Raw genomic sequence first — 229,973 nt, forward strand, 5'->3', positions numbered from 1 at the left:
AGCACAGCCACAGGCAGCCGGACGTGAGCACGAACCACAGAAATATCCAGCCGTAGATGAACGGCACGCCGAGGATGTAGCGCTCGACGGACGCCGCCCAGGGCAGCAGTCCGACGACGCCGAGATACGGCACCCCAAGGCCAATCAACAATCTGAGCATGTCCTGTCTCCGTTTCGCGAGTCGTGGTTCGACGTGCGGGGGTGCACGGCGCCAGTGCCCGCGAGACCCATCGGCGTGACGCACGTGCGGGGTCGGTTGTCTGGCCCAGTATCCCCGGCCAAAAATCGTGCCGTTTAGAGCCACATGGCAGAAAACTTTGGTGCCAGCAATGAGGACGCCCCCTGCGCAAAGGCCACTGCGGGGCCGTCTCCTGCTGGCACCATCACAAAGCGGCGGTGGTACTAATCCCCGGAAAATGTTCTTGGCAGTATTGGCTCATTTCCGTCAGGGAGCTTACCGTGGGTACGATTGAATCCTTCACGCTGGATCGTCGCGCCGAAGCCGCGCCATACGATCCGCTTTACGATCCGCTTGTCTCGTCCGGTCCCGGTCTCGGGATGGACTATGCGCCCACCTACTGGGTCGCTACCGCCGGGGAACCGCCGGAAGACGACGGTCCGCTCGTCGGCGACGCCGATGTCGACGTGGTCATCGTCGGCGCCGGTTTCACCGGATTGTCCACCGCACTCTTCCTTGCCCGGGAGCACGGCATTCGCGCCACCGTGCTCGAGGCCAACCGCACCTGCTGGGGATGTACCAGCCGCAACGGCGGTCAGGGGCAGAACGCGAGCGGGCGCCTGTATCGCTCGCAATGGATCGCGCGCTGGGGCAAGGAAACCGCGCTTCGCCTGGACGCCGAGATCCGCGAGGGCTTCAACACGTTCAAGTCGCTCATCGCGGAAGTCCCCGAGTGCGAACCGCAGCCGGGCGGCCACCTGTACATCGCGCATCGCGAACGCAAGATGGAGTTCCTGCGCAACGAAGCCAAGGTCATGCGCGACGTGTTCGGCTACGACGCTCGCATCCTCTCGCGCGCCGACGTGAGCGAACAGTACGTCGACGATCAGGAGAACTGCGGCGCGCTGCACGAGCCCGATGGCATCGGCGTGCATCCGCTCAAGCTCGCGTTCGGCTACCTGCGCATGGCGCGCGCGCTCGGTGCCCGCGTGCATCCGTCCACGCCGGTCCTGAGCGTCGAGACGATCAATGGCGTGCATCACGTGCGCACGCCGCGCGGCGTGGTGCGCGCCAAGGCGGTCGCGTTCGCCACGGGCGGGTATACGCGCAACGATGTCACCAAAGCCCTGCGCGCCAAGATCATGCCGATCCTGTCGAACTCGCTCGTCACGCGCGTGCTCACCCCCGACGAGATCGCCGCGACGAACTTCCGCACCCACGAAGTCATTACGGATACGCGCACGTTGCGCTACTACTACCGGCTGCTGCCCGATAACCGCCTGCAGATCGGCAGCCGCAGCTCGATCACGGGCGCCGATGCGCAAAATCCGAAACACATGGCCGTGCTCGTCGAAGGGCTGCATCGCAAATTCCCCGCCCTCAAGGGCATTCGCATCGACTACTCGTGGTGGGGATGGGTCGACGTGAGCCACGACATGATGCCGCGCGTGACGCAACCCGATCCGCGCCAGAACCTGTTCTATGCGGTGGGCTACGGCGGCAACGGCGTGTCGTTTTCCGCGCACGCCGGGCGCCGCCTCGCCCAGCGCATCGCCGGTCAACGCGATCCGTCGTGGAACTTGCCGATCTACGACTCGGCACTCCAATACCCGAACGTGTTCGGCGCCGTGCAGTGGCAGGGCTTCGCCCCGTTCCGCCGCATCGGCCAACGCTTCCTCTACCAGCGGTACCACGCGCAGGACGAAGCGCGTTGAGCCCTATTTCTCCCTTGCCTTATCCGGAAACTGCAATGACGACTCAGAACGAATCCGCCGATCTCCAGTTGCTCAAGACCTTCAACGACGCCTGGAATCGTCACGACATCGACGCCCTCATGGCCTGCATGACCGACACCTGCGTGTTCCATGCGGTGGCCGGGCCCGACATGCTCGGGCGCACCTTCGAAGGCCGCGACGCCGTACGCGCGGCCTTCCAGTCGGCCTGGGAGAACTTCCCCGACGCCTCGTGGACGGAGGGCGTGCATTTCGTCACCGGCGATCGCGGCGTCTCCGAGTCGACCTTCCGGGGCACCAAGGCAGACGGCTCGCGCGTGGAAGCCCGCATGGTGGATGTCTTCACCCTGCGCGACGGCAAGATCGAAGTGAAGAACGCGTTCCGGAAGGACCGTCCGGCGTTCTGATATCCCCTCGGCACATCGTGGAAGTCCGCCACGGCGACGGTCAATCTCATTTTTTAATACAAAACGTACCAAATAATAAAAATACTGATTGACCATAACACTCAGATCGCCTAGATTTCCACCTAAGCAACTAAATCGGAATAATTTGTTCCGTTTAATTTTTACTGGAGACACCCATGAACGCCAAAGATCCGGCTACGGCCACCCAGCAAATGACCGCGTCCGACGCCGGTCCGCAAACGATGACGCCCTCGGAGGCATTCGTTGAAACGATGGTCGCCAACGGCGTGAGCGAAATGTTCGGGATCATGGGCTCGGCCTTCATGGATGCAATGGACATCTTCGCACCGGCCGGCATTCGTCTGATTCCGGTGGTCCACGAGCAAGGTGCGGGTCACATGGCCGACGGCTATGCCCGCGTGTCGGGCCGCCACGGTGTCGTGATCGGCCAGAACGGTCCCGGCATCAGCAACTGCGTGACGGCCATTGCCGCCGCGTACTGGGCGCACAGCCCGGTCGTGATCGTGACGCCCGAAGCCGGCACGATGGGCATCGGTCTGGGCGGCTTCCAGGAAGCCAAGCAGCTGCCGATGTTCCAGGAATTCACGAAGTATCAGGGCCATGTGACTCACCCGGCCCGCATGGCCGAATTCACGGGCCGTTGCTTCGACCGCGCCATGGCCGAAATGGGCCCGACGCAACTCAACATTCCGCGCGATTACTTCTACGGCCAGATCAAGGCCGAGATTCCGCGTCCGCAGCGCCTGGATCGCGGCGCGGGCGGTGAAGAGCGCCTGAACGAAGCCGCGGAGCTGCTCGCCAACGCCAAGTTCCCGGTCATCATCTCTGGCGGCGGCGTGGTCATGGCCGACGCCGTCGAGGAATGCAAGGCCCTCGCCGAACGCCTGGGCGCACCGGTCGTCAACAGCTACCTGCACAACGACTCGTTCCCCGCCAATCATCCGCTGTGGTGCGGCCCGCTCGGCTATCAAGGCTCGAAGGCCGCCATGAAGCTGCTGTCGCAGGCCGATGTGGTCGTCGCGCTCGGCTCGCGTCTCGGACCGTTCGGCACGCTGCCGCAGCATGGGATGGACTACTGGCCGAAGCAAGCCAAGATCATCCAGATCGACGCCGATCACAAGATGCTCGGCCTCGTGAAGAAGATCTCGGTGGGCATCTGCGGCGACGCGAAGGCTGCCGCCATCGCGCTGTCGCAACGCCTGGCCGAACGCACCCTCGCCTGCGACGCCACGCGCGCCGCGCGTGCCGACCAGATCGCCTCGGAAAAGGCCGCCTGGGAGAAGGAACTCGACGAGTGGACCCACGAGCGCGACCCGTACAGCCTCGACATGATCGAGGAGCAGAAGCACGAGAAGACCTTCAACGGGGGTGAGTACCTGCACCCGCGTCAAGTGCTGCGCGAGCTGGAAAAAGCGATGCCGGAGGACGTCATGGTCTCCACCGACATCGGCAACATCAACTCGGTCGCCAACAGCTACCTGCGCTTCAACAAGCCGCGCAGCTTCTTCGCGGCAATGAGCTGGGGCAACTGTGGCTACGCCTTCCCGACGATCATCGGCGCCAAGGTGGCCGCACCGCACCGTCCGGCCATCTCGTACGCCGGCGACGGCGCCTGGGGCATGAGCCTGATGGAAACGCTGACCTGCGTGCGTCACAACATTCCGGTCACGGCCGTGGTGTTCCACAACCGTCAATGGGGCGCCGAGAAGAAGAACCAGGTGGACTTCTACAACCGTCGCTTCGTCGCCGGCGAACTCGACAGCCCGAGCTTCGCCAACATCGCCCGCGCGATGGGCGCCGAGGGCATCGTGGTCGATCGTCTGGAAGACGTCGGTCCCGCGCTCAAGAAGGCCATCGACCTGCAGATGAACCACGGCAAGACGACCATCATCGAGATCATGTGCACCCGCGAACTGGGCGATCCGTTCCGCCGCGACGCACTCTCCAAGCCGGTGCGCATGCTCGACAAGTACAAGGATTACGTCTGAGCGCCTGACGTCAGTCGTGTGACAGCGCTCCCGGCTCTGTGGGTGCCGGGGGCGCTTTTTTCTTTTTCGACATCATGAAAGCCATCAATCGCATCATCGATACCGCGCGCCGCGCACCGATGCGCATCGTGCTGTGCGAGTCCGAAGACGAGCGGGTGCTGCACGCAGCCGCTCGCGCGACGCGCGACGGCATCGCGCGCATCGTGCTCGTGGGCGATATCGGCAAGACGCAACGCGCCGCCGACGCGGCCAGCGTCGACCTGACCGGCATGGAACTGGTCGACCCCGCCACCTCGGACATGACCGACGCCTTCGCGGAAATGTGGTATTCGATGCGCGCCAGGAAAGGCATGACACGTGCCCAGGCAGGCGAGGAAATGCGCATGCCACTGGGCTTCGCCAACATGATGGTGCGGCTCGGGCACGCGGACGGCTCGGTCGCCGGCGCGGTCAACACCACGGCCGACGTGGTGCGCATGGCCATCCAGATCATCGGCATCGAACCGTCGTTCCAGCTCGTGTCGAGCTTCTTCCTGATGATGCTCTGCGAACCGTTCCATACGATGAAGGGCGGCCTGATCTTCTCCGACTGCGCCCTCGTCGTCGATCCCGACGCCGCCCAACTGGCGCAGATTGCACTGGCCGCGGCCGACAGCGCCGCCGCGCTGCTCATGGAGCCGCCGCGCGTGGCCATGCTGTCGTTCTCGACGAGCGGCAGCGCGAAACACGCCGCCGTCGACAAGGTCGTGGAAGCGACCCGGCTCGTCAAGGAGGCGCGTCCGCAACTCGCCATTGACGGCGACGTGCAACTCGACGCCGCCATCGTCTCCGAGATCGCACAGCGCAAGGTCGTGCATTCGCAGGTCGAAGGACACGCCAACACGCTGATATTTCCGAGCCTCGACGCCGGCAACATCGGCTACAAGCTCGCCGAGCGCATCGGTGGGGCCAAGGCCATCGGGCCCCTTCTGCAAGGACTGAATCGCCCTGCCAATGACCTGTCGCGCGGTTGCAGTGCCGACGACATCTACTACGTGATCGGCGTGACCTGTGTTCAGGCACAGGCCGCACGCGCGAAGCTCACCGGAACCCCGCCGCCGGCCATGCGGCCATGACCCTGCAGGTGGTTCAGGGCTATCTGCCGTTGATGCTGCTGCTCGGCTTCGCCACGTATTTTCAGACGGTGACGGGATTCGGGCTCGGCATGATCGTTCTGGGCGGGGCCAGCGGGTTCGGTCTCGCCCCCGTGGCGAGCGTGGCCATTCTCGTCAGCCTGGTCACGCTCGTGAACAGCGCGCTCGCACTACCGGGCACGCTCGACCAGATCGACTGGCGCGCCGTGCGCGCGGCGACGCTCGGCATCGTGCCGTCCGTGGTCGTTGGCGTACTGCTGTTCGATTATCTGAACGGTACCGCGTCGAATGTGCTCCATCTGCTGCTTGGCGCCGTGGTGCTGTACGGCGGCATCGGCTCGGCCCTGCGCCCGGCGCCCAAGGCCGAGCGATCGGGCGACACGGGATTTTTCCTCAGCGGGATCTTCGGCGGACTGCTCAGTGGGATGTTCGGCATCTCGGGCCCGCCGCTGATCTTCTATTTCTATCGGCAACCGCTCACGATGGCGCAGATTCGCTGCGCGCTGATCCTGCTGTTCGCCGTCACGGCATCGATCCGCACGGCGTACAGCGCATTCGCCGGCCAGTTGCCGGCGGCGATGTGGTGGCAGGCGGCGGTCGCGCTTCCGGTCGTGACGTTCGCAACGCTCTTCGCACGTCGCCACCCGCCGCCGCTCTCCGGTGTGACCACGCGGCGCCTGGCCTTCGTGACCCTCATGCTGCTCGGCGCCCACCTGATCGTGAACGCGCTGCTGGAAATGCTGTGACACCGCGCGGGTGTCAGCGCCCGCGACGCCCGCCACTGCCGATCCAGTCGACCAGCCGCGAAAACAAGGTCATGTCGGGCGGCGACGTCAGGTCCAGCGCGAGCGAGTTGCGATAGTACGGGCTCAGATCGAGTCCCACGCCGAGCCCCAGCACCTCCACGTCGCCCACCGCCTGCTGCTGTGCCACGACCTCACGCAAATGATGATCCAGGTAATGTGCATCGTTGACCTGGTTGGTGGCGGCGTCCATGGGACTGCCGTCGGAAATCACGATCAGCAAACGGCGGTTGGCCGTGCGCGAACGCAGGCGATCGCACGCCCACACCACCGCCTCGCCGTCCACGCCTTCACGGAACAGGTCGGCCTTGAACAGCGACGCGATATCGGTTCGCGCAAGACGCCAACTGGTCACGGCGTCCTTGAAAACGAGGTGCGTGACTTCGTTCAGACGACCGGGGTATGGCGGCCTGCCGCGCGCAAGCCAGTCGGTGCGGGCACGCCCGCCGTTCCAGGCCCCCGTGGTGAAGCCGAGGATCTCGTTGGTCACGCCGGCCGCATCGAGCGCCCGGGACAACACATCGACCATCATTGCCACGGCTTCGATCTGCGCCTTCATCGAACCGGAGCAGTCGATCAGGAACGTGACCATGGACTCGGCGATCAGCGTGTGCTTCTCGAGCCGGAACAGGCGCCGCTCCGCGGGCGAACTGACCAGTTGGGCCAGCCGGCGGCCGTCGATACGTCCGTGCTCCTCGCCGAACGACCATCCGTCTCGCTGCGGCACGGCCAGTGCGGCCTTGAGCGCACGCGCCAGCCTCGGCACGTTGATCGCCTGCGCGACGATGCGCTCGTCGAGCCGTTCGCGGAACTCGGTCAGCAGCGCGCGCCGCACGAGCGTGCCCGCATACAACTCGCGGTCGTAGCGAGTCGTGAAAACGCGATATCCCTGGGCCGAAGCTTTCAGCACTCGGCTGTCGCCGGAGTGGGCAAGCGTGATGCCGTCGTCTTCCTGCTCGTCGAAGTCGAGGAACAACGAAAAGGCGTTGCGCACGGCCTTCTCGTCTTCCTCGTCCCGAGACGCCTCGTGTGCCTGTTCACCGCCCGCCGCACGAATCAGCCCCGCGATGTCGGCGGCCAGCTCGCGCGCGTGGACTGCATAAGCGGCCTGGTCGGCGCGCGTGCGGCGCATGCCCGCCAGCGCGCTGCCGATGCGCGGGGCGATCGCCATGCGGGTCGCCTCGATGAGCCCTTCCGTGTCCTCGACCACCGGATGGCCCGTGAGCCGCGACCAACTCATCTGCGCGACGGTGTAGAGCAACAGCCCCACATGGCTGTCGGCCACGCCCGTGACATGCATCGCGCGCGACCACGCCTCGAAGCGCTCGCGCAGATTGCGCGCAACGCCCGGCATGCCGGGCGGAATGAACGTCTCGCATCGCAACTGCTCGAGCCACTCGAAAAGCAACCGCTCCAGCGGCGCCTCCGGCTGCAGGCGGCGATGCAGTCCGGCGTCGCTGTGGCGCAATCGGAGCGCCGCACCGTCGGCGGCACCGCGCAGCGTCGCCAACGGATCGGATGGTCCGGGCAATGTTTGCAAATGCGGGGCATGCAACGGCAGCGGACGCATGTTCCGGCACAGGCGCGCGCCGCTGTAATGCAGCGCGGCGTCGCCCGTCAGCGCGCGCACGGTCGCGGCGCACAGCGCCTCGCCACGTGCGGCGCGCCGGGCCGCCTCGCGCTCGGAGATCGTCATGACGCATCGGCCAGCAGCGAGCGCCCGCCCTCGCTCGCCGGCAGCTCGTGGCCGAACGCCCGCTGGTAGTACTCCGCCACCACCGCGCGCTCCGCTTCGTCGCATTTGTTCAGGAAGGTGAGACGGAAGGCGAGTCCGGCATCTCGGAAGATGCCCACGTTCTCCGCCCAGTTGATGACCGTGCGCGGCGACATGAGCGTGGACAGATCGCCCGTGGCGAAGCCCTTGCGCGTGAGTTCCGCCACGCTCACCATCGAATCGATCAGTGTGCGACCCGCCTCGTCGTCGAGCGCAGGCACGCGTGCCAATACGATCCCGGCCTCGTCCTCGCGCGAGAGATAGTTGAGGGTAGCCACCACGTTCCAGCGGTCGATCTGCGCATGGTTGAGCACCTGGGTGCCGTGGTACAGGCCGTTGAGATTGCCCAGGCCCACCGTGTTCGTCGTGGCAAACATGCGGAATCCGGGGTGCGGATGTATCACGCGATTCTGGTCGAGGAGCGTGAACTTGCCGTCGCGCTCCAGAATGCGCTGAATCACAAACATCACGTCGGGACGCCCCGCGTCGTACTCGTCGAAGATCAGCGCCACCGGGCGCTGCAACGCCCACGGCACGATCCCTTCCTGGAATTCGGTGACCTGATGACCATCGCGCACGACGATCGCGTCCTTGCCCACCAGATCGAGCCGGCTGATATGGCCATCGAGATTCACGCGCACGCACGGCCAGTTCAGCCGTGCGGCGACCTGTTCGATGTGCGTGGATTTTCCCGTGCCGTGCATGCCCTGCACCATCACGCGCCGGTTGTTCATGAAGCCGGCTAGAATCGCCAGCGTCACATCGGGGTTGAAGCGGTAGGCCGTGTCGATCTCGGGCACGTGATCGTCGCGCTCGCTGAACGCCGGGACCTGCAGGTCGGTATCGATGCCGAATACGGCGCGGGCGTCGACCGTGCGATCCGGTTGTTGGGTGGCGGTCTCCATCACGTCCCTCTCCTGGTTCAAATGCGGTTTCAAGGCATCATAACGTTAACCATTTTTAGAAACAATTCGTTCCGAATAATTAAAACACTGATTGACGATGCCGGGACGCTCGTCTACATTCAGGCGAACTGAAACGCATTGGAACCTTGCCCATGCCGTTCGAGAACCCGTTTGGGTACAATACCGCTGATCCATTTTCCGGAACGGCGCATATGAACGACGCAGCGACTCAGCACGACAACCCGGCCGACAACAAGGCGGACACCCCGACCCTGCGGGCCTTCGCGCTGCTCGAATATCTCGTCGCCGCCGACGCTCCCGTCTCGCTCGCGGACATGGCCCACGACATTCAGATGCCGAAGGCATCGCTGCATCGCATGCTTGGCTCGCTCGAAGCCGGCGGGCTGGTGATTCGCGAGCCCGGCCAGAAGAATGCCTATGTGATCGGTCCGCGCCTGGCGCAGTTGAGCCTGGGCGTGATGATGCAGGCAGGCGCACGCCGCATGCGACATGCGATTCTCGGACGCCTCGTGGCCGATCTCGGCGAGACCTGCAATCTCACGATGCTTCACGAAACCGAGGTGCTTTACCTCGACCGCATGGAAGCGCCGTGGCCGTTGCGTCTCGATCTGAAGCCCGGTTCCCACGTACCGGCGCACAGCAGCGCGAGCGGCAAGCTGTTGCTCGCGATGATGCCGCGCGAGCAGCGCGGCGCCCTGTTGCGCGCCATGAAGCTGCAGCGCTTCACGCCGAACACGCTGACCGATCCGGAACTGCTGGAGAGCGAACTCGATCGCATTGCGCATAAGGGCATTGCGGTCGACAACGAGGAGTTCGTGCTGGGCATCGCCTGCGTGGCAGCGCCCGTCCTCAAGGAAGACGGCACCTGCATTGCCGCCGTGGCCGTGCATGCGCCGGTCTCGCGCACCTCGTTGTCCAAGGCGATGGAATTCGTGCCGCGCCTGCAGGAAGCCGCGAAGGAACTGGCCGGAACGTTCTGACGCGTCAGGCCTTCTCTTTCTCCCGCTCCGCTTCCGCCTTCTTCGCCAGCGCCTCGATCTTGCTTGCCCGCTGCCAGTCGAGCAGCGGTGCGAGCGCCGTTGCGGTCTCGCGCAACGTCGGCACCATACCCAGCAGTTGCTCCAGCGTGACGCGCGCCGTCGGCCCATGCACGGCGAGCACCGCGCGAATGTGGCCGTCTTCCGGCGCCCGCACGGGAACGCCCACGGCCACCATGCCGCGCACGAACTCCTCGTTGTCGATGCCGATGCCTCGCGCCGCCAGCCGATCCAGCTCGGCTTCGAGCAAGCTCACGTCGGTGATCGTGCGCGGCGTCATGCGCTTGAGCGTCAGTCGCGAGAGCACCGCGCGTCGCTCGGCCGCCGGCATTTGCGAGAGGAACAGTTTGCCGCTCGCCGTGCAGTGCAACGGCACGCGCATGCCCGGGTGCATCTGCATGCGCAGCGGTTCGTTGGTCTCCACACGCTCGATGTAGAGAATTTCGTCGCCGTCGAGGGCCGTCAGATTGACGGTCTCTCCCACCCGGTCAACCAGTGCGCGCAACAGTGAGCGCGCGGCACGGGTGAAATTGTTGTTGGCGAGCGTGACGAGCGCCAGCCGCGCGGCGCGCGGCCCGAGCGACAGACCGCGTTCGGAGCCACGCGAATCCGGCACGTGCGAAACGTAACCGCAAACTTCGAGCGCCTCGATCAGACGCATGAGCGTGGCCTTCGGAATCGACAAGCGAGTGGCGAGTTGCGACAGGGTGTACGGTTGCCCGGCCATCGCCAATCGCTCGATGACGGCGAGCGCGCGCAAATTGCGCGCCTCCTCGCTCGCCCGCAAATCCCCGTCGTCCAGCGTCACCGTCTCGCGCATAGCGCCTCCCAGGCCCGTCGCCCAAACACCGTCGCACGCAATAAAAGAAACAAAATATACCAATTTTTTAACAATCATCAGCCTCGGGATAACCCGCGACGAGCGCGGACAGCGCGCGTCCGACGCCCGCTACGAGGGTTGTCGCATCGGCTTCGCCACCCTAGTAAAACCCCGCAGATGCGGCGCAGCAATTGCCTTTTTCTGAGACAGCAAGCGCGAAATCCGTTTCAATTCGCCCGCGCTCGCCGAATTTTCCTTGGCATTTTTGCGGTGCTCGTCGACATTGGATCGAAACAATCCGAAACGAATCGTTTCATCCATTCGACGAAGTACGAGGCAGGAGGCAGGCGGTATGGAACATGAGGTCGACTATCTGATCGTCGGTGCGGGCTCGGCAGGCTGTGTGCTTGCCAACCGCCTGAGCGCGGATCCCGCGAACCGGGTGCTGCTGCTCGAAGCCGGCGGCGCCGATAGCAATCCATGGATTCACGTTCCGGTCGGCTATTTCAAGACGATGCACGACCCGGCGCTGGACTGGTGCTATCGCACCGAAGCGGACGCGAACGTCGCGGGCCGCCGTATCGACTGGCCGCGCGGCAAGGTGCTCGGCGGTTCCAGTTCGCTCAACGGCCTGCTGTATGTGCGCGGCCAACGCGAGGACTACGATCACTGGGCCGCGCTCGGCAACCACGGCTGGCGCTACGCCGACGTGCTGCCGTACTTCCGCAAGTCGGAGGATCAGGAGCACGGCGAGAGCGAATACCACGGGGTCGGCGGCCCGCTCAAGGTCTCCGACCTGCGGCTGCGCCGTCCCATCGCGGAGCATTTCATTGCCGCCGCGAAGGACATCGGCATTCCCTTCAACCCGGACTACAACGGCGCGACGCAGGAAGGCGTGGGCTACTTCCAGCAAACGGCCTTCAGGGGCTTTCGCTGGAGCACCGCCAAAGGCTTCCTGAAGCCCGTGCGCGATCGCCGCAACCTGATTGTCGAGACCCGCGCGCAGACCTGCCGCGTGTTGTTCGAGGGCAGGCGCGCCGTGGGTATCGAGTATCTGCAGAACGGTCAGCGCAAGAAGGCCCGCGCCCGCGTCGAAGTGATTCTCGCGGCAGGCGCCATCGGGTCGCCGCAGTTGTTGCAGAACTCCGGCGTGGGCCCGACCACCGTGCTGGCCAAGGCTGGCGTGGCGCTGCGTCACGCGCTGCCCGGCGTCGGGATGAACCTGCAGGACCACCTGCAAGTGCGCCTGGTGTTCAAGACGCGTGAGCGCACGCTCAACGACGAGGTCAACAATCCGCTGCGCAAAGCGCTCATCGGACTGCAATACGCGCTGTTCCGCACCGGCCCGCTCACGCTGGCCGCGAGCCAGGTGACGATCTTCACGCGTTCGCGCCCCGGTCTGACGCGCCCAGACATCCAGTTCCACATGCAGCCGCTCTCGGCCGACAAGCCGGGCCAGGGCGCGCATCGCTTCTCGGCATTCACGTCGTCCGTGTGTCAGTTGCGCCCTTTCAGCCGTGGCAGCGTGGAAATCGTCTCGAACGATCCGCTGCAATACCCGGCGATTCACGCCAACTATCTGTCCGACGAACGCGACCACCGCGTGGTGATCGACGGCATCAAGGTCGCGCGCCGCATCGCTGCCGCGCCGTCGCTGGCGCCCCATATCACGAGCGAGTTCATCCCTGGCGCGCAGTACCAGAGCGACGACGAACTGCTTGCGGCGGCGCGGCAGTTCAGCCAGTCGATCTACCACCCGGCGGGCACCTGCAAGATGGGGCATGACGCCATGGCGGTGGTGGACGACCGCCTGCGCGTTCACGGTCTCGCGGGGCTGCGCGTCGTGGACGCATCGATCATGCCCGAGCTGGTGTCGGGCAACACCAATGCACCGACCATCATGATTGCCGAGAAAGCGGCCGACATGATTCTCGAAGACAGAAAACAGGCGTCGGGCATGCAGGAAATCCGCGGCAGCGAGGAGGCGCCGGCGGAGGTGGCAAACGTTGCGGTAACGGTTTAGCCAGGAATGTTCGCGTCAGCCCAACACCATTACAAGATCCGGAGACTTCCATGAATGCATCGACCCAGACCGACGCGCGGCAGATGCGCCGTGTCGTCGTCGCCAGCCTCATCGGCGCCACCATCGAGTGGTACGACTTTTTCCTCTACGGCGTTGTCGCCGGCATCGTCTTCAACAAGCTGTACTTCCCGTCGGGCGACCCGCTCATCTCGACGATGCTCGCCTACGGCACGTTCGCCGTGGGCTTTCTTAGCCGGCCGCTGGGCGGCGTGATATTCGGGCACTTCGGCGACAAGCTCGGACGCAAGAGCATGCTCGTGATGACACTCACCATCATGGGGATCGCCACGATGCTCATTGGCCTGGTGCCCACCTACGCGCAGATCGGCATCTGGGCGCCGGTGCTGCTGCTCCTGCTTCGCGTGCTGCAGGGCATCGGGCTCGGCGGGGAATGGGGCGGCGCCGTGCTCATGGCGTTCGAATTCGCGCCGAAGGAAAAGCGCGGCTACTACGCGAGCATCCCGCAAGTCGGCCTCGCCCTCGGCCTGTGTCTCGCCTCGGGCGTCGTCGCGGTGCTCTCTTACACCCTGACCAATGCGCAATTCCTGGCGTGGGGCTGGCGTGCGGCGTTCTTCCTGTCGGTCGCGCTCGTGGCCATCGGCATGTACATCCGCCTGAACGTGATGGAGACGCCTGAATTCTCGAAGATCAAGAAGGCCGGCGCCGAAATCAAGATGCCGATCGCGGAGGTGCTCACGCGCAACACGGGCAACGTGCTCGCCGGCATGGGCGCGCGCTTCATCGACGGCGTGTTCTTCAACATCTTCGGCGTGTTCTCGATCGCGTATCTCACCCAGACGCTCAATCTCTCGCGAACGGAAGCGCTCACCGGCGTGATGGCCGCCGCGTTCGTGATGATCTTCACGATCCCCTTCTTCGGCAAGCTCTCGGATCGCATCGGACGCACGCGCATCTACTTCTGGGGCTCGCTCGCGACCGGTCTGTCGTCGTTCGCCGGGTTCTGGCTGATGAAGGCGAGCGGGGGCAGCGTGATGCTCGTCTGGCTGTCCATCGTGATTCCGCTGGGCGTCATCTACGCGTCGATCTATGGCCCGGAAGCGGCGCTCTTCGCCGAGCTGTTCGACGCCAAGGTGCGCTACACCGGCATCTCGTTCGTCTACCAGTTCTCGGGCATCTTCGCGAGCGGCCTCACGCCGGTGATCGCCACCTATTTGCTGCAGAAGAACGGCGGCGACCCCTGGATGATCTGCATCTACGTGCTCTGCTCGGGTCTTGTCAGCGCGCTATCCGCCGCGTGGATCGGCAGCCGCAAGCGCCGGCAGCAGGTGTGGCATGGCGCCGGCGCGACGGAGCACTCGTGAGCCGTCGATGAGCGCCCGTGAGATGTGAGGCATCGGCGCGAAGCACGAAGCACGAAAGCCACCAACGCGTAAAGGGCGTGTCCTGTAACGGGACACGCCCTTTGTCATTGGTCCTTTGCCGTGCCCATGGCCGATCTCGTGCGAAGATACGGGGTATCGCTCACGTGTGCCGCGAGCGCGGTTGCTTTGCAGTGCATAGCATTGCGGCACCTGTGGCACGTGTGGCACGTGTGAACGCCATTGCCCCCCACTCTCCGGCCCGCAGGACAGCATGCAGCGAGATCCGTCGCCCGACGACATTTTGGAAACGTTGGCCGCCCCGGCCACGACGATCGGCCCGGCCGAGGACGAACCCGACCGTCCCGGCCCACTCTCCGAGGCGTCGCTGCTGGGCGCACCGCCCACGCCGCCCGGTCCGGCGCCCGCCGATGCCGTGCCGCTGCCCATCAGCATCTACCCGGCGCTCCTGGGGATTCTGCTGGCCTATGGCGTACTCGTGGTCGGCAACGGCCTGTTCGTCACCGCCGTGCCCTTCCATGCACTGAAGTTCGGCGCATCGACACTGTCCATCGGCGTGATCCAGTCATGCTACTACGGCGGCTTCCTGCTCGGCGCGTTCTACAACCGTACGCTCATCGAGCGCATCGGCCAGCATCGGGCCTTCGTGGCGTTCACCGCCCTCGCGGCGCTGTTCGTGATGGGATTCGCAGTGAGCGAATCAGTGCCGATGCTGTGTCTGCTTCGGCTGGGCACCGGCTTTGCCCTCATGGGCATGTACACCACGGTCGAGAGCTGGCTCAACGGCTCGGTGCCCAATACCATGCGCGGGCGCGTGTTCGGCTCCTACCTGACGATCAACTACCTCGCCGTGAGCGCCGGTCAGTTTCTGCTCAACGTGGGCGAGGCGGGCAGCGAGGGCCAGCTCCTGCTCGTTGCGGGTCTGTTCGTCGCGGCCATTCTGCCCATCACGCTCATGCAAGGCTGGCCCACGCGCGTGGCCGACGAACGGCTCGTCAAGCAGCCCGCCGTCAGCCTGTTCGACAGCGTTGCGGAGATGGCGCGTGCCACGCCGATCGCCATCCCAGGCTGCATTCTGGCGGGGTTCCTGTACAGCGCCTTCTACGCGATCATGCCGATCTACCTCACCCGCATCGGCTTTTCCATCGGCAGCCTGTCGACGCTGATGGGCGTCGCCCTGTTCGGCGCGCTGCTCATGCAATGGCCAGTGGGACGCCTGTCGGATCGCATGGACCGGCGCACCCTGTCGCGCCGGCTGGCGCTCGCGGCCGCGGCGTTCTGCGTGCCGTTGATCGTCATTCAGGCGCATTGGCTCGTGTTCGTGCTCATGTTTCTCTTCTCCGCCGCCAACTTCACACAGTACGGGTTGATCGTCTCGCACGTGAACGACCGGACCGAGCCTGAACGGCGCGTGGCGGTCAGCGCCACGCTGCTCATCCTGTTCTCGGTCGGCGGCATCCTCGGGCCGATGATCGCGTCGGTATTCGTGACCCTGCTCGGCCCCGGCGGGCTGCACGTCTTCAATGTCGCCTGCGCGCTCGCGCTGGCTCGCGTGGCACGACGCGCACAGATGCTCGCACCCTGATCGGACGCCCGGCGATGATGGGCGCCCACGGGCGCCCACGAGCGATGCGGACGGTGCCACGCAAGCCGCGGTACTACGCCCCACGGGCATGAAGGCGCGGAGGGCGGCGCCAGGCCCCACCTTGGTGCGCTCGCGCCGCGGTGTGGTGCGATGCGTCACAACACCGGCGAAAAATCGCGGACAATAGCGCGGGCGTCGCCGGACGCCTTTGAGCACGGTTCTTGCTCACCTATTCTGTACATAACACTGACGCCCCCGCGCCCGCTTCCACCATGCACATGACAGATCTCGACGCCCCTGGCCTGCTGCCCCCCCGCATGACGGCGGCCGACGACGGCCGGCGCATCGTCATCTACGGCGACTTCACGATTTGCAGCGTCTTTCAGCCCGTATTCTCGGTGTCGCACCGGCGCGCCATCGGCTATCACGCCTCGCTGCGCGCGCACGACGCCGAGGGCCGACACGTGCCGTCTCACGAAGTGTTCACGCTGGCGGCGCGTCACGGCGACATGCTGGAGCTGGGCCGGCTCGCCGAATCGCTGCATCTGGGCAACTTCCACGAATTCGACAGCCGCGACGCGTGGCTCTTCCTGAACCTGCATCCGGCCGCGCTGATGGATACCGTCTACGGCGACGCGCTCATCGCCACGCTCAAGGCCACGGGTCTGTCGCCGCAGCGCGTGGTGCTCGAAGTGCCGGAGCAGGCCGGTGGCGACACACCGCGCTTCGGCGCCATCGTGGGCAGTCTGCGCAAGGCGGGATTCCTGATCGCGCTGGGCGGTTTCGGGGCGAAGCATTCCAACATCGACCGGGTGTGGGATCTGCGTCCGGATATCGTGGTGCTCGACCGGGGCATTCTCGCCCAGGCCGCGGAGCAGACACATCTGGCGCGGGTACTGCCCGGGCTCGTGTCGCTGCTGCACGAATCGGGGCAACTCGTGATGATGGGCGGCCTCACGTCCGATCGCGAAGCGCTGATCGCGCTGGAGTGCAACGTCGACTTCGTGCAGGGGCAATATTTCGCGGCGCCTGACGTCGACCCGGTGCCGCCCAAGGTCGCCGCCGAGCGCATGGACGCCCTCTCGTCGTCGCTGCGCACGCAGCTGGTCGAGCGCGAGCGCGCCGAGCATGCGCGCCTGGCGCCGTACGTGGCCGGCATCGAGGCCGCCGCCGCCCGTATGGCACAGGGCCAGGATCTGCGCACCGCCACGCACGAGCTGCTGGCACTGCCCGACGCGGCACGGTGCTTCCTGCTCGACGCCGCCGGACGGCAGATCGGCGACAACGTGCTGCCACACAGCCATTCGTCGCAGCGTGCCAAGCGCTTTCGCCCGCTGCTGCATTCGGAAGGCGCGAACTGGGCGCGACGGCCGTACTTCATCGAGGCCATGCGCGCGCCCGGCGAAGTGCATTTCACCCCGCCCTATCTCTCCATCAACGAAGCGCACCTGTGCGTGACGGCGTCGATTGCGTCGCCTGCGAAGCAAGGGCTGCACGTGCTCTGCGTCGACATCAACTGGTAGCGCGCGAAATGCTGCCGCCTGAGAGCGGCAGCACGACGCGCGTTGCCGCCGCTCAGGCGGCGCGCTGCACCTGGTAACGTTCGAGCCAGTGCGCGTATGGCGCCGGCAGCACCCACGACGGACGCGCCACATCGAGTTCGCGCGCGGCGTGATACGGCCAGTGCGGATTGGCGAGCAGCGCACGTCCGACCATTACGAGGTCCATCTGGCCGTCCGCCACCACGCGCTCGGCCGCGTGCGGATCGTCGATCCCCCACGACGACGCCACGGCAATGCCGGCCTCGCGCTTCACACGCTCGGCGATCGGCGCGAGAAACGCGGAGCCCCAGGGAATCTTGGCGTCAGGCGTCGAAAAGCCCACGCTCACGTTGAGCAGATCGAGGCCTCCCTCGCGCATCTGACGCGTCAGCGCAATCGACTCGGCGAGAGTCTGCTCGTCACGGCCGTCGTACTCGATTACACCGAAACGCGCGGTCAGCGGCAGATGCTCGGGCCACACTTCGCGTACCGCCGCGAGCGTCTCGAGCAGGAAGCGGCCACGACCTGCGGCGTCCCCGCCGTAGGCGTCCTCGCGGTGATTCGCATGCACCGAGAAGAAGCTCTGCGCCAGATAGCCGTGGGCGAAGTGCAACTCCAGCCACTCGAAACCGGCGGCCAGCGCACGACGCGCCGCCGCCACGAAGTCGGCCTTCACGCGAGCGATGTCGTCGAGCGTCATGGCCCTGGGCATCTTGCCCAGGTGTTTGCCGAACGCCACGGCCGACGGCGAAATCGTCGGCCAACCGCGCGGATCGTCCTCGGCGATATGGTCGTCGCCCTCCCACGGACGGTTGGCGCTCGCCTTGCGTCCCGCATGGGCGATCTGAATGCCGGGCACGGCGCCATGCGCCTTGATGGCCGATGCGATGCGCGCCATGCCGGCCGCCTGCACGTCGTTCCACAGACCGGTGCATCCCGGCGAAATGCGCCCCTCCGGCGAGACGGCGGTCGCCTCGACGATGACCAGCCCGGCGCCACCGCGCGCGAGCCCGCTGTAGTGGGCGAGATGCCAGTCGTTGGTCACGCCGTCGACGGCGCTGTACTGGCACATGGGGGGAATCGCCACGCGGTTGCGCAGCTTGACGCGTTTCAGTTCAAAGGGGGAAAACAAGGCGGACATGAAGAAATCTCGGTGGTGTCAGTGAATGCGGCGCTCGCCGCGGCAAGCCCTCGGCTCCGGCGGCGCCTCGACCGGACAGGGTCGACGCAAGCCATGGTAGCCGCATATCGCTATAATAAAAACCACCTGCACATTATCAATTTGATAACACTTCGTTATGGTCAATCCTCAGTGGCTCAAATCGTTCGCCACGCTCGCGGAGCTCGGCAACTTCACCCGTACGGCCGATCGCCTGGGCCTCACGCAGGCTGCCGTGAGTCAGCACGTCAAGCATCTGGAGGAGGAGTTCGGTCCGTTGCTGGTGCGTCGGCCGCGCGCCATCGAGCTCACTCCCGGGGGGCAGGCGCTGCTCACGTACTGCCGAGAAGTGGAGTGTGCGGCACGGCATCTGCGCTCGCGACTGGACGATGCCGACGACGAGTGCGGCGAGGTGACGCTCATCACGCCCGGCAGCATCGGCCTGTACCTGTGCCCCATTCTGCTCGACATGCAGCAGGCCAATCCGGCCATGGTCGTGAAGCATCGCTTCGCGCCCGATCGCGAGGTGCTCGAAGGCGTGTTGCAGAATCACTTCGAGCTTGGCCTCGTGACATTGCGCCCTGAAGACGCGCGGCTGAGCGCCAGCCCGTTCACGCAGGAGCCGCTCGAACTTGTGGTGCCGGCAGGCGAAGACGTGCACAGGTGGGAGGACCTGAAGCGCATCGGGTTCATCGACCATCCCGACGGCGAAGCAATGTCGACGCGGCTGCTGAGCCGCCGGTTTCCCGGCAATCCGGGCGTGCGCAGTCTCCCGGGCAAGGGGTGTACGAATCAGATCAGTCTGGTGCTCGAATACGTCGCACGCGGGCTCGGATTCACCATCATTCCGCAATACGCGCGACAGGCCTTTGCGTCGCAGGATGCGATTCGCGTGGTCGACTGCGGCCCGCCGGTGGTCGATACGCTGTGGTTGATTCACCGCGCGGAATGGCCGCTCTCGGCTCGGGCGCAGCGTGCCGTTGCGCTGCTGCGCGAGCGTGTGGACGCGCCGCGCCCGCGAGCGTTCGGCGGCGAGCGCGTGCTGCAACGCGCCCGCGCCTGAGGCGCGCCTCCCCCTGCGTCGCCTCGCTCGCCTCGATCGCGCTCAGTTGCCGGCAACCACGGCGGCGATCGCCTGACCCACTTCGGTCGTGTTCGCGCGCCCGCCCATGTCGCCGGTGCGCGGACCGTCCTTGATCACCTGCGTGATCGCCGCGAGGATCGCGTCATGCGCTTCGCGGACACGCCCCTCCCCCTTGCCGAGGAAGTCGAGCATCATCGCGGCGGTCCAGATCATGCCGATCGGATTGGCGATGTTCTTGCCCGCGATGTCCGGTGCCGAGCCGTGCACCGGCTCGAACAATGAAGGAAACCGTCCTTCCGGATTGAGGTTGCCCGACGGCGCGATACCAATGGTGCCCGTGCACGCGGGGCCGAGGTCCGACAGGATGTCGCCGAACAGATTCGACGCGACCACCACGTCGAAACGATCCGGATTGAGCACGAATCGCGCGCACAGAATGTCGATGTGCTGCTTGTCCCAGGTGATGTCCGGGTACTTCGCCGCCGTCTCGGCGGCGCGCTTGTCCCACCACGGCATCGAGATCGAAATGCCGTTGCTCTTCGTGGCCACCGTCACGTGCTTGCGCGCGCGCTGCTGCGCCAGGTCGAAGGCGAATTTCAGCACGCGCTCGGTCCCGTGACGCGTGAAAATCGACTCCTGCACGACGAACTCGCGCTCCGTGCCCTCGAACATCACCCCGCCGACCGACGAGTATTCGCCTTCCGTGTTCTCGCGCACGATCAGGAAATCGATGTCGCCCGCCGCGCGGCCCGCCAGCGGCGACGGCACGCCGTCGAACAGGCGCGCCGGACGCAGATTGATGTACTGGTCGAACTCACGACGGAATTTCAGCAACGAGCCCCACAGCGAAATATGATCGGGCACCGTCTCGGGCCAACCCACGGCACCGAACAGAATCGCGTCCACGCCGTCGAGCTGCTGCTTCCAGTCATCCGGCATCATCTGGCCGTGCTTGGCGTAGTAGTCGCAGCTCGCCCATTCGATGTGACGGTACTCGAGGGGAATGCCGAAGCGCTTGCCGGCCGCGTCGAGCACCCGCAGGCCTTCGGGCATCACCTCCTTGCCAATGCCGTCGCCGGGAATCACGGCGATCTTGAACGGACGCTGAGGGCGCTGGGACGTGTCGGTCATGGTGAGTCTCTCCTGGTTTGGGGGCATTGCCAATCGTGCCCCTAGGTTATTCCATTCCATCACGGATAAAATCCCCTATTTGGTTAATCGACTATCCACGAATCGTGAACAAACCCCTGCCCGTCAATCCGAATCTCGACGACCTGCGCGTGTTTTGCCAGGTGGCGCGCCGCGCCAGCTTTTCGGCGGCGGCCGAGGCACTGGGGGTCTCGCCCGCGTATGTGAGCAAGCGCGTCGGCATGCTCGAGGCCGATCTCGGCACGCGGCTGCTGCATCGCTCGACCCGCCGCGTGGCCATCACCGACGCGGGGGAGCGCGTCTACGCCTGGGCGGAGAAAATCCTCGACGACGTGAACCATCTGATCGAAGACGTCTCCAGTACGCGGCAGTTGCCGCGCGGCACGTTGCGCGTGTCGAGCAGCTTCGGATTCGGGCGGCACGTGGTGGCGCCGGCCATGTCGCGCCTGCGCGCGCTGCATCCGCAGCTCAACGTGCGGCTCGATCTGTTCGACCGGATCGTCGACGTGGTGGCCGAGGGCTACGACCTCGACGTGCGCATCGGCGACGACATCGCGCCGCATCTGATTGCACGCAAGCTTGCCGACAACCATCGCGTACTCTGCGCGTCGGCGGCGTATCTCGACGCGCACGGCACGCCGCGTCAGTTGAGCGATCTCGCGGGGCATGCGTGCATCGTCATCAAGGAACGCGATCACCCGTTCGGCATGTGGCGCCTGCAACAGCGCGGCGAGGCCGTCTCGCTCAAGGTGACGGGGCCGCTGTCGACCAATCACGGGGAAGTGGCCGTGCAGTGGGCGCTCGACGGGCAGGGCATCGTGTTGCGCTCGATGTGGGATGTGGGCGCGCTGATCGCGCGCGGAGACCTGATACAGGTGTTGCCCGACGTCACCCAGCCGGCCAACGTCTGGGCGGTGTACCCGTCTCGCGTGGCGGCATCGGCGAAGGTGCGCGCCTGCGTGGAATTCCTCGCGGGGGAATTCCGAACGCAGGCGTGACGCGGCCGATGGCACAGGGGCGCGCCATGCTCGATTTCGCCGCGAGCGCCGTGGGGATCGCGGCGAAAACGCTTGCCGCTTACTTCAGCGTGAACGTCGCCTGGCCGACGTTCTGCGAGTCGAGTCCGATCTGCACGTTGAAATCGCCGGGTTCGGCCACGTATTGCAGCTTGGCGTTGTAGAACTTCAGCAGGCCCTCGTCGATGGTGAAGTGCACGGTGCGCGACTCGCCCGGTTTGAGCGCAATCTTCCGGAAACCCTTGAGTTCCTTGACCGGCCGAACGATCGAGGCCGCCACGTCCTGCAAATACAACTGCACCACGGTTTCCCCCTCGCGCTTGCCGGTGTTGCGCACGATCACGCTCGCATCGAGCTTGCCGCCGCGTGCGAGCGTGCCGGCCGACAGGTTGACCTTCGAGACGTCGAATGTGGTGTAGCTCAGGCCGTAACCGAACGCATACAACGGGCCGGAGTCCTCTTCGAAATATTGCGAGGTGTAGTTCGGCGGTTTGCCCGGCGTGAACGGACGGCCGATGCGCAACTGGTTGTAGTACGTGGGAATCTGGCCGATGGAGCGCGGAAACGAGATCGGCAACTTGCCCGACGGGTTGTAGTCGCCAAACAGCACGTCCGCGATCGCATGGCCGCCTTCCGTGCCGGTGTACCAGGTCTCGAGCATGGCGTCGGCGTTGGCCTTGGGCCAGTTCAGATCGAGCGGGCGACCGTTCATGAGCACCACGACCAGCGGCTTGCCGGTGGCCTTGAGCGCCTGCAGCAGCGCCAGTTGGCTGCCCGGCAGCGACAGGCTCGTGCGGCTCGACGCCTCGTGCGACATGCCGCGCGACTCGCCCACGGCAACCACGAGCGTGTCGGCGCCCCTGGCGACCTGCACCGCCTCGTCGATCATCTGCTGCGGGGTGCGCTTGTCCTGCACGACCTCCGGATTGTCCCAGTCGAGGAAGTTGAGGTACTCGACCACGCGCGGGTCGTCGGTAATGTTCGCGCCGCGCGCGTACGTGACCTGAGCATTCGCGCCGAGCGCGTCGCGCACGCCTTGCAGCAGGGTGACCGCCTGCCCCGCCACGCCCGCGGCCGACCAGCTGCCCATGATGTCGATCTTCGCGTCCGCCAGCGGACCGATCACGGCGACCTTGCCCGTCTTCGCGAGCGGCAGCGTGTCGTGCCGGTTTTCGAGCAGCACGATGGACTTGCGCGCGGCGTCGCGCGCGGCATCGCGATGCAGACGACTCTCGGCATTCACATCCTTCGGGTCTTGCGCGGCGGCGCCGATGCGGCGATACGGGTCGGCGAACAGCCCCATGTCGTACTTCGCACCGAGCACCTCCCGCACGGCGCCGTCGATGTCGCGCATCGGCACCTCGCCCGACTTCACGAGATCCGGCAACTGCTTGAGGTACTGCACGTCGGCCATGCTCATGTCCACGCCCGCCTCGATGGCCAGCTTCGCCGCCTCGCGACCGTCCCTGGCCACGCCATGACGCATCAGTTCCTCGATCGCGCCGTGGTCGCTCACCGTCACGCCCTTGAATCCCCATTCGCCGCGCAGCAGATCGCGCAGCAACCATTTGTTGGACGTGGCCGGCGTGCCGTTGATCGAATTGAGCGCGATCATCACGCCCCCCGCACCGGCGTCGATCCCGGCGCGATACGGTGGCAGGTAGTCCTGGTACATGCGCATCGGACTCATGTCGACCACGTTGTAATCGCGCCCGCCCTCCACGGCGCCGTATAGCGCAAAGTGCTTCACGAACGCCATCAGGCTGTCGGGGTTGGCCGGCGACGAGCCCTGAAATCCCTGCACGCTGGCGCGAGCGCTCTGCGAAACCAGATAGGGGTCCTCACCAAACCCCTCCGACGTACGCCCCCAGCGCGGATCGCGCGAGATGTCCACCATCGGTGCGAACGTGGCGTCCAGGCCGTCGGCGCTGGCTTCCTCGGCGGCCACTCGGGCGGCCTGTTTCACGACCGACATGTCCCAGCTCGACGCCAGGCCCAGGCTGATCGGGAACACGGTGCGGTGACCGTGCACGATGTCGTAGGCGAAGAAGATCGGAATCTTCAGGCGGCTGCGCTTGACGGCAGCGTCCTGCAGCGGACGGTTGTCGGCCCGCGTGACCGAGTTGAAGGTTCCCCCCACACGGCCCGCGGCGATCTCCTCCATGAGCTTCGGCGCCGGCATGTCGGCCCCGATGCTGATCAATCGCAGTTGCCCGATCTTCTCGTCGAGCGTCATGCGCCGGATGAGGTTGTCGATGAAGGCCTGCTTGGCGGATGCGGAGGGCATGGCCACGGCCGGTTTGCCGTTGCCCGCGCCATCGGTGGCGGCGAAGGCCGAAGCGGCGCTCAGACAGGCGAGGCTGGCGGCGACGGCCAGTGCAGAGAACATTCTCATGGGATAGCGATCCAATGTGGCGCGACGACGGGCATGGAAAATACGGCTTGTTTCGACCGGCCTGCCCCGCCGTCATGTCGATTGGTGCCGAGCACGCGGGCATTCGCCAGGTGAACGACGCGAAATGCGATACTTTGCCACAATGCGTCGGGGGCGCTTGCGGAATTCGCGCGCCAAAAGTGCAACAAACCGTATCTCACACCTGCTGCGTCCCCTCATTTTTGGAGAGATTTGTGGTTTCGCTTTCAGTTGCTCCTCTCGCTGCATCGTGGCATCGACGCGTGCGCGCCCTGGCCCCCGCACTCGTGGCGGGCGTCGCCCTGCTGGGCGCCGCGCATGCCAACGCCTTTTCCCTGGACGACGTCACCGCTCGCGCCAGGGCGCTCGCCGACAAACCCTACGCCGCGCCGGTGAGCAACCTCACCCCCGCCTTCGCGAAGATGCAGTTTGGGGATTACATCAAGATCCAGCCGCGGCGCGACGCGTTCGAATGGAACGATCAGCCCACGGCGTTCAAGCTCGGCTTCTATCATCAGGGCATGCAGTTCAGCACGCCCGTGAAGATCAACGAAATCGTCGGCAGCGGCGGCAACGCGAAAATCGACGAAATCAAGTACGACAGTCATCGCTTCGACTTCGGCGACCTCAAGCTCGACCGCAGTGCCACGCAGAATCTCGGCTATGCCGGCTTTCGCGTGCTGTATCCGATCAACGAACCCGGCAAGCTCGACGAAATCATGAGTGTGCTTGGCGCGAGCTACTTCCGCGTGATCGGCAAGGGCCAGGTCTACGGTCTGTCGGCGCGCGGCCTGGCGATCGACACGGGCCTGCCGATCGCGGAGGAATTCCCGGCGTTTCGCGAGTTCTGGATCGAACGCCCGAACGCGGGCGACAAACACCTGGTCTTCTACGCCCTGCTCGACTCGAAGCGCGCCACGGGCGCCTATCGCTTCGATCTCACGCCCGGCGAGGACTCGGTGCTGCAAGTGCAGGCGCGCGTGTTCATGCGCGACAAGGTGACCAAGCTGGGCATCGCACCGCTCACCAGCATGTTCCTCTTCGGACCGAACCAGCAGCGCGATCCTTACAACTTCCGTCCGGCGCTGCACGACTCGAACGGCCTGGCGATTCACGCGGGCAACGGCGAATGGATCTGGCGCCCGCTGAACAATCCGCGCAATCTCGCCATCAGCCAGTTCCAGGTGACGAATCCGCGCGGCTTCGGCCTGCTCCAGCGCGGACGCGACTTCTCTAAATTCGAAGACCTGAAGGACCGCTACGACCTGCGCCCGAGCGCGTGGATCGAGCCGCAAGGCGACTGGGGCAAGGGGCACGTCGAACTCGTGGAGATTCCGTCGCCCGACGAAACCAACGACAACATCGCCGCGTTCTGGACGCCCGATCAGTTGCCGCCCAAGGGCACGCCGCTCAAGGCCGACTATTCGATTCGCTGGACCATGAACGAGCGCGGCATCATCGACCGACAACTGGCATGGGTGAAGCAGACGCTGCGCACCGCCGGCGAGATTACGCAAGCCAATCTCATCCGACACTTTGACGGCAGCACCGGCCTCATCGTGGACTTCGACGGCGGTCCGCTGGCGTCGCTGCCGGCCGGATCGGTCACCCCCCAGGTGAGCGTGAGCGACAACGCCACGATCCTCGAGCAGACGCTGCAGCCCAACCCCGTGACACACGGCCTGCGCCTGAACCTGCGCGTGATGGTCAAGGATCCGGCCAAGGTCACCGAGTTGCGTGCCGCACTGATCTCCGGCGGCAAGGCCGTCAGCGAGACATGGAGTTATCAACTCCCGCCCTATTCGGTTGCCAAGCAATAAGTTGCACCCCTGCCTGAAGCGTGCGGCGGCGTTCGGTCGCCGCACACCCTCTTCCTCACGCCGGAATCCCCCCAATTAAACAGTCACTTACGTGACGTGTTTTCTCATGTAAAACCCTAGCACCCGCAATTTGCGCTTGCAGTCGACGATCATTTCGCGTTTACTGCATGCACAATATTGCATAAATAACCCCCTTCCAACCGGAAAGCGGAGGTGGGTTTCATGGGACGCGGCCGCAGAGCCCGCCCGTGAGGCTCGGCCAAGTGCCGCCGGTGTCGGTCAAGACATCCCAAGACTCTCCGCGTTTCGACGGAGGGCGGATACGTTATGGAGACTCCGCATGCGACACATCGACGTACATCATCTGGCCGACGAAGCGCGCTTCAACGGCTATCACGGCCGCATTCTGCTCTGGTGCGCGCTCATCATCATCTTTGACGGCTATGACCTCGCGGTCGCTGGCATTGCCTTGCCGTCGATCATGAAGGCGATGAACGTCGACGCCACGAGTGCCGGCTTCATGGTCAGCTCGGCGCTGTTCGGCATGATGTTCGGTGCCATCGTCATGGGCATGGTCGCGGACAGCATCGGGCGACGCAAAGCCATTGCGATCTGCGTGCTGATGTTCTCGCTCTTCACTGCGGCGGCCGGCCTCACACACGAGCCAATCAGCTTCTCCGTCACCCGTTTTTTCGCCGGTGTCGGCATCGGCGGCGTGATGCCGATCGTGGTCGCCCAGATGACGGAGTACTCGCCGCGCAAGCTGCGCGGCACGCTCGTCACGCTGATGTTCTCGGGCTATTCGGTCGGCGGCATGCTCGCCGCACTGCTGGGCAAGGGATTGATCGAGTCGTACGGATGGCAATCCGTCTTCTTCGCGGCCGCATTGCCGGCACTGCTCGTGCCGTTTGCGATGAAGGCGTTACCGGAGTCGATGCCGTTCCTGATTCGCACCGGTCGCCACGACGCCCTTAAGCAGGTGCTCGCCCGACTCGCACCCACCTACGCCGCGCAGCCCGGCGACCAGTTCGCCCTGCCCGCAACGGATCGCAAACAGGCCGCGCCGCTTTCACGCCTGTTCCAGGACGGCCGCGGCTTCAGCACGGTCATGCTGTGGGTGGCCTTCTTCATGTGCCTGTTCATGGTGTATGCGCTCAGTTCGTGGCTCACCAAGCTCATGGCGAGCGCGGGCTACAGTCTCGGCTCCGCACTCACCTTCGTGCTGGTACTGAACTTCGGCGCGATGCTCGGTGCCATTGGCGGTGGGTGGCTCGCCGACCGCTTCAACATCAAATACGTGCTCGTCGGCATGTACGCCCTCGCTGCCGTGTCGATCACCCTGCTTGGGGTGAAGGTGCCCACACCGGTGCTGTTCGTGCTGGTCGGGCTGGCCGGGGCATCGACCATCGGCACGCAGATCGTCACCTATGCCTACGCCGGTCAGTTCTATCCGATGGCCGCGCGCGGCACCGGCATCGGCTGGGCCTCGGGCGTGGGACGCAGCGGCGCCATTCTTGCGCCCATCGTGATCGGTGTGCTGGTGAGCATGTCGCTGCCGTTGCAGCAAAACTTTATGGCGATCGCCATTCCGGCGGTCGTCGCCGTGATCGCCGTGTTGCTCATCGACCACAAGAAGTCGGCCACGGTACAGCAGCAGGCAGCGGCGCAATCACGCGACACCCCGGCGCAATTCGCCAATGGCGCGGGAGAACCGGCGTGATCTCGCGCGTCAAGACCGTCTGAATCCGTAAGCGCAGTAGCGATCGCACGGCGGCGCAAAGGGGGCGCCGCCGTGAGAGAATTCGCGCCGCGGCCGTCATGGGAAAGACGGCGGCTTTCGGTGAAGCGATGCGTCGGGGCGGGGGCAGACCGACATCGCCTGATGCGTGCGCGACACACGAAAAATCATTCAACCCGAGCGCCTCAGGCGCCGTTAACCAGATATCCGTCCCAACGGACCGTCTGGAGATCCTCCCCTATGCCGCGCATTGCTCTGCTGAGTTCTCTCGTGCTGGCTGCCGTCAGCGCATCGGCCTTCGCCGGCCAACCGAATGACGCCACCGTCGTTCGACTCTCCACCCGTCAAGTCGCGACCAGCACCGCCGTGTTCGGCGGCGCGCCCGTCGCCACCCTCGGCAACGACGCCTTGCGCAATGCCCACGGCAACTTCGGTGCGAACGTGGCCGCCGGTGCGCTCAATATGCAGTCGAACCAGCTCGTGCTGGCAACCGCATCGCATGTGAGCGTCGACACCCGTCAGACGATTCGCAACGCGGCGAGCGTGACGGGCGCGACCAGCGCATCGCTCGGCGAGCGCGCGTTGATGGGCGCATCGGGCAATATCGGGGTGAACGTGGTGGCAGGCGTCGCCAACGCTCAGGCCAACGCACTGGCGATTCACTGAGCGCCACCCCGCGCCAGGTCGATTCCGAGATCGGCCGGGAAGCGGTTCTGCAAGTTGGAGAGCCAGCGCGCGACGATTTTCAATTCGGCTTCGGTGAAGTCGTCGTGCAGCAACGCGTTGAGCTCGGCGAGAATGTCGCGGGCGCGGGCCACCGCCTTGTGCCCCGCTGCCGTGATCCGCAATCGGGTGGCACGCCCGTCCTCCGCGTCGGCGCGTCGCGCCAGCAGCCCGGCGCCGACCATGCGATTGGCCAGCCCCGTCATCGACGACGGCGACAGTTGCAATGCCGCCCCCACTTCCCCCACCAGGGCATCTTCGTGACGCAGCAGGTAGAACAGCACGCCTGCCTGCGCGGCGCTCACGCTGGCTGAGTCGCCTGCGCGGGCATCGATCCACCGTTGCACGCGGCGCTGACCAACGGTGAGCAGGAAGTACAGCCGGCGATCGGCAGCCTCCTCACTGACTTTGCCCTTGCCGGGATCTCCGGCGCTCACGGCGCTCACGGCGCTCACGGCGCTCACGGCGCTCACGGCGCTCATGGCGCTCATGGCGCGCTCAGCAGGGGCGGCGGAAGGTTGGCGTTTTGGCATTCGGTCTGGTCGGATCGTGGTGATTTCATTGTGGCGGCAGGTCGCATCGCCGCAGCCGGGTCGGCCGACGTGGGTGACCACGAAGTCCCCGGCATGCCGGCGTGGGGTGGGCTCACCCGGGTTTGCGCCGACCCCGCCGACAACAACCAGTCGATGGTTTCGGGCCAAAGGAACCCGCCGGAATGTTGCCTGAAGTATCCCATATGCCCGATCGATCCGGAATCCGAACGAACCGCCGAGATTTCGCGGCGCGTCACGGGCGCATTCCGGAACCGCGACACCAGCAGTTCGATGCCCATCGGCGTGGCCCAGAGATCGTCGTCGAAACCGAGCGACAGGATCGGCGTGCGCACGCGAGCAAAGCGCGCATCCGCGTCTAACGTCGGGTCGTCGAAAAAATAGTTCGGCAGGCGGGTCCAGCGACTCCACTCGAGCAGAACCCCTGCGGGCAGGTCCTCACCGATACCCAACTTGCTGCCCGGCATGTACCCGGCAAGGCGTGCGAGCAGTGGCGCGATCCAGTGCATCAGGAGCGTGATGCGTCGTCGCTCGGGGCGATGACTCACCACGCGCATCGCCCCGACATGCGACGCGACCTGTACCGCGGCGACCAGCCGGTTCGAACTCTCGCACAACCCGATCGCGTGGCCGCCGAAACTATGGCCGACCGCGTAGCAAGGCAACGACGGATAGGCCGATGTCGCCCAGCGTGTCACGCCTTCCACGTCCAGATCGGCCCAATCGCGCATACGCGCCCGAAAGCCGCGCAGTCTGGGCGGTCGCGATCCGTCGACGCCACGATAACTGTAAGTGACGGCGATCAGGCCCCGCCGCGCGATGTGTTGCGCGAACGCGAAGTAGAGGCGCTCGGGAACGGCGGTAGCCGGATGCACGAGCACGACGCCAAGGGCTGGTAACGATTCGGGATACCAGACGTGGCCCCCCCAGCGGATACCCGTCGACCGCTGGAATTTCGACGGCAAACGACGACATGACACAACTCCCCGGCGCTCGCCCTCCCAAAGGAAGATGCACGGCACCTGTCGGTTAGACAGTTTCGGAATTTATTTCGTACGCGAAGTATATTCGCAAATTTATTTCGCGCACGAAATAAATTAGAGGCGCGCTACGAGCGCGGGGAAGCGAGGGTGGATGGCGTGGCGCTCAGGGCGGGTCGACCCGTCCCGGCGCGCCACGCATGGGTTCGCGTTCGAGGCCTGATGCCTATCGAACACCGTCCAGACACGCCGGCAAGAGGGCCGCCCGCGCGCGCCGCGCGAAAGCAGGCCAGCGGCAGGCTTTGGCATCCGGACCGTCAGTGCATTCGGGAACGGAAAGCGTCACGCGCCGGGCGGGCTCGTCGAGCGAGAGCGTGGTGAGATGGCGCATCTGATGCATCGACTGGTAGACGAACTCGACCCGCACGAACGGCTCGCCCGCCGGGCTACGCCACAGACTGAAGACGAGCGCGCCGTCGGGCGGCGTGTTGTCGGGCTGATCGGGCAACTGCCAGTCGAGCTTGAGCATGCCAGCCAGATTGGCGACGTTCGTGTCATGACCGGTGAGCACGTAGACGCGATTGCCCACCGGCAACACCGGTCCACGGACCGGCGCGGGCGGCGGCGCCCCCGTTTGCTGCTCGGCGCGCGTCAGGGCGTCGAGTACCACGGCAAGCAACGGCGTGCCGTTGGTGGCCGCGAGATAAGGCGTGCGATTGAGCAGGTCCCGTCGTGCATTGCGGGCTTCGAACAGGAGCGCCCAGTCCTTTTCGTCGCGAATCCGTCCCCACGCCACGTCGTTGTCGGGCAAGCCCTCCGCATATTGCAGCAGGAAGACTTCCGCAGCCGTCGCGGCACTGCCCAGCGCGCCGCGCAGCGTCACGCCGCTGCCGTCGCCCTCCACGCGCAGCCGGGTCGGCTCGTCTTCGAGCTTGCATCCGCTTTGCGCACCGCACGCCGGACTCCGTCCGTAGTCGAGCACTTCGCTCATGCGGGCGAGCGTCGCGGCATAGCGCTTGTTGAGCCCGGAAACGCCGTCGGGTGCGAGCCGCGCCTCGATCGCGCCGCGCGCCGCCCCCGGATCCAGCGGGCAATCGCCCGCGGCCATCGGCGAGAAGACCGCGTCGTAGGTCGTGAGATCCGCCTGGTGCGCCGTACGCATCTCGCATCCCGGCGCCATGCCCTGCAGCAGCGCGTTGCCCGTCTCGCGCGTGCGCTGGTCGATGTCCGCCCATCCGTACACCGTGCCCGGTGCGGGGCAAGCGTTGTCGGGCAACACACGACGTGCGCGCAACCAGTCGCCGTAGTACCGGCCCATGCGCTCGGCCAGCGAGCCGCCGCGCGCCGTCAGGTAGCCGGCAGGCACGGGCCAGCCCGGCCAGGCATCAGGCGTCAGTTTGTCCAGCGGAGGATGCGCGTGCGTTGGCGAGCGCACGCCGTGCCGGCTCACGATCACCGTCGAAACCAGGGTCCAGTCGGCGGGCATGCCGTCGATGCGCGCGGCCGACTCCGGCGGCTTCGCCGCCCCCGGCGCGGGCGGCGTGGCCGTCGTGCAAGCACTCAGTACGCCGGCCACGGCAAGCGTCGCCGCGCAAGCCCGCCATCGCATGCCGCGTCGCCCAGGTCGAACGTGTTGCGCGGGCAACAGAGGCGTCAGGCACGCTCGCATGGCGAGCGCGGCGATGCGGGAGCGAACGGTTCTACAGGTCATCACGCGGAGCATGGCAAATGTCATGGGCAGGTCGGGGTGACAGAGACGGCGGGAGACGGCGGGAGACGCCGGGAGACGCCGGGATACGGCATCGACATCCATCTTACCGTGCGCGTCCGACATCCCCAAGACGAGGCGCCGCCGGGGCGCTAACGCATCGCGCGGCGCGCACCGGCGAGTCCATGCGTGCACGGCGCCGGATACGCCCGTAATCGCGCAGCTCATGCAGCTTATGCGGCTTGCGAGGTAGCCGCCGGTGCGCGACCGATCGCGCCGAAGCGCCACGACAATCGGTGTGCCGCGGCCACGAGCGCCTGCGCGGGCGCGGCGTCGGACGCCGTGTCAAAGCTGCCCGCCGACCCCATGAGCGCCAGCACCAGCGTGACTTCCCCCGTATGGTCGAACACCGGCACGGCCACCGTATCGATACCGGGCACGGGATTGCTCAGCGCCGTGTCGAACTGCTGCTCGCGAATCGTTCGAAGGCGGGCGGCATAGTCCGAAGGCGGCGTCGATGCGCGCCCTTCCGCCCCCATGCCAGCCATTCGCACGGGTTCCTGCGCGAGCATGCCGTCCAGCACCGCCTCGGGCAGGAAAGCGGCGAACGTGCGTCCAATCGCGGTGTTCACCAGCGAAAGCACCGTGCCGATGCGCAAACTCACGTGCTGCGGTCGCATCGCCTCCTCCAGGCGGACCACGGTCGGTCCCACGGGGCCGAGTACCGACATCGCCGCCGAGAGGCCGGTCGCCTGCGCGAGCGCGAGGATTTCCGGCTCCGCCTCTCCCGTCGGGGAAAGCCGTTGCAGCGCCATCAGCCCAAGCTCCAGGCCGAGGACACCCGCCTCGAAATTGCCGTTCGCGTCGCGCGCGAGCAGGCCCGCGCGCTGGAGACTCACAAGGTGGGGATGGGCCTTTGCCGGCGCCATGCCCGCTTCGCGCGCAAGTGCGTTCAATGGCAGCGAGCGCCCCGCGCTCACCAGCGCCTCGAGCAATGCGCCGGTACTCTCGAGCGCCTGTATGCCGCGCTGCGGCCTGGCCGTGGTGCCCGCGTCGTCCGGCATCATCCCGGCTGCCGTCGCGTCTTCGGTGCGATGTCGCGTCGCGCTCATGCGTGCTCTCCTTCCCTGCCGCGGCCTTCGTCCGCATTCACCTGCGCGGCGATGCCGCTCGCCGTCGCTCGCAACGCGGTAGCGGCCTCGCCCTCCCAAGCCACGTCGAGCGCCGCCGTCGGGCCGATGGCGGTGAGCCCAAGGCGCAGGCGCCCGCTCGCATCGAACACCGGCGCGCACAGACTGCTCACCGACGGGCTCGGCGTGTTCACGCTGCGCGCCATCCCGTGCCTGCGCGTTTCATCGAGCAACGCGTCGAATCGCGCACGCTCGTCGGCAACGGCCGGCATCTGTTCGCGCCAGGCCCGCGGCCATTGCGCGTCGGGGGTGAAGGCACAGAACGCGCGCCCGGTCGACGTGGTCGTGAGCGACATCACCGACCCCACATGCAGGTTCACATGCAACGGGAATGCCGCCCGCTCGAAATGAACCACGAGCGGGCCTTGCGGCGCCGGCGCGCAGATCGCCACGCAGAAGCCGGTCTCGCGCGCCAGCGCGACGACGCGCGGCACTGCCGCCCGATATGCCGGATCGTTTTCGAGATGCAGCAGTGCAAGACGCAACGTCATGGGGCCCGGCGCGTAGTCCCCCGACATCGGGTCGCGCTTGAGCAGGCCCAGCCGCGTCAGACTCACCAGATACGGATGCGCCTGGGCGGGTGGCAGTCCCGCGAGCGCGGCCAGGTCCCCCGGCCCAAGCGGCCGGCGCGCCTGCGCCATCGCCTGGAGCACACGCGCGGCGACATCCACGCTCTGCACGCCGCGCGAGGCCCGGCCCGGTTGGCCACCCACGTCGGCAGCGCCGTCCTTCGGAATTCGGTTCATGCGATTTCGGGAGACAGGCTCCCCAATGAAAATGGCCTAGATTCTAAACATGTCGGCGTCGCGCCGGTTGCGCCAACCCGGTATTGCCGCAGGGTAAACCCGGCACCTCGACCCGCACAAAACACGCGTCGATCAATCCCGTCGCAACATTAGCAAATAACAATAAGATTTGTCATTGACAAATAATTAAGGCGTTTCGTAAGATGCCTTCATCCGCAGCATCCTTCCCCGCAGACGAGATAAAGAGAGAGACAAGCATGGCCAAAGCATTCGCCTCGCAAGCCGACCTGGAAGCCAAGAAGGTCACGTTCACCCAATTGTCGGAAAACGCCTGGGCCTACACCGCCGAGGGCGATCCGAACTCCGGCGTCATCATCGGCGACGACGGTGTGATGATCGTCGACACCACGGCTACGCCGGCCATGGCGCAAGACCTGATCGCGAAGATCCGCACGATTACCGACAAGCCGATCAAGTATGTGGTGCTCTCGCACTACCACGCCGTGCGCGTGCTGGGTGCGTCCGCCTACTTCGCCGAAGGCGCCCAGCAGATCATCGCGAGCCGCGGCACCTACGAGATGATCGTCGAGCGCGGCGAGGCCGACATGAAGTCGGAGATCGAGCGCTTCCCGCGTCTGTTCGCCGGCGTGGAAACGGTGCCCGGCCTCACGTGGCCGACGCTCGTCTTCGACAAGGAAATCACGCTGTTCCTCGGCAAGCTCGAAGTGAAGATCGCGCACCTCGGCTCGGGTCACACGAAGGGCGATACCGTGGTGTGGCTGCCGTCGCAGAAAGTGCTGTTCTCGGGCGACCTCGTCGAGTACGACGCCGCCTGCTACACCGGCGACGCGCAGCTCGCCGAATGGCCTGCCACGCTCGATGCGCTCGCGGCCCTGGGCGCGGAGAAGCTCGTGCCCGGACGCGGCCCCGCCCTGACCACGCCGGACGAAGTCGCCAAGGGCCTCGCCTACACCAAGGACTTCGTGACGACGCTGTTCGAAGCGGGCAAACAGGCCGTCGAACAGAAGCTCGACCTGAAGGGCGCCATGGCACTCACGCGCAGCCAGATGGATCCGAAGTTTGGCCACGTGTTCATTTACGAACACTGCCTGCCGTTCGACGTGACGCGCGCGTTCGACGAGGCCAGCGGCATTACGCACCCGCGCATCTGGACGGCGCAGCGCGACAAGGAAATGTGGGCCGCGCTGCAGGACTGAGCGCGACACGTCGTTCCCGGGTGCGGCAGTCATTGCGGCACCCGTTGCAAATCGCAATAACAATAAACGGAACCCGCCGGCGCCCGAGCGCCGGCGCGGTGTCGACGATGGAGACATTGCATGAGCAGCATCGATTACCAGCGCCTGACGTTCGACTATCGCCCGTGCGCGGACCAGAGCAATAGCGGCGCGCAGGTCACGCATCCGGTCATCGTGGTCGGCGCAGGCCCGATCGGGCTGGCCACCGCCATCGACCTCGCGCAGCAGGGCGTGTCCGTGGTCGTCCTCGACGACGACTGCACGCTGTCCACCGGCTCGCGCGCCATCTGTTTCGCCAAGCGCACGCTCGACATCTTCGATCGTCTGGGCTGCGGCGAGCGCATGGTGCAAAAGGGCGTGCGCTGGAACGTCGGTCGTGTGTTCCTGCGCGATCAGGAGGTCTACAACTTCGATCTGCTGCCCGAGGCCGGCCACCATCGTCCCGCCTTCATCAACCTTCAGCAGTATTACGTGGAGGGTTACCTGTTCGATCGCGCGCGCGAGTTGCCCAACATCGAGATTCGCTGGAAGAACAAGGTCGTCGGTCTCGAGCAGCAAGGCACGCCGGGCACGCCTGACGCGCGCGTGACGCTCACGGTCGAGACGCCCGACGGCGAATACCGGACGACGGCGCGCTACGTGGTCGCCGCCGACGGCTCGCGCAGTCCCGTGCGCAAGCTCATCGGCGTGGACAGCCACGGCCGCACGTTCAAGGACCGCTTCCTCATCGCCGACGTGAAGATGACGGCCGACTTCCCGACCGAGCGCTGGTTCTGGTTCGATCCGCCGTTCCATCCGAATCAATCGGTGTTGCTGCATCGCCAGCCGGACGACGTCTGGCGCATCGACTTCCAACTGGGTTGGGACGCCGATCCCGTCGCGGAAAAGGCCCCCGAGCGGGTGATCCCGCGCGTGCAGGCGCTGCTCGGCCCGAACGCCAAGTTCACGCTCGAGTGGGTCAGCGTGTACACGTTCTCGTGCCTGCGCATGGACGACTTCCGTCACGGCCATGTGCTGTTTGCCGGCGACTCGGCGCACGGGGTGTCGCCGTTCGGTGCGCGCGGCGCGAACAGCGGTGTGCAGGATGCCGAGAATCTCGCATGGAAGCTCGCCCTGGTGCTCGCCGGCCACGCGCCCGATGCCCTGCTCGACACTTACGCGCGCGAGCGGGAATACGCGGCCGACGAGAACATTCGCAATTCGACGCGCTCCACCGATTTCATCACACCGAAGAGTCCCGTGTCCCGGGTATTCCGCGACGCCGTGCTCACGCTCGCTCGCGATCACGCCTTCGCGCGCCAGTTGGTCAACAGCGGTCGCCTGTCGGTGCCCGCCGTGTTGCACGACTCCACGCTCAACACCGCCGAATGCGATGCGTTCGCCGCACGCATGGTGCCGGGCACGGCCTGCGTCGATGCACCGCTCTCGCGTCAGGGGCGGGACGGCTGGCTGCTGCCGCGCCTGGGCGGGCGCTTCGTCGCGCTCGTGTTCGGTGCGCCGTCATCGCTCGACGCGTCCGCCCTCGCCGCGTTGGACGCGCTCGCCCGCGACAGCGTGCCGGTCGTGCCGGTATTCGTCACGCCCGACGCCGAAGCCGCCGAGGACACGCACGACGAATACAGTGTCTGGCACGACGCCCAGGGGCTGGCCGCCCAGCGCTACGATGCGGCGCCCGGTACGGTCTACCTGATTCGCCCGGACCAGCATGTGTGCGCCCGTTGGCGCAATGTCGACGCCGCAGCGATCGCCGCCGCGCGCGAACGCGCCATCGGCCGTACGGCCCCGGAGCTCGCGCCAATGCAATGCGCGGCCTGATGCCGCGCCTTCGGTCAGCGCTTGCCATCGTTCAGATCACACCGTATTCGCAGCAAGGAGAGATTCATGGCCCTCGATACCCAACCGCGCCTCACGCATCCCGACGACTTCTATGAAGCCCTGATCGACATGCATCGCGATCTCGACGACGCGCAGAGCCAGGCCGCCAACGCGCAACTGATTCTGCTGCTCGCCAACCAGATCGGCGACCAGGAGACGCTGATCTCCGCCATCCGACTGGCACGTGCGGGCGCGCTGGGCAGCGCCGCCAATCCAGCCGCCTGACGACGCCGCGCACGCGGCGCGAGCGCCATCGCACCCGCGCATGTCAAACGGGGCGCCCCGACATCGGGCGCCCCGTTGTTTTTCCTGCCTCGGCGCGACGCGCGAGCGCAGGAAAATGCGTTACACGACCACCATCTGCGAGATCTTTTGCGCGGCCTGCTGCAACGGCGCGAGAAACTTCTTCTCCATCTCCGCCGCCGACGTCCGGTTGGCCTGACCGCTCACATTCATCGCCGCAATCACCTGACCCGCCCGGTTGCGAATCGGTGCGGCAATCGAGATCAACCCCTCCTCCAGTTCCTGGTCGACCAACGCCCACCCTTGCGCACGCACGGCGAGAATCCGTTCACGCAATGCATCGATGTCCGTCACCGTGCGGCGCGTGTGCGCACGAATGTCGGCACGCCGCAAGGCGGCCTCGAGTTCGTCGTCCGGCAACGCCGAGAGCATGACGCGTCCCATCGACGTGCACCAGGCCGGCAGACGGCTGCCGATCGACAGGTTGATCGACATCACCTTGCGCACCGGCACGCGAAGCACGTAGACGATGTCGTCGCCGTCGAGCACCGAGGCCGAGCTGCTCTCCTGCACCTGCTGGACAAGCGCCTCCATGAACGGCTCGGCCAGATTCCACAGCGGCATCGACGTCAGATAGGAGAACCCCAGGTCGAGAATCCGCGGCGTAAGGCGGAACAGACGACCCTCGCTTCGCACGTAGCCGAGCGCTTCGAGCGTGAGCAGAATGCGGCGCGCGCCCGCGCGCGTGAGCCCCGACGCCTGCGCGACTTCCGAGAGCGTTTGCGCCGGGCGCGCGGCATTGAACGCCTTGACCACCGCCAGCCCGCGCGCGAACGACTGCACGTAGGAGTCGCCGGGCTTCTTGTCGGTCGGTTCGGGAGCGTCGTTCGGCACAAAGGTCATGGGAGATGCTGGAGTCCGTTTGGAAAGGCTGGCGGGCGGTGAACGGCAAGCGTAATGGATTTGCGCCGCCGGTTCTACCGTACAGCACACGCCCTCGGGTCGGCCCGCCGGGCATCCCCTCGCTTGACGCCCGACAATGGAAGGCTTACGCTGTTCTTATAGCGAATATTTGTTCGCTATAAGAACATTGTGACCCAGACGATGCCGCCTGACAAGACGTTCGTGTCGGGCGACACCCCACCGGGGCCGGGGCGAAAGAGGCACATCGCGAACGACGCGAAAGATGCGCGCATCACGCGTATCGCGAACCTCACCCGCCGGGCCATGGAACTGCCCAGGAGGCACGTGTGATCAACAAGATTTACGACTCGCTCGCCAGCGCGGTTGCCGACGTCCACGACGGCGCCACAATCATGATTGGCGGCTTCGGCAATGCCGGCATGCCCTCGGCGCTCATCGACGCGCTGATCGAACAGGGCGCTCGCGACCTGACCATCGTCAACAACAACGCTGGCAACGGCGAGACCGGTCTTGCCGCGCTGCTCAAGGCCGGACGCGTACGCAAGATCATCTGCTCGTTTCCGCGCCAGACCGATTCGCAGGTCTTCGACGCGCTGTATCGCGCAGGCAAGATCGAGCTCGAGCTGGTGCCGCAAGGCAATCTGGCCGAGCGCATTCGCGCGGCGGGCGCCGGCATCGGCGGCTTCTTCACGCCAACCGGCTACGGCACGCTGCTCGCCGAAGGCAAGGAAACGCGCGTGATCGACGGCAAGCCGTATGTTTTCGAGCTGCCGATTCACGCCGACTTCGCGTTGATCAAGGCACTCAAGGGCGACCGCTGGGGCAACCTCGTGTATCGCAAGACCGCCCGCAATTTCGGCCCGATCATGGCCACGGCGGCCAAATGCGCCATCGTTCAGGTGAGCGAAGTCGTCGAGCTCGGCGAGCTCGATCCGGAGGCCGTGGTGACGCCCGGCATCTTCGTGCAGCGCGTGGTGGCGGTGCCGCCGGCCGCGCGCGCCTGATCCCCATCTGAACCGGAGCAAGACATGAACCGACTGACCCGCGACCAGATGGCCGCCCGCGTCGCCCAGGACATCCCCGACGGCGCCTACGTGAACCTCGGCATCGGCTTGCCGACGGCCGTCGCCAACCACCTGCCCGCTGAGAAGGAGATCATTCTCCAGAGCGAGAACGGCGTGATCGGCATGGGCCCCGCCCCGGCCAAGGGCGAAGAGGACGAGGACCTCATCAACGCCGGCAAGCAACCCGTCACGCTCAAGCCGGGCGGCGCGTTCTTCCACCACGCGGACTCGTTCGCGATGATGCGAGGCGGACACCTCGACTTCTGCGTGCTGGGTGCGTTCCAGGTCTCGAAGACCGGCGATCTCGCCAACTGGCATACGGGCGCGCCCGATGCGATACCCGCCGTGGGCGGTGCGATGGATCTCGCAAGCGGCGCCAAACAGGTGTTCGTGATGATGGAGCACCAGACGAAGCAGGGCGAGAGCAAGATCGTCGAGCAGTGCACGTATCCGCTCACGGGGGTGGGCTGCGTCACGCGCATCTATACCGATCTCGCCGTGATCGACGTGACACCCGAAGGCCTGCGCGTCATCGACATGGTCGAGGGCCTCTCCTTCGACGAGCTGCAGCGAATCACCGGTGTGACGCTGCTGCCCTCGCCGGCCGTTGCCTGACACTTCGCACGACACCCTCGCCGGGCCATCCTTTCGATGCGACCCGGCGATTTTCCATCCGATGAGGTTCCAGCATGAGTGAAGTCTTTATCTGCGACGCGATTCGCACCCCGATCGGCCGCTACGGCGGCGCGCTGTCTTCCGTACGTGCCGACGACCTCGGCGCCATTCCCCTGAAGGCGCTCATGGCGCGCAATGCGAACGTGGACTGGACGCGGATCGACGACGTGATCTTCGGCTGCGCCAATCAGGCCGGCGAAGACAACCGCAACGTGGCGCGCATGTCGTCGCTGCTCGCGGGACTGCCGCAGGACGTGCCCGGCGCCACCCTCAACCGCCTCTGCGGCTCGGGCATGGATGCCATCGGCACCGCGGCGCGCGCCATCAAGGCGGGCGAAGCCGGACTGATGATCGCCGGCGGCGTGGAGAGCATGAGCCGTGCCCCGTTCGTGATGGGCAAGGCGGCAAGCGCGTTTTCGCGCCAGGCGGAAATCTACGACACGACCATCGGGTGGCGTTTCGTCAATTCGCTCATGAAGGCGCAGTACGGCGTGGATTCGATGCCCGAGACGGGCGAGAACGTGGCGACCGAGTTCGGCATCAGTCGCGAGGATCAGGACCGCTTCGCCGTGCGCTCGCAGGAAAAGGCGGCGCGCGCGCAAGCGAACGGCACGCTGGCCGAGGAAATCACGCCGGTGTCCATCGCCCAGAAAAAGGGCGAGGCGATCATCGTTGATCGCGACGAACACCCGCGCGCCACGAGCATGGAAGCGCTTGCCAGACTCAAGGGCGTGGTACGCCCTGATGGGACCGTGACCGCCGGCAACGCTTCTGGCGTCAACGACGGCGCCTGCGCACTGCTGTTGGCAGACGAGGCGAGCGCGGCGCGCTTCGGCCTGACGCCGCGCGCCCGGATCCTGGGCATGGCGACGGCAGGCGTGGCACCGCGCATCATGGGCATCGGTCCGGCTCCCGCAACACAAAAACTGCTCGCGCGGCTCGGTATGTCGCTCGATCAGTTCGACGTCATCGAACTCAACGAGGCATTCGCGAGCCAGGGCCTTGCCGTGCTGCGACAGCTCGGCGTGGCCGACGACGACCTGCGCGTCAATCCGAACGGCGGCGCCATTGCGCTGGGCCATCCGCTCGGCATGAGCGGCGCACGTCTGGTCACGACGGCGATGTATCAGCTCAAGCGTTCCGGTGGCCGCTTCGCGCTGTGTACGATGTGCATTGGGGTCGGCCAAGGCATCGCTATCGCCATCGAAGCGGTGTAACGCGCGTACGTTCGTACGCCCCGTACGCCCGTATTCCCCGCCGATGTCTTCGGGCCGGGCGCGCATGTGGAACCGGATAAGTCCCACCCTGCCGCACCCGAGGTCCCGCCCGCACGATCGGTGCGGCGCGGGACTCGTCTGCCCAATGTCTCCTGCACTCTCCTGCTCTGAAGCTTCCGGCGCTCAGACCGCCTTGGCGACGTCGCGCATCACACCACCGAAGAATCCGGCCTGCGCCTGCGCATCGCTGCGGGCATAGGCGCGGTTGATGCCGCTGATGACCGCGCGGATCGACGCCGTGGTCAGGTTCGCGTCGATCCCGACACCGAACGCACTGCCCACAATCGCCTCGCCCGCCATTTCGGCGATGGCGATGGCGCGCGCATCCGCGCCTTGGGTGAGCGCGCGCTCTTCGTAGTGCTGCACGCGCACCGGCGTGCGCATCGCATTCATCAGCGCGTCGAGCGGACCGTTGCCCGCACCCGACACCGTCGTGCGCTGGCCATGGATGTCGACCGTCACGGCGATATGCTGGCGCCCATCGCGCTCCGAGAGGGTGTGACCGATGTAGGCGACCGGCTCGGCCGCGCTCACGTATTCCTTCTGGAACAGTTGCCAGATCTGCGAAGCGGTGACTTCGGCGCCGGTCTCGTCGGTGTAGCGCTGTACGGCCGAGCTGAAGTCGACTTGCAGACGGCGCGGCATTTGCACGCCGTAGGCCTGCTCGAGCAGGTACGCAATGCCGCCCTTGCCCGACTGGCTGTTCACGCGAATGATCGAGTCGTAGGTGCGGCCGAGATCGCTCGGGTCGATCGGCAGATACGGCACTTCCCAGATCGCGTCGGCCTTTTGCGCGGCAAGGCCCTTCTTGATGGCATCCTGGTGCGAGCCGGAGAACGCGGTGAACACCAGGTCGCCGACGTACGGATGCCGCGGATGCACCGGCAACTGCGTGCATTCTTCCGACGTGCGGGCAATGTCGTTGATGTTCGAGAAGTCCAGGCCCGGGTCCACGCCTTGTGTATAGAGGTTCAGCGCCAGGGTGACGAGATCGACGTTACCGGTACGCTCGCCGTTACCGAAGAGGCAGCCTTCGATACGATCTGCGCCTGCCATCACGGCGAGTTCGGCGGCCGCCACCGCCGTGCCGCGATCGTTGTGCGGGTGCACGGACAGAATCAGCGAATCGCGACGTGCGAGGTTGCGGTGCATCCACTCGATCTGGTCGGCGTAATAGTTCGGCGTGCCGATCTCCACCGTGGCGGGCAGGTTCACGATGCACTTGCGCTCGGGGGTCGGCTGCCAGACGTCGAACACGGCGTCGCAAACGTCCTTCGCAAACTCGAGTTCCGTGCCGGTAAATGTCTCCGGACTGTACTGCAGCGTCCACTGCGTTTCGGGCGCGGCGTCGGCGCAGCGCTTGATCGTCCTGGCGGCGGACACGGCGAGTGCCTTCACGCCCGGCTGGTCGAGATTGAAGACGATGCGACGGAATTCCGGCGCCGTGGCGTTGTAGAGGTGAACGATGGCGCGCGGGGCGCCCTTGAGGGCAGCGAACGTACGTTCGATGAGATCGTCGCGCGCCTGGGTGAGCACTTCGATGGTGACGTCGTCGGGAATATGACCGCCTTCGATCAGTTCGCGCACGAAATTGAAATCGGTATCCGACGCCGAGGGGAATGCGACTTCGATTTCCTTGAAACCGATGGCCACGAGCGTCTTGAACATGCGCATCTTGCGCTGGGCGTCCATCGGCTCGAACAAGGCCTGGTTGCCGTCGCGCAGGTCGGTGCTCATCCAGATCGGCGCTCGCGTGATGGTGCGGCTCGGCCACTGTCGATCCGGCATGTTGACCGGAGTGAAGGGACGGTACTTCGTGGCGGGATTCTTCAGCATGGCGTTGTCTCGATGGTCGGCAAAAAGTGACAACCGGACGACGCATGCAGGCGCAGATAAGCTACGACCTCCGGTTGAATGAACCGGGGCTCAGGTCGGCGTAACTGGGGAAAATCAGCGGTGCTTCAGTGAGGAATTCAGACGATGCACGCGCGCAGCAACGGACCAAGCCCGGTGGAGCGGGCTAGTAGTCGTAGCGAGAGGGTGAATTGCGCGGTGATCATGTTTTACATGAGAGCACAGATTTTCCGACACTGTCAACCATGAAGTGTCATCCCGCGATATTTGTGGCGCCGGTCGAAGTGGTTCCCAACATGGCAGCGCCACCAGGGGGCGAACGGCGCGCCATCAGCCCGTCAGGGGCACCGCGGATGTGCATTTGATCTCGTCGAGGCAGACGCTCGACTTGACGGCGCTCACACCGGGAATGCGCATGAGCGTGTCGAGCAGAAATTCGGAAAGCGCCTTCAGATCGCGTGCGACGACCTTGAGCACGTAATCGATATCGCCCGTCACGGAGAAACACTCCTGAATCTGTGCGAGTTCGGCAACCAGCCCCTTGAAGTTCGACAGATCACGGATGTGCCCCCGCTCCATCGTCACGTGGACGAACGCCACCACGCTGAATCCCAGGCGCTGGGCGTCCAGTCGCGTGTCGTAGCCCTTGATCACGCCCATCTCTTCGAGCCGGCGATGGCGCCGCAGTGTCTGCGCCGGGGAGAGCTTGATCGCCTCGGCCAGTTCCAGATTCGAAATTCGGCCATTGGACTGCAAAATCCCCAACAAGCGTACGTCAATCCGATCAATCTCGATGTTGTGCACTTTAATTTCCAAAAGAATCTGCGTGACGAAATTTTAATTCACAAATTAGGGTTTCCCTACCGTTGTTACGAAATCCTATTTTGCGTCGCCGCACTTACACTGACCGCCGGAAAGTATCGTAAATGCACGCGAAATGCTTGTCATTGCAAGGATTCCGGCGGAAGGAACCGGCAGTGGTCGATTTCCCGACCCAACGGTCAGCAAACCACAATTTTGTTGCATTCCCAAAAGCGCCAGCGTCTCCGATGCGTGACAACCACCTTCCAGTGCAGGCGTCCAACGGATGCGCCGGATTGACCTGCTGTACCGGATTCGCCGGATTCGTCGAGTCCGCCACCTCACAAATCACCTCACCTCGCCGAGACGAACATGGCCGACCTCTTTGACAACCCGATGCAACTGATGGGCTTCGAATTCGTGGAATTCGCCTCGCCCACGCCGAATGTTCTCGAACCGATTTTCGAGCAGATGGGCTTCACGCTGGTGGCGCGCCATCGCTCGAAAGATGTCGTGCTGTACCGTCAGGGCGACATCAACTTCATCGTGAACCGCGAGCCGAAGAGCGAAGCGGCCTACTTCGCCGCCGAGCATGGCCCGAGCGCCTGCGGCATGGCCTTTCGCGTGAAGGATTCGCACAAGGCCTACGCCCGCGCGCTGGCGCTCGGCGCCCAGCCGGTCGAGATCGAGACCGGGCCGATGGAGTTGCGCCTGCCGGCCATCAAGGGCATCGGCGGCGCGCCGCTGTACCTGATCGACCGCTTCGAGGAAGGCAAGTCGATCTATGACATCGACTTCGAATTCATCGAAGGCGTCGATCGCCATCCGGTCGGCCACGGCCTGAAGCTGATCGACCATCTGACGCACAACGTCTACCGCGGCCGCATGGCCTACTGGGCCAACTTCTACGAGAGGCTGTTCAACTTCCGCGAGATTCGCTATTTCGACATCTCGGGCGAATACACGGGCCTCACGTCCAAGGCGATGACTGCGCCCGATGGTAAAATCCGCATTCCCCTGAACGAGGAATCGGCCAAGGGCAGCGGCCAGATCGAAGAATTCCTGATGGCCTTCAATGGCGAGGGCATTCAGCACATCGCCTTCCTCACGGACAACCTGATCCAGGTCATCGACAACCTGCAAATGGCGGGTGTCGATCTCATGACGGCCCCGAACGACTTCTACTACGATGCGCTCGAGACCCGCCTGCCGGGCCACGGGCAGCCCGTGGGCGAACTGAAGTCGCGCGGCATCCTGCTCGACGGCACGACCGAAGGCGGCAAGCCACGCCTGCTGCTGCAGATCTTCTCGAAGACGCTGCTCGGCCCCGTATTCTTCGAGTTCATCCAGCGCGAAGGCGACGACGGCTTCGGCGAAGGCAACTTCAAGGCCCTGTTCGAATCGCTCGAACGCGACCAGATCGAGCGGGGCACGCTCAAGGTCTGAGTCCAGGGGAGACACTCGGCGGCCCGCGGGCTGCCGGGCGCATGACCCTCTCTCGCAGAAGGGTCCCAAAGGACACGGCATCGGCGTCACGAGCGCCGTACCGTGGCGGCTCAACGGTCCCGGTTCGTGCCGAAAGCACGAGAGCAGAGGACCGCGTCGCAAGGTATCGAAGTCAGGGTAAGGAACAGACATGTCCGCCAACGCAGCACACGAAGGCTCGCTTCATCGCGGCCTGAAGAATCGTCACATCCAGTTGATCGCGCTGGGTGGCGCGATCGGCACAGGCCTCTTTCTCGGCATCGCCCAAACCATCAAGACCGCCGGCCCCTCAGTTCTGCTGGGCTATGCCATTGCCGGCGTCGTCGCCTTCTTCATCATGCGACAGCTCGGTGAAATGGTCGTCGACGAGCCCGTCGCCGGCTCCTTCAGTTACTTCGCCAACAAGTATTGCGGGCAATTCGCAGGCTTCGTGTCGGGCTGGAACTACTGGGTGCTGTATGTGCTCGTGTCGATGGCCGAGCTCTCGGCGGTCGGCATCTACGTCCAGTACTGGTGGCCCGCCATTCCCACCTGGGTCTCGGCACTCGTGTGCTTCGGCATCATCAACGCCATCAACCTCACCAGCGTGAAGTCGTATGGCGAGATGGAGTTCTGGTTCGCCATCATCAAGGTCGCGGCCATCGTCGGCATGATCGGTTTCGGCGGCTACCTGCTCTTCTCCGGCAACGCCGGTCCCGAGGCGAGCGTGGCCAACCTGTGGCAACACGGCGGCTTCTTCCCGAACGGCGTGTCGGGCCTCGTCATGGCGATGGCCGTCATCATGTTCTCCTTCGGCGGACTCGAACTCGTCGGCATCACGGCCGCGGAAGCCGACGATCCGTCGCGCACCATTCCGCGCGCGACCAACCAGGTGATCTATCGCATTCTGATTTTCTACGTGGGCGCGCTCGGCGTGCTGCTCTCGCTCTACCCGTGGGAGAAGGTGGTGACCGGCGGCAGCCCGTTCGTGCTGATCTTCCATGAACTCAACAGCAACTTCGTGGCCAACGTGCTCAACGCCGTGGTGCTCACCGCCGCGCTGTCCGTGTACAACAGCGGCGTGTACTGCAACAGCCGCATGCTCTACGGCCTGGCCGGCCAGGGCAATGCACCGCGCGCGCTGCTCAAGGTCAACGCCCGTGGCATTCCGCTCGCAGCCCTCGGCGTGTCGGCCGCTGCCACCGCCGTTTGCGTGGTCATCAACTATTTCATGCCGGGCAAGGCGTTCGAACTGTTGATGGGTCTGGTCGTTTCGGCGCTGATCATCAACTGGGCGATGATCAGCGTGATCCACCTGGCGTTCCGCCGCGCCAAGGCGCGTGCCGGTGAAACGACGTCGTTCAAGAGCCTCGGGTATCCGCTCACGAACTACGTGTGCCTGGCGTTCCTCGGCGGCATCCTGGTGGTGATGTACCTGATCCCGGATCTGCGCATCTCGGTCTACCTGATTCCCGTGTGGCTGGTCGTGCTGGGCGTCGGCTATCGTCTGCGCCAGAAGCGCGGCGCGGCGCCGGTGGCCGTAAGCGCGACGCGCTGACGCGGGCCGCGGAGCGGCGGCCGTCGTGCGTCGAACGACGCGGGCGGCCGCCGCCCCTCCGCCCCCCGCCGACTGCCGCGTCACTCGTCATCTCGGCAATTCCGGCCATTCCGGCAATCCCCGGGGATACCTCACTAGCGGTATCATCAAGCGTTTGCCACCGGGTGCGCCCGGCGGCGTGGCTCTGATCCGGGCCTGCGTCAGCGACATCGTCACGAATCTCTATCGTTTTTTCAGGAACTGCCATGTTCGAACATATCGATGCCTATCCCGGCGACCCGATCCTCTCGCTCAACGAGAATTTCGCCAAGGATCCGCGTACCAACAAGGTCAACCTGAGCATCGGCATTTATTACGACGAAGCTGGCCGTCTCCCGGTCATGCAGGCCGTGCGCGAAGCCGAAGCCCTGCTGCTGGCCGAAGTCGGGCCGAAGCCGTACCTGCCGATGGCGGGCTTCGCCAACTACCGCGACGCCGTGCAGGGACTGGTCTTCGGTGAGGACTCGCCTGCCCGCGCCAACGGCAGCATCGCCACCGTGCAAACGCTCGGCGGCTCCGGGGCGCTCAAGGTCGGCGCCGACTTCATCAAGCGTTACTTCCCGAACTCGCAGGTGTGGGTAAGCGACCCGACGTGGGACAACCATCGCTTCATTTTCGAGCGTGCCGGGTTCACCGTGAATACGTATCCGTATTACGACGAAGCCACCGGCGGTCTGCAGTTCGAAGCAATGGTCGACGCCATCGACAAGCTCCCGGCCCGCAGCGTGGTACTGCTGCACGCGTGCTGCCACAACCCGACCGGTGTCGATCTGAACGACGCTCAATGGGTGCAACTGATCGACGTACTCAAAAAGCGCGAACTGCTGCCGTTCGTCGACATGGCCTATCAGGGCTTCGGTTCGGGCATCGACGCCGATGCGTTCGTGATTCGCGAACTCGCGCGCCAGGGCGTGCCGGCGTTCGTCGCCAATTCGTTCTCGAAGAACTTCTCGCTGTATGGAGAGCGTTGCGGCGGCCTGTCGGTGATCTGCGAGTCGTCGGAAGCGGCCGATCGCGTGCTGGGTCAGTTGACGAGCGCCGTTCGTTCGAACTACAGCAATCCGCCCACGCACGGCGCCAAGATCGTGGCCAAGGTGCTGAGCACGCCGGAACTGCGCAAGGCGTGGGAAGCCGAACTCTCGGAAATGTGCCAGCGCATCACGCGCATGCGCGGTGCGATTCATGAAGGGCTGCGCGCTCACGTGCCGGCGAACATGCTTTCGCGCTATCTGGAGCAGCGTGGCATGTTTACGTACACGGGTCTTTCGGCGGCGCAGGTCGACGTGCTGCGCGAGCAGTACGGGGTCTACCTGATCCGCTCGGGCCGCATGTGCGTGGCAGGGCTCAACGAGAAGAACGTTGCCGTGGTGGCGGACAGCATCGCCAAGGTGCTCAAGAACGGCTAAGCGCTACCGCTTGACCGACGCCATGAAAAAGGGACGGCATGCCGTCCCTTTTTTCTTGTCTCGCGCCGCTTAGGACGCCGTGCGCAGGAATGCCAGCAGATCGGCGTTCACCTTGTCGGCCTCGATCGTGCACATGCCGTGCGCGCCACCGGGGTAGACCTTGAGCGTGGCGTTCTTGACGATCTGTGCGGTCAGCTTGCCCGAATCGTCGATCGGCACGATCTGGTCGTCGTCGCCGTGCAACACGAGGGTCGGCACATCGATCTTCTTGAGGTCCTCGGTGTAATCGACCTCGGAGAACTCCTTCACGCACAGGTATTGCCCGAGGTGCGATCCCCACATGCCCTGAAGCCAGAAGGCATCGATCACGCCTTGCGACGATTTGACGTTCGGCCGGTTGTAACCGTAGAACGGCACGGCGAGGTCACGATAGAACTGGGAACGATTGCCGGCGACGTTGGCGCGAATTTCGTCGAACACGCCGATGGGCAGCCCGTTCGGATTCTTGTCGGACTTCACCATGACCGGCGGCACGGCACCGATCAGCACGGCCTGCGCCGCGCGCTTCGTACCGTGGCGTCCGAGGTAGTGCGCCACCTCGCCGCCGCCGGTCGAATGGCCCACGAAGGTGGCGTTGTGCAAATCGAGATGCTCGACCAGTGCCGCGAGATCGTCGGCATAGGTATCCATGTCGTTGCCCTGCCCCGGCTGGTCCGAGCGGCCGTGCCCGCGACGGTCGTGCGCGATCGCGCGATAGCCGTGCTGCACGAGGAACAGCATCTGGGCGTCCCAGGCGTCGGCGCTGAGCGGCCAGCCGTGCGAGAACACCACGGGGCGGCCAGAGCCCCAGTCCTTGTAATAAATCGACGTGCCGTCTTTCGTCTTGAACGTGCTCATGGTTCGATCCTTGCGCAATGCGCGATAAGAACTAAGAACGAGGAGGAGGGGGGAACGAGACGCAACGCCGTCATGGCGGGGGGAAGCCGCGTCTCGACAGGAACGCGGCGCTGCGCAGGGCGCCCGCCGCAGCGACAGCACTTCGTGCGACGGCAATGACGCGCGCCACGCGAAGGAACTCTATTTAATGCCGCGATGAACGCGCGTTCAAGTGGAGTTTGCTTGATGCGCGCATGAGCCGGATTCACACGACACGCCGCAAGGCTGACATGAAAGCCGCAGCGGCACCTCGACGCACGATCGCGGTGCATGCATGAGTGGCGACGGTGCGTGCGTCAGCGCGCCAGTGCACTTGGCGTTATATTGGCTGTCCCGCGGTGCGTTTGGCCGCTCATTCCGATTGCATCGATCCCCATGTCCGATCAGTCCCACGATTTGTCCTCGTTTCCGATCACGCACAAGTGGCCGGCCACACATCCCGAACGTTTGCAGCTGTACTCGCTGCCCACCCCCAACGGCGTGAAGGTATCGATCATGCTGGAGGAAATCGGGCTGCCTTATGAAGTGCACCTGGTCAGCTTCCAGACCGACGATCAGCTCTCGCCGGAATTCCTGTCGCTCAATCCGAACAACAAGATCCCGGCGATCCTCGACCCCAACGGCCCCGGCGGCAAGCCGCTGCCGCTGTTCGAATCGGGTGCCATCCTCTGGTACCTGGCGGAGAAGACCGGGAAACTGCTGCCCGCCGACCCGGCGGCGCGCTATGAAACGCTGCAATGGGTGATGTTCCAGATGGGCGGCGTGGGACCGATGTTCGGTCAGCTCGGATTCTTCCATAAGTTCGCCGGCAAGGAGTACGAGGACAAGCGTCCTCGCGATCGTTACGTCAATGAGTCCAAACGCCTGCTTGCGGTGCTCGACAAGCATCTGGCAACGCGCGAGTGGATCATGGGCGACGAGTACACCATTGCCGACATCGCCACCTTCCCGTGGATTCGCAACCTCGTCGGCTTCTACGAAGCGGGCGAGCTCGTGGGCTTCGAGCAGTTCCGCAACGTGCAACGCGCGCTCAATGCCTTCGTCGCGCGCCCTGCCGTGATTCGCGGCCTCGACATTCCCAAGCGTCCCGCCTGAGGAAAAAATGGCCGGTGCATCGATGAGATGCCCGGCCGTTGAACGCGAAGCCACGCGAGGCGGAAGTTTCGAAGCCCTATGCCGACTTACTGAAGCGCGCCGCCTCTTCGGAGCCGCTCGTTGCATTGCCCGCGCTGTACGAATGCGCCCCCACGCCCGCGAGTCGGCCCCCCTGCACGATCAGGTACTCGTCGCGGATCGGACGATTCTCGAAATAGCACTCCAGAATTTCGCGCGTGCCCGCCGCATAGCGCGTCTGCGCCGAGAGGCTCGTGCCCGAGATGTGCGGTGTCATGCCGTGGTGCGGCATGTGGCGCCACGGATGATCGGCCGGTGCCGGCTGCGGAAACCACACGTCGCCACCGTAGCCCGCGAGCTGGCCGCTCTCCAGCGCGGCGGCCACCGCGTCGCGATCGCACAATTTGCCGCGAGCGGTATTGATCAGATAGGCACCACGCCTGAAGTGCTTCAGGCTCTGCGCATTGATCATGTGCTCCGTCTCCGGATGCAGCGGGCAGTTCAGCGTGACCACGTCGCACGCCTTCGCCAGGCTCTCGAGACTGGTGTGGTACGTGAGATTCAGTTCCTGCTCGACAGACGCCGGCAGCCGATGACGATCGAGATAATGCAGATGCGTGCCGAACGGCTTCATCAGCCGCAACACGCGCAAGCCGATACGCCCGGCCGCGACCGTTCCCACGTGCATGCCTTCGAGGTCATACGAACGCGACACGCAGTCGGCAATGTTCCAACCGCCCTTGAGCACCCACTGATATGACGGGAGATAGTTCCGCACCAGCGCGAGCGTGGTCATCATGACGTGCTCGGCCACGCTGTTACTGTTGCAGTAGGTCACTTCCGCAACGGTGATGCCGTGCTCCATGGCGGCTTGCAGATCGGTGTGATCCGATCCAATACCGGCGGTCACGATCATCTTGAGCCGCTTCGCACGCGCGATACGTTCGGCCGTCATATAGGCTGGCCAGAACGGTTGCGAAATGACGATCTCGGCGTCGACCAGTTCGCGATCGAGCACGCTGTTCTCGCCGTCCTTGCTCGACGTCACCACGAGCTGATGGCCATTCGATTCCAGATAGTTGCGCAAGCCCAGCTCCCCGGACACGCTGCCGAGCAGCGCGCCCGGCGCGAAGTCGATGCCCCTGGGCGTGGGCAGTGTCTGCCCGTCGGGATAGCACTCGATTTTCGGCAGGTCGTCACGGGCATAGGTTTTCGGGTATCCGGCAACGGGGTCGTCGTACAGCACACACACAATCTTGGCCATGATGTCTCGCTCCTGAAGGGTTGACTGCAAGATATCTGCATCGGCGACGCCTCGTGGCGCCCCGGCATTGAGGCCAATGATCGTTGCGGCGGGCGGGAAGGGAAAATCGTTCCGGTCGATCGGATGATCGGCGGGATCTATCACCTCGGGCGCGCTCGGCAGCGCGACAGGCTCCCGTGTGGCGAATTCGTCATCCTGGTTCGACGCGACACCAGGCCGAGGCGCGCGCCGAGAAATGCCGACACGGCGCCGCCGCGTTACGGCGTCAGCAGCGCATCGAGCCGCGTCTGAAGATCCACGCTGCGAAAGGCGGCAATGGCCGCATCGAGCAAGGGCGGGCGCGGCTGGCGCTCCCGAAGGATCAAGCCGATTTCGCGATGCAGCGCGGGCTGCAACGGCACGGCGTGCAATTCGTCGCGCATCTCTGCCAGGCACAGCACGCTGTGCGGCACGATGCTGCACAGGCCCGCGCATCGCACGTGGGCATACAGCGCCATGAGCGAGTCCGTCTCCACGCGCGGCGACGCCGACGTTCCGGCACGGGAAAACGCCGCATCGATCCCCTGGCGACACTGCATGTTTCCCGTGAGCAGGCACAGGGGCAGTCGGGCCGCCTCATGCCATGACAGCGACGCGCGCCCCCCGAGCACCGACGCGTCGCGAACGATGAGCACGTAGCGTTCACGAAACAGGGAGACGGTTTCGAACGCGCGCAGACGCGGATCGTCGAGATAGCTGAGTCCAACGTCCAGATCGAGTTCGGACAATTGACGCAGCGCCTGTGTGGCGGAGAGCGTGAAGACCTCGTGGCGCATGCCGGAAAACGCCGTCAGACAGGCGTCGGTGAGCAATGGCACGAGCGGCAACGCGGTCGGAATCGCGCCAATGCGCAGGCAGCCGTTGACCTCGCGTCGCCCCGCGCTCGCCTCCTGCCGCAACCCCTCGCAATCGGCGAGCACCTGCCGCGCCCAGGCCAGCACACGCTCGCCCTCGGGCGTGAAGCCTTCGAAGCGGCGTCCGCGTCGCACGATCGACAAGCCGAATTCCTCCTCGATGCTGCGAATCGCGCCCGAGAGCGTCGGCTGCGAGACATTGCACAGCTCAGCCGCCCGGCGGAAATGCCGCGCCTGTGCAAGCGCTACCAGATAGTTCAACTGACGGATGAACATGCCCTGCGCCTCCCCGGTTCCGAATGCCACGGTCGTCATGGCATGCGCGTTCGCTATATACATTCAAATATAGCGCAAGCCATCGTGGGTCAGTCATGAGAAAGCCGCATATCTGTCATGGTCGCGCCGGGCGGCCGATCGCATCGAGAATGCGCGCCCGCGGCGCGATCATTGCCCCGACGCGGAAGTGGGCGACGAGGATGGCGTCGAACCGGAAGCGCCGGGCAATGAGAAGATCGGTGTGCCGGCACTTCCCGGGCTTGCCGCGCCCGCGCGGCCCGACGACGTCGGACTGCCGTTCGGCGCGGGCCCCGCCCCGCCCGGCCCGTTCCACTCACCGGGCACGCCGGGAATCGTGTTGCCGTGCGGCGCGCCGGGTGTCGTCTGCGAGGGCGTGGAAGATGGGACGCCAGTTGACACCCCCGAGGCCGGCGGTACGCTCGCAGGCGACGCATATTCCGGCTGCGCCAGCACCGCGGACGCCACGGGCACCGGCAACGGTCCGCCGTCGCTCGCCGCCTCCGGCCGGGGCACCGACGCGGTGGACGGCGCGGATGCGGCGGGCCGCTTCACGGGCGCCTTGCGCCTGGACTCCGGTTCAGGGGACTTCGCGAAAAGCGACGTCACCCATTCCGACGCCCTCGTCCACCAATCGCTGTACCAATGATGGTTGTCGGGCGCCTCGAATTTTGCGTTCGGATCGATCACCCTGGCGCGCAGCGCCCGCGAGAACACATCGCCGACGATCGGCAACGCGCTGTGCGCGCCCTGCCCCCAATAGTCGCTGCGCAGTGTGATGCGACTGTCGTTGAAGCCGACCCAGGCGCCCGCCACGAGTTGCGGCTGCATCAGGATGAACCACCCGTCGGCATTGTCTTGCGTCGTGCCCGTCTTGCCCGCCACGTCGGCGCGAATGCCGAAGCGCGTACGGATCGCACTCCCGGTGCCCCGGTTGACGACACCGCGCATCGTGTCGAGCAACGTATAGTCGTCGGTCCGCGAGAGCGCGCGCTCGGGGCGAGCCGGCGAAAACGTGGCGAGCACATCGCCGTCGCCGTTCGTAATCTCGGTGACCATGGTCGGCTCGCGATACTCGCCGCCGTCGGCAATCGTGCCGTAGGCGGCCACCATCTCCTTGAGCGAGACAGGGCTCGTGCCCAATGCCAGCGACGGCACCGGATCGAGCTTGCTCTCGCGCACCCCCATCGCTCGCGCCAATCCGACCACGCGCGAAGGTCCGACGTCCTGCATGAGTTGCGCCGTCACGGTGTTGCGCGATTGCGCGAGCGCATCGCGCAGCGTCATGGGCTTGTTGGTCGGCGCGGAATCGTCGCTGGGGCGCCAGATCTCGCCGCCCGCCAGGGGAATGTCGACGACCTGGTCGACGATGGTGTCCTCCGGCTTGTGTCCCTTGACGAAGGCCGCGCCGTAGACGAACGGCTTGAACGTCGAACCGGGCTGGCGCCGGGCCTGCTGCACATGATCGAAGGGATCGATCGTGAAATCGCGACTACCGACCCAGGCGCGAATTTCGCCGGTGCGCGGATCGATGGCGAGAAAGCCCGCCTGCACACGCGTTTTCGTGGTGCGCAAATTCTGCATGAAGGACCTGTCGGCCAGCAGCCGCTTCATTGTCGCCTCCGGTGCTTCGCCAGCCGCCACCGCATTGCGGTACTCCGCCGACTCACGCACGAACGACTGCACGAGCGCCGTGCTGTCGCGCCAGCCGCCGCGCGCCGACCAGTTCGCGTCCGCGATGCCCTGCAACTGGTTCGCCTGACGCGTGAGCGCCTGCGTGGCGATGGCCTGCAGACGCGAGTCGATGGTGGTGTGCACCACGAGGCCGTCGGAGTAGATGTTGTAGTCGTTGCGATCCGCCCAGCCGATCAGCCACTTGCGCAACTGCTGCGCGAAGTGCGGCGCGGGGCCCGGCGCTTCGGTCTGGCGCTCGAAGTCGATGCGCAGCGGGCGCTTTTGCAGCGCGGCGAGCTTCGACGCGTCGAGATCGCCGAATTTCACCATCTGCGCAAGCACCGTGTTGCGCCGTTGCAGCGCGCGCTCCGGATTGATCACCGGATTGTAGTAGCTGTTGCCCTTGAGCATGCCCACGAGCGTGGCGGCCTCGACCACGTCCAGTTGGTCGGCCGACTTGTCGAAGTACGTGCGCGCGGCCATCTCGATGCCGTAGGCGTTGTACAGGAACGGCACGGTGTTCAGATAGGTCTCGAGAATCTCGGGCTTCGTGTACACGGCCTCGATCTTGAGCGCGGTGATCGCCTCCTTGAGCTTGCGCGTGAGCGTGGGTGCACGGCCGATTTCGTCGGGATAAAGGTTACGGGCGAGCTGCTGGGTGAGCGTCGAGCCGCCCTGCCGATCGCCGGAGAACGTGCGCAGCGCCGCCCCGGCCGTACGCTTCAGATCGATGCCATGGTGTTCGTAGAAGCGGTGATCTTCGGTGGCGATGAGCGCCTTGACCACATTCGGCGACACGTCCTTGAGCGCCACCCACTCGCGATTCGACGGGCGAAACTCGGCGAGCAGCTTGCCGTCGGCCGACAAGACCTGCGCGGGCCGGTCGATCATCGCGCGACGAATGTCGCGAATGCCCGGCGTGAACGGAATCAGGATCAACGTGTAGGCGATGAGCAGGCCCGGCGGCACCGCAATGGCGATCAGCACACCGCGACGCGTGGGGTGGCGCACGTGATGCCATGCACGCGCGGCATACGGTTGCAGGCGTTGCCAGAGGCGCCGGCCAAACCGCCCCGCCAGGGCGACGACATGCTGGAACAGCAAGAACAACGACGAAATCAGGCGCTTCACGATGGGGGACCGCGTGGCAAAGTCCGCATCCTACCAAAACCAGCGGGGGCGGCGGGTGCTGCGCGGGCGGCGTACAGGCGTACGAGGTTAACCGCGAGTGGCGTCAGGGCACGATCGGCACCGGGGATTCGGGCTCCAGCTTGCGCCACACGAAGCCGATGTGCTCGCGCATGATGCGCCGCGCTTCGTCCGGCTGACGCGTGCGAATCGCCTCCCAGAGCGCGAGGTGCTGCGCGAGAATCGTCTCCGAGGCCTGTTCGCGCAACTCGGTCAGTCCGGCGTTATTGAGCGAGATGTGCTCGTAGAGCATCTTGACCACACTGCCCTGCAAGTGACGCAGCATCGCATTGTGCGACGCGTTCGCAAGCGCCGTATGGAAGTCGCCGTCCAGGCGCGATTCGAGCACGGTGTCGCCGTGTGCGTGCGCAGCGACCAGTCCGTCGACCAGTTCGCCGATGCGTGCGAGGTCCTCGTCGGTGGCCCGCACCGCTGCCAGGTAGGCCGTGGTGCCTTCGAGCATCAGCCGGAATTCCAGCATGTCGGGGCGCAGTTCCGGGTGATCGCCTACGAGTTGCCGCCACGGCGAAATCAACCCCGTCTGCAACCGATCCGAGACATAGACGCCCGACGCGGCGCGTGTCTTGAGCAACCCGCGCGCAATCAGTCGCTGAAGCGCCGCGCGCACCGTCGAGCGGGCCACGCCAAGCGATGTCGCGAGTGCGCGTTCGCTGGGAATGCGCTCGCCCGGCGACCAGACACCTTCGATCAATCGGGTTTCGAGCTCGCGCGTGATGCGCTCGGTCAGATTGGGACCGCTCACGATGACGTCTCCTGCGACGTTGCCAATGCGGTGGATATCGGCCATGCGCGGATCGGACCGCGAGGCGAACGCATGTCGCCTCCCCCGCATACGCCGTCGGCGCATGTTCCGGGCATGCCGTGATTTTGCTCCATCGGTCGTCACCCGCGACAACTGGTACGACCAGTTTGCCCGAACGTTTCCCGGGTGTCGATCATCGCGGCAGCCGGACATCACGTCCGAGCCGACCGTCGTGCCCCTGCCGCCATCAGCGCGTGCACGCGCGCACGGCATACAGCCCGAACGGGCATCAAAGCATCGATCACCAAATCGAGGAGACGTAAGTGGAAGTGTGGGTTCAGAACTACGTGCCGGGTGGCACGCTATGGATTGCGGCACTCATGGCCGCGTTACCGATTATCGTTTTCTTCGTTGGGCTGGCAGGGCTGCGCATGAAGGCGCATGTCGCGGGTGCGGTGACCGTTGCGCTCGCGCTGCTCATCGCCGTGGCGTATTTCGGCATGCCGGCGCGCATGGCCGCGATGTCGGCCGTGTACGGCTTCGCATATGGCCTGTGGCCTATCGCATGGATCATCGTGACGGCGGTGTTCCTTTACCGGGTCGTGGTCAAGACCGGGCAATTCGACATCATTCGTAGCTCGGTGGTCTCGCTGACCGACGACCAGCGACTGCAAATGCTGCTGATCGGCTTTTCGTTCGGCGCATTCCTCGAAGGCGCGGCCGGGTTCGGCGCCCCGGTGGCGATCACCGCCGCGCTGCTTGTCGGGCTGGGTTTCCAGCCGCTGTACGCGGCCGGTCTTTGCCTGATCGCCAATACCGCGCCGGTGGCGTTCGGTGCGATGGGCATTCCGATCATCGTGGCCGGCCAGGTGAGCGGCATCGACCCGTTCCACATCGGCGCCATGGCCGGGCGTCAGTTGCCCCTGCTCTCGGCCTTCGTGCCGTTCTGGCTGGTCTTCATCATGGACGGCAAGCGTGGCGTGAAGGAGACGTGGCCCGCCGCGCTCGTGGCCGGCGGCAGCTTCGCCGTGGCGCAGTACTTCTCGTCGAATCACATCGGACCGGAACTGCCGGACATCATCTCGTCGCTGTTCTCGCTCGTGTGTCTGGCCAGCTTCCTGAAGGTCTGGCAACCGAAGACGTCGGCCGCGCGCGGCGGCGCGACCGTCACGACCTCGGGCGGCGCCGCCGCGCTGGGTGGCTTCGGCGGCGGCGCGCCGCGAAGCCGTCAAGCCTCGCCTTACACCGGCGCCCAGATTCTGCGCGCATGGTCGCCGTTCCTGATTCTCACCGGCATGGTCACGATCTGGAGCCTGCCCGCGTTCAAGGCACTCTTCGCCAAGGGTGCCGTGCTCGCCTGGACGGTACCGGCCCTGCACGTGCCCGGTCTCGATCGCCTGGTTGCCAAGGCGGCGCCGATCGTCGCCAACCCCACGCCGATGGACGCCATCTTCAAGTGGGACGCGCTCTCGGCCACCGGCACCGCCATCTTCATCGCGGCGCTGCTGTCCATGGCCCTGCTCCGCATGAAGCCCGCCGATGGCGTGAAAAGCTTCTTCGAAACCGTCGCCGAGCTGAAAAAGCCCGTGCTGGCCATCGGTCTGGTACTCGCGTTCGCGTTCGTCATGAACTACTCGGGCATGTCGACGACGCTGGCGTTGCTGCTCGCCCATACCGGCGCGGCGTTTCCGTTCTTCTCCCCGCTGCTCGGCTGGCTGGGGGTGTTCCTGACGGGATCGGACACCTCGTCCAACGCGCTCTTCTCCGGCCTGCAAAGCACCACCGCGCAGCAGATCGGCGTGTCCAACACGTTGCTCGTCGCCGCCAACACCACTGGCGGTGTGACCGGCAAGATGATTTCCCCGCAGTCGATCGCCGTGGCGTGCGCGGCAACCGGGCTGATCGGCAAGGAAGCCGATCTGTTCCGCTTCACGGTCTGGCACAGCCTCATGTTCGTGGTGCTCGCCGGCCTGATCACGCTCGTGCAGGCTTACTGGCTCACGGGGATGCTGGTGCACTGAAGCCGTTTCCCGTAGCAGCGTCCGTCGCCGGCCACACGGCGGCGGACGTGTCGTCCCCCGTAGGAGACCCCCATGAAAGTGGCCCTGTTCGTTCCCTGTTTCATCGATGCGCTGTTCCCCGAAGTGGGCATCGCCACCCTGGAACTGCTCGAGAAACTCGGTGTGACAGTGGATTACCCGCGTCGTCAGACCTGCTGCGGGCAACCGCTCGCCAACAATGGCTGCGAAGCCGACGCAGCCGGGACCGAAGCGCTCTTCGTCGAGAACTTCGCCGGCTACGAGTGCATCGTGTCGCCCTCTTCGAGCTGCGTGCATCACGTGCGCAAGCACCTGAGCGCGGCCGGCGAGTCGGAGCGCGTTGCGACGGTTCGCGCCAACACGTACGAGCTCACGGAATTCCTGCACGACATTCTGCAGGTTCGCGACTTCCCGTGGGCCAACTTCCCTCACACGGTGGGGCTGCACAACAGCTGCAGCGCCATCCGTCACCTGCATGCGGCGTCGGCGAGCGAGATTCCCGGCGAGCCGTGGTCGAAGGCGCGCACGCTGCTCGAAGGCGTGCCGGGCATCCGCTTCGCCGCCCCGCGCCGCCCGGACGAGTGCTGCGGCTTCGGCGGCACGTTCTCCGTGTCGGAGCAGGCCGTCTCCGTCAAGATGGGGCAGGACAAGGTTCGCGATCATTTCGACGCGGGCGCGCAGTTCATCGTCTCGGCCGACATGTCGTGCCTCATGCATCAGAAGGGCTGCGCGGCCCGCACCCGAACCCCCATGCGCTTCCTGCATATCGCGCAGATTCTCAATGGGGTGGACGGCGGCGCGCGCGAGGAGGTCCCGGCATGAGCCGCACGACACGCGTCGATCACGCGAAAAACGCGGAGGCGTTTCTCGCCAAGACGGAACATGTGGCGTTCCACGACAAGCGACTCTGGGACCTGCGCATGAAGCGCGACGCGCAAGCGGCATCCATCGACGAATGGGAGACGCTGCGCACACTCGCCTCGCAGATCAAGGAACACACACTCTCCCGGCTGGGGGATTATCTCGAACAGTTCGCCGCGCGGGCCGAAGCCAACGGCGTGAAAGTGCATTGGGCGCTCGATGCCGCCGCGCACAACGCCATCGTGCACGGCATTCTGGCGGCGCACGACGTCAGAACACTCGTCAAGAGCAAGTCCATGCTGACCGACGAGTGCGAGCTTCGCGAATACCTGGAACCGCGCGGCATCCAGGTGATGGAAACCGATCTCGGTGAGCGCATCCAGCAACTCGACAGGCAGCCGCCGTCGCACGTGGTCGTGCCGGCCGTGCACAAGTTGCGCGGCGACGTGGCGCAGTTGTTCGGCCGCACCCTCGGCACCGACCCGAACAACGACGATGTGCACTACCTGGCGGAAAGCCAGCGCCGCACGACACGCCCCGCCTTTCTCGAGGCGGGCGCCGGGATGACCGGCTGCAACTTCGCCGTTGCCGAGACCGGCACCGTCGTGGTCTGCACCAATGAAGGCAACGCCGATCTGTCGGCGAACGTGCCGCCAGTGCACATCGTGTCGCTCGGCATCGAAAAGCTGATCCCGCGCATGGCCGATCTCGGCGTGTTCGTGCGCCTGCTCTCGCGCAGCGCGCTGGGCTCGCCCATCACGCAGTACACCTCGCATTTCCGCGCGCCTCGTCCCGGCACCGAAATGCACTTCGTCATCGTCGACAACGGCCGCACCGCACGCCTGGCGATGGACGACTTCTGGTACTCGCTCAAGTGCATCCGCTGCGGCGCATGCATGAACACGTGCCCCGTCTATCGTCGCAGCAGCGGGCTGTCGTACGGCAGTACCTACGCCGGGCCGATCGGCGCCATCCTCAACCCCGCATACGATCTCAAACGCTACAGCGCGCTGCCGTTCGCATCCACGATGAACGGGAGCTGCTCGAACGTCTGCCCGGTGCGCATCAACATTCACGAGCAGTTGTACAAGTGGCGCCAGATCGTGGCCGAGGAAGGCGAGTTGCCGTCCGTCAAACGCGGCCTGATCAAGGTCGCTGGCAAGCTGCTCGCCAATCCGGTGCTGTACCGGGCGTCGGTGAAATCGATGAACGCCGCATTGCACCGGTTGCCTAACCTGCTGCTCTATAACCCGCTCAATACGTGGGGCAAGGGCCGCGACCTTCCCGATGCGCCGTCGCAGACGTTTCGTGACTGGTACGACGCCAACCGACGCACGCTCGACGCGACACCGGACGCGTCGGCGAGCGACCTCGATCAATCGTCCACCCGGGAGACCCTGTGAACATGTCCCGCGAAGCCTTCCTCGTTCGCGTGCGCGCGGCGCAACGCGTGGCACTGCGCGACGACGACCACCCGGCCGACGGCACCCGCGAGCCCTTCCCTCTGCCAGCCCTCCCTGTCTTCGAGACGCCCGCCGGAGACCGACACAAACGCTTCGGCCAGCAACTCGTCGCCATGGGCGGCAAGCTTGTGACACTGGACGACGCGCCGGCATTGACCCGGTGGCTTGCCGAACGCTTTCCCGGCGTCGCGCCGGTCACCGCGACGCCGCAGGCCCGAAGCGCCGTGCCGCTCGACGCTGGGCGGCCGCCGGCGTCGTTGCACGACGTTGACGTCGGTGTGGTGCGCGCCCGCTTCGGTGTGGCCGAAACCGGCTCGGTCTGGCTCTCCGAGCAGGAGTACGGCGTGAATGCGCTCGGCTATCTCGTGCAACACCTCGTCGTGCTGCTCGATCCGCGCGACATTGTCGACGGCCTGCAGGACATCTACCGGCTGCCCGATTTCGCATCGGCGCGGTATGCGGTGCTGGTGACGGGGCCCTCGGCCACCGCCGATATCGAAGGGGTGCTCATTCAGGGCGCGCAAGGCGTGCGCTCGCTCACCGTCGTGTTGCTGTCGCGAGACTGAATGCATCGGAATGCCACGCGAGCGCGCGACAGTTTGTCGCATGACGCGCTCGTGTTTCCCCGCGCTTGACGCGCATCAAGTACGCAAGCGCCCCCCGCTTCTACCATCGTCCGTGCTCACTCACGACTTTGGACAACATCATGAAGCACTCTCTCGGCGCCACGGCCATCGCCGCCGCGCTGCTCATCGGCGGCGCCATTTCCAGCACTTGCGCCAACGCGCAATCGTCGCAATCGTCACAAGGGGCGCCCGAAGCGCAGAAGACCTTCGGCTTCATCAAGGACAGCTCACAGGGCATCTACGCCGGCGACATCCTTGCGCGCGTGCGCGCCATCGGCATCATGCCGGACTCGCACGCGAGCGGCAGCGTGCTGCCGACGCTGGGCGTGACCGTCAACAATGCCATCGTGCCCGAACTCGACTTCACGTACATGATTCTCGACAACGTGGGTGTGGAGCTCATTCTCGGCATGTCGCGTCATCAGCTCACGTCGAGCCTCGGACATCTCGGGGGCGTGAACGTGCTGCCGCCCACGCTGCTGCTGCAATACCACTTCAACCACGCAGGCAAGATTCGGCCCTACGTCGGCGCGGGCGTCAACTACACCCGCTTCTGGAACAGTAGCCTGAATGCGGGCGGCACACCGATCTCGATCAAGAATCACAGCGTCGGTCCGGCACTGCAAGCCGGTGTGGACATCCAGATGACGAAGAACCTGTTCTTCAACGTCGACATCAAGAAGGTCTGGATGAAGACCGACACCTCGCTTGCCGGCGCCGATCTCGGCACCCTTCACATCGACCCGCTCATCGTGGGCGTTGGCATCGGCATGAAGTTCTGATTCCGGTGTGGAGCGCCACAGGTGCCTGGCGGACGGTGGCGCTCCTTTTTTTCGCGTGTGGCCGGGCTGCCGCGAGTCCGCGTCGGCGACGCCGTGGGCGACGCCGGGCGATGCGTCAAATTGTCGCGTCCTCCCTACATGAGAACGCAAAGCATTTACGTTGGCCGAAGACCCCGCCTACAATGCCTGGTTCCGTGAATCTCACGTCGTCACTCCCCCGGCCCAGGCATGCGCAAGCTCCGTCAGCATCGCGTCGCAATCGGGATCGCCTTGCTGGCGATCCTGCTGGCGGCGCTCATGCCTGCGATCGCGCAGTGGCGGGCGGCCATGCAGCAGGACCCGTTCGCGATCTACTGCACGGCGACAGGCACGCAGGCCTCGCTCGGAACGAACACCACAGCGCGCGCCAATGCGCAGCGAGAGCCCGCTCACGACGGCCACTCCGGACACGACGACGCACAAGCGCCGCCCACGCCGTCGCAAGCCGCTGAGCAACACAGCCTTCACGACGGCGCCGATCATTCGCTCGCGTCGGCCGACCACTGGGAGAAGTGCGGCTACTGCACGCTCTGGGCGCACCAGCCGCTCGTCACGACCGACGTTCTTACCCTCCCGCGCGCCGCTCAGGCCAGCATCGACCCCGCCCCCGGGTACGGGTACCGTACCACCCGCGCCCCCGCTTCCGCGCCGCCCTCGCGCGCGCACCGCCGCCCGGCGTCGCCTGATCCTTCCCGTGCCGGTCCCGACCGGTAACACTTGCCGAACGCGCCATGCCTGGCCGGTTCGTGCGTCTGCTCGCGCGCTGCGCGACGGCGCACGCCGTCGCCCGTCGCCGTGCATCTCTCACGATGCAACGAACGCCGTGCGTCCCCCGCACCCGGCACTGCACAAGACTTCGCACAATGCGCGTGCGGCCGTACACGTACATCAGGCGACCGCCCGGTGCGGTCGCGAGAGAGAGAATTCCATGTCGCGTTCCCTGACGCAGAAGCCGTTGCAAACGGCCATCGCACTCGCCCTTGCCTCGCTGGGCGGTGCAGCACACGCACTGACGACCGGCCCCGAGGCCACATTACCCGTGACGGTGGTGACCGCCCCGCCCGAATCGCTCACTTCGCCGAGCGTGGACTTGCAAAAAGCCGAACTGTTCCAGACCGTCGGCGCCGTCGGTTTCGTCGACGCCGACTCGTACCAGAACACCTACGCCTTCAATCTGCGCGACATTCTCAAGGACAGCCCGGGCGTCTATGTGCAGAATCGATACGGGCAGGAGATACGCGTCTCGATTCGCGGCTCGGGGATCGCCCGCGGCTATCATGCTCGCGGACTCGAGATCCTGCAGGACGGTATTCCGACGAACGCCGCGGACGGCAGCGGCGACTACTACCAGATCGATCCGCTGGGCCTGCGCTCGACCGAGGTCTACAAGGGCGGCAACGGTCTGACCTACGGTGCGACCACGCTGGGCGGCGCACTCAACTTCGTCACGCCCACCGCCTACACGGCGGATGCGCCCAACCAGTTGCGCATCGATGGCGGCAGCTTCGGCACCATACGTGCGAGTGCGCAGATGTCACGCATCTTCGGCCCCCTCGATGCGCTCGCTACCGTGACCGTCAATCGCGCCGACGGCTATCGCGATCATGACAGGGGCAACTACGCCCAGATCAACGCCAACGTCGGATACAAGTTCTCGCCGCGCGTCGAGACCCGCTTCTTCTTCGGCGCCTACCTCGTCGACCAGAAGCTGCCGGGCACGCTGTCGCTGTTCGATGCCCTGAACCATCCGACAAAGGCGGCCGCATCGGCCGTCTCCGGCGATCAGGCACGCAACATTCGCACCGAACGCCTGGGCAACCTGACGACGGTTCGCTTTGCGACTGGCCAACTCGACGTCGCTTCGTGGGTGATCCACAAGAGCCTCTATCACCCGATCTTCCAGGTCATCGATCAGGACGGCTGGACGTATGGCGTGGCGCCTCGCTACACCGCCAACCTCACGCTCGCGGGCATGCGTAACGACCTGATCGTGGGCGCGCGCTTCTTCGGCGGTAACACCAGCGCCAACCAATACACGAACGTGAACGGCAATCGGGGCGCCCAGACGCTCGACGCCCGTCAGAGCGCGTACAACTACGAGGCCTACTTCGAGAACCGGTGGTTCTTCCTGCCGACGCTGGGCCTGATGGTAGGCGCCAAGGCCTTTCGGGACGTACGACAATACATCGACTACGGCGGTCTGGCCGGCGACCCCAACTACCGGTCGACGAGCGCCGCCTATTCGGGAGTGAATCCGAAGATCGGCCTGCTTTGGGAGCCCAGCAAGGACGTACAGGCATTCGTCGACGTCACCCGCAGTGCCGACGTCCCCGACTTCACCGACCTGTCGCAGACGTTCGGCGCCACGTCGCGCTTCGTACCGCTCGCCTCGCAGCATGCCTGGACGATCGAGGCCGGCACCCGCGGCAAGCTCGATCGCGTGGCATGGGATGTCACCGCCTATCGATCCCTGGTGCGCGATCAGTTGCTTCAGTACACCACGTCCGCCGACATTCCCGCGTCGACCTTCAACGCCAACAAGACCGTGCTCCAGGGTCTGGAGATCGGCGCGTCGGTCGACCTGTTCAGGAACCTCGCCGCCACCGGAGACCGCATCACGCTGTCACAACTCTGGAACTACAGCGACTTCCGCTTCCGGGACGATCCGCAATACGGCAACAATCGCATTGCCGGTGTTCCCACCCATGTGTTGCGCACGACACTCGGCTATGCCCTGTCGAACCGCTTCCAGGTCGCCGCATCGCTCGATTGGGTGCCGACCGGTGCATGGGTGGATTACGCCAACACCCTGCGCGTGCCTGGTTACTCGCTGATCGGCTTGCAGGCATCGTATCTGGTGCAGCGCGGGGTCACCCTCTATGTCGACGCGCGCAACCTGACCGACAAACGCTACGTCACCGACTTCAGCACGGTGACCGACGCGCGCACCGCCAACACCGCCGTCTTCTATCCGGGAGACGGTCGCAGCGTATTCGCGGGCGTTCGGTTCGCGTTCTGACCGCAATCGACGGGCAGGTATCTCGCCCGTTTTGATGCGAGGCGCATCAGTCACGCGCCGCGCTGGTTCATGCCGGACCTGGCGCCTTCGCTGCGGCGCCAGGTGCGGGCGGCCGACGGCGCACTCGGGTCGTCGCGCCCCCGGGCCCTCGATTCGAGCGCTCAGAGCATGCGGCGCAACGTATCGTCCCGGCGGAGGTAGTGATGCCACAGCGCAGCCGCCGCGTGCAGCCCGATCACCCAATAGAACGCACTGCCGATCGTCTCGTGAATCTCCTTGATCGAGCGGCGCAGCGCGTCGTCCTGCCCGACAAATTGAGGCAACGCAATATCCAGTCCGGGAATCGTGAGCACGTCGCCTCCCGCGTTGAGCGCCAGATAGCCAAGCACCGGCTGCGCGAACATGAATAGATACAGCAGCAGATGCACGAGCGAGGACGACGCGCGAACCACCCATGCCTGCCCCGGCAACGCACCCGGCGATCCTTTGATCAGCCGCCACAGAAGGCGCGGCACCGCCAGCGTGAGCGCCGCCAGGCCGGCCCATTCGTGGATCGTCATCGACAGCGCGCGCGGTGCGCTGCCCTTGGGCAAATACCCCTTTGTGATGACAGCTGCGTAGGCCACTACGATCAGCAGTGCCACCGCCCAGTGAAAGAAGATCGCCGGCGGCGCGTAGCGTCCCGAAGGCGACATCGAAGGTCCGGGGGAACGAAACTTGATCGCGTTATCCATTGACAGCTTCCTGTTTTGTGATGGGGCGCCTCATTATCCCTCGCGTTCTGTTACGCGAAAAGGTCGCAAACTGTCACATTTGTTACTCCAAGTTTCCATTCGATATTCGGACTCCTCCTTCCCCACCGCCTTTGTCCCGTATCGACAATACGGTGCACGCCCGCTCCCCGTCCCTCAAGCCGCCTTCGCCAAACCTCCTTGGCCGATGCACGCCGGGTCGGCCTTGAAGCCCCGCTCGGGGCTTCTTTTTTGTCCACGACGCAATCGATGGCACACCAGCCGTCGTCGCCGGGCCGATGCACACGGCATGCGCCGTCACTGAGCCGTCTCGCTGCAGAGCAACATTCGCCATGCGCATCGGTCGATCCAGCTTAACGCGAGGGCATTCGCAAAGGCCTGTGAACTATCCGAGAGAATCGCCGTACGAACGCAATAGCGGGCCTGTCCGATCCATGACCAGGACGAATCTGTCCCGAAAGGTAGGCGCATGCCGCGAAGTGTTGCGCGAAGCCCTCACTTCGCTGGTCATCGCTCGACTCGGGGGCCGATAATGGAAGCAAAAATCCAGGAGGACACATCATGCGAAGCATCTCTTTTCCCCAAGGCGACACCGTGCCGGTGCTCGGTCAGGGCACGTGGATGATGGGCGAGAAAGCGGAGCGGCGTCGCGAGGAAATCGCGGCGTTGCGTCTTGGCGTATCGCTCGGCATGACGCTCGTCGATACCGCAGAAATGTATGGCGAGGGTGCGACGGAAACGCTTGTCGGCGAGGCGCTCGACGGCCTTCGCGATCAGGTCTTCCTGGTGAGCAAGGTGTATCCCCACAATGCATCGCGACGCGGCGTGGTCGCTGCGTGCGAACGCAGCCTGAAGCGCCTTCGCACCGATCGGCTCGACCTTTATCTGCTGCATTGGCGCGGCGGCGAACCGTTCGAGGAAACCATCGCCGGCTTCGAGGCACTGCGCGAGGCCGGCAAGATCCGCCACTGGGGCGTAAGCAATCTCGACACCGACGACATGGACGAACTGTTCGCCACGCCCGGTGGCAATGCATGCGCCACCGATCAGGTGCTCTACAACCTGTCTCGACGCGGCCCCGAATACGATCTTGCGCCGTGGCTCGCGGAGCACGGTTTGCCGATGATGGCCTACTCTCCCATCGAGCAGGGACGATTGCCGACCAAAGGCGTGCTCGGCGACATCGCCAGAGCCCGTCACGTCGAACCGCTGCAGATCGCGTTGGCCTGGGTGCTGAGCCGCCCAGGCGTCATCGCCATTCCGAAGGCGGGCACGGAGGCGCACGTGCGGGCCAATCGCGCCGCTCACGATATTGTGCTCACCGAACAGGAGCTGGCGTTGCTCGACCATCATTTCGAGGCGCCCTCACGCAAGCGTCCGCTGGAGATGATCTGAGGCCATCCGGGAATTTTGAAGGCGCTCGGTCACACGCGCGCAACACAGTACACTAGGCGCTTTCGAATTCCGCAGGACGGCTTCATGAACGATTCACGTCCCGTCGTCGTCATCGGGGGCGGTCTGGTCGGCGTATGTACCGCCGCCTATCTACAACGCGCCGGGCATGCCGTGGTGATCGTCGATCGCCAGTCCGCACGCCAGGCGGCCTCGTTGGGCAACGCTGGCTGCATCAATGGGTCCTCGGTCGTGCCGATTGCCATGCCAGGCGTGCTTTGGCAGGTGCCGGGGTGGCTGATGCAACCGGACGGCCCGCTCGTGTTGCGTTGGTCCTACCTGCCTCGCATGGTCCCCTGGCTGATGCGCTTCGTGGCGGCGAGTCAGCCTGCCCGCGTCGCGGCGCAGGCCCGCGCACTTCGGGCACTGCTTGGCCCGGCGCTCGACGCCTACCAGCCGCTGCTCGACGATGCACAGGCCAACGATCTCGTCACGCGGCGCGGCTATCTGATCGCCTATTCGAGCGAGCGCGGCATGCGCGGCGACGAGGGGGGCATGGCCCTGCGCCGCGAGAACGGCGTGCACATTGAAACCCTCGATGCCGCGGCGCTGCGCGAGTTCGAGCCAACGCTTTCGCATGAATTCGTCGGTGCCCGATATATCGGCGAGACCGGACATACGCTGGACCCCGGTGCCTTGCTGGCGCGGTTGACCGCGCAGGTGATCGCGCGCGGGGGACGCGTCGTCGACGCCAGCGCGACGGCGATCGAGACTAACGGCGCACACGCCGTTGCCGTGCATTCGGACGCGGGGCGCGAGGCGGCAGGCGCGGTCGTCGTGGCCGCGGGCGCATGGTCCGCGCCGTTCGCACGGCAGTTGGGGGACAGCATCGTCTTCGACACGGAGCGCGGCTACCACGTGGAGATCGCGTCGCCGCAGACGATGCCCTCGCGCCCGGTCATGTGGGCCGAGGGAAAGTTGTTCGCCACGCCGATGAACGGGCGGCTTCGCGGCGCAGGAACGGTCGAATTAGCGGGACTGCAGGCGCCGCCGAACTGGCGACGCGCCGACCTGCTGCTCGATCAGTTGCACAAGATGTTCCCCGGCGCCGTGGCGGGCGCCAAGCCTTCGCAATCGGTCGACGGGGCGCGTTGGCAGGGATTCCGGCCGAGCACGCCCGACTCGCTGCCGGTCGTCGGCGCCGCATCGAAAGTGCCGAACGCATTCTATGCCTTCGGACACGGGCATGTGGGTCTGACCGCGGCGGCATCGACGGGTCGCACGATCGCCGCCCTGGTGTCGGGCGAACGTCCTGACATCGACCTTTCTCCGTTCTCCATCGGTCGCTTCCGCTAGTCGGCAACGACCGGAGCCCCGGTCCCCGGGACTCGCGCGTTGTCAGTCCTTGCAGACGGCGGCCACGATATCGCACGAACGCAGCCGCAGTGCGGGGTCGTAGATGTCGGTCACGAGCATCAGCTCGTCGGCCTGCGTGCGCTCGACGAGATCCGACAACCCCGCCTTCACGCGCTCGGGCCCGCCAACCACCGCCACCCCAAGGAAGGCTTCCACCGAATGCTGCTCGGCCGGGTCCCAGCGCTCGTCCATGTCGGTCACCGGCGGCTGGAGCTTCAGGCTCTGACCGCGCATCAGCGCAAGAATCTTCTGCTGCGACGACGTGGCGAGGAACCTCGCTTCCTCGTCGGTCGGCGCGGCCACGACCGGCACGCCGACCATCACGTACGGCTTGTCGAGGACGGCCGACGGCCGGAAAAGCTCGCGGTAAAGACGTATCGCATCGAACAGGAACCGCGGCGCGAAATGCGACGCAAAGGCGTAGGGCAGGCCCAGATGGGCGGCAAGCTGGGCTGAAAACAGCGACGAGCCCAGCAGCCAGACCGGAATATCGCTGCCCGCGCCCGGCGTCGCCACCAGCCGCTGACCGGGTTGGGCCGGCGCCAGCAACGCGCGCAGCTCGGCAACCTGTTCAGGGAAGTCGTCGCCATTGGACAGCCGGTCTCGGCGCAATGCACGCATCGTCGCCTGATCCGCGCCAGGAGCGCGCCCCAATCCCAGATCGATACGCCCGGGATACAACGCGGCCAGCGTGCCGAAATTCTCTGCCACGACGAGCGGCGGGTGATTCGGCAGCATCACCCCTCCCGACCCGACACGAATGCGCGACGTCTTGTCCGCTATGTGCCCGATCAGCAGCGCGGTCGCGGAACTCGCAATACCGTCCATGTTGTGGTGCTCGGCCAGCCAGAAGCGCGTGAAGCCGAGACGCTCGACGTGCTGCGCGAGCTCCGTGGATTGCTTCAGGGCCTCGGCCACCGTGCCACCGGCACGCACCGGCACCAGATCCAGCATCGAGATGGCCGTCTTCGACAAACTGCTCATGGGGTTCTCCATTGGTCTGCGCGTCATGTCCGGGGCGATCCTCCGGCAGTCCGTCGGGCGGCCGGAACGACACTCCCGGGTGACGCGCACTGTCGCCACAAAGTATAGTGACGAAGGGTCGAAACCCCCAGTAGGCACCTTTTCGTTAGATAGTCACCATTTGGTTACCATGAACAAACCCGAGCCGTTCGTCTTCGAAGAAACCTGCGTGCCGCGCCGCGTGCTGGAACTCTTCAGCGTGAAGTGGACGAGCATGGTCCTCTACGCGTTGCAGTGCGGCACCACCCGCACCGGCGAATTGCAGCGTCGGTTGCCCGGCATTTCCAAGAAGATGCTCACACAGACGCTGCGCGAACTCGAGCGCGACGGGCTGATTCACCGCGAGGTCTACGCCGTGGTGCCCCCCAAGGTCGAGTATTCGCTCACGCCGCTAGGAGAGTTGTTCATCGAACCGATCGAAATGCTTTACCGCTGGGGCAACAAGCACGCCGACGTGCTCGCGCAACTGAGCCTGCGACGTGGCAAGCCATCACAGACCGCCGATCAGGAGAATCGCGGCGATCGCTCGGCACGGTTGCCGATTTCTTCCTAATCTGAGACAGTGGTTATGTTGCAGCGCAACCTGCGTACCGCCTGCAACCTTACTCTCGTAACGCCCCCCGCGGCCGGCCCCTGCCGGTGCCGCGTCGCATCGCCGAGGGATCATGCCACGCACTCAACGCAATCCACGCCGGCCACGTGCCAGTGCTGCCAGTCGTACGGCTGGCGACGCCCCTGCCACCGCCAGTCGGGCCGCGCCCGGCACCCTGCCCGTCGATCTTGCGCTGCAAGGGGGCGGCGCCCATGGCGCTTTCACATGGGGCGTACTGGACCGGCTGCTCGAAGCCATGGCCAGCGGCGGCCCGTTTCACATCGAGGGCATCTCTGGCACATCCGCGGGTGCCATGAACGCGGCGGTGCTCGCTACCGGTTACGCGCATGGCGGCCCGGAGGGCGCACGTCGCGCGCTCGAGCAATTCTGGCGTGACGTCGCGCATGCGGGGCGATTCAGTCCCTTGCGCCGCACGCCGCTCGACATCGTGCTCGGGCGGTGGTCGCTCGATAACTCCCCGTTCTTCATGTTCTTCGATCTGGCCGCACGGGTCGTCTCGCCGTACGACCTCGCCCCGCTCGAATTCAACCCGCTGCGGCGCCTGCTCGCCGATCACATCGACTTCGACGGCATCGCTGCCTGCCCGATCCAATTGTTCATCACCGCGACCAATGTGAGAACCGGGCGCGGTCGTGTCTTCCGAAATGCCGAGATGACGGCGGACGTGTTGCTGGCATCGGCTTGCCTGCCCATGCTGTACCGCGCCATCGAGATCGACGGCGAACCCTATTGGGACGGTGGTTACGCGGGCAATCCGACGATCACGCCGCTGGTTCGGGAAACGTCGTCGTGCGACACGATACTTGTGCAGGTCAACCCGGTGGAACGCGCGGAAGTTCCCCGTTCGGCGCGCGAAATCCTCAACCGCGTCAACGAAGTCTCGTTCAACGCCACGCTCCTCAAGGAGTTGCGCATGATCTCGGTGCTGCGCCAGGTCGTGGACGCGGGCAGCAGCGAAGGCCGGCGCTGGGCGCAGATGCGCATGCACCGCATCGCCAGCGACATGATGACCACGCTGGGCTACTCATCGAAGCTCTCGGCCGAATGGGATTTCCTCGCGATGCTGCGCGACGAGGGCCGACGCTGCGCCGAGCACTTCCTGCGAACGCATGGTGCCGATCTCGGTCGGCGCGCGTCGTTCGATCTCGACCCGCTTCAGGAGACGATCTGAATGGAGCTTGCCGGCATCCTGATCGGTCTTGGGCTGCTCGTCTGGCTGGCATACCGCGGCTGGAGCGTGCTGTTGCTCGCCCCCGCGGCCGCCATGCTCGCCGCCGCGCTTTCCGGCGAGCCGATGCTTGCGCACTGGACACACACCTTCATGCAGAACGCCGCGCGTTTCGTCGCGCAGTTCTTCCCGCTGTTCCTGCTCGGCGCGCTGTTCGGCAAGCTGATGGAAGACAGCGGATCGGTGCGTGCGATCGCCGCGTTTCTCACCGACAAACTCGGCGCACGCCGGGCGATGTTCGCGGTGGTGCTTGGCGGCGCGCTCGTCACCTACGGCGGCGTCAGCCTGTTCGTGGCGTTTTTCGTGCTCGCACCGATGGCGCACGCACTGTTTCGCGAAGCGGACATCCCCGTGCGCCTGATGCCGGCCGCGATCGCGCTGGGGACTTCAACCTTCACGATGTCCGCCCTGCCCGGCACGCCGTCCATCCAGAACGCCATTCCCATGCCCTTTTTCGGCACCACGCCGTTCGCCGCCCCGGGCCTCGGGCTGATGGCCTCCGCCATCATGCTCGGGGCGGGACTGTGGTGGCTGTCGTGGCGCGAGGCGCAGGCGCGCCGCGCCGGACATGGTTACGCGGAGCACGAAGTCTGGGACAAGGCCGCCGACCCGACAGTCGTTCGCGAGCGCGCCAGCGTCGCGCGGGAATTCGATCCGGCGGAAATCGAACAAGGTCATCGCAGCAGTGAGTTGCCGGGCATTCTCACGGCCGCGTTGCCGCTGCTCGTCGTGATCGGTGGCAACTTCGTGATGAACGTGATCGTCTTCCCCCGGCTCGACGCGAGTTTTCTTGCCGAACCGAGATGGGGCGGCATGACGCTGCAAAGCGTGGCGGGCGTGTGGGGCGTATGCATCGCGCTGGCCAGCGCGATCGTCGTGCTCATCGCGCTGCAATGGCGGCGCCTGCCCGCCCTGCGCAAGACCATGGACGCCGGCGCCAACGCGTCGGTTCTGCCGATCATGTGTACGGCCAGTCTCGTGGGTTATGGCGGTGTGATCGCGGCCCTGCCGGGCTTCGAAGTCGTGCGTGACTGGGTGTTGTCGATCGACGGCGGACCGCTCGTCTCGCTGGCCCTGTCCGCGAATCTGCTCGCGGCCATCACCGGCTCGGCCTCGGGCGGCCTGACCATCGCGCTCGACGCACTCGGCCCCGCCTACGTGAGCCTCGCCGCGCAGCACGGCATCGATCCGGCACTGATGCACCGTGTGGCGGTGATCGCATCGGGCACGCTCGATAGCCTGCCGCACAACGGCGCCGTCGTGACCCTGCTCGCCGTGTGCGGCAGCACGCATCGGGAGAGCTATCTCGACATCGTCATGGCGAGTATCGTCAGCGCGCTGATTGCGCTCGTGGCCGTCATCGTCGTCGGCTCGTTGGTCGGCACCTTCTAGCACGCGGCGCCCGTGCGCTCGTGCCTGTTGCCGCCGACCGCGTCGGCGGCAACGCCCCGCGTCGATCAACGATCGAGCAGGCGACCCAGGCGCATCATCGTGACATTCACGCCTAGGTGGCGCATCGACGGCTGCACGATAACGCAGTTGTCGTAAGGCGTGACGATGACCTCGTCGCCGTCGCGGGCGATCTCGGTGCCCGCCTTCTCGATGACTTCCAGTCCCGTGAACGGTTGCGAGAAGCGGAAATCCATCGAACGGGCCACGACCGGCTGCGTAATCTCGACGAACTTCTGCCGGGCGGGCGGCGTCTGCGTCAGGAACCGGGCGACGTCGGCCTGCGCGACCACGCCCGCATGCAGCAGGAAGCGCGCGGCGCTGTCGAGCGCCACGTCGCGCGCGCTTGCGGCGAAATGCTGTCCCGTCTCGATGAGCAGGGCGTTCTTCGGGCTGGCCGCGTCGCCGAAGCCGCCGTAGTCGCGCATGCGCGTACCGTTCGCGTGGCCCTTGTCGATGATGACGTGTTCGGGCGTGCCGAGTTCGGCCGCGAGTGCAACGGCCTTTTCCAGCGGACCGGTCATCATCAGCGGCGCCGACGCTTCGTGCATCGAGTGGATGTCGAGCAGCAGATCGACCGTGTCGATGAACGGACGCATCGCGCGCGCGCGCGTCAGCTCGCGGCTCTGGCGCTCGCCGTCGAGCGTCGAGGGCGTCCATACGCGATTCATGTCCTCGTCGAGAAAGCGCGTGGCATCGGCATTCTCCGCACTGAACTGCTCATAGGCGCCGACGTTGCCGAAGCCCAGCGACAGGCGGCCCGAGGTGGGACGCAGTCCGGCCGCGAGCAGCGTGTCGACAGCGATGGCGCCGCTCACTTCGTTGCCATGCGTGAGGGCGAGAATCATCACGTGCTTGCCGGGCTTGCCGCTGTCGAACGTGTGCAGGTAGTCGACGCCGGTGTTGCCTTCGCGCCAGCGGGCGATATCCGGGAACGGGACTTCGATGGGGTACGCCGGCAGGGCGGCGCGAATCGCTTCTAGCGTGGTCATGAGTAGTGCTCCGCAAGGGTGCCGAAAAAGACGACGACGTTACCGCGCGAGCGGCGCACGTCGTCTTTGCGGCGGGAAACAGAACCGCGGTGAAATCCTGGTGCCTGGACTGGCCTCGTGCAGGATCGTCCGCGGGCGATCAGGCTTTCGAGGCGCGCGCGCCGCCGTGCGTGACGCCCGCGATCTTGCCCGCCCGAACGCGGCGACCCAGCGAGATCACGGCGGCGATGCTCAGTACGGCAGTGGCCATCACGTAGAAGCTCGGCGCGAGCTTGTTGTGGGTGGCGTCGATCAGCCAGGTCACGATGAGCGGCGCGAAGCCACCGAAGAGCGTCACCGAGAAGTTGTACGACAGGGCGAGGCCGGTGCCGCGCGTACTCGTCGGGAAGATGTCGGCGAGCAGTGCCGGCAGCGGCGCGAGACTCACGGCGATGAGCAGACCGACCAGCGCCTGCACCATGAGCAGCGTCTGGAACGTGGGGTACTTGTTGAGCAACACGAATAACGGGTAGGTCGTCGCGCCCACGAGGATCAGCGCCCAGAGCATTACGCGAATGCGGCCGAAGCGATCCGAGAGGTGTCCGACCACGGGCGCGGCGATCATCAGCATCACGCCGGTGACCACGGCGCCGATGAACGACGACGTGGCCGGAATGTGCAGTTGCTTGACCGCGTACGTCGGCATGTAAAGCTTGTGAACGTAGTTGAACGCCGTGGCGGCGGCCACGACGCCGGCGCCGAGCAGCATGTTCGCGCGGTCGCGGCCGAAGACCTCGCGCAGCGGCGACGTCTCGCGTTGTTTCTCGCCCAGTTTCTTGAAGTCGGCGGTCTCGTCGATGTTGCGGCGGATGTAGAGACCGACCGGACCGATGAGCAGACCGACGGCAAACGCGACGCGCCAGCCCCACGCGCTCAATTGGTCGGCGCTCAACAGCAGGCTCAGCAGCGCGGAGACACCGGCGGCGAGCACCGTGGCGAGACCCTGGGTGGACATCTGCCAGCTCGCGAAAAAGCCGCGCCGCTTGGCGTCGGCGTGCTCGACCATGAAAGCTGTGGCGGCGCCGAACTCACCGCCCGTGGAAAAGCCCTGCAGCATGCGCGCGACGATGATCATGAGCGGCGAGGCGATGCCGATCTGCTCATAGGTCGGTGCGAACGCGATCATGGCCGTGCCGAGCATCATCAGGCCGATGGACACGGTGAGCGACGCCTTGCGGCCGGCGCGGTCGGCGTAGCTGCCGAGAATGATCGAGCCGAGCGGGCGGGTGACGAACGAGATACCGAAGGTGCCGACGGCCAGCAGCAGCGACGTCGTGGCATCGTGCGCCGGGAAGAACAACTGACCGATCACGATGGCGAAGTAGCCGTAGATCAGCAGATCGTAGAACTCGAGTGCGTTGCCGATGCTCGCGGCGCAGATCTCGCGCCACGGGTTGTGGGGTTGGGTGTTGCCTGTCATGCCCTGCTCCTCTGGATTACTGCTGGCGTTGGAAATGTCTGGCGGTCGCGCGGCACGCACTCGATGCGCGCCCCGGACCCCCTGCCAGTCTCAGGAAGCGGAGTGTAGGCGGCAGAAATTCTGGCTCCGTGCCGTTTCGGCACGCAGAAGTGCTGATTGGAGCGATGGGGCCGCGCCTCGAACCGAAGCCCATCGGTAGAATGAATGCACGTTCACTCCGGCCATTTTCCCGACACTTATGCGCCACGCCCTCGCCGCCGCCCTGTTGTGCCTGCCGTTGCTCGCCCATGCCGATTGCAAGGATCGCCTGACCGGTTGGGCGAAGACGCTCCAGCCCGGCCGCACGCTCGACACCGACTTCGCCACCTGCAAGGTCTGGCCCGCGAACCCCGCCTGGACGCTCGCCGTGCTCCCCTTGCCGCAACCCGGCGGCACCGACGAGGACCGGGTCTATGACGTGGAAGTGCTCGTCGCCGATAGCCAGAGCGGCAAGATCGTCGCGCATCGTTTCGAGAAGGCCGCCATCACGTCGGATGCCATCGTGCTGCGCGGACTCGCGCTCGATACGGCAGCGTGGCGCCTGACACCTCAAGTCACTGCGTTTGGCACACGCACGACGCTTGAAGGATCGTCGCGCGTGAATCCCTTCTCGCAAACGACGCTCAGCCTGTATGTCGTCGACGGCGCCACGCTGCGCAAGGTCGTCGACGGGCTGGCCACGCAGTCGAGCGGCGGCGAATGGGACGGCAACTGCGCGGGAAGCTTCACCGACACCTCGCGCATCGTTTCCGTCGGCGCGCCGGGAAAGGATGGCTACGCCAGCCTCGTCGTCAGCGAAAAGACCACCACCACCACGAACAAGCCGACTCGCAACGACTGCGCGAGCAAGGAGCGCACCTCGAGAGGCGCAAACGTCACCCTTGAATACGACGGCGCCCGCTACGCATTACCGAAGGCGCTGGCAGGGCAATGATGCGCCAGGGCGGGTTCGGGTGCGGCATATGGCCGCAGGCGAAGGCGATGTCACGCCCCCTACCGCCCCGAACGCCCCGACCGCATTGAGGTCCGGTGCGCCGCGCATGAATATGCTCGCCGCCCATCCCCTATCCCGCCCTTCGGAATTCCACCGACCCTGCTTATACTGCGAATAATTATCGTTCGCGTTATATCCGTATCATGCAGTTGTCGGCGTTGAAGAAGGGCAGTACCGCGACCGTGGATTCGGTCGTCGATCAGATGCAACCCGATGCCATCGCGCATCGCTTGCGCGAGTTGGGTTTCGTGGCCGGCGAACCGGTGCGCGTGGTTGCGCTGGCGCCTTGGGGCGGCAACCCGATGGTCGTGCAGGTCGGCGCGACGCGCTTCGCACTGCGCCGCGACGAAGCGGCGCGCGTTCAGGTCCGGCTGGGGTGAACCGCATGCCATCGACCACGCTCAGCATCGCCCTCGTCGGCAACCCCAACTGCGGCAAGACCGCACTCTTCAATCGCCTGACCGGCGCGCGCCAGAAGGTCGCCAACTATGCCGGCGTCACCGTCGAGCGCAAGGAAGGCGCGTTCGTCTCGCCCGCGGGCACAACGGTCCGCGTGCTCGACCTGCCCGGCACCTACAGCCTCTCGGCCACCAGTCTCGACGAGAAGGTCACGCACGACGTCCTGCACGGCGCCTATCCGGGCGAAGCGGTTCCCGAGCTGATCGTGTGCGTGGTCGACGCCACGAACCTGCGCCTGCATTTGCGCTTCGTGCTCGAAGTGCTGGCGCTGGGTCGCCCCACCGTACTGGCCCTGAACATGATGGACGCCGCCCGTCGACGCGGCATCGAAATCGATGTGGCCGCGCTCTCGGGCGAGTTGGGCATTCCCGTCGTGGAAACGGTGGCGATTGTCCGCACCGGCGTAGGCGCGCTGATCGAGGCGCTCGACGACTTCACCCGAGATGGCGGTACGGGCGACGCAAGCGCAAGCCGCGTTGCAACGACCGATCTCGCGGGCCGCGATCTTCACGCCGAAGTCCGTCGGATCATGGCGTCGTCGGTGAGTGCGCCCGCGATGACCGATAGCGTCGACGAACGCCTGGACCGCATCGCGCTGCATCCGGTGTTCGGCATGATCGTGCTCACTGCCGTGATGTTCCTGATATTCCAGGCGGTGTACTTCATCGGCAAACCCATGACGGATGCCATCGGCGACGGCTTCGGCTGGCTGGGCGAGCGGGTCGGCGCCGGGCTGTCCGACGGTCCGCTGCGAAGTCTGGTCGTCGACGGCCTCTTCGGTGGCCTGGGCACGGTACTCGGCTTCCTGCCCGAGATTCTGGTGCTGTTCTTCTTCATCCTCGTGCTGGAGGAATCGGGCTATCTGCCACGCGCAGCCTTCCTGCTCGATCGGATGATGGTCAAGGTCGGCCTGACCGGCCGCTCCTTCATTCCCCTGCTGTCGAGTTTCGCGTGCGCGATTCCCGGCATCATGGGCACGCGCAGCATCGCCGATCCTCGTCAACGAATCACCACGATCCTTGTCGCGCCACTGATGACATGTTCGGCGCGTCTGCCGGTATACGCGCTGCTCATTGGCGCGTTCATTCCCGACCGGCCCGTGCTGGGCGTCTTCAAGCTGCCGGGGCTGGTGCTCTTCGCGATGTACGCCGCGGGCATCCTCGGGGCGATGGCCGTGGGATGGATTGCCCGACGCTTGCGCGGTGCACGCTCGCAGCCGGCACTGCTCATGGAACTGCCGTCGTATCGCATGCCGAAGGTCCGCAATCTGGCACTGGGTCTCTGGGAGCGCGGCTGGATCTTCGTGCGGCGCCTGACCGGGGTGATCCTCGCGCTCACGGTCCTCATGTGGTTCCTCTCGACGTTCCCGTCGCCGCCAGCGGGCGCCACCGGGCCTGCCATCGACTACTCGTTCGCGGGATACATCGGCCGGGCGCTTCAGGTCATCTTCGCGCCGCTGGGCTTCAACTGGCAGATCAGCCTCTCCCTCGTTCCCGCCTTCGCGGCCCGCGAGACGGCGGTGACCGCGCTCGCGACGGTCTACGCGGTCGCCGGCGGCGCCGAGGACGCGGCCGGACTGGCGAGCGCGCTGTCGTCCAACGTTTCGGTGGCCACGGCACTGTCGCTGCTCGCATGGTTCGCCTTCGCGCCACAGTGCATGTCGACGCTCGCGATGATCCGCCGGGAAACGCAGTCCTGGCGCTACGTGATGATTTCGTTCGGCTACATGTTCGGCCTGGCCTATATCGTGTCGTTCGCCACGTATCGCCTGGCGCTTTGGCTGATCTGAGACAAGGAGCCGCCACCATGTCCCCTGCCGTTCAATATGTCGTGGTCGCCGTGATTGTCGTGGCCAGTGCGTTGTCGGTGCTGCGGCATCTGTTGCCGCGTCAGACCCGGGCGGTCGGCCGCCGACTTTTCGACGCCCTGGCACGACGAGGCGTGCCCGTGCCGCGCAAGTGGCGACAGGCCCCCGCGCCCGCCTCCGGATGCGCTAGCGGTTGCGGCGGTTGCTCCACGTCGCAATGCGCCACGCCGGAACGGACGTCCACGGTCACGGTGCATCGCGACGTGGCAGGACGGGCGAAGACCGAGCGAACCGTGGATTCGGCGCGCCATCGGCCGCCCTCAGGATAAACCCGAGAGCGCGCGCCATGGAACGTCCGCCGGGCCCGGTCCGGCGGGCCTGTGCGCGAGCGCGCATTTGCGCCCGATCACACTCGGTGCAAATAAGGGTGGCGGGACGCAAATGTCTGACTACACTTCCTAAATGCATACGGCGCGCAAACACCGCACAAGACGGTGCAGGGATTTCAGAAAGTTTGTAATGCGAAGCGCGTCATGCGCAGTCAAAGTGGGGCCAGCGACTTAGCGTTGCCATTCCTTTATGGGAGGCATGTCCATGACGTGCCTGAACAAATGGATGATAGGCGCTTGCGTTGCCACGCTGAGCAGCGTGGCGATCGCTGATGGCGCCACCCCGGGGTCATCCGAACAGATGATGCTGGCCAATCTTGGCCCGGCGCCCCTGCCGATCCACGTCCCCGCCCCACCCGCGCCGGTCTCCGTCGCCGTGGTGCCGCCCGTGCCCGTCACGGTCTATCCGTTCGGGCGCGCCGGCGAAGACATCGCCGCCCGTGGCGAGCGTGTCGACGCGACCCGCTTCGCCGACGACAGCGCGCTGCTCTACACGCGCATCGAAGCGGTCAACGGTGTCATCGCGGCCCACGACAACCACCTCGCCGACTGGATCGGCTCGCCGAACGAAACCACGGCCACGCAAACGGCGCAGCATTATCTTTTCATCGGCCCATCCTCGGCGCCAACGCTGTCGTTCGTGCAATGGAACAACGCCGACGACAAGCTGGGGTCCGACCCGAAGCGGGGCCTGGCACTCAAAACCGACGCCTGGACTGTCTCCGCGACCGCGCGCATACCGCTGCTCGGCCAACGCGCCATCGGCGCCACCGTGTACGTCAAACGACGGTTCTGAACACCGGCCCGCGCGCAGCGTGTGACACACAACGCATTACGCATTACGCACCATGTATTACGACCGGGCTCAGGCCGTCGGCTTCACAGCCGTCACATCGATCTCGACGAGCCATTCCGGCCGCGCCAGGGCCTGCACGACGATGCCCGTCGACACCGGGAAAACGCCCTTGAGCCAGCGCCCCATGACGTTGTAGACCGCCTCGCGATAGCGCGGGTCCACGATATAGACCGTGACCTTGCAGATGTCGGCGAGCCGGCTGCCGCACTCGTCGAGCAGCATGGCGACGTTCGCCATTGCCTTTTCCGTTTGCGCGGTGACATCGCCGATGCCGACCGACTCGCGGGTATCGAGGTCCTGGCCGATCTGTCCGCGCAGATAGATCGTGTTGCCGGCGATGACGGCCTGGCAAAGGTCGTTGTCGAGGTTTTGCTCGGGATAGGTGTCACGGGTATTGAACTTGCGAATTCGGGTGTGCGTCATGGTGTCTCGTCAGGTTATCGGTTGAACGTCATATGTCGCGCGCTGCGGTTCAGTGCGCGAGAATCCTGGAAAGGAAACGTTTGGCGGCGGGACTCGCCGCGTCGTTGAAGAAGCTGTCGGTCGGACTGTCTTCGACGATGGCGCCGTCCTCCATGAACACGACCCGATTCGCCACGCGGCGGGCAAAGCCCATCTCGTGCGTGACGACCATCATCGTCATGCCCTCGCGGGCGAGCTCCACCATCACGTCCAGCACTTCGTTGACCATCTCCGGGTCGAGCGCCGAGGTCGGTTCGTCGAAGAGCATCGCCATCGGGTCCATCGACAACGCCCGCGCAATCGCCACGCGTTGCTGCTGGCCACCCGAGAGCTGCCCCGGGTACTTGTGGGCATGTGCCGACAGGCCAACGCGGTCGAGCAGCGCGCGCGCCTTGTCGCGGGCGGTAGCGGCCTCCCGGCCGAGCACGATCTGCTGGGCCAGCGTGAGATTGCGCGTGATGTCCAGGTGCGGGAACAGCTCGAAATGCTGAAAGACCATGCCCACCTTGCTGCGCAGCTTCGGCAGATTCGTGGACGCTGCCATGAGCGACGTGCCCGCCACGACGATGTCGCCCTTCTGGATCGGCTCCAGCGCATTGACGGTCTTGATCAGCGTCGACTTGCCCGACCCGGACGGCCCGCACACCACGACGATCTCGCCTTTCGCGACCTGCGTGGAACACTGCTTGAGCACGTGATGCGAGCCGTACCACTTGTCGACGTCGCGTATCTCGATGATGGGTTGCGCGGTACTCATTTGTCGAAGTGTCCCGCGCGAATCGATGCACCGATGAGATTGAGAATCAATCGACCGGCGGTGATGCAGGAGATCTGGTTCGCATCGTCCTTGGCAGGCTGAATCTCCACGATATCCATCCCCACGACCCGCCCCTTGCGCACGAGCCCGTGAATCAGCTTGCGCGCCTGCACGAACGTCACGCCGCCCGGCGCGGGGCCGGCCACGGCGGGCATGGTCGACGGATCGAGACCGTCGGCGTCGATGGTGAGGTAGTAATTGCCGCCGTCGGGAATGCGCGCCAGCACGGCGTCCATGCCAATGTCGTGCAACTCGTACGCGGTTACGATCTGCGCACCGTAAGCGCGCGCCGCCACCAGCTCCTCTGGACGCCCGCTGCCCTGGGCGCGCAGACCGATCTGCACGATACCTTCGACGTGCGCCATCTCCGAGGCGCGCCGGATCGGGCTCGACAATCCCTCCCGCACACCATTGACTTCGTCGCGCCAGTCCAGGTGCGCGTCGATGTGCACGAGCGTGATCGGTCCCTTCTGATCGAGCCCTCGCAGCACGGGCGTGGTGATGCCGTGATCGCCGCCCAGCACGATCGGCATGGCGCCGCCGGCCGCGATCCGGCGCACCGCCGCCTCGGCGCGCGCGTAGTGCTCGCCCGGCTGCGTCAGATCGGGAATGATGTCACCGCAGTCCACGAACCGGATGTCGGTGCGCCCCTGCAGCAGCGGGCCGTCGATGTCGAAGTCGTAGTGCCCCGGCCGACGCACCACGCGATCGGTCGCCTGGCGGATGGCCGACGGCGCGTTGGTCTGATCGTTGCTGAAGTCCGACGCGGCGTAGGGCGCGCCGTAAGGCATGCCCAGCACGGCGATGTCGGCCCTGAGGTTGTCGATGTCCAGATCGAGCTCCGAGTACAGCAGCGTCGGATGGCCGGTTCGGGGTGCCACGGTATAAGTCGTCATGTCAGTGTCCTTTGGTGAAATTCCGGGCAGGCGTCATACGTGCCGGGTACGTCGCCCGACCACGTTCTCGAGACGCCGCCCCACGCCGGCCAGCAAGACACTGCTGGCCCAGTAGATCAACGCCGTCGTGCCGAGCACTTCGACGTAGGCGAACGTGTTTGCGGTAAGCAGATTGCTCTGGTAGGTCATCTCCGGCAGGCTCATCACCGAGAAGATCGCCGAGTCCTTGAACATCATGATCACCAGGCTGGTCGTCGGCGGAATGAGAAAGCCGAACAACTGCGGCGCGACGATATGCCGCTGCGTCTGCCAATAGGTCATGCCGAGCGAGAGCGCCGCGTGCGTCTGTCCTCGCGCGACGCTTCTCAACGCGGCCCGGAGGATTTCGCAGAAATATCCGCCGGTGTAGAAGGCCGTGCAGCCCACCGCCACGGCCATGGCCGACGCGCTCACGCCCAGTTTCGGCAGACCGAAGAACGACAGGTAGACGAGGATCAGGTACGGGATATTGCGCACGAGTTCGACGTAGCCCAGCGCGATGGGACGCAGGATCGTGCGCGACTGCGCCGAATACGCGGCAACGATGCCGATCAGGATCCCCAGCGGAATGCCGATGACGCTCACGAGCGCCGTCACGCGCAGTCCTTCGAGCAGCACCGGGACCGCTTCCCTCACGATGGAAAAATCAATGGCCATGGGGCAGCATCCTCGAGACTCGGCGCTCGCATGCGCGCGAGGCGGCCGATATGCAGAACAGCGCAATGAAATACACCGCGGCGGTAATCGCGAACACCTGTAGCGGCATGTCGGTCTGCAAGGTGGCGTTGCGGGCCACGGTTGCCAGCTCGGGCACGGCGATGATCGACATCAGCGACGACGCCTTGAGCAGGATCGTGAACTCGCTGGTGAGCGGCGGAATGGCACGGTAGATGACCTGCGGCAGCAGCACGTGGCGCCAGACCTGCGTGGCGCGCATGCCCATCGCGTACGCCGCCGCACGCTGCCCGTGCGAGAGCGTGCCGAGCGCGCCGCGCAGGATCTCGACGATGTATGCGCTCGTGTTGCACGCGAGCGCCGCAATGCCGGCCGTGATCGGCGAGATCGAGATATCGAACAGCGCCGGCACCATGTAGTAGGCGATCAGCATGTGAATCAGCGCCGGCGTGCCGCGGATCAGACTCACCCACAGCACCACCACGGCACGCAGCGCCGCGATGGACGAGATGCGCATGAGCAGCAGCACGATCCCGAGCGCCAGGCCGATCGCGAATGCCGCGGCTGACGCCGCGAGCGTGATCGCCGTGCCCGATACGACGCCTTCCAGGAACGGCGCCATCACGCCTGCCATGCTGCCCATGCCGAGCCCCTCGAGCAGCGCCGCCGCTGTCAAATCGCCCCCTGCGGCAGATAGTTGTCGTGCGGCGTCTCCATCGGTGCACCGAACCACTTCGTCTGCAGTGCAGCGAGTTTGCCGCTCGCACGGAATTCGTCGAGCGAATCGTTGATGAACTTGCGGATCTCGAGATCGTTCGGATTGGCGACCCACGCAAGCAGCTTGGGCTGCCCGATCGTTCCCGCGATGCGAAAGACTTTGGGCTGCCGACGCATCTGGACGGCCGCGATGTTCGAGGGCATGAGCGCGACATCGATGGTCTTGTTCGCCAACGCGTTCGACACGTCCGGATAGGCCTGGAACAGGCGCGTACCAGCATAGCCCTTGCCCGTCTTCGCCTTGAGTTCCTTCTCGAATTCATCGGCCACCGGCTGCGACGACGAGCCCATCTGCGTGCCGATGGTCTTGCCCGCGATGTCCATGTCCTGCTTGATGGCCGCGTCGTCCGCCCGCACCATCAGCACCGAGCGCACCACGCCGACCGGCTGGCTGAACGCAAAACGCTTGGCGCGCTCGGGGGTGATACCCACACTCGTGGCCACGAAGTCGAACTTGTGGGACATGAGGCCCGGCAGCAACCCCTGGAACGGGAGGTTCATCTGTTCGAGCCGAACGCCGAGTTTGGCGGCCATCAGCTCGAGCACGTCATGTCCGTAACCCACCACCTGCCCGTTTTCCACGAATTCGAACGGCTCGTAGGCCGCCTCGGTTCCCACGACGAGCTTGCCGCGCTTCTTGATGTCGGCGAGCGTGCCGCCTTCGGCGAACGCCAGCGAGGAAACGGCCGGGAGGGCCAGTGCGGCGCCCGATACGAGCGTCGCCTTTACAAAGGATCGTCTGGAGCAGGTCTTCATCGCTTGCCTCGCGTGGAGTGGGTTTCGAGTCGTTCGGGCGCATCGGCGCGATGGGCCTCGTGAACCCAATGTATGCGGGCAAAAAGAGCATGAAAAATGATTTTTTTATTGGTATGGTTTCAAAAAACGAAACCTTTTGCGCATGCGCCGTCCGGCCGGTCCCCGGCGCCTGCCGGCCGGAGAGCGGATCGTGGCGAATCGGGAATTCAGTGAGCGCGACCTGCGCTCGTTGCGCATCTTCTGCGCCGTGGCGCAAGCGAGCGGATTCGCCGCGGCGGAAAAGCAGCTGAACATGTCCAAGGCGTCGATCAGTCGTCACATCCGGGACGTCGAGGAGACCCTGGGCGCACGTTTGTGCGAGCGAGGGCCCTCGGGATTCGTGCTCACGCATGCGGGCAAGGTCGCGCTGGAACTGGCACGCGACGCACTGAAGTCGCTGGAGCGGATTCGGCCCGAGATCGACGCCGTGCGCGGCGTGCTCTCAGGCACGCTGTCCATCGGCATGGTCGAGCACATCGTGTCGGATGTCGGCTGCCACATCCCGGAAGCGCTCGCGGAACTCAAGGCGCAGGCGCCGGACGTGAAAGTGGAACTGACCGTCATGACGTTCAACGAACTGGATCTCGCGCTGCGCGAGCGCCGCGTGCAGATCGCCATTCGCGGCATGTACCGGCGCGAGGCCGGATTTCGTTACCAGCCGCTGTTCATCGAACGTCACCAGTTGTATGTAGCGCGGCACCGCCTGAAGGAGGCCGCCCGGCTGCCGCTCGTTTATCGAACGCAGCCGTTCGTGCACGAAGCGCTCAACTCGCTCGGCCTCGCACGCGGCCCCACGGCCTCGGGACTCGAAGCGGTGGCGATGCTGGTGCTGTCCGGCCATTACGTCGGTCTGTTGCCGCAGTACTACGCCGCGTCGTTCGCAAAGCGCCATGCGCTCATGCGCGTGCCCGGAGGACTGGAGTACGAAAACGCCATCAGCGCGATCACCGAAGCGTCGCGCCCGAGAACGCGAGCGCTGGATCTCTTTCTCGAGCTTCTGGCCCAGTGCCATCGACCGGTATAAATCGGCACCCCTTGTCGTGCACCCTCAGGCTCTTAGAATGGTGCATCGTCCTATCGCCCCCCCGGGAGTCGTCATGCCTTACCGTATTGCCTGCCTCGTTTCGTTCTCGCCGCTTCGCATGGGAGGCCGGGCATGACCCGGCTCCCCGCGCCCGTGCTCGATCATGTCGTCGTCAACGTCAAGGGCGACCTGGACGGCGCGCTCGACCTCTACCGCCGCCTGGGTTTCTCGCTCACCCCCCGAGGACACCACTCGCTGGGCAGCAGCAACCACCTCGCCGTTTTCGGCGAGAACTACCTCGAACTGCTCGGTTACGAAGCCGGCAAGTCGACGGCCCGCCCCGATGTGATGCAGGCACCGCTCGGCCTCACAGGGCTGTGCTTCAAGACGGACGACGTACAGCGAGTGTTCGAAACGTTACAGGCACGCGGCGTGGCCATGGAGCGGCCGTTGACGTTCTTTCGTCCCGTTGCGTTGCCCGACGGCACGACCGACGATGCCCGTTTTCGCACCGTGCGCCTGGGCATCGATCTCGTGCGCAACGGACGCGCGTTCTTCTGCCATCACCTCACGCCGGAACATGTCTGGCACGACGCGTGGCGCGAGCATCCGAATGGCGTCACCGACATCGCCGGGTACGTGTTCACGTCGCCGAATCCCGCCGTCACGGCCGCGCTTTACGATCGCGTCTTCGGTCCCGGCGTACTCGAAGCCGCCGGCACGCTCGGCTATTCGATGCGAGCCGGCCGTGCCCGCGTGCACTTCTACACCCCGGCCGAAGCCGCCGAGCGCTTCGGGAAGCTCGAGGTCACGGACGACGGCAGCGAGCGCGGTGTCGCACTGATCCTTCGCACGCGCTCTCTGGCACGCACCCGGACGACGCTGAGCGAGCGTGGCGTGCCCCACACCACACGCGATGACGGCTCGGTACTGGTGGCCGCCGCCGACGGCTTTCATGTCGCGCTTCAGTTCGTGGAGGAACAACACGGCAGCTGAATCGGCAGGCACATGCGGTCAAAAATATTTTTGTGTTTTCCGCTTTCCGGTCGCGCTCACCGAAACAGACGCCGTGCTCGGGCGAACGCCCGCCCGGCGGGCGTCATCACCATGCTGCAACGCAACAATCCAGACGATTGTTTCTATATTCACAATAATCGACACACGTTGCGGGCATTGTCTGCCCCCGTTCCGAACCGCTATAGTGGCCCCGCCCCCGCGACGCGTCGGCGCCTGCCTCCTTCATATATGAAATGTATATATGGGCTGGATGCGGCGAACCGCCGGTGCGTCATGTTGCAAACGCAGTAATTAACGCGATGCCCCATCGCCGGTAGAAATGAGAGACACAGCGACAACCCCCGCCGGAATCGACACGCCGCCCACTCCCGAAGAAGTTCGCAAGCGCGTTTTCGCGATCGTTGCGGCATCGTCCGGGAACCTGGTCGAGTGGTTCGACTTTTACATCTATGCGTTCTGCGCGATCTACTTCGCCCCCGCATTCTTCCCGAGCGCCGATCCCACGGCGCAATTGCTCAACACCGCCGGGGTGTTCGCCGCCGGCTTCCTGATGCGCCCCATCGGCGGCTGGCTCTTCGGCCGTATCGCGGATCGCAACGGCCGCAAGAACTCGATGGTCATCTCCGTGATGATGATGTGCTTCGGCTCGCTGCTGATCGCGGCATTGCCGACGTACGCCAGCATCGGCACCTGGGCGCCCGCGCTGCTGCTGCTCGCACGCTTGCTGCAAGGCTTGTCGGTGGGCGGCGAGTACGGCACCACGGCCACGTACATGAGCGAAGTGGCGCTCAAGGGACGCCGCGGCTTCTTCTCCTCGTTCCAGTACGTGACGCTCATCGGCGGACAGTTGCTCGCCGTGCTCGTGGTCGTGATTCTTCAGCAATTGCTGTCCGACGCCGAACTCAGGGCCTGGGGCTGGCGCATTCCGTTCGTGGTCGGCGCGGTCACGGCCGTCGTGGCGCTGATGCTGCGTCGCACGCTGCATGAGACGTCGACGAATGCGAGCCGCAGCAACAGCGAGGCGGGCACGCTCGCGGGTCTGTTCCGTCATCACAAGGCGGCGTTCTTCACGGTGCTCGGCTACACTGCGGGCGGCTCGCTGATCTTCTACACGTTCACGACCTACATGCAGAAGTATCTGGTGAACACGGCCGGCATGCCGATCAAGACGGCCAGCTACGTGATGACCGGCTGCCTGTTCGTCTACATGTGCATGCAGCCGATTTTCGGCATGCTCTCGGACAGGATCGGTCGCCGCAACAACATGCTGTTGTTCGGCGCGCTCGGCGCCATCGCCACGGTACCGATCCTGACCGCGCTCAAGACCGTGCAAAGCCCGACCGCCGCATTCCTGTTGATCTGCCTGGCGCTGGCGATCGTGAGTTTCTACACGTCGATCAGCGGTATCGTGAAGGCCGAGATGTTCCCGATCGAAGTGCGCGCGCTCGGTGTGGGCCTGGCCTACGCGGTCGCCAATGCCATCTTCGGCGGCTCGGCGGAATACGTGGCCCTCGGCCTCAAGAAGGCCGGGATGGAGCCGACGTTCTACTGGTACGTCACCGGCATGATGATCGTGGCGTTCCTCGTGAGCCTGCGCCTGCCGCGTCAGGCGAAGTACCTTCATCACGAGCACTGATCGTATCGGCCGGTGCGAGCACTCGCCGCACCGGCCTTGCGCTCGCAGGCTCGCTGGTCGTGTCAGGCATCGTCGCCTGACGCCTGTCGCGCGCTCTGCCAGATGGCGTCGAGCACGTTGTGCGGCTGGTGAGCGCGGCGGTAAAGCGCGATGTCGAACCCGATCTGCCAATCCTTGCCGCCGACGATGGCCAGTGTGCCACGTGCGACATCGTCGGCCACCAGACGCTGAGGCAACCACGCAATGCCGGTGCCCCGACGTGCCATTGCCAGAATCGCCTCGTAGGAATCCGCCTGGTACACGGGCTTGAGCATCGGGCGGTTCGGCATCTCCGCGAGGTGGCGGGCCAGTACGGCGCGCAGCGTGAGCGTGCGCGTGAACGCCAGCCACGGAATCGGCGCCGGGCCACCCGTCAGACGGTATCTGGCGCGCCCTTTGGCGTCCAGGGCGCTGACCGGCACCAGCACTTCACGCGCCACGCTGAGCCAGTCGAACCGCTCCTGATCGATGAGCAGTCGCGTGTGCGCACTCGAATACACGATCAGCAGATCCACTTCTCCCGCCGCCAGTCGAAGAATCGCCTCTTCCGCCCCGCTCGTGGACAGCGTGGCGCTGAAGAAGCCGACGCGCGCGACCATCTGGTCGTACCAATCGGGGAAGAATGTCGCGGCGAGCGTGCGCCCGGTGGCGATTTTCAGGTTGTTTTCCAGCGTGGGCGCGGCGTCCTGCAACTGGGTGCGAGCGCTGTGAAGAATATCGAGCGCGTTGGTCGCGGCGTCGAGAAATACGGTGCCCGCCGCCGTGAGTTCCAGCGGCTTGCTGCGCTCGACCAGCCGGGTGCCCACCCATTCTTCCAGCGCGCGGATGCGACGCCCGAAAGCCGGATGCGTGACGAAGCGGTTCTCCGCCGCACGCGTGAAGCTGCGCGTGCGCGCGAGTTCGACGAAGTCTTCCAGCCATCGCAGTTGCATGCCGTGTCCTCACGCGATCGTCATGGCGTCGTCTTTCCCTCGCCCCGACCGAGCCTCATGCCTTGGAGAGCGACTTGAGTGCGTGCTTGATGCCCTCCGACACGCCCGTGCCTTCAGGCACGGACTTGACGGCGGCAAGCGCTTCCTTGTCGGAATAGCCCAGTGCGAGCAACGCGTTGACGACATCGCTCTTGTGATCGTGCGGCGTTGCGACGCCGGCCACGGTGCCCAACTGCGCCCCGAGCTTTCCCTTGAGTTCGAGAAGCAGCCGTTCGGCCGTTTTCTTGCCGATGCCGGGGATCTTGGTCAAACGCCCCGACTCCTGCAGCGTCACGGCCTGTGCGATGTCCGCAACGCTCATGCCCGAGAGGATCGCCAGCGCGGTGCGCGCGCCGACGCCCGAGATCTTGAGCAGCTCGCGAAACGTGTTGCGCTCGTCGGGCGAGCCGAAGCCGAACAGCAGTTGGGCGTCCTCGCGCACGATGAACTGGGTGAGCAGCGTGACGCGCTCGCCAACGTTCGGCAAATTGAAGAAGGTGCTCATCGGCACCGATATTTCGTAGCCCACGCCCTGGCAATCGACCAGGATGTGCGGCGGATTCTTTTCCAGCAGCGTGCCGGAGATGCGGCCAATCATTGACGCCCCGAGAGAGTGACTTCGACAGGCGGCAAGTGTAGCAAACGGCCGCCCCCGAACCCACGCGAACGCGGGACTACCTCGGCTCCGTGACGCCGATCACCGCGTCGCCGGTCGAACGCGTGGCGGCACTGCGCAAACACTCGAGGGCGGCCGCCACGGCCGCGCGGTTGGCGCCGTCGTCGCGCCAGTACATCGAGATCGCCCCGAATCCCGCCAGTCGCAGCGGCACGATCCGCAGCGCGCCGAGCGCCTGCAAGCGGCTGGCCGTGCGGTGCGACGCCAGCCCGATCATGTCGCTGTTATTAAGCAGCGTCAGGTTGAGAATCGTGGAGTTCGACTCCACCGTGTCGTTCGGCAGCGGATACCCGGCTTCGGCGAGCGCCGCCTCGAGCGCATTGCGTATCGGCGTGCCGCGAGGCCATACGACCCAGCGGTAGCGCTGAATGTCCTCCCATTGGACCTGCGCGAGCGAAAAAACCGGATGCCGGGCTCGGGCGACGAAGTGCAGCGGCTCCAGATAGAGCGCTTCGGCGCGCACGTTGCGGTCCTGCAATTCGGGGGCCGAGCGCCCGACCACGATATCGATCTCGCTGTGCGCGAGCTGATTCATCAACCGGTCCATCGTGTTCTCGATCACGCGCGCCTGCACACGCGGCATGCGCTGCAGAAGCAGCAGCACGGCGAGCGGCACCGTGTCGGCCGACGACGCGCCCGATGTGCCGATCGCCACCAGACCGCTGCCGCCCTCGCGCATGGCGTCGAGATCGTCGCGCGCGGTATCGAGTTGCGCCTCGATGCGGCGCGCATGTTCGATCAGGGATTCCCCGTACACCGTCGGGCGCAATCCCCGCGCCTGACGCTCGAACAATGGCAGCCCGATATCGTCCTCGAGATCCTTGAGCCACTTCGACAATCCGGGCTGCGTCGTGTTGAGCAGCGTGGCGGACTGGCTCATGTTGCCGGTCTCCGCGAGGGTCAGGAGCATCTGCAGGTTGCGCAGACGCAGGCGATGGGTCCAATCCATGCGCAGTCTCCGGGCACCCCCGGGGGCGCCCCAAAATCGTCTCGACCCATACGATTTTTCGTATGGATCCGATGATTATTTCATTTCAAAGAATATGTCTCGCCGAGTATAACGCTATCCATAGACCCGAAAGCCCGCCGCGCGCGCCCTGCACGACACCGAGAGGACGCGAATGCGGCGCCCGCCGACCGGGCCCCCTGCCAACCCGGAGACAAGCATGTCCGAACGCGCACCCAGCGCCGCGCGCGCCGCCTATTACGAGCACATCGGCCGCAATCACATGGCCCCGCTGTGGGAATCGCTGCACAGCCTCGTGCCCCCGCAACCGCGCCCGCGCGTGGTGCCCGCCATCTGGAAATACAACGAAGTGCGTCCGCTGGTAATGGAAGCCGGGCGTGTCATCAGCGCCGAGGAAGCGGTGCGGCGCGTGCTGATTCTGCAGAACCCGGGCACCCCGGGCTCGTCGAGCATTACCGGCTCGCTCTACGCCGGGCTGCAACTGATTCTGCCGGGCGAGATCGCGCCGAGTCATCGTCATACGCAGTCGGCGCTGCGCTTCATCGTCGAAGGTCGCGGGGCCTGGACCGCCGTGAACGGCGAGCGCACCACCATGCACCCGGGCGACTTCATCATCACGCCGTCGTGGACGTGGCACGACCACGGCAACCCCGCGGACGGCGAACCGGTGGTGTGGCTCGACGGTCTCGACATTCCGCTCGTGCAGTATTTCGATGCCGGCTTCGCGGAGAACTACCCCGAATCGCAGCAGCCCGTGCAGCGGCCCGAGGGCGACAGCTTTGCGCGATACGGGTTCAACATGTTGCCGGTGCACCACAAGGTGAGCGATCCCACCTCGCCGATCTTCAGCTATCCGTACGAGCGCTCGCGCGAGGCGCTCGACACGCTGTACCGCAACGGCGAGCTCGATGCGTGGGACGGCATCAAGCTACGCTACGTGAATCCGGCCACCGGCGGCTGGCCGATGCCGACGATGGCGACCTTCATGCAGTACCTCCCGGCAGGCTTCCAGGGCAAGACCTATCGCAGCACCGACGCCACCGTCTTCTCGGTCGTGGAAGGTCGCGGTACGGTGCGCATCGGCGACGAGACGTTCCAGTTCGAGCCGCGCGACCACTTCGTCGTACCGTCGTGGGCCCCGGTGCAACTCGCCGCGCTCGAAGACGCCGTGCTGTTCAGCTACTCCGACCGCCCGGTACTCGCCGCGCTGAATCTGCTGCGCGAGTCGCGCACCTGAGTCAGCGCGCACACACGACACATCGGCCCCGCGGACATCGCACACGAAACACGCGCAACGCGGCGCCCCGCTTTCCTCTTTATTCGTCGAGTCAAAACCTATGTCCTTCGTCTTCGCTCCGCCCGCCACCGTCGCCATTCCCGTTGTTGGCAGCAACGATCAGTTCGCCGTGCGCCGCGTGTACTGCGTTGGCCGCAACTATGCCGCGCACGCCCGCGAAATGGGCTTCGATCCGGACCGTGAACCGCCGTTCTTTTTCTGCAAGCCGGCCGACGCCGTGATTCCGGTGGCCTACGGCGAGACGCTCGAACTGAAGTACCCGGCGCAAACGAGCAACTATCACTACGAAGCCGAGCTGGTTGCCGTGATCGGCAAGGCCGGTTCGGACATCCCCCTCGAGCAGGCGCTCGAGCATGTGTGGGGCTACGCCGTGGGTCTGGACATGACGCGTCGCGACCTGCAAATGAAAATGCGCGAGATGGGCCGTCCGTGGGAAATCGGCAAAGCCTTCGACGCCTCGGCGCCGATCGGCCCGATCCACCCCGCCTCGAGCGTCGGCCATATCGAAAAGGCCGCGATTTCGCTGACGGTCGACGGGGTGCAGAAGCAGAAGAGCGACATCACGCACCTGATCTGGTCGGTGGCCGAAACGGTCTCGTATCTTTCGCAGTTCTTCCGCCTGGAACCGGGCGACCTGATCTACACCGGCACGCCGGAAGGCGTGGGTCCGGTCAAGGCGGGCGAGACCATGGTCACGGCCGTCGAAGGCCTCGGCGAGATCACCGTGCGCGTGGTCTGAGGCAAGGTCATGCAGCTCTACAGCTTCTTCAACAGCTCGACGTCGTATCGCGTGCGCATCGCGCTCGCGCTCAAGGGGCTGTCGTTCGACACCGTGCCGGTGAATATCCGCGTGGGTGAGCATCGCGCCGAAGCCTACGTGGACGAGGTCAATCCGTCGGCGACGGTGCCGGCGCTGGTCGACGGCGATCTGTCGCTCGGCCAGTCGCTCGCGATTCTCGACTACCTCGACGCCAAGTATCCGGGCACGCCGCTGATCCCGAGCGACATCGAGACCCGCGCACGCGTGCTGGAACTCTCGATGCTCATCAGCTGCGACATCCATCCGGTGAACAACCTGCGCATCCTGAAGTACCTGCAGGGCCCGATGGGTCTGTCGGTGCAGCAGAAGGACACGTGGTACGCCCATTGGATCGCCGAAGGCATGGCGGGCGTGGAGCGGTTGCTGGCCAGGCACGGCCACGGCAAGTGGTGTTTCGGCGACGCGCCGACACTCGCCGACGTGTGCCTGGTGCCGCAGATCGCCAACGCACAGCGCATGGGCTGCGATATGTCGGCGTATCCGCGCGCGATGGCGGTATACGCCGTGGCCCAAACGCACCCGGCGTTCCTCGCAGCCGCCCCCAACCGCCAGCCGGATTATTCGGCCTGATCGACGTCCGCAACGGCTGGAAGGGCCGCAGGAGACAATCATGAATCAAACCCATCAACCCAAGGCCCTCGTCGTTGGCGGGGGGATCGGTGGCCTGGCCGCCGCCCTCGCGCTCGCCAATCAGGGCGTGCGCATCGAACTGCTGGAGCAGGCCGAGACCATTGGCGAGATCGGCGCGGGCATTCAGCTCGCGGCCAATGCGTTCGCCGCGCTCGACGCCCTCGGCGTCGGCGAAGCCGCACGCGGGCGGTCGGTCTTCACCGATCACATCACGCTGCGCGACGCCATCGATCGCAGCGTGATCGCGCAGGTCGACGTCGGCGCGCCGTACCGCGAACGGTTCGGTAACCCGTATGCCGTGATTCACCGGGCCGACATCCATCTGTCGATTCTCGAAGCGGTGCAACGCAACCCGCTGATCCAGTTCCGCACGGCCACGCGCGTGGTCACGCTGGAACAGGATGCGCACGGCGTGACGGTGATCGACCAGCATGGCGAGCGCCACACGGCCGACGCCGTGATCGGCTGCGACGGGGTGAAGTCCGCCGTGCGCGCCGTGCTGATCGGCGACGAGCCGCGCGTGACCGGTCACGTGGTGTATCGCGCCGTCGTCGACGTCGAGAACATGCCGAAGGACCTGCAGGTCAATGCGCCGGTCGTGTGGGCCGGACCGAACTGCCACCTGGTGCACTACCCGCTGCGCGGCGGCAAGCAATACAACCTGGTGGTCACGTTCCACAGCCGCGAGCAGGAAGTCTGGGGCGTGCGCGACGGCAGCAAGGAAGAAGTGCTGTCGTACTTCCAGGGAATCGATCCCCTGCCGCACCAGATGCTCGACCGCCCGACGTCGTGGCGACGCTGGGCCACCGCCGATCGCGATCCGGTGGAGCAGTGGAGCTTCGGGCGCGCCACGATGCTTGGCGACGCCGCGCATCCGATGACGCAATACATCGCACAAGGCGCCTGCCAGGCGCTGGAAGACGCGGTCACGCTGGGCGCGGCGTATGCGGCCGCGAACGGCGATTTCGTCGACGCGTTCCGCCGCTACGAACATGCGCGCATTCCGCGCACGGCTCGCGTGCTTTACGGCGCGCGCGACATGGGCCGCGTGTACCACGCGAAGGGCGTCGATCGCTGGGTGCGCAACTCGCTGTGGAAAGGTCGTACGCAAACGCAGTATTACGACGCGCTGCAGTGGCTGCACGGCTGGCGCGCCGAGAACTGCCTGTCGCAAACGCCCTGGCTCAATGACGCCTGAGACGCACGGCGCGGGCTGAATCACCCAAATCACCCTGTAGTCACGTAGTGCCCTGGCGCGACGTCCCCAACGACGTCGCGCCAACGTCCGCCGCGCCGCAGCCCGCGACGCGTTGGCATGCCGTACCCATAACAACAAACACTGCAATGCATTCGGCAATGTCGGCCTGTCGGCCGACAACGCCTCTGGCACCTTCGAGGAGACAACCATGCCAGCCACCCCCATCAACGTGACGGCATTCATCGACCGGCATCGCATTTCGCCGTTCCAGATGATGATCGTCGTTCTGTGCTTCCTGATCGTGGCCATCGACGGCTTCGACACGGCAGCCATCGGCTTCATCGCCCCCGCCATTCGTGCGGAGTGGTCGCTCTCGCCCGCCCTGCTCGCCCCGCTCTTCGGCGCCGGGCTGGCCGGCCTGATGGCGGGCGCGTTCATCTTCGGACCGCTCGCCGACAAGTTCGGCCGCAAGACCATCCTGATCTTTTCCGTGATGTTCTTCGGCGTGGCCAGCCTCGCGTCGGCCTGGTCGACGGACCTGTGGCACCTCGTGGCCCTGCGCTTTCTTACGGGGCTGGGCCTCGGCGGCGCCATGCCCAACGCAATCACGCTCACCTCGGAATACTGTCCCGATTCGCGCCGCTCGTTCCTTGTGACGACGATGTTCTGTGGCTTCACGCTCGGCTCGGCGCTGGGCGGCCTGGCGTCGGCCGGTCTGATCGAGACGTTCGGCTGGCGCTCGGTACTCATCGCCGGCGGCGTCATGCCGATCGTGCTCGGCGTGGTGCTGATGCGCGCGCTTCCCGAATCGGTACGCTTTCTGGTCATGGCCGGCAAGTCTCCCGAGCGCGTGGCGGCCTCGCTCCAGCGCATCGCCCCGCAGGAAGACCTGCGTGGCGCGACGTTCAACCTCGCAACCCGGCCATCGACCACTTCGCCGGTGGGACACCTGTTCAAGCCCGAACTGCTGCGCGGCACGCTGCTCTTCTGGGCCACGTTCTTCATGAGCCTGCTCGTGATCTACCTGCTGTCGAGCTGGTTGCCAACGCTGCTGCGCACGAACGGCCTGACGCTTCGCAACGCGGCCATCGTGACTGCCATGTTCCAGGTGGGCGGCACGCTCGGCGCCATCGTGCTCGGCTGGCTGATGGACCGCATCAATCCGCACTATGTGCTGGCAACGGCTTACGTGCTGGCGGGTGTCTGCATCGCGGCAGTCGGACCGCTGGCCGGTTCGCCGCTGCTCGCGTCGGTCGCAGTGTTCTGGGCCGGGTTCTGCGTATCGGGCGGCCAGGTCGGCGCCAACGCACTGTCCGCTGGCTTCTATCCGACGGACTGCCGCGCCACGGGCGTAAGCTGGGCCAACGGCGTCGGCCGCCTGGGGTCGGTGGTGGGCTCGGTGGGTGGTGCCTCGATGCTGGCCATGGGCTGGTCGATGCCGGCGCTGTTCGCGGCCATCGGCGTGCCCGCCGTGCTCGCCGGTCTGACGATGCTCACGCTCGGTCGCCTGCGCCACCGTCAGGCCACGCTTGCCGTGGGCGCCACGGTCTGACGAGGCGACCGCTTAACCGTCCGCACGCGCCCCGGTCAGCGTAGAGCGCGTCTAGTCGTTTCGCCACACGCAACCACGACGCTTTCTCCCCGGCGGACGCCAGTCGCCATCCGCGCTGGCGCCCGCCTGTTTTTTATGGCGTTGTCGGCGTCGGCCCCGCGAGCGGGGCGCGTGGCGACGTGCCGCGCAAATCGTTCGGGATCCGGCTAGAGTGGTGAATGACGGCGCCGTAGCGATGTCGCGACAGACGACATCGCGCGCCGCGCAACCCCATGCCCTCTGACGGAGATTGAAGGTGTCGCTGCCCCCCTTGCTGGTCGTCATCCCGATGCACCCCGAGCAGTTGTCCGAACTGCAGACCCATTTCGATGTGATCTACCGCCCGAGCCACCATCCCGAGCCGCAAGGCTGGGGAGCGGAAGGCGCGCGCGCCCGCTTCGTACTCACCAACGGCGCACGTGGCCTGAGCGCGGCCGAGCTGGCGCATTTGCCAAAGGTCGAATTCGTGAGCGCACTGGGTGCCGGATACGAGAACCTGGACGTGGCCGCCATGCACGCGCGCCGGATCACGGCGGTCAACGGTGCCGGGGCCAACGCCCCCACCGTTGCCGACCAGGGCTTTGCGCTGCTGCTCGCCGCCGTGCGCCGCATTCCGGAATACGACGCCGCCTGCCGCAAGGGCGTGTGGCGCGACGCGCTGCCGATGCAGCCCGGCGTGTCGGGCAAGAAGCTGGGAATCGTGGGTCTTGGCGCCGTCGGACGCCAGTTCGCCCGGCGCGGCGAAGGCTTCGACATGCAGATCGGCTATCGCAATCGCAACCCTCGCGACGGCGTGCCGGCCCATTACCGATACTTCGACAGCGTGCTGGCGCTGGCCGAATGGGCGGACTATCTCGTCGTGACCGCGCCCGGCGGCGCGCAGTCGCACCACCTCGTGAACGCGCAAGTCCTGAAGGCCCTGGGCAAAGACGGCTTTCTGGTCAATCTGGGGCGCGGCAGCATCGTCGACACTGCCGCGCTGGCCGAGGCGTTGCGCAACGGCACCATCGCCGGCGCCGGACTCGACGTCTATGAGGGCGAGCCCTCCCCTCCGGCGGCGCTCATCGATTTGCGGAACGTGGTGCTCAGCCCGCACGTGGCCGGGCGCTCACCGGAAGCCGAGGCGGCCACGCTCGCGATGTTCCTCGAAAACGCGCGACGCTACCTTGCCGGTGAGCCGGTGATGACGCCGCTGTAAGTGCGCGCGCGTCAGTGATTGTCCAACCCGTCGATGCTGCGCTCCGGCGACGCGGAAAGCGTGACGCCGTCATTGACGGGTTCGAACTCGATGCTGCTCCGGGCGCTGCCCGTCGTGAAGACCGTTTCGCACGTCGGGCATTTCACTTCGGCATCCGAATGAAGATAATCGCTCAGCGCCTTGACGGTGGGCTCGCTCGCCGCCACGGGAAAACGGGCCTTGCAGGTCGGGCAGACAACGAAACCGGTGTGGATCGATCGCATGGCGGTTCTCCTGTCGACGACGTGATCGATTCTACAACCAGTCCGTGCGGCGGGGGCGGCCGTGGCCAGGATCGGAAGCTTCCGGATCGTCGGGCTGGCCGGGCCGGTCTGGCAGTTCGGGCCGTCGATCCCGCGTCGCCCCACCAGTCTCGCCATGGGGCGACGCAGGCGCCTTCGTCGGCAAATCATTCGCCGCCGCGCCGACGGTCGGCTCGGCATGGCCCTCCGGCGCCGGGGCGCGATGCACGCGCTCGCGCGGATCGAAGTCTCGCCACTCGCCGTTCTCCCAAACGCCGTCGGCCTGTTCGATCTCGGCCGCCCCGGCATCTCGCAGCACGGCAATCGCGGTGTCGGCCGTGGTTTCGCTGACGTGCGTGGCAAGCATCACGCCGGCGTCGCGCAACCCCGCCTGACTGGCCGACACGCGCTCGCGGCCACGCATGCGCCGCAACGCGCCAAAAAACGCGCCGAGGTAGGCGCCGCCCATCATGCCGACGACCGGCACCAACCAGAAACGCCAGACCAACGCAAAGAGCAGCGCCCCCACGGCCAATCCGAATGCGCCGCCCGCGATCACGCCCTGGGCCGCGCCGCGGCCCGCGGGACGCGCGGCGGCATCCGCATCGACATCGCCGCCGATGGGAAACCGGGCGTGCTGTCCCGTGGGATTGAGAAAGAAGACCGAGACATCGGCCGGCCGGAACGCCCGGTCGTACAGCCGACTTGCCACCAGATTCGCCTGATCGAACGTCGTGAACCGTCCTGCCACGATCATCGCCATCGTCAACCTCCCTTGTCTGATTTGCCTACTGTCCCAGTGGTCGCAGTGGTCTTTGTGGGATAGACGTCCATCGGCTTTGTTTCATCAAGGAATCCTTATGGCCGGCGACGACGCATTGAGAAAATCAATACCCGGGAACCCGCGGGACGGCGCGTCGATCGCACCTTCATGCCTCCTATACTGGCAAGGTAATGGCAAGGTAACGCCCGCGGGCACCTGTCAATCCAGTCATGTGAATTCCGCCGATTGGATGATTCACCCGCGCCAACCCTCGGAACGCCGCTTTGGGAGCACATATGGCTCGCGCAATCTGGAAGGGTGCTATCAGCTTCGGACTCGTCAACGTGCCGGTCACGTTGTTTCCCGCCTCCACCACGCACACGCTCGATCTCGACTGGCTCGACAAGCGCACCATGTCGCCGGTCGGCTACAAGCGCGTCAACAAGGAGAACGGCAAGGAGGTGCCGCGCGACCAGATCGTGCACGGCTACGAGTTCGAAAAGGGTAACTATGTCGTGCTCAGCGACGATGAGATCCGCGCCGCGAACCCGGCAGCCACGCAAACCGTCGACATATTGGCGTTCGTCGACGCCAGCGACGTCTCGTTCATGTACCTGGACACGCCGTACTATCTCGTGCCCGAACGCGGCGGCGCCAAGGCGTACGCCCTGTTGCACGCGGCGCTTGTCAAGGCCGGCAAGCTGGGTATCGCCCGCGTGGTGATGCACACGCGCGCACACCTGGCGGTGCTCGCGCCGGCGGGCGATGCGCTGGTGCTCGACACCCTGCGCTGGCAGGACGAAATGCGCGACCCGGCCGAGGTCGGCCTGACCCGCGAGAAGCTCGGCAAACTCGCCGCGCCGGGCGAGCGCGAACTGGACATGGCCGTACGGCTGATCGACGAGATGTCCGGGCCGTGGCGCCCACAGGACTTTCGCGACACGTTCCAGGACGACCTGAAGGCGCTCATCGACCGCAAGATCGCTTCGGGCCAGACACGCGAGGTCGCCCAGATCGAAGCCAGCGCGCCGAAGCTGCCAGGCGCGGGCGGTACTGCCGACCTCATGGCCCTGCTCAGGCAGAGTCTCGGCACTCGCGGCAAGCGCGAGGCGGCAGCCGTGCAGGATGTCGAACCGAAGACCGCGGCCGCGGACAAGGCTGCCAAAGCTGCCAAAGCTGCCAAGGCGTCCACGCGCCAACCGCGGAAGCCCGCTGCGACGAAGGCGACGAAGGCGACGAAAGCGGGGAAAACCACGAAGGCGGCGAAGGTGTCAAAGCAGCCCACGGCAAAACGTACGAAAGCCGACTGAGGTCACGCATGACAAGACGCGACGCGAGTCCGAAACGTCCAAAGCGCCCGAAGCACCCGAAGCGCTCGCAGCGCCCTTCGTCGTCGCGCGACGCGCCCGATGCTTTGGCCGCCTACGATGCCAGGCGCAATTTCGCGGCGACGCCAGAACCGCGCGGCGAGCGCGCCGCGCAAGGACGCGCGATGCGGTATGTCATCCAGCGCCATGACGCCAGTCATCTGCACTACGACTTCCGGCTCGAACTCGACGGCACGCTGAAGTCGTGGGCGCTGCCGAAACAGCCCAGCCCCGAAGTCAGCCGCCCGCGACTGGCCGTTCAGGTGGAGGATCATCCGTTGGCATACGCGGATTTTTCAGGCGACATTCCACCGGGAAACTACGGTGCCGGGCACGTCGACATCTGGGACAGCGGCACGTGGGAGCCGCACGGCGACGCGCGGCGCGACTATGAGGACGGCAAGCTGTCGTTCACCTTGCATGGCGAGCGTCTCGACGGAGACTGGACGCTCGTTCGCACCACGAAGCCGGCGCGTCAACCGCAATGGCTGCTGATCCACCGGCGCGATGGCACACGCCACGCCACCACGCTTCAGGCGTCGACACCCGCCGCCACGCAAACGCGGTCCGCTGTTGCGAGAACCGAAGCAAACACCACAACCCGAACGCGAACGCGCAAGACGTCTCGTCAATCGCCCCAAAGCCCGCCGACGACACTCAGCCCGATGCTCGCCACCCTCGTCGACGCAGCGCCGCCGTCCGCGGGCTGGCATGCCGAGATCAAGCTCGACGGTTACCGCGTACTGATCCGCATCGACGGCGACGACGTGCGCGTATTCACGCGCTCGGGGCAGGACTGGACGCATCGTTTTCGTCCCGCGTGCGACGCGCTGCGCAAATGCGCCCTGCCCAACGCGTGGCTCGATGGCGAAGCCGTGGTCGTCGGCGCGCACGGTCTACCCGATTTCCAGGCGTTGCAACGCGCCTTCGATGCGAACGCGCAGGACGCCATCCTGATCTACGTCTTCGATATGCCGTGGTGCAATGGCGACGACATGCGCGACATGCCGTTGCGCGAACGACAGGCCGCGCTCGCGGCGCTATTCGAAGGTGGGGAAACCGACGCCGTGCGCGTGCTGCAACCGGTGAGCGGCGAACTCGAATCGCTGTGGCATAGCGCGTGCGAGGCCGGACTGGAAGGCATCATGGTCAAGCGCGACGATTCGCCTTACGTCGCGGGACGCAGCGATGCGTGGCGCAAGCTCAAGTGCTCGCAGCGTCAGGAGTTCGTCGTGCTCGGTTTCACCGAACCGTCCGGCACGCGGCAAGGATTCGGTGCGTTGTTGCTGGGGTATTACGATGACGACGGCAAGACGCTGCGCTACGCGGGCAAGGTCGGCACGGGCTTCGACACCGATGCCGTGCTGCGCCTGCGCAAGCGATTCGATGCCGTGCGATCGCCGCGCGCGCCGTTGTCGCCCGCGCCGAAGCCTGCCGGCGCCGCACGCGTGCGCTGGCTCGAACCCACGCTCGTGGCCGAGGTGCGCTTCGCCGAGTGGACCCGCGACGGCAACGTGCGCCAGGCGTCGTTCGTGGCGATGCGCGACGACAAGCCCGCGAAGGACATTCGCCGCGAGGCGCGCATGCGTGGAACCGTCAGCGCGCTCGCGCCATCCCGCCAACGTGGTCGCCCCGACAAGGAGACATCGCCAATGCCGCGCAGTGCGAAATCGAACGCAGAACCCCCTTCGTTGCCCGTGAAGATCACCCACGGCGATCGGGTGATGGATACCCACTCCGAGGTCACCAAGGCGGAACTTGCCGCGTACTACCACGCCGTGGCCCCCTGGATGCTTGCGCATCTGGCCGGGCGCCCGGTGGCGGTACTGCGTGCGCCGGAGGGTATCGGCGGCGAGATGTTCTTCCAGAAGCACGCGGCAAAGACGATGCCCGGCGTGCACACGCTCGATCCCTCGCTCGATCCCGATCATGCGGCGCTCATGCAGATCGACGACGTGCGGGGCCTTGTCGGCGCGGTGCAGATGGGCGCCGTCGAGTTTCACACATGGAATGCACGCAGCGATCTGATCGAGCGTCCCGATCGCGTCATCTTCGACCTGGACCCCGGCAAAGGCCTGGATTTCGCGGCCGTCGTCGAAGGCGCACGGCTGATTCGCGGATTGCTCGACGAGTTGGGCCTGACCGCCTTCGTGAAAACCAGCGGGGGACGCGGTCTTCACATCGTGACACCGCTGGCACGCCGTCATGAGTGGGACGTCGCCAAGGCCTTCGCGGAGGCAGTGGCCCGGCACATGGCGCGCATATTTCCGGATCGCTTCACGGCAACGATGGGGCCGAAGCATCGCGTGGGGAAATGCTTCATCGACTATCTGCGCAATTACCGCGGCGCGACGACCGTGTGCGCCTATTCGTCGCGGGCGCGCGAAGGCATGGCGGTATCGATGCCGGTTCGCTGGGAGGATCTGACCGCATTGCCCGGCGCCGATGCATGGAATGTGCGCAACGCCGTGGAACACGTCTCCTCCCTGAGGCAAGACCCCTGGGAGGGCTATGACAAGGCCGCGCAGCAGCGGTTGACCAAGGAAATATTGACCCGGCTGACGCGGGCGACGGCGCGCTAGTACAGTCATACCAACGCAGCACCGCATAATTCATCCCATCCCGTGCACACCCTCTCCCCCAACGATTCGTGCAATGGGCAGCCAATTCAACGGAGCGACGCAATGCGACAACGCAAACTCGGCAACACCGGCCTTTTCGTCTCGGAACTGTGCCTCGGCACGATGACCTTCGGCGGGCAGGGCGAACTCTGGAGCAAGATCGGGCACCTGCAGCAAAACGACGTCGACGCGCTCGTGGGTCGCGCGCTCGATGCGGGTATCAACTTCATCGACACCGCCGACGTGTATTCGGAAGGCCAGTCGGAGGTGCTCACCGGCCAGGCGCTGCGCAACCTCAAGGTGCCGCGTGACAGCGTCGTGGTCGCCACCAAGGTCTTCGGCGCGACGGGAGCGCAAGGCCCCAACTCGAGAGGCCTGTCGCGCTACCACATCATGGATGGCATCAAGGCCAGCCTCAAGCGCATGCAGCTCGATCACATCGACCTGTACCAGGTGCACGGATTCGATCCGGCCACGCCGATCGAGGAGACACTCGGTGCGCTGGACACCCTGGTACGCCACGGGCACGTCCGCTACATCGGGGTGTCCAACTGGGCCGCCTGGCAAATCGCGAAGGCGTTGGGCATCTCCGCTCGCCTGAACCTCGCGAGCTTTGCATCGCTGCAGGCGTACTACACGGTCGCCGGGCGCGACCTCGAGCGCGAAATCGTGCCGATGCTGCGCAGCGAGAACGTTGGCCTGATGGTGTGGAGTCCGCTCGCGGGCGGCCTGCTCTCCGGCAAGTACACGCGTGACGGCCAGAGCGAGTCCGGCAGCCGCCGTCAGGCCTTCGACTTCCCCCCGGTCGACGTGGAACGCGCCTACGACGTGATCGACGCCATGCGCGGCATCGCCGCCGAGAAGGGCGTCTCGGTCGCGCGGATCGCGCTTGCCTGGCTGCTCGCCCAGCCGGTGGTCTCCTCCGTCATCATCGGCGCGAAGCGCGTCGATCAGCTCGACGACAATATCGCGGCCACACGGGTGACCCTGAACGAGCGCGAGTTGTCCGCCATCGACGCGGCCAGCGCGCTGCCGAGCGAGTACCCGGGCTGGATGCTCTCGCGCCAGGGCGATCCGCGTCGCGCCCAGCTGGCGGAAGCCGGTCTGCTGTAACGCGAGCGTGGCGCACGGCGCCTCGGCGCGAAACGCCCCACGGCGCACCGTGCAAACGGTGCGCCGTGGCCTTTTGCGTCACGGCATCAGAACGTGTGACGCATGCCGATGTTCACGCCCAGTTGATTGCTGCCCGCCACCGGTGCGCCGCCCGGCCCGCCCGAGCTGACCGAGTAGGCGGCATGCTCGCTGTTGCCCAGCCAGGCGACCTGCGTGTAGAGCGCGGTACGCTTCGAGAGGAAGTAAGTGCCGCGCAGCGTGGCCATCGTGGCGCGCGTGTTCTGACGCGAGTTGAGCATGCGGAACACTTCGCCGTCCACCGCGAACGCCGGGGTGAACTGATACAGCGCACCGACGTAGAACATGTCGGAATTCACATCGGCGACCGCCGCCGACGCCGTTTGCACGCGACGCCCCAGCCACCCCGCACCCGCCTTCCAGTTGCCGCCCTTCACATAGCCGTTCAATTGCCAGCGCGTGTCCTTGTCGGACGAGCTGGTGAGCGGCACGGCGGCCGCGCCGTTGAAGAAGCTCGCCGCCGCGCCGGCGCCGCCACGCTGCTCGTCCCACGCACCGGCCACGCCGAACCACGAGGTGTCGTACTTGAGCATCGCCGACACCTGACGGCACGCGGTCATCTGGCCGGGGACCTGCGCACACGTGCCCTGTCCCGGCGAGTTGCCCGTACCGCCGCTGTCGCGACCGAACGAGTAGGTGGCTCCGAGCGTCAGGCCGTGGAAAACGCCCTTGTAAGCGATCGTGTTGTCGCTGCGCGCATTCGGGATGTAACTGTCGAGCGAGCCGCTGCCGTAGAGGTCGGGGCCGAGAATGTCGGCGTCGCCCATGACCCAGAACGTCATCGAATACTGACGGCCGAAAGACAGCGTGCCGTAAGGATTCGACAATCCCACCCACGCCTGGCGGCCGAACATCCGGCCGCCCTGGTTCAGGTCGCCTGCGCGAACGTTGAAGCCGCTCTCGAGCGCGAATACGGTGTGCAGGCCACCACCGAGATCCTCATCGCCGCGCAGGCCCCAGCGCGATGGCAGCGAGCCGGTGTTCGAAGGCATGCGCACGAGCGAGCTGTTGTTCGTGCCGGCATGCGAGAGGTACTCGACGCCGGTGTCCAGAATGCCGTACAGCGTCACGGTTTGCGCCGAGGCGGATGTGCCGGCCAGCGCCAGACCGGCGGCCAGCGCGAGCGCGGGCAGTCCCTTGTGGGTCACGGTGTGTCTCCATTGAATCATGTGGTGGTCCGGCCTGTGTCGGCCGGTGAACGACGAGAAGCGCCGCCGCGCCGCCCGTCGGGGGACGATGGCGTGGCGGATGCTGCGAGGGCGAACGCGTTGCATTCGCCCCGTAACCGACGAAAGGGTTCAGACGGCGCCTGCCGCGGACTTGGCCGCCGGCGTCCGCGCGCTCGCCCAGCTCACGCGACGACGCATCACCAGCATGAGTGCCGCCGCGAGGAACGCCGGGATGGCGACGATCTGGAACGCCTGCGCGATGCTCGACGACGATGCGATCAGCACGCCGCCCAGGCTCGACCCGAGAATCGAGCCGAGACGTCCCACGCCAAGCGCCCATGCGACGCCGGTCGCGCGCGACGCCGTAGGGTAATACGCCGCCGTCAACGCGTTGGCACCGGTTTGCGAGCCGGCCACGCCGAAGCCGGCGAGGAACACCACGAGCATGAGCCACCCTGCCTGATGCGTCACCGTGCCAAGCACGCACAGCGCCACGCCGGCCATCACGTACGATGCCGCCAGCACGCGGTACGGGCTCGTACGATCCATGGCGAAGCCGATCAGCACCGCACCGACCGTGCCGCCGAGCGGCAGCATTGCGCCGATGCGCGCCGCCTCGGCGAGCGAATAGCCCGAATCCTTGACGACGAGCGGCAACCAGCTCGTCAACAGGTAGAACGCGCAGAGCGTGCAGAAGTACGTCGCCCAGAGCAGCATCGTGCCGACCACATAACGACGGGCGAACAGTCCGCCCACCGCCGAATCCGAAGCCCCGGCCGGGGCGACCTCCGGGTCGATGCGCGTGACCTGCGGGTCGATTTGACGCGCGATGGCCAGCAACTGCTCGGCGCGATCGCCGCGCGCGGCGAGGTAACGCATCGACTCCGGCAACCAGCGCATGAGCACCGGCACGACCGCGAGCGGCACCACGCCGCCGGCGATCAGCACGCCGCGCCAACCAATGTGCGGCAGCGTCTGCGCGACGATCTCGCCACCGATGGCAAAGCCCAGCGTGAAGCCGCAGAACGTGGCCGTCACCAGCAGCGAGCGCATGCGCTCGGCACAGTACTCCGAGCTCAGCGTGATGGCGTTGGGCATGGCGCCGCCCAACCCGATGCCGGTCAGGAAGCGCATGACGGCGAGCTCGCTGGGACTATGGACGAAGGCCGAGGCGATGCTGCCCACCGAGAACAGGATCACGGAGAGAATCAGCACACGCTTTCGGCCGATACGGTCGGCCAACGGACCGAAGATGAAGCAGCCGAGCATCAGGCCGCCCAGACCTGCGCCGAACACGGTGCCAAGGCTCGTTGTCGCCATCGCCCATTCCGTGCGAATGGCCGGCGCGAGATAGCCGATGGCGGCCGTGTCGAAGCCGTCGAGCGTGACGATCAGAAAGCACAGGGCGATCACGCGCCATTGAAACGGCGTGATGCCCCTGCGATTCATCAAAGCGGATATTTCCATGTCTGTCTCCTGTGCGGTCGTGACCGCGGGCAAGGCGGCGGGCGGTGGCGTCTGTTGTCGACGCTCTGTGAATGCCGCGCCGCCGGTTGGGGGCGATTACCTGAAACAACTGCGCATGACGCGATTTCGCAGCGTGTTACGCCGCGCGCCGCGGCGTCACCGGATAGGGGGCAATTCGGGGTCGCCCGCCGAAAGGTATTCCCACATGCGCTCGATGATGCGGCCCGAGCGTGTGGCGCGAGCGCTGCACGCCTCCGCGTCGAGCACCGCGGCGGAAAACGACGCGGGCTGCGCGGCTTCGAGTGCAAGCACCTCCAGGTCGACGCGTGCGGCGTCTTCGAGATACCAGGTGAGTGCGACCATCGCCTCGAGCGTGTCCGCCGCGACGACCGCGCCGTTGCCGCGCATGACGACGGCGGCGTTGCCGCCCATCGTCGCGATGACCGCTTCAGCCTGCGCATCGGTGCGAATCAGTTGCGGGTCGTCCCAGAGCGGCACGCCGGGCGCGAAGTAGGTGCCGGGCCCGTGCAACGCGCGTGGGGTGCGACGCAGCGTCGAGAGCGACATCGTCCGGGGCGGCATGGTGCGGGCGACTGCGCCGATGTCGGGCCGCGTGCGATAGATCTGCTGATGCAGACGGACCTCGCCGAGCACGCCGTCCGGCAGCGGTCCGTCGACGGGCACGACAGTGCCCGCCTCGCCCACGCCGATCAGCCCCATCGGGCGGGCAGCGCAAACGACGAAGGATTCGGCGTCCAGACGCGCGCTGCAATGGCCATAGGCGTGAGCCAGACCAGCGCGGGCGAGCGTGCGGGCCGCCACGCGCACGGCGCGATCGAGGTCGGCGACGCCGTCGAGTGTGTGTGGTGTCATGGGCAAACGCGGCGCTTGTCGTCGCCGGAGAAATCGACGCGATGCGTCAGGCCGAAAACTCGGGAATCTCGGGCTTGGCGCCCCACATGCAAAAGCCGGTCGGATCGAACGGGAACTGGCGTGGCACGTACGTCGCTTCGTCTTCCGGGGAAATCGTTCGCACCCCGGTGGAGTATTCGTAGACCATGCCGTCGGGGCCCGCGAAGTACAGGAACATGGCGTGCGACGTCGGATGGCGGCCGGGGCCGAAGCGGATCGGCACGCCTTGCTCGCGCAGGAAATACCAGGAGCGCATGAGGTCGTCGATACCGTTGACCTGGAAGTTCACGTGCTGGATGCCCGCGCGGCTCGCAGGGAACAACGCGATCTTGTGATGCACCTCGTCGATGCGCAGCAGCGGGGCTTCGCCGATGCGATCCGACACCCGCGCGTTGCACACGCTGGTCCAGAACGCTTCGTCGCGTCGTGCGTCGGTCGTGCACAACCCGACGTGACTGAACGAGTCGATGCCCGCGTCGCGCTCGCCGTGATAACCGCGTCCGGTCTGCGCCGCGCGCAGCACCAGCTCGATCTGGTTACCCGTGGGATCTCGGAAGGAGAGAAAGTCCGCCACGCGGCGCAGGTGCGCCTCGTCGCGCGTGCCCCGGCGAAAATCGATGCGCATCGCCTCGAGCTGGGCCGCGGCCGCGTCGAAGTGAGCGTCGCTCGCGATGTCGAACGCGACCGTATGGTCGGTCGGATCCCCCTCGAAATAGCACACGGAATGGTCGCGGCTGTCGCTGCGAAGGAATACGCAACCGGCCTCGCGGCGCACTTCCTGCAAACCGAGAATGGTGCGCGCGTAGCGCGTAGCCCCTTCGAGGTCGCGCGTGCCCAGCCGCACGTAACGGATGTCGTGCAGATTGATCACCGCCTGTCTCCTGCGGATAAAGTTTGTGTCCCGGACTGGCGCCCGGTTTATGTCGTGAGGGATACGATAAGGAGCGGCGCCGCATGACGCCAACAAATTGCGTAAATGCGCGGTATTTACGTCGTGAATTAGGGGTGCAGCATGGACGCGGCGCGGCCTTGGGCGATGGCGGACGCGCGCCGGACTCGCTTGAACGGTGGGAGGAGGGAGAGGAGGAAGCGGAGGAAGCGGAGGAAGCGGCCGACCGGGATCAGTCTTCGCCGTGGAAAAGCCGGAAGATGGTGCTGCGCAACCAGCGATGGCCGGCGTCCGCATGAAAGCGTTCGTGCCAGAGTTGCGAGATGTCGAACTCGGGACCGTTGAACGGCAATGCGTGCGTGCGCAGATCGGCGGCGGCCTGGAGCGCGCGTCCGAGCCGCGTAGGCACGCACACCACGAGGTCGCTCGCGGCAATCAGCGCCGAGAGGCCCATCGAATGCGCCATGCGCAACGCCACGTGCCGCTGGCGCCCCGACTGTGCGAACCACTGCTCGACGGCCGTCTCGAAGAGGTCGTGATTACCGGCAGTGGGACGATAAACCGCGTGCGCGGCGCCGAGGAACGCCTCCCCCGTAAGCCGCTCCCGAATCGTGGGATGTCCCTCGCGCACCAGGGCGACATAGTGCTCGCGAAACAGGCGTTGCTGATGGAATCCCGACGAAAATCGGGTGAACAGACCCAGCGTGAGGTCGATCTCACCCATCGCCATGGCGTTCTGCGCCTCGCGCGGCGTGGTGTCGACGGTCACGATGCGCACGCCGGGGGCCTCGGTCGCGAGCGTGGCCATGAGCTTCGGCATGAAGATCAGCTGACCGATGTCGCTCAGGTACAGGCGGAAGGTGCGTTGTGCGTTGGCGGGCTCGAAGTCCTGCGGCGCCTCGAGCGCGCTGCGGATGAGGGCAAGGCCTTCGGTGACGGGCGGCGCGAGCGAGTTGGCGAGATCGGTCGGCAGCATGCCCTGTGGCGTCTTCACGAAGAGCGGATCGCCGAACGCGAGGCGCAGACGCTTGAGGGCGTTGCTCACGGCCGATTGCGTGAGGTTCAGTTCCTCGGCCGTCACCGTCGTGCTGCGCGTGCGCAGCAGCGACTCGAACACGAGCAACAAATTCAGATCGAGCGAGCGTAAGTTCATCCCCAGCCGTACCGTCCTGCAAGAAGCTGCCGCATTTTAGGCAACGTTCGGGCGCGTGCGCAGTGCGGTAAACCCCGCCCGCGCGCACGGCGACGTTCGTGGTATCACGTGCGCGCGCCCGCTCGCACCGCCGCGTGCAAACGCGCGATGACTTCCAGCACCTCGGGGCGCTTCTCACGTTTGGCGGTCACGATGTGGTACTGCAACGGACACTCGACCTCCACATCGGACACGCGCACGAGCCGGCTGCGCGCGAGCCAGCCGTCGGCCAGCGGCGCTCGGGCGAGCGCAATGCCCAAACCGGCTTCGGCGGCCGCCAGCACCACGGTGTAATCCTCGAAGCGACGATCGCGCGCTCGCGGGCGCAGGCTCGCGCCCTGCGCGCCGCACCACGCGCGCCAGCCGGTGAGATCGGAGTCGTGCAGCAGCGGCATGGCCAGCATTTGCGCCACATCCGCGCCCGCGAGGCGCGCCGCGACCTCCGGCGAGGCGACCGGATACAACGTTTCGGACATCAAGGGTTCCGCGTCGATGCTTGTCCAGCCGCCACGGCCGTAGCGCAGCGCGATGTCAACCTCGCCCGCACCGACATCGGCATTGCGGTGTTCCGTCGTCACCTGAATGTCGATGAACGGCTCGCCGGCTTCGAGCGATCTCAGGCGTTCGAGCAGCCAGAGCTTGGCGAACGACGGCACCACGCTCAGGCGCACGGCCGGTGTCTTGCGTGCCTGATGCCACTGGTCGGCGGCCGCGTCGATGACGTCGAACGCGTGCTCGACGCGGCCGAGGAAACGTTGGCCGTCGCACGTCAGGCTCACGCCGCGCCCGTGCCGCTCGAACAGCGGACACCCGAGCCAGTTCTCCACGGCGCCGACACGGCGGCTGATCGCCCCGTGCGTCAGGCCGCTCGCCTCGGCCGCGGCGGTGAACGAACCGTGACGCGCCACGAGGCAGACGGTTTCCAGATTGGCCAGCGGCGGGCGCGAGCGACGTTGTGAATTCATGGGGCGGAGGCCGGAATACCCGAGAGGAGCTAAAGGGCTCAATAGGGCTAAATGGGGCTAAATGGGGCTAAATAGGGCGCGATGGAGCGCAACGTGGCGCTTGCCGACGACCCAATTGGCTGTGAATGTTTCTCACAGCTGATCGGCGATTTGTGTCGTAGCTTATCACCGCGGCAGTACGGCAAGATAGGCCTGTGCGGGCGAGGAAATCGGGCGCCGAGGTCCGGCAGCCATGCCGAGCGTCGCGCGTCGCCCGCCATTCACTTTTTCAGGAGCCCAACGTGCCTGCCGCAGCCCCCGCCCCGTTCACGCTATTCGTGGACGCGCAATTCACCAGCCCCTATGCCCTCTCCGTTTTCGTCACGCTGCGCGAGAAAGGGCTGCCCTTCGAGCTGCGCACCGTCGATCTGCTGCAAGGCGCGCATTGCGAGTCGCGCTTCGCGGACATGTCGCTTACGCGCCGCGTGCCGACGCTCGTGCACGGCGATTTCACGTTGTCGGAATCGTCGGCGATCAGCGAATACATCGAGACGATCGCGCCGGAGGTGCCGGTCTATCCCGCGCAGGCGCGCGAGCGTGCCCGCGCACGTCAGGTGCAGGCATGGCTGCGCAGCGATCTGGGGGCGTTGCGGGCCGAGCGCTCGACGGAAGTGATTTTCTACGCGCCAACGGCCGCCCCGTTGTCCGACGCCGGCTACACGGCCGCGAGCAAGCTGATCGCCGTCGCGCAAAGCCTGCTGCCCGACGGCCGTGAGTCGCTGTTCGATGCGTGGTGCATCGCCGACGTCGATCTCGCATTGATGCTCAATCGTCTGATCTATAACGACGACGTGGTTCCGGCGCCGCTCGTCGCGTATGCACGCCGTCAGTTCGCCCGACCGGCCGTGCAGGAGTGGATGGCCATGGCGCGCCCGCCGCGTCCGGGAGACGCCGTCGGCCACGAGCCAGGAAAAGCGGTCGCGTAAGCGCCTGCCGCGGCGGACTGGCAGGCTCGATGGGATCGACAGGCTCCGACCGGCTCAGACGGCCGCCGCAGCCAGCGGTTGACGGTGAACGAAGATGTGAAACAGGACGAGCCAGCGATGAGGGCAGTCGTCGCGCAATGCGACCTTTCGCCCCTCGCCGTCCACGCTGGCGTGGCGGCTCGAGAGCGCCGCCTGATAGGCTGCACCGGCCAGCGAGCGGGCTGCGAGCATGAGCAGCAGCAGCGAGCCCGCCATCGCGATACGAAAATCCGCCGAGGTGAAGACGGACTCCGGCACGTCGAACACCAGCATGGCGATCACCACGCAGGCGTCGATACACACGGCCCCGAGCGAAGCCACGAGCAGATAGGCACGCAACATCCGAATCGTCGTCGATTTCATTCGGCTTCTCCCCCCTTTCCCTTTGCCGCCCGCCTGGCGAAACGCCTGCGGCGTCCACCCTATCACTCAGGGCACCGTATCCGCTGGCGTTGCCGCCATCATCCGCCTCCGATCTTAAATGTCCAGCGCGCACGCCTCGTGACCGGAAATGTTTTTTTACACACTGTTACCCCCGCTCGCCCCGTTCCTGGCCAGCACCCGCCACCTATCGGCGAAATTTTCGCGATATTCCTGCAAAAAACGGCCAAATTCCGAGATTTTCCGGCGTTCCGGGCCCGCGTGCCCCGACGTGACGGGATTCGCGGTGAATTCAGTCGACAGCCGGGCCCCGAAAGGAGGAAAATATTGGCACCTTGCCGTTTACGTTAACGGCACTGACGACTCAAGCCACCTCTGCCGAGACATTGAAGAAACATGAGCGCTGATAATCCTTTGCGTTTTGTCGTGGAGCCGCACGCCAACCCCACCCCCGCCGACCAGATCGCCGCCAAGCTGGCCAACCCGGTGTTCGGCCGCGTATTCACCGATCACATGGTCACGATCCGCTGGACCGAGGGCACCGGCTGGCACGACGCGAAGGTGGAAGCGCGCCGCCCGTTCCAGATCGACCCGGCATGCGCCGTGCTGCATTACGCGCAGGAAATCTTCGAGGGCATGAAGGCCTACCGCGGCGAAGACGGCAAGATCTCCCTGTTCCGCCCGCAAGCGAACGCCAGGCGCTTTCGCGAATCGGCCCAGCGCATGTCGATGGCCGATCTGCCGGAAGCCGTGTTCCTCGAAGCCGTGGAAAAGCTGGTCGACATCGATCGGGCATGGATCCCGAGCGCGGAAGGCAGCAGCCTGTACATCCGCCCGTTCATGTTCGCCTCGGAAAGCTTCCTCGGCGTGCGTGCGGCGCATGAGTACATCTTCTGCGTGATCGCCTGCCCGGTCGGCCCCTACTTCAAGCCCGGCAAGTCGGCCGTGACCGTGTGGGTCTCGGACCAGTACACGCGTGCGGCGCCCGGCGGCACTGGCGCGGCGAAGTGCGGCGGCAATTACGCGGCCAGCCTGATCGCGCAGACCGAAGCGAGCGCCAAGGGCTGTGATCAGGTCGTGTTTCTCGACGCCGCACAGCACCGCTGGATCGAAGAACTCGGCGGCATGAACGTCTTCTTCGTCATGGACGATGGTTCGCTCCAGACGCCCCCGCTGTCGGGCACGATCCTGCCGGGCATCACGCGCGCATCGATCATCGAATTCGCCAAGCGCGAAGGCCTGACGGTCAATGAAACGCCGTACGAATTCGCGCAATGGCAGGCAGATGCCGCCAGCGGCCGCGTGAAGGAAACGTTTGCCTGCGGCACGGCGGCAGTGGTGACGGCGATCGGCCAGGTGCGCCACGCGAACGGCGAATTCGCCATCGGCGACGGCGGCGAAGGCCCGGTCACCAAGCGCATTCGCGACCAACTCACCGGCATTCAACGTGGCAAGGTCGCCGATCCGTTCGGCTGGGTCCACCACGTGGCGTAATTTCGCGCAATCGCCTGCCGTATCGCCATAACAAGCTGTGAAGCTGCGCGTCGCCCGAGACAGCGACGCGGGAAATCTTGGACGGCGCGTCACGACATAAGGAGAGTCGGGCGCGCCGTCTCGTTGTACTTGACTTGCAGATCATGAAACACGATTCGGGCGCCGCATCCGGCGTCATTGCGGCAGCCGACACAATCGGCGTTCCGCACTCCGTGTTCGAAGACATCTATGCGATGGTCATCGGCATGGCATTTGTGGTGGTCGGTCTGGTGCTGCTCAAGGCTGCCGGGTTGGTCACCGGCGGCGTGGCCGGCATTGCGCTGCTCGCTTCCTACGTCTTTCCCCTACCGGTGGGCACCATCTTCACGTTGGTGAACATTCCGTTCTTCCTGTTCGCCTACTTCACGATGGGCCCGCGTTTCGCGCTCAAGTCCACCGTCGCGAGCTTCGGCATCACCTTCGCACTGGCGGCCATGCCGAAGACGTTCAACGTCGCCTTCGTCAATCCGCTGTTCGCGGCATTCGTCGGCGGCACGCTGTGCGGCATGGGTATCCTGGCGCTCGCCCGTCACGGTGCCGGCGTGGGCGGAACCGGCATCGTTACCCTGTGGCTCCAACGCAAGCGCGGCATCAATGCGGGCATCTCGCAGGTCTGCATTGACAGCACGATCCTGCTCGCCTCGCTCGCCACGATCCCGGCGGGACGCGTCGCCTGGTCGGCACTGTCGGCCGTCGCCATGAGCGGCATGGTGGTGGCGTGGCACCGACCGGGACGCTACACCGGTTGCTGAACCGACGCCGCTCGTCGGAATTCTTGCTTCCAGCGGTTCCAGCGCTTACCGTGCGTCCTGCCGGCCCGACGGCCGGTAGGCGCTCGCCTGCCCAAGCAGCCACTCGCGAAACACACTGAGCGGCTGCCCGTGCGTGAGCTCGGTCGGATAGACGAGGTAATAGGCCGACCCCGCCACGCTCTTCACGTCGAACGGAATCGTGAGGCCAAGCGTGCGCAATTGCCCCTCGACGAAGAACTTCGGCACGAGCGCTATTCCCAATCCCGCCGCGGCCCCCGCGATCAGCATCGTATGCAACTCGTAGCGCACGCCCTGCAACGTACGGTTGTCCTCGATGCGTTGCTCGGCGAACCATTGCGTCCACGCGCTCGGCCGTGTCGTCGAGTGCAGCAACGGGTAGTCCAGCAGATCGGCCGCCGTACGCACCGGCCCTCGCAGCAACGACGCCCGACATACCGGTACCACCTCCTCGCCGAACAGATAATCCGACGACGTCCCCGGCCACGTGGGTTGACCGAAGTGAATGGCCGCCTCGAAGTGCGTCTCGTCGAACGTGAAGAGGTCGGTGTGCACGCCCATGTTCACGCGCACGTCCGGATGCCGGTCGTCGAAGTCCTTCATTCTGGGAATCAACCACTCCGACGCGAAAGTCGGCAGCACCGCAAGCTCCAGGTAGCCGCCGCCACTGCCGTGCGCCATGATCGAGAGGGTGTCGCGATCGAGTTGCTCGAGCGTGCGCCGCACCTGGGTACTGTATAGACGTCCGGCCCGCGTGAGCACCACGCGCTGCTTGGCGCGCACGAACAGGCGTACGCCCAGTTGTGCCTCGAGGGTGGCGATCTGACGCGACACGGCGCTCTCCGTCAGAAACAGTTCGCGCGCCGCATGGGTAAAGCTCTCGTGCCGGGCCGCCGCCTCGAAGGCGAGTAGCGCCGCGGTGCCGGGCGTCTTGAATTTGCGCATGTTGATTCCCAAAAGGCATCAAGTGGCAATTTTATCTCGCTTTACGGGCGTCGCGTCCGTTCCAATAATGCTGTCACTGCAAGAAGGTATGGGGAAATGCATCCCATGCCCGCCCCGACCCCCTGCGACGCCGCCCGAGACGGCGTCTTCCCTGCGAGACATCACGATGCGCAATGCGAATGTGCAATCCTTGCTGGTTTCCCTGATCGGGCAGGCGCGTACCGACGCGCTGTTCGCCACGCTCAATTCGCCGTCGATTCTGTCGGACGGCGAGCCCGGCCTCGTGACCCGCGCCGAACTGGCGCAGGCGATGAACATGGCGCTGTTCGAAGACTTGCTGGCACGCTCGCCGAACGGTCGCACCTACACCGAGGAAGCGATTGCCGCAGGCGGCAGCGTCTATCTCGACCACGGCGCGCTACGCACCGTGCGCTGGGCCGACAATGGCGCCCTGCCACCGGGCGAGGCGGCCTTCACGCGCATTCTGCGCCCGCTGGGCTTTCGCCCGAATGGTCGCTATCCGCTCGATCGTCTGGGCATGACCGGGCGCGCCTACGCTCACGAAGACGCCCCGGAAGAGATCTCCCAGTTCTTCGTGAGCGAGCTGCATCCGGAGCGCTTCTCCGAGACCTTCCAGCAAGCCGTGTCGCGCGTGGTGGGAACTTCGAAGGACCCGCTCACGCCGGCAGCCGTCGCGCAGCTTTGGGAACTGGAGCGCGACGGTACGCTGCCGCTCGATATCGCTCAGGCGCTCCTGCCGGTGATCGTGGGTGCGTTCGCGCGTCAGCACGACGTGCCGAGCGAGGCCGATTACGAACTGCTGCTGGCCGAATCCGCCGAGATGGCCTGGATCGCGACCGAAGGCAACGCGTTCAACCATGCGACCGATCGCGTGGACGACGTCTTCGCCCTGTCGGACGCCGAGAAGGCCAAGGGTCGCCCGATGAAGCCCGAGGTCGAGCGCTCGCGCTCGGGCCGCGTATTCCAGACGGCTTATCGCGCCGACACGGTGCGTCGCGAATTCCGTGGCAAGGATGGCGAAATCGTGGCGCGCGAAGTGCCCGGCTCCTTCTACGAGTTCATCACGCGCCATCGCGAGTACGACACCGTCAACCGTCGCTGGAAGATCGATCTTCGCTTCGATGCCGGCAACGCGCAGGGCATCTTCAAGATGACGGCCAACGCCAAGTAGCCCAGTCAAGCGAGGCATGGCGGCCTCGGCGCACAATACCCATGTGCCCGTGCCGCCACCTCACCTGCCGACACCGGTGAGCGGCACCGGCGGCCAACACTGAATTCCATAGGGGTATCCACGTGAACGCAACTTCCATCCTCAACGAACTGGGCATTGCCAAGCTGGCCGAAGCGGGCGACATCGCCGTGCATTCGCCGATCAACGGCGAACTGATCGGACGCGTGGCCAGCGCTTCTGTCGCCGACGCCCAGGCCGCCCTTGCGCGCGCGCAAACCGCATTCACCGCCTGGCGCAACGTGCCCGCGCCGCGCCGCGGCGAACTGGTGCGTCTGCTCGGCGAAAAGCTGCGCGAGCGCAAGCAGGCGCTCGGTGCGCTCGTCACGCTCGAAGCAGGCAAGATCCTTCAGGAAGGCCTGGGCGAAGTCCAGGAAATGATCGACATCTGCGACTTCGCCGTGGGCCTGTCGCGCCAGCTCTACGGCCTGACGATCGCTTCGGAGCGTCCCGGCCACCGCATGGCGGAAACGTGGCATCCGATGGGTGTTTGCACGGTGATCTCCGCCTTCAACTTCCCGGTGGCCGTCTGGTCGTGGAACGCCGCGCTCGCACTCGTGTGCGGCAATGCCGTGGTGTGGAAGCCGTCGGAGAAGACGCCGCTCACCGCCCTGGCAGTGAACAAGCTGATGGAAGAGGTGATTGCCGAATTCGGCGATGCCCCCGAGGGCCTGACCGCCCTCGTCATCGGCGGTCGCGACGTGGGCGAGGCGCTCGTCGCCGATCCGCGCTCGGCAATCGTGAGCGCGACCGGCAGCACCGAAATGGGCCGCAAGGTCGGCGTGGAAGTCGCACGCCGCTTCGGCCGTTCGATTCTCGAACTCGGCGGCAACAACGCCGGCATCGTGACCGACAGCGCCAACATGGAACTTGCGCTGCGCGGCATCCTGTTCTCGGCCGTGGGCACCGCCGGTCAGCGTTGCACCACGCTGCGCCGCCTGTTCGTGCACGAGAGCGTGTACGAACAAACCGTCGAACGCCTGAAGACGCTGTACGGCAAAGTCGCCATCGGCAATCCGCTGGAGCGTGGCACGCTCATGGGCCCGCTGATCGACGAAGGCGCCTTCGCGCGCATGCAGGCCGCACTCGATCAGGCACGCGCGCAGGGGGGCAAGGTCACCGGCGGCGAACGCCACGCCGTGGCAGGCCTGGAGAATGGCTTCTACGTGAAGCCGGCCATCGTCGAGATGCCGTCGCAGACGGAAGTCGTGCTCACGGAAACGTTCGCGCCGATTCTCTACGTGCTCAAGTACCGCGACTTCTCCGAAGCCATCGACGCCAACAACGCGTCGTCGCACGGCCTGTCGTCGTGCGTGTTCACCAACGACCTGCGCGAAGCCGAGCGCTTCACCTCGTCGGCCGGCAGCGACTGCGGTATCGCCAACGTCAACATCGGACCGAGCGGCGCCGAGATCGGTGGGGCGTTTGGTGGCGAGAAGGAAACCGGCGGTGGCCGCGAGTCGGGCTCCGACGCGTGGAAGGGCTACATGCGCCGCGCCACGAACACCGTCAACTACTCTTCCGCCCTGCCGCTCGCGCAAGGCATCGACTTCTCGATCGAGTGAAGTCGCAATAGCGGACGCGCGGGACGACGTGCGCCATGCACGACGTCCCGCTGCTCGTCGCTGCTCGTCGCCGCTCGTCGTCGAAGTTGTTTGGGGCGCCGGCGCCCCGGCTTGCCGCCCCCCCTTCGGAACCACGCCCCGATTCGTCACGCTTTCGCCAGCGAGGCCCACATGTACGCCTTCACCTCCCCGTTTGCCAACCCGACCGGTTCGCCGATTCGCGAATTGTTCAAGTACCTGTCCGAGCCGGGCATGATCTCGTTCGCGGGCGGGTATCCGGCGAGCGAGCTTTTCGACGTCGAAGGTCTTGCCGCCGCGCAGGCGCGCGCCTTCGCGCAACCGACGCGTTGCCTGCAATACGGGCCGACCGACGGGCTCGCCGAACTCAAGACCCAGCTCATGACGCTCATGGCGTCGCGCGGCGCGCCGTGCGCCCCCGAATCGCTCGTCGTGACGACCGGCTCTCAGCAAGGGCTCGATCTGCTGCTGCGCGTGATGGTCACCCCGGGCGATGTCGTCGTGACCGAGCAGCCGGCGTATCCCGCGACACTGCAGGCCTTGCGCCTTGCACAGGCGACGATCGTGACGATGCCCGTCGACGCCGATGGCCTGAATGTCGAGCATCTGGATGCCTGGCTGCGCGAGGACAGGATGCCCGTGCCGAAGTTGCTCTATACGGTACCGACGTTTGCCAATCCGACCGGTGCCACGCTTTCGCGCGAGCGGCGCCTCGCGCTGCTGAGGCTCGCCGTGCAGTACCGCTTCGTGATCGTCGAGGACGATCCGTACGGGGATCTGCGATTCGCGGGGGAGACGGTGCCGACGATGCTCGCGCTCACCGCCGAGGTCCCCGGCTCGCGTGACTGGGTGGTGCACTTCTCGAGCCTGTCGAAGATCGCGGCGCCGGGGCTGCGCGTGGGCTGGACCGTCGCGCCGCCCGAGATCGCGCGGCGTTGCGTGGTCGCCAAGCAAACCGTCGATCTGTGCAGCGTGCCGTGGACGCAGGCAATTGCCGCCGAGTACCTGGCGGATGGCGCGCTCGCTCGACACTTGCCGACGATCACCGAGGCTTATCGGCGCAAGTGCGACGCGATGTGCGGCGCGCTGCGCACGCGACTGGGCGACGCGATCCAGTTCCACGCGCCGCAGGGCGGCATGTTCGTGTGGGCGCGCCTCTCGTCGGTGCAAACCAGTGCACTGCTGCCGCATGCCATCGCCGAGAAGGTGTTGTTCGTGCCCGGCACCGCGTTCTTCGCCGAGACACCTGACGAGGCATCGCTGCGGCTGTCGTTCGCCGCGCCCGACGTGCCGGCCATCGAGGAAGGTGTAGCGCGCCTGGCGCGGGCGATTCAGGCTACGAACCCGTAAAGCGGCAACGCGCCGATCGACATCCGGATCGACACACCGATCCGGCGGCAAGGGCCTCGCCAGCCGTCCCCGAGGGGGCGGTGAGCGAGGCCCTTGTGTCGACCCGCCCGCGAATCAGCCCGGGGCGGGCGCCAGCGTCGTAGCGGATTCGTGTCGAATCACAGCTTGATGCAGACGTTGCGCAATTCCGTATAGAACTCGAGCGAGTGAACGCCGCCTTCACGGCCGATGCCCGATTGCTTGGCGCCGCCGAACGCGGTTCTCAGGTCGCGCAGGAACCAGGCGTTGATCCAGCACACGCCCACTTCGAGCGCGGCGCCCATGCGATGTGCCCGGCCGACATCGCTGGTCCACACCGTGGCGGCCAAACCGTACGGCGTCGCGTTCGCCATGGCGATGACTTCCTCCTCGGTGTCGAACGGCGCGATGTGACAGCACGGCCCGAAGATTTCCTCGCGGATGACCGAAGCCGTCTCCGGCAGGCCGGTCCAGATCGTCGGCTGCACCCAGGCGCCATCCTTCATCGATGCCGGCATGTCCGGCACGCCGCCACCGGTCACGACCGTCGCCCCTTCTTCACGCGCCTTGGCGTAATACGAAAGCACCTTCTCGCGATGCACCTGCGAGACGAGCGGACCGAAGTTGGTGCCCTCGGCGTACGGGTCGCCAAGCCTGAGCGACTCCGCGCGTTCCTTGAGCGCGGCGACGAAGCGCTCGAAGATCGGCCGCTGCACGTAGACACGCTCCGTGCCCAGGCACACCTGACCGCTGTTGTCGAACGCCGAGCGCATGATGCCCGCTACCGCCTTGTCGAAATCCGCATCGGCAAACACGATGCCCGGATTCTTGCCGCCGAGCTCAAACGACACCGGACGCACGCCGTTGGCCGCGGCCTTCATGATCGCTTCCCCCGTGCGGGTCTCACCGGTAAACGTGATGCCGTTCACGCCGGGATGCTCCGTCAGGAATGCGCCCGCCGACTCTGGGCCGAAACCGTGCACCACGTTGTAGACGCCCGCCGGCACGCCGACTTCGTTCATCACTTCGCCCAGCAACGTGGCGGTGGCCGGCGTTTCCTCCGACGGCTTCACCACGACCGTGTTGCCGAACGCGAGCGCCGGGCCGACCTTCCACGTCATCAGCAACAGGGGCAGGTTCCACGGACACACGACAGCGATCACGCCGCGGGGCGTGCGAACGCCGTAGTTCACCGCGTTGCCGCCGTCGGGCGTGGTCATCGCAAAGGACTCGGTGGGCACGTTCTTGATCATGTCCGCGAACACCTTGAAATTCGCGGCGCCGCGCGGAATGTCCAGATGGCTCGCGAGACTGTGCGGCTTGCCCGTGTCGGCAATCTCGGCGGCCAGGAAGTCGTCGAAGCGTGAATGGATGCCGTCGGCGACCGCGTGCAGCAGGTCGACGCGCGCGGCCACCGTCATCGTGCCCCACGGCCCGGCCAGCGCGGCGCGCGCGGCACGCACGGCGGCGTCCACCTCAGCGCGCCCGGCTTCGTGCACGTGTCCGATCAGGCTGTTGTCGACCGGGTTGCGGTTCTCGAAGGTGCGTGCGCTAGACACCCACTCACCGTTGATGAAGTTGCGGAAATCCTTCATGGCTCACTCTCGTTCTGTTGGTTGGTTCGCGACGGCCTGCCATGCCCGGGTACGTCAGGCGTCCCGATGGCGGCATGAGGCAAACGATACGGCGCTGCCGCGGGTCTCGTCAATATTTTCTCGAGAATTTTTATTTATCTCGATTTTATGATGATTTTGCGACAATCGAGCGGAAGCTGCTTATAATCTCGTCACGCCACCCTTGCGGCGGTCGTCCCTACGCTTCCGACTCCCATTCGCATGCACAGCCCAACTCCGTCGTCGGCCCCGAGCGCCGATGCCACGCTCGCGCAAAGCGCCTACCTGCGGCTTCGCAGCGACATCGTCGAGGGGCATCTCGCGCCCGGGGAGAAGTTGCGCGTGGAGCATCTGAAGGATCGATACGACGTTGGCGCGGGTACGCTGCGCGAAGCACTGGCGTTGCTGGTGGCCGACGCGCTCGTCGTCCAGCATGGGCACAGGGGATTTCGCGTCACGCCGATCTCGCTGGCCGATTTCATCGACATCACCGAAACGCGCGTGCAGTTGGAGACCGAGGCATTGCGCCAGTCCATCGCGCTGGGGGACGACGTCTGGGAAGCCGACCTGACGAGCGCGTTTCACCTGCTCTCGCTCGCCGAGGAGCGGTTGGGCGACGGCATGGGGGACAACGGCGGTCAGTTCGCCCAATGGGAGACGCGCAATCGCGCCTTTCACGAGGTGCTGATTAGGGCGTGTCCGTCGCGCTGGCTGCACCACTTCCTCGCGATCCTCTATCGCCAGTCGGAGCGCTACCGGCGCTTGTCGATCACCCATCGGCCGGTGCCGCGCGACGTTCACGAAGAACATCAGGCAATCTTCGATGCCTGCCTCGCGCGCGACGCCGACAAGGCGACGGCACTGCTCGCGACCCACATCCGCAAGACGCTCGAAGCGGTCCGGGAGTTGCCCGACGCCGTCATCAACGCCGGCACGGTGCCGCTCGCGCCGGTGCGCTGAGCGGTTTTCGCCGCATCGCGTGCCGCGCTCGGCACCTGGCGTTTAGCTTTAGCGCGGCAGGCTGTCGCGCACGATCCGGGCGAAGTAGCGCGCACCGAGCGGCAGAATCGCGTCGTTGAAGTCGTAGCAGGCGTTATGCAGGGGAATCGCCCCCGGCGCGTCGCCGCTGCCGTTGCCGATGAACATGAAGTTGCCCGGCACATGTTGCAGGAACACACCGAAGTCCTCCGACGCCATCATGGGCGCGACGTCCGCATCGACCGTTGCGGGTTCCGTCACCGACCGCGCTGCCTTCACCGCGAGCGCCGTGTTTTCGGCCCAGTTCACCGTCGGCGCGAACTCGTGCGTGTACTCGAACTCGCAGTGCGCGCCGTGCATCGCGCAGATGCCGATGCAGATCTCGCGCATGCGCGATTCGAGCAATTGCTGCACGTCGGGTGTGTAGCTGCGCGTGTCGCCCTTGATCACGACATGCGTCGGAATGGCGTTGCGAATGCCGTCGGTGACGAACTCCGTGCAGGACACGACCGCTGACTGGCCCGGATCGACGTTGCGCGACACCACGGTCTGAAGCGCGAGGACGATCTGCGCGCCAATGACCAGCGGATCGATCCCCATGTGCGGGCGCGCGGCATGCGTGCCTTTGCCCCGAATGCGAATGACGAAGTTGTCTTCGCTCGCCATGATGCCGCCAGCGCGGGTCGCGAAATGCCCTGCGGGAATGCCCGGCATGTTGTGCACGCCGTAGATCGCATCGATGGGAAAGCGATCGAGCAGGCCGTCCGCGATCATGGCTTTCGCGCCTCGGCCGTGTTCCTCGGCCGGCTGGAAGATGAAACGCACCGTGCCGTTGAAGTCGCGCGACCCGGCGAGCAGTTTCGCGGCGCCGAGCACCATCGACATGTGCCCGTCGTGGCCGCACGCGTGCATCTTGCCGGGCACCTGCGACGCGTATGCGCGCCCCGGCGCCTGCTCGGCGATCATGAGCGCGTCCATGTCGGCGCGGATGCCGATCGCGCCGCCCCCCTCCCCAACCCGCAGGTTCGCCACGATGCCCGTACCGCCGATGCCGCGATGCACCTCGAGCCCCAGGCTCTCCAGGATCGTGGCCACGCGCTGCGACGTGCCGACCTCCTCGAAGCCGGTCTCCGGCTCGCGGTGGAACGCATGGCGCCAGCTTTTGAGCGCGTCGGCAAAGTAGGTGTCCTGAGTCATGCGAGCGTCTCCCTGAGTCGATGTCCGATGGCGCCGTTCAGCGCGCCATCCATGCCTGCTGACGTCCGGCGACCGACGCGGCCGTCTCGCCGACGAGTTCCGCGTAGACGGACGGCGCCGTCGCACCCTCGGTGCTGATGAGCAACACGCGCGATTGCGCCGTCAGGCCGATCGCGGACGCGATGGCAGGGACTGCCGCCGCCCGGATCAGTCCGGCCGGCCCCGCCGCACCCGACTCGCCTGCCACGAAAGGCACGTCGTGCTCGCTGCCGCGGGCCAGACGCCGCATGGCCTCGACCGCCTGCGCATCGGTCACGGTCATGAAGGCATCGACCGACGGCTGGAGGAATCGCCACGCAAGCGGCGACGTCTCACCGCAAGCCAATCCCGCCATGACCGAGTCGACCGAACCCGACGCAGACGCCGCGCGTCCCGAGATGGCACTCTGATACAGGCAGTCGGCCTGCTCGGGTTCCACCACCACGAAGGTCGGGCGCCATGCGCCCCAACGCTCCCAAAGATAACTCACGATGCCGGCCGCCAGTCCGCCTACGCCACCCTGCAGAAAGACGTGCGTGACCGGGCAGGCATCGTCCGCCGGCAAAGCCGTCGCGGTCAACGCCTCGACGACTTCCGCCACCACCGTTGCGTAGCCTTGCATGACATCGCGCGGGATCGCCTCGTAGCCCTCGTATGACGTATCCGATACGACATGCCAGCCGTGACGCGCGGCGAGCGCCGCCGCCGTCTCCACCGACGCATCGTAATTCCCGGCAATGCGCACGATCTCGGCGCCATGGGCGGCAATGGCCTGCTCGCGCTCGTCGCTCACGTGCGCATGCAGCACGATCACGCAACGGCAGCCGATGCTCTGCGCCGCCGCGGCCAGCGCGCGGCCGTGATTGCCATCCGTTGCGCTGACGACGGTGACGCCGGCGAGCGCCGCGCGGTGCTCGCCGGCGAGCAGGGAGCGTGCGGTGAAGTGGCTCCCGGCGAACTCGCGCAGCAACAGGCGCACGAGGGCAATCGGCGCACCGAGCGCCTTGAAGCTGCCCAGCGGCGAGCGCAGCGCTTCGTCCTTCACGAGCACGCTGCGCACGCCGAGCGAGGCCGCGAGATCGGGCAGTGCACGCAGCGGCGTGCTTCCGGGCGCGAGGCCCTGCCAGTGCGCAAGCCATTCGCGGCTTTGCTGCGCACGCGCGATGCTCATGATTTCCTGAAGATCCGCGGGATATGGCGCACGCGTGGCATGCGGGTTGACGTAGAACATGGGGGGCTCCGGAAAATTCGGTGTAGCGGCGCGGGCTTGGGTGGGCGGCGGATTACGTCGTCGCGCCCAGACGTTGTGCGACGACGTCGAGCAGGATTTGCGCGCCGCGCACGAGCTGATCGTCGTCGGTATGCTCGCGCGGGTTGTGGCTGATGCCGCCGCGGCTCGGCACGAAAATCATCGCCGCCGGTGCGATCCTCGCCATCATTTGCGCGTCGTGCCCCGCGCCCGAGGTCATGCGCCGATACGACAAGCCGCGACGCTTCGTGCACGTCTCGATGACGTCCGTCAGCCCGGCGTCGAAAACGACGGGCGAGAAGCGTGCGAGACGCTCCGTCGAAATGCGCACGCCCTCCTGCTCGGCGATCGTCGCGAGATACGCAGCGAAGCGGGCCTCGCCCGCAGCCAGGCGTTGCTCGTCCGGATCGCGCATGTCGACGGTGAAGACCGCCTTGCGCGGAATCACATTGACGACGCCCGGCTCCACCCTGAACGTGCCGACGGTAGCGAGCGTCGTGCCGGCGTCGATGGCGATGCGTCGCAGCTCGGCCACGGCGGCGGCGGCGACGTAACCTGCATCGTGGCGCAGGTGCGTCGGCGTCGTCCCCGCGTGATTCGCATTGCCGTGGACCGTCACCTGCTGCCATGAAATGCCCTGCAGGTTCTCCACCACGCCGATTTCCAACCCCTCCGCTTCGAGGATCGGGCCCTGCTCGATGTGCAGTTCGAGATACTCGTGCGGCACCAGCGTGCCCGGCGCCATTTCGCCCGCGTAGCCGATGCGCACGAGTTCGTCGCCCAGACGCGCGCCGTCGGTGCCGATGGCGTCGAGCGCTTCATCGAGAGGCAAGCCGCCCGCATGCACCAGCGACCCCATCATGTCGGGATGAAAGCGGGCACCCTCCTCGTTCGTGAATGCCGCCACCGTGATCGGACGCGACGGCACGATGCCGGCATCGCGAAACGCGCGCGCGACCGCGAGGCCACCCAGTACTCCGTAGCAGCCGTCGAGCGCACCGGCGTTGACCACGGTGTCGATGTGCGACCCCATCATGAGCGGGCGCACTGTCGGATTCGACGACGCCAGCGTGCCGAAGATGTTGCCGATACGGTCAATTTGCACGTCGAGATCAAGTTCGCGCATCCAGGCGACGACCTGATCGCGGCCCGCTTTTTCGTCGTCGGTCAGCGCCACGCGAGTGCGCCCGCCCGCCACGGGATCGGCGCCGATCTCCCCGAGCTCGCGAAGTTGCTGCAACAGGCGCGCGCCATTGAGTTCGAGCGTGTCGGAAGAATTCGTCTGGGGCATGGGAAAGTCTCGGGTGTCGCGCTCGTCGATGGGAGTGTCGACGCTGGCGGAGTATCATCGTCAAGCCTGAATAATATTCCGCGGCATGCGTACGATTTGCGCGTTTTGTCGCCTGTAATCGAATTTTTATTGCGCACCATGAGCCTCGACAGTTACGACATCGCCCTGCTCGCGGCGATTCAGCAGGACGCCACGACACCGCAGCACGCGCTCGGCGCGCGGGTGAACCTGTCGTCCGCGGCCGTCAACCGACGCCTGAAGAAACTCGCCGACGAAGGTGTGACGTGCGGCACCGTCTCGCGCATCGATCCGGCGAGCGTCGGCTATCCGCTCACCATCATCACCGAGGTGGAAGTCGAGAACGAGCGGCTCGACCTGCTCGATGCGATGAAGCGCAGTTTCCTCGCGTGCCCGCAGGTCCAGCAGTGCTACTACGTCGCGGGCGAGTGCGACTTCGTGGTGATCATGGTGGTCCGGAACATGGCGCAGTACACCGAACTCACCCGCTCGCTCTTTTTCGAGAGCAACAACGTCAAGCGTTTCAAGACGCTCGTCTCGATGAGCAACGTGAAGGTTGGCCTGGAAGTGCCGCTGGACGCGGTTGACGGGAAGTAGCCGCTTAGGCGGTGCTCATGCCTGCGGCGCAATTTCCTCGCGCAGCGCGTCGATGAAGGCGCGCATGGTGGCGACGCGTCGTTCGGCAATGGCCCGCGCGGCCGGTGTCACGAGGCCGTCGGCCAGTTGGAAGAGTTTCGTCTCGAAGTGATCGAGCGCATAGCGACGGTCGGCGAGCGGGCGTTGCGCGGCGAACGGGTCCAGGGGTGCGTACAGGCGCGAGCCCATGCGTCCGGCCACGTAGAACGTGCGCGCAATCCCGATGGCGCCGATCGCATCGAGCCGGTCGGCGTCGCGCAGCACCTGGGCTTCGAACGAGCGAGGCGTGATCCCGGCCGAAAAGCTGTGCGCCTCGATCACATGCGCCGTCGCGTCGATGCGCGCCGCCTCCCAACCCATCGCGTGCAGGATCGCGCTTGCCTTGTCGGCGGACAACCGCGACGCTAACGCGCGACGCGGATCGTGCTTCTCCACCGGCACGCAATCGTGCAAGAGCGTAGCCACGGCAAGCATCTCGAGATCGGCGGCCTGGGCGTTCGCCGCAATCTCCTTCACGAGCTTCCAGACGCGAATCAGGTGCGAGGCATCGTGGGAGCCATCACGCGTGCCATCGGGCGTGCCATCGGGCGAACCGTCGGCATGCGCATCCTGCGGGTTGATGCCCAGCGCGTCGAGGACGGCGGCAATGGTTGTCTCGAACGGGGCAAAGGCGTGCGCAAGCATGGCGGTGAAACGGCTGACGAGGGAATGCCCTCGATTCTACCGGTCATCGACTTCGCCATGCCGGCGGACACTGCGCGTCTTCGCGGTTCGAATATCAAGACACCACAAAGACGCGGACGACACCGTCGCAAGGCAGACGAACCGACCTTCGATGCGATCGCCAGGAACCAGGGGCGCAACTTCGCGCGTCAGTACCCGGACCCGGACGGTTGTTTTGACGTTTTGCTTGCGCCGGCTGTGTTCGCATGGGCTTCGGCAACCGACGCAATGATGTCGATGGCTTCTCGAATCTGCTTTCGCGAGATATTCAGGTAAGGAATGACACGGACGCCGTCGGTACCGGACGGAAGGACATGAAGTCCGCGTTCGTAGAGCTTTTCGACGAACTCTCCCGCCGGGAGACTGTTGATGCCGAAGCGAACAATGTTCGTCTCCACGGTGGCGACATCCAATTCTATGCCCGGCAAATCCGCGATTCCATGAGCCAGCAGCTGCGCATGTTCGTGATCTTCCAGAAGGCGCTCCCGATGGTGCCGCAGCGCGAACAGCGCGCCGGCGGCAATGATTCCCGCCTGTCGAAACCCACCTCCGATCTGCTGCTTGAAGCGGCGCGCTCGGTCGATGAATTCCTTCGAGCCGGCGAGGGCGGAACCCACCGGGGCGCCCAGACCTTTGGAAAAGCAAACGCTCACGGAGTCAAAGTGTTTCGCGTACTCCGCCTCGGCGATGCCCGTCGACGCCGTTGCATGCCACAGGCGTGCACCGTCGAGATGCAGCGAGAGACCCCGTGATCTGGCCAGGTCGCAAACATCCTTCAACTGGGCGAGCGGCCAAACCTTGCCACCACCGATGTTATGCGTGTTTTCCAGGCACAGCAGCTTCACCGGCGCCGGGATGGTGGTCGGAAAGAATCGATGCGCTTCCCCCAACGCAGCGGATACGTTCTCCGGTGAGAATACGCCGCGATTACCGGGCAGGAGGCGGGGCAGAACGCCCGATAACGCAGCGGGAGCGCCTCCCTCCAGGAGATATACGTGAGCATTCTGGTCAAAGAGCACGGCATCCCCCGGCTCCGTGTGAGCCCGGATACCCACTTGATTGGTCATCGTCCCGGTGACCATGTAGACGGCGTCTTCCTTGCCCAACAAGGCTGCAACCTCTCGCTCGAGTTCCTTTACGGTCGGGTCGTCACCGTAAACATCATCGCCAACGATCGCGGAAGCCATGGCACTTCGCATTGCATGGGTGGGTTGACTGCAGGTGTCGCTGCGCAAATCGATCATTTCATGACTCCCCAAGGGAACATATGGCCCCACAGTGTGGGATGAAATGAAATGCGTCTTTTGGATAATCTTGCGGATATTATTGGCGCGCCGTCCCGGGTGGAACCCCGTAGAACTTGCAAAACTCCCGGCTCAGGTGGCTCTGATCGCAATATCCCACCTCGATAGCGACCTGGCGCAGCGGCATGCCTCTCAATAGAAGCCCTTTTGCCAACGCAACGCGCCGCTGAATGAGATAGGCATGAGGCGCAATGCCGATCACGCGCTTAAACTCGCGCAGTAGATGAAATGCGCTGATGCCGGCCACTTCCGTAAGCTGGTCAAGCGACGGGTTCGCTGTCACATGCGCGTCGATATAGTCACGCGCGCGCCGTACGGCGATCGGTATGGCCAGCGGATGTCGAACACCTTTTGCACCGACACAATGCCGGTCAATCAATTGAAAGACTGCAACGGTCAGCCGTGAGCTCTTCTCCAACTGGCTTGCGTCGGTCGACTGCGAGCATCGGTGAGCCGCGAGAAGCAACCGCATTGTCTCGACGTCGTCGATGACGACATCGGGAAAATGCAGCTCTCCCTTGAGGCCGGGATCATGCGCCCCGACCAGACGAACGAAATCCCTGGTGGGAATGTATGCCATACGATAGTCCCACCCGCCGTCGATCGCCGGTCTCCCCTCGTGAATGCTTCCCGGATTGATGACACAGATCGTGCCTTGCGGCATGATCGCGCGCCGCCCTCGACCGTCGAGATACGCCTGCGCGCCTCGCTCGATGACGCCGATCGCATATTCGTCATGCGCGTGCGGCGGAAATCGATGTGTCCGGTAACTCGCGACCATCAGTTCGGCGTTCGCGAAATCCGGCTCACGCCATAGTTTCACTCGATTGAGCGGCACAGTGCCGATCGTAGCCATATCAAGCTCCCGATCCACGTAGGATTCGTGCATGTCGCAACAAGCGGTCCCCAGCGGACGGCACGGCTTACGGACCGATTTTTTCCGCCAAGGCACTGGACAGATCCTACACCTCGACAGCAATCGCGGTAGCCTCGCCTCCGCCAATGCACAACGCTGCGACACCGCGTCGAAGACGCCGGCGACGCAGTGCGTGCAGCAGTGTGACAACCATACGTGCGCCTGTCGCACCGATCGGATGCCCCAAGGCGCATGCGCCCCCGTTGACATTCAACCGATCACGAGGAATCGCCAACTCCTTTGCCGCCGCCATGGCAACTACGGCGAAGGCTTCGTTGATCTCGAACAAGTCCACATCGCCGATGTCCCACGCGGCCTTGTCGAGCAACTTCCGAATTGCGGGGATTGGCGCCGTCGTGTACCAGGCAGGATCATGGCTGAACGTCGCGTGCGCGCGGATTGTCGCAAGAACGGGCAGTCCCTCCCGCTCGGCGATCGAGCGTCGCGACAGGACCAGCGCCGCTGCGCCATCGCTATTGGAGGAAGCGCTCGCCGCGGTAATCGTGCCGTTCGGACGAAAGGCTGGCGGCAACGACCGGATTTTATCGGGCGACACCTTCAGGGGGTGTTCGTCGTGGGCAATCAGTCGCGGCACCCCCTTGTCGAGGACCGTGACCGGTGCGATTTCATCGGAAAATGCACCACTTTCGATGGCATTGCGAGCTCGCATCAATGTCTCCAAGGCGTACTCGTCCTGTTGCAAGCGATCGAACCCAAACCGCTCCGCCGCGGCCTCCCCGAAATCGCCCATCGATCGCCCTTTTTCGTAGGCGTCTTCCAGGCCATCCAGAAGCATGTGATCGACCACCTGGTTGTGCCCCATGCGATATCCGCCCCGCGCGCCCGGCAGCAAATACGGCGCGCTCGACATCGACTCCATCCCGCCGCTCAACACAAAGTTCGCCGAGCCGGCGAGCAGCAGGTCGTGTCCAATCATGATGGCCTTCATACCCGAGCCACAGACCTTGTTCACCGTGGTCGCCCCGGTCGCGTCCGATAGCCCCGCCGCGCGCAATGCCTGGCGAGCCGGGGCTTGTCCAATGCCGGCCGCGAGAACACATCCCATGAAACTCTCATCGATCTTCTCGCGATCGAGACCTGCGCGTTCCACGGCGGCGCGAATGGCGTGTGCGCCCAACTCGGGAGCACTGACCGCCGAGAAATTCCCCCCGAATCTCCCCAACGGAGTGCGCACTGCGGAAATAATGACAACCGGATCCAGTTGGTCCATGGAACTCTCCACTTTTCAATGACGAGGCGTGTTTCGTGAATTGAATCTATTTCTCAGCCGGTTCGAGCTGCGCGAGCGGCTTGAGTCGCTTCAAGGTCGATGCCGAAGGAAAGCGACCGGGAACAAACGCGTGCGCCTCCCGGCTGATGACCTTGCCCGTGTTGCGATCGATCATCACGGGATCGACGGCCTTTCCCGTCGAGCGATCGACAAAGTCGATGCCCCAGTTGTGACCTTTCACATGCTTGCGCCCCCACGCGAAAAGTGCGATCAGAACAGGCGACAGATCCCGCGCGCGCTCCGTAACGCGATATTCGTCCCGACCCGATGCGACAGACGCGCGATGCTTTTCCAGCAACCCGGAAGCGACCAGATCGGTCAAACGACGAGTCAGAATCGTGGGTGAAATGCCAAGGCTTTCGCGAAACTGCTCGAATCTGGTCGAACCCTGGAGTGCGTCCCGCAGAATCAGCAGGCTCCACCACTCCCCAACGTTTTCCAACGCCAACGCCACGGGACAATCCATGGAGGTAAAGTCTTTTCGTTTCACGCTCGATACCGTCTAAAGATGAAATTGGGGCCAAAGCCGTCGTGCGATGAAGTTTGAATATCGGGAGAGCCCATCGATATGTCCGCTAGCGCCGTCCAAGCAGAAGAAGACCTACGATCGCAGACGCTCCGGCGATCCAGAAGGCCTCGGCAAAAGCGCCGCCTTGCGACCCCAGGGTCATGACCAAAAGGCTTGTGCCGACGGTGGTGCCAAACTGACGGCTCATGTTGATGACTCCGCTGCCCGTCGACGCCAGCTCTGGTCCGAGTTTGACGACGCCGATGGCAAACAGATTGGGAAAGACGAGACCTACGCCCACTCCGGTGAGGGTCCAGGCAACGACAAACCAAGCAGGTCCCGCATCGCGGCCGACAATCAGGGCGAGCGCAAAGGACGAGCAAGCCAGTACCATCGAGCCCACCTTGACGCGTCGATACAATCCGCCCAATTCGGTGCGTTTCGTCAAGAAGGAAATCAGGCCGACAACACACGGTCCAGGCGCAATCATCATGCCAACGACCATCAAATCCTTGCTCACGACATCGTGCAAGTAAAGGGATGCGCCGAGCAGCAGTGCGCCGAATGATAGCGACATCACGAAGATTGCCGCCAGTGCAGACCTCATGTGCGGCTCGCTCAGCAATGCACGTGGCACGACGGGAGCGGGATGTCTCGCGACTCTGCGCCAAAGCAGCGACACCGCGAGCGTCGCTACCAGCCACGTAGTCAACGATGGTGCCGTCAGCCCCCAATGGCCGGCGTTGACCAACGCCAGGGCGATTGCACCGGACGCAAGGATCAGCAGCAAACTACCCAACAAGTCGAATCGCGCGTCGGACACCACTTTGGGTTGCGCGGGAATGATGTACGCGCCCAGGAGTATCGCGATCAGGCAAACCGGCACATTGATCAGAAATATCCATGGCCAGCCATACGCCGCAAGAATACCTCCGACGACCGGGCCGGCGGCTCCGGCCAGAGCACCGCTCGCGGCCCAGACACGAATCGCTCGAGGCCTGACCTCAGCGGGGAACGCGGCGACCAGAAGCCCCATGCTCGCCGGCGTCAGCAGCGCGGCCCCGGCCGCCTGGATGCACCGGAAGACGACGAGCATCCCGACGCCGCCGCTTGCCGCACACCCGACACTCGCCACCATGAAGAGGGTCAGTCCTGCGATAAATGCCTCTTTCTTCCCAATCACGTCCGCCAATCCACCTGCTGGAACGAGCAACGCTCCGTAGAAGATCGTGTAGCCGTTCAGAACCCAGGCCAGGTCGCTTAGCGGTGCGGACATATCACGTCCAATCGCCCCCAGAGCAACGTTGACGACAAACATGTCCAGCGACGCGATGAAGACCGCGAGACTCAGTACGAATATCATCCAACGCTCTCTCGAGTACAGGTATGACGCGCTCAGTGGTTCGGTAGGCATGGTTTGTGGTGATCTGGCGACTTCGATTCAATCCGGCTTGCAAAGTACTTCCGCACCAAATACTATCATCATAGTAGTATTATCCGCGAGGGTAATTTTCACAGGGTTGCGTCGCTTTCATCGAGCATCCGAGTGTTGGCTGATGAATCGAGGCAAGACACGCACGGAATACCGATTCCGTGTGAAGGGCTGTCAAGTCCACTCATCAAGACGGAGAGTTGTATGAAAGTGCTAATACTTGGCGCCGGCGCCATTGGCGGGTATTACGGTGCCAGGCTCCTACAGGCCGGTACCGACGTAACGTTTCTGGTGCGGCCGAATCGCGCGACGGCGCTGCAGCGCGAGGGGCTGCGCGTGAAAAGTCCGCAGGCGAATTTCCACGGCCGCGTCCGCGCGATCGTCGCGGGTGATTCAGAGGAAGTGTTCGACGTCGTCGTTGTTGCGTGCAAGGCCTACGATCTGCGCGCAGCGATGGATGCAATCACGCCTCATGTCGGGGCTCATACGGTGATCGTCCCCCTCCTGAACGGACTCAAGCCCTACGATCAGCTCGACGCGCGATTTGGACGCGAGCGAATTGCGGGTGGCGTTGCGTACATCGCAACGATGCTCGACGAGTCCGGTGACATCGTTCATCTGAACGCCGCTGACAAACTGATCGTTGGCGCCCGGCACGCAAGCCAGCGCCATGCGATCGAAAGCCTTTACGCCGCGTTATCTCAAGGAGAAGGGCTGCGAGAGATATCCGACGATATCGAGCAGGAGCTCTGGGAGAAATGGGTCATGCTCGCGACGGGCGCCACCGCGACGTGCCTGATGCAGGCCTCCATTGGCGAGATTGTCGCGACGCGCGATGGCACGAGTCTTGTCCGGCAGATTCTCGAGGACTGCGTCGCCACTGCGGCCGCCCAGGGGAAAGCGCCGCGTGAGAATGCGCGTGCCTCCATCGAGCGTCTGCTGCTCGATCCGGCATCCGCCTGGAAGGCCTCCATGCGGCGGGATATCGAGCGCGGCGCCAGGCGAATCGAGGCTGACGCCATCGTGGGAGATATGTTGACACGCGCTCGGCAGGCCGGCGTGACGTCCCCATTGCTCACCGCCGCTTACTGCCTGTTGCAGACATACGAGGCTCATGCGGGAAGCGGTACGTCCCAGTGAAGTCCTGACCGGCAGCCTCACGCGGAATTGCATGCAAGCTGGCGAAGGCGCCCGATGGCGCCAAGTTAACGGACGCCTGACGCCCACATTACATTTCTGAAAGGTTCGTGCGGTGGACTCGCCAGGCGTCACACAACTGTCCAGGCAGCGCATACAATCCAGGCAGGCGGAAAAGGGGGGCGACGACAATGCGCGTACTCGTAATCGATGACGAACGCAAAACCGGTGCGTACGTCAAGAAGGGGCTGGAAGAGTCCGGCTTCGTCGTCGACGTTGCCAACGACGGTGCCGAAGGCCTGATTCTCGCCAGTGAAGCGACGTACGATGTGATCGTGCTCGACGTCATGCTGCCCCAGATGGACGGCTGGTCCGTCCTGAAAACCTTGCGAAAATCCCAAAGCACGCCGGTATTGTTCCTGACGGCTCGCGACGATATCAGCGATCGGGTCAAAGGGCTGGAGCTGGGCGGCGACGACTATCTGGTCAAGCCGTTCGCCTTTGTCGAATTGCTCGCGCGAGTGCGTACGCTGGCGCGTCGCGGCCCGCCTCGCGATAGCGACATTCTTACCCTCGGTGATCTTGAGATCGACGTGACACGCCGGCGCGTTCGTCGCGGCACGATGCGTATCGATCTGACACCGCGCGAGTTCTCCCTGCTGCAAATCCTCGTGCGTCGCCAGGGGAAGTGCTCACCCGAACGCAAATCGCCTCCTACGTGTGGGACATGAACTTCGACAGCGACACGAACGTCGTGGAAGTCGCCATCCGACGTCTGCGAGCGAAAGTGGACGACGACTTCCCCGTCAAGATCATTCACACCGTGCGTGGCGTGGGCTATGTCGCCGAGATCAAATCGGTGGATTGATGGCTGCCCGACCGCTCTCCACAACCCTGGCAATCTCCTTCGCAGCCACAACGCTGGTCGTGTTCGCCCTGGTGGGCACGACGCTCTACGTTACGCTCGGACGTGAGATCCGTCAGCAGGACGATCTCGACATCGTGCTGAACGCCCGCCACACACGCCGCCTCGCCGAAGAACTGCGCAACAGCGACGACCTTCGCGAGCATGCCTTGCGCCTCACGAGTCAGGTGCTCGGAAATCCATCGTTCGCGATGGAAATACTTGGGCAAGGTGGGGTCAAGCTGATCGAACACAATTCGAATCGGGTCATGGGCACGTCGCTTGCGCCCGTGACAACCGCATCAAGGCTCGATGCATCGCAACGCATCACGGAAGCCGACGTGTCGGAGTGGCGCGGCCCCAAGGGCTTACCTGTGCGCGGTCTGGCCACTGACGCCCGACTGGGTGACGGTTCACGGGTCACGGTCGTGATTGCCAGGGACATGACCGACCGGTGGCGCGTGCTCGATCATTATCGCGAACGGCTCTACGGGTATGGGCTTGCCGGCGTGCTGCTCGCTTTCCTGATCAGCTGGCTGCTGGCGCGTGCCGCACTGCAGCCTTTGCGCGATCTGGATTCGCAGGTTGGCGCTGTCACTATCGACAAACTCGATACGCGAATCGAGATCGAGGGCGCATCGAGCGAGGTCGAAATCGTCGCGAGGTCATTGAATTCGATGATACGGCGTCTGCACGATGGCTTCGAGCGCATATCGCAGTACACGGCCGACCTCGCTCACGACATGCGGACGCCGCTTGGCAATCTGCGCGGCGCCACCGAGGTCGCCCTGGCGCGACCACGAAGTGTTCCCGAGTACGAGGCGCTGCTCGAATCAAATCTGGAGGAATGTGCCCGCCTCTCGAAGATGATCGAAAACGTCATCTTTCTCTCGCGTGCGGAGCATCCGCAGTTCATGACGGCAATGGAGGAGTTCGATGTTGTCATCGCCCTCACCCAGATCGCCGATTACTTCGAAGGGCTGTCGGAGGAGGCTGGCGTCAACCTTCGCGTGACAGGCGAGGGTCGTGTACGTGCCGACAAGGAGTTGTTCCGTCGCGCAGTCAGCAACCTGCTCGCAAACGCGCTGCGCTATACGCCGCCAGGCGGTGAAATCACGCTGCGCGCCGAACCCACCGCAACCGCGGTCGCCATCAGCGTGCACAACCCCGGACCCCAAATCGACGCGGCTCTGCTCGAGCGGATTTTCGATCGGTTCTATCGTGCGGACGCCTCTCGCCACATTACGGCCCAGGCCAGCGGATCCGCCGGACTGGGACTCGCGATCGTGCGCACCATCATGACCCTGCACGGTGGAACGGCGCATGCCGAAAGCGATGCCACCGGCACGCGATTCGTCCTTTCCTTCCCGCGTCATTGAGTCGCAGCCCCCTCACCGGCGGGCGACACACCGTCCTGCAATGCATCGCGGTCCCAGCCGCCGCCGAGCGCCTGAAGCAATCGGACGCTCGCGTCGAGTTGCCGCTGTCCGATCTGCTCGAGGGTGCGCTCGCTCTGCAAGGCGATGGATTGGGCTGCGACGACATCGAGGTAGCTCACCGCGCCCGCCTCATAGCGATGGTTCGTGAGCGAAAGCGCCAGTTCGGCAGCGGCCACCGCACGTTGCTGACTTCGCGCCTGCTCGGCCAGCGACCCCAGCTCGCTCAAGTCGTCTTCCGTCTGCTGGAAAGCCTCGAGCACAGTCTGACGATAGGCGGCGACTACCTCGTCGTACCGCGCGCTGGCCCCCTTTAAGGTTGCGTCTCGACGGCCGCCATCGAACACCACGCCCGCAATTTGTGCGCCAAGAGACCAGAAGAGACTCGGCGCCGACAACCACGGGGAGAAAAACGTGCTCTCCAGTCCAGTCGATGCCGAGAGGACAAGCGAAGGATAGTATGCAGCGCGCGCCTGCCCGATTTCAGCGTTGGCCGCGGCAACGCGTCGCTCTGCGGCCGCAATGTCCGGACGACGTTCAAGCAGCGCGGAAGGGACGCCTGCGGGGATCGACGGCAACACGGCCGCGGACCCCTCTCGCGGCAGGGAAAACGACGATGCCGGCGTGCCGATGAGGGTTGCGATGGCATGCAGGAGTTTCGCGCGCTGTGCCATGATTTCCTGCTTCGCCGTTTGCGCGCTCTCGAGCTGCGTTCGCGCCTCGGAGAGCACCGAGGCGTCGATCGCGCCATCGGCGAGCTGTTGCTCCTCGATGCGCAGGCCGGCCTCGCGGGTCGTTACCGTGCGCTCGAGAAGCTGCCGCTGACGATCCAGCGAGCGCAGACCCAAATATGCGGACGCGAGTTGACTGGTGACCGAGAGGCGCACTGACTCCAGGTCCGCCTGACTGACCTGGACGTTATCACGCGCCGCCGTAGCGGCGCTCCTCACTCTCCCGAACAGATCCGGCTCCCAACTCGCTCCGGCACCGACCGAGTAGTCCGGGATGGTCTTCCCGGCAAGCGCGCGATCCACGAGACTCCGGGACGTTCGAAAGCGCTGTGCCCCATCGCCAGCGCTAACGATCGGCGCCGACGCGCTTTGTTGATACGCGAGCGCGGCACGTGCCGCTTCCAGCCGCGCGACGGCCTGGCTCACCGTCTGATTGGAGACGTCGACGCGGGCCTCCAGGCGATTTAACGTTTCGTCATGGAAAACGCTCCACCACGGCCCTCTGGATTTGCCGTCCGCGGGTGCGGCGGCGGCCCAACCGGCGCCGGGATACGTGGCGCTTGCGTACTGGGCAGGCGCAGCAATATCGGGTACACGATAGGGAGGCACTGTCGAGCAGGCGCTCAACGTCGTAACTACGCAAACGAGCGCCCCGGTGCCCGCCTGGATGGATTTCATGGAGATCATGGCGAGCCTCCTCACGCCTTGCCGGAAGTCGCGGCAGGCCTGGATGGCATCGGTATGGCCTGACCGGACTCCACGGACTTCGTGCCGGCTTCATGGCTCGCGCCGGCCCGGCTCCCGGCATTCCACGAGGCGGGACTCGACCGTACGCGCTGGCCGTCGGAAATGGCGTCGCCGGGATTGGCAATCACGCGATCGCCTGGCGAGAGGCCCGAGGCAATCTCCACGTAGGCGCCGAAGTCCCGCCCGATGCTGACACGCCTGAGCGCCACCTTCTCGTTCGCGTCCACCGTCGCGATGCTCACGCCGTCGGGACGAAACAGCAGCGCGCTCGCGGGAAGTTCAAGGCCGGGCGCATTGGATTTCAGCGCCAGGTGCACCTGCGTGTAAGCGCCAGGCAACAAGGCGCCGTCACGGTTATCGACATCGATCTCCACGCGTAACGTGCGACTTACGGGGTCGAGCGCGTTGGCATCGCGGGCGATGGTGCCGGGGAAACGCCGGCCGGGGTATTGCTCCGTCGCGATCCACACTTGTGTGTCGCGCGTCACGCCATTGGCTTCGTCTTGAGGAACATCGACGTAGACGCGCAGACGATCGGTCTGCTCCAGGTGAAAGAGTTCGCCGGAGGCCGCCGGTAGGCCCGGTGCCCCACCCGCCGTGACCAGCGCGCCCACTTGTACGTTGCGTGCGCTCACCACCCCATCGAACGGGGCGGTCACACTTTGATACGACACCAGTTCGGAGAGTCGCGACACGTTGGCCTGTGCTGCCTGCAACGCGGCTAGCTTGGCTGCGGCGTCGCTGGCCTTGGCATCGGCATCCTGCTGGGAAACGGATCGGGTTTGCAGCATGGTCCGCCACCGTTGCGCCGTGCTGTTGGCGAAGCGGTAATTGGCCTGTGCCGTGGCCTCGTCAGCCCGGGCCTGGCGCAATTGCGCATCGAGCTCCGGGGTATCGAGCCGAGCCAGCACCTGAGCTGCCCTGACGTGCGAGCCAATGTCGGCGAACCACTGTTTGACATAGCCGCTGGTGCGCGCGTAGATCGCCACGTCGGCCCACGGCGCGACGGCGCCGGGAAGCATGAGATCCTGGATCGCCGGGGCAGGTGTCGGCGCAATCGTCGAGACTCGCAGCTCGCGCTGCGCCTCGACTTGCGCGGCCTGCGCCTGTCTCGCCACGACCCGCGGCACAATGCCCGCACACAGCAGCGTCAGCGCCAAGGCACCAAGGCCGAGCCCCCACAAGCGTCGCGCCCCTGAAGAACGCCGCATCGCGGCGGGTGTGGCCTGAGGTGGCAACGGGGCGAACTCCGGCTTTTCCGTGGCCGCGGAAGTCTCGACGCGGCCGTCGGGCGGGTTATGCATGCTCATTGGGAATCCTTGTTGACGTTGGAGGACGTGGCCGCTCGCGTATCGTTCGAGCGCCCCGGACGGCGAGTCGCGAGCCAGCCGTGTACCGAGGCAAACACGACCGGAACGAACACAAGCGTCGATATCGTGCCAAGCGCGAGTCCACCGATGACGGCCCGCCCGAGCGGCGCGTTTTGCTCTCCGCCATCACCGAGCCCGAGCGCCATCGGCAACATGCCGATCAGCATTGCGAGTGCGGTCATCACGACCGGGCGAAAGCGGTCGAAGCCGGCACCGAGCGCAGCGTCGATCGGCGCCACGCCGGCCGCGAGCGACTCGCGCGCTGCATTGATGACGAGGATGCTATTGGCGGTGGCAATGCCGATGCACAGGATCGTGCCGGTCAGCGCGGGCACGGACAGCGTTGTTTGCGTGACAAACAGCATCCACGCAATACCCGCCATCGACGCGGGAATACCGCAAATGATGACGAGCGGGTCGACCCACGATTGGAAATTCACGACCATCAGCAGGTAAACCAGCACAATCGCGAGGACAACGCCGAGTGCCAACCCGCTGAATGAGGCGTTCATCGATTGCACCTGCCCCCGGATGACAATCGACGATCCGGATGGCAAATGGGCGCGGGTCGCATCGACCAGACGGGCAACGTCCGATGCAACCCCGCCGAGATCGCGGCCTTGCGTAGACGCGAAGATGTCGAGCACAGGTTGCACGTTGTAGTGGGAGACGACAGCCTGTTGTTCGCTGCGCGTGAGCGTGCCCAGGGAACCGATCTGATTTTGCGGCGCAATGAAGGACGCAGGCGTCGTTACCGGCACGTTGGCGAGCTTCTGCAGAGAGTCGATGTTGTACTGCGGCACCATGGTGGTAAGCGGGTAGCTCACACCGTTTCTTGGGGCGAGCCAGAAGTTCGGCGTGGTCTGGGAGCTGCCGGATAGCGCAATGAGCAAGTTCTGGGCGATATCGCGCTGCGTGATGCCCGCCTGAATGGCTTTGGTGCGATCAACGTTCACGTTTATCGTGGGTGCGTCGCCGGGTTGCTGGATATGGGCGTCGACAAGCCCCCGAACGCCGCGCAACTGGTCGAGCAGTTGATTGGCGAGCGCCCGATTCTGTGCCAACTTGTTTCCCACGATCTGAATGTCGATGGGTGCCGGCAGGCCGAAATTGAGGATCTGGCTGACGATGTCGGCCGGGAGCATCGAGAATGTGACGCCGGGGAACGAGGCGTTGAGCACATCGCGCAGTTTCGCGACGTATTCGGCGGTGGGTTGGTGATCGGGCTTGAGCGTGACGAGCACATCGGCGTCCTCTGGTCCGATCGGGTCTGACGATTCGTAGGTGAGGTTGATGCCACTGACCGGCAAGCCGATGTTGTCGAGCACGAGGCTCACTTGCGCCGGAGGAATGACCGTCTTTATCTTCGCTTCCACTTCGTCTGTGATGCGGGCGGTCTCTTCGATGCGCGTGCCGGTCGGCGCACGCAAATGCAGGCGTATTTCACCGGCATCCACGGACGGAAAGAAATCTCGTCCGATAAACGGCACCAAGGCAAGGGAGCCAAGGCAGATCGCGAGCCAGACTGCCACGAACCGCGACCGCTGGCCGACAGCGGCCCGGAGCGCTGAAGCGTAGCAGCGGCGCAGCGATTCGAAGCCCGTCTCGAAACGCGACTGAAAGCACGAGAGCCGCGCGGACCATCCGCCGGCAGGCCGCGCATTCGCGGATTTGGCGCGCAGCAAATACATCGCGAGCGTAGGGATCAGCGTGCGCGAGAACAGGTATGAAGCGCACATCGCGAATATGACCGCTTCGGCCATCGGCACGAACAGGTACCGTGCGACGCCGGAGAGCAGGAACATCGGCACGAACACGATGCAGATGGAAAGGGTCGAGACAAAGGTAGGTACCGCAATCTCGCCAGCGCCATCGAGGATGGCGTCGTGCAACGGCGCCCCTCGCTCCAGATGATGCGTAATGTTTTCGATCGCGACGGTCGCATCGTCCACGAGTATGCCTACCGCCAGTGCCAGCCCGCCGAGCGTCATGATATTGACGGTCTGCCCCAGCGCCGACAGCGCGATCAGCGAGGTGAGCGCGGAAAGCGGAATCGTGATGGCGATAATGAGCGTGGCACGCCAACTGCCGAGAAATAGCAGGATCATCACCGCGGTGAGACATGCGGCAATCAGCGCTTCGCGCACGACACCGGAGATTGCCGACTTGACGAATAGCGACTGGTCCGCAAGCGGCGTGACCTTGAGTGCGCCAGGCAGACCGGCCGTGATCCTCGGCAACAGTTGCTTGACCTGATCGATGATCGTGAGGGTGGATGCGCTACCGGTCTTCTCCACGGTCAGCAATGCTCCGCGCTGGCCGTCCGCGCGCACGATGTTGGTTTGTGGTGCGTAACCGTCGATCACATGGGCGACATCGCGCAGATACACGACCGCTCCCTTTTCGGTCTTGACAGGCAGATCGTTAAGCGCGTCAACGCTCTGCGTGCTTCCATCGATCCGGACGTTGTATTCGCGCGCGCCGATCTTGGCCGTGCCTCCGGGCAGGATCAGATTCTGAGCGTTGACTGCGTTGACCACGTCGATCGGCGCGAGCCCCTTGGCCTGAAGCGCACGGGTGTTGAGCTGCACCATGATCTGACGGACTTTTCCGCCATAGGGGAGCGGCACCGCAGCGCCCTGCACCGTGGCCAGTTGCGTCCGGATAAAGCTGTTGCCGAGGTCATAAAGGGACTGCTCCGGCAGCGTCTTGCTCGAAAGCCCGAGTTGCAACACCGGCACCGTGGATGCGTTGTAGGTAATGATGTTCGGCGGGAGCGTGCCGGGTGGCATGACACGCAGAATGGACGCGGAGTTCGCCGCAGCTTCGGCGATCGCCCGATTGATGTCGGCGCCCGGATGGAAGAAGACTTTGACCACCGACACGCCGTTGAGCGATTGGGATTCGATGTGATCGATGTCGTCGACGTCGGTCGTCAATGCGCGCTCGTAGTTCGAGGTGATCCGATGCGCCATGTCCTCGGCCGAGAAGCCGTTGTAGGACCAAACGATGCTGATGACGGGAATGTCGATGTTCGGAAAAATATCCGTCGGCGTACGCATGATGGCAAGGGGGCCGAGGATGAAGATCAGCAATGCGAGCACGACGAACGTGTAGGGGCGCCTGAGCGCCAATCTGACGATCCACATGACAATGTCCGGGGGTGAGGTGACTACGGCAGCGAAGGACCCGCTGCGCCCGGAAAGTGGAATTCCGACGAACGCGGGCGTTCGAGATGGAGGCAAGTATGTGGATGGGCCGCTTACCTCGCGCTGACCGTCAAATTACGGATTTGTCATCTGCGCGGATAACAAAATCGTAATCGGGGAGTCACCTTCAGGTCAGCCGCGAACGACCAGAATGCATTCAACCTTCGCGACATTGTCGAAGGCTGGCTGAACTGCCCCAGTTCCGGGCGCAGAGGCCACTTTTGCAAAGGTGAATATCATGAAAGCCATCGTCTCCGCCCTTCTCGTTTCCTGCGCCCTGGCCGCCCCCTTCTCCGCATTCGCCCAGTCGGGCGGCAACGACGGTGCGGCACTCTCGCGTACGCAGGTCCGGGCCGATCTCGTCCGTGTCGAACAAGCGGGCTACCAACCGTCCGGCTCGCAGGCCAACTACCCGGCCAACATCGAACGCGCCGAGGCCATTGTCGCCAAACAGGACGCCCGTGCGAGCATGACCAACACCTCCGGCACTGTCACGGCGACGGGGGTAAGCACGGGCAACCAGCCGGTAAGCCACGCCGGAAGCGAATCGATTTATTTTGGCGATTGATTCCCGCGATTGCGCCGCCCAGTCGCACCAAGGCAATACTGGCATCGGGAATGGGCGAGAGAGCCACTTGCCGGGCTTGCTCGGATGGCTCTCCGCCCGTGATGGCGCAGCGGGCGCTCGCAGGCACTGCAAGCTCGTTCGCGGGTTTGGGCGACGCCGCCCGAGTTTGTTGGAACCGGGCATGTCGTCGTCGACGCTTTCTGCTGCATCGTCAGCGCGATTGACGACGCCGAAGATGGCGTCAAAAAAACCCGCCTCCGAAAGGGAGAGCGGGCTTTTTTTTAGCCACCAGAAAGGCGCCTGGCGTGGATCAGAACGGAATATCGTCGTCCATGTCGTCGAAGCCGCCGGACGGCTTGGCCGGCGCCTGCTGACGGCCACCGCCGCCACCACCACCGCCACGCGAATAGCCACCGCCGCCCTCGTCGCCACCACCACGCGAGTAGCCGCCACCGCCGCCACCTTCACCGCCGCCGCTGCGGCCACCGAGCATCTGCATCTGGTCCGCCACGATTTCCGTGCTGTAACGGTCCGTGCCGTCCTGCGCCTGGTACTTGCGCGTGCGGATACGGCCTTCGATATACACCGACGAGCCCTTCTTCAGGTACTCATTGACGATTTCCGCGAGCCGGCCGAAGAACGACACGCGGTGCCATTCCGTCATTTCCTTGAACTCGCCGGACTGCTTGTCCTTGTAACGGTCGGTCGTGGCCAGGCGGATGTTCGCGACCGCATCGCCGCTCGGCATGTAGCGGACTTCGGGGTCGGCGCCAAGGTTGCCGACCAGGATCACTTTGTTGACTGATGCCATAAATCTTTCTCCGGTATTGCTGAAATCCGTTCAGGATTGACGAGGCGCTGGCGTCCTCATCGGTGCGGCGATTATAAGCCACACCAAAACCCCAGCTGCACAGGTCATAAAGATTGCGTTTTGTCCGAAGTGGGTCATCAGATACCCCCCAAGCGCGCCACCGGTGAACAATCCGAGTGCCTGGGTCGTATTGTAGACGCCCACCGCCGCGCCCTTGCGCTGTCCCGGCGCCAGCTTCGACACCAGCGACGGCTGCGACGCCTCGAGCACATTGAAGCCCAGAAAGTACACGAACAGCACCCCGGCGATCACGCCCACCGTCGGCGGCAACTCACCCAACGCCACCTGCGCCACCGCCACCAGCGCGATCGCCGAGAGCAGCACCGCCTTCATCTTGCCGCGCTTTTCCGCCGCAATGATCGCCGGCACCATCGCCACGAACGACAGCCCCATGACCGGCAAATAGACCTCCCAGTGCTGCGCCACCGGCAAGCCCGCCGCGACGAGCATGCGCGGCATCGCCACGAACAGCGCGGTCTGCGTGGCGTGCAGGATGAACACACCGAAGTTCAGGCGCAACAGCTCGGGGTTGTGGAGCACCTCCGAGAACGGCGCCGGTCCCGCCTTCGGATGGGCCGGCGGCGTGGGCACGACCCACAGCACCACGAAGATCGCCAGCACCGCCAGAATGCCAATGGCCGAAAACAGCCCGCTCATGCCCAGCCAGTGATACAGGAACGGCGCGCAGACAATCGCCACGGCGAACGAGATACCGATGCTGCCGCCGATCATCGCCATCGCCTTGGTGCGGTTGGCCTCGCTCGTGAGGTCCGCCACGCAGGCCATGACCGCCGAGGAAATCGCCCCCGCCCCCTGAATCGCCCGGCCAACGATGATCCACGTCAGATCGTGCGCCATCGCCGCCACCAGCGAGCCGATGGCAAACACGATCAGGCCGAAGACAATGACGGGCTTGCGCCCCAGTCGGTCGGACGCCCAGCCGTACGGAATGTACAGCAGCGACTGCGTCAGACCGTAGATGCCGATGGCCAGCCCCACGAGAAACGTGTTGTTGCCGCCCGGCAGGGTCTGCGCGAACACGGAGAACACCGGCATGATCAGGAACAGGCCGAGCATGCGCAGCGCGAAGATCCCCGCGAGCGACGCACTCGCGCGCACTTCTAGCGGGGTCATGCGGCCCCCTCGGCCGCGTGTCGAGGCAGGAGAAGCGGAAGTCACGGAATCGGTAGACATTACGTCCTGAGAGATGGAAAAAGCGCTCGCCGGTAGGGTTTCGCTATCAGTTTGGCTGTCGAGCCGCCTCGGCACCGTCCGATGCTCGCGGCCCCGGGCGCCATGTCGGCCGTCCGTGCGACCCAAGCATCGCACTCAGGCCCGCGGTCGCGGCGGCGCCTCTGGATTTCGGGCGGTTCGTCCCCATCTGAGTCGCTGGCCGTTGTGCCGTGCGAGACAGCCCGTCAGCCGGTTCAGCCCTGGCAATCAAACTTAGGTATATTAGCAGGTTTAGCCGCCCGGATTTCCCCCCAGCGGCCCGCCCGACCGCTCCCGCCGCCTGCCGCGTCGACGCCTGGCCAATGCCGCGTCGACACGGCGCGACGTCCCGGGAAATTCGGACTCTTGGGGGCCGGAAACCGCCCCGCGACAATTCGCCGCGCGGATTCCTCGGCGACGACCCGGAACCGTCAATGGAAACCATTCGTATTCGTGGGGCACGCACCCACAACCTCAAGAACGTCAACCTCGACCTGCCGCGCCACCAGCTGGTCGTGATTACCGGCCTGTCCGGCTCCGGCAAGTCGTCGCTCGCCTTCGACACGCTCTACGCGGAAGGTCAGCGCCGCTATGTCGAGAGCCTGTCGGCGTACGCCCGTCAGTTCCTGCAACTGATGGAAAAGCCGGACGTCGACCTCATCGAAGGCCTGTCGCCCGCGATTTCCATCGAACAGAAGGCCACGTCGCACAACCCCCGCTCGACGGTCGGCACCGTCACGGAAATCCACGATTACCTGCGCCTGCTCTACGCCCGCGTGGGCACGCCCTACTGCCCCGATCACGGCCTGCCGCTCGAATCGCAAAGCGTCTCGCAGATGGTCGATGCCGTGCTCGCGCTGCCCGAAGACACCAAGCTCATGATCCTCGCGCCGATCGTCGTCGATCGCAAAGGGGAACATGCGGACCTGTTCGATTCGATGCAGGCGCAAGGCTTCGTGCGCTTTCGCATTCGTTCCGGTGGCGGCGCGGCGAATGAAGGCACCGCACGCGTCTACGACATCGACGCGCTGCCCAAGCTCAAGAAGACGGAAAAGCACTCGATCGACGTGGTGATCGACCGCGTGAAGGTGCGCGCCGATCTCAAGCAACGTCTGGCGGAGTCGTTCGAGACGGCACTGCGTCTGGCCGACGGACGCGCCGTCGCGCTCGAGATGGACACCGACAAGGAGCACGTCTTCAGCTCCAAGTTCGCCTGCCCGGTGTGCTCGTATTCGCTCCAGGAGCTCGAGCCACGCCTGTTCTCGTTTAACAACCCGATGGGCGCCTGCCCGACCTGCGACGGTCTGGGACAGATGACGTTCTTCGACCCGAAGCGTGTCGTGGCCTTCCCCGCGCTCTCACTCGCTTCCGGCGCGATCAAGGGCTGGGATCGTCGCAATCAGTTCTACTTCCAGATGCTGCAAAGCCTGGCGGCGTTCTACGACTTCGACGTCGACACGCCGTTCGAGGACTTGCCCGAGGCCACGCAGAAGATCGTGCTGTACGGCTCCGGCGAGCAGGAGATCCCGTTCACCTACGTGAACGAGAAGGGCCGCACGTCGGTGCGCTCGCATGCGTTCGAAGGCATCATCCCGAACCTGGAGCGCCGCTATCGCGAGACCGACTCGGTCGCCGTGCGCGAGGAGCTCGCCAAGTACCAGAACAACCGGGCCTGCCCCGATTGCGAGGGCAGTCGCCTGCGCCGCGAGGCGCGCTTCGTCAAGGTCGGCGAAGACAAGCAGGCCCGCGCCATCTACGAGATCGGCAACCTGCCGCTGCGCGACGCGCTGGGCTATTTCCACGAACTGGTGCTGCATGGGGCCAAGCGCGAGATCGCCGACAAGATCGTGAAGGAAATCGTGGCGCGGCTCTCGTTCCTGAACAACGTCGGCCTGGACTACCTGTCGCTCGAGCGCAGCGCCGACACGCTCTCGGGCGGCGAAGCGCAGCGCATTCGTCTCGCGTCGCAGATCGGGTCCGGTCTCACGGGCGTGATGTACGTGCTCGACGAACCCTCGATCGGGCTGCACCAGCGCGACAACGATCGCCTCATCGGCACGCTCAAGCACCTGCGCGACCTCGGCAACTCGGTCATCGTGGTGGAGCACGACGAGGACATGATCCTCGCGAGCGACTATGTCGTCGACATGGGACTCGGCGCCGGCATTCACGGCGGGAAAGTGATCGCGCAAGGCAGCCCCGCGCAGATCGAAAGCGCGCCGGAATCGCTCACCGGGCAGTACCTGTCGGGCGCGCGCCGCATCGAAGTGCCGGCCGAGCGTCATGCCCCCGGCGAGGACCACCTGCGCATCGTCGACGCCACGGGGAACAACCTCAAGCACGTCAACCTCGATCTGCCGGTTGGCCTGCTCACCTGCGTGACGGGCGTTTCCGGATCGGGCAAGTCGACGCTGATCAACGATACGCTGTACCACGCCGTCGCGCGCCATCTCTACGGGTCGTCGGCCGAGCCGGCACCGTACGAACAGATCGACGGACTCGAGCACTTCGACAAGGTCATCAACGTCGACCAGTCCCCGATCGGCCGCACGCCGCGCTCGAACCCGGCCACGTACACCGGCGTTTTCACGCCGATTCGCGAGCTCTTCGCGGGCGTGCCCGCCGCCAAGGAACGCGGTTACGATCCCGGCCGCTTCTCGTTCAACGTGAAGGGCGGGCGCTGCGAGGCCTGTCAGGGCGACGGCGTCATCAAGGTCGAGATGCACTTCCTGCCGGATGTGTACGTGCCCTGCGACGTCTGCCACGGCAAGCGCTACAACCGCGAAACGCTCGAAGTGCAGTACAAGGGCCGCAACATCTCGGAAGTGCTCGACATGACGGTCGAGCAGGCACACGAGTTCTTCAAGCCGGTGCCGGTCGTGGCGCGCAAGCTCAGGACGCTGCTCGACGTGGGCCTGGGCTACATCCGCCTGGGCCAGTCGGCCACCACGCTCTCGGGCGGCGAAGCGCAGCGCGTGAAGCTCTCGCTCGAACTCTCCAAGCGCGATACGGGCCGCACGCTGTATATCCTTGACGAACCGACCACCGGGCTGCATTTTCACGATATCGAACTGCTCCTCACCGTGATTCATCGGCTGCGCGACCAGGGCAATACGGTCGTCATCATCGAGCACAATCTCGATGTGATCAAAACGGCGGACTGGGTGATCGATCTCGGACCGGAAGGCGGTGCGGGCGGCGGGCAGATCATCGCGCAGGGCACGCCCGAACAAGTGGCGGCCAACAAGGCCAGTTTCACCGGAAAGTACCTTGCCCCGCTGCTTGCGCGCGCGAAGTAAGCCGCGCCATCACGGCGAGGCAATTATCAAGGACGTCACTGCATGGAACCACGCTCTGGCTGGAATCCGGACCGGAATTTCTGGATCGAACTGGCGAGCTACGTGTTCGCCGCCGTGGGCCTGTGGCTCATTCTCGGCATCCATCTGCTCTCGGTAGTGCTCGCGGGCATGGTGGTCTATCAGCTCGTGCACGTGCTCAGCCCGCGCCTGCAACTGCGCATCTCGAGCGATTGGGCGCGGCTCGCCGCCGTGGCGCTGCTCTCGGCCATCATCGTGGCGCTGATGACCGCACTCATCTTCGGCATCATTGCCTTTTTCCGCAACGACGCCGGGCATCTGGAGCACATCAACGGCCGCATGATGGACGCGCTCGAACAGGCGCGCAGCCAACTGCCCGCGTGGGTGACGGCACGGCTTCCCGCCGATACCGACGACATCCACCAGGCCATCACGGGGTATCTCAAGGATCACACCCAGGAGATGTCGCTGGTTGGCAAGGAAGCGCTCAACGCGATGGTGCACATCATCGTCGGGCTGGTGCTCGGCGCCCTCGTGGCACTCTCGTCGGTGCGCCCCGTCCAGCACATGCGCCCCCTGGCCGCCGCGCTCACGCGCCGCGTCACGCTGTTCGGCGACGCCTTTCGCCGCATCGTGTTCGCACAGGTGAAGATCTCGGCCATCAATACGCTCTTTACCGCCATCTTCCTGCTCGCGGTACTGCCGATGTTCGGCGTTCACCTGCCGCTGCGCAAGACGATGATCATCGTGACCTTCGTGGTCGGTCTGTTGCCGGTCATCGGCAACCTCATCTCGAATACATTCATCGTGGTGCTGGGGCTGTCGATGTCGCTTTACGTGGCGATCGGAGCGCTCGTGTTCCTGATCGTCATCCACAAGCTCGAGTACTTCCTGAACGCGCGCATCGTTGGCACCCAGATTCAGTCGCGCGCATGGGAGTTGCTGCTCGCAATGATCGTGATGGAGGCAGCGTTCGGTCTGCCGGGACTCATCGCCGCGCCCATCTATTACGGCTACCTCAAGAGCGAGCTCGCCGACAAACAACTCGTCTGAGACGAACGCCCGTGCGTCGCCCCACCCCTTAGTGCTTACGCAATCTCGCGATTGCGCCAGACAGCGGGTCAGGACGGTCCACGGGCGTTTTTCCGACCGGAATTTGACATTTCGTCACTCAGTGACATAATGTCAAATCATGAAATCCACCAAATCCGCCGTCAGCACGGGCAAGCTCGACGAAAACGCGCTGCTGCTGCGCGAGGGACGCAAGATCGTCGAGGCGCTCGGGCAGACGTTCGCGCCGCTCGTCGAGGTAGTGCTGCACGACCTGACCGATCCGGACAACGCGGTCGTGGCCATCGCCAACAATCTGTCGGGTCGCCAACCCGGTGACGCCGTCACCGAAATGGGCCTCGCGCGGATTGCCGATCCGGCGTTCCCCGAAGTCATCGCCAACTACGCGAACCGGTTTCCGGACGGACGTCCGGCCAAGAGCACGTCCATTGGGCTGAAGAACAGTCGTGGCGAGTACGTCGGCGCGATTTGCCTGAACATGGACATTTCCATGCTGGCCGCCGCGGCGGCCAGCGTGCAGCAACTGGTCGGCGTATCGGCGCAAACGCCCGCACCGGTGCGCGAGACGCTCGCCACTCGCCGGCTCGACGACATCGCCCCACTGATTACCGATTTCGCGGCCCAGCGCAACACGACACCCCCGGGCCTCACGCTGTCGCAACGCCGCGAGGCGATCCGTCTCGTCGAAGCGCGCGGCCTGCTCGATCTGCGTCATGCGCATGCGGAAGTCGCGCGTACGCTCGGCGTGGCGCGATCGACCGTGTACACCTACCTCACCGACCCGAAAGGCGCATCATGACCCCCACCCCGCTGGCGATCACCTACGGCGACGTCGTCGCCGCTCACGATCGGATTCGCGAAGCCGCCCATCGTACGCCCGTCCTCACCTCGCGCACGGCCGATGCCATGACCGGCGCCAGCCTGTTCTTCAAGGCGGAGAACTTCCAGCGCATGGGCGCCTTCAAGTTCCGCGGCGCCTACAACGCGATTTCGCAATTCACCGCCGAGCAGAAGCGGGCCGGCGTGCTGGCGTTCTCGTCGGGCAACCATGCACAGGCCATCGCCCTGTCCGCGCGGGAGCTCGGCGTGCCGGCCGTCATCCTGATGCCGCAGGATGCGCCGCAGATGAAGATCGACGCCACGCGCGGCTACGGGGCGGAAGTGATCCTGTACGACCGCTATCAGGAAGATCGCGAAGTCTTGTCGAAGCGCCTGGCGAGCGAGCGCGGCATGACGCTGATCCCCCCCTACGACCATCCGCATGTGATGGCCGGCCAAGGCACGGCGACCAAGGAGCTGATCGAAGATGCCGGCGAGCTCGACACGCTGGTGGTCTGCCTCGGCGGCGGCGGGCTGCTCTCGGGCAGCGCGATCGCCGCGCGGGCGCTCAATCCGAACATCGAAATCTACGGGGTGGAGCCCGAAGCGGGCAACGACGGTCAGCAAAGTTTCCGAAGCGGCGCCATCGTGCACATCGACACGCCGCGAACGATCGCCGACGGCGCGCAAACGCAGCATCTCGGCGCACTCACTTTTCCCGTGATCCGCTCGCTGGTCGACGACATCCTGACCGTGACCGACGACGAACTCGTGCAGACGATGCAGTTCTTCGCCAGTCGCATGAAGATCGTCGTCGAACCCACCGGCTGCCTCGCGGCGGCCGCGGTGCTGCAAGAGAAGATCGACGTGCGGGGCAAGCGTGTGGGCATCCTCCTGTCGGGTGGCAATGTCGACATGGCGCGCTTCGCGAAACTCACGCTCGGGGAGGCCGCATGAGCACGCGCGAACGCGGTATCGAGCCAATCAACGTTCCCACGCTGCAACCGCCCCGCGGACACTATTCGCACGGCGTTTGCGCGGGTGGCTTCGTGTTCGTGTCGGGACAGTTGCCGATCACCCCCGACGGCGAACGCCTGGTCGGGGCCCCCTTTGCCGCCCAGGCGCAGCAGGCACTGGAGAACGTGGCGACGATCCTGAACGCGTGCGGCACGAGCGTGAGCCGTCTCGTGCAGGTGCGCGTGTACATCACTAACGTGGACGACTGGGGCGCTTTCAACGAGGTCTACGCCGCGTGGGCCGGCAGCGCAAAGCCCGCCCGGGCCGTCGTTCCCGTGCCCGCGCTCAGTCACGGCGTGGCCATCGAGATCGAGGCGACGGCATTGGCCGGCTGAGGCTCGACTGAGGCTCGACTGAGGCTCGACTGAAGGTCGGCTGAAAGATGGGCGTGAAGCGCGCCGACCGCGGGCAAGGTCGGCGCAAAACGCCGGCCGTTTGGGAGACGGCGCCGCCCGCGCGCAAGCCATCTCACAAATCACGGCAACGGCATGCAACGGGCGGGATATTTATCTGCGAAGATCCGTCTCATGGATACCCAGTGACCGCCTCGCCGGCACACCGATCAGCCCAAAAGCCGCTCATCATGACCCCACCCGACACCTCCGCCGCCCAGCCGTCCCCCGCGTCGTACCCACCGACGCCGCAACGTGTCGACGACGAGCCGTTGCGGCTTGTCACCAGCTTCAACGACATCTTCGTCGTGATCGCAGCGTGGCTGCTCTCGTTCGGCACCGTGTTCCTGACCGGGGGGCTCCCCTCCTGGCTGCAGATGCTGATCGCAACGGCCATCACGTGGGGCCTCTCCGAGATCTTCGTGCGGCGTCGTCGCATGGCCTTGCCCGCGTTGTGCTTCGCCTTCAGTTTCGTGAGCACCGCCGCATTGCTCGGTTTCGGCAACGCGTCGCTGCTGCACCAGGGCAGCGAGACGGTCCGGGCCTCGATGAGCGTGTGGACGCTTGCCGCCACCGCCGTGTGCACGCTCCTCGCTGCCGCCCTGTACTGGTGGCGGTTCCGCGTTCCGGCCGTCATCGCCATGGGCCTGGCCGGCGTGGTGATCGTTGCGTGGGCACATGCGCTCGTGCTCGATGCGCAGGCCGTCGGCGGGTTGCTTGTCGCCAACATCGTGGCCGGCCTCGCGATCTTCATCTGGGCGCTGCGCTGGGACGCGCAGGATCCTCAGCGCATCACGATCCGCTCGGATGTCGCCTTCTGGCTCCATCTGCTCGCCTCGTGCATGGTCACCCACCCGATCTTCTGGATGCTCGCCCCACATCACCCGGGCGCCGTGATCGCCGTGTTCCTTGTGCTCACCGCCGTGTCGCTCGCGATCGATCGTCGCGCGCTGATGCTCTCGTCGCTGTTGTATGTCATGAGCGCGATGCTGCGCCTGATGGTCACGCCTTCGCCGGTCGGCGGCGATCTTCCGGGACGGTCTTACGACCTCGCGCCAATGTCGCTGCCGCTGGTCGCCGTCGTGGTCGGCGGCGGGCTGCTGTTGCTTTCCGTGTTCTGGAAACCGTCGCGCGGCGCGGTGCTGCGCCTGCTGCCCACAGCGTGGCGGGCGCGTCTGCCGCGCTGACCGGCCTGCGCCGTCTCGCCGCGCGACTGCGCCGCTACTGCAACGTCACACGCGTGAGCACCGCCATGAAGTGATCGAGCGACGGCGTGACAAGACCGGCCACCTTGGCACGATCGTCCCATCGGCGCAGGCGTAACGCCGCATCGGCATGCTCGCGCGCCAGGAACGCGCGCGCCTGCTCGTCACTGAACACCCCGCCCTGCAATGCCAGGCTGCGCACGGAGTCCTCCGACAATTGGCCGAGATACGCCGCATCGATGGCACACAGGCATCGCTTGGCGTCCACGTGCAGACGAATCGGATCGAGCACGGCATCGCCGAACAGCGGCCGCAGGAAAGGCAGGGCGTAATACTGGTGCAGATCGTCGATGCCGCGCTCGGTGGGCGTTTCGCCCTGGAGGTTGAGCAGATGGCCGAGGTCATGGAGAAAGCTGGCCGCGACGAGCGCCTCGTCGGCGCCCTCGCTTTCGGCAAGCGCGCCGCATTGCAGCGCATGTTCCAGTTGGGTGACGGGCTCGCCGCTGTAGGCGAGCGAACCGAATTTATCGAACAGGGTGCGGATGTCCGGCAGGCTCAGGGCCATCGTGTGAACTCTCGTTGTCGTCGCGAGATCCGGGAGCGGCTGCCGTCGCGACATCGGCGAGCGCCGCCAGCTTGGAGGCCTTCGTTTCCTTGGGCGGCTTGGTCGTATCCTTCGGCTTGTCGCGCATGCGGCTCTTGCGAAGCGCGCCCGCGTCGTCGAGCACCGGATAGGCCGTGGAGCAGAACAGCGAATTGAGACGCTTCATGTCGCTGATGATGTCCAGATGCAGTGAACTCGTCTCGATGCTCTGCACCGACTGCCCCGCCAGACGATTCAGGTGCGTGTACGAATAGGCACGCTCGAGATCGCGGAAGCTCTCCTTTTCCGCCATCAGGCGCTGCGCGCTCTTGAGGTCGGTATTCAGAAACACCGACAGGCCCAGTTGGAGGTTGGTCACCAGTCGCGCATGCATGTCGCAGATCTCCTGCAGGCCCGCCTCGGAGAACGACAGCTTGTGCGAGATCTTCTTCTCCTCGACCTCGGTCACCATGCGCTCGATGATGTCGCCGGCATGTTCCAGGTTGATCGTGAGCGAAATGATGTCGGTCCAGCGGCGGCTGTCCTGCTCGCTCAGGTTCTCGCGCGACACGCGCGTCAGATACATCTTCACCGCGGTATAAAGATGGTCGACGTCGTCGTCCAGACGTCGCGTCTCTCTGGCGCGCACCACGTCGTTGCTGCGAATCACGTCGAGCAGGCCGTTGAGCATCTGCTCGACGATGTCGCCCATGCGCAACGTTTCGCGTGTGGCATTGGCGAGCGCGAGCGACGGCATCTCCAGCGCACTCTCGTCCAGGTGGCGCGCGCGCGTGACACCGTCGGCCTCGGGCTTTTCGGCGAGCAGGCGCTCGCAAAGCCGTGCCATCGGTTCGGTGAACGCGAGAAACACCACGCAGCGAATCAGGTTGTACAACACGTGGAAATTGACGACGGCTTGCGCGGGCGCGTCGGAGATCCAGTCCACGAGATGCGGCGCATAGTCGATGAACGGCAGCACCAGCACGCAACCGATCAACTTGAAGATGAGGCTGCCGAACACCACGCGGCGGCCCGCGGCGTTCTGCCCCGCCGAGGTGAGCATGGCCAGCATGCCGCTGCCCAGATTCGCGCCGATCACCAGACACAGCGCGACCTTGAGCGAAATCACCCCCGATGACGCCAGCGTTGCCGTGAGCAGCACCGCCGCCAGACTCGAATACGACACCATCGCAAAGAGCGCGCCGATCAGCGTATCAAGCATCACGTCGCCCGTGAGCGAGCCGAACAACACCTTCACACCCGCGGCTTCGGTCATCGGCGTGGTCGCCGCCACGATCAGTTGCAACGCGAGAATGATCAGACCGAGCCCGATCGACACGCGCCCGAGCTGGCCAGCGCGCGTCTGCTTGCGCGACAGAAAAAAGATGACGCCGAAGAAGATCAATAGCGGCGAAAGCCAGTGCAGGTCGAACGTCAGCACCCGCGCCATGAGCGCCGTCCCGACGTCGGCCCCCAGCATGATCGACAACGCCGGCGCCAGTGCAATGAGCCCCTGCGCGCCGAACGACGACACGATCAACGCCGTGGCGTTGCTGCTCTGCACGAGACCCGTGACGAGCACGCCGGCCGCGAAGGCAAGGAAACGGTTGGAAATGCTGTGCGAAAGAATGCGCCGCAGATCGGCGCCGTAGACGCGCAGCACGCCGGTACGCACGATATGCGTACCCCAAATCAGCATCGCCACGCCGGAAAGGAGGTTGAGTAGTGTCAGCATGCCAGTGTTCCGTGATCTTCTTGTCGACGGGACTGGCGACGTCCTGCGCCGCCGACATGACGCGCCCACTGGTTTGCCAAACCGGCATCCCGCGTCAGTCCATCACTGGCGTCGGGATGCGTATGAAGTTCACGCGTCATGCGTATCCCCAATCGGTACACCGTACACCAAATCGATCACTGCAACAATCGTGTCATCAAATTGTCACAATTTTCGGCTCGATTCTGCCAACCCTTGTTGCGTAAGGGGGACAGACGGGTGACCGGTCTTCCGGACACCCCCGTTTTCCCTGCGCCCATCGCCTTCCGTGGCGGGTTCAAATCCCCCAGGGCAACGTGAAGGTCTTGGTGTTGGTGAAGCTCTTCATCGCCTCCTGCACGCCCTCCTTGTAGCCCAGCCCCGAATCCTTGATGCCGCCGAACGGCGTCAGTTCGATACGGTAGCCGGGCACTTCCCAGACATTCACGGTGCCGACCTGCAGGTCGTTGGTAAAGCGCGTCACGTAGTCGAGCCGGTTCGTGCACACGCCCGAGGACAAGCCGAAGGCCGTGCCGTTGGAGATGGCGATGGCCTCGTCGATGCTGCCGAACGTGATGATCGGCGAGACCGGGCCGAACGTCTCTTCGCGCACCACGGTCATTTTCGGATCGACACGATCGATGACGGTCGGCGAGTACAACGCGCCGTCGCGGCGATTCCCCACCAGCAACCGCGCGCCCTGGGCGACGGCCTCGTTTACGCGCGCCTCGAACAGGCGGGCCGCGGCTTCGTCGATGACCGTACCCATGTCGTTGTTACCGTCGGCCGGATCGCCGTACTTCCATGCGCGAGTCTTCTCCACCACCAGCTCGGTGAACCGGGCGGCGATGTCCTGATGCACGAGCATGCGCTTGACCGCCGTGCAGCGTTGGCCGGAGTTCTTGTACGAGCCTTGCACCGCGAGATCGGAGGCACGATCGAGATCGGCGTCTTCCATGACGATCAGCGGGTCGTTGCCGCCGAGCTCCAGCACGATGCGTCGATACCCCGCCTTCGACGCGATGTACTTGCCGATCGACACACCGCCCGTGAACGTGATCAGGTCGATGTTCTCGTTGGTGATCAGCTCATCGGCGATCTCCATCGGATCGCCCGTGATCACCTGCAGCATCTCCGGCGGCAGTCCCGCCTCGTAGAGCGTGTCGGCCAGGTAGTACGCCGAGAGCGGCACCTTCTCGGAAGGCTTGAGCACCATGCGGTTATTGGTCGCGATCGACGGCGCCACCTTGTGGGCCACCTGATTCATGGGGTGATTGAATGGCGTGATCGCCGAGATCGCGCCCAGCAGCGGCTCACGCTGCGTGACCACGCGACGCTTTTTGCCGTGCGGCGTGAGATCGCACGAAAACGCCTGCCCATCGTCCTTGAGCGCCTCGCCGGCGGCGAAGCCGAGCACGTCGGCCACACGGCCGATTTCGTAGATGGCGTCCTTTTGGCACAACCCCGACTCCATCGTGATGATGGCGGCCGCCTGCGTGGTGCGCTCGCGCAACAGCGCGGCAGCCTTTTCGAGGATGTTCGCGCGCTCGAAGCGCGTGAGGGTGGAGCGGAACTGCCTGGCGATCGAGAATGCGCGACGCACGTCGTCGAGCGACGCTTTCGGCACGGTGCCGACGAGGTCGCCCGAGTAAGGATTGAAGACTTCGATGATCCGTTCGCGGGTCACTTTCTCGCCGCCGATGCGAAGCGCTTCGGCGCGGAATTCGGGGTGCAGCTTGTGCGGCGCGTTCATGGGGTTCTCCACAGCGTATCCAACTGGACAGGGGCCCGGCCGCGCAACCATAACGGGGTTTGCGCGCCGTTGGTTCTCATCAGGAATCGTTCGAATGTGGCATCGGTCGCGCTTCAGACGTGATTCAGCGCCACGTCGAGAATGTCGAAGTTGCGCAGGCGCGCCTTGCCCGGGATGCCTTCGGTCTTGCGATTGAAGAGCAGGGGCACCGTCTGTTCCGAGATGCCGCCGTGCGAGCGCAGCGGCACGGTCAGTCCGGTCAGGTCGTGACGGCTCGCGCTCGTGCCGAGCACGACCGACTGATCGCTCACGACCACGAGGTCGCCCACGCGATCGGGCGGCAGTTCGAAGCGCGCGCACGCCTCGGCATTGGTCAGCACGACGTCCATGCCGGGCAACGAGGCGATGCGCGCGCGAATGGCATCGCGATCGACGTCAGCCGGCAGGTAGATCGTGGCGTACGAGCCAAGCGCGCCGTGATGCACCACATAGGGATCCGTGATCGGCAGGATCACGCGCGCGCCCCCCGCCTCCACGCCCTTGCCCAGCCAGTCGTCGAGCAGATCCTGCAGGTAGACGACATTGGGTTGCCCGGTCGTCGGATCGTGCTTGGCGTTCATCCCGTGATCGGCCGTCAGACCGATCACCGCGCCCAGTTCGTCCATGCGACGCAGGTACTTGTCCATCATGGCGTAGAACGCGTTCGCGCCCTGCGTGCCCGGCGCCCACTTGTGCTGTACGTAGTCGGTCGTCGAGAGATACATCAGGTCGATCCGGCGCGTCTCCAGCAGGCGCACGCCCGCCGCGAACACGAACTCCGAGAGCTCGGCGCTGTAGACGTCCGGCACCGGCATGCCCACCAGGCCGAGCACGTCGTCGATGCCATTCTCGGCGAGCGTGACCTGGTCGGCTTTCTCCGAGGAGAAGCAGACGCCCTTCATGCGATACCCGAGCAGCTTGCGCAGCTTGTCCTTGGCCGTCACCACGGCCACGCTGGCGCCGGCGTCAGCGGCGGCGGCCAGCACGGTGCCCGCGCGCAGGTAGGCCGGGTCATTCATCATGACCTCGGCACCGCGCCCACCGTCGGCGGCCGGATCGAAGAAGTAGTTGCCGCAGATACCGTGCACGGCAGGCGGCGCCCCCGTCACGATCGACAGGTTGTTCGGGTTCGTGAACGACGGCACCACGCAGTCGCCCTGAAAAACGGCGCCTTCCTTGAGCAGATGCGCGAGATACGGCGCAACACCCGCGGCCGCGGCCGCTTCGAGATATTCGAACTGGCAGCCGTCGACACACACGATGACGGTCGGCTGTTGCGGCAGCCGGTACTGGCGGCCGTTCACTTGAATCTGTTCGGGCTGGGTCACGTCGGATCTCCTCAAGGGCAACTGGGTGACTGCCGCAGGCGTCGTCGTTGGGGGCGACGACCGGCCGGCGACCGGTTATTCAACACAATCGGTACGTCGATGTCGCGGGCGCGATCAGCCGGCCTTCGCCTGCGTACCGCTTCCCGGCGCGCGCGCCAGGGCTTCGCGAATGCGGGCGCGGCCGCGCGAGAGGTGCTCGCGAGTGACCTGCGCCGCGCGCTCGGGGTCGCGTGAGGCAATGGCGCTCACGATGTCGCGGTGTTCGCGCTCCGACTTCGGCGGCGCGGACGTGTCCGCCGTCAGCGCCTCGTGACGGAACAGGCTCAGCTCCTTGACCAGGCGGCGGTAGGTCTCGAGCAACTTGCGATTGCCGACCATCGCCACCAGCGCGTCGTGAAACGCCAGGTTCAACCGGTAGTACCCTTCGCTGTCGCCCGCCTCCACCGCGCGATGCATCGCCTCGACGGATTCGCGCAACTGCGTGAGCTGCTCCGACGTGATCGTCTCGGCCAGCGTGCGCGCCACGTGTTCGTCCAGCACACCGCGCAGCGCGTAGATCTCCTCGGCCTCCTCCAGGGAGATCACGCGCACGAACACGCCGCGATTCTTCTCGGTGCGCAGCAATCCGGCTTCTTCCAGAGCGCGAAACGCTTCACGCACCGGTCCCCGTGACACGCCCAGCCGCCCGGCCACCTCGATTTCGTTGAGCTTGGTGCCGGGCGTGAGCGTGCCCGCCATGATCTGGCGCTCGATCTCGTGCTGAACGAGCGTGGTGAGCGACTGGCTTTGCAGTAGCTCGATCGCCGTTGGCGAGGTGGGCTTCGGGGTCATACCGGTCTTCCTTTTCTCTGAATTCCGCGCTGGGCACTCATGCGATCCCGTGCTGCCGACACCGTTGCAATTTGTGGCATCACGTGATTATTTTTGTTGTTGACATTCAAGCACAGCAATTTGTAGATTGTCAACAAAACACATCCGACATTGCAGGCAAATTTCGCAACAACGTCGGGGTGAGTCGGTTCAGGCAACGACGAAACCCTATCTGAATCAATGATTTCCATACTATTGGAGGTATTTGACGAACAGATGACAAATGCATCGGGTTTCAATAAAAAGACATAATTTGCCAATAATATGCAACACAACACCCCAAAAGAGGGCGTTGACCGACTCACTCACGCGATCTGGATTCGCGACCCACAGGAGCCATCCATGAACCAAACGTTGCGCCATGCCATGCGCGTAGCCGCCTCGCTTGCCGCCGGACTCGTCTGCGCCGCGCAGGCCGGTCAGGCGCTCGCCAAGACCACGCTGACCGTCTATACGGCCTGGGAAGTCGAAGTCATGCGCCCGTATGCCGAGGCGTTCCAGAAAGCGAATCCCGATATCGATATCAAATACGTGCGCGACTCCACCGGCGTGGTCACCGCCAAGGTACTCGCCGAGAAAGCCAACCCGCAGGCCGACGTGATCGCCGGACTCGCGGCCTCGAGTCTCGAGCTGATCAAGCAGGAAGGCTTGCTCACGCCGTACACGCCGAAGGGTTTCGATCGGCTCACGCGCGCCTATAGCGACAAGGCAACACCGCCTTCGTGGATCGGGCTGGACGTGTGGGGCGCCACCGTGTGCTTCAACACGGTGGAGGCGGCCAAGCGCAACCTCCCGAAACCGACCTCGTGGGAAGACCTGGCCAAGCCGATTTACAAGGGCATGATCGTGATGCCCAATCCGGCCACGTCGGGCACCGGCTTCCTCGACGTGACGGCGTGGCTGCAGATGTTCGGCAAGGAAGGCGGCTGGAAGTACATGGATGCGCTCGACAAGAACATCGTCAAGTACACGCACTCGGGCTCGAAACCGTGCCGGGACGCGGGCGCCGGCGAATACCCGATCGGCATCTCGTTCGAGTTCAACGCGCATCGCACCAAGGCCGCGGGCGCACCGATCGATCTCGTGTTCCCCAAGGAAGGGCTGGGTTACGACATCGAGGCGGCCGGCATTGTGAAGACCACCAGGAAGCTCGACGCCGCCAAGCGGTACATGGACTGGCTCGCCAGCAAGGAAGCCAACGAGATGTATGCGAAGGACTGGGCCATCGTCGCCTATCCGGGGGTTGCAAAGAAGTTCGACACCATTCCGGCGAACTACCCCGACATGCTCGTGAAGAACGATTTCACGGAAATCGCGAAGCAGCGCGAGTCGGTGCTCGCCGAATGGCAGAAGCGCTACGGCGCGAAGTCCGAGAAGAAATAAGCGCGGCGAACGCGCCGGACACTTGGCCCATCGGACATTGCGAACCCTGCAGGAGGTCCCCCGAATGAGCGACGACACGTATTTGCACCTCGCCGGCATCCACAAACGTTTCGAGCACACGGTGGTGCTGCACGACATCCACCTCAGCGTGCGGCGTGGCGAAATGTTGTGTTTCCTCGGCCCGTCGGGCTGCGGCAAGACAACGCTGCTGCGCATCATCGCGGGCCTGGAGGCCCAGACGCAGGGAACGCTGTCGCAAAACGGCCGCGACATCTCGACGCTGCCGCCGATGCAGCGCGATTACGGCATCGTCTTCCAGTCGTACGCGCTGTTTCCCAACCTGAGCGTCGCGCAGAACGTGGCTTACGGGCTTACGAACCGGCGCGTCGCGCGCGCCGAGCGTGACGCCCGCGTGGCCGAGCTGCTAGCGATGGTCGGCCTGCCGGACGCGGGCGACAAGTTCCCCGGCCAGCTCTCCGGCGGCCAGCAGCAACGCATCGCCATTGCGCGGGCACTCGCCACGTCGCCCGGCCTGTTACTGCTCGACGAACCGCTCTCCGCGCTCGACGCGCGGGTGCGCGTGCGTCTGCGCGGCGAGATCCGCGCGTTGCAGCAACGGCTCGGCATCACCACGATTCTCGTGACCCACGACCAGGAAGAAGCCTTGTCGATGGCCGACCGCATCGTGGTCATGAACCAAGGCGTGATCGAGCAGGTGGGCACCCCCGGCGAGATCTACCAGCACCCGGCCACGCCGTTCGTGGCCGACTTCGTCGGCAAGACCAATATCCTGCCGGCCCGGCTCGGCGATGCGGGGCGCGTGCACGTCGGGCAGTACGAACTCACCTGCGGCACGCTCAACGGCTGCCGCAGCGGCGAGGACATTCGCGTGTTCTTCCGACCGGAGGATGTCCGCGTGCGCGATCTCGACGGCCTTGACGACGGCGCCAACGTCTTCGACGGCGCAGTCGAGAAGATCGAGTTTCTCGGCGCCTTCTCGCGCGTGACGCTGCGCATGCACGCGTGCGAGCACCCGCTCTACGCCGACCTCTCGCCTGCCGACATGCAGGCCCTGCAACCGGCCACGGGAGGCGCGCTGCGCTTTGCCGTGCCGAGCGCCGCCGTGCGCGTCTTCCGCCAGGGGTGAAGCCACGATGAGCTCCGTACCTTCCACATTGCGCAGCGCACCGTCGGCGCACCCGGCCGACGACCGCCCCGGTCGCCTGGATCACCACCCGACGGCTAGCGCACGATCGGTGCGGCTAGCGTCGCACTGGACCGATCGCCTGGCCCACGCGCTGTTGCTCGTCGCGGCGGCCGCGGGCGTGCTGTTCCTGCTCGCGCCGATGGCGGCGATTCTCGTCAAGAGCGTGCAGGACAACGACGGGCATTTCGTCGGACTGCGGCACTTCCGGGAATACTTCCATTCCCCCGCCCTGCTCGGCTCGATCTGGAACAGCGTGTGGGTTTCCCTGGTGACGACGTGCATCACCGTGCCGCTCGCATTTCTCTTCGCGTACGCGCTCACGCGCAGTTGCATTCGCGGCAAGTCGCTGTTGCGCAACATCGCCCTGATCCCGATTCTCGGCCCGACGCTGCTGCCCGCGATCTCGTTCATCTTCTGGTTCGGCAACCAGGGGGTGCTGCGGCCGTTCATGGGCGCCGTGGACATCTACGGTCCGCTGGGCATCGTGATGTCGCTCGTGAACGCCACCTTTCCACATGCGCTCATGATCCTGATCACGGCGCTGTCGCTCACCGACGCGCGTCTGTACGAAGCGGCCGACGCGCTCGGCACGCCAATGGTACGGCGCTTTCTCACGATCACGCTGCCAGGTGCGAAGTATGGCGTGATCAGCGCGGCGATGATCGTCTTCACTTATGCAATTTCCGACTTCGGCATTCCCAAGGTCATCGGCGGGGACTTCAACGTGCTCGCCACGGACATCTACAAGCTCGTGATCGGCCAGCAGGATTTCTCGAAGGGCGCGGTGGTGGGCCTGGTGCTGCTCGTGCCGGTCGGCATCACGTACCTCGTCGACTCGGTGGTGCAACGCAAGCAGCAGGCACTGCTCTCGGCGCGGGCCGTGCCTTACACGCCCAAGCCGTCGCGCCGCTTCGATGCGCTCATGGCCGTGCTGTGCTGGTCGATGGCGGCGATCATGCTCGCGATTCTGGGCATGGCGGTGTACGCGTCGTTCGTGAAGTTCTGGCCGTACAACTTCAGCCTGTCGCTCGGACATTACCGGTTCGGCCTGATCGAGAGCGGCGCGTTCGACGCCTACATGAACAGCGTGCAGATGGCATTCTGGTGCGCGGTGTGGGGCACGGCGGCCATCTTCGTCATCGCCTACCTGCTCGAGAAGACGCGCGGCATGCCATGGGTGCGCGGCCTGATCCGCATGATGGCCGTATTGCCGATGGGCGTGCCCGGCCTCGTGCTCGGCCTGGGCTACATCTTCTTCTTCGTTCCGGCATCCAATCCGTTGCATGGCCTTTACGGCACGCTGGCCATCCTGGTGATCGTCAACGTGGTGCACTACTACTCGTCGAGCCATCTCACCGCCGTGACCGCCCTCAAGCAGATCGATCCCGAATTCGAATACGTGTCGGCGTCACTCAAGGTGCCGTTCTACCGGACGTTCTGGCGCGTGTCCGCCCCCATTTGCCTGCCGTCCATCATCGACATCAGCCGGTATCTCTTCGTCAACGCGATGACGACGGTGTCCGCCGTGGTGTTCCTTTACTCCGCCGACACGTCGCTCGCCTCGGTGGCCATCGTGAACATGGACGAGACCGGCTCGATCGGCCCGGCCGCCGCCATGGCCACGCTCGTCGTGCTCACGTCCATGCTGGCCTGCCTGCTCTATCACGGCGTGCAGATCGTGGTGGAGCGCTACACGCAGGCGTGGCGGCGGCCGTCGGGCATGGTCGGCAAAGGTCATTGAGGTTCGCCGCAAACACGAGGTTTCACGTATCGGGACCCGGCACTGTGTCCGCGGCTTCCGGGTCCGTCGCAGCACCGCATGTCGACGACGCTGTTACTTCTCTCGCTTGTTTTCCCGCTTGATAGGAGGCGGTCATGATTCTCGGTCAGGAACCGATTCTGCTCACCCCCGGCCCGCTCACCACGTCGCCGGCCACCCGACAGGCCATGCTGCGCGACTGGGGTTCGTGGGACGCCCAGTTCAACCGCATCACGGCGTCGCTGTGCCGCGACCTCGTGGATGTCGTGCACGGTGGCGACGACTATGTCTGCGTGCCGCTGCAAGGCTCCGGGACATTCTCCGTCGAGGCGGCCATCGGTACGCTCACGCCGCGCGGCGCGCGGATCCTCGTGCCGGACAATGGCGCGTACTGTCAGCGCATTCTCAAGATCTGCCGCTATCTGGGGCGCGACGCGATTGCCCTGCCCATTCCCGAGGACGCGGCGGCAAGCGCCGCCGCCATCGATGACGCGCTGACGCGCGATCCGTCGATCACGCACGTGGCCCAGGTGCACCTCGAAACCGGCGCGGGCGTGCTCAACCCGCTCGCCGATATCGCGCGCGTGTGCGAGAAGCACGGCAGGGGGCTCATCGTCGACGCCATGAGTTCGTTCGGCGCCGTGGAGATCGACGCTCGCTCGATGCCGTTCGACGCCCTCGTCGCGGCAAGCGGCAAATGCCTCGAAGGCGTGCCGGGCATGGGCTTCGTGATCGCGAAGCGCTCGGTGCTCGAAGCGAGCGCCGGCAACAGCCACTCGCTCGCGATGGATCTGCACGATCAGTACGTCTACATGCGGAAGACCACGCAGTGGCGCTTCACGCCGCCTACGCACGTGGTCGCCGCACTACGCGCCGCCGTCGATCAGTTCCTCGTTGAAGGCGGCCAGCCGGTGCGCGGCGAGCGCTATCGCAAGAACTGCCGAACGCTCGTCGAGGGCATGGCCACGCTGGGCTTTCGCCCTTTCCTCGCGCCCGAAGTGCAGGCACCGGTCATCGTCACGTTCCACGCGCCGGCCGACAGCAAGTACGACTTCAAGGCGTTCTACGCCGCGGTACGCGAACGCGGCTATATCCTGTATCCGGGCAAACTCACGCAGCTCGAAACATTCCGCGTCGGCTGTATCGGTGCCATCGACGAAAACGAGATGCGCAACGTCGTGACGGCGATCGCGCAATCGCTGGCATCGCTTGGGATCCGTCAGGTCGCACCGCTCACGCGCGCGGCGTGAGGCCGCGCCCCCCGGCTTCGTCCATCGACGCGGCCGGGGGCCTCCGGTAAGCTTGGGGATGTCGCGCGCGCGTGCGCGCCCTTTCCGAGGTGATCCGCATGCCATCGCCGAAAACCCCTGGCGCCAGCGGCCGCGCCAAACGTGCCGACATTCGCTTCAAGCGCGCGTACGACGCCCCCGGGCCCGACGACGGACAGCGCGTCCTGGCCGATCGTCTGTGGCCGCGCGGGCTTGCCAAGGCCAACGCGCAAATCGACTTCTGGGCCAAGGATGTCACGCCCTCCACGGAACTTCGCAAGTGGTTCCACGAACACCCGGAACAGTTCGACGCGTTCCGCGAACGTTATCTGCACGAACTCGCCGCTCTCGATGCCGAACGCAACGACACGTTGGCCGAACTGCGCACGCGCGTGAAAGCGGGGCCGGTGACGCTGCTGACGGCGGCCCACCGGCTCGTCGAGCACGACACCCATACGCACACGCACCTCGACGTCCTGCGCGACTTCCTCGAGGCCAGGTGACCGACCGCGTCTCGCCTCACGAAACGCCGTATCGGGCCGCGACACGGTATTCCGCCGACTGAAACGCGGCGGCGTCGCGCGACGTCGTTGCAACCCCGCGTGGCACCTGGATCGACGGACAAGCCCGGCGGGCGGTGGGGAAGTTTGCTATAAGGCTCTGTGCGCCGTCGGCGCCTCATGCCCCTGTCCATGCGTTTTTTCGCGCTGTCGCGATGGCCGCGCCGTGTCTCATGCTCGTTCCACTTATCGTTGCCTGCGCGCTCTTCATGGAGAACATGGATTCCACCGTGTTGTCCACCTCGTTGCCGTTGATCGCGAGGGATTTCGGCGAGAGCCCGATCACGCTCAAGCTCGCGCTCACGACGTACCTCATCAGCCTGGCCGTCTTCATTCCGGTGAGCGGCTGGATCGCCGATCGCTTCGGCACGCGCAACGTCTTTCGCACCGCCATCGGCGTGTTCGTTCTCAGCTCGATCTGCTGCGGCATTTCCACGAACTTGCCGGAGCTCGTGATCGCGCGCTTCATGCAAGGCATGGGCGGCGCCATGATGGTGCCGGTAGGACGCCTCGCCCTGCTCAAGTCCGTGGAAAAGCGCGACATGGTGCGCGCGCTCAATTACCTCACGATCCCCGCGCTGGTCGGCCCCGTGCTCGGGCCACCGCTGGGCGGCTTCATCACCACGTTCTGGCACTGGCGCTGGATTTTCTTCATCAATATCCCCATCGGCGTACTCGGCTTCGTTCTCGCCACCAAGTACATTCCCGATCTCTACGAGGAAGACCTGCCGCCGCTGGACGTCAAGGGTTTCGTGCTATCGGGTCTCGGCCTGTCCATCCTGATGCTCGGCCTCTCCACCATCGGTCGGCACCTGATTCCCACACCGCTTGCGCTGGGCCTCGTCGCGCTGGGCGCCGGTCTGATCCTGGGGTATCTGCGTCATGCAAGAGGCCTGGCGCACCCGCTGCTGCGGCTCGACCTGTTCCGCATTCCCACCTTCCGCGCGGGCGTGGCCGGCGGCACGTTGTTCCGCATCGGGGTGGGCGCCACCCCGTTCCTGCTGCCGCTGATGCTGCAACTGGGTTTCGGCATGACGCCCATGGAGTCCGGCGCGCTAACGTTCATCTCGGCCGCGGGCGCCATGTTCATGAAGACGCTCTCGCTGCGAATCCTTCGACGCTGGGGCTTCCGGCGCGTGCTCATGATCAATGCGCTGATCGCATCGGCCACCATCAGCGCCTACGGCCTGTTCACCGCGCAGACGTCGCACCTGGTGATTCTCGGCACGCTGCTGTTCGGCGGCTGCTTCCGTTCGTTGCAGTTCACCAGCCTGAACGCCATCTCCTACGCCGACGTTCCGGCGAACCGGATGAGTCAGGCGACAAGTCTGGCCAGCGTCGCCCAGCAGGTCTCGCTGACCCTCGGCATCACCATCGGCGCGGCCGTACTGCAAACGTCGTCCTGGCTGCACGGGCGCGATCACGTGACGAACGTCGACTTCCCCTGGGCATTCCTCGTCGTGGGGCTCGTCGCGATCAGCTCGACGGTGTCGATCGCCCGGCTCGAACGCGACGCCGGCAACGAACTCGCGCAACGCAACGCCCGCTGAACGCGCACGGCCCAAAACCAGAACGCCCGGGACATGACGTCCCGGGCGTTTCGTTTTCGTGGCTCGTGCGCGCGCTTCGCGAGGCTCAGCGGAAGATCACCGTCTTGTGCCCGTTGAGCAGAATGCGGTGCTCGGCGTGATACCGGACCGCGCGCGCCAGCGCCACGCATTCCACGTCGCGGCCGATGGCGGTCAGTTGCTCGGGGTCCATGGTGTGGTCCACACGCTCCACTTCCTGCTCGATGATCGGACCTTCGTCGAGGTCGGACGTGACGTAATGCGCCGTGGCCCCGATCAGCTTCACGCCGCGATCGAAGGCCTGGTAATAGGGCTTCGCGCCCTTGAAGCTCGGCAGGAACGAGTGATGGATGTTGATCGCGCGGCCGGCGAGCTTCTTGCACAGATCGCTCGAGAGCACCTGCATGTACCGGGCGAGCACCACGAGGTCCACGTTGTTCTCCTCCACGAGCTCGAACACCTTCGCCTCCTGCGCCGCCTTCGATTCCGGGGTGGCGTTCATCAGCGGCAGATGGTGGAACGGAATGTTGTAGCTCGCGGCGAGTTGGTAGAAATCCTTGTGATTCGAGACGATCGCCGGGATTTCGATGTTGAGCTGACCGGTCTTGTAACGGAACAGCAGATCGTTCAGGCAGTGGCCGATCTTCGAGACCATGAGCAGCACGCGCGGCTTGATGGCGGCATCGACCAGCTCCCATTGCATTTCGAACTGCTCGGCGAGCGGCGCGAAGTCGCGTTGCAGCGAGGCGAGATCGGTCTGGCCCGGGAGCTGCTGGAAATGCACGCGCATGAAGAAGCCGCCGGTGAAGCGATCGTTGAACTGGGCCGAGTCGAGGATGTTGCCGCCGCGCTCGACCAGGAAACCGGCCACCGTGTGGACGATGCCGGGACGGTCCGGACAGGACAACTTCAGAATGTAGCTATTTTCGATCGGTGCCATGATTGCTCCTGGGCAAAGGCTTGCAATGTCGTTGCAGTGTTGAAATTCTGTAGGTTCGGCGGCCTGTGGACCGCCCTCGTGGCGTGCGCCGCGCCAATGCGCGAAGCCGGAGTCGCGCGATCGCGCGCTATTCTTCCGCCGGCTTGAACAACGCCTCGATCCCGGGGCAGTCCTTTACGCGAATGGCGCCCTCGCGAAGCAGGAAGTCCAGGCTCGCGAGGCTCGCATCGACGGTCATCTTGCCCCGCGCGATCACGTCGCGCACGTCGCCGGCCGAACACAGCCAATGCGCGCTCGCCTCGCCGTCCTGATTCACGGGCACGAAGCCGCGCGGCAGCGCGAGATCGTAGACGAAGATCTGCTCGGACTGCACGCCCTCGGGGATTTCCGCGAGGATGTGCAGCGTGCGGCCCGGCCGCGCCTCGTTGGCGAGATGCGCCGGAATGCCCGCTTCTTCCCAGCACTCCTTCACGAGCGTGTCGCCCACGCCGATGCCGTTGCCGATACCGCCCGCCGCCGCATTGTCGAGACAACCGGGGTCGGTCGCCTTGAGGACGCTGCGCCGTGCAATCCACATCTTCGGCGCTTCGCCGACGAAGCGCGCCGGCACGAAGCCGTTCACGTGCACGGCGAACGTGCGCGTGCCGAAAAAGCGCGATGCCGCCCGCTCGATCCACGCCAGCGGGGCGTCGTACAGCCGCTGGCGAATCGCGTAGCGCTCATTGCGCCAGCCGGTAATGCGCCCCTCGGCAGCCAGCGTCTCGACCACCGGAGCGAGGGCCGCCGTGCGGGCTTCGCAGGTGTCGTGGCGCGGATGGATACGCACCGCGAGCGAACTGATCTCAAAGACGTCGGGCCAGCGGCACAACGACTCGACATCGCTACGGCGTACCCAGCCATAACGCTGCGAACCGATCACGAGCGGCAAATGTGCCCTGTCGTCGAAGCGGCGCGCCGCCGCAATACAAGCAAAAGACATACGTCAGAGACCGGACGCGGCCCCCATCCGAGGCACGCGAAATCGAGGCAAAAGCGGCATTTTACAGAAGCGGCGGCGAGTACGCCCGTGGCAGCGATTTCCCGGGACGCGAAGGCGGCGCCATGGTCCCGATGCCGGACGTGCGGGACGATCCTGCCACGGCCGCCATCGTCGCTACCGCCAGGCCCGCCCCGGGGCCACTGCGCGGCGAACGCAAGGGCTCAGGCCTTGACGCGCTCGCCCGCGGGATCGTACAGCGGGCGCAGTTGCACCCTTGCGTCGATCAGTTCGCCGGCCAGATCGACCTGATAGCGGCCCGTCCCGACATACGCCGCGCTTACCGCCTCGTCGGAATTCGTCACGAATGCCAGCCCCACGGGCGCGTCCACGGTGTGACCGTAGGCTGCCGAACTGATCGAGCCGACTGGCCGGCCGTCGCGCAACACGGCTTCACCGCCCCACAGCATCTTGTCTTGAGCGCCGTCGAGCACCACGCTCACGAGTCGACGGTGCACGCCGTTCGCGCGGGCCTGTTCGACGGCGGTACGTCCGATGAACGGGTGCCCGCTCGCCAGCTTGCACGCGAACGTCAGCCCGGCCTCGACGGGATTGGTGTCCGGCGTGAGCTCGCGGCCCCACGCGCGATATCCCTTCTCGATACGCAGCGATTCGATCGCGAAGTAGCCCGCGTCCTTGAGCCCCAGCGCCCCGCCTGCCGCGTGCAGCGTCTCATACACCCCCACGGCGAACTCGACCGGCACATACAGCTCCCATCCCAGTTCACCGACGTAGGTCAGGCGCGTCGCACGCACGGTTGCATAGCCAAGGTCGATCTCGCGGCTCGTGCCGAACGGAAATGCCTCATTGGAAAAATCGGCCCTGGAGACTTGCTGCAACAGCGCGCGCGAGTTCGGCCCCATCAACGCCAGGACCGCATACTGTCCCGTGACGTCGACCACGGTGCAGCGCGCGTCGCCCGGCAGGCTCGCGATGCGTCGCTCGAGATAATCCATGTCGCGCGTGGTCTGCGCCGAACCGGTCACCATCAGGTACTGGTCCTGCGCGAGGCGCGTGAGGGTGAAGTCCGATTCGTAGCCGCCGCGCTCGTTGAGCATGGCGGTATAGACGGTGCGGCCTGGCGGCACGGCGACATCGTTGGCGCACAAGGCTTGCAGTACGGCCTCCGCGTCGCGCCCCTTGATGAGCAGCTTCGAGAACGAACTCATGTCGAACAGCGCCACGGCTTCGCGGCACGCACGATGTTCGGCGCCGCTCCAGGCATGCCAGTTCTGCTGGCCGAAGCTGTAGTCGATGCGTGCCTGCGCGGGCGTCGGCGCGAAGAAGTTGGGCCGTTCCCAGCCCATCTTGCTGCCGAAGCACGCGCCCTTGGCCAGCAGCGTGGCGTAGAGCGCGGAACGCCGGAACGGCCGTGCGGTATCGAGTTCACGGTTCGGCCACGGCATGGCGTAGTGCAGCCCGAGCGTCTCCTTCACGCGATCGTGGAGCCAGGTGTCGTTGCCGTTGAAGCGCGCAAAGCGGCGAATGTCCACGGGCCAGAGATCCATCGTCGGCTCCCCGGCCACGATCCACTCGGCGAGCGCCATGCCGGCGCCGCCCGCCGACGCGATACCCATTGAGTTGAAGCCCGCGCCTACGTAGAAATTGCGCAGCTCCGGCGCTTCGCCGAGGATGAAGTTGTTGTCCGGCGTGAACGATTCCGGCCCGTTGTAGAACTGGCGTATCTGTGCGGTCTCGAGCGCCGGCACCCGCATCAGCGCGTTCTCCATCAGGATCTCGAACTGGTCCCAGTCGTCGGGCAGCAACTGGAACTCGAAATTCTCCGGAATGCCGTTCATGCCCCACGGCTTGGCGTTCGGCTCGAAGCCGCCCATCACCAGCCCGCCGACCTCTTCCTTGAAATAGATGTAGCCGTCGGGATCGCGCATGACCGGCAGATCGGTATGCACGCCCGGGATGGGGTCCGTGACAATGTAATAGTGCTCGGCCGAATGCAGCGGCACGGTCACGCCGCACATGCGGCCGACCGCCTTCGCCCATTGCCCCGCGCAGTTCACGACAATGTCCGCGTCGATGCGGCCGGTCTCGCCCGCCTTGTTGCGCCACGACACGCCCGTCGCCGTGCGCACGCCGTTGGGCGATGCCGTGTGGATGTCGGTGATTCGCGTGTTCTCCGCAATGCGCACGCCTCGTTGGCGTGCTCCGCGCGCGAGCGCCTGCGTGAGATCGGTCGGATTCGCCTTGCCGTCGCCCGGCAACCAGACCGCCCCGATCAGGTCGTCGGTGCGCATCACCGGCCAGAGTTCGCCCGCCTCGCGCGCGGAGATCACATCGCATTGCACGCCATAGGCGCGCGCCACGGCCGCCGTTCGCTTGAGCTGCGTCATGCGCTCCCGCGTGCGCGCCACCGACAGCGAGCCGCACGCCTTCCAGCCGGTGCCCAACCCCGTCTGCGCTTCGAGCTCGCTGTAGAGCTTCGTGGAGTAGCGAATGAGCTTCGTCATGCTCTCCTGCGAACGCAGCTGGCCGACCAGCCCCGCCGCATGCCACGTCGTGCCGCAGGACAACTGCCCCTGCTCGAGCAGGACGACGTCCGCCCAGCCAAGTTTTGCCAGGTGATAGGCGACGGAACAGCCGACGATGCCGCCGCCGACGATGACGACGCGCGCGTGCGTGGGCAATGCTGAGGTCATGGGGAGGCTCCCGGGTTGGCCCGCGTCGATCCGGCGATCGCGTCACGGGCGATGTCGTGTGCGATGACGCGAGATTACGCAAAGTGAGCGCCATTTGCAATAATTTGCAAAATAACGACAAGCAATGCAACATCGCATGCATCGACATTGCCGTGACATCAACACCGGAATCGGCCTGTGGCCAGGCGCCCCGGACCTGCCCGCCCGGACTACCTCGTGCTCAGGCGTCGTCCGAACGTCGCAATACGGCCAACAAGCGCTCGCCGGCCTGTGCGAGCGTGCCGTCGTTGGCGACGACCGAAAGCGGCACGCCGTCGGGCGGTGACCACTCGACACGATGCGCCACGCGCTTGTGCAGGGCATCGCCGGTTTCGCGTCCGCGGTTCGCGAGCCGCTGTGCGCGCACCTTGGGATCGACGCGTATCTCGACCAGGTGCAGGCGCTCGCCATAGCGACGCACGACCTGCGGGAGAAACGCGCGCGAACCGTTCACGACCACGCTTGCCCCCGCCGCCATCCACGCGTCGATTTCGATGCCGATGCCATACCGGCAATCGTGGCTCTCCCAGTCGAGCGCAAAGCATCCGAGCGAGCGCCGCTGCGCAAATTCCTCGCCGGAAAGTGCGATGTGGTTCTCGCCGTCGGTCGGTGCGCGCGTGATGTAGCGGTGCGCGAAAAGTATCGGTGCGTTGCCAAGCCGCTCGCGCGCGTAGCGCAGCAACGAGTCCTTGCCCGCACCCGACGGCCCCATGACGTAGAACAGGCGTGCGCGATTCATGCCCGGCCCCCCAGCGCGAAACGTTCATGCAGCACAAACGGCGCGCCCGGCGCGGGCTCGACGAAGATCGCCAGACTGTCGACGCACATCGGCCCGAGGGTCTGCACGCGCGGCTGCCACCAATCGACGATCGCCGCGGCGTCTGACGTGCCCACGCGGTCGGACAACGTCATGTGGAAACGAAATTCGTCGAACACGAACGGATAGCCCCATGCGGCGAGATATTCCCCTTGCCGCGAAGACAACGACTGCGCCCGGCGCTTCGCCGTTTCGGCGTCGGTCAGCGGCGCGCGCAATGTTTCGAATGCGCGCACGCAGTCTTCGGCGAGCACGTTGACCGGCGTCGCGCCAGCGCCCGGGCATAACGCAACGAATCCCGCGAAATCGGATCGCTGACCGCTCCCGGCAGGCAGCACCCCGGGGCGCATGGCGAGCGTGAATGGCCCATGGCGTGCCGCCACCGCGAGCGCGACTTCGCGCAGATCGCCGAGTCGGGCGCCGGGCGCCAACCTCATCGGCGCCTTGAGCGTGCCGTGCCATCCGTAGCGACGCGCATCGACAGTCGCATCGTGCACCGTGCACGAGAGGCCCGGCACCTTCGGCGCATCGAGAAAACGCCCGGTGATCGCATCGCGACCGAGCCAGCGGCTGCCTTCTTCCCACCAGCGCCCCGCTTCAGGCGGTGCGTAGTAGATGGCGAAGCGTGCAGTCGACAGGTCCCACGTCGTTCGCCCGCTCATTGCGCGTCTCCCTGCACGACGAGCTGCATGCGGTCGGCCGGGAAATAGGCGATACCGTACTTGATCGGCTTGCCGGCTTCGTCCACATCGGTACTCTCCACGCTCAACACCGGCTGCTGACGATTGATGCCGAGGTGACGTGCCATGTCGGCGTCGGGCAGACGCGCGCCGATGCGGCTCTCGCGACGCGTGTAGTCGGTCACGCCGAAGCCGGCGAGCGCGGCGCTGATCGACGTTTGCTGCGCCAGAACCTCGGGAAAGTCGGGAAAGCGCGACGCCGGGAACCAGTTCTCGCTGTAGGCAAGCGGCAGCTCGATGCCCTGCGCGTCGAGGCTGCGGCGCGTGAGTTCCACGCGATAGACGGGCGCGCCGACGGGCAAATCGAGCGCCTGCGCCACGCTGCCGTCGGCCGCCATCTTCTGCGCCGACAGCATCTGCTGCGCCGTCTTGAGATGGTTCTGGGAAAGATTCTCGGTAAAGCGCGTGCGACGGCCGATCACGTAACCGATCGCCCCCGCCTGCACGAAGGTGCCACGCCCGTGCTCGACACTCACGAGCCCCTGTTCCGCGAGCCCGAGGATCGCGCGCCGCACGGTGTGCCGATTCACGCCGAAGCGCTGCGCGAGGTCAGTCTCGCTGGGCAGACGGTCGTCAGGCGAGCCCTCGCCGTATCGGCGCTGGCCGATTTCCGTGGCAAGGATCTGCGCAATCTGGCGCCAGACGGCGACCCCGCCGCCCCGTTCGAGTTGTGCTGTCATCAAGTTGACACCCGGCAAAGTTGTAATGAGTTCGCGTGCATTACCCCATTCGATGTCATCGCGATCATACACACGTCTATACGACTAGACAATCATGCCAAGCACCGCATCCGACCCCATGCCTGACGCAGGGCATCCTGCCGCGCCGGACCGCGCGGAATGGCTCGCACTCCTCGCCCGCGCCACGCGCAACGAGCTCGACGACGCCATCGCCAGTTGTCCCGACGTCCCCGACTTCGTCTGGTTGCGCGCACCGCAGACCGGACTTGTGATGGTCCAGGGCCGCGTCGGCGGCAACGGCGAGCGCTTCAACCTGGGCGAGACGACCGTCACGCGCTGCACCCTGCGCCAGCACGACGGCATCGTCGGCACCGGCTACGTGCTCGGCCGCGACGCCGGGCGCGCCGCGCGCGTGGCGCGTGTCGACGCGCTCATGCAGATGCCGCGGCATCGTCACACGATCACCGCCGGTGCGCTGGCGGTCATCTCGCGGCGACTCGCCGCGACAGCCGCGCAGCTCGACGCCGATACGGCCGGGAGCCGCGTCGAATTTTTCACCATGGTCCGGGAGGCCTGAATGTCGATGACATCGATGCCCGACTGGTCGCAACTGCAACCCGGATTCGTCGATCCCGTGCATGACGCGCAAGGCGTATTCCGTGCCGTGCTCGACGCACTGGCCCGGCCGGGCCGGTTATGCAGCGTGGGCAGCCGGCTCGCGCCCAGCGAGCAAGCCAGCGTCGCCGCGCGCGCCGTGCTGCTCGCGCTGGCCGACGCAACCACGCCGGTCTGGTTGCAATCGCCGCTGCCCGAAGTCGCGAGCGCTTTGCGCTTTCATACGGGGGCGACACTGCTGAGCAGCGAGTCCGAACTGGCCGGCGCGCAGTTCGCGCTGCTCACCGATCCCGCGCACTGCCCGCCGCTCGAGCGATTCGCCTTCGGCACGGCGGAGTCGCCGGAGCACAGCGCCACGCTGATCGTCGACGTGCCGACGCTCGCGGCCGGGCACACCGCCCGTCGCGACCGACATTCCAACAGCGCACTGGCACTGCGGTTGCGCGGGCCGGGCATTGCCTCGCACGCCGACGTGAGCGTGGGCGGGCTCGACGCGGCCTTCTGGCAGTCGCGCGCCGCACTTGCGCCGCGCTTTCCCGCCGGACTCGATCTGCTGATCGCCGCCGGCGACCGCCTGCTCGGTTTGCCGCGCACCACCCACGTGGAGGTTTGCTGATGTATGTGGCCGTCAAAGGTGGCGAACGCGCCATCGAAAGCTCCTGGGACCTGCTCGCTCGGGCGCGACGCGGCAACCCCAACGTTCCCGCGCTCACCGTCACGCAGATCCGCGAGCAGATGCGTCTGGCCGTCGCGCGCGTGATGAGCGAAGGCGCGCTGTACGACGAGACGCTTGCCGCGCTGGCCATCAAGCAGGCGGCCGGCGATCTGGTCGAAGCGATCTTCCTGCTGCGTGCGTATCGCACGACCCTGCCCCGACTGGGCACCACGCGCCCCGTCGACACGGCCGCGATGCGCCTGTCGCGCCGCATCTCCGCCACGTTCAAGGACGTGCCCGGCGGCCAGACGCTCGGTGCCACATACGATTACACGCAGCGCCTGCTCGATTTCTCGCTGCTCGACGAAGACGAGGTGCACGACCTCGACGCACACGATACGCAGCGAACCAGCCCCGATGCCGCGGTGGGATGCCCGGCGGACGGCGTTGCGCACGGAGCAGGCCCCACCGTGCCTCCCCTCCTCCCCATTCCTCGCGTGACCGACATCCTGCAGCGCGACGGCCTGCTCGAGACATCCGCGCACGCCGATAACGACGACCCCGAGCCGCACGACCTGGTGCACTCACCGCTCTTCACGCCCGCGTCGCGCACGGCCCGCCTGCAAAACCTCGCACGCGGCGACGAAGGCTTCCTGCTTGCCCTCGGATATTCCACCCAGCGCGGCTACGGTAACGACCACCCGTTCGTGGGCGAGATCCGCATTGGCCATGTGGCCATCGAGATCGTGCCCGAAGAACTCGGCTTCGCCATCGACATCGGCGAAATCGCCGTGACGGAATGCCAGATGGTCACGCAATTCGGCGGCAATCGCGAAGTGCCACCACAGTTCACGCAAGGCTACGGCCTCGCCTTCGGCCACAACGAACGCAAGGCGCTGGCCATGTCGCTCGTCGACCGCGCCTTGCGCACGCAGGAGCTCGGCGATGAGGTCACCTCGCCCGCGCAGCAACAGGAATTCGTGCTTTACCACAGCGACAACGTCGAGGCCTCGGGCTTCGTGCAGCACCTGAAGCTGCCGCACTACGTCGACTTTCAGGCGGAGCTGGAACTGGTGCGACGGCTGCGCGCCGAGCACGCCAGGACGCATGGACCGTCGGGCCCCGGCGCTCCGACCACACAGGAGGCCGCATGACCCGCGACGCTGCATCCGGCACGACAGCACGCGCATCAGCCGGCCTGCCCACGGCCGATGGCTACAACTTCGCGTTCCTCGACGAACAGACCAAACGGGCGATCCGCCGCAGCCTGCTCAAGGCCGTGGCGATTCCCGGCTATCAGGTGCCGTTCGGCAGCCGCGAGATGCCGCTGCCGTATGGCTGGGGCACGGGCGGCATTCAGGTGAGCGCCGCCATCATCGGCGCCGGCGACACGCTCAAGGTGATCGACCAGGGTGCCGACGACACAACCAACGCGGTGAACATTCGCCGCTTCTTTGCGCGCACGGCCGGCGTGGCCACGACGACACGAACGTCCGAGGCCACGATCATCCAGACACGTCACCGCATTCCTGAAACCCCGCTACGCGAAGGCCAGATCATGGTCTATCAGGTGCCGATGCCCGAGCCGCTGTTCCGGCTGGAGCCGCGCATCGCGCAATCGCGCAAGCTGCACGCGCTTGGCGAATATGGCCTCATGCGCGTGCGCCTGTACGAAGACATCGTGCGCCACGGCGCGATTGCCACCACTTACGACTATCCGGTCATCGTGAACGGGCGCTATCTCACGTCGCCCTCGCCGATCCCGAAGTTCGACAACCCCAAGCTCCATATGAACCCGGCGCTGCAACTGTTCGGCGCGGGACGCGAGCGGCGCCTGTATGCCATCCCGCCCTACACCCCCGTCGAGAGCCTCGACTTCGACGATCGCCCGTTCGAGATCCAGAAGTGGAACGCGCACTGTGCGCTGTGCGGCGCCACCGACAGTTTCCTGGACGAAGTCATTACCGACGACGCGGGCACACGCATGCACGTCTGCTCCGACAGCGACTACTGCGGGCGCCGCACGAACGACAGGGAGGCCGCATGACGCCGTCGACGAATCCATTGCGGCAGGTCGAACGGCACGATGCGATGCCGACGCAGGCACCCCTGCTGCGCGTGGCGGGGCTCGGGAAACGGTACGGCGATCGCATCGGCTGCGCGGACGTGACATTCGACCTGTGGCCGGGTGAAGTGGTGTGCGTGGTGGGAGAATCGGGTTCGGGTAAGTCCACTCTCCTCAATGCGCTGGCGCTGCGCCATGCGATCGATACCGGTTCGCTGCACTATCGCGACGCCGACGGTGCGCTGCACGACCTGGGAACGCTCGACGAGGCGCGCAAGCGCCATCTGCTGCGCACCGAGTGGGGCTTCGTGGAGCAGAACCCACGCGACGGGCTGCGCATGAATGTCTCCGCGGGCGGCAATATCGGCGACCGGCTGATGGCGGTGGGCGCACGCCACTTCGGCGACATCCGCGCCAAGGCCCGCCACTGGATGGCGCAGGTCGAGCTCGACCCGGCCCGCGTCGACGACATGCCCGGCGCGTTCTCCGGCGGCATGCAGCAACGTCTGCAAATCGCGCGCAATCTCGTGACCGAGCCACGCCTCGTGTTCATGGACGAGCCGACCGCCGGGCTCGACGTGTCGGTGCAGGCACGCCTGCTCGATCTGCTGCGCTCGCTCGTGGAGCGCCTTCATCTTGCCGCCATCATCGTGACGCACGATATCGGCGTTGCACGCCTCATCGCACACCGCCTGATGGTGATGCAGGCGGGCCGCGTGGTCGAGGCGGGCCTCACCGATCAGGTGCTCGACGACCCGCAACATCCCTACACGCAACTGCTGGTCTCCTCGGTACTTCCCGTATGACGCGCATGCTTTCCTCGAACGACACAACGACGCCCCAGGCATCCGTTGGGCTCGCCATGCACGAGCACGACGTGATGCTTCGTGCGAAGGGCCTGCGCAAGGCGTTCGTGCTGCACGCCCAGGGCGGCGCGACCATTCCGGCGCTCGACGGCGTGGACCTTGCCGTGAGGCGTGGCGAATGCGTCGCGCTCGTCGGCCCCTCGGGCGCGGGCAAGAGCACGCTGCTGCGCTGCCTCTATGGCAACTATCTCGTCGGCGAGGGCCGCATCGAGATTCGACATGACGACGGCAGTGCGCAGCGCTGGGTGGACCTGAGCACGGCGAACGCGCGCGAGGTGCTCTCGGTGCGCCGCACCACGCTCGGCTACGTCAGCCAGTTCCTGCGCGTGATTCCGCGCGTGAGCGCGCTCGACATCGTGGCCGAGCCGCTGCGCCGCCTCGGCTGCGACGACCGCGACGCCGCGCAGCGCGCATGTCATCTGCTCGATCGCCTGAACATTCCCGAGCGTCTCTGGTCGCTCGCTCCGGCCACGTTCTCCGGCGGCGAGCAGCAGCGCATCAACATCGCGCGCGGTCTCATCGCCGCCCCCCCCGTGCTGCTACTCGACGAACCCACGGCATCGCTCGACGCGTCCAACCGCGCCGTGGTCGCGCAACTGATCGTCGAAGCGCGCGCGGCCGGCAGCGCGATCGTCGGCATTTTTCACGACGAGGCAACCCGCGACGAAGTGGCCACGCGCACGCTGGCCATGCGTCCCGTGCTGCGTCCCGCTCATTGATTTCCGGAGTTTGTTCATGCTCATCAAGAACGCCCGCATCGTCACACCGGAGACCACCTTCATCGGTGTGGTCGAGGTGCGCGAGGGTCGCATTCACGGCGTGGAGGAAGGCACCACGCAGGTGCCCGGCGCCGTCGACTGGGAGGGCGATCATCTGCTACCCGGACTGGTCGAGCTGCACACCGACAATCTGGAGAAGCATCTCGCGCCGCGCCCCGGGGTGATCTGGAACACGCACGCCGCGTTTGCCATTCACGACGCGCAGGTTGCGGCGGCCGGCATTACGACCGTGTTCGACTCGCTCGTGCTCGGCGAGCGCGACGCTTTCGGTCTACGCAGCCGCAAGGTGCAGAACGCGTGCGGCCAGGCACTGCTCGACACGGCCGCGGCCGGTCTGTTTCGTGCCGAGCACTTCCTGCATCTGCGCTGCGAAGTCGCCACGCACGACGCCGCCGACGCGTTCGCCGAAATGTGCGAGCACCCGCTGCTGCGCCTGGTCTCGGTGATGGATCACACACCGGGGCAGCGCCAGTGGCACGACCCGGCGATGTACCGGCAGTACCACGAGCGCAACGGCAAGGTGTCGGACGAACACTGGCGGGCCATGCTCGCGGAACTCATCGCGCAGCAGGAGGCGTTCGCGCAGCCGCACCGCCGTCGGATCGTGGAGATGAGCCGTGCGCGCGGGCTGCCGCTGGCGAGCCACGACGACACGTCGCTCGACCACGTGGCCGAAGCGGTGCGCGACGGCGTGGCGCTCTCGGAATTCCCGACGACGCTGGCCGCCGCGCGCGGCGCGCACGCCCACGCGATCGGTGTGATCATGGGCGCACCGAACATCGTGCGCGGCGGTTCGCACTCGGGCAACGTAGCGGCGGCCGATCTCGCGCGCGAGGACGTGCTCGACATACTGTCGTCGGACTATGTCCCGTCGAGCCTGCTGCAAGCGGCCTTCCAGTTGCACACCGACATCGGCTGGACGTTGTCGAAGGCAATGCGCACGGTGTCGTGGAATCCCGCGCGCTCAGCGGGCCTGGCCGATCGCGGCGGCATCGTGCCCGGCCTGCGCGCGGACATGGTGCGCGTGGCCGTGCGTCCCGGCATGCCGCCGGTGCCGCGCGCGACGTATCTCATGGGGCAACGTATCGCATGAGGCTCACGTCTGTCGGAGAGGTGTCGCGCACGTAGTCCTTCAAGATATAGTTGGCGCAATCCGTGTCCAGTTCAACGCCAGCGTGCGGTGCGATGATGGCGTGGCTTGCGTCATCGTCTCGGCTTTGTTCGGCCGACGCAACGTTTGCCCAATATCCATCAGTCGCCACGATCCATTGCGCATCCCCTTCGATCTTGAGCCGCGACATTTCCGGAGATTCGAATCCGCGCCGTGCGCGGAGCGTTCTGGTGACGATATGCCGAGACACTGGGCGTTGGTCGCCATAGCGAAAAACGCCACTTTCAGAATATGTATGCGGTCGCGATACCCAAAGGACCCTCCCTGACGCGAGCTGCAGCCCGACACGGCAGTCGCCACAGGTCAGCGTTGTGGCGTTGCCTTCACCGTCCAAAAGCAGAGCCGCATAGCATGCGCGTTCATGAAGGTAGCGCCTGACATCCAACCCGCCATGGGCTTCGCGCATCGCCGACACAACATCGTCCGCTGACGGTGCCTCTTGCGACAGCAAGCCGGCAATGCTCGTCAGCCAGGCGCCATTGAACTCAACGCCCAATGCGCCGTGGTCCGTCGCGTCCATCACGACGACCAACATATACTCGCTCGAGCGAAACATCCCGCACGCGTCACGATTTTCCATTTTGGACATGCCTCGTCGGCTGCACCAACGCATACCCAGCGTGCACGGCGAGTTCATGTCAGGCCGTTCAAGGAAATAATGCGTGCGACTCTCCCGGCGATCTCGCGCTCGCGACCATCATCTCCATTGGCGGCCGCTGCGATCGCGTATTCGAAGTCCCGGTGTCCCGTCAGTGCTCGCAACTGGGTCGAGACATAGACTCTCAAATCGGTTGGCGCAGCGAGAAGTTCGTCAAGGAGTTCCGCTCGCCCATCAATCAGCGTCAGGATGTCCTCGATATCCTGGCTCATCAGTGGGTCTCCCTTGCCTCGGGATAGGTACGCTTCGATCTTCGTGGCCACGAAGTATGCTGGTGCCACGAGCTTGATGCTCAATCCGTTCGGCAACGCCAGCGTTGACGAAGTTCGATGTGCGCTTGCATACCATTGATTCGAGAATCCCAGAATATCTGGATCGTCCGGCATGAAATCCACACGCAGATCGTCAAGAAACATTGCGCAAATCGGCCCGTCCTCGTCCATCCGCTCCCGAAATCCCGCCCCCCTCAAGCGATCCACCATCGCGTGCCAACCCGCGGTGCTGATGACGTGAACGATCAGATCCACATCGTCGGTATGACGCACCTGCTGTTTAGTGAAGTCGTCTGTCAGAAGCAATGCCGTTGTGCATCCTCCGACGAAAGCAACCTCATCGCATATCGGCTGCCCCATTGCGGATGCGACTGCGCTGATCATGCCGAGATGATCTTCGTAAGTAGCCATGCTCACCCTCGTAACAGAGCTTCCAGTTTCGATGCGGCCAATTTCTTTTCCCGCGGTTGTCCGATTCGAATGGAATCGACCAACGCCAACATGGCATAGAGATCGGCGTCGACGCGAACCGCTCTTGGAACGGTCCGGAAAAGCGGCTCGACGGCCAGCCCGGAAGTATCGCCCTTTGGGTCAGGCCATACCGGGACGAAATCCGTGCCGGCACGCAACGCGCCGCCGAAAATAGGCGCCGTCAATCCGGTGGCGATCCCCCGGGTCATCTCGCCCATGGAAGCGGGGAAAACGTACCGGATACCGAACGTAATGAACTCACAGAGTGCTTTCGTGTTGACGACCGGATGACCGGCTTCCACGGAGAGTTTCGCAAGCCCTGATCGGTAGCACCGCTGAAGAATGTTGCTAATCTCTGATTTGCTGATACCGGTCGCCACTGCCAGCGAGCGAACACTGTACTGTTCATGCAGGGAGATTGCATGAGCACGAGACCGGGAAACACTCCCGGACTTCTCGTCGGACCAGTCATGCCGCTCGTCTTCGACATGCGCGCTGGAATCGAGCACGGGGTTCCCCGGGTCGCTCAGCTCGTCACCGCGAACCGAACGCCGGGATAGCGATACGAGCTTGAGAAGCAGAAATATGTCTTGACTTTTCAAGTTGGCCCTCCATGTTTCGTCCACTGTCCATGGACAGAGGACATGTTATTTTTTCACGCATCGAAATGTCAAGTCCCAAGCCCGCGCACTGGCGTCGTGAATCCAATCGCGAACGGGAGTCCGCGCGACAAAAAAATCAAAGGGCGCCGAAGCGCCCTTTGTTCCATTCCCTGGCCCGGCCGGGTGCCGCGATGTCAGATCACCATCTTTCGCACGCGCGCCGAGAACACGTCGATGCAGGTGACCACGACGATCATGATCAGCATCACGGCGCATGTCTGTGCGTACTGGAAGCTGCGGATCACTTCGTAGAGCACCACGCCAATGCCGCCCGCACCCACCATGCCCACCACCGACGCCGAACGCACGTTCGACTCGAAGCGGTACAGCGTGTACGAGATCCACAGCGGCATGACCTGCGGCAGCACGCCGTACAGGATTTCGTCGATGGCCCGCGCACCGGTCGCGCGAACGCCCTCGACCGGACGCGGATCGATGGCCTCCACCGCCTCGGCGAAGAGCTTCGAGAGCGTACCCGTCGTGTGCACCCATAGCGCGAGCACGCCCGCGAATGGCCCCAGTCCCACGGCCACGATGAAGAGCATGGCAAACACCATCTCGTTGATCGCGCGGCACGCATCCATCACCCGGCGCACCGGCTGATACACCCCCGCAGGCACCATGTTGGACGCGGAGAGCAGCCCCATCGGAATCGAGCACACCACCGCCAGCGCCGTGCCCCACACCGCGATGTGAATCGTCACGAGCATTTCGTGAACGTAGACGCGCCAGTCCTTGAAGTCCGGCGGGAAGAAATCATGCGCGAACTGGCTCATGTTGCCGGAATCGCGAAACAGATCGAGTGGACGCATGTCCGCGCCCCCCCAGGACCACACCAGAATCAGAAAGAACGCCCCCCAGCCGATCAGGGACAACCACGAACGCTTGGGCGGCTCGCCCGGCAGACGGCCATTTGCAGTGAGGGGAACGCTGGTGTTCATGTCGAGTACCACAGGTCGTACCGGTCGCCGCGCCGTGCGACGCCACCGGCGAAATTTCGTTCGGCATCGACGCCGGCGGGCCGTACCACACGATCCACGGGCCCGCCGGCTTCGATGGCAGGGCAGCAGGCGCCGCCCTGCGAGACAACGTCGAATTGCGTCTGCATCGATGCATTTGCGAGACGCATGCCGCTGACGTCGTATGACTTACTTCGTCTTGGCGATTTGCTGATCGAGCGCAGCAAGCTTGCTGTCGATGTCGGCCAGTTGCGCCTTCTTCTTCGCCGCGTCCACGCTCGTATCGGCTTCGAGCTGCGTTCTCTGCTTGAAAAGCTCGAGCTGGCGGATCGGCAGGAGTTGGGCATCGGACGACGCGCGGAAACCGCCGTAGTTGTAGATGTTCTTGAGCACTTCCTTCTCGTGCGCATCCTTGCCGTAGGCGAGGAAGAAGTCACGAATCTTCTTCTTGGTCGCGTCCGGCAGGTCCTTGCGCCACAGCAGCGGGTCCGACGGGATCAGCGGCGACTTCCAGATCACGTGCACCAGCTTGGCCTTCTCCGGCTGCGTGGCTTCGAGCTTGTTGAGCTCTTCGGTATTGTTCGTGGCCACGTCGACCTGATTGTTGATCACGGCCATGAGGTTCGCGCCATGGTTCGAGCTGCGTGCGGTCTTGAAGTACGTGCGCGGGTCGATGTTGTTCTTGGCGAACACGTAATAACCCGGCACCAGCGTGCCCGACGTCGAGGTCGGATCGCCCAGGCCGAAGTTGATCTTCTTGCCGTTCCTGATCACGTCGTCGAGCGTCTTGTACGGGCTCGACGCGTTCGAGATCAGCAGCGAGTAGTAGCCTTCGGTGCCGTCGGCGTACTGGATCTTCGCGAAGACTTCGCCCTGCGAGCGGTCCACGGCCTCCATTGCGCCCTTGTTGCCCATCCATGCGAGCTGCACCTTGTTGAAGCGCATGCCTTCGATCACGCCGGCGTAGTCCGTCGCGAAGAACGGCGTCACCTTCAGACCCGTTTGCTTCTCCATATCGTCGATCAGCGGCTGCCAGCGCTGGCGCAACGCCGCGCTGGAGTCCGTCGAGATAATGCCGAAGTTGATTTCCTGCGCGTGTGCCGCCGCTACCGAGGCGATCATGGCCGCGCCGGCCAGCAGGGTTTTCCACAGTTTCATGAGAGCAAGCTCCTGGTCAGTTCAGGCTTAGGGACATCGAAGTGAGAAAGGGCGCCTGCTCGTCGGCAGGCTCGGCGTGCGTGCCGACGCCCGTGCTTTCCGGGCTATCGGCGGATTCGTTGAGCAGCTCGCCCGCCTGCACGCCGTAGAGGCGGCGCAGCAGGTCGGGCGTGAGTGCCGCGGACGGACCGTCGTACACCACGCGCCCCTGATGCAGCGCCACGGTGCGCACGCAATAGCGCATGGCCACATCCACCTGGTGCAGCGAGACGACGACCGTCAACTTGTGATCGCGGTTCATGCGCGCGAGCATGTCCATGACCTTGCGCGCGGACTCGGGGTCGAGCGAGGCGATCGGCTCGTCGGCAAGAATGACCTTCGCGCCCTGCACCAGCGTGCGCGCCAGCGCCGCACGTTGCTGCTGGCCGCCGGAGAGCGTGCTCGCCCGCTGAAATGCCAGATCGGCGATGCCCACTTCAGCCAGCGCCGCGATCGCCGCCTGACGCTCGGCCGACGTGAAACGGAACAGCAGGCTGCGCCACAGCGGCACGCGGGCAAGCAGCCCGGTGAGCACGTTGGTGATCACCGGCAGACGCCCCACAAGGTTGAACTGCTGGAACACGAAGCCGATGTCGCGACGGATCTGGCGCACTTCGCGCACGATGCGGCCATCCCGCTGGATGGGGCGTCCCAGGACTTCGATACAGCCCGGCTGCGGGTCGGCAGCGACGAAGCCGGCAATGTGACGCATCAGCGTCGACTTGCCCGAGCCCGAGGCGCCGATGAGGGCAATCATCTCGCCCGGCATGACTTTGAGCGCCACCTCGTCGAGCGCGCGTCGGCCGCTTCCGAAAGTCTTGGTCAGTCGCTCGATTCGAATCGCTTCGTCCACGGTTCACCTGTCATTCAGTTCGCCTGCCGGGCAGTGCGCCCCGTGTGGAATGCACGCCCCCCGAAGGGATGCATCCCCAGCGCCTCCGACTAGCTGTTTTGTGGCAATTTGTGCCAAAAGTGAACGCAGTCTAAAAAGCGTCGATGACACCACGGTGACAATCGACCAGCTTTTTCGTGGACGTCGAAAACCCTTATCAGGTCAATGATTTGGGAGCGCTTGCAGGCGCATGGGAAGGGCTGCCTCACGGGCGTCACAGTCGCGTCGGACGCACGGCTGCGCCGACATCCGGTGCGTCGAGGAGCGATTTTGTCTACACGTTCTTCCAGGCGACGAGCGATGCCGCGACCGGGTCGCTCCACACGCTGCGCGCATCAGGCGATCAGCAGCTCCGGGCCGCGGGCGCGCAATTGCGCGAGCATGCTCTTGTGAGGCGCGGCGTCGCTGATGAGATAGCGCGCGGCCTCGAAGTGGCGAATCCGTACCGGCGTGACGCGCCCGAACTTCGTGTGATCCGCCACCACGGCGGCGACGTTCGCACATAGCAACATGCGCGCACGCAATTCGGCCGCCGCACGATTGAAGTCGGTGATGCCGCCATCTTCGGTCACGCCGCCTACCCCGATGAAGGCGAAATCGGCGTGATACTGCGCGATCTGGTTGATGGCGTCCCAGCCCTGCACGGCGTCTTCATTGTCCTGCAGCTCGCCGCCGAGCAGCGTCACGCGGTTGTCATGGTGACGCCCGAGGAGCCGGGCGATCTGCCAGTCGTTCGTGTAGACGCGCAGCCGATGCTTGGAGAGCAGCGCCTGCGCCACCGCGCGCGTGGTCGTGCCGTAATCGATGATGACCGAGGCGCCGTCGGGCACCAGTTCCGCCGCACGCACGCCGATGGCCCGCTTGCCCACCGCATTGACGTTCTCGCGCAGTGTCCAGTCCGGCTCGCTGCGATCAGCGGCCAGCGCGCCACCGTGCGTCATGAGCAACAGCCCGCGGGCGGCCAGCGTATTGAGGTCGCGCCGCACGGTCTCTCGCGAGACACCCAACTCGCGCACGAGGTCGCTGATCGCGAGCGCTCCGGTCCTGGCAAGTTGTTCGAGCACGTATTGTTGGCGTTGTTCGGCAAGCATGATCGGGCAATGTCGGTTGGACTACGAAATCTTGATGGCGTGACGGACGACGGGTCGGGACCCCGCTATCCCTGCAACGCGACGCGCAGCCCCAGGCCGATGAAGATGGCCCCGGCCACACGATCGAGCCAGCGCCCCGTGCCCGGGCGACGCTTGAGCCACCCGCCCAGCACCCCGGCGAACCAGCCATATGCGCTGAAGACGACGATGGTCTGCGCCATGAACACGAGACCCAGCATCAGCATCTGCCAGCCGGGATGCGCCGCGTCGGCGCTCACGAACTGTGGCAGGAAGACGAGGAAAAACAGGGTGACCTTCGGATTGAGCATGTTCGCGAACACGCTTTGGCGAAACACCGCGCCGAGCGGCTGCGGGGCCGCGCCGCCGGCCAGGGTCATGGCGCCGCGCGCACGCAGTGCCTTGATGCCGATCCAGACGAGATAGGCCGCCCCCGCGAGCTTGATCGCCTCGAATGCCCACGGCGACGAGCGCAGCACGGCAGCCAACCCCACGGCCGCGACGGTCGTGTGAAACAGGCAGCCGAATGTGAACCCCGCAGCGGCCGCCAGGCCGGCACGACGGCCCTGCGCAATCCCTCGCGCGATGACCTGCATGTTGTCCGGGCCCGGCGCGAGCGTGATCGCCACCGAGGTCAGCAGAAACAGCCAGAGATTGGGCATCGGAAGATCCGGGGCGTAGTTGGCGGGGTGGGCGCAGTCAGGTTCAGCAGGCGAAGCGGGAAGGCCGCCTCAGTGGCCCTCGAACGAACACAACAGGAACAGCGGCAGGCCGGCATCGCGAATCAGGCGCGACCCTCCCAGCTCGGGCAGGTCGACGATCGCCGCGCCTTCGATGACCGTCGCGCCGAGACGCTCGAGCAGCTTCTTGCCCGCAAGCATCGTGCCGCCGGTCGCGACCAGATCGTCGATGAGCAGCACGCGATCGCCCGGCCCGCAGGCGTCGGCATGAATCTCGACCGTCGCGCTGCCGTACTCCAGTTCATATTCTTCGGCCACGGTCTGATAGGGCAGCTTGCCCTTCTTGCGGATGGGGATGAAGCCGATGTTCAGCTCGTAGGCCAGGATCGATCCGAGGATGAAGCCGCGCGCATCGAGGCCGGCGATGTAATCGGGGCGCTGCGCCATGTAGCGATGCACGAACACGTCGATGAGCACGCGCAACGTACGCGGGTTCTTGAGCAACGGCGTAATGTCGCGGAATTGCACGCCGGGCGCGGGCCAGTCGGGCACGGTGCGAATCTGGCTCTTGATATAGGCGGCAGGGGACTCGTCGATCTGCACGGGGATCCTTGGTGGGGGACTGACGGGGAACATGCCACATTATGCCAAAAAGGACCCGACGGTCCCGTGACGGTCGGTTCGCCATGCGGCGCCCACGGGACGCCCGCCCGCGCCGCCTCAGCGCCGCCGCTCGCCGTCGCGGCCCAACAAACGCTCCTGCGCGGCCACGAGTTTCTCGGGCAACCCCCGCAGCACCACGATGTCCTCGGCCATCAGGCGAGTCTCCGACACAGGCTCCACGCCGCGAATGCCGTGGCGCCGGATGGCCGTGACCGTCACGCCCAGCCGGTCGAGACGAAGCTCGCCCAGCGTGCGGCCCACGGCGTCGGCATTGAGCGGTAGCGGTACGGACTGCAGCCGGACCTGCTCGCGCTCGCCCCCCTCGTCCTCGTCGTCGAGGCCGTGGAAATAGCCGCGCAGCAAGCTGTAACGCTCGTTGCGCGCCTGCGCCACGCGACGCAACACGCGGCGCATCGGCACGCCCAGGAGCACGAGGGCGTGCGACGCGAGCATCAGGCTGCCCTCCACGATCTCGGGCACGACTTCCGTGGCGCCCGCCGCGATCAGGTCGTCGATGTGCGTTTCATCGACCGTGCGCACGACCACGGGCAGCGTGGGCTCCAGCGCCTGCACCTGCGCGAGCACCTTCAACGCCGCCGGGGTGCTGTCGTACGTCACCACAATGCCCGCGGCGCGGTGAATGCCTGCGGCAACGAGCGCCTCGCGCCGGGCAGCGTCACCGAACACGACGGTCTCGCCGGAACGGGCCGCCTCCATCACGCGGTCGGGGTCGAGATCGAGCGCCACGTAGCCGATGCCCTCCTGTTCGAGCATGCGCGCGAGGTTCTGGCCGCACCGGCCGTAGCCGCAGATGATCACGTGCCCCGACGTCTTGATGCTCTGCGTGGCGATCTTCGTCATCTGCAACGACTGCATCATCCATTCGTTGGCGACGAAACGCAGCGCGATGCGGTCAGCGTTGATGATGAGAAACGGCGCGCACAACATCGACAGCAGCATGCCCGCGAGCACCGCCTGCGAGAGCGACGCATCGAGCAAGTGCCGATCGATCACCAGATTGAGCAGCACGAAACCGAATTCGCCCGCCTGCGCGAGACCGAGCCCCGTGCGGATCGCCGTGCCGGGCGAGCTGCCGAACAGACGCGCCAGGCCAGCGATGAGCGTGAATTTGACGACCAGCGGGCCAACGAAGAACAACAGCACGAGCAATGGCTGCTTCAGCAGGATGGCCGGATCGAGCAACATGCCCGTGGTGATGAAGAACAGACCGAGCAGCACGTCGCGAAACGGCTTGATGTCGTCTTCCACCTGATGCCGGAACGGCGTCTCGGCAATCAGCATGCCGGCGATGAATGCGCCCAGCGCCATCGACAGGCCCAGATGTTCGGTGACGTACGCCAGACCGAGCGTGAGCAGCAGCAGATTGAGCATGAAGAGCTCTTGCGAGCGCCGCGCGGCCACGATGTGAAACCAGCGCCCCACCAGCTTCTGTCCGACCCACAGCAACAGCGCAAGGGCCCCGGTGATCTTTAGCGCCGCGAGTGTCAGCGCAAGCACGAGCGCCTTCGAGTTGCCGCCAAGCGCCGAGATCACGATGAGCAGCGGCACCACCGCCAGATCCTGGAACAGCAGCACACCCATGATGTTGCGGCCATGCTCCGTTTCCAGCTCCAGCCGCTCGGCGAGCATCTTGGTGACGATCGCCGTCGACGACATCGCCAGCGCACCGCCCAGCGCCACCGACGCCTGCCACGAGAACGACCAGAACAGATTGACGATCGCGCCCAGGCCCACCGCCACGAGCAGCGTGCCCAGCACCTGGGACACCCCCAGTCCGAGCACCACCCGGCGCATGCTCTTGAGCTTGGGTAGCGAGAATTCGATGCCGATGGAAAACATCAGGAAGACGACGCCGAACTCGGCGAGGTACTGCACGCGCTGCGAGTCGGCCGCCACACCGAGCGCGTGCGGGCCGATCACGATGCCGACACTCAGATAACCGAGCATCGGCGGCAGATGGAGCATGCGGAACAGCACCACCCCGATGCAGGCGGCGAACAGCAGGACAAGAGTGAGTTCGAGAGGCGAAGCCATCGGCTGGGGTCGGTTTCCTGAGTCAGTTGGAAGGCGCGCGGCACTTCTCATGCAAGCGCCGTGCCAGATTGCACCCGGACGGCAGGATCGAGGCAGAAACCGGAACGGTTCGGGACGTCTCCCGAATCGCGCAAGCCCAGGCGTGGTGCGGCTGTCCTCGGCGCGGCGTCCATTTTGATATACTCCGCGCATGATAGCGAAAATCAATCCAGACCGGGCACTCGAGGTCGCCCGGGAGGTGTTGCGCACCGAAGCCGACGCCATCGAACGAGTCTCTTCGCACCTCGACGACAGCTTCTTCGAAGCGGTTTCGCTGCTGCTCGCGTGTCGCGGTCGCGTCGTCGTGACGGGCATGGGCAAATCGGGGCACATCGGCCGCAAACTGGCCGCCACGTTCGCCAGCACTGGCACGCCCGCCTTTTTCGTTCACCCCGCCGAAGCCAGCCACGGCGATTTGGGCATGATCACGGCCGACGACGTCGTCGTCGCCCTGTCGAACTCCGGCGAAACGGGAGAACTCGTCAGTATTCTTCCGATGATAAAGCGCCTCGGCGCAAAGCTCATCGCCATGACCGGCAACGCCGCGTCGAGCCTCGGCCGTCTGTCCGACGTCCACCTCGACGCGCACGTGGACCGCGAAGCCTGCCCGCTGGGCCTGGCGCCCACGGCCAGCACCACCGCCGCGCTCGCGCTCGGCGACGCCCTGGCCGTGACGCTCCTCGACGCCCGCGGCTTCGGCGCCGAAGATTTCGCCCGCTCGCATCCGGGCGGCGCCCTCGGGCGGCGCCTGCTCACTTTCGTGCGCGACGTCATGCGCACCGGCGAGCGCATTCCGAGCGTGCGCGCCGACGCAAGCCTGTCCGAAGCCCTGCTCGAGATGACCGCCAAGGGTCTCGGCATGACGGCCATCGTCGATGCCGACGATCGCGTCGTGGGCATCTTCACCGACGGCGACCTGCGCCGCCTGTTCAAGCGCACGCTCGACTTCAGCACGCTCAAGCTCGCCGACGTCATGAAGGCCGACCCGCGTACCATCGGGCCGGATCAGCTCGCCGCGGAAGCCGCCGAGCTCATGGAGCGCTTCGGCATCACGCAGTTGCTCGTGACCGAGAACGGCCGCCTCGCCGGTGCGCTGAACGTCCACGATCTGTTCGCCGCCAAGGTCGTGTGAGTCCGTTGCCCATGAATCGACCCAGTACCGCCAGTACCGCCCCACTCGCGCCATTCGCCGCATTCGACGAGGCCGCCGCCGTCCGGCGCGCCGCCCGCGTGCGCGTGATGGTGTTCGACGTCGACGGTGTACTCACCGACGGCGGCCTGCGCTACGGCCCGGCCGGCGAACTCATCAAGACCTTCGACTCGCTCGACGGCCATGGCATGAAGCTGCTGGCCGAAGCCGGCATCGTCACCGCCATCATCACCGGTCGCCAGTCCGACATCGTTGCCAAACGCGCCTCGGACCTGCGTGTCGAACACGTCTACCAGGGCGTGCGCGACAAGCGCGAGGCGTTCGAGGACCTGTGCGGCAAATTGTCCGTGACGGCCGACGTCTGCGGCCACATCGGCGACGACTGGCCGGACCTGCCGGTGCTCACGCGCGTGGGCTTCGCTGCCTGCCCGGCCAACGCACATGCGGAAGTGAAAGCGCGCAGCCACTGGATCGCCGCCACGCGCGGCGGCGACGGCGCCGTGCGCGAACTGTGCGACTTCGTCCTGCGCGCGCAGGGGCGTTACGACGCCCTGCTCGCCGAAGCCCTCGCCTGACGCGCCGAAGGAGCCCATCCCCCCATGGCCATGCAACGCGTCTCGCCCGCTTCGCTGATCGCAATTGCCGTGCTCGCCGGACTTGCCGCCGGCACGTACTGGCTGGTGCAGCGCACGCTGCCCTCGGACGCCGATCGCGCGCCGTACGTCAAACAGCACATTCCCGATTACTATGCCGACGACATGGTGATCTCCATGCTCTCGGCAAGCGGCATGACGCAATATCGCGTCAACGCCGTTCACATGACGCACTTCGAAGACGACCAGACCACCGCGATGACGATGCCCGCCGTGCGCGCGTTCACCCCGGATCAGCCGGAAGTGACGGCCACCAGCAAGCGCGGCACGCTCAATGCCGACATGTCGGTGGTGGACCTGTACGACGACGCCGTCGTGGTGCGCCAGGCCGGCCCGCGCGACCCGGAAATGCGCGCACTCTCGGAACATTTCCAGGTGCTGGTGAACGAAGACATCGTCCGCACGGAAAAACCCGTCCAGCTGTATCGCGGGATGTCCGTGATGTACGGCGATGGCATGATTTTCAATAACATCACGCGCGCCGTACAATTGCTCGGCAACGTGCACGGCACGATCCAGCCGGCGGAACTGGGCAACAAGTCCCCGGCACCGCCCGCCACGCCCGGCGCGCCATCCCAGACCAAACAGGGCTCCAAGACCCCATGACCGATCGCCGCAATCCGCGACCCGCATCCCTTTCGCTGCGTGCCCTGCGCGCGCTGGCCGCCGCCTTCGCCGTGCTCGGCGCCCTGGCGTCGCCGCTCGCCCATGCCGAACGCGCCGACCGCGACAAGCCGCTCAACATCGAGTCGGATCACATGAGCTACGACGACCTCAAGCAGGTCAACATCTTCACGGGCAACGTGACGATGACCAAGGGGACCATCCTCCTCAAGGCCGATCGCGTCGAAGTGACCCAGGATCCGGAGGGCTACCAGTACGCCACGGCCTACTACAAGCCGGGCGGCCCCCTCGCCTACATGCGCCAGAAGCGCGATGGCCTCGACGAGTACATCGACGGCTGGGGCCAGACGATCTACTACAACGGCAAGACGGAAGTCGCCACGCTCACCACGCAGGCCACGCTCAAGCGCCTGGCCGGCGGCACGCGCGTGCTCGACGAAATCCATGGCAGCGTGATCACTTACGACACGTACAACGAGGTCTATACCGCGAACAGCGGGGCCGACCAGGTCAACGCCAACAATCCGAACGGCCGTGTACGCGCCACGCTCGCGCCGCGCAATGCGACGGGTGCCGCACCCGCGGCCGGCGGCCCGGGCAGCAAGCCGGCCGCAGCACCCAAGGGCGATCTGCCGCCGCTGTCTCCCTCCAAAAGCATCGGGAATCCGCGTGAGTAATTCTGCCAACAACGCCTCGACCATCAACCCGGGCGCCGGGCCGTCGGGCAAGCCGAGCGCGCTCGTCGTGCGCTCGCTCAAGAAGCAATACGGCGCGCGCACCGTCGTGAAGGACGTGTCGCTGGACGTGAAAAGCGGCGAGGTCGTGGGATTGCTCGGCCCCAATGGTGCCGGCAAGACGACCTCGTTCTACATGATCGTGGGACTCGTGCCCGCCGACGACGGCGAAATCCAGCTCGACGGCAACCTGATCAGCGAATTGCCGATTCACGAACGCGCCCGCATGGGCGTCTCGTACCTGCCGCAGGAAGCATCGGTGTTTCGCAAGCTCACGGTCGAGGACAATATTCGCGCCGTGCTCGAACTGCAGGTCGACGCCCAGGGCAAGCCGCTCAAGCGCGACGAGATCGAGCGACGCATCGAAGCCCTGCTCGACGAGCTCCAGGTGAGCCATCTGCGCGAGAATCCGGCCATGTCGCTCTCCGGCGGCGAGCGCCGCCGCGTGGAAATCGCCCGGGCGCTGGCGACGCAACCGCGCTTCATCCTGCTCGACGAGCCGTTTGCCGGCGTCGATCCGATCGCCGTGCTGGAAATCCAGCGAATCGTGCGTTTTCTGAAAGATCGGGGCATCGGTGTCCTCATCACCGACCACAACGTGCGGGAAACGCTCGGCATCTGCGATCACGCCTACATCATCAGCGAAGGCTCGGTGCTCGCCGCGGGCACCCCCGACCAGATCGTGGCCGACGAGAGCGTCCGGCGCGTCTATCTGGGCGAGAATTTCCGGATGTAAAGCAAATTTTTCGCATGTAAACCCTGCCTCCGATAGGGCGCCGGGCCGGTTCCGCTGGCGTGACAAAGCCTCTACAATGAAGGCGAGACACGCTATGAAACCGACTCTTCAACTCCGCACCTCGCAGCACCTGACCCTCACGCCGCAGTTGCAGCAATCCATCCGGTTGTTGCAACTGTCGACGCTCGAACTTCAGCAGGAAGTCGAGCACGCCCTCACCCAGAACCCGATGCTCGAGCGCGAGGACGACTGGCTCGCGGGCTCGGTACGTGTCGGCACGGACGGGTCGCTTCGCAACGAGCGCAGCACGTCGGCGAGCAGCGCCAGCGAGGGCCATGAGTCCGCCAACGGCCATGACGAAACCCGCGAGCTCGACGGCCAGACCCGCTTCGACGACAGCAACCAGGACAGCGGCAGCGATTGGAGTCTTAACGATTTCGCCCGTTCGGGCAGCGCCTCGGACGACGACGACAACGCGCGCCCGCAGTTGCACGTCGATCACCCCAACCTTCGCGAACACCTGCTCGCGCAGCTGCGCCTGACCAAGGCGGGGCCGCGCGATCGCGCGCTTGTCGAATTCCTGATCGAATCGCTCGACGAAGACGGCTACCTCGGCACCATGCTCGACGAAATCCAGGCGGATATGCCTGAAGAGCTGGCGCTCGAGACCGAGGAGATCAACGCGGCGCTCGCGCTCCTGCAGAGCTTCGATCCGGCCGGTGTGGGTGCCCGTACGCCGTCCGAATGCCTGCGCCTTCAGTTGCAGCGCCTGCCGCCGAGCAATGTGCGCACGCTCTCGCTGCGCATCGTCTCGGATCACCTGGAACTGCTCGCCGCGCGCGATTACACGCGTTTGCGTCGCCTGCTCGGCGTGAGCGAAGACAGCCTGCGCGCGGCGCATCACCTGATTCGCTCGCTCGACCCTTTCCCCGGCGCGGCCTACGGCTCGCCGCAGGCCGATTACGTGGTGCCCGACGTGCTGGTGCGCAAGCAGGGCAGCAACTGGATCGCCGAACTCAACCCCGAGGTCATGCCGCGGCTGCGCATCAATGAGATGTACGCGCGAATTCTGCGAAACAACCGCAACGATCCGGGCACCGGCAATCTGCAGCAACAGCTCCAGGAAGCCCGCTGGCTGATCAAGAACATCCAGCAACGGTTCGACACGATCCTGCGTGTCGCACAGGCGATCGTCGAGCGTCAGAAGAACTTCTTCACGCACGGCGAAATCGGCATGCGGCCCTTGGTTTTACGCGAGATTGCTGATACGCTGGGTTTACATGAATCCACGATTTCACGGGTGACAACCAGTAAGTACATGCTCACTCCATTCGGGACTTTCGAGCTCAAGTACTTCTTTGGTTCGCACGTGGCCACGGAGGCGGGCGGCGCAGCGTCATCGACGGCCATCCGCGCACTCATCAAGCAACTCATAGGAGCAGAAGACCCGCAGAGCCCCCTTTCCGACAGCCGTATCGCGGAACTGCTGGCAGAGCAAGGGTTCGTGGTGGCGCGGCGCACTGTCGCGAAGTACCGCGAGGCCATGCGAATCCCCGCAGTCAACTTGCGCAAATCTTTGTAGTACGGTCCTAGTGCGCCATGTTGGCTCGCTGGGGCATTACGCCGCAGTGCGACATTGCGTCACGCCAATGGCTCTCGTCAGCCGGCGTCGCTCGTGACGCGGCCTGCACTTCGGCATTTCAGCAAGGAGAGCAGCTATGAATCTGAAGATCAGTGGACATCATCTCGAACTCACGCCGTCGCTGCGCGAATTCGTCGTCAACAAGCTCGAACGCGTGTTGAGGCACTTCGATCAGCTCATCGGCGCCGAGGTGATCCTCTCTGTCGACAAGACCAAGGAGAAGACCGGGCGCCAGATCGCCAGCATCACGGTGTATCTCAAGGGTAAGGAGATTTTCGTCGAGAAGTGTGACGAGAATATGTACGCCGCCATCGACAAGCTGATCGATATGCTCGACCGCAAGGTAATGCAATACAAGGACAAGGTTCAGGATCACGGCCGCGAGGCACTCAAGCACCAGCAACCTCCAGAGGCGGAACCGCTGCAATAAGTCCATCCGGGAGAGGTCGTCGCATTGACCGACACTGACGCGAAGCCGCACGGAACCTCACGCGCGAACCCACGTCTGTCATAAGTCTGGCATCACCCACCGCGGGGCCGTTGAACGGCCCCTTTTGTATGGTCCCGACGAGTTCCGCGCGTTGGCGCGGGCGCAGCGACGGGTGGTCTATAATGCGAGGTCAATCGGGGGTTGGAGGGCGACTACGCGTTCGCCCGCATTACAAGATGAATCGTTTAGTCAAACTCTTACCTGCGTCCAACATCCTGCTTGGACTGTCCGTCACCAGCAAGAAGCGCGTCTTCGAGCAAGCCGGGCTGCTCTTCGAGAGCAATGCCGGGCTCACGCGCGCGCTTGTCACCGACAATCTGTTTGCGCGCGAGCGTCTGGGCTCGACCGGGCTGGGGGAAGGCGTGGCGATTCCGCACGGCCGGATCAAGGGTCTGAAACATCCGATGGCCGCCTTCGTGCGCCTGGCCGACCCGATTCCCTTCGAAGCGCCCGACGGCCAGCCCGTCTCCCTGCTGTTCTTCCTGCTGGTTCCGGAACAGGCGACCCAGCAACATCTCGAGATTCTGTCCGAAATTGCCCAGTTGCTCTCCGATCGCTCGATGCGCGAGACATTGACCACGGCGCCCGACGCCGAAGTCATTCACGCCGCGCTCGCGAACTGGCAGCCCTGAGCCCGCGGGGGCTCGCCGATTTCCGCCGATATTCACGGGTATCGCCGCAAAGACTGACGAATTCCGTAGCTCCCACACCCAACCGAACGAGGCGACGCGGTGGAACTGACCGGCATCAACGCGCAGAGCATATTCGACGACAACGCAGCCACGCTGCGCCTGTCGTGGCTGACCGGCCATGAGGGATGGGAGCGCGGTTTCACGCCTGAAAGCGTGGCTACCGCAACCTCCAGCGCGGACCTCGTGGGTCACCTGAACCTCATTCACCCGAACCGGATCCAGGTGCTTGGCGAGGCCGAACTGCGCTATTACCAGCGCCTGACCGACGAGAACCGCAAACGTCACATGGGCGAAGTCATCGCCCTGGAACCGCCGTTCCTGGTGGTCGCGGACGGCCTCGAAGCGCCGCCCGACCTGGTGCTGCGCTGCACCCGTTCCTCGACCCCGCTGTTCACCACACCGATGTCGACGGCAGCTGTCATCGACAGCCTGCGGCTGTACATTTCGCGCGTGTTCGCCCCGCGATGCACGATGCACGGCGTATTTATCGACATTCTGGGCATGGGGGTGCTGCTGACCGGCGACTCCGGCCTGGGCAAGAGCGAGCTCGGCCTGGAACTGATCAGCCGGGGTCACGGGCTGGTGGCCGACGATGCCGTCGATTTCGTACGTCTCGGCCCGGACTTCGTGGAAGGCCGCTGTCCGCCCTTGTTGCAGAACCTGCTCGAAGTGCGCGGTCTGGGCCTGCTCGACATCAAGACGATCTTCGGCGAAACGGCCGTGCGCCGGAAGATGAAGCTCAAGCTGATCGTGCAACTGGTGCGCCGCCCCGACGGCGAATTCCAGCGCCTGCCGCTCGAGGCGCAGACGGTCGACGTGCTGGGGCTGCCGATCAACAAGGTCATTCTGCAAGTGGCCGCCGGGCGAAACCTTGCCGTGCTCGTGGAAGCCGCCGTGCGCAACACGATTCTGCAATTGCGCGGCATCGATACGCTCAAGGACTTCATGGAGCGCCAGCGCCAGGCCATGCAGGACCCGGACGGGATGCAGGGCAAGCTTCTCTGAGCGGCGCGACGCGTCGTCGTCCCCTTTTTCCCCGGGTTTACCGCAATTTTTGCGATTTTCTGTCAACGCCGCGCGATTGCGGCGCGTTTTCTTTCATGTTGTAATCGCCACGCGGCCCATCCCCGTGCGTGTCGACCTTATGGAGAGACGATCATGAAGAAAGCACTTGCTGCATTGCTCCTGGTATCCCCGCTGCTCGCATCGCCCGTGTTTGCCCAGACGGCCGCGCCGGCCCCCGCGCCCAAGGCGTCCAACTCGCAACAAAGCAAGATGAGCGCCTGCAATGCCCAGGCCGGCGACAAGAAGGGCGATGAGCGCAAGGCGTTCATGAAGTCGTGCCTGTCGAACAAGCCGGCCCCGGCAGCCAAGCAGACGCAGCAGGAAAAGATGAAGGCGTGCAACGCCCAGGCCGGCGACAAGAAAGGCGACGAGCGCAAGGCGTTCATGAAGTCGTGCCTGTCGAACAAGCCGGCAGGCTGATCCGCCGAGATCCAGGACCCAGCGATTTCCGCCAGACGGCGCCCCTTGCGGCGCCGTTTTTGTTGAACTGGCGCGAATTCGCGCGACAAAGCGCGACGTGTGCGGAACATTATCGCGTTCCGCTGCTCGACACCCGTAAGACACAATCGCTTACCATGAGGGTTGTATCCGGGAAATGTCATGAAGATCGTATTGATTACTGGCGTTTCGGGCTCCGGCAAGTCGCTCGCGCTGAATGTCCTCGAAGACGCGGGCTACTACTGTGTCGACAATCTGCCGTCACGCTTCCTGCCTGAACTCGCCGAGTACCTCGAAACACAGAACTACACACGCCTGGCCGTTGCCATCGACGCGCGCAGCGGCGGCGCCCTCGCCGATCTTCCGCCGATCATCGGCGGGCTGCGCCGCTTCGGCCACGACGTGCGCGTACTGTTCCTGAACGCCAACACGCAAACGCTGGTGCAGCGCTATTCCGAGACGCGTCGCCGCCATCCACTGTCGGTGGGCGGGGACGATACCGTTTCGGCCAACGGCTCGCTCGTCGAGGCGATCGAGAAAGAGCGCGAAATGCTCAACAGCGTGACCGAACTCGGTCACCAGATCGACACGAGCAATTTGCGCGCAAGCGCCCTGCGCCGCTGGATTCGCGAATTCGTGCAGCACGATCACACCGGACTCACGCTGATGTTCGAGTCCTTTGGCTTCAAGCACGGCGTGCCGCTCGACGCCGACCTCGTGTTCGATGTCCGTTCGCTACCCAATCCGTATTACGACTCGCAATTGCGCCCGCTTACCGGCCGCGATCAGCCCGTGATCGACTTTCTCTCGGCGATTCCCGAAGTCGACGAGATGATCAACGATATCGGCAATTATCTGCAGAAGTGGCTCCCGAGCTACATGCGCGATAACCGCAGCTATCTGACGGTGGCCATCGGCTGCACCGGCGGCCAGCACCGCTCCGTGTTCATCGCCGAGACACTCGGCGAGCGCTTCCGCACCGAAGCGAGCGTGCTGGTGCGGCATCGCGAACTCACGCCTGGCGAGTCGGCCTGAGGGCCTGGCGATATTGTCGGGACGCGCAGGGATTCACGCAGGCAACCGTAGTTGGCCGTCGTCCTGCACGGTGAGCGAGAGCGCGTCGGCGATCTTGCGAATCGGCGACGGCAAGCCGGCGGCGGCCATGCCCGGCGCGTCGAGCCACGCGTGACGCGAACCGGCTGCCGACGCTGATGGCAGCGTCACGAGCCACGGCCGCAGGAATAGCTTGAAGTGCGTGAAAACGTGCGTCAGCCCCCGCAGCGGCACGATCGACGGCGCCACTTCCTGCGCGCCCAGGCCGTTCTCCGCGCCCTGGGCAAGTGTCACGGCAAGCGCCGTCAGGCGCGCGCGCAAGGCGGCATCGTCCGGTGCGCAGGCATCCGTCGGCGGCGTGAGTTCCGGCAGACTCCACAGTCCGCCCCAGATGCCGCTGTCCGGACGCCGCTCGAACAGCACGCGGTCGGCCGCACGAACGACGAGCACATCGACATAGCGCTGCGGCTGCGCCTTCTTCGGCTTGGCCGTCGGCAACGTGCGCTCGCGGCCCGTGGCGTGCGCCACGCAATCGCCGTCGAACGGACACTCTCCGCAACGCGGCTTGCCCCGCCCGCAAAGCGTCGCGCCGAGATCCATCATCCCCTGCGTATAGGCCGGCAGATCCCGTTGGGGCAGCAGCGACTCGGCCAGCGCCCACATCTCGCGCTCGATCTTCGGCGTGCCGGGAAATCCTTCGATGCCAAACACTCTTGCGAGCACGCGTTTGACGTTGCCATCGAGAATGGCCGCGTGCGCGTCATACGCAAACGCCGCGATGGCGGCGGCCGTCGAACGACCAATGCCCGGCAACGCGGCGAGGACCTGCGGATCGGACGGGAAGCGGGCCCCGTGCTCGGCCACCACGACCTGGGCGCAACGATGCAGATTGCGCGCCCGCGAGTAGTAGCCAAGCCCGCTCCACAGCGCCATGACGTCGTCCTGCGGCGCATTGGCCAATGCCGTCACGTCGGGAAAGCGTTCAAGAAATTTCGTGTAATACGGAATGACGGTGGCGACCTGCGTCTGCTGGAGCATGATCTCCGAGAGCCAGATGCGATAGGCGTCGCGGGTGTTCTGCCACGGCAGGTCGTGACGCCCGTGCTCGGCCTGCCACGCGATCAGGCGCTCGGCAAACGTGGCCGCCAGCGCGTCGGTGCCTGCGTTTTCGGGGGATTCTGTCATAAGCGATTCGGGGGGAATGTCGGATATCGTGCGTAGGGCGCCGCGCGCCGCGCGCTGCGCTATTTCTGGCAATGGGGGCAGAAGAACGTGGAGCGCTGCCCCTGCACGATCTGCCGGATCGGCGTGCCGCACACCCGGCACGGCAGGCCGGCGCGATCGTAGACGAAATATTCCTGCTGGAAATAGCCGCTTTTGCCGTCGCTGCCGACGAAGTCCCGCAAGGTACTGCCGCCCTTCTCGATGGCGGCGGCGAGCACTTCCTTGACGGCCGCGGCGAGTTTCCCGGCGCGCGGGCGCGTGAGCTTGCCCGCCGGCATGCGCGGATGAATGCGCGCGCGAAACAGGCTCTCCGAAGCGTAGATGTTGCCCACACCCACCACGATGCTGCCCGCGAGCAGCGCCTGCTTGATGGAGACCGTTCGCCCGCGCGTGCCGGCATGCAGCCAGGCGCCATCGAAAGCGTCGGTAAGCGGCTCGACTCCCAGACTGGCGAGCAGCGGGTGCAGAAGCACATCGCCCGAGGCGCGCGGATGAAACAGCACGGCGCCGAAGCGCCGGGGGTCGCGATAACGCAGTGCACAGTGCTCGAAGACCAGATCGATGTGGTCGTGCACGCCGGCCGCTGGCAATGCGTGCGGCTCGGGCATGACACGCAACGTCCCGGTCATGCCCAAATGCACGAGCAGCCATCCGGGCGCATATTCAAGCAGCAGGTACTTGCCGCGACGGGTCACGCCAATGAGCGTCTCGCCGCGCAGGCGTGCGTCCAGCCCGTCGGGTACCGGCCAGCGCAGCGAGGCGTTGCGCACGTCGATGCGTGCGACACGCGTGCCCGCCACATGCGGCGCGATACCGCGGCGGGTGACTTCGACTTCTGGGAGTTCAGGCATGCCTGCGAACGTTTGCTGAGGATTTAGACTCTATTGTATCGGGCGCGCTACAATCGCTCGAAACCTGCCGTGGATCCCTATGCCGAACACCCGATTCCAGTCCGATTCCGCCGTTGCCAACCCGGCGGCACCTGTGGTTTTGCGCCTGCGCGGCGCCCTGGCACGCGGGGCCTGGGCCGGCGCGGCGGCGCTTGGCGTGGGCTGCGCGAGCGCCGTCATGGCGTTCCTGCCGTCGACGAGCGCTTTCGCCCAGAGCGGCCCCGCCGCACAATCGGCGCCGAAAGCCCCTGCCGCACCGGCCGTCGCGCCGGGCAAGGCCAACGGCGCGGGCGCGGCCGGCGATGCCAGGACCGATGCCGACAGCGAGGACGTGCCGCCGAATGCGAGCGTGCCGCATGAAAAGCTCCCGAACGTCACGTTGACCAGCGAGATCGTCTTCGAAGTGATGGCCGCGGAGCTGAGCCTGCAGCAAGGCAACCTCGCGCCGGCCTTCAATACCTACATCGCCCTGGCCAATCGCACGAAGGACCCGCGCATGGCACGCCGCGCCGTGGAGATCGCGCTCGGCGCGCGCCAGCTTGGCGACGCACTCGTCGCGGCCCGGCTGTGGCACCAGCTCGATCCGACGTGGCGTCCGGGCACGCAGTTGCTCGCGAGCCTCGAGGTCGGCACCGGCCATCTCGCGGAAGCCGAGCCCCTGCTCGTCGACGAATTGAACAAGGTGCCCGAAGCACGCCGCGGCCAGGCCATTCTCGAACTCCAGCAGATGATCGCTCGCAGTCCGGAACGCGCCACGGGCATCGAGTCGCTCAAGCGCATGCTGGCCAACGACATGCAGCGCCCCGAGGCGCAACTCGCCATCGCCCGCTCGCAGCTCGACGCAGGCGACACCGCCGGCGCCCGCGCGTCGCTCGAAGCCGCCCTCAAGCTCAAGCCCGACTATGAAGCCGCCGCGCTGCTGTACGGTCAGATGGGCCCCGCCGAGCGCACCAGCGCGATCGCCGGACTGAAGGCCTTCCTCGATCGCAACCCCAACGCGAAAGAAGCGCGCTTCGCCTACGCCAAACTCCTGCTCGCGGACAACCAGCTCGACGCCGCGCAGAAGCAGTTCGAGACGCTGGAGAAGCGTTATCCGCATGAACTCTCGACGCTCATGGCGCTCGCGTTGCTCAATCTGCACGCCAAGCATCCGGAGATCGCCGAGCAATATCTGCAGAAGTACGCCAGCGAAGCCGAAGCGCAGAACACCGACGGCGCGCAAGCCTACATCTATCTGGCGCAGATCGCGCAGGATCGCAAGGACTACCCGGCCGCCGACAAATGGCTCTCGAAGATTCGCGAGGACAGCAACGCGTATCTGCCCGCGCAAATCGGACGCGCGCAATTGCTCGCCGACCAGGGCAGGGTCGACGAAGGCCGTGCGCTGCTGCACGGTATCAAGTCGAGCGACCCGCGTGAGCAGCTCGCGCTCAAGCGCGCCGAGTCGGATCTGCTCGTCAAGGCCAAGCGCTACGACGACGCCGAGAAGCTGCTGTCCGTCGAAGTGAAAAACCATCCGGACGACGCGGACCTGCTGTATCAGTACGGCATGGTGGCCGAACTCAACAAGCACTACGACGTCATGGAAAAGGCGATGCGCCGTGTCATGACGGCGCAACCGGATAACGCGCAGGCCTACAACGCGCTCGGCTACTCGCTCACGGAGCGCAATACGCGTCTGCCTGAAGCCCTCAAGCTGCTGCAGAAGGCATCGGCGCTCGCGCCCGAGGATCCGTACATCATGGACAGCCTGGGCTGGTTGAAGTATCGCCTCGGCGACAAGCAGCAGGCGCTCGAACTGCTGCGTCGCGCTTACGGCATTCAGGCGCAAGCGGAAATCGGCGCGCACCTCGGCGAGGTGCTGTGGGAAACGGGCCAGCAGGACGAAGCGCGCAAGACATGGCGTGAAGCGCTCAAGCTTGACGGCGACGACGACACGCTGCGCTCGACGATGAAGCGCTACAACGTGGCACCGTAATGGATCAGGTACGACGGATGCATGGTTTGACGAAGGGGTTGGTGCAAGACATGACGCGCGCGATCGCGCGGCCCCCGTCGCGCGACGGTCGTTCGTTTCGTGTCATGCGCGGCGCGGCACTGGCGCTGGCGTGCTCGGCCACCGTATTCGCGGCCGGCTGCGCCAGTCTCGCGCCGCCGGCCGCCGTCGAACAGGCGCCCGGAGCGAGTGTCGAGCACTATCGCGGCCGCTTCGCCGTGCGCTATGAGCAAAACGGCGAGACACGCAATACCTACGGCAACTTCGACTGGCAGCAAAATGGCGAGAACGCGACCGTCCAGTTGCTCGATCCGCTCGGGCAGACGCAGGCAATCGTGCGTGAAAGTCCGCGCAGCGCTTCGCTCGAATTGCCGGGCAAGGCGCCGCTGACGGGACCGCGCCTCGAAGACGTGATGCACGATGCGCTGGGATTCGCACTCCCGGTCGGCGGGCTGCGCTACTGGCTGCGCATGCGCAGCGCTCCCGGCTCGCAGGCAAGCATCGAAACCGATCCGCAGACGCAGCGCCCGTCGCATCTGAAGCAGGATGGATGGACGATCGACTATCAGGCGTTTTTCGACGGCACGCCGTTGCGGGTCAAACGTCTCGACCTCTCGCGCGATCTCGACGGCTCGCCGCTCGCCGTGCGTCTGGTGATCGACGAGTAAGCCTCCACATCCCCTCTGCTGCACGCGTTCCCCGCCTCGTTCGCGGCACGCGGCGCGCCCGCTCCCGAACGCCCTCGCTCGGGCGGTGCTATGCTTGGCACCGCCCGCGCCGGCATCTGGGACGCCGCACGGGCAACGTCCCCCCGTATCCGGCCGCCGGTGTCGTCTGTCGATGACCGCGGCATCCCATAAGTCTTCGTTCGCATTGCCATGTACGAAATCCTGCGTGACTGCCCCGCACCGGCCAAGCTCAATCTCTTCCTGCATATCGTGGGTCGCCGGCCGAACGGCTATCACGAACTGCAAACCGTCTTCCAACTGATCGACTGGGCGGACACACTGCATTTCGAGCGCCGCGGCGACGGACAGGTCGTGCACACGAATCCGCTGCCGGGCGTGCCGCCCGAGACCGACCTGACGGTGCGTGCCGCCCGTCTGCTCCAGGCGCATTGCGGCGTACGCTTCGGCGTGGACATCGGCATCGAGAAACGATTGCCGGCAGGCGGCGGCATCGGCGGCGGCAGTTCCGACGCGGCCACGACGCTGCTCGCGCTCAACCGCATGTGGCAGTTGAACCTGCCCCGCGAAACCCTTCAGACGCTTGCCCTCGAACTCGGTGCCGACGTGCCGTTTTTCGTCTTCGGTCGCAATGCATTTGCCGAGGGGCTCGGCGAGGTGTTGCGGGCCGTGGAATTGCCGCAACGACACTTCCTCGTGGTGAACCCGCGCGTACACGTCGCGACGGACAAAATATTTCGCGATCCCCTGTTGACAAGGGATACGAAGATCGTCACAATGGCGTTCTTTCTTGAGCACGCCAACAAAAACGTGTTCGAAACGGATGAAATCTTCCGTAACGACATGCAGGCGGCAGTCACTCGAGAATACGCGGAAGTCGCTGCTGTGATTGACTGGTTCAGAACCTTCACCCCGGCACGCATGACAGGATCCGGCGCCAGTGTGTTTGCAGTATTCGACACGAAGGCGGAAGCGGAAGACGCATGCAAGCGATTGCCAGAGCGCTGGATCGGCCAGGTGGCCACCAGTCTGGCCGAACATCCGATGTTCGCCTTCGCGTGAAAAGGTTTTACTTTGTTGCGTTTCCTACGGCGCAGCAAAGGCAACGGTTAGTGTAGGGGAGTCGCCAAGTTGGTTAAGGCACCGGATTTTGATTCCGGCATACGAGGGTTCGAGTCCTTCCTCCCCTGCCAATTTCTCTGTCGTGCAGTGTCAGCATCCATACGTCCCGCAGGTAGCCAGATGAGTAGTGATAACCTAATGGTATTCACCGGGAACGCCAATCCCGCCCTGGCCCAAGCGGTCGTCGACACCCTGGGAATCCCGCTTGGCAAGGCCATGGCGAGCCGATTCTCGGATGGTGAAATCCAGGTTGAAATTCAGGAAAACGTGCGCGGCAAGGACGTCTTCGTCCTGCAATCGACGTGCGCGCCGACCAACGACAACCTGATGGAACTGATGATCATGGTCGACGCGCTCAAGCGTGCTTCGGCCGGCCGCATCACCGCTGCCATTCCGTATTTCGGCTATGCCCGTCAGGATCGTCGCCCCCGCTCGGCGCGCGTGGCGATCTCGGCGAAGGTCGTGGCCAACATGCTGCAGATCGCGGGCGTCGAACGCATCATTACGATGGACCTGCACGCCGACCAGATTCAGGGCTTCTTCGATATCCCGGTCGACAACATTTACGCGTCGCCGTTGCTGCTGGCCGATGTGCGCGAGCAGAACCACGAAAACCTCCTCGTGGTTTCGCCGGACGTCGGCGGCGTGGTGCGCGCCCGCGCGCTGGCCAAGCAACTGCATTGCGATCTGGCCATCATCGACAAGCGTCGTCCGAAGGCCAACGTGGCCGAAGTGATGAACATCATCGGTGAAGTCGAAGGCCGCACCTGCGTCATCATGGACGACATGGTCGATACCGCCGGCACGCTTTGCAAGGCTGCCCAGGTGCTCAAGGAGCGCGGCGCGAAAAAGGTTTATGCGTACTGCACGCACCCGGTGCTTTCCGGTGGCGCAGCAGCCCGTATCAATGCCTCGGAACTCGACGAGGTCGTCGTGACGGACACGATTCCGCTGCGCGATGACTCGAAGGGTGGCAAGATTCGCCAGCTGAGCTGCGCCAATCTGCTTGCCGAGACGTTCTCGCGTATCCGTCGCGGCGACTCGGTGATGTCGCTGTTCGCGGAGTAAGCGTTCGGTAAAGTTTTGCGACGGCGCCTGTGTGGCGCCGTTGTTATGTCGGCAGGGAGCATCTCCCTGCCTTTGTCGTTCCTGAAGCTCGCTTTTTTGCGGGATATTCGGGAAGAAATCGCTGCCTGGTCGCGGGCAGTCCAAGGAGTTGTTATGAAAGTCGTCGCTTTTGAGCGTACTCAGCAAGGTACGGGTGCGAGCCGCCGCCTGCGCAATGCCGGTAAGACCACGGGCATCGTGTATGGTGGTAACGTCGATCCGAAACTGATCGAACTGGATCACAATGCACTGTGGCACGCCCTCCGCAAGGAAGCCTTCCACTCGTCGATCCTCGATCTGGAAGTGGCTGGCAAGTCCGAACAAGTGCTGCTGCGCGATGTGCAGTATCACCCGTTCAAGCAACTGGTCCTGCACGTGGATTTCCAACGTGTCGACCCGAACAAGCCGATCCACGTGAAGGTGCCCCTGCACTTCCTGGGTGCCGAGAACGCCCCGGCTGTGAAGCTGGCTTCGAACGTGATCAGCCACACCGTGAACGAACTCGACGTCAGCTGCCTGCCGGGCAAGCTGCCGGAATTCCTGGAAGTCGATCTGTCGACGCTGGAAGCCGGCAAGACCGTGCATGCGAAGGACGTCAAGCTGCCCGCCGGCGTGACGCTCACGCTGCACGTCGAGCAGGAAAACCCGGTGGTGGCGCAAGCCGTTCAACCGGCTGGCGCTGCTGCTGACGAAGCGGCCGCCCCGGCTGCCGAAGGCGAAACGCCGGCTGCCTAAGCCACGCGTGTTGGCCTTCAGCGGCGACGCTGGACGCAAGACCCGCCGCGACATCATGTCCGGCGGGTTTTTTTATGTCGGCGCGCACGCCGAATCGGCGCGCGCCAAGATCCTGACACCGAAATGATCAAGCTGATCGTAGGGCTCGGCAATCCGGGCGCCGAATATACAGCAACGCGTCACAACGCCGGCTTCTGGTTCGTCGACGCGCTGGCGCAGCAATGCGGTGCATCGCTGTCCAACCAGAAGAACTTCCATGGATTCGCCGCGCGCGCACGCATCGCCGGTCAGGAAGTGTGGCTGCTCGAGCCGCAGACCTTCATGAACCGATCCGGTCAATCGGTCGTCGCGCTCGCTCGCTTCTACAAGATCCTGCCTGACGAAATTCTCGTGGTACACGACGAACTCGATCTGCTGCCCGGCACCGTGAAGCTCAAGCGCGGCGGTGGCAGCGGCGGTCACAATGGTCTGAAGGACATCGCCGCGCACCTCACCACGCCGGAGTTCTGGCGCCTGCGCCTGGGGATCGGTCACCCCCGCACGCTTCAGCCCGCCGGCAGCCAGCAGCAAGTGGTGGACTTCGTACTCAAGCCGCCACGCAAGGAAGAACAGGCACAAATCGACGACGCCATGTCGCGCTCGCTCGACATCGTCGATCTGGTCGTCAAGGGCGACATGGAAAAGGCGATGATGCGGCTGCACGCCACGCCGCACGCCACGCCGGGAAAGTAGGCCGGAAACGAAAATGAGCGGCTCGCAGGCCGCTCATCTCATTGCCCGAGGTGCCGCCGCGCAACGCTCGGGCCGATCGCGACGAAGCCGCGTGTCTCGCCGGGCAGGACACGCGCGAGCCTCGCTCAGGCCGACTTGGCCTCTTGCAGATGGGTGTACTTCTCGAGCAACTGCTCGGGCGTCTCGACGTGCTCGGGATTGACCGGAATGCACTCCACCGGACACACCTGCACGCACTGCGGTTCGTCGAAGTGCCCCACACACTCGGTGCACTTGTTCGGATCGATCTCGTAAATCTCGACCCCCATCGAAATTGCGTCGTTCGGGCACTCCGGCTCACACACGTCGCAATTGATGCATTCATCGGTAATCATCAAGGCCATACGGCACCTCCAGCCGTATCGCCGCGCCGGATCACCCGGCGCGCACGATACTTATCCCTGCGACGCCTGGCCGCCGACTTTCGTCACCAGCCACTTCTCGACGGAGGGGAACACGAACTTGCTGACGTCGCCGCCCAGTTGCGCGATCTCGCGCACGATCGTGCCAGAGATGAACTGGTATTGATCGGACGGCGTCATGAACATCGTTTCCACATCGGGCAACAGGTAGCGGTTCATCCCCGCCATCTGGAACTCGTACTCGAAGTCCGACACGGCGCGCAGACCACGTACGATCACGCGCGCCTGATGCTTGCGCACAAAATCCTTGAGCAGCCCGGAAAACCCTTCGACGCTCACGTTCGGATAGTGGCCCAGCACCTCGCGCGCGATGTCGATGCGCTCTTCCAGCGTGAAGAACGGCTTCTTGTTCTTGCTGTCCGCCACGCCGACGACGAGCTTGTCGAAGATGCCCGCCGCGCGGCGAACCAGATCCTCGTGTCCTCGGGTAAGCGGGTCGAAAGTCCCCGGATAAATCGCCACTACCATGCCAACGTCTCCTCGCGGCTGGGGACCGGTGCTGCGTACTTTTTCATTGTGGTCTCTGGGTTTTCGGAATCGATTCAAGCAAATGATAATGCACCGCTCCGGCTTTCGCCCGGCGCACGCACGCAAGGCCAAGCGCGGCAAGCGCATCGTCTTCCAGCGCGATGTCGGATTCGGCGTAGATCACGCCGCCCGGCGCCAGCAGACGTGCCGCAGGCGCCAACAGATCATGCAGCCACCCGCTGGCAAATGGCGGGTCGAGAAACACCACGTCGAAAGCCCCGGGCGCCAGTGTGGTTATCAGGCGTCGCGCATCGGCCTGCACGACCTCGATCTGATCGGCGCCCAGCTTGGCCTGATTGGCGCGAAGCTGACGCACGGCCGGCGCGGCCTGCTCGATCATCAGCACCCGCACGGCGCCGCGCGATGCGGCCTCGAACCCGAGCGCCCCGCTGCCGGCGAACGCGTCCAGGCATTGCACGCCGCTCAGGTCCTGCCCGAGCCAATTGAAGAGCGTTTCCCGCACGCGGTCCGGTGTCGGCCGCAAGCCATCGCCAGGGGGCACCGGCAGCGGCGTGCGTTTCCATTGACCGCCGATGATGCGCACCTGTTGGGGAGCGCCGCGCGCGACATTGCCTGCGCCGGACTTCATGCCGCCCCCCGCCGCATTGCGTTGCCGGATGCGCCGATGCCGACGCCAGAAAGAGATCGCGCGCACCGCGGCGCACGCAGGGAATCCAAAATCATGACAATTCACGCTACATTGTTGAGGCGAAACATACCACATCGTCCGTGCCCCGGCCCCATCGGGGTCAAGTCGAACCCTGCAAGGCGCCCATCCCGGCCGGCCAGCGCGGCGCGAGCGCATGTCTCTCGTTCGCCACCGGGCCCCTGGATGCGCCTGCCGCCCAACAGGAGAGCGCCCGATCCACCATGACCGATGCCGCCATCGAGGTAGTTGAGCTATGCAAGGCCTATGAGGGCCGCCCCGTCGTCGATCACCTGTCGCTGCATGTGGCGCCGGGCGAGTGCTTCGGCCTGCTGGGCCCCAACGGGGCGGGCAAGACCACGACATTGCGCATGCTGCTCGGACTCGTCACGCCCGATGCCGGCAACATTCGCCTCGGCGGCCTGCCGGTGCCGCGTCTGGCGCCCGAAGCGCGGCGTCGCGTCGGCGTCGTTCCCCAGTTCGACAACCTGGACCCCGACTTCACCGTACGCGAAAACCTGGCGGTCTTCGGCCGCTATTTCGGACTCTCCCGCGCCGACATCCGCGAACGTGTGCCCGCCCTGCTCGCCTTCGCCCGTCTGGAATCGAAGGCCGATGCACGCGTGGGCCAGCTCTCGGGCGGCATGAAACGACGCCTCACGCTCGCGCGTGCGCTCGTCAACAATCCGGATCTGCTCATCCTCGACGAGCCCACGACGGGCCTCGATCCGCAGGCGCGACATCTGATCTGGGAACGCCTCAAATCGCTGATGAACGAGGGCAAGACCATTCTGCTCACCACGCACTTCATGGAGGAGGCGGAACGTCTTTGCCACCGCCTGTGCGTGATCGATGCCGGGCGCAAGATCGCGCAAGGCACGCCGCCTGAGCTGATCGCTCGCGAGATCGGCTGCGATGTCGTCGAAGTCTTCGGCGACGTGCCGCACTCGCTGCTCGCGCGACTGGCGCCTCTCGCGGAACGCATCGAGACTAGCGGCGAGACGCATTTCTGCTACGTGCGCGACGCGGCCCCGCTGGTCGGCGCCCTGCAGGACCCGCCCGGCGTGCGCTATCTGCACCGCCGCGCCAACCTCGAAGACGTCTTTCTCAAACTCACCGGGCGGGAGATGCGCGATGAGTGAACCCGACCGCCATGCCCCCGGCCCGCGTCACAACGCCGACACCGACGCCGGCGCGAACGCGCGTGCCAACACCCACGCCAACGTCACCGTCAACGCGCGCACAACGGAATCCGAACCGACGCGGGCCGCACGAATCGCGCACGGCCCGCATCCGGCGACACCTCCCGCATCGCCACGCTACCTGCCGGGCGCGTCGGCATGGACAGGTGTCTGGCGACGCAATTTCCTCGTATGGCGCAAGCTCGCCATCGCCTCGATGTTCGGCAATCTGGCCGATCCCATGATCTATCTGTTCGGACTCGGCTTCGGTCTCGGGATAATGGTCGGCGAGGTCGATGGCACGTCATACATCGCGTTTCTCGCCGCGGGCACGGTCGGGTCGAGCGTCATGTTTTCGGCAAGTTTCGAGTCGATGTATTCCGGCTTTTCGCGCATGCACGTGCAGCGTACGTGGGAGGCGCTCATGCACACACCGCTGACACTCGGCGACGTGGTCCTGGGCGAGGTCGTGTGGGCAGCCAGCAAAGCCGTGCTCTCGGGCGTTGCCATTCTGCTGGTGGCGAGCGTGCTCGGCTATGCGCGCCTTGACGCCCTGCCTGTGGTACTGCCCGCGGTTCTGCTCGCCGGTCTGGCATTCGCGAGTCTGGCGATGATCATGACGGCGCTCGCGCCGAGCTACGATTTCTTCATGTTCTACCAGACGCTGGTGATGACGCCGATGCTGTTGCTCTCCGGCGTGTTCTTCCCGTTGTCGCAATTGCCGGCGGCCGCCCGCCACGTGACCGAATGGCTGCCGCTCGCGCACGCCGTCGCTCTCATACGTCCGGCAATGCTCGGGCGCACCCTCGACCAGCCCTGCCTGCATGTCGGCGCGCTGCTCGTCTATGCGATCGCCGGGTTTGCCGTGGCCTTGATACTTCTGCGCCGCCGGGTTCTGCGCTGAAGTGCCACAAAAAAACGGCACCGGAATCGTTCCGGTGCCGTTATCGTTCCGCATTCCGACGTCATTCGCGCCGCAGCAAATCGCGGCGCGCCATGTGGGCCCCGCCTTACTCCGCCTTACCGTTGCCGACCGGCCGTGCCGCCCCCGGCGCCGCCGCGCCGGCGCTCGCCGCACCGAACACATCACGCGGCCCGACCACGACGGTCGCAAGCCGCTCCGGTTGCACATGACGCGCAAACGCGGCTTTCACCTGCGCGGCCGTCACCGCTTGCACCTTGCTCGTCCAGGTGTCGAGATAGTCCAGCGGCAGGTTGTAGAACCCGATGGCCGCCACATTCGCCAGCAGCTTGCGGTTGCTGTCGAGTCGCAGCGGGAACCCGTTGGTGAGATTGTCCCTGGCGGCCTGCATCTCCGCGTCGGTCGGTCCGTCCTGCACGAACGCCGCGAGCGTGTCGCGCACCACGCGCAGCGCCTGCTGCGCCTGCTCACGACGCGTTTGCAGGCTGATCTCGAAGGGCCCCTCCTGCAATTGCGGCGAAAAGCTGCTCGACACGCCATACGTCAGACCGCGCTTCTCGCGCACCTCGGCCGTGAGCCGCGAGACGAACCCGCCGCCACCGAGCACGTAGTTGCCCACGAGCAGGGGGAAGTAGTCCGGATCGCTGCGCGCCACGGACGCCTGCCCCGTCACGATATGCGCCTGCTCGGCCGGATGCGGCAGATCGATCTGCACGGCGCTGCGCAGCGGCGCGACAGCGGGCATTGCGGGCGGCGTCACGCCCGCCGGCATCGCATCGGTGAGCGACGCCACGAGCTTCTCCGCCTGCGCACGATCGATATCGCCCACGATCGTCACGACCGCCCGCTTGGGACTGTACATGTCACGATAGAAGCGCAGCAGATCCTCACGCTTGATGGCATTGACGCTCGCCACCGTGGGACTTACGCCGTAGGGATGGCTGCCGTAGATGGCATGGCGGAAGGCCTTCTCCGCAATCGCCTCCGGCTTCGTATCGGATTCGGCGATCGCCGAAGACAGTCGTGCCGCTTCGCGTTTGAGCACCGCGTCGGGGAATGTGGGATGCTGGAGGAACTGCGCCACCGTATTGACGGCCGCGTCCCGCTCGGCGGCCGACGACAGTGTGCGCATGGTCACGGTCGCGGCGTCGCGACCGGCGCTCGTCGCCTCCATCGCGCCGACGTCCGCGAAGCGATCGGCGATCTGTGCCTCGGTGAGGCCCGGACGGCCCGCCGCCGCGGCCGCGCCGGCATCGAGCAGGCCCGCGGTCAGCAGCGCCAGCCCGGACTTGCCCGGCGGATCGTAGCGGCTGCCGGCATCGAAGTCGATGTTCAGGTCGATCATCGGAATCGAGCGGCTCTCGACGAACATCACCTTCGCCCCCGACGGGGCGATCCAGCTCTGGATCGGCAGCGCCGCCTGTGCCGACAGCGGCGTGACTACCGCCACGGCGCCGGCGGCGACCGAGGCCATCAACCCCGAGCGCGCAGGCGCGCCAAACGCACGCAACAGTGCGGAAATCTTCATCATCGTGTGGCCCTCTCAGCGCATGTTCTTCAGGTCTTCCGCCCCTTGGGCGCGGCGCTTGCGTGTCGCTTCGTCGATCGGCTGCGGCACCAGCGTCGCCACCGTCAACGTTTCGTCACCGAAGTACTTGCCGGCCACCGCCTGCACCTGTTCGGGCGTGACGGCCTTCACCTTCTCGAGCATGCGATCGATCTGGCGCCAGGAGATACCCGACATTTCGTTCAGGCCGATCTCCATCGCCTGTCCGAAGACCGAGTCTCGCTTGTAGATCTGCCCGGCAATCACCTGCGCCTTCACGCGCTTGAGTTCGGCCTGCGTCACGCCGTGCGCGGCAATGTCGGCGACCTGTGCGCGCAACGCCTTCTCCATCTGCTCGGGCGTCTTGCCCTGAGCAGGCGTGCCGTCGAGGATGAAGAACTGCGGTCCGCGGCCGACGCCGTCGTAGCTGGCGCCGACGTCGTTCGCAATGCGCTGTTCGCGCACCAGCCGACTCGTCAGGCGCGCATTGCCATATCCGTCGAGCACGGCCGCGAGCACTTGCAGCGCATAGACGTTGTCATCCTTCTCGACATCGGTCAGACGCGGCGCCCGCCACGCGAGCATCACGTTCGGATTCTCCGCCGGCGCCTTCACGAAGACACGCCGCACGCCGAGTTGCGCCGGTTCGTTCTGCGGACGCCGGTCCGGCAGCGCGTGCGACTTGAGCGGCCCGTAATACTTCTCGGCGAGTTGCCTGACCTGTGCGGGGTCCACGTCGCCGCTCACGACCACCACGGCATTGTTCGGGGCGTACCAGCGCTCGTACCAGTCGCGCGCGTCCTGCACCGTCATATGCTCGAGATCGTCCATCCAGCCGACGATCGGACGGCGATAGGGGTTGGCGACGAGCGCGGTGGCCATCAACTGCTCGTAGAGCAAGGCGCGCGGCTGATCGTCCGTGCGCAGGCGACGCTCCTCCATGACAACCTGGATTTCCTTGGCGAACTCGTCCGCCGACAAGGTCAGGTTGGCCATCCGGTCGGCTTCCAGGCGCATCATCTCCGGCAGGCGCGACTTCTCCGTCTGCTCGAAATAGCCCGTGTAGTCCTTGCTGGTGAAGGCGTTCTCCCGGCCGCCGAGCGCGGCGACCTGACGAGAGAACTGGCCCGGCCCGACCGACTTGGTGCCCTTGAACATCATGTGCTCGAGCGCGTGGGCAACGCCGGTGGTGCCATTGAACTCGTCGAGCGAACCGGCGCGGTACCAGACCACGTGCGCCACCGTCGGCGCCCGGTGATCTTCGCGCACGATCAGCCGCAGGCCATTCGATAGCGTGAATTCCGATGTGTTGTCGGTCGTTTTGCTGCCCGTCGTGTCGGCCGCATGGCTCAGGCTCATCAAACCCGCCACGGTCAATCCGACCAAGGCGTGGCGCCAGCGCATGGTTACCGTCATGGATCCCCTTTCGCCCGTCGTGGACGTCGATTCGCGTCTGATAAAATACGTCGCATTTCCCGCGTCGGAAACAACGACCCGCCCATTGTAGGGGGTTTTGTGCCACGCGAATCGCAGGACAAATCACAGTCGCACGCCGCTTGCGCGTCCCCACGTCGAGTTCTTCACCCCATGTTCAGCTTCTTCAAGCGCTTCAAGTCGGGCGGCAACAAGGCCGCCGAGACGAGTCCCGCACCGACCGAATCTCCCGGATTGCCCGAGTCCGATGCGTCGCACGAGGCGGCCCGCCCCTCTGCCGCCTCCACAGCCCCCACCGCCCCCACCGCTCCCGCGGTGCCGCCGCAGGGCAACGACACCAGGACAGACATCGGCCCGGAGCCCGAAGCCCCGCCCGTGGGCGTGCCGCTCACGCCGAACGTGCCGAACGTGCCGAACGACGTACCGAATGTGTCGGCGGCGCCCTCGGGCGCTACCGCCCCGAGCACGCCGGCCAGCCCCACGGCGCCGCACGTCACCGACGCCCGCGTGAGCGAGCCCGTCCGTCATGCCCCGGCTGCCGAAAACGCGGCGGCGTCCGAGCCGGCGATGGCGAATGTCCCAACGTCCGACGCCTCCGAGACATCCGAATGGCCCGAATCGCCCGAATCGCCCGAATCACCCGAATCGCTCGCATCGTCTGAAGTGTCGGCATCGGCCGCGCCGGTCGTCGTGAAGGATGCCAGCGGCGAAGCCATCGGCGAGATCGTGTCCGCGCCGGCCCCCGCCCCGGCCGCCAAGCGCTCGTGGCTCACGCGGCTCAAGGCGGGCCTGTCGAAGACGAGCGCCGGCCTCACGGGCATCTTCGTCGGTGTGAAGGTCGACGAGAACCTGTTCGAGGAACTCGAGAGCGCACTTCTGATGAGCGACGCCGGCGTGGAAGCCACCACGTTCCTGCTCGATGCCCTGCGCAAAAAGGTCAAGGCCGAACGGCTGACCGACGGCGAACAGGTCAAGCGCGCATTGCACGACCTGCTCGTCGAACTGCTGCAACCGCTCGAGCAAAGCCTCGTGCTGGGCCGCGAAGCGCCGCTGGTCGTGATGATCGCGGGCGTGAACGGCGCGGGCAAGACGACCAGCATCGGCAAGCTTGCCAAGCACTTCCAGCACTACGGTCAGTCGGTTCTCCTTGCCGCCGGCGACACGTTCCGCGCGGCCGCCCGCGAGCAGCTCACGATCTGGGGCGAGCGCAACAACGTGGCGGTCGTCTCGCAGGAGAGCGGCGATCCGGCCGCCGTCGTGTTCGACGCGGTCAACGCCGCCCGCGCCCGCAAGATCGACATCGTGATGGCCGATACGGCCGGTCGCCTGCCCACGCAGCTGCATCTGATGGAAGAACTCAAGAAGATCAAGCGCGTGCTGGGCAAGGCCGCCGACGGCGCGCCGCACGAAGTGCTGCTCGTGATCGATGCCAATACCGGTCAAAACGCACTCGCGCAGGTCAAGGCGTTCGACGACGCCCTGCGGCTCACCGGCCTCATCGTGACCAAGCTCGACGGCACCGCCAAGGGCGGCATCCTCGCCGCGATCGCCCGCCAGCGTCCCGTGCCGGTGTACTTCATCGGCGTGGGCGAAAAGGTCGAGGACCTGCAACCGTTCTCGGCGCGAGAGTTCGCCGACGCCCTGCTCGGGTAAGACGCGCGAATCGCGCTGCCGAACGACGCCGCCCGCCGGCGTCAGACGAACCGACGGCCCGCCACGTCTCGTGTGCGGGCCGTTTGTCTCTCGGGGCAGCACAACCGACGGCCACCGACAGCGCCGCCGGTCAGCCCGTTACAACTGTTGCGCGACGAGTCCCGCGCATAGCCCCCACATCATCGTGCCCACGAGGCCGTCGAGTACCTGCCAGGCTCTTGCCCGCGAGAACAGCGGGGCGAGCAGACGCGCACCGTAGCCGAGCAGCGTGAACCACAGGACGGACGCCGTCATCGCTCCCGCCGCGAACCAGACATTGCCGGGCGCGGCCTCGCGCGCGCCAATGCCGCCAAGCAGGATCACTGTGTCGAGATAAACGTGCGGGTTGAGCACCGAGAGCATCAGCACGAGCACGAATGCGCGTTGCCAGGTCATGTCCTGCGTCGCCGCGCGGCTGCCATCCGCCTGCAGCGCGCCGGTGCCGCGAAACGCCGCGCGCCAGGCCCGCAGTCCATACCAGAAAAGGAAAGCGGCGCCGCCCCACGTCACGGCGGTCAGGAAACGCGGATATGCGTCGATGAGCCCGCCCATGCCCGCCACGCCTGCCGCGATCAGCACCATGTCGCAAACGGCGCACACGGCCACGACCAAGCCGACATGCCGCTTGAGGATGCCCTGGCGCAACACGAACGCGTTCTGCGCACCGATGGCAATGATGAGACTGGCGCCAAGGGCCATGCCCCGCCAGAAAGCCGGATCGAACATGCGGCGCTTACTCGGCGTCCGGTTGCGCTTCCGGGGCAGCGCGACGGAAGGCGTCGAGCGTCTGGCAGTGCGCGTCGATGGCGGCAATGCGCGGGAACGAAGCCATGTCCACCTTGAATCGATTGGCGTTGTAGACCTGCGGCACGAGACAGCAATCGGCCAGGGTCGGCGTGTCGCCGAAGACGAATTTTCCGGGCGAGCGCTGGGCCGCCAGACGCGCTTCGAGCGCCGTGAAGCCCTCCACGACCCAGTGGACGTACCACGCGTTCTTCTGCTCCTCGCTCACCCCCAGGTCGTGCTTGAGATAGCGCAACACGCGCAGGTTGTCGATCGGATGAATGTCGGCCGCGATGTCGAGCGCCAGCGCCCGCACCTGCGCCCGCGCGACCGGATCGGCCGGCAGCAGCGCCGGCGTCGGATGCACGTCCTCCAGATATTCGATGATGGCCAACGATTGATGAATGTTGACCTCGCCGTCGACGAACGTCGGCACCAGCCCGTTGACGTTCAACGCACGGTACGCCGGTTTGAGTTGCTCGCCGCCATCGCGCACCAGATGCACCGGCACGATCTCGTAATCGAGCCCCTTCAGATTCAGGGCGATCCGCACGCGATACGCGGCGGAACTGCGGAAATAGCTGTACAGCGTGGACATGGCAAGACCTCGGAGGGGAATGGGGGAAAGGCGACGGCCGCCAGCAACTGTGTGCGTGCGCCGCGCCCGAACCCGAAATGGTACTTCAAGCACTGGCACCGGGCACCCCCAAGTGCGTATCATGAGCGGACAATCTCCCTCCGGAGCGTGCCTCGTCGCCCCGGTCTGCCCAGTACGACACAACACCGAAGTGCCATGACCGCCGCCGCCCCACTCGCTCCCTTCGCCTGCGCGCCGCTGCTCAAGACCATCGCCCGGGGCGCCAAGGGCGCGCGCGCGCTCACCGCCAACGAGACGCGAGAACTCTTCGACGCCATTCTCGCCGGACGTGTGGCCCCGGCGGAGCTGGGCGGCGTGCTGATCGCGTACCGCATCAAGGGCGAGACACCGGTCGAGTTGCGCGCCATGCTCGACGCCGCTCACGCCACCTTCACCCCGCTCGTCGCCCCCGCCGACGCGCCGCCGCCCGTTCTGCTGCCGAGCTACAACGGCGCGCGCAAGCAGCCCAACCTGACGCCGCTGCTTGCGCTGCTGCTCGCCCGCGACGGCATTCCGGTGCTGGTGCACGGTCAGCATCACAGCGGCGCGAATCGTGTTGGCACCCAGGCCATCTTTGCTGAGTTGGGGCACGCCCCGTGCGGCTCGGCGACGGACGCGCAAGCGGCGCTGCGCGACCGACGTGTCGCATACCTGCCAATCGCGGCGCTGTCGCCCGCGCTGGAGCGTTTGCTGGAGATGCGGGCCGTGCTCGGCGTGCGCAATTCAGGGCACACGGTGGTGAAGTTGCTGCAGCCGTTCGCCGGTCCGGCGCTGCGCCTGGTGAACTACACCCATCCCGAGTATCGTGAAACGCTCGGCGAACTGTTCTCCGATCCGGCGAATAGCCCCGCTCCCGGCGTGCTGCTCGCGCGCGGCACGGAAGGCGAGCCGGTCGCCGATGCCCGTCGTCAGGCGGCCATCGAGGGCTTTAGCGACGGCGTGCCTACGTTGTGGCAGGCCGCCGAAGAAGGCGCCATCGGCACACCGCCGGCGCTCCCTGCCGCGGACGCCCGCGCGACCGCCCGGTGGATCGAAGCGGTGCTGGCGGGTGACGTTCCGATTCCCGCGCCCATCGCCCGGCAGGTCGCGGTGATCCGTCTGGCGTTGCGGCTCGACACGCCCGGGTCGCGGACCTGAGCGACCACGTACACGCGCTTCGGGGGCGCCCGCACCCGCTCGGGCATGTCTCCCTGATGCACCCGGCTACCGCCATCCCCCACCGGATACGTCGGATATGCCGGCATTGGCCATCATTTGAGCGCAATTCGATGCATTGCGCCCGATAAACGCAACAATCGCTTGCAGCCAAACACGAATTCCATCTTTCTCGGAACGTTTTGTTCCGAAATTCGTCAAAAATTACGTATTGAGACGTGCGTCCGGCGAGGGCCGGACTGAGCGCATGGCGTCAATCGGCCGACGCCATGCGCGTCGCCTGCCAGGAGATGAGATGCCAGGCGTCCGCTTCCAACACATGGACCGCCGTGTAGGTCATCTGCGATTCGAGCGAGCCGGTCGCGGTCTCCAGCTCCACGCGGAGTTTGCCTGTCACGACCACGGTGTCGCCGAACTGGCGCAATTCCTGCGCCTTGACGTCGATGTCGATGTAACGCCGGCGCCCGGAACTGAGCGCGTCGAGAAACTCGCGTTTGGTTTCTCGTTTGCCGTTTGAATGAACGTAATGAAGATCGCTTGCCAGCAAGGCATCCAGTTGTTCGACGTCGCACTCGACCATCGCGTCGAAGCGCGCCGATTCGAGTTCCCGTACCGCGTCAATGTGCTTTCCGGCCATGCTGTCCTCCCATCTTCGCCACCATTAAACGCTCGCGGCTTGGGTTGCAATTTACACCATCCACGTGACGTTTGCGCCAGTGACTTCTCCCGTTTGACGGAGGGTGCTGGAAAACCCCGAGACGCCGGAAACTTCCCGTCCGGTAAGGGTTCTAACGTGTTTAGCACTCACCGAAAGAGAGTGCTAAAATGTTTTCCCAGAGGCTAACCAGGAGTCCACCACTTGAGTACTGCCGCCACTTTGCATCCGACGACGCCGGCCACCGGCACGGCGCCGACTTCGCGTGCCCTTGCGCTTGCCCCGTCCGCGTTGATGCTGCCGGGCAGTCTGGGCAATATCGACAGCTACATTCAGGCCGTCAACCGCATTCCCCTGCTTTCCGCCGAGGAAGAGCAGTCGCTCGCCAAGCGTCTGCGCGAGAACGATGATCTGGAAGCCGCCCGCCAGTTGGTGCTCTCGCACCTGCGTCTGGTGGTGTCCATCGCGCGTAACTACCTCGGCTACGGTCTGCCGCACGCGGATCTGATCCAGGAGGGCAATATCGGCCTGATGAAGGCCGTGAAGCGCTTCGACCCCGCCCAGGGCGTTCGGCTCGTGTCCTACGCCATGCATTGGATCAAGGCCGAGATTCACGAATATGTGCTGAAGAACTGGCGCACCGTGAAGGTTGCCACGACCAAGGCCCAGCGCAAGCTGTTCTTCAACCTGCGCAGCCAGAAGCAAGGCCTGCAAGCGTTCACGCCGGAAGAGATCGATCAGGTCGCCCGCGATCTGAACGTCAAGCGCGAAGACGTCATCGAGATGGAAACGCGTATGTCGGGCGGCGATATCGCCCTCGAAGGTCACAGCGACGACGGCGAGAGCGCCAGCTTCGCTCCGATCGCGTACCTGGCCGACTCGCATCAGGAGCCGACCGCCGTCATCGCCGCACGCGAGCGCGACCACCTGCAAAGCGACGGGCTGCAAACCGCGCTCGGCCGACTCGACCCGCGCAGCCGTCGCATCATCGAGGCCCGCTGGCTGTCGGTGGCCGACGACGGCAGTGGCGGCGCCACGCTTCACGAACTGGCGGAAGAATTCGGCGTGTCCGCCGAGCGCATTCGCCAGATCGAGGTCGCCGCAATGAAGAAGATGAAAGGCGCGCTTCAGGCCTACGCATAAGTCGACCGCGCCGCAGCGCCCCTGCCGCCGGCCATCAAGCCCCGTGAGATCCACGGGGCTTTTTTATTGGACTTCGAAAGTTCATCGCCCATTCGCTCAGGACTTGATGCATCGCAAGGTCGCCGGCGGGACGCACCGATAGAATCGGATCGTACGTGGCCATGCTGCGTGCGAAGGACGGCCCGGGGGCCGTTCGGCGCGCCGGACCCTTGTCTCGAATCCGCTTCCCATCTGCCGTGCGTCACGGCGGCAGATCCGCATCGAACCAGCGTCATCTGCGTGTCATCCGCCCCCGCGCTCCGCGGTTTGACATTTTCAAGCGTTAAGGCACAATGCGCCGGAAGTCGACGCTGTTTCCGACATCACGACTTTCGACGCCAGGAGCCGTCACGGATGGACACCCACTCTCCTAGCAGTCTGAAGCCTCCCGCCACGGCCGCGCCCGCAGTCGCGCCGCGCCCCGTTGCCTCCGGCGTCGTCGCCTGGCTGGTCAGGCGCTGGCGCAACCGCCCTTCCCGTTTCATGTTCGAAATCCTGATCGTTCTCGCGATCAAGGTCGTACTCCTGTTCATTCTGAAACATGCGTTCTTCGACGCACCGATGGCCAAGCACATGCAATTGCCGCCGGACGTCGTGGCCCGCGCCCTGATCGGGCCGCAGGCAGTAGAAGCGCAGTCCCCCACCCCAAGTCAAGGTGTCCGCCATGATCAGTAGCGAAGTCGTTGACCTCTCGCGCTTGCAGTTCGCCGCTACGGCGCTGTATCACTTCCTGTTCGTCCCGCTCACGCTCGGCCTGTCGTGGCTGCTTGTCATCATGGAGTCGGTCTATGTGATGACCGGCAAGCAGATCTACAAGGACATGACCCAGTTCTGGGGCAAGCTCTTCCTGATCAACTTCGCGATGGGCGTGACCACGGGTCTCACGCTCGAATTTCAGTTCGGCACCAACTGGGCGTATTACTCGCACTACGTTGGCGACATCTTCGGCGTGCCGCTCGCCATCGAAGGACTGATGGCGTTCTTCCTCGAAGCCACGTTCGTCGGCCTGTTCTTCTTCGGCTGGAACAAGCTCTCGCGCATCGGTCACCTGGCGACCACGTTCGCGGTGGCGCTCGGCTCGAACCTCTCGGCGCTCTGGATTCTCGTGGCCAACGGCTGGATGAACAATCCGGTCGGCGCGCACTTCAACTACGAGACCATGCGCATGGAGCTCAACAGCATCTGGGAGGTGATCTTCAACCCGGTCGCCCAGGTGAAGTTCGTGCACACGCTCTCGGCCGGTTACGTGACCGCCGCCATGTTTGTGCTCGGCATCTCCGCGTGGTATCTGCTCAAGCGTCGCGACGTGCCCTTCGCGCTGCGCTCGTTCGCCGTGGCTGCGGGCTTCGGTCTCGCATCGACGCTCTCGGTCATCGTGCTGGGCGACGAATCGGGCTACACCACCGGCGAAGTGCAGAAGGTCAAGCTCGCCGCGATCGAAGCGGAGTGGGAAACGGCCAAGCCGCCCGCATCGTTCACGCTGTTCGGGTTCCCGAACCAGAAGGAAGAGCGCACCGATTACGCGGTGAAGATTCCCTGGGCCATGGGCCTGATCGCCACGCGCTCGATCGACACGCCGGTGATCGGTCTGACGCAGCTGCGCGACGAGCACAAGGACAACATCAAGCGCGGCATGCTTGCCTTCGCGGCGCTTGAAAAGCTGCGCGGCGGCGACACGTCGCCGGAAGTGAAGGCCGAGTTCGAAAAGTACAAGGACGATCTTGGTTACGGCCTTCTGCTCAAGAAGTACAAGCCCAACGTGGTCGACGCCACACCCGAGCAGATCCTCATGGCCGCCAACGACACGATCCCGCCGGTCGCGCCGGTGTTCTGGTCGTTCCGCATCATGGTCGGCCTGGGCTTCCTGTTCCTCTTCACGTTCCTGTGGGCGTTCTGGCTGTGCGCACGTCGTCGTCTGCTCAAGCCGCGCTCGGCCTGGTTCCTGCGCTGGACCGTATGGGCGATTCCGCTGCCGTGGCTCGCCGCCGAATTCGGCTGGATCGTCGCGGAAGTGGGTCGTCAGCCGTGGACCATTGCCGGCATTTTGCCGACGCATCTCTCGACGTCGTCGCTCTCGGCCACCGACCTTTATCTGAGCCTCGCGGGTTTCATCGTCTTCTACACCGCGCTGCTCGTCATTGAAATGTTCCTGATGGTGAAGTACGTCAAGCTCGGCCCGTCGTCGCTGCACACCGGCCGCTACCACTTCGAGACCGAAGGCGCGAACGGCACCGACCGCGCGGCCTCGGCCTGATCGTCAGGGAGACACGACATCATGATGATCGATTACACCGTACTCAAGCTGATCTGGTGGGTGCTCGTCGGCGTGCTGCTGATCGGCTTCGCCTTCTTCGACGGCTTCGACATGGGCACCGGCACGCTGCTGCCCTTCCTCGGCAAGACCGACGCGGAACGCCGCGTCATCATCAACACCGTGGCCCCCACATGGGAAGGCAACCAGGTATGGTTCGTGACGGCCGGCGGTGCCATGTTCGCCGCGTGGCCGCTCGTCTACGCCGCGGCGTTCTCGGGGTTGTACTGGGCGCTGCTGCTCGTGCTCTTCGCGCTGTTCCTGCGCCCCGTGGGCTTCGACTACCGCAACAAGCTGCCGAGCGCGCGCTGGCGCAATTCGTGGGACTGGGCGCTGTTCGTGGGCAGCACGGTGCCGTCGCTGGTCTTCGGCGTAGCGTTTGGCAACCTGCTGCTCGGCCTGCCGTTCTCGTTCGACAACACGCTGCGCTCCACGTACACCGGTTCGTTCTGGGCGTTGCTCAACCCGTTCGCGCTGCTGTGCGGCCTGGTGAGCCTGCTAATGCTGCTCACGCACGGCGCCGCGCATCTGCGCATGAAGGCAGACCCGCTGGTGGCCGAGCGCGCCGGTCGCATCATGCGTCTCACGGCGCTCGGCACGCTCGTGCTGTTCCTTGTGGCGGGGGTGCTCGTCGCCACGCACGTCGACGGCTTCGCCATCACGCAGATGGGCGCTACCGACGCACCGGCGAACCCGCTGCTCAAGCAGGTCACCACCGGCCCGGGACTGTGGCTCGCGAACTACCACACGTATCCGTGGATGATCGCCGCGCCGGTCGTCGCCTGCCTGTGCGCGCTGCTCGCCGCGCTGCTCGCCACCAGCCGCGCCTACGCCTGGACGTTCGTCGTCACCGGCCTGATGATGGCCGGCATCATCCTGACCGCCGGCTTCTCGATGTTCCCGTTCGTGATGCCCTCGGCCACCGCGCCGGGCAGCAGCCTCACGGTCTGGGATGCCACGTCGAGCCAGCTCACGCTGCAGATCATGCTGATCGCCGTGATCGTCTTCCTGCCCATCATCCTGCTCTACACCGGTTGGGTGTACCGCGTGATCCGTGGCCGCGTGACGATCGAGACGGTCAACGACAACCCGCACACGATGTACTGATCAAGGAGTCGCGACATGTGGTACTTCTCTTGGATTCTTGGCCTCGGCCTCGCACTCGCCTTCGGCATCATCAACGTGATGTGGTTCGAAGCGCACGATGACCTCGAGCGCCGCTCGCAGGAAGGCAACTGACGCCGCCGGCGATCTCGGCGAGAACGAAAAACGCGCCCGTGGGGCGCGTTTTTTGTGTGTGGCGCGCTCGGACGCGCCGCGGTTCACGATCAGCTCAAGAGCGTCTTCAGATCCTTGGCCATCGCGTCGACGGGTTCGTCCGGACGCATGAACAGGCGCAACTGGCCATTCGGATCGAACACATAGATGCCGGCGGTGTGATCGATGGTGTAGTTCGTCGGGGTGGAACCCTCGACCTTGTTGACCACCACGCGGAACGACTTGGTGAGTGCCTTGAGCGCAGCGTCGTCCGCCGGGCGCAAACCCACGAACGCCGGATTGAATGCCGGCGCGTACTGCCCCATCAGCTCGGGCGTGTCGCGCTGCGGGTCGACGGTCACGAAAATCACCTGCACGCGCTTGGCATCGTCCGGGCCGAGCTTCTGCATCACCTGGTTGAGCTCGGCCATCGTGGTCGGGCAAACGTCCGGGCAATGCGTGTAGCCGAAGAACATGACCACCGCGCGCCCCTTGTAGTCGGCGAGCGTGCGCGTCTTTCCCTGCGGGTCCTGCAACGAGAAGTCCTGCGCGAACTCCTTGTTGCCGGTGATATCGAGACTTTGGAACGTCGGACCTTCCTTGCCGCACGCAGCGAGCAGCACGGAGAGCCCCAGCAGCAACAACGCGCGACGCGACCAGATAAGCGCAAGATTCATGAACGAATGACCCCAGAACGTATGGAAAAAGTACCTTCCGAAAAGACAACAGGCGCGACGGCAAGGATACCGTGACGCGCCTGTCTTCGTGACTCGCATCGCCGCGGGCGGGCCCGCCGTCGATACAAGGCAGACGTCGTGTCAGCCCAACAGGAAGATCTGGACGTAGTGATCGACCAGCAAGGCCGCGAACAACAGCGACAGATAGACGATCGAGTAGCGGAACATGGAGCGCGAGAGCGCATCGGAATAGTTGCGCCAGAGCTTGACCGCGTAACCGAGGAAGATGCCCGAGAGCACCACGGCCGACACGAGATACAGGTATCCGCTCATGCGATGCGCGAACGGCAGCAGCGACACGGCAAAGAGCACCACGCTGTAGAGCAGTATCTGCAGGCGCGTGTACTTTTCGCCATGCGTGATCGGCAACATCGGCAGACCGGAGTTCACATAGTCCTGTCGGCGGTAGAGCGCGAGCGCCCAGAAGTGCGGCGGCGTCCAGACAAAGATGATGAGCACCAGAATCCACGCATCGGCCGGCACCGCACCGGTCACGGCCGCCCAGCCCAGCGCCGGCGGCATCGCGCCGGAAGCGCCGCCGATCACGATGTTCTGCGGCGTGGAAGGCTTGAGGATGATGGTGTAGATGAGCGCATAGCCCACGAACGTGGCGAGCGTGAGCCACATCGTGAGCGCATTCGTGAACGTGTAAAGCACTGCCATGCCGGCAGCGCCGAGGATCGTCGAGAACACGATGATCTGCCACGGCGCAATCTCGCCGCGCGCCGACGGACGCCAGGCAGTGCGGCGCATGAGCGCATCGACGCGTTGCTCGATCAGGCAGTTCACCGCGAAAGCGGATCCGGCGAGCAGCCAGATACCGATGGTGCCGCCGATCAGCACCTGCCACGGCACCATACCGCGCGTGGACAGGAACATGCCGATCACGGCACAGAAGACGGCGAGCTGCGTCACCCGGGGCTTGGTCAGCGCCCAGTACTGCGCGATACGGCTAGCCGGCGGATGGGGAAGGGTCGTGCTTTTCATACGTTCAGAGGCAATGCGCTACGCCGAGCCGGTCGGGGTGCCGGCAATGGGCGCGGCGGCCGGTTCCGCTGACGGGAGGGGCTTCTGGCGGGCCAAAAGGTCTGCCTGAGCCAGGCTGGCCGCAACGGGCGCCGCCTCGACATGGCGGGCGGCGCGAATGCGGTAGTTTAACATGACGAGCAAAAGCAACAGGATCGCCGCCCCGCCGTTGTGGGCGATGGCGTTGAGCAGCGGCCACTGGAAGACGATGTTGGACAGCCCGGTCGCGAATTGCACGACCACCAGTCCCAACATCAGCGTCGCCGGCGTCTTGAGCGCCGCGTGACGCCGCAGGCGGGTTGCCAGCCACGCCAGGTAGGCGACCACCACCACGGCAAACGTCCGGTGCACCCAGTGAATCGCCACGAGCGCCTGCATCGGAATGACCTCGCCGCCGGCCGTCTTGCCCAGCTCGCGCCACAGCCGGAAACCGTTGTGGAAGTCCATCGGCGGCACCCACTGGCCCTGACAGGTCGGGAAGTCGGTGCAGGCCAGTACCGCATAGTTGGTGCTCACCCACCCACCGAGGGCGATCTGGAAGACGAGCAACGCCAGCCCGGCGAGCGCCGCCCAGCGCCAGCGCAGGGCCTCGGGGTCTGCCGCGACCTGGGTGAACGGCATCTGACGCGACGCCAGCCAGGCAAGCGATCCGAGCAAAGTGAGGGCCAACATCAGGTGCGTCGTGACGATCACCGGCTGGAGCTTCATCGTCACGGTCCATGCGCCGAAGGCCCCCTGCACGCATACGAGGACGAACAGCCAGGTCGCGAGCCACGGGGATTGCCTCAGTTCGCGTCGCTTGACCCACGCCATGACCATCAGCACGATGATGAGCACCCCCACCGACATGGCGAAGTAGCGGTGGATCATCTCGATCCACGCCTTGACGAATGTCACCGGCCCGCTCGGCAGCAGCACCTGGGCGGCATGGATGTCGGCATGCGCCGCGAACGGCGACGACGTGCCGTAGCAGCCCGGCCAGTCGGGGCAACCGAGTCCCGAATCCGTCAGGCGCGTGAATCCGCCGAACATGATCAGGTCGAGCGTAAGAAAGGTCGTCACCCAGGCCAGCTTGCGGTACTTGCTAGGGTCGCGGCGCAGCAGCACCCAACCCAGCGGCAGTACGGCGATACACAGGCCGATGAAGCCCAGTTCCAGAAGGTAAAGCATCGGTTTTACGTCAGTTCTTCGTTATTTCCAGCGCGTGGCGCCAGTCTCGTTCTCGCCGGCGGCATCGCCCCTCAACCCGTACCCGACCACTTGAGCAGTCGCGCCAGGTCACGCTTGATCTTGCCCGGGTCGGCGTTCTTCGGAAACGCCATCATCAGGTTGCCCAGCGGGTCGACAAGATAGATATGGTCGCGCAGGCCAGTGCCCTCCTGCGTCGGCAACCACGACGCGAGCGCGATCGGGTCGGCGCGCAGGCGGCGGGTGTCGGGATACGCGGTGTCGATCGTCTCCGGCACCGCGGCGCCATCCGTCAGCAGCCACAGCGTTTCCACGCGCGTGCGCTCGTTGCCCTGCAATACGCGGATCTGCCGCATATAGAAGAGCTTGCTCACGCAATTTTCGTCGCATGCGGCAGTATCGGCGCTGATCATCAGCCACTTGCCCTTGAGCGACGACAGCGCGAGCGACTCCCCCGTCTCGTCGTCGCGCACCATCAGCGACGGCAGCGGACGCTGCGGTTCGATCAGCTTGCCGTACGCCGACGTACCGCCTGCGGGCTTGAACACGTAGTACATCAGGTAAGCCGCGATTGCCGGTGCGGCGCACACCACAAACAGCAAAACCAACATGCGTCGCGCGCGACGGCGCTGCACCGGGTCGGTCGGGTCGACTCGTCCCGGGCGTCCGGAACTCACATCTGCACTCATGCTTGCCTCATGCCCGCTTGAAGTTGTCGGTGGCCGCCCCGAGGCGGCGGCCGCGTCGATACGCCAGACGCAGCCCCAGTAGCGCAAGGATCAGCGACATGCCGAACCACTGCGCCATATATCCATAATTGCGATCCGCGCCGCTCGCCGGCGCGGGCCAGTCGCGCAGCAGGTGATCGCCCGTGTCGTTCGTCTGCATGATCACGAAAGGCTGCAGCGGCAGCGACGTCTCGCGCGCATAGTCCGCGACATCCAGATTCTGGCGGATGCTCAATCCCGGCGCCGAACCGCCATGCCCCAACTCGAAGGCCCGCGACGGGTCGGGCTGCGCGAGGCCCTCGATCGTGACGTCGCCCGCCGGGGTTGCATAGGGCATGATCGACGTGCGGTCGCGCAAATCGCGCGGCAACCACCCGCGATTGACGAGCACCACCTGATTCGGCGAGATCTGCAACGCCATCACCACGTAAAAGCCAGGCAACTCGTTGCGCGGACGATTGTCCAGGTACACCACGCGATTCTGCAGAAAACGGCCGGTTACGCGGACGCGCCGGTTGGCCACGTCCGCCAGGCGATACGACTGCGCGCCCAGCGTGATCACGGGCGCCCGCTCGGCCTGCTCGATCTGCGCCTGTCGCGCCAGGCGCATTTGCGCGCGCTGGTATTGCCACACGCCGAGCGCCGCCGTAAGCAGCACGCCCAACAGAATCAGCAGCGCCGGTACCGGGCGCATGCCCCGCAAGAGGGTTCTCAACACTTGAATTCCTTGTCTGACCGCCGTTCGAGCGCGCCGGACACTCGCACCGCACACTGCATTGCAGCGTGCCAGCCTGTGCCCGTTGCCCGATAATGACGCATTCCCGTCATCGGACAAATCATGCGCATCATCGTTGCCATCGCCTTCGTCCTGATTCTCGGCAGTCTGGCGTCCGCATTATTCTTCATGATGCGGGACAAGGGCCGATCGAATCGCACCGTGCATTCGCTCATGGTGCGCGTCGGCCTGTCGGTGACGCTGTTCCTGCTCATCCTGTTCGCCAACTGGATGGGGTGGATCCACAGCACGGGCATACGATACTGAGTCTCGCGCCCCTCACCTGCGGCAAATCGCCGCACCGCACCCACGTCGTCCCGCCGGCGTCGCCATATCGCGCCATATCGCGCCGGGTCATGCCGGATCATGCCCGACGATACCGCCGGCCACCGCTCAAGGCGGTGCACTTCAGGTCGGTCCCGGCAAATTGTCGCCAGCGTCCAGGCCGTTTCGCGAGCGCTGCGACATAAAGCCGCATTTCGCACCGCCCCGCCGGCCGCCTGAATGAATACCCCTACTGGCGTGTGGCCATATCGCCTTCCGCCATGCGCTCATCTCGCGCAAATGGAAACGCCGCCGGAATCCGGCGGCGTTCCGACAGCGACAGGGCGCCCCGACGTTAGAGCCAGTAGACCACGACGTACAGGCCCAGCCACACCACGTCGACAAAGTGCCAGTACCAGGCCGCGCCCTCGAAGCCGAAATGGTGCTCGGGCGTGAAGTGTCCCTTCATCAGGCGAACCAGCATGACGGAGAGCATGATCGCCCCCATCATCACGTGAAAGCCGTGAAAACCGGTGAGCAGGAAGAACGTCGAGCCATATACGCCCGAGGTCAGCTTCAGGTTCAGTTCGGTGTAGGCGTGATGGTATTCGTAGGCCTGGAAGCCGAGGAACACGAAACCGAGCACCACGGTGGCGAACAGCCAGAAGATCGCGCTCGCCCGATGGTTGGCGCGCAGGGCGTGGTGCGAGATCGTGAGCGTGACGCCTGAAGTCAGCAGCAACGCCGTGTTGAGCGTCGGAATCGGCCACGGGCCCATGGTCTCGAACGCATCGATCACGCCGGCGGGGCCAGTGTTCGGCCACACGGCGGTGAAGTCAGGCCAGAGCAGCTTGTTGTCGAGATCGCCGAGCCACGGCATGGCCAGCGTGCGCGCATAGAACAGGGCGCCGAAGAACGCGGCGAAGAACATCACTTCGGAGAAGATGAACCAGCTCATCCCCCAGCGGTACGACACGTCGATGCGCTTGCCGTACAGCCCCCCCTCCGACTCGGCGATCGAGTCGCCGAACCAGCCGCGAAGCACCCACAATACCCACAGCAGGCCGACGAGCGCCGTCCATGGGGCCCACGATTGACCGTTCACCCACGCCGCGGCCGACGCCAGCACCACCAGCAGGCCGACACTGCAGCTCACCGGATGGCGCGAGGGGGCCGGCACGAAGTAGTAAGGCGCCGTTTGGTGTTGACCACTCATTCTTATCTCTCCAGGCTTGGTTCTCTTTGTCTATGCCGATTACGACGTCGCGAGCCGGATGGCGAGCTTCGCCAGCATCACCAGCGCCACGACGAACAGGATGCCCCCGATCAGTCCCGCCGCGATCAGATGCACAGGGTTGAGCTGCGCCATGTCGCGGTCATGATCGCGCCCCTTGCGCACACCGAAAAACGACCAGAACACCGCCTTGACGGTCTGGACGAAAGACAGCTTGCGCCGGGTCGCCTCCTTCAGGTCATCCATTGCCGCCCTTGCCTCCTCCTGTCGCTCCTGCGTTGACCCCACCCGCCGGCGCGCTCGTCGAAACGTCCGCGCGCTGGCTGGCATCGTTCTTGCCGAGATCGAAAAAAGTATAGGACAACGTGATCGTGTTCACATCCTTGGGCAGCTTCGTGTCCACCACGAACACCACCGGAAATTCCTTGGCCTCACCGGCCTTGAGCGTTTGCTGCGTGAAGCAGAAGCACTCGATCTTCTTGAAGTAGCTCGCGGCCTGCGCGGGGGCGTAGCTCGGGATCGCCTGGGCACGCACCTCGTGCTGCTGCTGGTTCGCCACTTCGTACTCGATGGTCGCGATCTCGCCCGGATGTACCGTCAGGCTGCTCTTCGCCGGCTTGAACCGCAAAGGTCCCTGCGCGTTGGCATCGAACTCGACCGTGATCGTACGGCTCTTGTCCACCTGCGTATTACGGGCGGTAATCTCCGTGGCGCGATCGCCCAACTGGTTGATACCGACGAGATCGCAGAACGCCCGGTAGAACGGCACCATCGCGTAGCCGAAACCGAACATCACC

The 229,973-nt window shown here is 65.2% G+C and carries 209 protein-coding genes, 1 tRNA gene and 1 pseudogene (2 of these 211 cut by a window edge); 113 read left to right on the top strand and 98 right to left on the bottom strand.

Annotated elements, in window-relative coordinates; genetic code table 11:
• A protein-coding gene (locus tag LV28_RS44785; protein ID WP_023597592.1) for a DUF3311 domain-containing protein crosses the window boundary here: on the bottom strand, positions 1–160 show its 5' portion. 41 nt of this gene lie to the left of the window's left edge; only the first 160 of its 201 coding nucleotides appear in the window; its start codon is at positions 158–160; its stop codon lies off the left edge, out of view.
• 299 nt (positions 161–459) lie between these two features.
• Here LV28_RS44785 and LV28_RS44790 point away from each other — a divergent pair, with 299 nt between their 5' ends.
• The 5 genes from LV28_RS44790 (at position 460) to LV28_RS44810 (ending at position 6,206) form a co-directional block, all read left to right on the top strand.
• The gene (locus LV28_RS44790; protein WP_023597593.1) at positions 460–1,893 is read left to right on the top strand and encodes an NAD(P)/FAD-dependent oxidoreductase; all 1,434 of its coding nucleotides are present in this window, start codon (positions 460–462) and stop codon (positions 1,891–1,893) included.
• 35 nt (positions 1,894–1,928) lie between these two features.
• Positions 1,929–2,318 (top strand): nuclear transport factor 2 family protein, encoded by a 390-nt coding sequence (locus tag LV28_RS44795; protein WP_023597594.1) that lies wholly within the window; start codon positions 1,929–1,931, stop codon positions 2,316–2,318.
• A 176-nt stretch (positions 2,319–2,494) separates the two neighbouring features.
• Positions 2,495–4,327 (top strand): sulfoacetaldehyde acetyltransferase, encoded by a 1,833-nt coding sequence (gene xsc, locus LV28_RS44800; RefSeq protein WP_023597595.1) that lies wholly within the window; start codon positions 2,495–2,497, stop codon positions 4,325–4,327.
• A gap of 74 nt (positions 4,328–4,401) precedes the next feature.
• Positions 4,402–5,442 (top strand): phosphate acetyltransferase, encoded by a 1,041-nt coding sequence (gene pta / locus LV28_RS44805; protein WP_038622043.1) that lies wholly within the window; start codon positions 4,402–4,404, stop codon positions 5,440–5,442.
• A complete protein-coding gene (locus LV28_RS44810) occupies positions 5,439–6,206 on the top strand; it encodes a sulfite exporter TauE/SafE family protein (RefSeq protein ID WP_023597597.1) in 768 nt (255 codons plus the stop codon). Before pta ends, LV28_RS44810 begins: the two co-directional genes overlap by 4 nt.
• Positions 6,207–6,219: 13 nt before the next feature.
• Here the strand turns inward: LV28_RS44810 and LV28_RS44815 are convergent, their stop codons facing one another.
• Together LV28_RS44815 and LV28_RS44820 are read right to left on the bottom strand one after the other, a co-directional pair.
• Positions 6,220–7,959 (bottom strand): cobaltochelatase CobT-related protein, encoded by a 1,740-nt coding sequence (locus LV28_RS44815; protein ID WP_038619758.1) that lies wholly within the window; start codon positions 7,957–7,959, stop codon positions 6,220–6,222.
• On the bottom strand, positions 7,956–8,942 hold the full coding sequence (locus LV28_RS44820; protein WP_023873081.1) for an AAA family ATPase: 987 nt from the start codon (positions 8,940–8,942) through the stop codon (positions 7,956–7,958). Before LV28_RS44820 ends, LV28_RS44815 begins: the two co-directional genes overlap by 4 nt.
• Positions 8,943–9,154: 212 nt before the next feature.
• Here LV28_RS44820 and LV28_RS44825 point away from each other — a divergent pair, with 212 nt between their 5' ends.
• Positions 9,155–9,943 carry an IclR family transcriptional regulator gene (locus LV28_RS44825; protein ID WP_048806823.1) on the top strand — a complete coding sequence of 263 codons (789 nt, stop codon included), beginning with the start codon at positions 9,155–9,157 and terminating at the stop codon, positions 9,941–9,943.
• Between the two features lie 4 nt (positions 9,944–9,947).
• On the opposite strand, the gene LV28_RS44830 is transcribed toward LV28_RS44825, so the two are convergent.
• Positions 9,948–10,820, bottom strand: a complete 873-nt coding sequence (locus LV28_RS44830; protein ID WP_023597601.1) for an IclR family transcriptional regulator — start codon at positions 10,818–10,820, stop codon at positions 9,948–9,950.
• A gap of 352 nt (positions 10,821–11,172) precedes the next feature.
• On the opposite strand from LV28_RS44830, the gene LV28_RS44835 reads away from it, so the two are divergent.
• The 4 genes from LV28_RS44835 to LV28_RS44850 all read left to right on the top strand — a co-directional run bounded on the left by LV28_RS44835 (position 11,173) and on the right by LV28_RS44850 (position 17,351).
• Positions 11,173–12,843 carry a GMC family oxidoreductase gene (locus LV28_RS44835; protein ID WP_023597602.1) on the top strand — a complete coding sequence of 557 codons (1,671 nt, stop codon included), beginning with the start codon at positions 11,173–11,175 and terminating at the stop codon, positions 12,841–12,843.
• 50 nt (positions 12,844–12,893) lie between these two features.
• Positions 12,894–14,225: an MFS transporter gene (locus LV28_RS44840; protein WP_023597603.1), complete on the top strand. Its 1,332-nt coding sequence runs from the start codon at positions 12,894–12,896 to the stop codon at positions 14,223–14,225.
• 271 nt (positions 14,226–14,496) lie between these two features.
• Positions 14,497–15,828: an MFS transporter gene (locus LV28_RS44845; RefSeq protein ID WP_052408623.1), complete on the top strand. Its 1,332-nt coding sequence runs from the start codon at positions 14,497–14,499 to the stop codon at positions 15,826–15,828.
• Positions 15,829–16,100: 272 nt separating this feature from the next.
• Positions 16,101–17,351, top strand: coding sequence for a sensor domain-containing phosphodiesterase (locus LV28_RS44850; protein ID WP_023597605.1), 1,251 nt, complete (start codon positions 16,101–16,103; stop codon positions 17,349–17,351).
• Positions 17,352–17,403: 52 nt separating this feature from the next.
• Here the strand turns inward: LV28_RS44850 and LV28_RS44855 are convergent, their stop codons facing one another.
• Complete coding sequence (locus tag LV28_RS44855) at positions 17,404–18,510, bottom strand: NADH:flavin oxidoreductase/NADH oxidase (protein WP_038619753.1); 1,107 nt, start codon at positions 18,508–18,510, stop codon at positions 17,404–17,406.
• A gap of 157 nt (positions 18,511–18,667) precedes the next feature.
• Here LV28_RS44855 and LV28_RS44860 point away from each other — a divergent pair, with 157 nt between their 5' ends.
• Positions 18,668–19,591, top strand: coding sequence for a LysR family transcriptional regulator (locus tag LV28_RS44860; protein WP_023597607.1), 924 nt, complete (start codon positions 18,668–18,670; stop codon positions 19,589–19,591).
• Between the two features lie 42 nt (positions 19,592–19,633).
• On the opposite strand, the gene LV28_RS44865 is transcribed toward LV28_RS44860, so the two are convergent.
• Positions 19,634–20,743, bottom strand: a complete 1,110-nt coding sequence (locus tag LV28_RS44865) for a tartrate dehydrogenase (protein WP_023597608.1) — start codon at positions 20,741–20,743, stop codon at positions 19,634–19,636.
• Positions 20,744–20,859: 116 nt separating this feature from the next.
• Here LV28_RS44865 and LV28_RS44870 point away from each other — a divergent pair, with 116 nt between their 5' ends.
• The gene (locus LV28_RS44870; RefSeq protein WP_023873077.1) at positions 20,860–21,759 is read left to right on the top strand and encodes a LysR family transcriptional regulator; all 900 of its coding nucleotides are present in this window, start codon (positions 20,860–20,862) and stop codon (positions 21,757–21,759) included.
• Positions 21,760–21,838: 79 nt separating this feature from the next.
• Here LV28_RS44870 and bglX read toward each other — a convergent pair whose 3' ends face one another.
• The gene (bglX, locus tag LV28_RS44875) at positions 21,839–24,166 is read right to left on the bottom strand and encodes a beta-glucosidase BglX (protein ID WP_038619748.1); all 2,328 of its coding nucleotides are present in this window, start codon (positions 24,164–24,166) and stop codon (positions 21,839–21,841) included.
• A gap of 296 nt (positions 24,167–24,462) precedes the next feature.
• On the opposite strand from bglX, the gene LV28_RS44880 reads away from it, so the two are divergent.
• The 3 genes from LV28_RS44880 to LV28_RS44890 all read left to right on the top strand — a co-directional run bounded on the left by LV28_RS44880 (position 24,463) and on the right by LV28_RS44890 (position 28,414).
• Positions 24,463–26,010 carry a glucan biosynthesis protein G gene (locus LV28_RS44880; RefSeq protein WP_028730977.1) on the top strand — a complete coding sequence of 516 codons (1,548 nt, stop codon included), beginning with the start codon at positions 24,463–24,465 and terminating at the stop codon, positions 26,008–26,010.
• Positions 26,011–26,350: 340 nt separating this feature from the next.
• Positions 26,351–27,730 carry an MFS transporter gene (locus LV28_RS44885; RefSeq protein ID WP_023873074.1) on the top strand — a complete coding sequence of 460 codons (1,380 nt, stop codon included), beginning with the start codon at positions 26,351–26,353 and terminating at the stop codon, positions 27,728–27,730.
• Positions 27,731–27,988: 258 nt separating this feature from the next.
• Complete coding sequence (locus LV28_RS44890) at positions 27,989–28,414, top strand: FapB/FapC family functional amyloid domain-containing protein (protein ID WP_023873072.1); 426 nt, start codon at positions 27,989–27,991, stop codon at positions 28,412–28,414.
• Here LV28_RS44890 and LV28_RS44895 read toward each other — a convergent pair.
• The 5 genes from LV28_RS44895 to LV28_RS44915 all read right to left on the bottom strand — a co-directional run bounded on the left by LV28_RS44895 (position 28,408) and on the right by LV28_RS44915 (position 33,646).
• Positions 28,408–28,962 (bottom strand): MarR family winged helix-turn-helix transcriptional regulator, encoded by a 555-nt coding sequence (locus LV28_RS44895; protein ID WP_306629749.1) that lies wholly within the window; start codon positions 28,960–28,962, stop codon positions 28,408–28,410. The genes LV28_RS44890 and LV28_RS44895 overlap by 7 nt on opposite strands.
• Positions 28,959–29,897 carry an alpha/beta hydrolase family protein gene (locus LV28_RS44900; RefSeq protein WP_176582411.1) on the bottom strand — a complete coding sequence of 313 codons (939 nt, stop codon included), beginning with the start codon at positions 29,895–29,897 and terminating at the stop codon, positions 28,959–28,961. The genes LV28_RS44895 and LV28_RS44900 overlap by 4 nt, the downstream gene beginning before the upstream one ends.
• Positions 29,898–30,228: 331 nt before the next feature.
• The gene (locus tag LV28_RS44905; RefSeq protein ID WP_048806519.1) at positions 30,229–31,611 is read right to left on the bottom strand and encodes a histidine-type phosphatase; all 1,383 of its coding nucleotides are present in this window, start codon (positions 31,609–31,611) and stop codon (positions 30,229–30,231) included.
• Positions 31,612–31,943: 332 nt separating this feature from the next.
• Positions 31,944–32,777, bottom strand: a complete 834-nt coding sequence (locus LV28_RS44910; protein WP_038622031.1) for an IclR family transcriptional regulator — start codon at positions 32,775–32,777, stop codon at positions 31,944–31,946.
• A 41-nt stretch (positions 32,778–32,818) separates the two neighbouring features.
• Positions 32,819–33,646 (bottom strand): IclR family transcriptional regulator, encoded by an 828-nt coding sequence (locus tag LV28_RS44915; RefSeq protein WP_023597618.1) that lies wholly within the window; start codon positions 33,644–33,646, stop codon positions 32,819–32,821.
• 257 nt (positions 33,647–33,903) lie between these two features.
• Here LV28_RS44915 and LV28_RS44920 point away from each other — a divergent pair, with 257 nt between their 5' ends.
• The 3 genes from LV28_RS44920 (at position 33,904) to LV28_RS44930 (ending at position 37,002) form a co-directional block, all read left to right on the top strand.
• Positions 33,904–34,863 carry an MBL fold metallo-hydrolase gene (locus LV28_RS44920; RefSeq protein WP_023597619.1) on the top strand — a complete coding sequence of 320 codons (960 nt, stop codon included), beginning with the start codon at positions 33,904–33,906 and terminating at the stop codon, positions 34,861–34,863.
• Between the two features lie 120 nt (positions 34,864–34,983).
• On the top strand, positions 34,984–36,717 hold the full coding sequence (locus tag LV28_RS44925) for an FAD-dependent oxidoreductase (RefSeq protein ID WP_038619742.1): 1,734 nt from the start codon (positions 34,984–34,986) through the stop codon (positions 36,715–36,717).
• Positions 36,718–36,783: 66 nt separating this feature from the next.
• Positions 36,784–37,002 (top strand): DUF2783 domain-containing protein, encoded by a 219-nt coding sequence (locus LV28_RS44930; protein ID WP_023597621.1) that lies wholly within the window; start codon positions 36,784–36,786, stop codon positions 37,000–37,002.
• 120 nt (positions 37,003–37,122) lie between these two features.
• Here LV28_RS44930 and LV28_RS44935 read toward each other — a convergent pair whose 3' ends face one another.
• Entirely contained in the window at positions 37,123–37,923 is an 801-nt protein-coding gene (locus LV28_RS44935) for an IclR family transcriptional regulator (RefSeq protein ID WP_023597622.1), read from the bottom strand.
• Between the two features lie 347 nt (positions 37,924–38,270).
• Between LV28_RS44935 and LV28_RS44940 the strand changes: the two genes are divergently transcribed.
• From LV28_RS44940 to pcaF, 3 genes are all read left to right on the top strand, one after another.
• Positions 38,271–38,948 (top strand): 3-oxoacid CoA-transferase subunit A, encoded by a 678-nt coding sequence (locus tag LV28_RS44940; protein WP_023597623.1) that lies wholly within the window; start codon positions 38,271–38,273, stop codon positions 38,946–38,948.
• A 24-nt stretch (positions 38,949–38,972) separates the two neighbouring features.
• Positions 38,973–39,623, top strand: coding sequence for a CoA transferase subunit B (locus LV28_RS44945; RefSeq protein WP_023597624.1), 651 nt, complete (start codon positions 38,973–38,975; stop codon positions 39,621–39,623).
• 74 nt (positions 39,624–39,697) lie between these two features.
• Positions 39,698–40,900, top strand: coding sequence for a 3-oxoadipyl-CoA thiolase (pcaF, locus tag LV28_RS44950; protein ID WP_023597625.1), 1,203 nt, complete (start codon positions 39,698–39,700; stop codon positions 40,898–40,900).
• Positions 40,901–41,083: 183 nt separating this feature from the next.
• On the opposite strand, the gene leuA is transcribed toward pcaF, so the two are convergent.
• Positions 41,084–42,796: a 2-isopropylmalate synthase gene (gene leuA, locus LV28_RS44955; protein ID WP_023873068.1), complete on the bottom strand. Its 1,713-nt coding sequence runs from the start codon at positions 42,794–42,796 to the stop codon at positions 41,084–41,086.
• 348 nt (positions 42,797–43,144) lie between these two features.
• Complete coding sequence (locus tag LV28_RS44960; RefSeq protein ID WP_023597627.1) at positions 43,145–43,618, bottom strand: Lrp/AsnC family transcriptional regulator; 474 nt, start codon at positions 43,616–43,618, stop codon at positions 43,145–43,147.
• Positions 43,619–43,987: 369 nt separating this feature from the next.
• On the opposite strand from LV28_RS44960, the gene hppD reads away from it, so the two are divergent.
• The 3 genes from hppD (at position 43,988) to LV28_RS44975 (ending at position 48,082) form a co-directional block, all read left to right on the top strand.
• The gene (gene hppD / locus LV28_RS44965; protein ID WP_023597628.1) at positions 43,988–45,061 is read left to right on the top strand and encodes a 4-hydroxyphenylpyruvate dioxygenase; all 1,074 of its coding nucleotides are present in this window, start codon (positions 43,988–43,990) and stop codon (positions 45,059–45,061) included.
• Between the two features lie 190 nt (positions 45,062–45,251).
• The gene (locus LV28_RS44970) at positions 45,252–46,637 is read left to right on the top strand and encodes an amino acid permease (protein ID WP_038619739.1); all 1,386 of its coding nucleotides are present in this window, start codon (positions 45,252–45,254) and stop codon (positions 46,635–46,637) included.
• Between the two features lie 245 nt (positions 46,638–46,882).
• Positions 46,883–48,082 carry an amino acid aminotransferase gene (locus LV28_RS44975; protein ID WP_023873067.1) on the top strand — a complete coding sequence of 400 codons (1,200 nt, stop codon included), beginning with the start codon at positions 46,883–46,885 and terminating at the stop codon, positions 48,080–48,082.
• Between the two features lie 69 nt (positions 48,083–48,151).
• On the opposite strand, the gene LV28_RS44980 is transcribed toward LV28_RS44975, so the two are convergent.
• On the bottom strand, positions 48,152–48,979 hold the full coding sequence (locus LV28_RS44980) for an alpha/beta fold hydrolase (RefSeq protein ID WP_038619736.1): 828 nt from the start codon (positions 48,977–48,979) through the stop codon (positions 48,152–48,154).
• Between the two features lie 414 nt (positions 48,980–49,393).
• On the opposite strand from LV28_RS44980, the gene LV28_RS44985 reads away from it, so the two are divergent.
• The gene (locus tag LV28_RS44985) at positions 49,394–50,113 is read left to right on the top strand and encodes a glutathione S-transferase N-terminal domain-containing protein (protein WP_023597632.1); all 720 of its coding nucleotides are present in this window, start codon (positions 49,394–49,396) and stop codon (positions 50,111–50,113) included.
• A 76-nt stretch (positions 50,114–50,189) separates the two neighbouring features.
• On the opposite strand, the gene LV28_RS44990 is transcribed toward LV28_RS44985, so the two are convergent.
• The 4 genes from LV28_RS44990 to LV28_RS45005 form a co-directional block, all read right to left on the bottom strand.
• A complete protein-coding gene (locus LV28_RS44990; RefSeq protein WP_025249848.1) occupies positions 50,190–51,395 on the bottom strand; it encodes an NAD-dependent formate dehydrogenase in 1,206 nt (401 codons plus the stop codon).
• Between the two features lie 257 nt (positions 51,396–51,652).
• A complete protein-coding gene (locus LV28_RS44995; protein ID WP_224785212.1) occupies positions 51,653–52,603 on the bottom strand; it encodes a LysR family transcriptional regulator in 951 nt (316 codons plus the stop codon).
• 129 nt (positions 52,604–52,732) lie between these two features.
• Positions 52,733–55,336 (bottom strand): penicillin-binding protein 1A, encoded by a 2,604-nt coding sequence (locus tag LV28_RS45000; RefSeq protein ID WP_371328148.1) that lies wholly within the window; start codon positions 55,334–55,336, stop codon positions 52,733–52,735.
• A 154-nt stretch (positions 55,337–55,490) separates the two neighbouring features.
• On the bottom strand, positions 55,491–56,252 hold the full coding sequence (locus LV28_RS45005) for a FadR/GntR family transcriptional regulator (RefSeq protein ID WP_023597636.1): 762 nt from the start codon (positions 56,250–56,252) through the stop codon (positions 55,491–55,493).
• 278 nt (positions 56,253–56,530) lie between these two features.
• Here LV28_RS45005 and LV28_RS45010 point away from each other — a divergent pair, with 278 nt between their 5' ends.
• The 7 genes from LV28_RS45010 (at position 56,531) to LV28_RS45040 (ending at position 65,036) form a co-directional block, all read left to right on the top strand.
• The gene (locus LV28_RS45010; protein ID WP_023597637.1) at positions 56,531–58,228 is read left to right on the top strand and encodes a lactate permease LctP family transporter; all 1,698 of its coding nucleotides are present in this window, start codon (positions 56,531–56,533) and stop codon (positions 58,226–58,228) included.
• Positions 58,229–58,300: 72 nt separating this feature from the next.
• Positions 58,301–59,068, top strand: a complete 768-nt coding sequence (locus LV28_RS45015) for a (Fe-S)-binding protein (RefSeq protein ID WP_025249851.1) — start codon at positions 58,301–58,303, stop codon at positions 59,066–59,068.
• Positions 59,065–60,510 (top strand): lactate utilization protein B, encoded by a 1,446-nt coding sequence (locus LV28_RS45020; protein WP_048806518.1) that lies wholly within the window; start codon positions 59,065–59,067, stop codon positions 60,508–60,510. Before LV28_RS45015 ends, LV28_RS45020 begins: the two co-directional genes overlap by 4 nt.
• A gap of 2 nt (positions 60,511–60,512) precedes the next feature.
• On the top strand, positions 60,513–61,136 hold the full coding sequence (locus tag LV28_RS45025) for a LutC/YkgG family protein (protein ID WP_038619730.1): 624 nt from the start codon (positions 60,513–60,515) through the stop codon (positions 61,134–61,136).
• Between the two features lie 140 nt (positions 61,137–61,276).
• Positions 61,277–61,978 carry an OmpW/AlkL family protein gene (locus LV28_RS45030; RefSeq protein WP_023597641.1) on the top strand — a complete coding sequence of 234 codons (702 nt, stop codon included), beginning with the start codon at positions 61,277–61,279 and terminating at the stop codon, positions 61,976–61,978.
• 228 nt (positions 61,979–62,206) lie between these two features.
• Positions 62,207–62,731 (top strand): DUF2946 family protein, encoded by a 525-nt coding sequence (locus LV28_RS45035; RefSeq protein WP_058371704.1) that lies wholly within the window; start codon positions 62,207–62,209, stop codon positions 62,729–62,731.
• 214 nt (positions 62,732–62,945) lie between these two features.
• The gene (locus LV28_RS45040) at positions 62,946–65,036 is read left to right on the top strand and encodes a TonB-dependent receptor family protein (RefSeq protein ID WP_081326958.1); all 2,091 of its coding nucleotides are present in this window, start codon (positions 62,946–62,948) and stop codon (positions 65,034–65,036) included.
• A gap of 161 nt (positions 65,037–65,197) precedes the next feature.
• Here LV28_RS45040 and LV28_RS45045 read toward each other — a convergent pair whose 3' ends face one another.
• Positions 65,198–65,770: a cytochrome b gene (locus tag LV28_RS45045; RefSeq protein WP_025249855.1), complete on the bottom strand. Its 573-nt coding sequence runs from the start codon at positions 65,768–65,770 to the stop codon at positions 65,198–65,200.
• Between the two features lie 579 nt (positions 65,771–66,349).
• On the opposite strand from LV28_RS45045, the gene LV28_RS45050 reads away from it, so the two are divergent.
• Both LV28_RS45050 and LV28_RS45055 read left to right on the top strand, forming a co-directional pair.
• On the top strand, positions 66,350–67,183 hold the full coding sequence (locus LV28_RS45050) for an aldo/keto reductase (RefSeq protein WP_023597644.1): 834 nt from the start codon (positions 66,350–66,352) through the stop codon (positions 67,181–67,183).
• An 84-nt stretch (positions 67,184–67,267) separates the two neighbouring features.
• Entirely contained in the window at positions 67,268–68,536 is a 1,269-nt protein-coding gene (locus LV28_RS45055) for an NAD(P)/FAD-dependent oxidoreductase (RefSeq protein WP_025249856.1), read from the top strand.
• A gap of 42 nt (positions 68,537–68,578) precedes the next feature.
• On the opposite strand, the gene LV28_RS45060 is transcribed toward LV28_RS45055, so the two are convergent.
• Complete coding sequence (locus LV28_RS45060) at positions 68,579–69,580, bottom strand: LLM class flavin-dependent oxidoreductase (RefSeq protein WP_023597646.1); 1,002 nt, start codon at positions 69,578–69,580, stop codon at positions 68,579–68,581.
• Between the two features lie 169 nt (positions 69,581–69,749).
• Between LV28_RS45060 and LV28_RS45065 the strand changes: the two genes are divergently transcribed.
• The 3 genes from LV28_RS45065 to LV28_RS45075 all read left to right on the top strand — a co-directional run bounded on the left by LV28_RS45065 (position 69,750) and on the right by LV28_RS45075 (position 72,852).
• The gene (locus LV28_RS45065) at positions 69,750–70,172 is read left to right on the top strand and encodes a winged helix-turn-helix transcriptional regulator (RefSeq protein ID WP_023597647.1); all 423 of its coding nucleotides are present in this window, start codon (positions 69,750–69,752) and stop codon (positions 70,170–70,172) included.
• A 112-nt stretch (positions 70,173–70,284) separates the two neighbouring features.
• A complete protein-coding gene (locus tag LV28_RS45070) occupies positions 70,285–71,403 on the top strand; it encodes a patatin-like phospholipase family protein (protein ID WP_081326959.1) in 1,119 nt (372 codons plus the stop codon).
• A complete protein-coding gene (locus LV28_RS45075) occupies positions 71,404–72,852 on the top strand; it encodes a GntP family permease (protein ID WP_038619724.1) in 1,449 nt (482 codons plus the stop codon).
• 65 nt (positions 72,853–72,917) lie between these two features.
• Here the strand turns inward: LV28_RS45075 and LV28_RS45080 are convergent, their stop codons facing one another.
• Both LV28_RS45080 and LV28_RS45085 read right to left on the bottom strand, forming a co-directional pair.
• The gene (locus LV28_RS45080; RefSeq protein WP_023597650.1) at positions 72,918–73,901 is read right to left on the bottom strand and encodes a M14 family metallopeptidase; all 984 of its coding nucleotides are present in this window, start codon (positions 73,899–73,901) and stop codon (positions 72,918–72,920) included.
• A 139-nt stretch (positions 73,902–74,040) separates the two neighbouring features.
• Positions 74,041–75,360 (bottom strand): MFS transporter, encoded by a 1,320-nt coding sequence (locus tag LV28_RS45085; RefSeq protein ID WP_023597651.1) that lies wholly within the window; start codon positions 75,358–75,360, stop codon positions 74,041–74,043.
• A 238-nt stretch (positions 75,361–75,598) separates the two neighbouring features.
• On the opposite strand from LV28_RS45085, the gene LV28_RS45090 reads away from it, so the two are divergent.
• The 5 genes from LV28_RS45090 to LV28_RS45105 all read left to right on the top strand — a co-directional run bounded on the left by LV28_RS45090 (position 75,599) and on the right by LV28_RS45105 (position 79,844).
• Positions 75,599–76,333, top strand: coding sequence for a PA3715 family protein (locus LV28_RS45090; protein WP_023597652.1), 735 nt, complete (start codon positions 75,599–75,601; stop codon positions 76,331–76,333).
• Between the two features lie 203 nt (positions 76,334–76,536).
• Entirely contained in the window at positions 76,537–76,773 is a 237-nt protein-coding gene (locus tag LV28_RS45095; RefSeq protein ID WP_023597653.1) for a FeoA family protein, read from the top strand.
• A gap of 5 nt (positions 76,774–76,778) precedes the next feature.
• Positions 76,779–78,641 carry a ferrous iron transporter B gene (gene feoB, locus LV28_RS45100; protein ID WP_038622020.1) on the top strand — a complete coding sequence of 621 codons (1,863 nt, stop codon included), beginning with the start codon at positions 76,779–76,781 and terminating at the stop codon, positions 78,639–78,641.
• Between the two features lie 17 nt (positions 78,642–78,658).
• Positions 78,659–78,988: a DUF6587 family protein gene (locus tag LV28_RS48915; protein WP_115344454.1), complete on the top strand. Its 330-nt coding sequence runs from the start codon at positions 78,659–78,661 to the stop codon at positions 78,986–78,988.
• A 265-nt stretch (positions 78,989–79,253) separates the two neighbouring features.
• The gene (locus LV28_RS45105; RefSeq protein WP_023597656.1) at positions 79,254–79,844 is read left to right on the top strand and encodes a hypothetical protein; all 591 of its coding nucleotides are present in this window, start codon (positions 79,254–79,256) and stop codon (positions 79,842–79,844) included.
• Between the two features lie 69 nt (positions 79,845–79,913).
• Here LV28_RS45105 and LV28_RS45110 read toward each other — a convergent pair whose 3' ends face one another.
• The 6 genes from LV28_RS45110 to LV28_RS45135 are packed head-to-tail and all read right to left on the bottom strand — an operon-like array spanning position 79,914 to position 84,326.
• Positions 79,914–80,327: a RidA family protein gene (locus LV28_RS45110; RefSeq protein WP_023597657.1), complete on the bottom strand. Its 414-nt coding sequence runs from the start codon at positions 80,325–80,327 to the stop codon at positions 79,914–79,916.
• 49 nt (positions 80,328–80,376) lie between these two features.
• Complete coding sequence (locus LV28_RS45115) at positions 80,377–81,105, bottom strand: amino acid ABC transporter ATP-binding protein (protein ID WP_147291628.1); 729 nt, start codon at positions 81,103–81,105, stop codon at positions 80,377–80,379.
• Between the two features lie 14 nt (positions 81,106–81,119).
• On the bottom strand, positions 81,120–82,079 hold the full coding sequence (locus LV28_RS45120; protein WP_023597659.1) for an agmatinase: 960 nt from the start codon (positions 82,077–82,079) through the stop codon (positions 81,120–81,122).
• A gap of 33 nt (positions 82,080–82,112) precedes the next feature.
• The gene (locus LV28_RS45125) at positions 82,113–82,775 is read right to left on the bottom strand and encodes an amino acid ABC transporter permease (protein ID WP_023597660.1); all 663 of its coding nucleotides are present in this window, start codon (positions 82,773–82,775) and stop codon (positions 82,113–82,115) included.
• Positions 82,765–83,436, bottom strand: a complete 672-nt coding sequence (locus tag LV28_RS45130) for an amino acid ABC transporter permease (RefSeq protein ID WP_036641394.1) — start codon at positions 83,434–83,436, stop codon at positions 82,765–82,767. The genes LV28_RS45125 and LV28_RS45130 overlap by 11 nt, the downstream gene beginning before the upstream one ends.
• A gap of 29 nt (positions 83,437–83,465) precedes the next feature.
• The gene (locus LV28_RS45135; protein WP_023873041.1) at positions 83,466–84,326 is read right to left on the bottom strand and encodes a transporter substrate-binding domain-containing protein; all 861 of its coding nucleotides are present in this window, start codon (positions 84,324–84,326) and stop codon (positions 83,466–83,468) included.
• A 190-nt stretch (positions 84,327–84,516) separates the two neighbouring features.
• On the opposite strand from LV28_RS45135, the gene LV28_RS45140 reads away from it, so the two are divergent.
• From LV28_RS45140 to LV28_RS45150, 3 genes are all read left to right on the top strand, one after another.
• Positions 84,517–85,389: a LysR family transcriptional regulator gene (locus LV28_RS45140; protein WP_031627425.1), complete on the top strand. Its 873-nt coding sequence runs from the start codon at positions 84,517–84,519 to the stop codon at positions 85,387–85,389.
• A gap of 132 nt (positions 85,390–85,521) precedes the next feature.
• Entirely contained in the window at positions 85,522–86,385 is an 864-nt protein-coding gene (locus LV28_RS45145) for a VOC family protein (RefSeq protein ID WP_023597664.1), read from the top strand.
• Between the two features lie 340 nt (positions 86,386–86,725).
• A complete protein-coding gene (locus LV28_RS45150; protein ID WP_023597665.1) occupies positions 86,726–88,042 on the top strand; it encodes an MFS family transporter in 1,317 nt (438 codons plus the stop codon).
• 62 nt (positions 88,043–88,104) lie between these two features.
• On the opposite strand, the gene LV28_RS45155 is transcribed toward LV28_RS45150, so the two are convergent.
• From LV28_RS45155 to LV28_RS45165, 3 genes are all read right to left on the bottom strand, one after another.
• A complete protein-coding gene (locus tag LV28_RS45155) occupies positions 88,105–89,013 on the bottom strand; it encodes a LysR family transcriptional regulator (protein ID WP_023597666.1) in 909 nt (302 codons plus the stop codon).
• Between the two features lie 55 nt (positions 89,014–89,068).
• Positions 89,069–89,650, bottom strand: a complete 582-nt coding sequence (gene ruvA, locus LV28_RS45160; protein WP_023597667.1) for a Holliday junction branch migration protein RuvA — start codon at positions 89,648–89,650, stop codon at positions 89,069–89,071.
• A 76-nt stretch (positions 89,651–89,726) separates the two neighbouring features.
• On the bottom strand, positions 89,727–90,677 hold the full coding sequence (locus LV28_RS45165; RefSeq protein WP_023597668.1) for a LysR family transcriptional regulator: 951 nt from the start codon (positions 90,675–90,677) through the stop codon (positions 89,727–89,729).
• Between the two features lie 217 nt (positions 90,678–90,894).
• On the opposite strand from LV28_RS45165, the gene gtdA reads away from it, so the two are divergent.
• The 6 genes from gtdA (at position 90,895) to LV28_RS45195 (ending at position 97,429) form a co-directional block, all read left to right on the top strand.
• Positions 90,895–91,932, top strand: a complete 1,038-nt coding sequence (gene gtdA / locus LV28_RS45170; protein ID WP_023597669.1) for a gentisate 1,2-dioxygenase — start codon at positions 90,895–90,897, stop codon at positions 91,930–91,932.
• A 100-nt stretch (positions 91,933–92,032) separates the two neighbouring features.
• Positions 92,033–92,731: a fumarylacetoacetate hydrolase family protein gene (locus tag LV28_RS45175; protein WP_023597670.1), complete on the top strand. Its 699-nt coding sequence runs from the start codon at positions 92,033–92,035 to the stop codon at positions 92,729–92,731.
• A gap of 9 nt (positions 92,732–92,740) precedes the next feature.
• Entirely contained in the window at positions 92,741–93,382 is a 642-nt protein-coding gene (gene maiA, locus LV28_RS45180) for a maleylacetoacetate isomerase (protein WP_023597671.1), read from the top strand.
• A gap of 40 nt (positions 93,383–93,422) precedes the next feature.
• Entirely contained in the window at positions 93,423–94,640 is a 1,218-nt protein-coding gene (locus LV28_RS45185; RefSeq protein WP_038619717.1) for a 3-hydroxybenzoate 6-monooxygenase, read from the top strand.
• 208 nt (positions 94,641–94,848) lie between these two features.
• Positions 94,849–96,192, top strand: coding sequence for an MFS transporter (locus tag LV28_RS45190; protein WP_023597673.1), 1,344 nt, complete (start codon positions 94,849–94,851; stop codon positions 96,190–96,192).
• A gap of 328 nt (positions 96,193–96,520) precedes the next feature.
• Complete coding sequence (locus tag LV28_RS45195; protein WP_031627426.1) at positions 96,521–97,429, top strand: 2-hydroxyacid dehydrogenase; 909 nt, start codon at positions 96,521–96,523, stop codon at positions 97,427–97,429.
• 11 nt (positions 97,430–97,440) lie between these two features.
• Here the strand turns inward: LV28_RS45195 and LV28_RS45200 are convergent, their stop codons facing one another.
• Together LV28_RS45200 and LV28_RS45205 are read right to left on the bottom strand one after the other, a co-directional pair.
• Positions 97,441–97,692 (bottom strand): MJ0042-type zinc finger domain-containing protein, encoded by a 252-nt coding sequence (locus LV28_RS45200; RefSeq protein ID WP_023597675.1) that lies wholly within the window; start codon positions 97,690–97,692, stop codon positions 97,441–97,443.
• 31 nt (positions 97,693–97,723) lie between these two features.
• Entirely contained in the window at positions 97,724–98,473 is a 750-nt protein-coding gene (locus tag LV28_RS45205; protein WP_069106850.1) for a hypothetical protein, read from the bottom strand.
• 296 nt (positions 98,474–98,769) lie between these two features.
• Here LV28_RS45205 and ku point away from each other — a divergent pair, with 296 nt between their 5' ends.
• The 3 genes from ku to LV28_RS45220 all read left to right on the top strand — a co-directional run bounded on the left by ku (position 98,770) and on the right by LV28_RS45220 (position 103,574).
• Positions 98,770–99,783, top strand: coding sequence for a non-homologous end joining protein Ku (gene ku / locus LV28_RS45210; protein ID WP_023597677.1), 1,014 nt, complete (start codon positions 98,770–98,772; stop codon positions 99,781–99,783).
• A gap of 8 nt (positions 99,784–99,791) precedes the next feature.
• Positions 99,792–102,422 (top strand): DNA ligase D, encoded by a 2,631-nt coding sequence (gene ligD / locus LV28_RS45215; RefSeq protein ID WP_048806517.1) that lies wholly within the window; start codon positions 99,792–99,794, stop codon positions 102,420–102,422.
• Between the two features lie 102 nt (positions 102,423–102,524).
• On the top strand, positions 102,525–103,574 hold the full coding sequence (locus tag LV28_RS45220) for an aldo/keto reductase (protein ID WP_023597679.1): 1,050 nt from the start codon (positions 102,525–102,527) through the stop codon (positions 103,572–103,574).
• Positions 103,575–103,660: 86 nt separating this feature from the next.
• Here LV28_RS45220 and LV28_RS45225 read toward each other — a convergent pair whose 3' ends face one another.
• The 6 genes from LV28_RS45225 to LV28_RS45250 form a co-directional block, all read right to left on the bottom strand.
• Complete coding sequence (locus tag LV28_RS45225) at positions 103,661–104,785, bottom strand: porin (protein ID WP_223272187.1); 1,125 nt, start codon at positions 104,783–104,785, stop codon at positions 103,661–103,663.
• Between the two features lie 165 nt (positions 104,786–104,950).
• The gene (locus LV28_RS45230; protein ID WP_038619712.1) at positions 104,951–106,288 is read right to left on the bottom strand and encodes an MFS transporter; all 1,338 of its coding nucleotides are present in this window, start codon (positions 106,286–106,288) and stop codon (positions 104,951–104,953) included.
• Positions 106,289–106,444: 156 nt separating this feature from the next.
• Positions 106,445–107,161, bottom strand: a complete 717-nt coding sequence (locus tag LV28_RS45235; protein ID WP_023597682.1) for a class II aldolase/adducin family protein — start codon at positions 107,159–107,161, stop codon at positions 106,445–106,447.
• Between the two features lie 46 nt (positions 107,162–107,207).
• The gene (locus LV28_RS45240; RefSeq protein WP_038619709.1) at positions 107,208–108,071 is read right to left on the bottom strand and encodes a VOC family protein; all 864 of its coding nucleotides are present in this window, start codon (positions 108,069–108,071) and stop codon (positions 107,208–107,210) included.
• A 250-nt stretch (positions 108,072–108,321) separates the two neighbouring features.
• Positions 108,322–109,242: a LysR family transcriptional regulator gene (locus LV28_RS45245; protein ID WP_029754378.1), complete on the bottom strand. Its 921-nt coding sequence runs from the start codon at positions 109,240–109,242 to the stop codon at positions 108,322–108,324.
• Positions 109,243–109,346: 104 nt separating this feature from the next.
• Positions 109,347–110,246: a LysR substrate-binding domain-containing protein gene (locus LV28_RS45250; protein WP_023597685.1), complete on the bottom strand. Its 900-nt coding sequence runs from the start codon at positions 110,244–110,246 to the stop codon at positions 109,347–109,349.
• Positions 110,247–110,527: 281 nt separating this feature from the next.
• Between LV28_RS45250 and yfcF the strand changes: the two genes are divergently transcribed.
• Positions 110,528–111,211, top strand: coding sequence for a glutathione transferase (gene yfcF / locus LV28_RS45255; RefSeq protein WP_038619704.1), 684 nt, complete (start codon positions 110,528–110,530; stop codon positions 111,209–111,211).
• A 54-nt stretch (positions 111,212–111,265) separates the two neighbouring features.
• Here yfcF and LV28_RS45260 read toward each other — a convergent pair whose 3' ends face one another.
• Positions 111,266–111,613, bottom strand: a complete 348-nt coding sequence (locus LV28_RS45260; protein WP_038619701.1) for a hypothetical protein — start codon at positions 111,611–111,613, stop codon at positions 111,266–111,268.
• A 414-nt stretch (positions 111,614–112,027) separates the two neighbouring features.
• Between LV28_RS45260 and LV28_RS45265 the strand changes: the two genes are divergently transcribed.
• Together LV28_RS45265 and LV28_RS45270 are read left to right on the top strand one after the other, a co-directional pair.
• Positions 112,028–113,125, top strand: a complete 1,098-nt coding sequence (locus LV28_RS45265; RefSeq protein ID WP_023873031.1) for a branched-chain amino acid aminotransferase — start codon at positions 112,028–112,030, stop codon at positions 113,123–113,125.
• Between the two features lie 143 nt (positions 113,126–113,268).
• Complete coding sequence (locus LV28_RS45270; protein WP_023873030.1) at positions 113,269–113,916, top strand: YitT family protein; 648 nt, start codon at positions 113,269–113,271, stop codon at positions 113,914–113,916.
• A 45-nt stretch (positions 113,917–113,961) separates the two neighbouring features.
• Here the strand turns inward: LV28_RS45270 and LV28_RS45275 are convergent, their stop codons facing one another.
• Positions 113,962–114,879, bottom strand: coding sequence for a LysR substrate-binding domain-containing protein (locus tag LV28_RS45275; RefSeq protein ID WP_023873029.1), 918 nt, complete (start codon positions 114,877–114,879; stop codon positions 113,962–113,964).
• A gap of 166 nt (positions 114,880–115,045) precedes the next feature.
• On the opposite strand from LV28_RS45275, the gene LV28_RS45280 reads away from it, so the two are divergent.
• The 3 genes from LV28_RS45280 (at position 115,046) to LV28_RS45290 (ending at position 119,061) form a co-directional block, all read left to right on the top strand.
• On the top strand, positions 115,046–116,071 hold the full coding sequence (locus LV28_RS45280) for a DUF1338 domain-containing protein (RefSeq protein ID WP_023597691.1): 1,026 nt from the start codon (positions 115,046–115,048) through the stop codon (positions 116,069–116,071).
• 122 nt (positions 116,072–116,193) lie between these two features.
• The gene (amaB, locus tag LV28_RS45285) at positions 116,194–117,693 is read left to right on the top strand and encodes an L-piperidine-6-carboxylate dehydrogenase (protein WP_023873028.1); all 1,500 of its coding nucleotides are present in this window, start codon (positions 116,194–116,196) and stop codon (positions 117,691–117,693) included.
• Positions 117,694–117,864: 171 nt separating this feature from the next.
• Positions 117,865–119,061, top strand: a complete 1,197-nt coding sequence (locus tag LV28_RS45290; RefSeq protein ID WP_023873027.1) for an aminotransferase-like domain-containing protein — start codon at positions 117,865–117,867, stop codon at positions 119,059–119,061.
• 158 nt (positions 119,062–119,219) lie between these two features.
• Here LV28_RS45290 and LV28_RS45295 read toward each other — a convergent pair whose 3' ends face one another.
• Positions 119,220–120,674, bottom strand: a complete 1,455-nt coding sequence (locus LV28_RS45295) for a 2-hydroxymuconic semialdehyde dehydrogenase (protein WP_038619697.1) — start codon at positions 120,672–120,674, stop codon at positions 119,220–119,222.
• A gap of 240 nt (positions 120,675–120,914) precedes the next feature.
• Between LV28_RS45295 and LV28_RS45300 the strand changes: the two genes are divergently transcribed.
• Positions 120,915–121,652: a GntR family transcriptional regulator gene (locus LV28_RS45300; protein ID WP_023597695.1), complete on the top strand. Its 738-nt coding sequence runs from the start codon at positions 120,915–120,917 to the stop codon at positions 121,650–121,652.
• A gap of 48 nt (positions 121,653–121,700) precedes the next feature.
• On the opposite strand, the gene LV28_RS45305 is transcribed toward LV28_RS45300, so the two are convergent.
• The 3 genes from LV28_RS45305 to LV28_RS45315 are packed head-to-tail and all read right to left on the bottom strand — an operon-like array spanning position 121,701 to position 125,446.
• Positions 121,701–122,867: a M20 aminoacylase family protein gene (locus LV28_RS45305; RefSeq protein WP_038619694.1), complete on the bottom strand. Its 1,167-nt coding sequence runs from the start codon at positions 122,865–122,867 to the stop codon at positions 121,701–121,703.
• A 37-nt stretch (positions 122,868–122,904) separates the two neighbouring features.
• Positions 122,905–124,137 carry a diaminopropionate ammonia-lyase gene (locus LV28_RS45310; protein ID WP_038619691.1) on the bottom strand — a complete coding sequence of 411 codons (1,233 nt, stop codon included), beginning with the start codon at positions 124,135–124,137 and terminating at the stop codon, positions 122,905–122,907.
• A 52-nt stretch (positions 124,138–124,189) separates the two neighbouring features.
• Positions 124,190–125,446, bottom strand: a complete 1,257-nt coding sequence (locus LV28_RS45315; RefSeq protein WP_038619689.1) for a Zn-dependent hydrolase — start codon at positions 125,444–125,446, stop codon at positions 124,190–124,192.
• A 138-nt stretch (positions 125,447–125,584) separates the two neighbouring features.
• Here LV28_RS45315 and LV28_RS45320 point away from each other — a divergent pair, with 138 nt between their 5' ends.
• Complete coding sequence (locus tag LV28_RS45320; protein ID WP_023873022.1) at positions 125,585–126,061, top strand: Lrp/AsnC family transcriptional regulator; 477 nt, start codon at positions 125,585–125,587, stop codon at positions 126,059–126,061.
• 15 nt (positions 126,062–126,076) lie between these two features.
• Here LV28_RS45320 and LV28_RS45325 read toward each other — a convergent pair whose 3' ends face one another.
• From LV28_RS45325 to LV28_RS45350, 6 genes are all read right to left on the bottom strand, one after another.
• Entirely contained in the window at positions 126,077–126,784 is a 708-nt protein-coding gene (locus LV28_RS45325; RefSeq protein WP_038619686.1) for an HD domain-containing protein, read from the bottom strand.
• A gap of 188 nt (positions 126,785–126,972) precedes the next feature.
• Positions 126,973–128,067 (bottom strand): threonine aldolase family protein, encoded by a 1,095-nt coding sequence (locus tag LV28_RS45330; RefSeq protein ID WP_048806515.1) that lies wholly within the window; start codon positions 128,065–128,067, stop codon positions 126,973–126,975.
• Positions 128,068–128,146: 79 nt separating this feature from the next.
• A complete protein-coding gene (locus LV28_RS45335) occupies positions 128,147–128,983 on the bottom strand; it encodes an AraC family transcriptional regulator (RefSeq protein WP_023597702.1) in 837 nt (278 codons plus the stop codon).
• A 106-nt stretch (positions 128,984–129,089) separates the two neighbouring features.
• Complete coding sequence (locus tag LV28_RS45340; RefSeq protein ID WP_023597703.1) at positions 129,090–130,274, bottom strand: acetyl-CoA C-acyltransferase; 1,185 nt, start codon at positions 130,272–130,274, stop codon at positions 129,090–129,092.
• 46 nt (positions 130,275–130,320) lie between these two features.
• The gene (locus tag LV28_RS45345) at positions 130,321–130,800 is read right to left on the bottom strand and encodes a winged helix-turn-helix transcriptional regulator (RefSeq protein WP_072619078.1); all 480 of its coding nucleotides are present in this window, start codon (positions 130,798–130,800) and stop codon (positions 130,321–130,323) included.
• A gap of 109 nt (positions 130,801–130,909) precedes the next feature.
• Complete coding sequence (locus tag LV28_RS45350) at positions 130,910–132,205, bottom strand: MFS transporter (protein ID WP_023597705.1); 1,296 nt, start codon at positions 132,203–132,205, stop codon at positions 130,910–130,912.
• A 183-nt stretch (positions 132,206–132,388) separates the two neighbouring features.
• Here LV28_RS45350 and LV28_RS45355 point away from each other — a divergent pair, with 183 nt between their 5' ends.
• From LV28_RS45355 to LV28_RS45365, 3 genes and pseudogenes are all read left to right on the top strand, one after another.
• Positions 132,389–133,414 (top strand): ketopantoate reductase family protein, encoded by a 1,026-nt coding sequence (locus LV28_RS45355; protein WP_231107047.1) that lies wholly within the window; start codon positions 132,389–132,391, stop codon positions 133,412–133,414.
• A gap of 188 nt (positions 133,415–133,602) precedes the next feature.
• Positions 133,603–134,279 (top strand): annotated as a pseudogene (locus LV28_RS45360) (heavy metal response regulator transcription factor).
• A complete protein-coding gene (locus LV28_RS45365) occupies positions 134,279–135,694 on the top strand; it encodes a heavy metal sensor histidine kinase (RefSeq protein ID WP_038619683.1) in 1,416 nt (471 codons plus the stop codon). Before LV28_RS45360 ends, LV28_RS45365 begins: the two are co-directional and overlap by 1 nt.
• Here LV28_RS45365 and LV28_RS45370 read toward each other — a convergent pair.
• From LV28_RS45370 to LV28_RS45380, 3 genes are read right to left on the bottom strand one after another with little or no spacing between them, the layout of a single operon-like run.
• Positions 135,688–137,169: an efflux transporter outer membrane subunit gene (locus tag LV28_RS45370; RefSeq protein ID WP_023597709.1), complete on the bottom strand. Its 1,482-nt coding sequence runs from the start codon at positions 137,167–137,169 to the stop codon at positions 135,688–135,690. The genes LV28_RS45365 and LV28_RS45370 overlap by 7 nt on opposite strands.
• 11 nt (positions 137,170–137,180) lie before the next feature.
• Positions 137,181–138,539, bottom strand: coding sequence for an efflux RND transporter periplasmic adaptor subunit (locus tag LV28_RS45375; RefSeq protein ID WP_371328135.1), 1,359 nt, complete (start codon positions 138,537–138,539; stop codon positions 137,181–137,183).
• Entirely contained in the window at positions 138,536–141,748 is a 3,213-nt protein-coding gene (locus tag LV28_RS45380; protein ID WP_038619681.1) for an efflux RND transporter permease subunit, read from the bottom strand. Before LV28_RS45380 ends, LV28_RS45375 begins: the two co-directional genes overlap by 4 nt.
• Positions 141,749–142,046: 298 nt before the next feature.
• On the opposite strand from LV28_RS45380, the gene LV28_RS45385 reads away from it, so the two are divergent.
• On the top strand, positions 142,047–142,376 hold the full coding sequence (locus LV28_RS45385) for a DUF4148 domain-containing protein (RefSeq protein WP_023597712.1): 330 nt from the start codon (positions 142,047–142,049) through the stop codon (positions 142,374–142,376).
• Positions 142,377–142,686: 310 nt separating this feature from the next.
• Here the strand turns inward: LV28_RS45385 and LV28_RS45390 are convergent, their stop codons facing one another.
• Positions 142,687–143,187 (bottom strand): single-stranded DNA-binding protein, encoded by a 501-nt coding sequence (locus tag LV28_RS45390; protein ID WP_023597713.1) that lies wholly within the window; start codon positions 143,185–143,187, stop codon positions 142,687–142,689.
• 30 nt (positions 143,188–143,217) lie between these two features.
• On the bottom strand, positions 143,218–144,381 hold the full coding sequence (locus tag LV28_RS45395; protein WP_025249883.1) for an MFS transporter: 1,164 nt from the start codon (positions 144,379–144,381) through the stop codon (positions 143,218–143,220).
• Between the two features lie 512 nt (positions 144,382–144,893).
• On the opposite strand from LV28_RS45395, the gene uvrA reads away from it, so the two are divergent.
• The 6 genes from uvrA (at position 144,894) to LV28_RS45425 (ending at position 152,262) form a co-directional block, all read left to right on the top strand.
• Positions 144,894–147,758, top strand: a complete 2,865-nt coding sequence (gene uvrA, locus LV28_RS45400; protein ID WP_023873011.1) for an excinuclease ABC subunit UvrA — start codon at positions 144,894–144,896, stop codon at positions 147,756–147,758.
• A 42-nt stretch (positions 147,759–147,800) separates the two neighbouring features.
• On the top strand, positions 147,801–148,829 hold the full coding sequence (locus LV28_RS45405) for an AI-2E family transporter (protein ID WP_023597716.1): 1,029 nt from the start codon (positions 147,801–147,803) through the stop codon (positions 148,827–148,829).
• A 139-nt stretch (positions 148,830–148,968) separates the two neighbouring features.
• Positions 148,969–149,646, top strand: a complete 678-nt coding sequence (locus LV28_RS45410) for a helix-turn-helix transcriptional regulator (RefSeq protein WP_048806514.1) — start codon at positions 148,969–148,971, stop codon at positions 149,644–149,646.
• Entirely contained in the window at positions 149,643–150,623 is a 981-nt protein-coding gene (locus LV28_RS45415; RefSeq protein WP_038619678.1) for a threo-3-hydroxy-L-aspartate ammonia-lyase, read from the top strand. The genes LV28_RS45410 and LV28_RS45415 overlap by 4 nt, the downstream gene beginning before the upstream one ends.
• Entirely contained in the window at positions 150,620–151,018 is a 399-nt protein-coding gene (locus LV28_RS45420; RefSeq protein WP_023597719.1) for a RidA family protein, read from the top strand. The genes LV28_RS45415 and LV28_RS45420 overlap by 4 nt, the downstream gene beginning before the upstream one ends.
• A 248-nt stretch (positions 151,019–151,266) precedes the next feature.
• Positions 151,267–152,262 (top strand): hypothetical protein, encoded by a 996-nt coding sequence (locus tag LV28_RS45425; RefSeq protein ID WP_048806513.1) that lies wholly within the window; start codon positions 151,267–151,269, stop codon positions 152,260–152,262.
• 34 nt (positions 152,263–152,296) lie between these two features.
• On the opposite strand, the gene LV28_RS45430 is transcribed toward LV28_RS45425, so the two are convergent.
• The 5 genes from LV28_RS45430 to LV28_RS45450 form a co-directional block, all read right to left on the bottom strand.
• Positions 152,297–152,845: a phosphonate degradation HD-domain oxygenase gene (locus LV28_RS45430; RefSeq protein WP_023597721.1), complete on the bottom strand. Its 549-nt coding sequence runs from the start codon at positions 152,843–152,845 to the stop codon at positions 152,297–152,299.
• Positions 152,805–154,598 carry a Na/Pi cotransporter family protein gene (locus tag LV28_RS45435; RefSeq protein WP_023597722.1) on the bottom strand — a complete coding sequence of 598 codons (1,794 nt, stop codon included), beginning with the start codon at positions 154,596–154,598 and terminating at the stop codon, positions 152,805–152,807. The genes LV28_RS45430 and LV28_RS45435 overlap by 41 nt, the downstream gene beginning before the upstream one ends.
• Before the next feature lie 316 nt (positions 154,599–154,914).
• Complete coding sequence (phnY, locus tag LV28_RS45440) at positions 154,915–156,369, bottom strand: phosphonoacetaldehyde dehydrogenase (protein WP_023597723.1); 1,455 nt, start codon at positions 156,367–156,369, stop codon at positions 154,915–154,917.
• 113 nt (positions 156,370–156,482) lie between these two features.
• On the bottom strand, positions 156,483–157,736 hold the full coding sequence (gene phnA, locus LV28_RS45445; RefSeq protein ID WP_023597724.1) for a phosphonoacetate hydrolase: 1,254 nt from the start codon (positions 157,734–157,736) through the stop codon (positions 156,483–156,485).
• A gap of 114 nt (positions 157,737–157,850) precedes the next feature.
• On the bottom strand, positions 157,851–158,567 hold the full coding sequence (locus tag LV28_RS45450; RefSeq protein ID WP_023597725.1) for a phosphonate utilization associated transcriptional regulator: 717 nt from the start codon (positions 158,565–158,567) through the stop codon (positions 157,851–157,853).
• Between the two features lie 405 nt (positions 158,568–158,972).
• Here LV28_RS45450 and LV28_RS45455 point away from each other — a divergent pair, with 405 nt between their 5' ends.
• From LV28_RS45455 to LV28_RS45480, 6 genes are all read left to right on the top strand, one after another.
• Positions 158,973–159,989 (top strand): putative 2-aminoethylphosphonate ABC transporter substrate-binding protein, encoded by a 1,017-nt coding sequence (locus tag LV28_RS45455; RefSeq protein ID WP_029754387.1) that lies wholly within the window; start codon positions 158,973–158,975, stop codon positions 159,987–159,989.
• Between the two features lie 64 nt (positions 159,990–160,053).
• Positions 160,054–161,136, top strand: a complete 1,083-nt coding sequence (locus LV28_RS45460; protein ID WP_023597727.1) for a putative 2-aminoethylphosphonate ABC transporter ATP-binding protein — start codon at positions 160,054–160,056, stop codon at positions 161,134–161,136.
• 7 nt (positions 161,137–161,143) lie between these two features.
• Complete coding sequence (locus LV28_RS45465; protein WP_080685120.1) at positions 161,144–162,937, top strand: putative 2-aminoethylphosphonate ABC transporter permease subunit; 1,794 nt, start codon at positions 161,144–161,146, stop codon at positions 162,935–162,937.
• A gap of 134 nt (positions 162,938–163,071) precedes the next feature.
• Entirely contained in the window at positions 163,072–164,205 is a 1,134-nt protein-coding gene (locus LV28_RS45470) for a 2-aminoethylphosphonate--pyruvate transaminase (RefSeq protein WP_038619673.1), read from the top strand.
• Positions 164,206–164,303: 98 nt separating this feature from the next.
• Complete coding sequence (locus tag LV28_RS45475) at positions 164,304–164,726, top strand: DUF488 domain-containing protein (RefSeq protein ID WP_023597730.1); 423 nt, start codon at positions 164,304–164,306, stop codon at positions 164,724–164,726.
• A gap of 230 nt (positions 164,727–164,956) precedes the next feature.
• Positions 164,957–166,333, top strand: coding sequence for an MFS transporter (locus LV28_RS45480; RefSeq protein ID WP_081326961.1), 1,377 nt, complete (start codon positions 164,957–164,959; stop codon positions 166,331–166,333).
• 85 nt (positions 166,334–166,418) lie between these two features.
• Here LV28_RS45480 and purU read toward each other — a convergent pair whose 3' ends face one another.
• From purU to phnF, 6 genes are all read right to left on the bottom strand, one after another.
• The gene (gene purU / locus LV28_RS45485; RefSeq protein WP_023597732.1) at positions 166,419–167,291 is read right to left on the bottom strand and encodes a formyltetrahydrofolate deformylase; all 873 of its coding nucleotides are present in this window, start codon (positions 167,289–167,291) and stop codon (positions 166,419–166,421) included.
• Between the two features lie 127 nt (positions 167,292–167,418).
• On the bottom strand, positions 167,419–168,270 hold the full coding sequence (locus tag LV28_RS45490) for an NUDIX hydrolase (protein WP_023597733.1): 852 nt from the start codon (positions 168,268–168,270) through the stop codon (positions 167,419–167,421).
• Between the two features lie 221 nt (positions 168,271–168,491).
• Positions 168,492–170,981: a GcvT family protein gene (locus LV28_RS45495; protein WP_038619666.1), complete on the bottom strand. Its 2,490-nt coding sequence runs from the start codon at positions 170,979–170,981 to the stop codon at positions 168,492–168,494.
• Positions 170,982–171,201: 220 nt separating this feature from the next.
• A complete protein-coding gene (gene phnN / locus LV28_RS45500) occupies positions 171,202–171,759 on the bottom strand; it encodes a phosphonate metabolism protein/1,5-bisphosphokinase (PRPP-forming) PhnN (protein ID WP_023873001.1) in 558 nt (185 codons plus the stop codon).
• Positions 171,756–172,499 (bottom strand): DUF1045 domain-containing protein, encoded by a 744-nt coding sequence (locus tag LV28_RS45505; protein ID WP_038619663.1) that lies wholly within the window; start codon positions 172,497–172,499, stop codon positions 171,756–171,758. The genes phnN and LV28_RS45505 overlap by 4 nt, the downstream gene beginning before the upstream one ends.
• The gene (gene phnF / locus LV28_RS45510) at positions 172,496–173,257 is read right to left on the bottom strand and encodes a phosphonate metabolism transcriptional regulator PhnF (protein WP_023597737.1); all 762 of its coding nucleotides are present in this window, start codon (positions 173,255–173,257) and stop codon (positions 172,496–172,498) included. The genes LV28_RS45505 and phnF overlap by 4 nt, the downstream gene beginning before the upstream one ends.
• 94 nt (positions 173,258–173,351) lie before the next feature.
• On the opposite strand from phnF, the gene phnG reads away from it, so the two are divergent.
• Genes phnG through LV28_RS45545 form a run of 7 tightly spaced genes read left to right on the top strand, consistent with a single transcriptional unit; the run spans position 173,352 to position 179,330 of the window.
• Positions 173,352–173,834 (top strand): phosphonate C-P lyase system protein PhnG, encoded by a 483-nt coding sequence (phnG, locus tag LV28_RS45515; RefSeq protein WP_069106851.1) that lies wholly within the window; start codon positions 173,352–173,354, stop codon positions 173,832–173,834.
• Entirely contained in the window at positions 173,835–174,488 is a 654-nt protein-coding gene (gene phnH, locus LV28_RS45520) for a phosphonate C-P lyase system protein PhnH (protein WP_025249894.1), read from the top strand. It begins immediately after the preceding gene.
• The gene (locus tag LV28_RS45525; RefSeq protein ID WP_038619657.1) at positions 174,488–175,681 is read left to right on the top strand and encodes a carbon-phosphorus lyase complex subunit; all 1,194 of its coding nucleotides are present in this window, start codon (positions 174,488–174,490) and stop codon (positions 175,679–175,681) included. Before phnH ends, LV28_RS45525 begins: the two co-directional genes overlap by 1 nt.
• Positions 175,678–176,574, top strand: a complete 897-nt coding sequence (locus LV28_RS45530) for an alpha-D-ribose 1-methylphosphonate 5-phosphate C-P-lyase PhnJ (RefSeq protein ID WP_048806512.1) — start codon at positions 175,678–175,680, stop codon at positions 176,572–176,574. The genes LV28_RS45525 and LV28_RS45530 overlap by 4 nt, the downstream gene beginning before the upstream one ends.
• Positions 176,575–176,618: 44 nt before the next feature.
• On the top strand, positions 176,619–177,398 hold the full coding sequence (gene phnK / locus LV28_RS45535; protein WP_029754391.1) for a phosphonate C-P lyase system protein PhnK: 780 nt from the start codon (positions 176,619–176,621) through the stop codon (positions 177,396–177,398).
• A gap of 56 nt (positions 177,399–177,454) precedes the next feature.
• Complete coding sequence (phnL, locus tag LV28_RS45540) at positions 177,455–178,177, top strand: phosphonate C-P lyase system protein PhnL (RefSeq protein WP_038621994.1); 723 nt, start codon at positions 177,455–177,457, stop codon at positions 178,175–178,177.
• 16 nt (positions 178,178–178,193) lie between these two features.
• Positions 178,194–179,330, top strand: a complete 1,137-nt coding sequence (locus tag LV28_RS45545) for an alpha-D-ribose 1-methylphosphonate 5-triphosphate diphosphatase (RefSeq protein ID WP_025249897.1) — start codon at positions 178,194–178,196, stop codon at positions 179,328–179,330.
• Here the strand turns inward: LV28_RS45545 and LV28_RS45550 are convergent.
• From LV28_RS45550 to LV28_RS45600, 11 genes are all read right to left on the bottom strand, one after another.
• The gene (locus LV28_RS45550) at positions 179,308–179,997 is read right to left on the bottom strand and encodes a hypothetical protein (protein ID WP_063598881.1); all 690 of its coding nucleotides are present in this window, start codon (positions 179,995–179,997) and stop codon (positions 179,308–179,310) included. The two genes, LV28_RS45545 and LV28_RS45550, sit on opposite strands and share 23 nt — an antisense overlap.
• 44 nt (positions 179,998–180,041) lie before the next feature.
• Positions 180,042–180,749 carry a hypothetical protein gene (locus tag LV28_RS45555; protein WP_023597746.1) on the bottom strand — a complete coding sequence of 236 codons (708 nt, stop codon included), beginning with the start codon at positions 180,747–180,749 and terminating at the stop codon, positions 180,042–180,044.
• A 2-nt stretch (positions 180,750–180,751) separates the two neighbouring features.
• The gene (locus LV28_RS45560) at positions 180,752–181,411 is read right to left on the bottom strand and encodes a MarR family transcriptional regulator (protein ID WP_023597747.1); all 660 of its coding nucleotides are present in this window, start codon (positions 181,409–181,411) and stop codon (positions 180,752–180,754) included.
• 194 nt (positions 181,412–181,605) lie between these two features.
• Entirely contained in the window at positions 181,606–182,412 is an 807-nt protein-coding gene (phnE, locus tag LV28_RS45565) for a phosphonate ABC transporter, permease protein PhnE (RefSeq protein WP_038619652.1), read from the bottom strand.
• A complete protein-coding gene (locus tag LV28_RS45570) occupies positions 182,409–182,600 on the bottom strand; it encodes a hypothetical protein (protein WP_023597749.1) in 192 nt (63 codons plus the stop codon). Before LV28_RS45570 ends, phnE begins: the two co-directional genes overlap by 4 nt.
• Before the next feature lie 19 nt (positions 182,601–182,619).
• A complete protein-coding gene (gene phnD / locus LV28_RS45575; RefSeq protein ID WP_023597750.1) occupies positions 182,620–183,588 on the bottom strand; it encodes a phosphonate ABC transporter substrate-binding protein in 969 nt (322 codons plus the stop codon).
• Between the two features lie 16 nt (positions 183,589–183,604).
• On the bottom strand, positions 183,605–184,480 hold the full coding sequence (gene phnC, locus LV28_RS45580; RefSeq protein WP_023597751.1) for a phosphonate ABC transporter ATP-binding protein: 876 nt from the start codon (positions 184,478–184,480) through the stop codon (positions 183,605–183,607).
• A gap of 374 nt (positions 184,481–184,854) precedes the next feature.
• Positions 184,855–185,610 carry a DeoR/GlpR family DNA-binding transcription regulator gene (locus tag LV28_RS45585; protein ID WP_023597752.1) on the bottom strand — a complete coding sequence of 252 codons (756 nt, stop codon included), beginning with the start codon at positions 185,608–185,610 and terminating at the stop codon, positions 184,855–184,857.
• Between the two features lie 65 nt (positions 185,611–185,675).
• A complete protein-coding gene (locus LV28_RS45590) occupies positions 185,676–186,290 on the bottom strand; it encodes a LysE family translocator (protein ID WP_038619648.1) in 615 nt (204 codons plus the stop codon).
• A gap of 69 nt (positions 186,291–186,359) precedes the next feature.
• Entirely contained in the window at positions 186,360–186,911 is a 552-nt protein-coding gene (locus LV28_RS45595) for an adenine phosphoribosyltransferase (protein ID WP_023597754.1), read from the bottom strand.
• Positions 186,912–187,028: 117 nt separating this feature from the next.
• On the bottom strand, positions 187,029–189,026 hold the full coding sequence (locus tag LV28_RS45600; protein WP_038619645.1) for a monovalent cation:proton antiporter family protein: 1,998 nt from the start codon (positions 189,024–189,026) through the stop codon (positions 187,029–187,031).
• A 190-nt stretch (positions 189,027–189,216) separates the two neighbouring features.
• Between LV28_RS45600 and LV28_RS45605 the strand changes: the two genes are divergently transcribed.
• The 11 genes from LV28_RS45605 to rapZ all read left to right on the top strand — a co-directional run bounded on the left by LV28_RS45605 (position 189,217) and on the right by rapZ (position 198,324).
• On the top strand, positions 189,217–190,197 hold the full coding sequence (locus LV28_RS45605) for a KpsF/GutQ family sugar-phosphate isomerase (protein ID WP_023597756.1): 981 nt from the start codon (positions 189,217–189,219) through the stop codon (positions 190,195–190,197).
• A gap of 107 nt (positions 190,198–190,304) precedes the next feature.
• Positions 190,305–190,790 (top strand): KdsC family phosphatase, encoded by a 486-nt coding sequence (locus LV28_RS45610; protein WP_048806815.1) that lies wholly within the window; start codon positions 190,305–190,307, stop codon positions 190,788–190,790.
• Positions 190,791–190,814: 24 nt separating this feature from the next.
• Positions 190,815–191,474 carry an LPS export ABC transporter periplasmic protein LptC gene (gene lptC, locus LV28_RS45615; RefSeq protein WP_023597758.1) on the top strand — a complete coding sequence of 220 codons (660 nt, stop codon included), beginning with the start codon at positions 190,815–190,817 and terminating at the stop codon, positions 191,472–191,474.
• Complete coding sequence (gene lptA / locus LV28_RS45620) at positions 191,471–192,169, top strand: lipopolysaccharide transport periplasmic protein LptA (protein ID WP_023597759.1); 699 nt, start codon at positions 191,471–191,473, stop codon at positions 192,167–192,169. Before lptC ends, lptA begins: the two co-directional genes overlap by 4 nt.
• 22 nt (positions 192,170–192,191) lie before the next feature.
• Positions 192,192–192,962 (top strand): LPS export ABC transporter ATP-binding protein, encoded by a 771-nt coding sequence (gene lptB / locus LV28_RS45625; protein ID WP_028731000.1) that lies wholly within the window; start codon positions 192,192–192,194, stop codon positions 192,960–192,962.
• 94 nt (positions 192,963–193,056) lie between these two features.
• Positions 193,057–194,544 carry an RNA polymerase factor sigma-54 gene (locus LV28_RS45630; RefSeq protein WP_023597761.1) on the top strand — a complete coding sequence of 496 codons (1,488 nt, stop codon included), beginning with the start codon at positions 193,057–193,059 and terminating at the stop codon, positions 194,542–194,544.
• Between the two features lie 136 nt (positions 194,545–194,680).
• Complete coding sequence (gene hpf, locus LV28_RS45635; protein WP_023597762.1) at positions 194,681–195,034, top strand: ribosome hibernation-promoting factor, HPF/YfiA family; 354 nt, start codon at positions 194,681–194,683, stop codon at positions 195,032–195,034.
• A gap of 236 nt (positions 195,035–195,270) precedes the next feature.
• Positions 195,271–195,726: a PTS IIA-like nitrogen regulatory protein PtsN gene (gene ptsN / locus LV28_RS45640; RefSeq protein WP_023597763.1), complete on the top strand. Its 456-nt coding sequence runs from the start codon at positions 195,271–195,273 to the stop codon at positions 195,724–195,726.
• A gap of 99 nt (positions 195,727–195,825) precedes the next feature.
• Positions 195,826–196,791, top strand: a complete 966-nt coding sequence (hprK, locus tag LV28_RS45645) for an HPr(Ser) kinase/phosphatase (RefSeq protein WP_023597764.1) — start codon at positions 195,826–195,828, stop codon at positions 196,789–196,791.
• Between the two features lie 153 nt (positions 196,792–196,944).
• Positions 196,945–197,271 carry a PsiF family protein gene (locus LV28_RS45650; RefSeq protein WP_023597765.1) on the top strand — a complete coding sequence of 109 codons (327 nt, stop codon included), beginning with the start codon at positions 196,945–196,947 and terminating at the stop codon, positions 197,269–197,271.
• Between the two features lie 180 nt (positions 197,272–197,451).
• Entirely contained in the window at positions 197,452–198,324 is an 873-nt protein-coding gene (rapZ, locus tag LV28_RS45655; RefSeq protein ID WP_023872989.1) for an RNase adapter RapZ, read from the top strand.
• A 33-nt stretch (positions 198,325–198,357) separates the two neighbouring features.
• On the opposite strand, the gene mutY is transcribed toward rapZ, so the two are convergent.
• Both mutY and mutM read right to left on the bottom strand, forming a co-directional pair.
• Positions 198,358–199,527 (bottom strand): A/G-specific adenine glycosylase, encoded by a 1,170-nt coding sequence (gene mutY / locus LV28_RS45660; RefSeq protein ID WP_038619640.1) that lies wholly within the window; start codon positions 199,525–199,527, stop codon positions 198,358–198,360.
• Positions 199,528–199,586: 59 nt separating this feature from the next.
• A complete protein-coding gene (gene mutM, locus LV28_RS45665; protein WP_023597768.1) occupies positions 199,587–200,417 on the bottom strand; it encodes a bifunctional DNA-formamidopyrimidine glycosylase/DNA-(apurinic or apyrimidinic site) lyase in 831 nt (276 codons plus the stop codon).
• Between the two features lie 79 nt (positions 200,418–200,496).
• Here mutM and LV28_RS45670 point away from each other — a divergent pair, with 79 nt between their 5' ends.
• From LV28_RS45670 to pth, 7 genes are all read left to right on the top strand, one after another.
• On the top strand, positions 200,497–202,434 hold the full coding sequence (locus LV28_RS45670; protein WP_025249902.1) for a tetratricopeptide repeat protein: 1,938 nt from the start codon (positions 200,497–200,499) through the stop codon (positions 202,432–202,434).
• Positions 202,435–202,484: 50 nt separating this feature from the next.
• Positions 202,485–203,120 carry an outer membrane lipoprotein LolB gene (locus LV28_RS45675; RefSeq protein ID WP_048806814.1) on the top strand — a complete coding sequence of 212 codons (636 nt, stop codon included), beginning with the start codon at positions 202,485–202,487 and terminating at the stop codon, positions 203,118–203,120.
• Positions 203,121–203,330: 210 nt separating this feature from the next.
• Entirely contained in the window at positions 203,331–204,200 is an 870-nt protein-coding gene (gene ispE / locus LV28_RS45680) for a 4-(cytidine 5'-diphospho)-2-C-methyl-D-erythritol kinase (RefSeq protein ID WP_023597771.1), read from the top strand.
• Between the two features lie 54 nt (positions 204,201–204,254).
• Positions 204,255–204,331, top strand: a tRNA-Gln gene (locus LV28_RS45685).
• Between the two features lie 49 nt (positions 204,332–204,380).
• A complete protein-coding gene (locus LV28_RS45690; RefSeq protein WP_025249903.1) occupies positions 204,381–205,328 on the top strand; it encodes a ribose-phosphate pyrophosphokinase in 948 nt (315 codons plus the stop codon).
• A 153-nt stretch (positions 205,329–205,481) separates the two neighbouring features.
• A complete protein-coding gene (locus LV28_RS45695; protein WP_023597773.1) occupies positions 205,482–206,102 on the top strand; it encodes a 50S ribosomal protein L25/general stress protein Ctc in 621 nt (206 codons plus the stop codon).
• A 123-nt stretch (positions 206,103–206,225) separates the two neighbouring features.
• Positions 206,226–206,834 carry an aminoacyl-tRNA hydrolase gene (gene pth / locus LV28_RS45700; RefSeq protein ID WP_023597775.1) on the top strand — a complete coding sequence of 203 codons (609 nt, stop codon included), beginning with the start codon at positions 206,226–206,228 and terminating at the stop codon, positions 206,832–206,834.
• A 125-nt stretch (positions 206,835–206,959) separates the two neighbouring features.
• Here pth and LV28_RS45705 read toward each other — a convergent pair whose 3' ends face one another.
• The 3 genes from LV28_RS45705 to rsmD are packed head-to-tail and all read right to left on the bottom strand — an operon-like array spanning position 206,960 to position 208,412.
• A complete protein-coding gene (locus tag LV28_RS45705) occupies positions 206,960–207,217 on the bottom strand; it encodes a YfhL family 4Fe-4S dicluster ferredoxin (protein WP_023872982.1) in 258 nt (85 codons plus the stop codon).
• A gap of 51 nt (positions 207,218–207,268) precedes the next feature.
• Entirely contained in the window at positions 207,269–207,763 is a 495-nt protein-coding gene (gene coaD, locus LV28_RS45710) for a pantetheine-phosphate adenylyltransferase (RefSeq protein WP_023597777.1), read from the bottom strand.
• A 43-nt stretch (positions 207,764–207,806) separates the two neighbouring features.
• Positions 207,807–208,412, bottom strand: a complete 606-nt coding sequence (gene rsmD / locus LV28_RS45715; protein ID WP_038619636.1) for a 16S rRNA (guanine(966)-N(2))-methyltransferase RsmD — start codon at positions 208,410–208,412, stop codon at positions 207,807–207,809.
• 281 nt (positions 208,413–208,693) lie between these two features.
• Here rsmD and nodI point away from each other — a divergent pair, with 281 nt between their 5' ends.
• Together nodI and LV28_RS45725 are read left to right on the top strand one after the other, a co-directional pair.
• Positions 208,694–209,611, top strand: a complete 918-nt coding sequence (nodI, locus tag LV28_RS45720; protein WP_038619633.1) for a nodulation factor ABC transporter ATP-binding protein NodI — start codon at positions 208,694–208,696, stop codon at positions 209,609–209,611.
• Entirely contained in the window at positions 209,604–210,554 is a 951-nt protein-coding gene (locus tag LV28_RS45725) for an ABC transporter permease (RefSeq protein WP_255315203.1), read from the top strand. Before nodI ends, LV28_RS45725 begins: the two co-directional genes overlap by 8 nt.
• A 106-nt stretch (positions 210,555–210,660) precedes the next feature.
• On the opposite strand, the gene LV28_RS45730 is transcribed toward LV28_RS45725, so the two are convergent.
• Positions 210,661–212,103 (bottom strand): M16 family metallopeptidase, encoded by a 1,443-nt coding sequence (locus tag LV28_RS45730; RefSeq protein ID WP_048806510.1) that lies wholly within the window; start codon positions 212,101–212,103, stop codon positions 210,661–210,663.
• Between the two features lie 12 nt (positions 212,104–212,115).
• Positions 212,116–213,477, bottom strand: a complete 1,362-nt coding sequence (locus tag LV28_RS45735; protein WP_255315231.1) for a M16 family metallopeptidase — start codon at positions 213,475–213,477, stop codon at positions 212,116–212,118.
• A gap of 642 nt (positions 213,478–214,119) precedes the next feature.
• Between LV28_RS45735 and ftsY the strand changes: the two genes are divergently transcribed.
• A complete protein-coding gene (gene ftsY / locus LV28_RS45740; protein WP_371328149.1) occupies positions 214,120–215,205 on the top strand; it encodes a signal recognition particle-docking protein FtsY in 1,086 nt (361 codons plus the stop codon).
• A gap of 138 nt (positions 215,206–215,343) precedes the next feature.
• On the opposite strand, the gene LV28_RS45745 is transcribed toward ftsY, so the two are convergent.
• Both LV28_RS45745 and maiA (LV28_RS45750) read right to left on the bottom strand, forming a co-directional pair.
• Entirely contained in the window at positions 215,344–215,970 is a 627-nt protein-coding gene (locus tag LV28_RS45745) for a LysE/ArgO family amino acid transporter (RefSeq protein ID WP_023872974.1), read from the bottom strand.
• A gap of 7 nt (positions 215,971–215,977) precedes the next feature.
• Positions 215,978–216,625: a maleylacetoacetate isomerase gene (maiA, locus tag LV28_RS45750; protein WP_023597785.1), complete on the bottom strand. Its 648-nt coding sequence runs from the start codon at positions 216,623–216,625 to the stop codon at positions 215,978–215,980.
• Positions 216,626–216,820: 195 nt separating this feature from the next.
• Here maiA (LV28_RS45750) and ybiB point away from each other — a divergent pair, with 195 nt between their 5' ends.
• Positions 216,821–217,801 carry a DNA-binding protein YbiB gene (gene ybiB, locus LV28_RS45755; RefSeq protein ID WP_038619624.1) on the top strand — a complete coding sequence of 327 codons (981 nt, stop codon included), beginning with the start codon at positions 216,821–216,823 and terminating at the stop codon, positions 217,799–217,801.
• Between the two features lie 271 nt (positions 217,802–218,072).
• Here the strand turns inward: ybiB and LV28_RS45760 are convergent, their stop codons facing one another.
• Positions 218,073–218,456, bottom strand: coding sequence for a nuclear transport factor 2 family protein (locus LV28_RS45760; protein ID WP_023597787.1), 384 nt, complete (start codon positions 218,454–218,456; stop codon positions 218,073–218,075).
• 222 nt (positions 218,457–218,678) lie between these two features.
• On the opposite strand from LV28_RS45760, the gene rpoH reads away from it, so the two are divergent.
• The 5 genes from rpoH to cydX all read left to right on the top strand — a co-directional run bounded on the left by rpoH (position 218,679) and on the right by cydX (position 223,206).
• The gene (gene rpoH, locus LV28_RS45765; protein WP_023872972.1) at positions 218,679–219,617 is read left to right on the top strand and encodes an RNA polymerase sigma factor RpoH; all 939 of its coding nucleotides are present in this window, start codon (positions 218,679–218,681) and stop codon (positions 219,615–219,617) included.
• Between the two features lie 393 nt (positions 219,618–220,010).
• Positions 220,011–220,331, top strand: coding sequence for a cytochrome oxidase putative small subunit CydP (gene cydP / locus LV28_RS45770; protein WP_147291595.1), 321 nt, complete (start codon positions 220,011–220,013; stop codon positions 220,329–220,331).
• Positions 220,321–221,910 carry a cytochrome ubiquinol oxidase subunit I gene (locus LV28_RS45775; RefSeq protein ID WP_038619621.1) on the top strand — a complete coding sequence of 530 codons (1,590 nt, stop codon included), beginning with the start codon at positions 220,321–220,323 and terminating at the stop codon, positions 221,908–221,910. The genes cydP and LV28_RS45775 overlap by 11 nt, the downstream gene beginning before the upstream one ends.
• Before the next feature lie 27 nt (positions 221,911–221,937).
• On the top strand, positions 221,938–223,074 hold the full coding sequence (gene cydB, locus LV28_RS45780) for a cytochrome d ubiquinol oxidase subunit II (protein WP_025249910.1): 1,137 nt from the start codon (positions 221,938–221,940) through the stop codon (positions 223,072–223,074).
• A gap of 15 nt (positions 223,075–223,089) precedes the next feature.
• Positions 223,090–223,206: a cytochrome bd-I oxidase subunit CydX gene (gene cydX / locus LV28_RS45785; RefSeq protein WP_023597792.1), complete on the top strand. Its 117-nt coding sequence runs from the start codon at positions 223,090–223,092 to the stop codon at positions 223,204–223,206.
• Between the two features lie 89 nt (positions 223,207–223,295).
• Here cydX and LV28_RS45790 read toward each other — a convergent pair whose 3' ends face one another.
• The 5 genes from LV28_RS45790 to LV28_RS45810 form a co-directional block, all read right to left on the bottom strand.
• On the bottom strand, positions 223,296–223,901 hold the full coding sequence (locus tag LV28_RS45790; RefSeq protein ID WP_025249911.1) for an SCO family protein: 606 nt from the start codon (positions 223,899–223,901) through the stop codon (positions 223,296–223,298).
• Between the two features lie 141 nt (positions 223,902–224,042).
• Entirely contained in the window at positions 224,043–224,948 is a 906-nt protein-coding gene (gene cyoE, locus LV28_RS45795; RefSeq protein ID WP_023597795.1) for a heme o synthase, read from the bottom strand.
• Between the two features lie 18 nt (positions 224,949–224,966).
• Positions 224,967–226,157 carry a COX15/CtaA family protein gene (locus LV28_RS45800; protein ID WP_025249912.1) on the bottom strand — a complete coding sequence of 397 codons (1,191 nt, stop codon included), beginning with the start codon at positions 226,155–226,157 and terminating at the stop codon, positions 224,967–224,969.
• A 71-nt stretch (positions 226,158–226,228) separates the two neighbouring features.
• The gene (locus tag LV28_RS45805) at positions 226,229–226,864 is read right to left on the bottom strand and encodes an SCO family protein (protein WP_023597797.1); all 636 of its coding nucleotides are present in this window, start codon (positions 226,862–226,864) and stop codon (positions 226,229–226,231) included.
• A gap of 7 nt (positions 226,865–226,871) precedes the next feature.
• Complete coding sequence (locus LV28_RS45810) at positions 226,872–227,597, bottom strand: SURF1 family protein (protein ID WP_023597798.1); 726 nt, start codon at positions 227,595–227,597, stop codon at positions 226,872–226,874.
• A 144-nt stretch (positions 227,598–227,741) separates the two neighbouring features.
• Between LV28_RS45810 and LV28_RS45815 the strand changes: the two genes are divergently transcribed.
• Positions 227,742–227,945, top strand: coding sequence for a twin transmembrane helix small protein (locus tag LV28_RS45815; RefSeq protein WP_023597799.1), 204 nt, complete (start codon positions 227,742–227,744; stop codon positions 227,943–227,945).
• A gap of 352 nt (positions 227,946–228,297) precedes the next feature.
• Here LV28_RS45815 and LV28_RS45820 read toward each other — a convergent pair whose 3' ends face one another.
• The 3 genes in view from LV28_RS45820 to LV28_RS45830 are tightly spaced (at most 39 nt apart) and all read right to left on the bottom strand, a layout consistent with a single transcriptional unit that may run on beyond the window.
• Positions 228,298–229,158 carry a cytochrome c oxidase subunit 3 gene (locus LV28_RS45820; protein WP_023597800.1) on the bottom strand — a complete coding sequence of 287 codons (861 nt, stop codon included), beginning with the start codon at positions 229,156–229,158 and terminating at the stop codon, positions 228,298–228,300.
• A gap of 39 nt (positions 229,159–229,197) precedes the next feature.
• The gene (locus LV28_RS45825) at positions 229,198–229,422 is read right to left on the bottom strand and encodes a DUF2970 domain-containing protein (protein WP_023597801.1); all 225 of its coding nucleotides are present in this window, start codon (positions 229,420–229,422) and stop codon (positions 229,198–229,200) included.
• Positions 229,415–229,973 carry the 3' portion of a cytochrome c oxidase assembly protein gene (locus tag LV28_RS45830; RefSeq protein ID WP_023872967.1) on the bottom strand. It continues 59 nt past the right edge of the window, so 559 of the gene's 618 nt are visible here — the last part of the coding sequence; its start codon lies off the right edge, out of view; its stop codon occupies positions 229,415–229,417. The genes LV28_RS45825 and LV28_RS45830 overlap by 8 nt, the downstream gene beginning before the upstream one ends.

Source organism: Pandoraea pnomenusa, assembly GCF_000767615.3.
Classification (GTDB): Bacteria; Pseudomonadota; Gammaproteobacteria; order Burkholderiales; family Burkholderiaceae; genus Pandoraea; species Pandoraea pnomenusa.

Coding starts and splice junctions, on each gene's coding strand:
- LV28_RS44795 (WP_023597594.1), top strand. CDS start 1,929: ATGACGACTCAGAACGAATCCGCCGATCTCCAGTTGCTCAAGACCTTC.
- xsc (WP_023597595.1), top strand. CDS start 2,495: ATGAACGCCAAAGATCCGGCTACGGCCACCCAGCAAATGACCGCGTCC.
- pta (WP_038622043.1), top strand. CDS start 4,402: ATGAAAGCCATCAATCGCATCATCGATACCGCGCGCCGCGCACCGATG.
- LV28_RS44810 (WP_023597597.1), top strand. CDS start 5,439: ATGACCCTGCAGGTGGTTCAGGGCTATCTGCCGTTGATGCTGCTGCTC.
- LV28_RS44815 (WP_038619758.1), bottom strand. CDS start 7,959: ATGACGATCTCCGAGCGCGAGGCGGCCCGGCGCGCCGCACGTGGCGAG.
- LV28_RS44820 (WP_023873081.1), bottom strand. CDS start 8,942: ATGGAGACCGCCACCCAACAACCGGATCGCACGGTCGACGCCCGCGCC.
- LV28_RS44825 (WP_048806823.1), top strand. CDS start 9,155: ATGAACGACGCAGCGACTCAGCACGACAACCCGGCCGACAACAAGGCG.
- LV28_RS44830 (WP_023597601.1), bottom strand. CDS start 10,820: ATGCGCGAGACGGTGACGCTGGACGACGGGGATTTGCGGGCGAGCGAG.
- LV28_RS44835 (WP_023597602.1), top strand. CDS start 11,173: ATGGAACATGAGGTCGACTATCTGATCGTCGGTGCGGGCTCGGCAGGC.
- LV28_RS44840 (WP_023597603.1), top strand. CDS start 12,894: ATGAATGCATCGACCCAGACCGACGCGCGGCAGATGCGCCGTGTCGTC.
- LV28_RS44845 (WP_052408623.1), top strand. CDS start 14,497: ATGCAGCGAGATCCGTCGCCCGACGACATTTTGGAAACGTTGGCCGCC.
- LV28_RS44850 (WP_023597605.1), top strand. CDS start 16,101: ATGCACATGACAGATCTCGACGCCCCTGGCCTGCTGCCCCCCCGCATG.
- LV28_RS44855 (WP_038619753.1), bottom strand. CDS start 18,510: ATGTCCGCCTTGTTTTCCCCCTTTGAACTGAAACGCGTCAAGCTGCGC.
- LV28_RS44860 (WP_023597607.1), top strand. CDS start 18,668: ATGGTCAATCCTCAGTGGCTCAAATCGTTCGCCACGCTCGCGGAGCTC.
- LV28_RS44865 (WP_023597608.1), bottom strand. CDS start 20,743: ATGACCGACACGTCCCAGCGCCCTCAGCGTCCGTTCAAGATCGCCGTG.
- bglX (WP_038619748.1), bottom strand. CDS start 24,166: ATGTTCTCTGCACTGGCCGTCGCCGCCAGCCTCGCCTGTCTGAGCGCC.
- LV28_RS44885 (WP_023873074.1), top strand. CDS start 26,351: ATGCGACACATCGACGTACATCATCTGGCCGACGAAGCGCGCTTCAAC.
- LV28_RS44890 (WP_023873072.1), top strand. CDS start 27,989: ATGCCGCGCATTGCTCTGCTGAGTTCTCTCGTGCTGGCTGCCGTCAGC.
- LV28_RS44895 (WP_306629749.1), bottom strand. CDS start 28,962: ATGAGCGCCATGAGCGCCGTGAGCGCCGTGAGCGCCGTGAGCGCCGTG.
- LV28_RS44905 (WP_048806519.1), bottom strand. CDS start 31,611: ATGCGATGGCGGGCTTGCGCGGCGACGCTTGCCGTGGCCGGCGTACTG.
- LV28_RS44910 (WP_038622031.1), bottom strand. CDS start 32,777: ATGATGCCGGACGACGCGGGCACCACGGCCAGGCCGCAGCGCGGCATA.
- LV28_RS44915 (WP_023597618.1), bottom strand. CDS start 33,646: ATGAACCGAATTCCGAAGGACGGCGCTGCCGACGTGGGTGGCCAACCG.
- LV28_RS44920 (WP_023597619.1), top strand. CDS start 33,904: ATGGCCAAAGCATTCGCCTCGCAAGCCGACCTGGAAGCCAAGAAGGTC.
- LV28_RS44925 (WP_038619742.1), top strand. CDS start 34,984: ATGAGCAGCATCGATTACCAGCGCCTGACGTTCGACTATCGCCCGTGC.
- LV28_RS44930 (WP_023597621.1), top strand. CDS start 36,784: ATGGCCCTCGATACCCAACCGCGCCTCACGCATCCCGACGACTTCTAT.
- LV28_RS44935 (WP_023597622.1), bottom strand. CDS start 37,923: ATGACCTTTGTGCCGAACGACGCTCCCGAACCGACCGACAAGAAGCCC.
- LV28_RS44945 (WP_023597624.1), top strand. CDS start 38,973: ATGAACCGACTGACCCGCGACCAGATGGCCGCCCGCGTCGCCCAGGAC.
- pcaF (WP_023597625.1), top strand. CDS start 39,698: ATGAGTGAAGTCTTTATCTGCGACGCGATTCGCACCCCGATCGGCCGC.
- leuA (WP_023873068.1), bottom strand. CDS start 42,796: ATGCTGAAGAATCCCGCCACGAAGTACCGTCCCTTCACTCCGGTCAAC.
- hppD (WP_023597628.1), top strand. CDS start 43,988: ATGGCCGACCTCTTTGACAACCCGATGCAACTGATGGGCTTCGAATTC.
- LV28_RS44970 (WP_038619739.1), top strand. CDS start 45,252: ATGTCCGCCAACGCAGCACACGAAGGCTCGCTTCATCGCGGCCTGAAG.
- LV28_RS44975 (WP_023873067.1), top strand. CDS start 46,883: ATGTTCGAACATATCGATGCCTATCCCGGCGACCCGATCCTCTCGCTC.
- LV28_RS44980 (WP_038619736.1), bottom strand. CDS start 48,979: ATGAGCACGTTCAAGACGAAAGACGGCACGTCGATTTATTACAAGGAC.
- LV28_RS44985 (WP_023597632.1), top strand. CDS start 49,394: ATGTCCGATCAGTCCCACGATTTGTCCTCGTTTCCGATCACGCACAAG.
- LV28_RS44990 (WP_025249848.1), bottom strand. CDS start 51,395: ATGGCCAAGATTGTGTGTGTGCTGTACGACGACCCCGTTGCCGGATAC.
- LV28_RS44995 (WP_224785212.1), bottom strand. CDS start 52,603: ATGACGACCGTGGCATTCGGAACCGGGGAGGCGCAGGGCATGTTCATC.
- LV28_RS45005 (WP_023597636.1), bottom strand. CDS start 56,252: ATGGCCGATATCCACCGCATTGGCAACGTCGCAGGAGACGTCATCGTG.
- LV28_RS45015 (WP_025249851.1), top strand. CDS start 58,301: ATGAAAGTGGCCCTGTTCGTTCCCTGTTTCATCGATGCGCTGTTCCCC.
- LV28_RS45020 (WP_048806518.1), top strand. CDS start 59,065: ATGAGCCGCACGACACGCGTCGATCACGCGAAAAACGCGGAGGCGTTT.
- LV28_RS45025 (WP_038619730.1), top strand. CDS start 60,513: ATGTCCCGCGAAGCCTTCCTCGTTCGCGTGCGCGCGGCGCAACGCGTG.
- LV28_RS45030 (WP_023597641.1), top strand. CDS start 61,277: ATGAAGCACTCTCTCGGCGCCACGGCCATCGCCGCCGCGCTGCTCATC.
- LV28_RS45035 (WP_058371704.1), top strand. CDS start 62,207: ATGCGCAAGCTCCGTCAGCATCGCGTCGCAATCGGGATCGCCTTGCTG.
- LV28_RS45040 (WP_081326958.1), top strand. CDS start 62,946: ATGTCGCGTTCCCTGACGCAGAAGCCGTTGCAAACGGCCATCGCACTC.
- LV28_RS45045 (WP_025249855.1), bottom strand. CDS start 65,770: ATGGATAACGCGATCAAGTTTCGTTCCCCCGGACCTTCGATGTCGCCT.
- LV28_RS45050 (WP_023597644.1), top strand. CDS start 66,350: ATGCGAAGCATCTCTTTTCCCCAAGGCGACACCGTGCCGGTGCTCGGT.
- LV28_RS45055 (WP_025249856.1), top strand. CDS start 67,268: ATGAACGATTCACGTCCCGTCGTCGTCATCGGGGGCGGTCTGGTCGGC.
- LV28_RS45060 (WP_023597646.1), bottom strand. CDS start 69,580: ATGAGCAGTTTGTCGAAGACGGCCATCTCGATGCTGGATCTGGTGCCG.
- LV28_RS45065 (WP_023597647.1), top strand. CDS start 69,750: ATGAACAAACCCGAGCCGTTCGTCTTCGAAGAAACCTGCGTGCCGCGC.
- LV28_RS45070 (WP_081326959.1), top strand. CDS start 70,285: ATGCCACGCACTCAACGCAATCCACGCCGGCCACGTGCCAGTGCTGCC.
- LV28_RS45075 (WP_038619724.1), top strand. CDS start 71,404: ATGGAGCTTGCCGGCATCCTGATCGGTCTTGGGCTGCTCGTCTGGCTG.
- LV28_RS45080 (WP_023597650.1), bottom strand. CDS start 73,901: ATGACCACGCTAGAAGCGATTCGCGCCGCCCTGCCGGCGTACCCCATC.
- LV28_RS45085 (WP_023597651.1), bottom strand. CDS start 75,360: ATGACAGGCAACACCCAACCCCACAACCCGTGGCGCGAGATCTGCGCC.
- LV28_RS45090 (WP_023597652.1), top strand. CDS start 75,599: ATGCGCCACGCCCTCGCCGCCGCCCTGTTGTGCCTGCCGTTGCTCGCC.
- LV28_RS45095 (WP_023597653.1), top strand. CDS start 76,537: ATGCAGTTGTCGGCGTTGAAGAAGGGCAGTACCGCGACCGTGGATTCG.
- feoB (WP_038622020.1), top strand. CDS start 76,779: ATGCCATCGACCACGCTCAGCATCGCCCTCGTCGGCAACCCCAACTGC.
- LV28_RS48915 (WP_115344454.1), top strand. CDS start 78,659: ATGTCCCCTGCCGTTCAATATGTCGTGGTCGCCGTGATTGTCGTGGCC.
- LV28_RS45105 (WP_023597656.1), top strand. CDS start 79,254: ATGACGTGCCTGAACAAATGGATGATAGGCGCTTGCGTTGCCACGCTG.
- LV28_RS45110 (WP_023597657.1), bottom strand. CDS start 80,327: ATGACGCACACCCGAATTCGCAAGTTCAATACCCGTGACACCTATCCC.
- LV28_RS45120 (WP_023597659.1), bottom strand. CDS start 82,079: ATGACGACTTATACCGTGGCACCCCGAACCGGCCATCCGACGCTGCTG.
- LV28_RS45125 (WP_023597660.1), bottom strand. CDS start 82,775: ATGGCCATTGATTTTTCCATCGTGAGGGAAGCGGTCCCGGTGCTGCTC.
- LV28_RS45130 (WP_036641394.1), bottom strand. CDS start 83,436: ATGGGCAGCATGGCAGGCGTGATGGCGCCGTTCCTGGAAGGCGTCGTA.
- LV28_RS45135 (WP_023873041.1), bottom strand. CDS start 84,326: ATGAAGACCTGCTCCAGACGATCCTTTGTAAAGGCGACGCTCGTATCG.
- LV28_RS45145 (WP_023597664.1), top strand. CDS start 85,522: ATGACCCGGCTCCCCGCGCCCGTGCTCGATCATGTCGTCGTCAACGTC.
- LV28_RS45150 (WP_023597665.1), top strand. CDS start 86,726: ATGAGAGACACAGCGACAACCCCCGCCGGAATCGACACGCCGCCCACT.
- LV28_RS45155 (WP_023597666.1), bottom strand. CDS start 89,013: ATGCAACTGCGATGGCTGGAAGACTTCGTCGAACTCGCGCGCACGCGC.
- ruvA (WP_023597667.1), bottom strand. CDS start 89,650: ATGATTGGCCGCATCTCCGGCACGCTGCTGGAAAAGAATCCGCCGCAC.
- LV28_RS45165 (WP_023597668.1), bottom strand. CDS start 90,677: ATGGATTGGACCCATCGCCTGCGTCTGCGCAACCTGCAGATGCTCCTG.
- gtdA (WP_023597669.1), top strand. CDS start 90,895: ATGTCCGAACGCGCACCCAGCGCCGCGCGCGCCGCCTATTACGAGCAC.
- LV28_RS45175 (WP_023597670.1), top strand. CDS start 92,033: ATGTCCTTCGTCTTCGCTCCGCCCGCCACCGTCGCCATTCCCGTTGTT.
- maiA (WP_023597671.1), top strand. CDS start 92,741: ATGCAGCTCTACAGCTTCTTCAACAGCTCGACGTCGTATCGCGTGCGC.
- LV28_RS45185 (WP_038619717.1), top strand. CDS start 93,423: ATGAATCAAACCCATCAACCCAAGGCCCTCGTCGTTGGCGGGGGGATC.
- LV28_RS45190 (WP_023597673.1), top strand. CDS start 94,849: ATGCCAGCCACCCCCATCAACGTGACGGCATTCATCGACCGGCATCGC.
- LV28_RS45195 (WP_031627426.1), top strand. CDS start 96,521: ATGCACCCCGAGCAGTTGTCCGAACTGCAGACCCATTTCGATGTGATC.
- LV28_RS45200 (WP_023597675.1), bottom strand. CDS start 97,692: ATGCGATCGATCCACACCGGTTTCGTTGTCTGCCCGACCTGCAAGGCC.
- LV28_RS45205 (WP_069106850.1), bottom strand. CDS start 98,473: ATGGCGATGATCGTGGCAGGACGGTTCACGACGTTCGATCAGGCGAAT.
- ku (WP_023597677.1), top strand. CDS start 98,770: ATGGCTCGCGCAATCTGGAAGGGTGCTATCAGCTTCGGACTCGTCAAC.
- ligD (WP_048806517.1), top strand. CDS start 99,792: ATGACAAGACGCGACGCGAGTCCGAAACGTCCAAAGCGCCCGAAGCAC.
- LV28_RS45220 (WP_023597679.1), top strand. CDS start 102,525: ATGCGACAACGCAAACTCGGCAACACCGGCCTTTTCGTCTCGGAACTG.
- LV28_RS45230 (WP_038619712.1), bottom strand. CDS start 106,288: ATGGAAATATCCGCTTTGATGAATCGCAGGGGCATCACGCCGTTTCAA.
- LV28_RS45235 (WP_023597682.1), bottom strand. CDS start 107,161: ATGACACCACACACACTCGACGGCGTCGCCGACCTCGATCGCGCCGTG.
- LV28_RS45245 (WP_029754378.1), bottom strand. CDS start 109,242: ATGAACTTACGCTCGCTCGATCTGAATTTGTTGCTCGTGTTCGAGTCG.
- LV28_RS45250 (WP_023597685.1), bottom strand. CDS start 110,246: ATGAATTCACAACGTCGCTCGCGCCCGCCGCTGGCCAATCTGGAAACC.
- LV28_RS45260 (WP_038619701.1), bottom strand. CDS start 111,613: ATGAAATCGACGACGATTCGGATGTTGCGTGCCTATCTGCTCGTGGCT.
- LV28_RS45265 (WP_023873031.1), top strand. CDS start 112,028: ATGAGCGCTGATAATCCTTTGCGTTTTGTCGTGGAGCCGCACGCCAAC.
- LV28_RS45270 (WP_023873030.1), top strand. CDS start 113,269: ATGAAACACGATTCGGGCGCCGCATCCGGCGTCATTGCGGCAGCCGAC.
- LV28_RS45275 (WP_023873029.1), bottom strand. CDS start 114,879: ATGCGCAAATTCAAGACGCCCGGCACCGCGGCGCTACTCGCCTTCGAG.
- LV28_RS45280 (WP_023597691.1), top strand. CDS start 115,046: ATGCGCAATGCGAATGTGCAATCCTTGCTGGTTTCCCTGATCGGGCAG.
- LV28_RS45290 (WP_023873027.1), top strand. CDS start 117,865: ATGTACGCCTTCACCTCCCCGTTTGCCAACCCGACCGGTTCGCCGATT.
- LV28_RS45295 (WP_038619697.1), bottom strand. CDS start 120,674: ATGAAGGATTTCCGCAACTTCATCAACGGTGAGTGGGTGTCTAGCGCA.
- LV28_RS45300 (WP_023597695.1), top strand. CDS start 120,915: ATGCACAGCCCAACTCCGTCGTCGGCCCCGAGCGCCGATGCCACGCTC.
- LV28_RS45305 (WP_038619694.1), bottom strand. CDS start 122,867: ATGACTCAGGACACCTACTTTGCCGACGCGCTCAAAAGCTGGCGCCAT.
- LV28_RS45310 (WP_038619691.1), bottom strand. CDS start 124,137: ATGTTCTACGTCAACCCGCATGCCACGCGTGCGCCATATCCCGCGGAT.
- LV28_RS45315 (WP_038619689.1), bottom strand. CDS start 125,446: ATGCCCCAGACGAATTCTTCCGACACGCTCGAACTCAATGGCGCGCGC.
- LV28_RS45320 (WP_023873022.1), top strand. CDS start 125,585: ATGAGCCTCGACAGTTACGACATCGCCCTGCTCGCGGCGATTCAGCAG.
- LV28_RS45325 (WP_038619686.1), bottom strand. CDS start 126,784: ATGCTTGCGCACGCCTTTGCCCCGTTCGAGACAACCATTGCCGCCGTC.
- LV28_RS45330 (WP_048806515.1), bottom strand. CDS start 128,067: ATGATCGATTTGCGCAGCGACACCTGCAGTCAACCCACCCATGCAATG.
- LV28_RS45335 (WP_023597702.1), bottom strand. CDS start 128,983: ATGGCTACGATCGGCACTGTGCCGCTCAATCGAGTGAAACTATGGCGT.
- LV28_RS45340 (WP_023597703.1), bottom strand. CDS start 130,274: ATGGACCAACTGGATCCGGTTGTCATTATTTCCGCAGTGCGCACTCCG.
- LV28_RS45345 (WP_072619078.1), bottom strand. CDS start 130,800: ATGGATTGTCCCGTGGCGTTGGCGTTGGAAAACGTTGGGGAGTGGTGG.
- LV28_RS45350 (WP_023597705.1), bottom strand. CDS start 132,205: ATGATATTCGTACTGAGTCTCGCGGTCTTCATCGCGTCGCTGGACATG.
- LV28_RS45365 (WP_038619683.1), top strand. CDS start 134,279: ATGGCTGCCCGACCGCTCTCCACAACCCTGGCAATCTCCTTCGCAGCC.
- LV28_RS45370 (WP_023597709.1), bottom strand. CDS start 137,169: ATGATCTCCATGAAATCCATCCAGGCGGGCACCGGGGCGCTCGTTTGC.
- LV28_RS45375 (WP_371328135.1), bottom strand. CDS start 138,539: ATGAGCATGCATAACCCGCCCGACGGCCGCGTCGAGACTTCCGCGGCC.
- LV28_RS45380 (WP_038619681.1), bottom strand. CDS start 141,748: ATGTGGATCGTCAGATTGGCGCTCAGGCGCCCCTACACGTTCGTCGTG.
- LV28_RS45385 (WP_023597712.1), top strand. CDS start 142,047: ATGAAAGCCATCGTCTCCGCCCTTCTCGTTTCCTGCGCCCTGGCCGCC.
- LV28_RS45390 (WP_023597713.1), bottom strand. CDS start 143,187: ATGGCATCAGTCAACAAAGTGATCCTGGTCGGCAACCTTGGCGCCGAC.
- LV28_RS45395 (WP_025249883.1), bottom strand. CDS start 144,381: ATGACCCCGCTAGAAGTGCGCGCGAGTGCGTCGCTCGCGGGGATCTTC.
- uvrA (WP_023873011.1), top strand. CDS start 144,894: ATGGAAACCATTCGTATTCGTGGGGCACGCACCCACAACCTCAAGAAC.
- LV28_RS45405 (WP_023597716.1), top strand. CDS start 147,801: ATGGAACCACGCTCTGGCTGGAATCCGGACCGGAATTTCTGGATCGAA.
- LV28_RS45410 (WP_048806514.1), top strand. CDS start 148,969: ATGAAATCCACCAAATCCGCCGTCAGCACGGGCAAGCTCGACGAAAAC.
- LV28_RS45415 (WP_038619678.1), top strand. CDS start 149,643: ATGACCCCCACCCCGCTGGCGATCACCTACGGCGACGTCGTCGCCGCT.
- LV28_RS45420 (WP_023597719.1), top strand. CDS start 150,620: ATGAGCACGCGCGAACGCGGTATCGAGCCAATCAACGTTCCCACGCTG.
- LV28_RS45425 (WP_048806513.1), top strand. CDS start 151,267: ATGACCCCACCCGACACCTCCGCCGCCCAGCCGTCCCCCGCGTCGTAC.
- LV28_RS45430 (WP_023597721.1), bottom strand. CDS start 152,845: ATGGCCCTGAGCCTGCCGGACATCCGCACCCTGTTCGATAAATTCGGT.
- LV28_RS45435 (WP_023597722.1), bottom strand. CDS start 154,598: ATGCTGACACTACTCAACCTCCTTTCCGGCGTGGCGATGCTGATTTGG.
- phnY (WP_023597723.1), bottom strand. CDS start 156,369: ATGAACGCGCCGCACAAGCTGCACCCCGAATTCCGCGCCGAAGCGCTT.
- LV28_RS45450 (WP_023597725.1), bottom strand. CDS start 158,567: ATGACCCCGAAGCCCACCTCGCCAACGGCGATCGAGCTACTGCAAAGC.
- LV28_RS45455 (WP_029754387.1), top strand. CDS start 158,973: ATGCGCGTAGCCGCCTCGCTTGCCGCCGGACTCGTCTGCGCCGCGCAG.
- LV28_RS45460 (WP_023597727.1), top strand. CDS start 160,054: ATGAGCGACGACACGTATTTGCACCTCGCCGGCATCCACAAACGTTTC.
- LV28_RS45465 (WP_080685120.1), top strand. CDS start 161,144: ATGAGCTCCGTACCTTCCACATTGCGCAGCGCACCGTCGGCGCACCCG.
- LV28_RS45470 (WP_038619673.1), top strand. CDS start 163,072: ATGATTCTCGGTCAGGAACCGATTCTGCTCACCCCCGGCCCGCTCACC.
- LV28_RS45475 (WP_023597730.1), top strand. CDS start 164,304: ATGCCATCGCCGAAAACCCCTGGCGCCAGCGGCCGCGCCAAACGTGCC.
- LV28_RS45480 (WP_081326961.1), top strand. CDS start 164,957: ATGCTCGTTCCACTTATCGTTGCCTGCGCGCTCTTCATGGAGAACATG.
- purU (WP_023597732.1), bottom strand. CDS start 167,291: ATGGCACCGATCGAAAATAGCTACATTCTGAAGTTGTCCTGTCCGGAC.
- LV28_RS45490 (WP_023597733.1), bottom strand. CDS start 168,270: ATGTCTTTTGCTTGTATTGCGGCGGCGCGCCGCTTCGACGACAGGGCA.
- LV28_RS45495 (WP_038619666.1), bottom strand. CDS start 170,981: ATGACCTCAGCATTGCCCACGCACGCGCGCGTCGTCATCGTCGGCGGC.
- phnN (WP_023873001.1), bottom strand. CDS start 171,759: ATGAATCGCGCACGCCTGTTCTACGTCATGGGGCCGTCGGGTGCGGGC.
- LV28_RS45505 (WP_038619663.1), bottom strand. CDS start 172,499: ATGAGCGGGCGAACGACGTGGGACCTGTCGACTGCACGCTTCGCCATC.
- phnF (WP_023597737.1), bottom strand. CDS start 173,257: ATGACAGCACAACTCGAACGGGGCGGCGGGGTCGCCGTCTGGCGCCAG.
- phnG (WP_069106851.1), top strand. CDS start 173,352: ATGCCAAGCACCGCATCCGACCCCATGCCTGACGCAGGGCATCCTGCC.
- phnH (WP_025249894.1), top strand. CDS start 173,835: ATGTCGATGACATCGATGCCCGACTGGTCGCAACTGCAACCCGGATTC.
- LV28_RS45525 (WP_038619657.1), top strand. CDS start 174,488: ATGTATGTGGCCGTCAAAGGTGGCGAACGCGCCATCGAAAGCTCCTGG.
- LV28_RS45530 (WP_048806512.1), top strand. CDS start 175,678: ATGACCCGCGACGCTGCATCCGGCACGACAGCACGCGCATCAGCCGGC.
- phnK (WP_029754391.1), top strand. CDS start 176,619: ATGCCGACGCAGGCACCCCTGCTGCGCGTGGCGGGGCTCGGGAAACGG.
- phnL (WP_038621994.1), top strand. CDS start 177,455: ATGCACGAGCACGACGTGATGCTTCGTGCGAAGGGCCTGCGCAAGGCG.
- LV28_RS45545 (WP_025249897.1), top strand. CDS start 178,194: ATGCTCATCAAGAACGCCCGCATCGTCACACCGGAGACCACCTTCATC.
- LV28_RS45550 (WP_063598881.1), bottom strand. CDS start 179,997: ATGTCCAAAATGGAAAATCGTGACGCGTGCGGGATGTTTCGCTCGAGC.
- LV28_RS45555 (WP_023597746.1), bottom strand. CDS start 180,749: ATGGCTACTTACGAAGATCATCTCGGCATGATCAGCGCAGTCGCATCC.
- phnE (WP_038619652.1), bottom strand. CDS start 182,412: ATGAACACCAGCGTTCCCCTCACTGCAAATGGCCGTCTGCCGGGCGAG.
- LV28_RS45570 (WP_023597749.1), bottom strand. CDS start 182,600: ATGCGTCTCGCAAATGCATCGATGCAGACGCAATTCGACGTTGTCTCG.
- phnD (WP_023597750.1), bottom strand. CDS start 183,588: ATGAAACTGTGGAAAACCCTGCTGGCCGGCGCGGCCATGATCGCCTCG.
- LV28_RS45585 (WP_023597752.1), bottom strand. CDS start 185,610: ATGCTTGCCGAACAACGCCAACAATACGTGCTCGAACAACTTGCCAGG.
- LV28_RS45590 (WP_038619648.1), bottom strand. CDS start 186,290: ATGCCCAATCTCTGGCTGTTTCTGCTGACCTCGGTGGCGATCACGCTC.
- LV28_RS45600 (WP_038619645.1), bottom strand. CDS start 189,026: ATGGCTTCGCCTCTCGAACTCACTCTTGTCCTGCTGTTCGCCGCCTGC.
- LV28_RS45605 (WP_023597756.1), top strand. CDS start 189,217: ATGATAGCGAAAATCAATCCAGACCGGGCACTCGAGGTCGCCCGGGAG.
- LV28_RS45610 (WP_048806815.1), top strand. CDS start 190,305: ATGGTGTTCGACGTCGACGGTGTACTCACCGACGGCGGCCTGCGCTAC.
- lptC (WP_023597758.1), top strand. CDS start 190,815: ATGGCCATGCAACGCGTCTCGCCCGCTTCGCTGATCGCAATTGCCGTG.
- lptA (WP_023597759.1), top strand. CDS start 191,471: ATGACCGATCGCCGCAATCCGCGACCCGCATCCCTTTCGCTGCGTGCC.
- LV28_RS45630 (WP_023597761.1), top strand. CDS start 193,057: ATGAAACCGACTCTTCAACTCCGCACCTCGCAGCACCTGACCCTCACG.
- hpf (WP_023597762.1), top strand. CDS start 194,681: ATGAATCTGAAGATCAGTGGACATCATCTCGAACTCACGCCGTCGCTG.
- ptsN (WP_023597763.1), top strand. CDS start 195,271: ATGAATCGTTTAGTCAAACTCTTACCTGCGTCCAACATCCTGCTTGGA.
- LV28_RS45650 (WP_023597765.1), top strand. CDS start 196,945: ATGAAGAAAGCACTTGCTGCATTGCTCCTGGTATCCCCGCTGCTCGCA.
- rapZ (WP_023872989.1), top strand. CDS start 197,452: ATGAAGATCGTATTGATTACTGGCGTTTCGGGCTCCGGCAAGTCGCTC.
- mutY (WP_038619640.1), bottom strand. CDS start 199,527: ATGACAGAATCCCCCGAAAACGCAGGCACCGACGCGCTGGCGGCCACG.
- mutM (WP_023597768.1), bottom strand. CDS start 200,417: ATGCCTGAACTCCCAGAAGTCGAAGTCACCCGCCGCGGTATCGCGCCG.
- LV28_RS45670 (WP_025249902.1), top strand. CDS start 200,497: ATGCCGAACACCCGATTCCAGTCCGATTCCGCCGTTGCCAACCCGGCG.
- LV28_RS45675 (WP_048806814.1), top strand. CDS start 202,485: ATGACGCGCGCGATCGCGCGGCCCCCGTCGCGCGACGGTCGTTCGTTT.
- ispE (WP_023597771.1), top strand. CDS start 203,331: ATGTACGAAATCCTGCGTGACTGCCCCGCACCGGCCAAGCTCAATCTC.
- LV28_RS45690 (WP_025249903.1), top strand. CDS start 204,381: ATGAGTAGTGATAACCTAATGGTATTCACCGGGAACGCCAATCCCGCC.
- LV28_RS45695 (WP_023597773.1), top strand. CDS start 205,482: ATGAAAGTCGTCGCTTTTGAGCGTACTCAGCAAGGTACGGGTGCGAGC.
- pth (WP_023597775.1), top strand. CDS start 206,226: ATGATCAAGCTGATCGTAGGGCTCGGCAATCCGGGCGCCGAATATACA.
- LV28_RS45705 (WP_023872982.1), bottom strand. CDS start 207,217: ATGGCCTTGATGATTACCGATGAATGCATCAATTGCGACGTGTGTGAG.
- coaD (WP_023597777.1), bottom strand. CDS start 207,763: ATGGTAGTGGCGATTTATCCGGGGACTTTCGACCCGCTTACCCGAGGA.
- rsmD (WP_038619636.1), bottom strand. CDS start 208,412: ATGAAGTCCGGCGCAGGCAATGTCGCGCGCGGCGCTCCCCAACAGGTG.
- nodI (WP_038619633.1), top strand. CDS start 208,694: ATGACCGATGCCGCCATCGAGGTAGTTGAGCTATGCAAGGCCTATGAG.
- LV28_RS45725 (WP_255315203.1), top strand. CDS start 209,604: ATGAGTGAACCCGACCGCCATGCCCCCGGCCCGCGTCACAACGCCGAC.
- LV28_RS45730 (WP_048806510.1), bottom strand. CDS start 212,103: ATGATGAAGATTTCCGCACTGTTGCGTGCGTTTGGCGCGCCTGCGCGC.
- LV28_RS45735 (WP_255315231.1), bottom strand. CDS start 213,477: ATGAGCCTGAGCCATGCGGCCGACACGACGGGCAGCAAAACGACCGAC.
- ftsY (WP_371328149.1), top strand. CDS start 214,120: ATGGCGAATGTCCCAACGTCCGACGCCTCCGAGACATCCGAATGGCCC.
- LV28_RS45745 (WP_023872974.1), bottom strand. CDS start 215,970: ATGTTCGATCCGGCTTTCTGGCGGGGCATGGCCCTTGGCGCCAGTCTC.
- maiA (WP_023597785.1), bottom strand. CDS start 216,625: ATGTCCACGCTGTACAGCTATTTCCGCAGTTCCGCCGCGTATCGCGTG.
- ybiB (WP_038619624.1), top strand. CDS start 216,821: ATGACCGCCGCCGCCCCACTCGCTCCCTTCGCCTGCGCGCCGCTGCTC.
- LV28_RS45760 (WP_023597787.1), bottom strand. CDS start 218,456: ATGGCCGGAAAGCACATTGACGCGGTACGGGAACTCGAATCGGCGCGC.
- cydP (WP_147291595.1), top strand. CDS start 220,011: ATGGACACCCACTCTCCTAGCAGTCTGAAGCCTCCCGCCACGGCCGCG.
- LV28_RS45775 (WP_038619621.1), top strand. CDS start 220,321: ATGATCAGTAGCGAAGTCGTTGACCTCTCGCGCTTGCAGTTCGCCGCT.
- cydX (WP_023597792.1), top strand. CDS start 223,090: ATGTGGTACTTCTCTTGGATTCTTGGCCTCGGCCTCGCACTCGCCTTC.
- LV28_RS45790 (WP_025249911.1), bottom strand. CDS start 223,901: ATGAATCTTGCGCTTATCTGGTCGCGTCGCGCGTTGTTGCTGCTGGGG.
- cyoE (WP_023597795.1), bottom strand. CDS start 224,948: ATGAAAAGCACGACCCTTCCCCATCCGCCGGCTAGCCGTATCGCGCAG.
- LV28_RS45800 (WP_025249912.1), bottom strand. CDS start 226,157: ATGCTTTACCTTCTGGAACTGGGCTTCATCGGCCTGTGTATCGCCGTA.
- LV28_RS45805 (WP_023597797.1), bottom strand. CDS start 226,864: ATGAGTGCAGATGTGAGTTCCGGACGCCCGGGACGAGTCGACCCGACC.
- LV28_RS45810 (WP_023597798.1), bottom strand. CDS start 227,597: ATGCGCCCGGTACCGGCGCTGCTGATTCTGTTGGGCGTGCTGCTTACG.
- LV28_RS45815 (WP_023597799.1), top strand. CDS start 227,742: ATGCGCATCATCGTTGCCATCGCCTTCGTCCTGATTCTCGGCAGTCTG.
- LV28_RS45820 (WP_023597800.1), bottom strand. CDS start 229,158: ATGAGTGGTCAACACCAAACGGCGCCTTACTACTTCGTGCCGGCCCCC.
- LV28_RS45825 (WP_023597801.1), bottom strand. CDS start 229,422: ATGGATGACCTGAAGGAGGCGACCCGGCGCAAGCTGTCTTTCGTCCAG.